General features: G+C 65.8%; 201 protein-coding genes, 4 tRNA genes, 3 rRNA genes and 1 pseudogene (1 of these 209 cut by a window edge). 80 read left to right on the top strand and 129 right to left on the bottom strand.

The features are described 5' to 3' along the window. Positions 1 to 23: the 3' portion of an SDR family NAD(P)-dependent oxidoreductase gene (locus BR47_RS0109475; protein WP_029119351.1), read on the top strand. Its footprint begins 907 nt before the window's first position; only the last 23 of its 930 coding nucleotides appear in the window; the start codon falls outside the window, past its left edge; the stop codon is at positions 21 to 23. A 13-nt stretch (positions 24 to 36) separates the two neighbouring features. Here BR47_RS0109475 and BR47_RS0109470 read toward each other — a convergent pair whose 3' ends face one another. Further along, complete coding sequence (locus BR47_RS0109470; protein ID WP_029119350.1) at positions 37 to 627, bottom strand: TetR/AcrR family transcriptional regulator; 591 nt, start codon at positions 625 to 627, stop codon at positions 37 to 39. 68 nt (positions 628 to 695) lie between these two features. Between BR47_RS0109470 and BR47_RS0109465 the strand changes: the two genes are divergently transcribed. The 3 genes from BR47_RS0109465 to BR47_RS0109455 are packed head-to-tail and all read left to right on the top strand — an operon-like array spanning position 696 to position 2,339. Continuing rightward, positions 696 to 1,112, top strand: a complete 417-nt coding sequence (locus BR47_RS0109465) for a nuclear transport factor 2 family protein (RefSeq protein ID WP_020102236.1) — start codon at positions 696 to 698, stop codon at positions 1,110 to 1,112. A gap of 49 nt (positions 1,113 to 1,161) precedes the next feature. Further along, positions 1,162 to 1,827: a cyclase family protein gene (locus tag BR47_RS0109460; RefSeq protein WP_029119349.1), complete on the top strand. Its 666-nt coding sequence runs from the start codon at positions 1,162 to 1,164 to the stop codon at positions 1,825 to 1,827. Positions 1,828 to 1,847: 20 nt separating this feature from the next. Next, positions 1,848 to 2,339: a pyridoxamine 5'-phosphate oxidase family protein gene (locus BR47_RS0109455; protein ID WP_029119348.1), complete on the top strand. Its 492-nt coding sequence runs from the start codon at positions 1,848 to 1,850 to the stop codon at positions 2,337 to 2,339. Between the two features lie 22 nt (positions 2,340 to 2,361). On the opposite strand, the gene BR47_RS0109450 is transcribed toward BR47_RS0109455, so the two are convergent. From BR47_RS0109450 to BR47_RS0109415, 8 genes are all read right to left on the bottom strand, one after another. Further along, positions 2,362 to 2,997, bottom strand: a complete 636-nt coding sequence (locus tag BR47_RS0109450) for a DUF8185 domain-containing protein (protein ID WP_020102239.1) — start codon at positions 2,995 to 2,997, stop codon at positions 2,362 to 2,364. A 28-nt stretch (positions 2,998 to 3,025) separates the two neighbouring features. Beyond that, positions 3,026 to 3,439 (bottom strand): acyl-CoA thioesterase, encoded by a 414-nt coding sequence (locus BR47_RS0109445; protein WP_020102240.1) that lies wholly within the window; start codon positions 3,437 to 3,439, stop codon positions 3,026 to 3,028. A gap of 7 nt (positions 3,440 to 3,446) precedes the next feature. Further along, positions 3,447 to 8,303: an NAD-glutamate dehydrogenase gene (locus tag BR47_RS0109440; protein ID WP_029119347.1), complete on the bottom strand. Its 4,857-nt coding sequence runs from the start codon at positions 8,301 to 8,303 to the stop codon at positions 3,447 to 3,449. A 57-nt stretch (positions 8,304 to 8,360) separates the two neighbouring features. Then, positions 8,361 to 10,034, bottom strand: a complete 1,674-nt coding sequence (ettA, locus tag BR47_RS0109435; protein WP_020102242.1) for an energy-dependent translational throttle protein EttA — start codon at positions 10,032 to 10,034, stop codon at positions 8,361 to 8,363. Positions 10,035 to 10,215: 181 nt separating this feature from the next. Next, positions 10,216 to 10,665, bottom strand: a complete 450-nt coding sequence (ssb, locus tag BR47_RS0109430) for a single-stranded DNA-binding protein (RefSeq protein WP_029119346.1) — start codon at positions 10,663 to 10,665, stop codon at positions 10,216 to 10,218. Between the two features lie 148 nt (positions 10,666 to 10,813). Beyond that, complete coding sequence (locus BR47_RS0109425) at positions 10,814 to 13,180, bottom strand: glycerol-3-phosphate 1-O-acyltransferase (RefSeq protein WP_029119345.1); 2,367 nt, start codon at positions 13,178 to 13,180, stop codon at positions 10,814 to 10,816. Next, the gene (locus BR47_RS0109420; protein ID WP_029119344.1) at positions 13,177 to 14,751 is read right to left on the bottom strand and encodes an HAD-IB family hydrolase/lysophospholipid acyltransferase family protein; all 1,575 of its coding nucleotides are present in this window, start codon (positions 14,749 to 14,751) and stop codon (positions 13,177 to 13,179) included. The genes BR47_RS0109425 and BR47_RS0109420 overlap by 4 nt, the downstream gene beginning before the upstream one ends. After that, the gene (locus tag BR47_RS0109415) at positions 14,748 to 16,229 is read right to left on the bottom strand and encodes a wax ester/triacylglycerol synthase family O-acyltransferase (protein ID WP_029119343.1); all 1,482 of its coding nucleotides are present in this window, start codon (positions 16,227 to 16,229) and stop codon (positions 14,748 to 14,750) included. Before BR47_RS0109415 ends, BR47_RS0109420 begins: the two co-directional genes overlap by 4 nt. A 130-nt stretch (positions 16,230 to 16,359) precedes the next feature. Between BR47_RS0109415 and BR47_RS0109410 the strand changes: the two genes are divergently transcribed. Further along, a tRNA-Arg gene (locus BR47_RS0109410) sits at positions 16,360 to 16,433 on the top strand. Here the strand turns inward: BR47_RS0109410 and BR47_RS32005 are convergent. Further along, on the bottom strand, positions 16,402 to 17,340 hold the full coding sequence (locus BR47_RS32005; RefSeq protein WP_051634727.1) for a hypothetical protein: 939 nt from the start codon (positions 17,338 to 17,340) through the stop codon (positions 16,402 to 16,404). The two genes, BR47_RS0109410 and BR47_RS32005, sit on opposite strands and share 32 nt — an antisense overlap. A 75-nt stretch (positions 17,341 to 17,415) precedes the next feature. Beyond that, positions 17,416 to 18,081, bottom strand: a complete 666-nt coding sequence (locus tag BR47_RS0109395; protein WP_029119341.1) for an MspA family porin — start codon at positions 18,079 to 18,081, stop codon at positions 17,416 to 17,418. A gap of 119 nt (positions 18,082 to 18,200) precedes the next feature. Here BR47_RS0109395 and BR47_RS0109390 point away from each other — a divergent pair, with 119 nt between their 5' ends. Further along, positions 18,201 to 18,953, top strand: a complete 753-nt coding sequence (locus tag BR47_RS0109390; RefSeq protein ID WP_029105404.1) for an enoyl-CoA hydratase — start codon at positions 18,201 to 18,203, stop codon at positions 18,951 to 18,953. Between the two features lie 3 nt (positions 18,954 to 18,956). On the opposite strand, the gene BR47_RS0109385 is transcribed toward BR47_RS0109390, so the two are convergent. The 3 genes from BR47_RS0109385 to pdhA are packed head-to-tail and all read right to left on the bottom strand — an operon-like array spanning position 18,957 to position 22,310. Beyond that, on the bottom strand, positions 18,957 to 20,159 hold the full coding sequence (locus BR47_RS0109385) for a dihydrolipoamide acetyltransferase family protein (protein ID WP_029119340.1): 1,203 nt from the start codon (positions 20,157 to 20,159) through the stop codon (positions 18,957 to 18,959). Further along, a complete protein-coding gene (locus BR47_RS0109380) occupies positions 20,156 to 21,211 on the bottom strand; it encodes an alpha-ketoacid dehydrogenase subunit beta (protein ID WP_029119339.1) in 1,056 nt (351 codons plus the stop codon). Before BR47_RS0109380 ends, BR47_RS0109385 begins: the two co-directional genes overlap by 4 nt. A 1-nt stretch (position 21,212) precedes the next feature. Then, positions 21,213 to 22,310, bottom strand: coding sequence for a pyruvate dehydrogenase (acetyl-transferring) E1 component subunit alpha (pdhA, locus tag BR47_RS0109375; protein ID WP_020102251.1), 1,098 nt, complete (start codon positions 22,308 to 22,310; stop codon positions 21,213 to 21,215). Between the two features lie 476 nt (positions 22,311 to 22,786). Between pdhA and BR47_RS32000 the strand changes: the two genes are divergently transcribed. Together BR47_RS32000 and BR47_RS0109365 are read left to right on the top strand one after the other, a co-directional pair. After that, a complete protein-coding gene (locus BR47_RS32000; RefSeq protein WP_051634705.1) occupies positions 22,787 to 25,033 on the top strand; it encodes a sensor histidine kinase in 2,247 nt (748 codons plus the stop codon). Further along, positions 25,008 to 25,685, top strand: a complete 678-nt coding sequence (locus BR47_RS0109365) for a response regulator transcription factor (RefSeq protein ID WP_020102253.1) — start codon at positions 25,008 to 25,010, stop codon at positions 25,683 to 25,685. Before BR47_RS32000 ends, BR47_RS0109365 begins: the two co-directional genes overlap by 26 nt. 73 nt (positions 25,686 to 25,758) lie before the next feature. Here BR47_RS0109365 and BR47_RS0109360 read toward each other — a convergent pair whose 3' ends face one another. The 5 genes from BR47_RS0109360 to BR47_RS0109340 are packed head-to-tail and all read right to left on the bottom strand — an operon-like array spanning position 25,759 to position 31,753. Further along, positions 25,759 to 26,565, bottom strand: a complete 807-nt coding sequence (locus tag BR47_RS0109360) for an HpcH/HpaI aldolase/citrate lyase family protein (RefSeq protein WP_029119338.1) — start codon at positions 26,563 to 26,565, stop codon at positions 25,759 to 25,761. Beyond that, complete coding sequence (locus BR47_RS0109355) at positions 26,562 to 27,053, bottom strand: MaoC family dehydratase (RefSeq protein WP_029119337.1); 492 nt, start codon at positions 27,051 to 27,053, stop codon at positions 26,562 to 26,564. Before BR47_RS0109355 ends, BR47_RS0109360 begins: the two co-directional genes overlap by 4 nt. After that, positions 27,050 to 28,213, bottom strand: coding sequence for an acyl-CoA dehydrogenase family protein (locus tag BR47_RS0109350; protein ID WP_029119336.1), 1,164 nt, complete (start codon positions 28,211 to 28,213; stop codon positions 27,050 to 27,052). Before BR47_RS0109350 ends, BR47_RS0109355 begins: the two co-directional genes overlap by 4 nt. Then, a complete protein-coding gene (locus BR47_RS0109345; RefSeq protein ID WP_029119335.1) occupies positions 28,210 to 30,189 on the bottom strand; it encodes an acetyl-CoA carboxylase biotin carboxylase subunit in 1,980 nt (659 codons plus the stop codon). The genes BR47_RS0109350 and BR47_RS0109345 overlap by 4 nt, the downstream gene beginning before the upstream one ends. Before the next feature lies 1 nt (position 30,190). Continuing rightward, complete coding sequence (locus BR47_RS0109340; protein WP_029119334.1) at positions 30,191 to 31,753, bottom strand: carboxyl transferase domain-containing protein; 1,563 nt, start codon at positions 31,751 to 31,753, stop codon at positions 30,191 to 30,193. A gap of 92 nt (positions 31,754 to 31,845) precedes the next feature. On the opposite strand from BR47_RS0109340, the gene BR47_RS0109335 reads away from it, so the two are divergent. Continuing rightward, the gene (locus BR47_RS0109335) at positions 31,846 to 32,460 is read left to right on the top strand and encodes an SACE_7040 family transcriptional regulator (protein WP_036426979.1); all 615 of its coding nucleotides are present in this window, start codon (positions 31,846 to 31,848) and stop codon (positions 32,458 to 32,460) included. A gap of 67 nt (positions 32,461 to 32,527) precedes the next feature. Next, positions 32,528 to 33,190, top strand: coding sequence for an MmpS family transport accessory protein (locus BR47_RS30125; protein WP_081633474.1), 663 nt, complete (start codon positions 32,528 to 32,530; stop codon positions 33,188 to 33,190). Here the strand turns inward: BR47_RS30125 and BR47_RS0109325 are convergent. Further along, positions 33,187 to 34,512 carry an MFS transporter gene (locus tag BR47_RS0109325; protein ID WP_051634704.1) on the bottom strand — a complete coding sequence of 442 codons (1,326 nt, stop codon included), beginning with the start codon at positions 34,510 to 34,512 and terminating at the stop codon, positions 33,187 to 33,189. The genes BR47_RS30125 and BR47_RS0109325 overlap by 4 nt on opposite strands. A 33-nt stretch (positions 34,513 to 34,545) precedes the next feature. Here BR47_RS0109325 and cmrA point away from each other — a divergent pair, with 33 nt between their 5' ends. Beyond that, positions 34,546 to 35,352 (top strand): mycolate reductase, encoded by an 807-nt coding sequence (gene cmrA, locus BR47_RS0109320; RefSeq protein ID WP_029119331.1) that lies wholly within the window; start codon positions 34,546 to 34,548, stop codon positions 35,350 to 35,352. A gap of 91 nt (positions 35,353 to 35,443) precedes the next feature. Here the strand turns inward: cmrA and BR47_RS0109315 are convergent, their stop codons facing one another. Next, positions 35,444 to 37,030, bottom strand: a complete 1,587-nt coding sequence (locus tag BR47_RS0109315) for a helicase HerA-like domain-containing protein (RefSeq protein WP_029119330.1) — start codon at positions 37,028 to 37,030, stop codon at positions 35,444 to 35,446. Positions 37,031 to 37,110: 80 nt separating this feature from the next. Here BR47_RS0109315 and orn point away from each other — a divergent pair, with 80 nt between their 5' ends. The 3 genes from orn to BR47_RS0109300 all read left to right on the top strand — a co-directional run bounded on the left by orn (position 37,111) and on the right by BR47_RS0109300 (position 38,538). Beyond that, positions 37,111 to 37,740, top strand: a complete 630-nt coding sequence (orn, locus tag BR47_RS0109310) for an oligoribonuclease (RefSeq protein ID WP_020102265.1) — start codon at positions 37,111 to 37,113, stop codon at positions 37,738 to 37,740. A 50-nt stretch (positions 37,741 to 37,790) separates the two neighbouring features. Then, positions 37,791 to 37,863, top strand: a tRNA-His gene (locus BR47_RS0109305). A 90-nt stretch (positions 37,864 to 37,953) separates the two neighbouring features. Next, a complete protein-coding gene (locus BR47_RS0109300) occupies positions 37,954 to 38,538 on the top strand; it encodes a GNAT family N-acetyltransferase (RefSeq protein ID WP_231506683.1) in 585 nt (194 codons plus the stop codon). Between the two features lie 2 nt (positions 38,539 to 38,540). Here the strand turns inward: BR47_RS0109300 and BR47_RS0109295 are convergent, their stop codons facing one another. Together BR47_RS0109295 and BR47_RS0109290 are read right to left on the bottom strand one after the other, a co-directional pair. After that, entirely contained in the window at positions 38,541 to 38,894 is a 354-nt protein-coding gene (locus BR47_RS0109295) for a nuclear transport factor 2 family protein (RefSeq protein WP_029119328.1), read from the bottom strand. Positions 38,895 to 39,283: 389 nt separating this feature from the next. Then, positions 39,284 to 39,356 (bottom strand) — tRNA-Lys (locus BR47_RS0109290). A gap of 408 nt (positions 39,357 to 39,764) precedes the next feature. Between BR47_RS0109290 and BR47_RS33495 the strand changes: the two genes are divergently transcribed. Further along, positions 39,765 to 39,929, top strand: coding sequence for a hypothetical protein (locus tag BR47_RS33495; RefSeq protein WP_099048539.1), 165 nt, complete (start codon positions 39,765 to 39,767; stop codon positions 39,927 to 39,929). Positions 39,930 to 39,938: 9 nt separating this feature from the next. On the opposite strand, the gene BR47_RS0109280 is transcribed toward BR47_RS33495, so the two are convergent. Continuing rightward, complete coding sequence (locus BR47_RS0109280; protein WP_020102269.1) at positions 39,939 to 40,163, bottom strand: DUF3618 domain-containing protein; 225 nt, start codon at positions 40,161 to 40,163, stop codon at positions 39,939 to 39,941. A gap of 91 nt (positions 40,164 to 40,254) precedes the next feature. Between BR47_RS0109280 and bcp the strand changes: the two genes are divergently transcribed. The 6 genes from bcp to BR47_RS0109250 all read left to right on the top strand — a co-directional run bounded on the left by bcp (position 40,255) and on the right by BR47_RS0109250 (position 45,709). Continuing rightward, entirely contained in the window at positions 40,255 to 40,728 is a 474-nt protein-coding gene (gene bcp, locus BR47_RS0109275; RefSeq protein WP_029119327.1) for a thioredoxin-dependent thiol peroxidase, read from the top strand. Between the two features lie 158 nt (positions 40,729 to 40,886). Further along, complete coding sequence (locus BR47_RS0109270) at positions 40,887 to 41,129, top strand: hypothetical protein (RefSeq protein WP_029119326.1); 243 nt, start codon at positions 40,887 to 40,889, stop codon at positions 41,127 to 41,129. Positions 41,130 to 41,230: 101 nt separating this feature from the next. Continuing rightward, complete coding sequence (locus tag BR47_RS0109265) at positions 41,231 to 42,001, top strand: FadR/GntR family transcriptional regulator (protein ID WP_020102272.1); 771 nt, start codon at positions 41,231 to 41,233, stop codon at positions 41,999 to 42,001. Between the two features lie 41 nt (positions 42,002 to 42,042). Further along, entirely contained in the window at positions 42,043 to 43,662 is a 1,620-nt protein-coding gene (locus BR47_RS0109260) for a class I adenylate-forming enzyme family protein (protein ID WP_502685820.1), read from the top strand. Then, positions 43,649 to 44,425 carry a class II aldolase/adducin family protein gene (locus BR47_RS0109255; protein WP_177127366.1) on the top strand — a complete coding sequence of 259 codons (777 nt, stop codon included), beginning with the start codon at positions 43,649 to 43,651 and terminating at the stop codon, positions 44,423 to 44,425. The genes BR47_RS0109260 and BR47_RS0109255 overlap by 14 nt, the downstream gene beginning before the upstream one ends. A gap of 15 nt (positions 44,426 to 44,440) precedes the next feature. Continuing rightward, positions 44,441 to 45,709 (top strand): amidohydrolase family protein, encoded by a 1,269-nt coding sequence (locus tag BR47_RS0109250; RefSeq protein WP_029119323.1) that lies wholly within the window; start codon positions 44,441 to 44,443, stop codon positions 45,707 to 45,709. Positions 45,710 to 45,856: 147 nt separating this feature from the next. Here the strand turns inward: BR47_RS0109250 and BR47_RS0109245 are convergent, their stop codons facing one another. Further along, positions 45,857 to 47,185, bottom strand: a complete 1,329-nt coding sequence (locus BR47_RS0109245) for a dipeptidase (protein WP_029119322.1) — start codon at positions 47,183 to 47,185, stop codon at positions 45,857 to 45,859. Positions 47,186 to 47,233: 48 nt separating this feature from the next. Here BR47_RS0109245 and BR47_RS0109240 point away from each other — a divergent pair, with 48 nt between their 5' ends. Next, the gene (locus tag BR47_RS0109240) at positions 47,234 to 47,872 is read left to right on the top strand and encodes a LysE family translocator (RefSeq protein ID WP_020102277.1); all 639 of its coding nucleotides are present in this window, start codon (positions 47,234 to 47,236) and stop codon (positions 47,870 to 47,872) included. 88 nt (positions 47,873 to 47,960) lie between these two features. Here the strand turns inward: BR47_RS0109240 and acpS are convergent, their stop codons facing one another. The 4 genes from acpS to BR47_RS0109220 form a co-directional block, all read right to left on the bottom strand. Beyond that, on the bottom strand, positions 47,961 to 48,353 hold the full coding sequence (gene acpS / locus BR47_RS0109235) for a holo-ACP synthase AcpS (protein ID WP_020102278.1): 393 nt from the start codon (positions 48,351 to 48,353) through the stop codon (positions 47,961 to 47,963). A 43-nt stretch (positions 48,354 to 48,396) separates the two neighbouring features. Continuing rightward, positions 48,397 to 57,621 carry a type I polyketide synthase gene (locus tag BR47_RS0109230; RefSeq protein WP_029119321.1) on the bottom strand — a complete coding sequence of 3,075 codons (9,225 nt, stop codon included), beginning with the start codon at positions 57,619 to 57,621 and terminating at the stop codon, positions 48,397 to 48,399. 536 nt (positions 57,622 to 58,157) lie between these two features. Next, positions 58,158 to 58,883, bottom strand: a complete 726-nt coding sequence (locus tag BR47_RS0109225; RefSeq protein WP_029119320.1) for a DUF1906 domain-containing protein — start codon at positions 58,881 to 58,883, stop codon at positions 58,158 to 58,160. Between the two features lie 81 nt (positions 58,884 to 58,964). Next, positions 58,965 to 60,167: a low temperature requirement protein A gene (locus BR47_RS0109220; protein WP_020102281.1), complete on the bottom strand. Its 1,203-nt coding sequence runs from the start codon at positions 60,165 to 60,167 to the stop codon at positions 58,965 to 58,967. 157 nt (positions 60,168 to 60,324) lie between these two features. Between BR47_RS0109220 and BR47_RS0109215 the strand changes: the two genes are divergently transcribed. Then, positions 60,325 to 61,062, top strand: coding sequence for an IspD/TarI family cytidylyltransferase (locus BR47_RS0109215; RefSeq protein WP_029119319.1), 738 nt, complete (start codon positions 60,325 to 60,327; stop codon positions 61,060 to 61,062). On the opposite strand, the gene BR47_RS0109210 is transcribed toward BR47_RS0109215, so the two are convergent. Together BR47_RS0109210 and BR47_RS0109205 are read right to left on the bottom strand one after the other, a co-directional pair. Further along, positions 61,059 to 61,664, bottom strand: a complete 606-nt coding sequence (locus BR47_RS0109210) for a hypothetical protein (protein WP_029119318.1) — start codon at positions 61,662 to 61,664, stop codon at positions 61,059 to 61,061. The two genes, BR47_RS0109215 and BR47_RS0109210, sit on opposite strands and share 4 nt — an antisense overlap. After that, positions 61,661 to 62,482 (bottom strand): Rv1363c family protein, encoded by an 822-nt coding sequence (locus BR47_RS0109205; protein WP_051634702.1) that lies wholly within the window; start codon positions 62,480 to 62,482, stop codon positions 61,661 to 61,663. Before BR47_RS0109205 ends, BR47_RS0109210 begins: the two co-directional genes overlap by 4 nt. 382 nt (positions 62,483 to 62,864) lie before the next feature. Here BR47_RS0109205 and BR47_RS0109200 point away from each other — a divergent pair, with 382 nt between their 5' ends. Both BR47_RS0109200 and BR47_RS0109195 read left to right on the top strand, forming a co-directional pair. Then, positions 62,865 to 63,332: a hypothetical protein gene (locus BR47_RS0109200; protein WP_020102285.1), complete on the top strand. Its 468-nt coding sequence runs from the start codon at positions 62,865 to 62,867 to the stop codon at positions 63,330 to 63,332. A gap of 2 nt (positions 63,333 to 63,334) precedes the next feature. After that, entirely contained in the window at positions 63,335 to 63,769 is a 435-nt protein-coding gene (locus tag BR47_RS0109195; protein WP_029119316.1) for an Rv2576c family protein, read from the top strand. 66 nt (positions 63,770 to 63,835) lie between these two features. Here the strand turns inward: BR47_RS0109195 and BR47_RS0109190 are convergent, their stop codons facing one another. Beyond that, entirely contained in the window at positions 63,836 to 64,237 is a 402-nt protein-coding gene (locus BR47_RS0109190; RefSeq protein ID WP_029119315.1) for a hypothetical protein, read from the bottom strand. Positions 64,238 to 64,377: 140 nt separating this feature from the next. Between BR47_RS0109190 and BR47_RS0109185 the strand changes: the two genes are divergently transcribed. Beyond that, entirely contained in the window at positions 64,378 to 65,049 is a 672-nt protein-coding gene (locus BR47_RS0109185; protein ID WP_029119314.1) for an Rv1363c family protein, read from the top strand. 98 nt (positions 65,050 to 65,147) lie between these two features. Further along, positions 65,148 to 65,675: an Rv2253/PknI dimerization domain-containing protein gene (locus BR47_RS0109180; RefSeq protein ID WP_029119313.1), complete on the top strand. Its 528-nt coding sequence runs from the start codon at positions 65,148 to 65,150 to the stop codon at positions 65,673 to 65,675. Positions 65,676 to 65,716: 41 nt separating this feature from the next. Here BR47_RS0109180 and BR47_RS0109175 read toward each other — a convergent pair whose 3' ends face one another. The 16 genes and pseudogenes from BR47_RS0109175 to BR47_RS0109100 form a co-directional block, all read right to left on the bottom strand. Next, positions 65,717 to 67,459, bottom strand: coding sequence for an MCE family protein (locus tag BR47_RS0109175; RefSeq protein WP_029105413.1), 1,743 nt, complete (start codon positions 67,457 to 67,459; stop codon positions 65,717 to 65,719). Beyond that, the gene (locus tag BR47_RS0109170; protein WP_155987064.1) at positions 67,459 to 68,829 is read right to left on the bottom strand and encodes an MCE family protein; all 1,371 of its coding nucleotides are present in this window, start codon (positions 68,827 to 68,829) and stop codon (positions 67,459 to 67,461) included. Before BR47_RS0109170 ends, BR47_RS0109175 begins: the two co-directional genes overlap by 1 nt. Next, the gene (locus BR47_RS0109165) at positions 68,826 to 70,355 is read right to left on the bottom strand and encodes an MCE family protein (RefSeq protein ID WP_029105414.1); all 1,530 of its coding nucleotides are present in this window, start codon (positions 70,353 to 70,355) and stop codon (positions 68,826 to 68,828) included. The genes BR47_RS0109170 and BR47_RS0109165 overlap by 4 nt, the downstream gene beginning before the upstream one ends. Continuing rightward, a complete protein-coding gene (locus BR47_RS0109160; protein WP_020102293.1) occupies positions 70,355 to 71,437 on the bottom strand; it encodes an MCE family protein in 1,083 nt (360 codons plus the stop codon). Before BR47_RS0109160 ends, BR47_RS0109165 begins: the two co-directional genes overlap by 1 nt. Continuing rightward, positions 71,437 to 72,462 (bottom strand): MCE family protein, encoded by a 1,026-nt coding sequence (locus BR47_RS0109155; RefSeq protein WP_029119311.1) that lies wholly within the window; start codon positions 72,460 to 72,462, stop codon positions 71,437 to 71,439. Before BR47_RS0109155 ends, BR47_RS0109160 begins: the two co-directional genes overlap by 1 nt. After that, positions 72,459 to 73,736 carry an MCE family protein gene (locus BR47_RS0109150; protein WP_029105415.1) on the bottom strand — a complete coding sequence of 426 codons (1,278 nt, stop codon included), beginning with the start codon at positions 73,734 to 73,736 and terminating at the stop codon, positions 72,459 to 72,461. The genes BR47_RS0109155 and BR47_RS0109150 overlap by 4 nt, the downstream gene beginning before the upstream one ends. 8 nt (positions 73,737 to 73,744) lie before the next feature. Further along, a complete protein-coding gene (locus tag BR47_RS0109145; RefSeq protein ID WP_020102296.1) occupies positions 73,745 to 74,599 on the bottom strand; it encodes an MlaE family ABC transporter permease in 855 nt (284 codons plus the stop codon). 9 nt (positions 74,600 to 74,608) lie between these two features. Further along, positions 74,609 to 75,418 (bottom strand): MlaE family ABC transporter permease, encoded by an 810-nt coding sequence (locus tag BR47_RS0109140; protein WP_029105416.1) that lies wholly within the window; start codon positions 75,416 to 75,418, stop codon positions 74,609 to 74,611. Further along, positions 75,408 to 75,590, bottom strand: a pseudogene (locus BR47_RS33020) (thiolase C-terminal domain-containing protein); the annotation flags it as partial. The gene BR47_RS0109140 and the pseudogene BR47_RS33020, both read right to left, overlap by 11 nt. A gap of 155 nt (positions 75,591 to 75,745) precedes the next feature. Further along, the gene (locus BR47_RS0109130) at positions 75,746 to 77,242 is read right to left on the bottom strand and encodes an aldehyde dehydrogenase family protein (protein ID WP_029119309.1); all 1,497 of its coding nucleotides are present in this window, start codon (positions 77,240 to 77,242) and stop codon (positions 75,746 to 75,748) included. A gap of 313 nt (positions 77,243 to 77,555) precedes the next feature. Further along, a complete protein-coding gene (locus BR47_RS0109125) occupies positions 77,556 to 78,149 on the bottom strand; it encodes an IspD/TarI family cytidylyltransferase (RefSeq protein WP_029119308.1) in 594 nt (197 codons plus the stop codon). A 9-nt stretch (positions 78,150 to 78,158) separates the two neighbouring features. Next, on the bottom strand, positions 78,159 to 78,965 hold the full coding sequence (locus tag BR47_RS0109120) for an ABC transporter permease (protein ID WP_051634701.1): 807 nt from the start codon (positions 78,963 to 78,965) through the stop codon (positions 78,159 to 78,161). Continuing rightward, positions 78,962 to 80,116, bottom strand: coding sequence for an ABC transporter substrate-binding protein (locus BR47_RS0109115; protein ID WP_036427031.1), 1,155 nt, complete (start codon positions 80,114 to 80,116; stop codon positions 78,962 to 78,964). Before BR47_RS0109115 ends, BR47_RS0109120 begins: the two co-directional genes overlap by 4 nt. Then, positions 80,113 to 80,832 carry an ABC transporter ATP-binding protein gene (locus BR47_RS0109110; RefSeq protein WP_029119305.1) on the bottom strand — a complete coding sequence of 240 codons (720 nt, stop codon included), beginning with the start codon at positions 80,830 to 80,832 and terminating at the stop codon, positions 80,113 to 80,115. The genes BR47_RS0109115 and BR47_RS0109110 overlap by 4 nt, the downstream gene beginning before the upstream one ends. Further along, positions 80,808 to 81,830: an acyl-CoA dehydrogenase family protein gene (locus BR47_RS0109105; RefSeq protein ID WP_029119304.1), complete on the bottom strand. Its 1,023-nt coding sequence runs from the start codon at positions 81,828 to 81,830 to the stop codon at positions 80,808 to 80,810. Before BR47_RS0109105 ends, BR47_RS0109110 begins: the two co-directional genes overlap by 25 nt. Beyond that, positions 81,827 to 82,351, bottom strand: a complete 525-nt coding sequence (locus BR47_RS0109100) for a DUF4242 domain-containing protein (RefSeq protein WP_029105420.1) — start codon at positions 82,349 to 82,351, stop codon at positions 81,827 to 81,829. The genes BR47_RS0109105 and BR47_RS0109100 overlap by 4 nt, the downstream gene beginning before the upstream one ends. A gap of 93 nt (positions 82,352 to 82,444) precedes the next feature. Here BR47_RS0109100 and BR47_RS0109095 point away from each other — a divergent pair, with 93 nt between their 5' ends. After that, positions 82,445 to 83,050, top strand: a complete 606-nt coding sequence (locus BR47_RS0109095; protein ID WP_029119303.1) for a TetR/AcrR family transcriptional regulator — start codon at positions 82,445 to 82,447, stop codon at positions 83,048 to 83,050. 54 nt (positions 83,051 to 83,104) lie between these two features. Here the strand turns inward: BR47_RS0109095 and BR47_RS0109090 are convergent, their stop codons facing one another. After that, positions 83,105 to 85,957: an MMPL/RND family transporter gene (locus tag BR47_RS0109090; RefSeq protein ID WP_029119302.1), complete on the bottom strand. Its 2,853-nt coding sequence runs from the start codon at positions 85,955 to 85,957 to the stop codon at positions 83,105 to 83,107. A gap of 194 nt (positions 85,958 to 86,151) precedes the next feature. Between BR47_RS0109090 and BR47_RS0109085 the strand changes: the two genes are divergently transcribed. Continuing rightward, a complete protein-coding gene (locus BR47_RS0109085) occupies positions 86,152 to 86,769 on the top strand; it encodes a hypothetical protein (RefSeq protein WP_029119301.1) in 618 nt (205 codons plus the stop codon). A gap of 77 nt (positions 86,770 to 86,846) precedes the next feature. Next, a complete protein-coding gene (locus tag BR47_RS0109080) occupies positions 86,847 to 88,148 on the top strand; it encodes an acyl-CoA dehydrogenase family protein (RefSeq protein ID WP_029119300.1) in 1,302 nt (433 codons plus the stop codon). A gap of 212 nt (positions 88,149 to 88,360) precedes the next feature. Here BR47_RS0109080 and BR47_RS0109075 read toward each other — a convergent pair whose 3' ends face one another. The 4 genes from BR47_RS0109075 to BR47_RS30120 form a co-directional block, all read right to left on the bottom strand. Further along, positions 88,361 to 89,389 (bottom strand): amidohydrolase family protein, encoded by a 1,029-nt coding sequence (locus tag BR47_RS0109075; protein WP_029119299.1) that lies wholly within the window; start codon positions 89,387 to 89,389, stop codon positions 88,361 to 88,363. A 73-nt stretch (positions 89,390 to 89,462) separates the two neighbouring features. Beyond that, positions 89,463 to 90,446, bottom strand: coding sequence for a VOC family protein (locus BR47_RS0109070; protein WP_029119298.1), 984 nt, complete (start codon positions 90,444 to 90,446; stop codon positions 89,463 to 89,465). Next, entirely contained in the window at positions 90,443 to 91,312 is an 870-nt protein-coding gene (locus BR47_RS0109065) for an alpha/beta fold hydrolase (protein ID WP_029119297.1), read from the bottom strand. The genes BR47_RS0109070 and BR47_RS0109065 overlap by 4 nt, the downstream gene beginning before the upstream one ends. Continuing rightward, positions 91,309 to 92,823 (bottom strand): bifunctional 3-(3-hydroxy-phenyl)propionate/3-hydroxycinnamic acid hydroxylase, encoded by a 1,515-nt coding sequence (locus tag BR47_RS30120; protein ID WP_090562662.1) that lies wholly within the window; start codon positions 92,821 to 92,823, stop codon positions 91,309 to 91,311. The genes BR47_RS0109065 and BR47_RS30120 overlap by 4 nt, the downstream gene beginning before the upstream one ends. Positions 92,824 to 92,902: 79 nt before the next feature. Between BR47_RS30120 and BR47_RS0109055 the strand changes: the two genes are divergently transcribed. From BR47_RS0109055 to dmpG, 3 genes are read left to right on the top strand one after another with little or no spacing between them, the layout of a single operon-like run. Next, entirely contained in the window at positions 92,903 to 93,529 is a 627-nt protein-coding gene (locus tag BR47_RS0109055; protein WP_029119296.1) for a TetR/AcrR family transcriptional regulator, read from the top strand. After that, positions 93,526 to 93,981, top strand: coding sequence for a hypothetical protein (locus tag BR47_RS30115; protein WP_020102315.1), 456 nt, complete (start codon positions 93,526 to 93,528; stop codon positions 93,979 to 93,981). Before BR47_RS0109055 ends, BR47_RS30115 begins: the two co-directional genes overlap by 4 nt. Then, positions 93,978 to 94,985 (top strand): 4-hydroxy-2-oxovalerate aldolase, encoded by a 1,008-nt coding sequence (dmpG, locus tag BR47_RS0109045; RefSeq protein WP_029119295.1) that lies wholly within the window; start codon positions 93,978 to 93,980, stop codon positions 94,983 to 94,985. Before BR47_RS30115 ends, dmpG begins: the two co-directional genes overlap by 4 nt. Here the strand turns inward: dmpG and BR47_RS0109040 are convergent. From BR47_RS0109040 to BR47_RS0109030, 3 genes are read right to left on the bottom strand one after another with little or no spacing between them, the layout of a single operon-like run. Continuing rightward, positions 94,982 to 96,130, bottom strand: a complete 1,149-nt coding sequence (locus BR47_RS0109040; protein ID WP_029119294.1) for a thiolase family protein — start codon at positions 96,128 to 96,130, stop codon at positions 94,982 to 94,984. The genes dmpG and BR47_RS0109040 overlap by 4 nt on opposite strands. Then, positions 96,123 to 97,358 (bottom strand): CaiB/BaiF CoA transferase family protein, encoded by a 1,236-nt coding sequence (locus tag BR47_RS0109035; RefSeq protein ID WP_029119293.1) that lies wholly within the window; start codon positions 97,356 to 97,358, stop codon positions 96,123 to 96,125. Before BR47_RS0109035 ends, BR47_RS0109040 begins: the two co-directional genes overlap by 8 nt. Before the next feature lie 50 nt (positions 97,359 to 97,408). Next, complete coding sequence (locus BR47_RS0109030; protein WP_020102319.1) at positions 97,409 to 97,708, bottom strand: hypothetical protein; 300 nt, start codon at positions 97,706 to 97,708, stop codon at positions 97,409 to 97,411. A 138-nt stretch (positions 97,709 to 97,846) separates the two neighbouring features. Here BR47_RS0109030 and BR47_RS0109025 point away from each other — a divergent pair, with 138 nt between their 5' ends. Both BR47_RS0109025 and BR47_RS0109020 read left to right on the top strand, forming a co-directional pair. Continuing rightward, positions 97,847 to 98,581: a winged helix-turn-helix domain-containing protein gene (locus tag BR47_RS0109025; protein ID WP_029119292.1), complete on the top strand. Its 735-nt coding sequence runs from the start codon at positions 97,847 to 97,849 to the stop codon at positions 98,579 to 98,581. Next, positions 98,581 to 99,708: a HAMP domain-containing sensor histidine kinase gene (locus BR47_RS0109020; RefSeq protein ID WP_029119291.1), complete on the top strand. Its 1,128-nt coding sequence runs from the start codon at positions 98,581 to 98,583 to the stop codon at positions 99,706 to 99,708. The genes BR47_RS0109025 and BR47_RS0109020 overlap by 1 nt, the downstream gene beginning before the upstream one ends. 22 nt (positions 99,709 to 99,730) lie before the next feature. On the opposite strand, the gene BR47_RS31995 is transcribed toward BR47_RS0109020, so the two are convergent. Together BR47_RS31995 and BR47_RS0109010 are read right to left on the bottom strand one after the other, a co-directional pair. Beyond that, a complete protein-coding gene (locus BR47_RS31995) occupies positions 99,731 to 100,366 on the bottom strand; it encodes a hypothetical protein (RefSeq protein WP_141772215.1) in 636 nt (211 codons plus the stop codon). A gap of 10 nt (positions 100,367 to 100,376) precedes the next feature. Continuing rightward, positions 100,377 to 100,883 carry an SRPBCC family protein gene (locus BR47_RS0109010; protein WP_020102323.1) on the bottom strand — a complete coding sequence of 169 codons (507 nt, stop codon included), beginning with the start codon at positions 100,881 to 100,883 and terminating at the stop codon, positions 100,377 to 100,379. A gap of 303 nt (positions 100,884 to 101,186) precedes the next feature. Here BR47_RS0109010 and BR47_RS0109005 point away from each other — a divergent pair, with 303 nt between their 5' ends. Continuing rightward, a complete protein-coding gene (locus tag BR47_RS0109005) occupies positions 101,187 to 103,541 on the top strand; it encodes a Nal1-like putative serine protease (RefSeq protein WP_029119290.1) in 2,355 nt (784 codons plus the stop codon). 381 nt (positions 103,542 to 103,922) lie between these two features. Beyond that, complete coding sequence (locus BR47_RS0109000) at positions 103,923 to 105,242, top strand: hypothetical protein (RefSeq protein ID WP_029119289.1); 1,320 nt, start codon at positions 103,923 to 103,925, stop codon at positions 105,240 to 105,242. 85 nt (positions 105,243 to 105,327) lie between these two features. Here BR47_RS0109000 and BR47_RS0108995 read toward each other — a convergent pair whose 3' ends face one another. From BR47_RS0108995 to BR47_RS0108985, 3 genes are all read right to left on the bottom strand, one after another. Beyond that, on the bottom strand, positions 105,328 to 105,996 hold the full coding sequence (locus BR47_RS0108995) for a hypothetical protein (RefSeq protein ID WP_029119288.1): 669 nt from the start codon (positions 105,994 to 105,996) through the stop codon (positions 105,328 to 105,330). Positions 105,997 to 106,022: 26 nt separating this feature from the next. Continuing rightward, on the bottom strand, positions 106,023 to 106,586 hold the full coding sequence (locus BR47_RS0108990) for a CsbD family protein (protein WP_081831243.1): 564 nt from the start codon (positions 106,584 to 106,586) through the stop codon (positions 106,023 to 106,025). A 157-nt stretch (positions 106,587 to 106,743) separates the two neighbouring features. Further along, entirely contained in the window at positions 106,744 to 107,016 is a 273-nt protein-coding gene (locus BR47_RS0108985; protein ID WP_029119286.1) for a DUF4235 domain-containing protein, read from the bottom strand. A gap of 262 nt (positions 107,017 to 107,278) precedes the next feature. On the opposite strand from BR47_RS0108985, the gene BR47_RS0108980 reads away from it, so the two are divergent. Then, a complete protein-coding gene (locus BR47_RS0108980) occupies positions 107,279 to 107,596 on the top strand; it encodes a hypothetical protein (protein WP_225433746.1) in 318 nt (105 codons plus the stop codon). 46 nt (positions 107,597 to 107,642) lie between these two features. Here the strand turns inward: BR47_RS0108980 and BR47_RS31990 are convergent, their stop codons facing one another. The 22 genes from BR47_RS31990 to BR47_RS0108880 form a co-directional block, all read right to left on the bottom strand. Continuing rightward, complete coding sequence (locus BR47_RS31990; protein WP_051634699.1) at positions 107,643 to 108,761, bottom strand: hypothetical protein; 1,119 nt, start codon at positions 108,759 to 108,761, stop codon at positions 107,643 to 107,645. Between the two features lie 24 nt (positions 108,762 to 108,785). Next, on the bottom strand, positions 108,786 to 110,411 hold the full coding sequence (locus BR47_RS0108970) for a hypothetical protein (RefSeq protein WP_029119284.1): 1,626 nt from the start codon (positions 110,409 to 110,411) through the stop codon (positions 108,786 to 108,788). A gap of 34 nt (positions 110,412 to 110,445) precedes the next feature. Further along, positions 110,446 to 112,650, bottom strand: a complete 2,205-nt coding sequence (locus BR47_RS0108965; protein ID WP_029119283.1) for a phage tail protein — start codon at positions 112,648 to 112,650, stop codon at positions 110,446 to 110,448. Position 112,651: 1 nt separating this feature from the next. Next, positions 112,652 to 113,542, bottom strand: coding sequence for a hypothetical protein (locus tag BR47_RS0108960; RefSeq protein ID WP_029119282.1), 891 nt, complete (start codon positions 113,540 to 113,542; stop codon positions 112,652 to 112,654). Then, positions 113,539 to 114,504, bottom strand: coding sequence for a hypothetical protein (locus BR47_RS0108955; protein WP_029119281.1), 966 nt, complete (start codon positions 114,502 to 114,504; stop codon positions 113,539 to 113,541). Before BR47_RS0108955 ends, BR47_RS0108960 begins: the two co-directional genes overlap by 4 nt. Then, on the bottom strand, positions 114,501 to 116,696 hold the full coding sequence (locus BR47_RS0108950; protein WP_141772214.1) for a baseplate J/gp47 family protein: 2,196 nt from the start codon (positions 116,694 to 116,696) through the stop codon (positions 114,501 to 114,503). The genes BR47_RS0108955 and BR47_RS0108950 overlap by 4 nt, the downstream gene beginning before the upstream one ends. A gap of 2 nt (positions 116,697 to 116,698) precedes the next feature. Further along, complete coding sequence (locus BR47_RS0108945) at positions 116,699 to 120,217, bottom strand: putative baseplate assembly protein (RefSeq protein ID WP_029119279.1); 3,519 nt, start codon at positions 120,215 to 120,217, stop codon at positions 116,699 to 116,701. Then, positions 120,214 to 120,618, bottom strand: a complete 405-nt coding sequence (locus tag BR47_RS0108940; protein WP_029119278.1) for a GPW/gp25 family protein — start codon at positions 120,616 to 120,618, stop codon at positions 120,214 to 120,216. The genes BR47_RS0108945 and BR47_RS0108940 overlap by 4 nt, the downstream gene beginning before the upstream one ends. Before the next feature lie 3 nt (positions 120,619 to 120,621). Beyond that, complete coding sequence (locus BR47_RS32510) at positions 120,622 to 120,888, bottom strand: PAAR domain-containing protein (protein WP_036426974.1); 267 nt, start codon at positions 120,886 to 120,888, stop codon at positions 120,622 to 120,624. An 8-nt stretch (positions 120,889 to 120,896) separates the two neighbouring features. After that, on the bottom strand, positions 120,897 to 121,568 hold the full coding sequence (locus BR47_RS31985; RefSeq protein WP_051634698.1) for a phage baseplate assembly protein V: 672 nt from the start codon (positions 121,566 to 121,568) through the stop codon (positions 120,897 to 120,899). Next, on the bottom strand, positions 121,565 to 122,752 hold the full coding sequence (locus tag BR47_RS30095) for a phage late control D family protein (RefSeq protein WP_051634697.1): 1,188 nt from the start codon (positions 122,750 to 122,752) through the stop codon (positions 121,565 to 121,567). Before BR47_RS30095 ends, BR47_RS31985 begins: the two co-directional genes overlap by 4 nt. Then, positions 122,752 to 123,435, bottom strand: a complete 684-nt coding sequence (locus BR47_RS0108925) for a CIS tube protein (protein ID WP_029119277.1) — start codon at positions 123,433 to 123,435, stop codon at positions 122,752 to 122,754. Before BR47_RS0108925 ends, BR47_RS30095 begins: the two co-directional genes overlap by 1 nt. A 7-nt stretch (positions 123,436 to 123,442) precedes the next feature. Beyond that, positions 123,443 to 124,051 (bottom strand): hypothetical protein, encoded by a 609-nt coding sequence (locus BR47_RS33015; RefSeq protein ID WP_141772213.1) that lies wholly within the window; start codon positions 124,049 to 124,051, stop codon positions 123,443 to 123,445. Between the two features lie 15 nt (positions 124,052 to 124,066). Beyond that, entirely contained in the window at positions 124,067 to 124,192 is a 126-nt protein-coding gene (locus tag BR47_RS34110; protein WP_353582939.1) for a DUF6760 family protein, read from the bottom strand. A gap of 8 nt (positions 124,193 to 124,200) precedes the next feature. Beyond that, on the bottom strand, positions 124,201 to 124,593 hold the full coding sequence (locus BR47_RS0108915; RefSeq protein WP_197035051.1) for a phage tail assembly protein: 393 nt from the start codon (positions 124,591 to 124,593) through the stop codon (positions 124,201 to 124,203). Then, positions 124,593 to 125,021 (bottom strand): phage tail protein, encoded by a 429-nt coding sequence (locus BR47_RS0108910; protein ID WP_029119275.1) that lies wholly within the window; start codon positions 125,019 to 125,021, stop codon positions 124,593 to 124,595. Before BR47_RS0108910 ends, BR47_RS0108915 begins: the two co-directional genes overlap by 1 nt. Before the next feature lie 9 nt (positions 125,022 to 125,030). Further along, on the bottom strand, positions 125,031 to 127,232 hold the full coding sequence (locus tag BR47_RS0108905) for a phage tail sheath family protein (protein ID WP_029119274.1): 2,202 nt from the start codon (positions 127,230 to 127,232) through the stop codon (positions 125,031 to 125,033). A 32-nt stretch (positions 127,233 to 127,264) separates the two neighbouring features. Then, positions 127,265 to 128,143, bottom strand: coding sequence for a Pvc16 family protein (locus tag BR47_RS33710; RefSeq protein WP_051634694.1), 879 nt, complete (start codon positions 128,141 to 128,143; stop codon positions 127,265 to 127,267). Between the two features lie 95 nt (positions 128,144 to 128,238). Beyond that, entirely contained in the window at positions 128,239 to 131,202 is a 2,964-nt protein-coding gene (locus tag BR47_RS31980; RefSeq protein ID WP_177127365.1) for an eCIS core domain-containing protein, read from the bottom strand. A 46-nt stretch (positions 131,203 to 131,248) separates the two neighbouring features. After that, positions 131,249 to 133,240: an ATP-binding protein gene (locus BR47_RS0108890; RefSeq protein ID WP_141772212.1), complete on the bottom strand. Its 1,992-nt coding sequence runs from the start codon at positions 133,238 to 133,240 to the stop codon at positions 131,249 to 131,251. 60 nt (positions 133,241 to 133,300) lie between these two features. Next, complete coding sequence (locus BR47_RS30075; protein WP_051634693.1) at positions 133,301 to 134,044, bottom strand: AfsR/SARP family transcriptional regulator; 744 nt, start codon at positions 134,042 to 134,044, stop codon at positions 133,301 to 133,303. A 415-nt stretch (positions 134,045 to 134,459) separates the two neighbouring features. Continuing rightward, the gene (locus BR47_RS0108880) at positions 134,460 to 135,197 is read right to left on the bottom strand and encodes an SDR family NAD(P)-dependent oxidoreductase (protein WP_029119271.1); all 738 of its coding nucleotides are present in this window, start codon (positions 135,195 to 135,197) and stop codon (positions 134,460 to 134,462) included. A gap of 126 nt (positions 135,198 to 135,323) precedes the next feature. On the opposite strand from BR47_RS0108880, the gene BR47_RS0108875 reads away from it, so the two are divergent. Both BR47_RS0108875 and BR47_RS0108870 read left to right on the top strand, forming a co-directional pair. Then, on the top strand, positions 135,324 to 137,105 hold the full coding sequence (locus BR47_RS0108875) for a penicillin-binding transpeptidase domain-containing protein (protein ID WP_029119270.1): 1,782 nt from the start codon (positions 135,324 to 135,326) through the stop codon (positions 137,103 to 137,105). A 48-nt stretch (positions 137,106 to 137,153) separates the two neighbouring features. After that, positions 137,154 to 139,517 (top strand): lysylphosphatidylglycerol synthase transmembrane domain-containing protein, encoded by a 2,364-nt coding sequence (locus tag BR47_RS0108870; protein WP_029119269.1) that lies wholly within the window; start codon positions 137,154 to 137,156, stop codon positions 139,515 to 139,517. Positions 139,518 to 139,728: 211 nt separating this feature from the next. On the opposite strand, the gene BR47_RS0108865 is transcribed toward BR47_RS0108870, so the two are convergent. Beyond that, on the bottom strand, positions 139,729 to 140,373 hold the full coding sequence (locus tag BR47_RS0108865) for a DUF305 domain-containing protein (protein WP_110811807.1): 645 nt from the start codon (positions 140,371 to 140,373) through the stop codon (positions 139,729 to 139,731). A 47-nt stretch (positions 140,374 to 140,420) separates the two neighbouring features. After that, the gene (locus BR47_RS31975; protein WP_231506685.1) at positions 140,421 to 140,942 is read right to left on the bottom strand and encodes a DUF6153 family protein; all 522 of its coding nucleotides are present in this window, start codon (positions 140,940 to 140,942) and stop codon (positions 140,421 to 140,423) included. 79 nt (positions 140,943 to 141,021) lie between these two features. Between BR47_RS31975 and BR47_RS0108850 the strand changes: the two genes are divergently transcribed. The 5 genes from BR47_RS0108850 (at position 141,022) to BR47_RS0108830 (ending at position 149,009) form a co-directional block, all read left to right on the top strand. Then, entirely contained in the window at positions 141,022 to 142,845 is a 1,824-nt protein-coding gene (locus BR47_RS0108850) for a fatty acyl-AMP ligase (protein ID WP_036426972.1), read from the top strand. A 189-nt stretch (positions 142,846 to 143,034) separates the two neighbouring features. After that, positions 143,035 to 144,846: a sulfatase-like hydrolase/transferase gene (locus tag BR47_RS0108845; protein WP_020102339.1), complete on the top strand. Its 1,812-nt coding sequence runs from the start codon at positions 143,035 to 143,037 to the stop codon at positions 144,844 to 144,846. A gap of 69 nt (positions 144,847 to 144,915) precedes the next feature. Then, positions 144,916 to 146,532 carry a peptide chain release factor 3 gene (locus BR47_RS0108840; RefSeq protein WP_020102340.1) on the top strand — a complete coding sequence of 539 codons (1,617 nt, stop codon included), beginning with the start codon at positions 144,916 to 144,918 and terminating at the stop codon, positions 146,530 to 146,532. A gap of 76 nt (positions 146,533 to 146,608) precedes the next feature. Further along, positions 146,609 to 148,597 (top strand): OPT family oligopeptide transporter, encoded by a 1,989-nt coding sequence (locus tag BR47_RS0108835; protein ID WP_029119266.1) that lies wholly within the window; start codon positions 146,609 to 146,611, stop codon positions 148,595 to 148,597. Between the two features lie 196 nt (positions 148,598 to 148,793). After that, on the top strand, positions 148,794 to 149,009 hold the full coding sequence (locus tag BR47_RS0108830; RefSeq protein ID WP_029119265.1) for a FitA-like ribbon-helix-helix domain-containing protein: 216 nt from the start codon (positions 148,794 to 148,796) through the stop codon (positions 149,007 to 149,009). A gap of 10 nt (positions 149,010 to 149,019) precedes the next feature. Here the strand turns inward: BR47_RS0108830 and BR47_RS30065 are convergent, their stop codons facing one another. Then, positions 149,020 to 150,186 (bottom strand): hypothetical protein, encoded by a 1,167-nt coding sequence (locus BR47_RS30065; protein WP_036426970.1) that lies wholly within the window; start codon positions 150,184 to 150,186, stop codon positions 149,020 to 149,022. A 262-nt stretch (positions 150,187 to 150,448) separates the two neighbouring features. Here BR47_RS30065 and BR47_RS30060 point away from each other — a divergent pair, with 262 nt between their 5' ends. After that, entirely contained in the window at positions 150,449 to 150,754 is a 306-nt protein-coding gene (locus tag BR47_RS30060) for a GreA/GreB family elongation factor (RefSeq protein WP_020102345.1), read from the top strand. Positions 150,755 to 150,792: 38 nt separating this feature from the next. Here the strand turns inward: BR47_RS30060 and BR47_RS0108815 are convergent, their stop codons facing one another. Then, positions 150,793 to 151,749: a mechanosensitive ion channel family protein gene (locus BR47_RS0108815; protein ID WP_029119264.1), complete on the bottom strand. Its 957-nt coding sequence runs from the start codon at positions 151,747 to 151,749 to the stop codon at positions 150,793 to 150,795. A 274-nt stretch (positions 151,750 to 152,023) separates the two neighbouring features. On the opposite strand from BR47_RS0108815, the gene BR47_RS30055 reads away from it, so the two are divergent. From BR47_RS30055 to BR47_RS0108770, 9 genes are all read left to right on the top strand, one after another. Beyond that, complete coding sequence (locus BR47_RS30055; RefSeq protein WP_051634691.1) at positions 152,024 to 152,326, top strand: WXG100 family type VII secretion target; 303 nt, start codon at positions 152,024 to 152,026, stop codon at positions 152,324 to 152,326. After that, positions 152,326 to 152,613, top strand: a complete 288-nt coding sequence (locus tag BR47_RS0108805; RefSeq protein ID WP_020102348.1) for a WXG100 family type VII secretion target — start codon at positions 152,326 to 152,328, stop codon at positions 152,611 to 152,613. The genes BR47_RS30055 and BR47_RS0108805 overlap by 1 nt, the downstream gene beginning before the upstream one ends. A 3-nt stretch (positions 152,614 to 152,616) precedes the next feature. Then, a complete protein-coding gene (locus BR47_RS0108800; protein WP_029119263.1) occupies positions 152,617 to 155,205 on the top strand; it encodes a WXG100-like domain-containing protein in 2,589 nt (862 codons plus the stop codon). Beyond that, positions 155,205 to 155,618 (top strand): hypothetical protein, encoded by a 414-nt coding sequence (locus tag BR47_RS0108795; protein ID WP_051634722.1) that lies wholly within the window; start codon positions 155,205 to 155,207, stop codon positions 155,616 to 155,618. The genes BR47_RS0108800 and BR47_RS0108795 overlap by 1 nt, the downstream gene beginning before the upstream one ends. Further along, on the top strand, positions 155,611 to 156,432 hold the full coding sequence (locus BR47_RS0108790) for a hypothetical protein (RefSeq protein ID WP_029119261.1): 822 nt from the start codon (positions 155,611 to 155,613) through the stop codon (positions 156,430 to 156,432). The genes BR47_RS0108795 and BR47_RS0108790 overlap by 8 nt, the downstream gene beginning before the upstream one ends. A gap of 61 nt (positions 156,433 to 156,493) precedes the next feature. Further along, positions 156,494 to 156,964: a hypothetical protein gene (locus BR47_RS0108785; RefSeq protein WP_051634721.1), complete on the top strand. Its 471-nt coding sequence runs from the start codon at positions 156,494 to 156,496 to the stop codon at positions 156,962 to 156,964. Between the two features lie 13 nt (positions 156,965 to 156,977). After that, entirely contained in the window at positions 156,978 to 157,241 is a 264-nt protein-coding gene (locus tag BR47_RS0108780) for a hypothetical protein (protein WP_029119259.1), read from the top strand. Between the two features lie 54 nt (positions 157,242 to 157,295). Further along, complete coding sequence (locus BR47_RS0108775) at positions 157,296 to 158,825, top strand: hypothetical protein (RefSeq protein WP_029119258.1); 1,530 nt, start codon at positions 157,296 to 157,298, stop codon at positions 158,823 to 158,825. A 189-nt stretch (positions 158,826 to 159,014) separates the two neighbouring features. Beyond that, positions 159,015 to 159,713 (top strand): SDR family oxidoreductase, encoded by a 699-nt coding sequence (locus BR47_RS0108770; RefSeq protein ID WP_029119257.1) that lies wholly within the window; start codon positions 159,015 to 159,017, stop codon positions 159,711 to 159,713. A 65-nt stretch (positions 159,714 to 159,778) separates the two neighbouring features. On the opposite strand, the gene BR47_RS0108765 is transcribed toward BR47_RS0108770, so the two are convergent. Next, positions 159,779 to 160,732 (bottom strand): metallophosphoesterase, encoded by a 954-nt coding sequence (locus BR47_RS0108765; RefSeq protein ID WP_029119256.1) that lies wholly within the window; start codon positions 160,730 to 160,732, stop codon positions 159,779 to 159,781. Between the two features lie 241 nt (positions 160,733 to 160,973). Between BR47_RS0108765 and BR47_RS0108755 the strand changes: the two genes are divergently transcribed. Beyond that, positions 160,974 to 161,402, top strand: a complete 429-nt coding sequence (locus BR47_RS0108755) for a Rossmann-fold NAD(P)-binding domain-containing protein (RefSeq protein ID WP_029119255.1) — start codon at positions 160,974 to 160,976, stop codon at positions 161,400 to 161,402. A 3-nt stretch (positions 161,403 to 161,405) separates the two neighbouring features. Here BR47_RS0108755 and BR47_RS32505 read toward each other — a convergent pair whose 3' ends face one another. Further along, positions 161,406 to 161,972, bottom strand: coding sequence for an HNH endonuclease signature motif containing protein (locus tag BR47_RS32505; RefSeq protein ID WP_081831240.1), 567 nt, complete (start codon positions 161,970 to 161,972; stop codon positions 161,406 to 161,408). 422 nt (positions 161,973 to 162,394) lie between these two features. Here BR47_RS32505 and BR47_RS32500 point away from each other — a divergent pair, with 422 nt between their 5' ends. Both BR47_RS32500 and BR47_RS33705 read left to right on the top strand, forming a co-directional pair. After that, positions 162,395 to 163,279 (top strand): HNH endonuclease, encoded by an 885-nt coding sequence (locus BR47_RS32500; protein WP_081831239.1) that lies wholly within the window; start codon positions 162,395 to 162,397, stop codon positions 163,277 to 163,279. 571 nt (positions 163,280 to 163,850) lie between these two features. Continuing rightward, entirely contained in the window at positions 163,851 to 164,843 is a 993-nt protein-coding gene (locus BR47_RS33705; protein WP_029119252.1) for a restriction endonuclease, read from the top strand. A gap of 253 nt (positions 164,844 to 165,096) precedes the next feature. On the opposite strand, the gene BR47_RS0108735 is transcribed toward BR47_RS33705, so the two are convergent. From BR47_RS0108735 to BR47_RS33010, 6 genes are all read right to left on the bottom strand, one after another. After that, on the bottom strand, positions 165,097 to 166,779 hold the full coding sequence (locus BR47_RS0108735; RefSeq protein WP_029119251.1) for a UvrD-helicase domain-containing protein: 1,683 nt from the start codon (positions 166,777 to 166,779) through the stop codon (positions 165,097 to 165,099). Between the two features lies 1 nt (position 166,780). Continuing rightward, positions 166,781 to 168,394 (bottom strand): ATP-dependent nuclease, encoded by a 1,614-nt coding sequence (locus tag BR47_RS0108730; RefSeq protein ID WP_029119250.1) that lies wholly within the window; start codon positions 168,392 to 168,394, stop codon positions 166,781 to 166,783. A gap of 114 nt (positions 168,395 to 168,508) precedes the next feature. Continuing rightward, positions 168,509 to 171,616: a type I restriction endonuclease subunit R gene (locus BR47_RS0108725; RefSeq protein ID WP_029119249.1), complete on the bottom strand. Its 3,108-nt coding sequence runs from the start codon at positions 171,614 to 171,616 to the stop codon at positions 168,509 to 168,511. Beyond that, complete coding sequence (locus BR47_RS32495) at positions 171,613 to 172,845, bottom strand: restriction endonuclease subunit S (protein WP_231506681.1); 1,233 nt, start codon at positions 172,843 to 172,845, stop codon at positions 171,613 to 171,615. The genes BR47_RS0108725 and BR47_RS32495 overlap by 4 nt, the downstream gene beginning before the upstream one ends. Beyond that, the gene (locus BR47_RS0108715; protein ID WP_029119248.1) at positions 172,842 to 174,410 is read right to left on the bottom strand and encodes a type I restriction-modification system subunit M; all 1,569 of its coding nucleotides are present in this window, start codon (positions 174,408 to 174,410) and stop codon (positions 172,842 to 172,844) included. Before BR47_RS0108715 ends, BR47_RS32495 begins: the two co-directional genes overlap by 4 nt. 317 nt (positions 174,411 to 174,727) lie before the next feature. Then, positions 174,728 to 174,871, bottom strand: a complete 144-nt coding sequence (locus BR47_RS33010) for a hypothetical protein (RefSeq protein WP_155987063.1) — start codon at positions 174,869 to 174,871, stop codon at positions 174,728 to 174,730. Positions 174,872 to 175,104: 233 nt separating this feature from the next. Here BR47_RS33010 and BR47_RS0108705 point away from each other — a divergent pair, with 233 nt between their 5' ends. Beyond that, the gene (locus BR47_RS0108705) at positions 175,105 to 175,440 is read left to right on the top strand and encodes a hypothetical protein (protein WP_029119247.1); all 336 of its coding nucleotides are present in this window, start codon (positions 175,105 to 175,107) and stop codon (positions 175,438 to 175,440) included. A gap of 8 nt (positions 175,441 to 175,448) precedes the next feature. Then, positions 175,449 to 176,348: a hypothetical protein gene (locus BR47_RS0108700; protein ID WP_029119246.1), complete on the top strand. Its 900-nt coding sequence runs from the start codon at positions 175,449 to 175,451 to the stop codon at positions 176,346 to 176,348. An 18-nt stretch (positions 176,349 to 176,366) separates the two neighbouring features. Here the strand turns inward: BR47_RS0108700 and BR47_RS0108695 are convergent, their stop codons facing one another. Both BR47_RS0108695 and BR47_RS0108690 read right to left on the bottom strand, forming a co-directional pair. Next, a complete protein-coding gene (locus tag BR47_RS0108695; RefSeq protein WP_029119245.1) occupies positions 176,367 to 176,759 on the bottom strand; it encodes a DUF4267 domain-containing protein in 393 nt (130 codons plus the stop codon). Between the two features lie 66 nt (positions 176,760 to 176,825). Beyond that, the gene (locus tag BR47_RS0108690) at positions 176,826 to 178,244 is read right to left on the bottom strand and encodes an SDR family NAD(P)-dependent oxidoreductase (RefSeq protein ID WP_029119244.1); all 1,419 of its coding nucleotides are present in this window, start codon (positions 178,242 to 178,244) and stop codon (positions 176,826 to 176,828) included. Between the two features lie 99 nt (positions 178,245 to 178,343). Between BR47_RS0108690 and BR47_RS0108685 the strand changes: the two genes are divergently transcribed. After that, positions 178,344 to 178,934, top strand: coding sequence for a TIGR03086 family metal-binding protein (locus tag BR47_RS0108685; RefSeq protein ID WP_029119243.1), 591 nt, complete (start codon positions 178,344 to 178,346; stop codon positions 178,932 to 178,934). Between the two features lie 49 nt (positions 178,935 to 178,983). Here the strand turns inward: BR47_RS0108685 and BR47_RS0108680 are convergent, their stop codons facing one another. The 6 genes from BR47_RS0108680 to BR47_RS0108655 form a co-directional block, all read right to left on the bottom strand. Beyond that, positions 178,984 to 179,184, bottom strand: coding sequence for a hypothetical protein (locus BR47_RS0108680; protein ID WP_029119242.1), 201 nt, complete (start codon positions 179,182 to 179,184; stop codon positions 178,984 to 178,986). Between the two features lie 281 nt (positions 179,185 to 179,465). Then, positions 179,466 to 180,128 carry a DsbA family protein gene (locus BR47_RS0108675; protein WP_051634689.1) on the bottom strand — a complete coding sequence of 221 codons (663 nt, stop codon included), beginning with the start codon at positions 180,126 to 180,128 and terminating at the stop codon, positions 179,466 to 179,468. A 342-nt stretch (positions 180,129 to 180,470) separates the two neighbouring features. Beyond that, complete coding sequence (locus BR47_RS0108670) at positions 180,471 to 181,277, bottom strand: transglutaminase-like domain-containing protein (RefSeq protein WP_029119240.1); 807 nt, start codon at positions 181,275 to 181,277, stop codon at positions 180,471 to 180,473. A gap of 31 nt (positions 181,278 to 181,308) precedes the next feature. After that, a complete protein-coding gene (locus tag BR47_RS0108665) occupies positions 181,309 to 182,028 on the bottom strand; it encodes an N-formylglutamate amidohydrolase (protein ID WP_029119239.1) in 720 nt (239 codons plus the stop codon). A gap of 7 nt (positions 182,029 to 182,035) precedes the next feature. Further along, a complete protein-coding gene (locus BR47_RS0108660) occupies positions 182,036 to 182,764 on the bottom strand; it encodes a proteasome-type protease (protein ID WP_029105433.1) in 729 nt (242 codons plus the stop codon). Between the two features lie 330 nt (positions 182,765 to 183,094). Further along, on the bottom strand, positions 183,095 to 183,970 hold the full coding sequence (locus tag BR47_RS0108655; protein ID WP_029119238.1) for a formylglycine-generating enzyme family protein: 876 nt from the start codon (positions 183,968 to 183,970) through the stop codon (positions 183,095 to 183,097). An 82-nt stretch (positions 183,971 to 184,052) separates the two neighbouring features. On the opposite strand from BR47_RS0108655, the gene BR47_RS0108650 reads away from it, so the two are divergent. Further along, entirely contained in the window at positions 184,053 to 184,916 is an 864-nt protein-coding gene (locus BR47_RS0108650; RefSeq protein WP_020102374.1) for an NYN domain-containing protein, read from the top strand. A 16-nt stretch (positions 184,917 to 184,932) separates the two neighbouring features. Here BR47_RS0108650 and BR47_RS0108645 read toward each other — a convergent pair whose 3' ends face one another. The 3 genes from BR47_RS0108645 to BR47_RS0108635 are packed head-to-tail and all read right to left on the bottom strand — an operon-like array spanning position 184,933 to position 188,566. Further along, positions 184,933 to 186,411, bottom strand: a complete 1,479-nt coding sequence (locus BR47_RS0108645; RefSeq protein ID WP_029119237.1) for a glycoside hydrolase family 130 protein — start codon at positions 186,409 to 186,411, stop codon at positions 184,933 to 184,935. Continuing rightward, positions 186,408 to 187,430: a hypothetical protein gene (locus BR47_RS0108640; RefSeq protein ID WP_029119236.1), complete on the bottom strand. Its 1,023-nt coding sequence runs from the start codon at positions 187,428 to 187,430 to the stop codon at positions 186,408 to 186,410. The genes BR47_RS0108645 and BR47_RS0108640 overlap by 4 nt, the downstream gene beginning before the upstream one ends. Then, positions 187,418 to 188,566: a glycosyltransferase gene (locus BR47_RS0108635; RefSeq protein WP_029119235.1), complete on the bottom strand. Its 1,149-nt coding sequence runs from the start codon at positions 188,564 to 188,566 to the stop codon at positions 187,418 to 187,420. Before BR47_RS0108635 ends, BR47_RS0108640 begins: the two co-directional genes overlap by 13 nt. Before the next feature lie 508 nt (positions 188,567 to 189,074). Here BR47_RS0108635 and BR47_RS33000 point away from each other — a divergent pair. Then, positions 189,075 to 189,239, top strand: coding sequence for a hypothetical protein (locus tag BR47_RS33000; protein WP_155987062.1), 165 nt, complete (start codon positions 189,075 to 189,077; stop codon positions 189,237 to 189,239). A gap of 3 nt (positions 189,240 to 189,242) precedes the next feature. Here BR47_RS33000 and BR47_RS0108620 read toward each other — a convergent pair whose 3' ends face one another. Then, positions 189,243 to 190,331, bottom strand: coding sequence for a fatty acid desaturase family protein (locus tag BR47_RS0108620; protein WP_029119234.1), 1,089 nt, complete (start codon positions 190,329 to 190,331; stop codon positions 189,243 to 189,245). A 230-nt stretch (positions 190,332 to 190,561) separates the two neighbouring features. Between BR47_RS0108620 and BR47_RS33995 the strand changes: the two genes are divergently transcribed. Then, positions 190,562 to 190,693: a hypothetical protein gene (locus BR47_RS33995; protein ID WP_110772214.1), complete on the top strand. Its 132-nt coding sequence runs from the start codon at positions 190,562 to 190,564 to the stop codon at positions 190,691 to 190,693. 506 nt (positions 190,694 to 191,199) lie between these two features. Here BR47_RS33995 and BR47_RS0108605 read toward each other — a convergent pair. Further along, positions 191,200 to 191,282: transfer RNA gene (locus tag BR47_RS0108605), tRNA-Leu, on the bottom strand. An 87-nt stretch (positions 191,283 to 191,369) separates the two neighbouring features. Here BR47_RS0108605 and BR47_RS0108600 point away from each other — a divergent pair. From BR47_RS0108600 to BR47_RS0108590, 3 genes are read left to right on the top strand one after another with little or no spacing between them, the layout of a single operon-like run. Continuing rightward, entirely contained in the window at positions 191,370 to 192,149 is a 780-nt protein-coding gene (locus BR47_RS0108600) for a helix-turn-helix domain-containing protein (protein ID WP_029119233.1), read from the top strand. A gap of 46 nt (positions 192,150 to 192,195) precedes the next feature. Further along, positions 192,196 to 192,576 (top strand): hypothetical protein, encoded by a 381-nt coding sequence (locus BR47_RS0108595; RefSeq protein ID WP_029119232.1) that lies wholly within the window; start codon positions 192,196 to 192,198, stop codon positions 192,574 to 192,576. Then, positions 192,573 to 192,911: a DUF3817 domain-containing protein gene (locus tag BR47_RS0108590; RefSeq protein ID WP_029119231.1), complete on the top strand. Its 339-nt coding sequence runs from the start codon at positions 192,573 to 192,575 to the stop codon at positions 192,909 to 192,911. The genes BR47_RS0108595 and BR47_RS0108590 overlap by 4 nt, the downstream gene beginning before the upstream one ends. An 84-nt stretch (positions 192,912 to 192,995) precedes the next feature. On the opposite strand, the gene BR47_RS0108585 is transcribed toward BR47_RS0108590, so the two are convergent. Beyond that, a complete protein-coding gene (locus BR47_RS0108585; protein ID WP_029119230.1) occupies positions 192,996 to 193,883 on the bottom strand; it encodes a haloalkane dehalogenase in 888 nt (295 codons plus the stop codon). A gap of 55 nt (positions 193,884 to 193,938) precedes the next feature. Here BR47_RS0108585 and BR47_RS0108580 point away from each other — a divergent pair, with 55 nt between their 5' ends. Further along, positions 193,939 to 194,535: a TetR/AcrR family transcriptional regulator gene (locus tag BR47_RS0108580; RefSeq protein WP_029119229.1), complete on the top strand. Its 597-nt coding sequence runs from the start codon at positions 193,939 to 193,941 to the stop codon at positions 194,533 to 194,535. A 97-nt stretch (positions 194,536 to 194,632) separates the two neighbouring features. After that, positions 194,633 to 195,523 carry a sulfite exporter TauE/SafE family protein gene (locus BR47_RS0108575; RefSeq protein ID WP_029119228.1) on the top strand — a complete coding sequence of 297 codons (891 nt, stop codon included), beginning with the start codon at positions 194,633 to 194,635 and terminating at the stop codon, positions 195,521 to 195,523. An 8-nt stretch (positions 195,524 to 195,531) separates the two neighbouring features. Here BR47_RS0108575 and rdgB read toward each other — a convergent pair whose 3' ends face one another. The 7 genes from rdgB to clpS form a co-directional block, all read right to left on the bottom strand. After that, positions 195,532 to 196,137 carry an RdgB/HAM1 family non-canonical purine NTP pyrophosphatase gene (gene rdgB / locus BR47_RS0108570; protein WP_029119227.1) on the bottom strand — a complete coding sequence of 202 codons (606 nt, stop codon included), beginning with the start codon at positions 196,135 to 196,137 and terminating at the stop codon, positions 195,532 to 195,534. After that, positions 196,130 to 196,912, bottom strand: coding sequence for a ribonuclease PH (rph, locus tag BR47_RS0108565; protein ID WP_029105438.1), 783 nt, complete (start codon positions 196,910 to 196,912; stop codon positions 196,130 to 196,132). Before rph ends, rdgB begins: the two co-directional genes overlap by 8 nt. 39 nt (positions 196,913 to 196,951) lie before the next feature. Next, positions 196,952 to 197,719: a cyclic nucleotide-degrading phosphodiesterase gene (locus BR47_RS0108560; protein WP_020102391.1), complete on the bottom strand. Its 768-nt coding sequence runs from the start codon at positions 197,717 to 197,719 to the stop codon at positions 196,952 to 196,954. A 138-nt stretch (positions 197,720 to 197,857) separates the two neighbouring features. Next, on the bottom strand, positions 197,858 to 198,517 hold the full coding sequence (locus BR47_RS0108555; RefSeq protein WP_020102392.1) for a rhomboid family intramembrane serine protease: 660 nt from the start codon (positions 198,515 to 198,517) through the stop codon (positions 197,858 to 197,860). A gap of 57 nt (positions 198,518 to 198,574) precedes the next feature. Further along, positions 198,575 to 199,594: a P1 family peptidase gene (locus tag BR47_RS0108550; RefSeq protein WP_029119226.1), complete on the bottom strand. Its 1,020-nt coding sequence runs from the start codon at positions 199,592 to 199,594 to the stop codon at positions 198,575 to 198,577. Then, positions 199,591 to 200,172, bottom strand: coding sequence for an oxidative stress transcriptional regulator AosR (gene aosR / locus BR47_RS0108545; RefSeq protein WP_029119225.1), 582 nt, complete (start codon positions 200,170 to 200,172; stop codon positions 199,591 to 199,593). The genes BR47_RS0108550 and aosR overlap by 4 nt, the downstream gene beginning before the upstream one ends. A gap of 3 nt (positions 200,173 to 200,175) precedes the next feature. After that, positions 200,176 to 200,487 carry an ATP-dependent Clp protease adapter ClpS gene (gene clpS, locus BR47_RS30040; RefSeq protein WP_029119224.1) on the bottom strand — a complete coding sequence of 104 codons (312 nt, stop codon included), beginning with the start codon at positions 200,485 to 200,487 and terminating at the stop codon, positions 200,176 to 200,178. A 53-nt stretch (positions 200,488 to 200,540) separates the two neighbouring features. Between clpS and BR47_RS0108535 the strand changes: the two genes are divergently transcribed. Next, a complete protein-coding gene (locus BR47_RS0108535) occupies positions 200,541 to 201,818 on the top strand; it encodes a nicotinate phosphoribosyltransferase (RefSeq protein WP_036426962.1) in 1,278 nt (425 codons plus the stop codon). Beyond that, positions 201,815 to 203,797: an ATP-dependent DNA helicase gene (locus BR47_RS0108530; protein ID WP_020102397.1), complete on the top strand. Its 1,983-nt coding sequence runs from the start codon at positions 201,815 to 201,817 to the stop codon at positions 203,795 to 203,797. Before BR47_RS0108535 ends, BR47_RS0108530 begins: the two co-directional genes overlap by 4 nt. A gap of 147 nt (positions 203,798 to 203,944) precedes the next feature. Here the strand turns inward: BR47_RS0108530 and BR47_RS0108525 are convergent, their stop codons facing one another. Next, positions 203,945 to 204,391, bottom strand: a complete 447-nt coding sequence (locus BR47_RS0108525) for a MarR family winged helix-turn-helix transcriptional regulator (protein ID WP_020102398.1) — start codon at positions 204,389 to 204,391, stop codon at positions 203,945 to 203,947. Between the two features lie 103 nt (positions 204,392 to 204,494). Here BR47_RS0108525 and BR47_RS0108520 point away from each other — a divergent pair, with 103 nt between their 5' ends. Then, positions 204,495 to 205,709, top strand: coding sequence for an FAD-dependent oxidoreductase (locus BR47_RS0108520; protein ID WP_029119222.1), 1,215 nt, complete (start codon positions 204,495 to 204,497; stop codon positions 205,707 to 205,709). Here the strand turns inward: BR47_RS0108520 and BR47_RS0108515 are convergent. Together BR47_RS0108515 and glgP are read right to left on the bottom strand one after the other, a co-directional pair. After that, entirely contained in the window at positions 205,706 to 206,551 is an 846-nt protein-coding gene (locus tag BR47_RS0108515) for a virginiamycin B lyase family protein (RefSeq protein ID WP_029119221.1), read from the bottom strand. The genes BR47_RS0108520 and BR47_RS0108515 overlap by 4 nt on opposite strands. Next, complete coding sequence (glgP, locus tag BR47_RS0108510) at positions 206,548 to 209,166, bottom strand: alpha-glucan family phosphorylase (RefSeq protein WP_029119220.1); 2,619 nt, start codon at positions 209,164 to 209,166, stop codon at positions 206,548 to 206,550. Before glgP ends, BR47_RS0108515 begins: the two co-directional genes overlap by 4 nt. Positions 209,167 to 209,314: 148 nt before the next feature. Here glgP and BR47_RS0108505 point away from each other — a divergent pair, with 148 nt between their 5' ends. Continuing rightward, complete coding sequence (locus BR47_RS0108505) at positions 209,315 to 211,381, top strand: alpha-1,4-glucan--maltose-1-phosphate maltosyltransferase (RefSeq protein ID WP_020102402.1); 2,067 nt, start codon at positions 209,315 to 209,317, stop codon at positions 211,379 to 211,381. Next, positions 211,378 to 213,561 (top strand): 1,4-alpha-glucan branching protein GlgB, encoded by a 2,184-nt coding sequence (glgB, locus tag BR47_RS0108500; RefSeq protein WP_029119219.1) that lies wholly within the window; start codon positions 211,378 to 211,380, stop codon positions 213,559 to 213,561. The genes BR47_RS0108505 and glgB overlap by 4 nt, the downstream gene beginning before the upstream one ends. Positions 213,562 to 213,635: 74 nt before the next feature. Here the strand turns inward: glgB and BR47_RS0108495 are convergent, their stop codons facing one another. Next, positions 213,636 to 214,223 (bottom strand): TetR/AcrR family transcriptional regulator, encoded by a 588-nt coding sequence (locus tag BR47_RS0108495; RefSeq protein ID WP_029119218.1) that lies wholly within the window; start codon positions 214,221 to 214,223, stop codon positions 213,636 to 213,638. Between the two features lie 43 nt (positions 214,224 to 214,266). Here BR47_RS0108495 and BR47_RS0108490 point away from each other — a divergent pair, with 43 nt between their 5' ends. Next, positions 214,267 to 215,088, top strand: coding sequence for an alpha/beta fold hydrolase (locus BR47_RS0108490; protein WP_029119217.1), 822 nt, complete (start codon positions 214,267 to 214,269; stop codon positions 215,086 to 215,088). Between the two features lie 3 nt (positions 215,089 to 215,091). Here BR47_RS0108490 and BR47_RS0108485 read toward each other — a convergent pair whose 3' ends face one another. From BR47_RS0108485 to BR47_RS0108475, 3 genes are all read right to left on the bottom strand, one after another. Next, a complete protein-coding gene (locus BR47_RS0108485) occupies positions 215,092 to 215,979 on the bottom strand; it encodes a tetratricopeptide repeat protein (RefSeq protein ID WP_029105440.1) in 888 nt (295 codons plus the stop codon). Positions 215,980 to 215,992: 13 nt separating this feature from the next. Continuing rightward, entirely contained in the window at positions 215,993 to 216,352 is a 360-nt protein-coding gene (locus BR47_RS0108480; protein ID WP_029119216.1) for a DUF3817 domain-containing protein, read from the bottom strand. A 63-nt stretch (positions 216,353 to 216,415) separates the two neighbouring features. Then, the gene (locus tag BR47_RS0108475; protein ID WP_029119215.1) at positions 216,416 to 217,597 is read right to left on the bottom strand and encodes an acetyl-CoA C-acetyltransferase; all 1,182 of its coding nucleotides are present in this window, start codon (positions 217,595 to 217,597) and stop codon (positions 216,416 to 216,418) included. Between the two features lie 83 nt (positions 217,598 to 217,680). Here BR47_RS0108475 and mce point away from each other — a divergent pair, with 83 nt between their 5' ends. Next, positions 217,681 to 218,154 carry a methylmalonyl-CoA epimerase gene (gene mce / locus BR47_RS0108470; protein ID WP_020102409.1) on the top strand — a complete coding sequence of 158 codons (474 nt, stop codon included), beginning with the start codon at positions 217,681 to 217,683 and terminating at the stop codon, positions 218,152 to 218,154. A 7-nt stretch (positions 218,155 to 218,161) separates the two neighbouring features. On the opposite strand, the gene BR47_RS32485 is transcribed toward mce, so the two are convergent. Both BR47_RS32485 and nucS read right to left on the bottom strand, forming a co-directional pair. After that, positions 218,162 to 218,449 carry an Rv1322 family protein gene (locus BR47_RS32485; protein ID WP_081633469.1) on the bottom strand — a complete coding sequence of 96 codons (288 nt, stop codon included), beginning with the start codon at positions 218,447 to 218,449 and terminating at the stop codon, positions 218,162 to 218,164. Beyond that, positions 218,449 to 219,129 (bottom strand): endonuclease NucS, encoded by a 681-nt coding sequence (gene nucS / locus BR47_RS0108465; protein ID WP_020102410.1) that lies wholly within the window; start codon positions 219,127 to 219,129, stop codon positions 218,449 to 218,451. Before nucS ends, BR47_RS32485 begins: the two co-directional genes overlap by 1 nt. A gap of 64 nt (positions 219,130 to 219,193) precedes the next feature. Between nucS and BR47_RS0108460 the strand changes: the two genes are divergently transcribed. Both BR47_RS0108460 and BR47_RS0108455 read left to right on the top strand, forming a co-directional pair. Continuing rightward, on the top strand, positions 219,194 to 220,795 hold the full coding sequence (locus BR47_RS0108460; RefSeq protein ID WP_029119214.1) for an adenylate/guanylate cyclase domain-containing protein: 1,602 nt from the start codon (positions 219,194 to 219,196) through the stop codon (positions 220,793 to 220,795). 43 nt (positions 220,796 to 220,838) lie between these two features. Continuing rightward, positions 220,839 to 221,135 carry a hypothetical protein gene (locus BR47_RS0108455; protein WP_141772208.1) on the top strand — a complete coding sequence of 99 codons (297 nt, stop codon included), beginning with the start codon at positions 220,839 to 220,841 and terminating at the stop codon, positions 221,133 to 221,135. Position 221,136: 1 nt separating this feature from the next. On the opposite strand, the gene BR47_RS33990 is transcribed toward BR47_RS0108455, so the two are convergent. After that, positions 221,137 to 223,239: a DUF1214 domain-containing protein gene (locus tag BR47_RS33990; protein ID WP_051634686.1), complete on the bottom strand. Its 2,103-nt coding sequence runs from the start codon at positions 223,237 to 223,239 to the stop codon at positions 221,137 to 221,139. Positions 223,240 to 223,399: 160 nt separating this feature from the next. Between BR47_RS33990 and BR47_RS0108445 the strand changes: the two genes are divergently transcribed. Next, a complete protein-coding gene (locus BR47_RS0108445) occupies positions 223,400 to 224,920 on the top strand; it encodes a DNA-3-methyladenine glycosylase 2 family protein (protein ID WP_029119211.1) in 1,521 nt (506 codons plus the stop codon). Then, positions 224,917 to 225,426 (top strand): methylated-DNA--[protein]-cysteine S-methyltransferase, encoded by a 510-nt coding sequence (locus tag BR47_RS0108440; RefSeq protein ID WP_029119210.1) that lies wholly within the window; start codon positions 224,917 to 224,919, stop codon positions 225,424 to 225,426. Before BR47_RS0108445 ends, BR47_RS0108440 begins: the two co-directional genes overlap by 4 nt. 111 nt (positions 225,427 to 225,537) lie before the next feature. Here BR47_RS0108440 and rrf read toward each other — a convergent pair. From rrf to BR47_RS0108425, 3 genes are all read right to left on the bottom strand, one after another. Beyond that, positions 225,538 to 225,651: ribosomal RNA gene (gene rrf / locus BR47_RS0108435) — 5S ribosomal RNA — on the bottom strand. A gap of 159 nt (positions 225,652 to 225,810) precedes the next feature. Continuing rightward, a 23S ribosomal RNA gene (locus BR47_RS0108430) occupies positions 225,811 to 228,919 on the bottom strand. 432 nt (positions 228,920 to 229,351) lie between these two features. Beyond that, positions 229,352 to 230,686, bottom strand: a 16S ribosomal RNA gene (locus BR47_RS0108425); the annotation flags it as partial.

Raw genomic sequence — 230,686 nt, 5'->3', positions numbered from 1 at the left:
CGGAGCCGATGGCTCGCGTCTGACGGTCGCTCTGCGCTAGTCGGCGGGCGCGCCCAGAACGAGGCCCACCATGCTCCTGACGAGCACGGTGACGCGTTTCGGTGGCGGCTCACCCGCGAGCAGGTGCCGCCGCACCGCGGCCAACGGCAGGTCCAGGAGGGCGAAGGCGATCTGATCCGCGGGACGTCCGGTTTGTCTCGCCAGGGTTCGCACGGCTTTGTCGAGGCGCCGCCGCGAATCGTCTTCAGCGGCAGCCAGTTCGGTCCGGGCGGCCGCGCTCCATTCGTCGGGCTCGAATGACCGCACGCCGGCCTGCAGCACCACGGCCGCCGGCAGATGATCGCGGCACCAGTCGACCAGCCACGTGGCCGCACCGACGGCGGTGTCCGGCGTCGGTTGTTCCCCGAGGACGTCCAGGTAATCGCGTTGAAAGCCCGCCGTGGTGCGCAGCCACAAGGCGGCCAACAACGCGGCCCGGTCGGGAAAGCGATGGTAGATCGACCCACTCGGCGCCCCGACCTCCCGCGCGACCGCGTTCATCGTCAGCGCGCGTGCTCCCCCGGCGACGAACAGGCGCGCGGCCGCGTCCAGAAAATCGTCGGCCGTGTGCTGTGGAGGTCTACCCATGATCTAGAGACTATGCTCTACTACTTTATTAGAGATAACCCTCTAATAAAGTATCGAGAGGAAGACCGATGACCACACCCGACACCACCCCGGCAACCGAGGTCGCCACGCGCCTCTACGCCGCTTTCGGCACACACGACCGCACCGCCTTGGCCGCACTGCTGCATCCCGACTTCACCGGCCGGGTCAGCGAGGGCATGCCGTTCGGCCTCGGCGGCACCGTGCACAGCCCCGAACAGATGCTGCGCGATGTCTGGGGCGGCGCGTCCAAGCACTACGAAATAGCACCGCACCCAGACGAATACGTCATCGCCGGTGAGAACCGGGTCATCGTGCTCGGCTACTACCGCGGGCGGTGCCGGACCACCGGACGCCGCTATACGGCCGCGTTCGCCCACGACATCACCGTTCGCGACGGGAAGATCGCCGCACTGACCCAGATCACCGACACCAAGCCATGGCACGACGCGCTGGCCGCGGGCTGACGCGGCTAGAGTTCTTCACTCAGCCGCCGCCAATCTGAACGGAGTCGCGATGCTCGTCGATCTGTCCCACACGATTCGTGCGGGGCTGGTGACCTACCCCGGGCTGCCGGCACCGTCGATCAGCGACCACCTCACCCGTGCGGCGTCCCGCGACGTCTACGCCGCCGGCACCGAGTTCGCGATCGGCGCGATCACGATGGTCGGCAACACGGGCACCTACCTCGACTCCCCGTTTCACCGCTACGAGGACGGTGCCGACCTGGCCGGCCTCGATCTGAACACCTTGGTGGACCTGCCCACGATCGTCGTTCACCGTCGCGACGTCACGGCACGCGCCGTCGATGCCGCCGAACTGCCCGATGACATCGAAGCCGGCTGTGCGGTACTGATCGATACCGGGTGGGACCGGCATTTCGGCACCGAGGCCTACGCCGTCGACGCACCGTTCCTGTCCGAGGCCGCGGCCGAGCTCCTCGTGAGCCGTGGGGTCGCTCTCGTCGGGATCGACTCGGTCAACATCGACGACGCCTGCCCGGCAGCCGCCGGACGGCGGCCCATCCATACCGTGCTCTTGGGCAACGGGATTCACGTCGTCGAGCACCTGACCAACCTGGCGGCGCTACCGGCCCGGGGTGCACGCTTCACCGCCGCCCCGCCGCGGATCGAAGGATTCGGCACCTTCCCCGTCCGGGCATACGCGACCATCCCCGACTGACCGGGACTACCGTCGGAAACATGACCAGTTGGAAAGAGTTCGCGGACGTCGCACCGCGAATCGCAACCACCTTCGTCCGCCGACACACCGCCACCGGAAACCTGTGCATGCTGGGCACGCTGCGCTCGGACGGATTTCCCCGCATCAGCCCCATGGAGCCCCGGTTCTTCGAAGACGAACTGTGGATCTCGGGCATGCCGCACACCACAAAATTCGACGACCTCGCCCGCGACCCGCGCTTCTGTCTGCACACCGCAACCGTCGACACCCACGTCGGCGACGGCGATGCGAAACTCTGGGGCGTCGTGGAGGACGTGCAGGACAAGGCCCTTCATCGACGGTTCGCCGAGGCGCTGTACGAACAGACCGGCTTCGACATCCGCGGCCAGGAGTTCGAACACTGCTATCGCGCCGACCTGGTCGGGGCGTCCGCGGTCGAAGTGGAGGACGGGCACCTCGACATCACGGTGTGGAAGCCCGGCAAAGCCGAGCACGTCGTCCGCAAGCACTGATTCGCGCTTGCCCGGTTCGGTCCTAGGGCGACAGCAGGATCGGACCACCACGGCGGCGGTACACCGACCCGAACCGCGCGTCGATGCGCAGCCACGTCGGATGCACCCGAACCCGGACCACCTCATTCTCCGGCAGCGGATCGGGCACGAAACCCATGGCGGTCAAAGCGAATACACAACGCATCGGGATGCCGACCTCGATGTCGCCGGAGCTGACGGTGAGGACGTCCTGGTCCAGCAGTGACGGCGGCGGGCCCTGCGGGCCGCTGTGTTCCCGGGCCAATTCGACGCCGCGCTGGAACAGCTCAAGCACCGCGGCCGCCGGCACATCGTCGAGGTGGCTGAAGCCGTCGTCGGGCGGCAGCGCACCACGCCACGCCGAGTCCATCGCGAAACCCGGATCGATGCGGCCCGAACCGGGCAGCTCACGGCTCAACGCGTCGGCCCCGGCGCTGAGATCGGATGGCGACACTCGCCCGTTCACCACACGTGCGGCCAGCACCTCGAAACCTGTTGCCGCCCAGGCAACGACGACGCCCTCACCGCGCGCCCGCAACCGCACCACGGCCGCCTCGTCGAGGCGCAGCACGCGCTCGACAAAGGTGGCCAGGTTCTGCGCCTGCGCGGCGTCGGCGAGCCAGATGCCCCGCTCGCTCATCGGTGCACCCTGTTCTTCGCGCAGGCGCTCATCGCGCGAAACGCTGCAGGTACTCCCGCTGATGCGGGGCGATGCGCACCAGCATCTGTCGCTCGATGTTGAAGGTGGCCAGCTGGGTCTCCCCGATCACCGCGGGCTTGGAATCCGGGTCGGCCTGCGCCGACCGCACCTCATAGCCCAGCGTGAAGTCGCAGGCACGCAGCCGGTTGGTCCAGATGGTCACCTGCAGCGGTGAATCGACAAGGCGCAGTTGGTCCTTGTACTTCACGTTGACCTCGGCGATCAGCAGGCCGGTGGTGGCGACGTCCTCGGCGAAGGGCTCGGTGAGGAACGGGACCCGCGCCTCCTCGAGGATGGTCACCATGGTGGCGTGGTTGACATGCTGATACATGTCGATGTCTGACCAGCGCACCGGCACCGGCGTCGTGAATCGCTCTGTCACCCGCCCATCATCCCTGATTGCCCGTTCCTGTCGTCCGCGTGGTCATGCTGCGCAGTTGCCGCGCGGCCACCGACAGCGTCGCCAGGTCACGCACCTCGTCGCCCAGAATCTCGGTCAGGGTCCGGCGGGCCCGCATGACCCGCGAACTGTTCGTCGACGCCCACTCGTGAATCTTCTGTTCACCGGTCTCGTCGGGTTCGCCGACCGCCATCACATCGATGCACAGCGCCCGGATCGATCCGTAGATGTCATCGCGAATCGCCAAGCGCGCCAACGAATGCCAGCGGTCATTGCGGCTCAGTTCCGACACCGCGGTGAGCAGGTTGTCGATGCCCAGGTTGTCGGTCAGCGCGAAGTACGTGTCGGCCACCTCGGCGGGCTCACGCTCGGCGATGTCGGCGATGTCGATGACGTCCAGCAGGCTGTACTGGTACAGCCCGGTCGCCACCATGTAGGCCAGCTCCTTCGAGACGCCCGCGGCCACGAACTGCGCCGCATCGGTCTCGGCGATGGCCTTGTCGTCGCCACGCAGCCACTGCGCCATCTCCGGGGTGAGCTCGGCGACCTTCGCCGCGAACCGGTTGGCCTCGGCGCCGACCGCCAGCGGCTGGGGCCGGTAGTTCAGCAGCCAGCGGCCGGCCCGGTCGATCAGCCGGCGCAGATCCAGCGTCATGCGGTCGGTGACATCCACCGGGACACCGGCCAGGCCGGCCGCCCGGATGTTCCGCCACACCTCGCCGACCCGGAAGATCTTGTCCACCGCGACGTAGCTGCGGACCGCGTCGACCGGCCCCACGCCGACGTCTTCGGCGACCCGGTAGGCGTAGGTGATGCCTGCGGTGTCGACGAGGTCGTTCACCAGCATCGTGGTGATGATCTCCCGGCGCAGCTGGTGCGACCGGATGTCTGCGCCGAACCGGTCCCGCAGCTCCTCCGGGAAGTAGTCCGGCAGTCGTCCGGCGAACACCTCCTGATCGGGCAGGTCGCTGCCCAGCACATCCTCTTTGAGCGCCAGCTTGACGTGCGCCATCAGCGTCGCCAGCTCCGGTGAGGTCAGCCCCAGCCCGGTCTCCATCCGCCGGCGGATCTCCTTGTCCGACGGCAGCGCTTCCAGCTCACGATTCAGGCCGCGTTCGGCGGCCAGATTGCGAATCTGGGCGGCGTGCACCGGCAGCAGGCTGGCCGCGTTGGCGCGGCTGGTGCCCATCAGATCGTTCTGAGAGATGTTGTCGGCCAGCACGAGCCGGCCCACCTCGTCGGTCATCGACATCAGCAGGTCGGTGCGCTCGGCGGCCGCGACCTTGCCCGAGGTCACCAGGGCGTCGACCAGAATCTTGATATTGACCTCGTGGTCGGAGCAGTCCACACCCGCCGAGTTGTCCATCGCGTCGGTGTTGATGTGGCCGCCGGCCAGATCGAATTCGATGCGGCCGCGCTGCGTCACACCGAGGTTGCCGCCCTCGCCGACCACCTTGGCGCGCACCTGATTTCCGTTGACCCGGATGGCGTCGTTGGCGCGGTCACCGACATCGGCATCCGACTCGGTCTCGGCCTTGATGTAGGTGCCGATACCGCCGTTCCAGAACAGGTCGACAGGCGCCAGCAGGATCGACTTCATCAACGCCGGCGGGGTCAGCTCGGTGACGTCGGCCGCCAGGCCCAGCGCCGCCCGCACCTGCGGGCTGATCGGGATCGACTTCTGGTCGCGGCTGTAGACGCCGCCGCCCTCGCTGATGAGCGATTTGTCGTAGTCGTCCCAACTCGACCTCGGCAGCTTGAACATCCGGTCGCGTTCGATCCACGAGCGGGCCGCATCGGGGTTCGGGTCCAGGAAGATGTGCCGGTGGTCGAAGGCCGCCACGAGGCGAATGTGCTTGGACAGCAACATGCCGTTGCCGAACACGTCACCGCTCATGTCGCCGACGCCGACGACGGTGAAGTCCTGCGTCTGGGTGTCATGCCCCATCTCGCGGAAGTGCCGCTTGACCGACTCCCAGGCGCCCTTGGCGGTGATGCCCATCGCCTTGTGGTCGTAGCCCACCGAACCGCCGGACGCGAACGCATCGCCCAGCCAGAAGCCGTACGACTTGGCGACATCGTTCGCGATGTCGGAGAACGTCGCGGTGCCCTTGTCGGCGGCAACCACCAGGTAGGCGTCGTCGCCGTCGCGACGCACCACCTGCGGCGGCGGCACCACAGCGCCGGTCGCCGTCTCGACGTTGTCGGTGACGTCGAGCAGACCCGCGATGAACAGCCGGTAGCAGGCGACGCCCTCGTTGCGCAGGGCATCGCGATCGGCGGCCGCGTCACCGGTGGGCGCCGGCGGCGACTTCAGCACGAAGCCGCCCTTGGCGCCGACGGGGACGATGACGGCGTTCTTCACCGCCTGCGCCTTGACCAGGCCCAGGATCTCGGTGCGGAAGTCCTCCCGCCGGTCCGACCAGCGCAGGCCGCCGCGGGCCACGTTGCCGAACCGCAGGTGCACGCCCTCGACCCGCGGCGAGTACACGAAGATCTCGTATTTCGGCCTGGGCAGCGGCAATTCGTCGATGAGCTGGGGATTGAGCTTGAACGACAACGCGTTTCGCTGTCGCGCCGAGCCCGGCGCCGTCACGTAGTAGTTGGTGCGGAGCGTGGCCTGCACGAGCGCCGCGAACGCCCGCAGCACGCGGTCGGTGTCCAGGCTCACGAGGGCATCGATGTCCGCGGCGACGGCGGCCGCGGCGGTTTGGGCACGGTCTGCCGCGTCGGCCCCGGTCGGGTCGAACACCGCCTCGAAGAGATCGACGAGCGACTTCGCGGTGGCCGGGTTGTCCCGCAGCACCGTCTCGATGTGGTACTGGCTGTAGGGAAAACCGGCCTGCCGCAGGTATTTCGCGTAGGCCCGCAGGATCGTCACCTGCTGCCAGGTCAGTCCCGCGCCCAGCACCAGCTCATTGAACCGGTCGATCTCCACCTTGCCCTGCCAGATGGCGGTGACCGCGTCGGCGAAACGGGTGGCGATGACTTCGCGTTCGGCTTCCGGGGCGTCGACGGTGGAGTGGTGCCGGGAAATCTTGAACTGGTAGATCCACACCGGCATACCGTCGGCGCGCACGACGTTGAACGGCTGCTCCTCCAGCACCACCACGCCCATGGACTGCAGCATCGGCAGCAGCTCACTCAGCGAGGCCGACCGGCCGGCCAGGTACCACGTGAGTTGGGCGGTGCCGTCATCGTCGGGCCCGGCTTCGGGATAGTCCAGCACCAGTTTGACGCTGTCGTCCTGCAACTGGTCGATGATGCTGATGCCCTCGATGGCACCGGTCGGTGTGAAGGCCTGCTTGTATACCTCGGGAAACGCCACCGCGTAGTGCTCGGCCTCGGCGCGGGTGATGGTGCCCGGTGTGACGGCGCCGATCAGCCGGTCGCCCCAGGTCCGGGCGGCCTCGGTCAGCAGGCCCTGGATGCGGGTTTCGTTGGCGGCCGACGTGTCGATGGTCGCGGGGCTCGCGGTCTCGCCCAACCGGACGGTGAAATGCACGACGGCCCAGGGTGATTCACTGACCCGGGCGGTGTACTCGATGCTCTCGCCGCCGAGTTCGCGCACCAGGATGTCCTGCATGGCCAGCCGCACATCGGTGGTGTAGCGGTCACGCGGCAGGTACACCAGGCACGATACGAAGTGGGCCAGCTTGTCGGCGCGCAGGAACAGCAGCGCGCGTCGCCGCGACCCCAGGTCGATGACGGACTTGCCCATCTCGACGAGGTCGCGTGCGGTCAAGGAGAACAGCTCGGACCGCGGCACGGTCTGGATGATGTCCAGCATCAGCTGGCCGGGCCGGCTCGGATCTCCCTGGGACAACGCCAGCGCCTCGTTGACCCGCCGCGAGATCAGGGGAATCTCGAGCACATTGGCGTTGCCCGCGGTCACCGTGAACTGACCGATGAACCGGTGCTCACGCGCCGGCCCGTTCGGTCCCGCGCTCTCGCGGACCACCACGATGTACGGGTAGGCGCCGTAGCGCAGGTAACTCGGCATGGTGGCCTGGGCCACCGCCAGCAGTTCGTCGTCGCCGGCGAGCGGTGGCAGCACGTCGGTGCGCAGCTTGGCCACGCCGAGCCGGGTCGCCGGGTCCACCTGGGCCTGCCCGTTCTCGATGGTGCACTGCTGGTAGCCCAGCAGGACGAAATGCCCGTCGGCCAGCCAGCGCAGCAGGGCCGCGACGTCGCGCCGGTCATAGCCGGGGAACCGGCCGTTGTGGTCGGCGTCGAGCGCGTTGGCCAGCCCGACGAGCGCGGCGTTCATCGCGGGCGTATCGAGCTCCACCGCACGGGTGTCGGTCAGGGCATGCGGCAGCACGGCGGCCGCCTCGGCGACGGCCTTGCCGTCACCCATGGTCGCCAGCTGCACATGGATCCAGGTCTCGTCGATGCCGTCGGGCGGAGCGCTGGGGTCACCCGCCGGGCCCATCGCGACGACCTCACCCGCCGAGTCACGCCGCACCCGGAACTCGGGACTCATGATCGCGGTGTAGGCGACGCCGATGCGGTGCAGCAGCACCATCACCGAGTCCATCAGCAGCGCGCTGTGATCGGTCACGATCTGCAGCGCGGGACCGAAACGCCCCGGATCGTCGGCGGGGTAGATCGCGACCAGCGTCTCCCCCGTCGACCGGCGATGACCGAGGCGATAGTGCGCGGCCAGCAACTCCGGGGAGACCCGGGTTGCCAGGGCCGCGTCGATCGGGGCGGTGACCCCACCGTCGGCCGGTGAGCCATCGTTGGGGCCGCGGTAGGTCTGCAGGTATGCCCGTGCGAGACCAGCGTTACCGTCCGCGCCGGCGGACCGCGTGCTGCTGAGTCCGCCCCGATTTTCCGTCATCCGACTTGCTCCTGACGTTGCACCTACGTGCCCCGATCCGAGCACGTAGATGCGACGTTAGTCGCGAGTCAGCTTGCGGTGGGTCACTCTGTGCGGACGCGCCGCTTCGATTCCAAGTCGTTCCACTTTGTTCTCTTCATAGGCACCGAAGTTGCCCTCGAACCAGAACCATTTGGCCTCGTCCTCGTCGTCGCCTTCCCACGCGAGGATGTGGGTGCAGGTGCGGTCGAGGAACCAGCGGTCGTGGCTGATGACCACGGCGCAACCGGGGAACTGCTCGAGCGCGTTCTCCAGCGAAGACAGGGTTTCGACGTCCAGGTCGTTGGTCGGCTCGTCGAGCAGGATCAGGTTGCCGCCCTCTTTGAGGGTCAGTGCCAGGTTCAGGCGGTTGCGCTCACCACCGGAGAGCACGCCGGCCGGCTTCTGCTGATCGGGTCCCTTGAAGCCGAACGCCGACACGTAGGCCCGCGACGGGATTTCGTTCTGGCCGACCTCGATGTAGTCGAGCTTGTCGGAGACGACCTCCCAGACCGTCTTCTTCGGGTCGATGCCCGCGCGGCTCTGGTCGACATACGACAGCTTGACCGTCTCGCCGACCTTCACGGTGCCGGCGTCCGGCTGCTCCAGACCGACGATGGTCTTGAAGAGCGTGGACTTACCCACACCGTTCGGGCCGATGACGCCGACGATGCCGTTACGCGGCAGGGTGAAGGACAGGTTCTCGATCAGGACGCGATCGTCGAAACCCTTCTTCAGGTTGTCGACCTCCACCACGACGTTGCCCAGACGCGGCGGCGTCGGAATCTGGATTTCCTCGAAGTCGAGCTTCCGCGTCTTCTCGGCCTCGGCGACCATCTCCTCGTAGCGTCCGAGGCGGGCCTTGTTCTTGGCCTGGCGAGCCTTGGCACCCGAACGCACCCAGGCCAGCTCGTCCTTGAGGCGCTTCTGCAGCTTCTGGTCCTTCTTGCCCTGGACCTCGAGACGCTCGGCCTTCTTCTCCAGGTACGTGGAGTAGTTGCCCTCGTACGGGTAGGCGCGGCCGCGGTCGAGCTCGAGGATCCACTCGGCGACGTTGTCCAGGAAGTACCGGTCGTGGGTGACGGCGAGGATCGCGCCCTTGTAGTCGGCGAGATGCTGTTCCAGCCAGTTCACGCTCTCGGCGTCCAGGTGGTTGGTGGGCTCGTCGAGCAGCAGCAGGTCGGGCTTGCTCAGCAGCAGCTTGCACAGGGCGACGCGGCGGCGCTCACCACCGGACAGGTGGGTGACGGGCTCGTCCGGCGGCGGGCAGCGCAGGGCGTCCATGGCCTGCTCCAGCTGGGAGTCGATGTCCCAGGCATCGGCGGCGTCGAGCTCCTCCTGGAGCTTGCCCATCTCTTCCATGAGCTCGTCGGTGTAGTCGGTGGCCATCAGCTCGGCGACCTCGTTGTACCGGTTGAGCTTGGCCTTGACCGCGACACCGGCCTCTACGTTCTCCCGGACGGTCTTGGTCTCGTCGAGCTCGGGCTCCTGCATGAGGATGCCCACCGTGGCGCCGGGCGCCAGGAAGGCGTCGCCGTTGTTCGCCTTGTCGATGCCGGCCATGATCTTCAGGACGCTGGACTTACCGGCGCCGTTGGGGCCGACGACACCGATCTTCGCGCCGGGCAGGAAGTTCAGGGTGACGTCGTCGAGGATGACCTTGTCGCCGTGCGCCTTGCGGACTTTGCGCATCGTGTAGATGAATTCGGCCATGCCGTCGTCATGCCTTTCGTTGGCTGTTCGTCGTAGCGTTCTCGTAGCGCGCGCCCCGGCTCACTGGGTCGGGCGCGGTCCCGCGAAAACTCGCTGACCATCCTAGGCAAGCCGCCAAATCGCCCGATGGCGCGGTCGGGGCGCCCCCCGCGCCGGGCTTCGTGAGGCGCCCCGGCATTTTCTACGCCGACAGCACCAGTGCGCCGGAATTCTCGGCATCGGGCGACTCTGAGCCCGCCTCGGGCTCGACCTGCGGTGGCTCGAGTTCGATCGGGTTCGGCCGCCGGGGATCGACCTTGACCTGGCACCGGCCCATGTCCGGACCGACAGACGTCGCCTTCACCTCCATCGAAGACCGGCGGTTGCCCTCCTTGTCCAGGTACTCGTTGGTGAAGATGTGGCCGACGACCACCACCGGGTCGCCCTTGAACAACCGGCCCGCGACCCCGTCGGCCACCCGGCCCCAGCAGTTCACTGTCACGTACAACGAGTTGCCCGGCTCCCAACCGTCGTCGGTCTTCTTCCGCGAATTGCTCGCCACCCGGAACGTCACAAGATTGGTCTCGCCGGCGCGGCGTGACACGACATCGGTGACGACGTTCCCGACGACGGTGATGGGTGTCTCGAACATGTGCTTCTCCATCCATTTCGGTGTTGCCGGCGTTCTCGTCGGCCTGTGCGTCCATTGACCCGTCAGGCACCGACAAAAGAACCGGCGCCGCCCTCGGGACGGCGCCGGTTGTGGATGAATCGCGAACTGTGGATAACCCGGGGGCGGGTTACTCGGCCTCGATGACGTCGATGGCCTTCTTGGCCTTGCGCCGCTGCAGCTCCCGGACGTCGAACTTGATCCAGCCGATCGAGTCCACTGTCGCCAGGTCCGCCAGGATCGCCCGCAGTTCGGCGAGGAACGCCGTGCGCCGCTCCTCCAGATCAGGGGCCGCTTCGAGCAGCTTCTGGTCGGCCACCACCTGCCGCGCCGTCGTGAACAGCAGCGCCGACACCGACTCGTTGCTGCGAATCCGGCCCTGTGCGACGTACTGCCGGCCGACACCGAGTGCCCGCTTCGTCAGGTCCTTCTCACTGATGTCGGGCGGCGTACCGCGCAACACGTCGGCGACCAGTTCGTAGGCCTCCAGGAACGGCCGCAGCATCGCGCCGGCGATGATCGGGCGCTTGGCCCGCAGCATCGCGTAGATGGCCTCGCCACCCTCGGCCAGCTGCTGCTCGCAGTTGGCCTGCCACGACATCTCCTCCACGATGTGGGCGCGGAACGATGCCGAGTCGGCGAAGTAGAACTCGAACTTGAGCAGGTCGCGCAGCCGCATCACCTGCGACCAGAACGCCTCCACCGGATCGGATTCCGCCTTGGCCGCATGCGCCATGGCCAGCTCGACGATCGCGGTCTCCAGGAACGCGTCGATGGTGGTGTTGCGGTAGAACGCGGCCTCGTGCTCGTCCTGCGGCGCGATGTACCAGACCGGCTGCCGGCCGCTGTTCACCGCGGTCACCGGGTGCCCGCCGGACATCGCGTCGAGCGCGGCCCGGACCCCCTCGGGGGTACGCAGCCGGAGCACCGAGTTGGTCATCGGAATCTGTTTGCGCTCAAGGTAATCCAACGCGTCCTGCAGAGTGTGGTGCAGCTGGTCCAGCGTCAGCGCCAGACCGCGGGTGGTCAGCAGCAACGCCGACACCAGCGCCGTGGCGTTGATCGGGGTGGCTCGCAGGATGCGCCAGGCCACCTCGAACGCCATCTTCTGCAGTGCGAGACGCTTGGCCGCGGGGTCGGTGGCCACCGGCCCGTCAGGTGGCCCCAGCTGTTCGCGCATCGACACCGCTTCGGGGAAGCGCACGTAGATCTTGCCGAAGTTCCGGTCGCCCTGCGCCTTGATGTAGTGGTACAGCCAGCTCAGGCCTTCGGGCGTCTTCTCGCCGCCGCGCGCGTAGGCGGCGTACTCGGCCGTCTCGTGCAGCTGGTCGAAACTGATGGAGACGGGCTGCAGCAGGATGTCCTCGCTGCGGCCGTCGAGGTAGGCGTCGGCGACGTAGGCGAGCAGACCGAGCTTGGGCGGCAACATCTTTCCGGTCCGGGAGCGGGTGCCCTCGATGGACCAGTTGAGGTTGAAGCGCTTCTCCACGATGTACCCGACGTACTCCTTGAGCACGTACTTGTAGAGCGGGTCGCCCGCGATGTTGCGCCGGATGAAGATGACGCCGGAGTGCCGGAAGATCGGCCCCATCAGGCCGAAGGCCAGGTTGATGCCGGCGAACGTGTGCACCGGCGGCAGGCGGTTCTCCTGCATCGCGACCGGCACGATCACGCCGTCGAGGTACGACCGGTGCGAGAACAGCAGGACGGCGGGGTGCAGCTCCAGCGCGTGCCGCATGGCCTCGACCTGCTCGCGGTCGTAGTCCACGTTGGGGTCGAAACCGCGGCTGAAGATGGCGCGCCCGATCTTGGGGATGAAGTCGACGGAGAAGCGGCTCCAGCCCGTCGACAGCTCGTCGAGCATCTCGCCGGCCTTCTCGACCGTCGCGCCGGGGATTTTCTCCAGGCCCTGCCGGAACCGCGCCGACGCCAGCACCTCCGGCTTGACCAGCCGGGGTGACTTGTATTCGGGCCCGAGCAGCCGCAGCTCCACCCGCTCGATGGCGAGTTGCGCCCGGCGCAGGACGAAACGGGCGAATTCCCTTGGGTTTTCGGCGGTCGTGGTGTCCTTCCACTGCTGCCGCAACTGCCCCACGGTGGCGGGCTCACCGGCCACCACCCGGGCGCGCAGCGGGTCCTTGCGCAGGATGCGGCGCTGCAGCACCTCCGGTGGCCGGTACCGGTCGCGGCCGGAGATCAACCCGACGATCTTCGAGCGCGTCGGCAGCCCCGCGGGCACCCAGAACACCCGCACGGGTACCACCGAACGGCCCTCATCGGCGCCGAGCAGTTCCACCAGGCGGGCCAGCGTGCCGGGCGAGGGCTCGCCATCGGTCGGCAGCCGGAGCACCTCGAGGCGGGTATCCGGGTGCTGCTTGCGTTGGTGCGCCAGCCAGTCGTTGAGCAGGTCCCATTCGGCAGCGGAGCCGACGGCGGTCAGCACCAGGGCGTCGTCCGTCGGGTCGAAGCTGGCGAGGTCGTCAGCGGTGTGTTTCACCGTCGGCCCTTGGCGCTGCGCGGCGCATCGCCGCTGTCGTCACCCGAATCAGGTTGTGCTGCAGGCGCGGTCCGGTGGTACAGCGCGTTGTCGGGCACCTTGTCATGTGGCCATTTTCGGAGGGTGTCGAGATAGAGCTGACGCACCTCCGCGATACGCTCCGACAGGTCCTCCAGGGTCCAGTCCTCGACCGAGATCGGCGGGTACACGACGACGTCGACCTTGCCCGCGTGGAAGGTCGACGAATCGCGCGCGGCGATCACCTCCGCGTTGCGGATCACGATCGGCACGACAGGGATACCGGCGGCCATGGCCATGCGGAACGGGCCCTTCTTGAACTCGCCGACCTCGGTGGTGTCCAGGCGAGTGCCCTCGGGTGCGATGAGGATCGAAAGGCCTTTACGGGCAAGATCTTCCATCTTGTGCAGGCTCTCGATGGCCGACGCGGGATCATCGCGGTCGATGAACGCCGCGTCCATCACCTTGCCGATGGTGCCCATGATCGGGTTGCTCTCGAGCTCCTTCTTGCCCACCGAGGTGAAGTTGTCGCTCACCAGCGCGCCGGCGATCATCGGGTCGGCCTGGTTGCGGTGGTTGAAGATGAACACCGCAGGCCGCTGCGCCCGCAGGTTTTCCGCGCCGAGCACGTTCAGGTCGATGCCGAGCGTCGCCATCAACGCCTTGCTCCACGCCGACGTGAAGAAGTTGACGCCCGTGCGCCGGTTGCCGGTCAACAGACCGAGGCCGAGAGCACCGGCGGCGACCGGGGCCAGCGACGCGATACCGGCGAAGGTCCGCAGCTGTGCGATGGGGCTGCTGCCACTGCGACTGGAGAACTTCAGCACCGGCCAACCACGCTTGGCGGCAACGGATTCCAGCTTGGCAGCCGGATTGGTGGGCCGTGGATTGCCGACCAGGTACATCAGGGCGACGTCTTCGTCACCGTCGGCGTAGAAGTAGCTCTTCGCCAGATCGACACCGTTGTTCGCCGCGAAATGCTGTGCGGCGTTGGCCTTTCCGGGCCCCCACAGCACCGGCCTGACCACCTCACCGGTGATGAGTCCGTCCTCGTCCGTCTCGAACTTGTTGCACAGCACGTTCTTGATACCGAGGAAGTTCGCCACCGGTTCGACCTGGACCGTCAGCGCCGACGAGCTCAGCACGACGGTGTGCCCGCGCGCCTGGTGCGCGCGGACGAGCTCGCGCATCTCGGGGTAGATCCGCTTCTTGATGTGCTGGATGAACAGCCGCTCCCCCAGCTCGTCGAGGTCACTGAGCGAGTTGCCGTTCAGCATCCGCGCGCCCCGGCCGATCAGGTCCTCGAACTCGGCTCGTCCCAGTTGGTGGTTCACCGCGGCCTGCACCATGCCGATGAATTCACCGACGCCCATCTGGCGGCGGCGCAACCGGTCCTGCGTCATGATCACACCGGTGAACCCGGCCACCAGGGTGCCGTCCATGTCGAAGAACGCGCCGACCTCCGGCCCCTCGGGGCTGGCCAGAATCTCCGCCACCGAGCCCGGCAGCCGGGCGTTGCGGAACTCGCCCGCGTAGTCGTCGTCCGAACTCATTGTGCGGCACCCCCGTTCACTGCCGGCTCGGCCTGTTCGTCCGCCAGCGCGAACGACGCCGGAATGGCCCGGCCGTCCCCACCCAGGGCCAGCACCTCGTTGAATCCGTCGAGCAGGCAGCGGGCCCACAGCTCGGGATCGTTGATCGACGCCCGGTCGTAGCGGGTGCTGATGGTGACCCAGCCGCTGCGCGAGATGAGCACCGCCATCATCGCGACACCGGGCAGGGGCCCGATTCCGTAGTGCCGCACCACCTTTGCGCCGGCGATGTACGTGTCCATCGGCGGGCCGGGCACGTTGCTGGCCTGCACGTCGGAATTGACCACCGAGCCGGCCATGGACTCCAGCAGGGGGTCCGGCACGAGGTTCAGCAGCGGCGCGACGACGCCCACCACCTCGATGGCGCGTTCCTCGCGCTTGCGGGTCATCTGGGCGCGCACCTTCTGGATGCGCTTGCGCGGGTCGACGACGCCGATGGGCGCGGCGATGTTCACCCCCGCAAACCTGTTGCCACCGGCGGGGTCCGAGTCGGAGCGCACGTTCACCGGCACCGCCATGGGCAGCGACGCCACCGGGATGCCCTTGGCCTCGTGGTAGAGGCGCAGCGCGCCGCACAGCGCGGCGAGATAGGCATCGTTGATGGAGCCCTCGGCGGCTTTGGACGCCTTGTGCAGATCGCTGAACTTGATGTCGATCGCCTCGCTGCGCGACGCCAGACCACGGCGGCGCAGCACCGGCGACGGCGGCGCCGCGGGCGTCATCACCCGACGGCTCGATCGGACGTAGTCGACGACCCCGCCGACGGCGTCGGCCGGATCGCGCATCATGCGCCCGAGCAGCCCGGCCGCACCGCGCGTCACGTCGAGCACGTTGTTGGCGATGCCTCTGGGCAACGCGTTGATGCCTTGGCGGGCAAGGTCGTTCGGCGACAGGTCTTCGGGGATCGGCAACGGCGCCGAGGGCCGCGGCGCGGGATCGCGCTCGAGGTCGTAGAGGTTCGCGAACATCTCCATGCTGCCGACACCGTCGGTCACGGCGTGGCTCATGTGCACGATGTTCGCGGCGCCGCCGCCCGCCAGCCCTTCGACCAACGTCGCCGTCCACAGCGGCCGCGAGATATCGAGCGGCGACTGCAGCGCCAGCTCGGCGTAGTCGAAGACCTCACGCAGCGTTCCCGCACCGGGCGCACGCACGCGCCGCACGTGGAAATCCAGATTGAAGTCGGGGTCGACGACCCAGCGCGCCGCCGCCGTCGGCAGGCTCGGCATCACGACCTTCTGCCGCAGGCGGATGGCCTTGCGGGACGCCTGCTCGAACCCCGCGCGGTACCGCTCCCAATCGGGCGTGACGTCCAGCAGTTCGACGCCCATGATGCCGGACCGGGTGCGCGGATTGGCCTCCCCGCGATGCATCAACTGATCAACTGCACTCAACTCTTCGGGCAACCCGGCCGTGTCAAAGTCCGGCACGTCGCTCATGGCTGTCGCTCTCCTCCGTCGTTGCCCAGCGCTGGACCCTAACGCTAGTCCGCCGCCGGACACAGCGCGGGCAATACGGCTGTTGCCATGGCCACTGCGCGGAGGCGTCGGGATAGACTTCCAGCGCGTTGCCTCCGTAGCTCAGTTGGATAGAGCAAGAGCCTTCTAATCTCTAGGTCGCAGGTTCGATTCCTGCCGGGGGCGCTTTTTGCTGGTGCGGCCGCACCAGCTCGTCGTCTGCGTCCGTCTCGGCCTCGATGACCGTCTGCGACGGTGCCGTCCGCTCCCACAAGACCGCGCCGACGCACGCCGTCACCACCCAGCCGGCGCCGCTGATCCCACACCAGGTGAGCAGCGCCATCGCGACGCCGATGGGCCCGAAGTCATCCCACCCGCGCAGCAGCGGCGGGAAGATCATCCGGGCCGCCAGCGGCAGGATGGTGCCCTCGATGACGACGCCCGCCAAGCCCGCGAGCAAGAGCGCGCGCCAGGCGCGGCCGCCGTCGCGAACCAGGAGCGCGGGGGTGATCGTCCAGAAGATCCAGACCGGGATCAGCGACACCGCGAAGAGCAGGATCTGGCTCCACCCGTGGTGCTCAGCGCCGAACGCGATCCGTTCGCGCACTCCGATCATCGTCAGATACAGGACGAACCACGTCACCCCGCGCCACAGCTTGCCGCCCCAGCCGAACGGTTCGCGGCGCCAGGCCTTGGCAAAGATGCCGGCGATGGTCATCGACATCGGGATGCCCCACACCAGGAAGCTCGCGACGCCGAAGAACGTCCAGTTGGACCGGAGACCCGACGCCCGGCCGAAGGCGGCTCGGACATGGTCGGTCAGCGGAGACGCCAGACCGAGCTGCCGGCTCACCACGACGCCGGGGCTGGCGCTGTCGGCGAACCCGGTGAGGTAGCTGAAGCCGATGATCGCCAGCGGGATGACCGTGGTGAACAGCTGCACCGACACCACCGTGCCCAGCGTGCCGCCGTCGATCTCGTTGAAGCGGTTCACGACGGCGACGATGGGCCGCAGCTGGCGCAGCTCGGCCAGCTGCCGGTAGCGGTCTTCGACGCGCTGCCGCATTGCCGGCGATTCGGCGTCGTCGCTCATGCTCCCCCTTCTACGGACCCGGGCATTGTGCCCGGTCGGGGGTGCTCCGCGCGCCGAAACGGCGTGCGGCTCGGATCAGACGGACTTCGTGACGCCGTAGTAGGCGACGATGTCGTCGGTGTCGGTGGTGGAGCTGGTCAGCACCGCGTAGGACCGCAGGAACGACTGGCCGACGCAACCGTCGACCTTGACGTGCGTGTCCTTGAGCGTGATGCGCACCGGGGCCGACTTGAAGGACTTCTTGTCGACGGGGACCTGGGTCACGGTGCCCGGCTTCGGGTGGATTTCCACGGTGCCCGACATCGGGACGCTCACGCCCGTGGGCAGCAGGCCGGCCAGCGTCGATCCCGACGTGGCGATACCGATCGACCCGACCAGACGCACCTGGCCCAGCTCGATACCGCAGCCGATCTGGTAGCCGGCCTCGAGTGTGCCGCCGTTGAGGGTGGTCTTGCCCTTGCCCGTCACCGTCCCGGTGAACGTGCCGCCCACCAGGTATTCACGCGAGCTGACCGCGGTCGTGAGCGGTGCGACGGGGAGTTCGGTCTCGTTCTTGGCCACCACGGTGAGCGTCCAGCCGTCGGGCGTCGTCACCGTCGCCGGTTCTTCCGAGGCCACGATGCCGGTGTCCGGCGGCGGGCCCTCGTCACCGGCGGGCGCGGGGTCGGCGTACGCAGCGGTCGCTGCCCCGAACGGGAGCAACATGCCCACAGCAGCAACCACAGCAAAACGCTTCAACATGAACTCCGAACGCCTCTCAACATGCACAGCCAAAGGAATCACACAGTTGTTTCGCAGATACGACCTCGGGTAAAGGTTTTGACTCACGTGAGTCGAAACACAAGCCATAGGCTGAGGTGGTGTCCGATCTCGTACTGACGCAGGTCATCGACCGCGTCGCACTCATCACGGTGAACGATCCCGACCGCCGCAACGCGGTGACCGCGGAGATGTCCGCCGGCCTGCGGGCCGCGATCAACGCCGCTGAGGCCGATCACAGCGTGCACGCCGTGGTCGTGACCGGCGCCGGCAAGGCGTTCTGCGCCGGCGCCGACCTGACCGCGCTCGGTGCCGCGACGGTCAACGGCCTGCGGGTCATCTACGACGGCTTCCTCGCGGTGGCCGACTGCACGCTGCCGACCATCGCCGCGGTGAACGGCCCGGCCGTCGGGGCGGGGCTCAACCTCGCGCTCGCCGCCGACGTCCGGATCGCCGGACCCGGAGCGGTCTTCGACCCACGGTTCCAGAAGCTCGGGATTCACCCGGGCGGCGGCGCGACCTGGATGCTGCAGCGCGCCATCGGCCCGCAGGCGGCGCGCGCGGCGCTGTTGTTCGGCATGAAGTTCGACGCCGACGCCGCCGTCCGGCACGGCCTGGCGCTGGAGGTTGCCGACGACCCCGTCGCCGCGGCATTGGCACTGGCCGCCGGTCCCGCCGCGGCGCCCCGCGAGGTGGTGTTGGCGACCAAGGCATCGATGCGCGCGACCGACCATCCCGGTGTTCTGGACAAGGAGCAGCACGCGAAGGCGGTCGACATCGAGATCGTCCCGCAGGCCGCGTCGATCGAGTCACCGGAATTCGCCGCCCGACTGGCCGCTGCCAAGCAGCGCTGACCACTACGCGTCGAGCAGCGCCAGTTCGGGCGCCTCGATGAGCGCCCGCAGTTCGCCGAGGAAAGCGGCCGCCCCGGCGCCGTCGGCGATGCGGTGGTCGAAGGCGCAGGTGAGTGTCATGGTCGGCCGTGCCACCACCTCGCCGTCGCGCACGACGGCCCGGGGTTTGAGTGTGCCCATCCCGAGGATCGCCGCCTCCGGATAGTTGATGACGGGGACGCCCTCGTCGAGGCCCAGCGCCCCGAAGTTCGACACGGTGAACGTCGAGCCGTGCAGTTCAACGGGTTTCAGCGTGCCGTCCCGGGCGGAGCGAATCAGCCCGTCCACCGCCCAGGCCAGGTCCCGGGTGGAGAGGCGCTCGGCGTCCCGCACCACCGGCACCAGCAGCCCACGCGATGTCGCGACGCCGATGCCGAGGTGCACCGATTCGTGGAGGTGAACGCTCGCGCCGTGTTCGGCGGGCACCCAGGTGGCGTTGAACTCTCGGTGGTGCCGCAGCGCGATGGTCAGCAGCCGCAGCGTCAGCACGAACGGCGTGACGGTGGCGTCGGCCCCGGCCAGGGTGTCGCGTACCCGGAGCAACTCGGCGCAGTCCACCTGAACCGACGCGTGTGCGTCCGGTATCTCCTTGCGTGACACCGACATCCGGCGCGCCATCTCGGCCTGCACGCCGCTGACGGGAACGAGGTCGGTGTCGCCGGTCTGGTGCGCCGAGGCCAGCACGTCCTGGCGCGTGACGATGCCGTTCGGGCCCGACGGCGCCACCCCGGTCAAGTCGACGTTCAGGTCGGCCGCGAGTTTGCGCACCCGCGGTTTGGCCCGGGGCCGGCGGCGGGTGGTATCGAGATCGGCGTCCGCGCCGTACCCCACGAGCACGGGTTTGCGTTTCGGCTCGTCAGCATGCGGCTGCCCAGCTTTCGGCTCTTCGACTTTCGGCTCGGCGGGTTCTGCCGCCGCCGGGGCGTCGGTGGCGATGCGGACCAGCACGGCACCCACCGCGAGCGTCTGCCCTTCTGTCCCACCGAGTTCGGTCACCACGCCGGCGTACGGGCTGGGAATCTCCACGGCCGCCTTGTTGGTCTCGACGGTGCACAACACCTGATTGAGTTCGACGGTGTCTCCCACCGCCACGGCCCACGACGTGATGGTGGCGTCTTCCAATCCCTCGCCCAGGTCAGGGACCAGGAAGTCGTGTGCCGCGGTCATGGCTGGCTCATCGCCTTGTGCACGCAGTCGAGCAGGCGGTCGACACCGGGTAGCCAGAGCTTCTCCAGCCGGGCGGGCGGATAGGGCGTGTCAAAGCCGTTGGCGCGCAACACGGGTGCCTCCAGGTCATAGAAGAGTTCTTCGGAGATCCGGGCGGCCAGTTCGGCGCCGAACCCCAGGGTGCGCGGCCCCTCGTGCATGATCACCGCGCGTCCGGTCTTGCGGATCGACGCCGCGACGGTGTCGAAGTCGAGCGGGTTCAGCGACCGCAGGTCGATGACCTCCAGGTCGTGGCCGTCCGCGAGATCCGCCGCGGCCAATGCGGTGTCGACCAGCGAGCCGTACGTGATGACGGTGACGTCGCGCCCGGTGCGCCGCACCGCGGCCCGACCGATCGGCAACGCGGGGACACCGGTGTCGAGCTCGCCCTTGGTCCAGTACCGGCGTTTGGGCTCCAGGAAGATCACCGGGTCACGGGACGAGATGGCCTCACGCAGCAGCCAATACGCGTCCGACGGCGTCGACGGGATGACGACCTTCAGCCCGGCGGTGTGCAGCCAGTACGACTCGGTCGACTCCGAATGATGTTCCACCGCACCGATACCGCCGAACGACGGGATGCGGATGGTCACCGGCATGTCGACATCGCCATGGGTACGCATCCGGTACTTCGCGAGGTGGCTGACGATCTGGTCGAACGCCGGGGCCGCGAATCCGTCGAACTGAATCTCGGGTACCGGCACCAGGCCACGGATCGCCATGCCGATCGCGATGCCGACGATGGCCGACTCCGCCAGCGGTGTATCGAAACACCTTGCTTCCCCGAAGGTTTCATGCAGGCCGTCGGTGACGCGGAAGACCCCGCCCAGCTGTGCGACGTCCTCACCGAACACCAGCACCCGGTCGTCGGCCGCCATCGCGTCACGGAGCGCGCGGTTGATGGCCTGCACCATCGACACTGTGGTGACCGCGGCGATTTTCCCCGCCGGCCGTCCCGGCTCGTCGGGCTCCGCGTCGCCGGACCACGGCGGTCGCTCGATGAGCTGCGTCATGTCAACCCTCCCAATCCAATTCGGCCAGCAACGCGTCACGCTGCCGGGCCAGCTCGGGTGTGATGTCGGCGTAGACGTTGTCGAACATGTCCGCGACGTCGAAGTCCGGCGCCGTCAGCACCGTCTCGCGCAGTTCGGCGCGGAGCCGCCGGGAGCGGTTCTCGACGTGCTGCTGCAGCCGGGGCGTCCACACCCCGGTCTGCTCCAGGTACGTCCGGTAGCGCGTGATGGGATCGCGTGCCTCCCAGTGCTTCAGCTCATCCGGGTCGCGGTAGCGGGTCGGATCATCGGACGTGGTGTGCGGCCCCATCCGGTAGGTGACGGCCTCGATCAGCGTCGGCCCGTCGCCCCCGCGGGCGCGCTGCGCCGCCTCGGACATCACCGCGTAGCAGGCCAGCACGTCGTTGCCGTCGACCCGGATGCCGGGCATGCCGTAGCCGATGGCGCGGTGCGCGATCGACGGTCCCGCCTGCTGATGGCGCACCGGTACCGAGATGGCCCACTGATTGTTCTGGACGAAGAACACACACGGCGCCGACGTGACGGCCGCGAAGTTGAGCGCTTCGTGCATGTCACCTTCGGACGTGCCGCCGTCGCCGATGAACGCCACGGTCACCGAGTCCTCCCCGAGCCGCTGCGCCGCCATCGCCGCGCCGACCGCGTGCAGGCCATGTGAGCCGATATCGATCGACAATGGCGCACAGTGTTTTTCGGTGAATCCGAGGCCACCGTGCCAGCGGCCCCGCCACACCGCGCTGATCTGAGCCGGCGTGATGCCGCGAACCAGCAGGGCGCCGAGTTCCCGGTACTGCGGGAACAGCCAGTCGGTCTTGCGCAGACAGGCTGCCGCGCCCACCTGTGCGGCTTCCTGGCCGCGGCACGAGGCGAACAGCGCGAGTTCACCCTGCCGCTGCAGATTCACGAATTCGACGTCGAGGTCGCGGGTGACAACCATCTCCTCGTACAGCCAGCCCAGCGTTTCGGGCGGCAGGTCGCGGCGATAGCGCACGTCGGAGGTGGCCGCGCCGTCGGGCGCGACGAGTTGCACGGGTTCAAGGTCCACCCAGTTGTCCAGGCCGGGGACCGTCACGTCAGCCATACCGCCTCCTTTCGGTGACGGCATGTTCGGCCGTCAGTCCGCGAGAAGCTCAGCGCGGTGGCGACCAGGGCAACCCCTCAGGTGGTGAGGGTCGCCGGCCGATGCCGGGGTGTGGCACCAGTCGGATGATCCGCTCTGCTCGCCGCAGTGCTGGGGCATCACCGCCATTATGCGCTCGAAGGCCATCCGGCCGCGGTTATCGCAGGTAACAGACTGAAGACGTGTCGGGCCGGCCGGCACAGTCGGCGGCAATACGGCCAACTTGTAGCCCGAACGTATGAATTCATTGTTATTTGCGCTGGTGACACGCGAATCGGCCCGAAGTCTGTCGTTGCCGCGTGCTAAAACCATCGCATCATCAACGTGGCAGTGCCAGAAGCGAGAAACCGATGAGACGTCCGAACCGCGCCGGCCCCAACGTCGCCCGAGCGTCATCCGTGCCCGCCCCCTGACCACACGCGTACGTCAGTCTCATCATGTTCGACACCGGCACAGGCGCAGCACGTCGCAACTTCCTCGCGCACACGATGCTCATCAGCCTGTTCATGCGGCACGGCGGGGCATTGGTGGTGTACGCCGTGGTGCTGGTCTCGGCGCGGCGCATCAGCCTGGCCGGCGTCGCCTTCGCCGGCCTGGCGGGCGCCTGGTCGCTGTACCGGCTGCTGACCCGCTCCGCGACGCCGCGCATCATCGCGATCGACTACGCCGTCACGATCGCCGCCTGCCTGGTCCTCCCCCTCGCGGCAGCCGACGACCAGGTGTGTCCGCCGACCTGCGCGCCGATCGCGATCGGCGGTACGGCCATCGCGAGCTTCACGGTGTTCGAACCGCTACTGAACGCGGCGATGGCCGCGGGCGTCGTGGCCGCGGTCGCGGCCGGCGCGGCGCCGGTCGGCGGTGTGCACGACACCGACCAGTGGGTCAACGTCTACTACTTCGCCCTGCTGTGGGTGGCGTCGACGTTGATCCGCATCTTGACGGTGCGCGTGGCCGAGAAAGTCGATGCGGCGCGCGCCGAGCGGCTCGCCGTCGAGCTCCGCCAGAAAGTCAACGCCGCGGTGCGCGATTACGACCGCGAGCAGACGCGGCTGCTACATGACACCGTCGCCTCCACCCTGCTGATGGTGGGGACCGGGGCCGCGTTGTCGCCCGAGCGTGTCGCCGCCCAGGCGCGCCGCGACCTTCGCGTGTTCACCGAGACGTCCCACGCACCCGCGCCGCCGGCCGATCTCGTTGCCGCCCTGCGTGATCACGCCGCCCACACCACGACGCCCGTGAGCTATGCCGGTGTCTCGGCGATGTGGGTGGACGGGGCGACGGCGGCGCCCATCGCGGCCGCCGCGCGCGAGGCCCTCACCAACGTCGACCGGCATTCCGGCGCCGCCGCGGTCACCATCACCGTGCAGCTCGGGCGAATCCAGATCACCGACGACGGGCGCGGATTCGATCCCACCCGACCGACGCGGGGACACGGCATCGCCGACTCGATCATCGCCCGCATGCAGCAGCTCGGCGGCGTCGCGGGGATCATCACGCAGCCCGGGCAGGGCACCACGGTCGAGTTGTGTTGGCCCACGGCAATACCGGCCAATGCCGGCCCAGCGCCTGACCCGGAGCGGCTCATCGAGCGGGCACACATGGGATACGGACTGGCGCTGGTTGCCTACGGGCTGGCGAACCTGCTGGTGACGGTGCCCGCATCCCTGAGGTTCGCGGCGTACCCGTATCTGCAATGGACCCTCATCGTCGTGACGACGGCAGCGGCGCTGTCGGCGATCCCCCGGGTGATGGGCCGGACCTATCCCCGGGCACGTTTCGGCATCATGGCGCTCGTCATTGTGGCTCTGGTGCAGTCGATCTCGATGCCGATCAACGACCTCGACCCCCGGTTGCAGTGGGCCGAAGGCGCGATCGGCTGGTGTGTGCTGCCGCTGCTGCTCAGCGTGCGGCTCAGCTACGCCGTGGGCGTTCTGGTGTGGTGCTGGGTCGTTCCCGCCATCTACGCGATCATCCGGAATCCGTCGGTCCACACCGTCGTCGACCTGGGATACGACACGGCGAGTGTGCTCGTCGCCCAACTGTGCGCCCTGGTCGTAGCTGACATGATCCGGCGTTCTGCCGCAGCCGCTTCCGCCGAGACCGAGAGTCACATGCGCCTGACCGCCGCGGCACACATCGCCGACGCCGTGCAGGAGGAATACGACCGCCGCTACGCGGACCTCGCCGCCACCATCCAGCCGCTGCTGTGCACCCTCGCGGACGGAAAACCGGTCGACGCCGAGACGCGGCGCCGCGCACAACTCGAATACCAGCGGCTGCGTACCCTTTTCGACCAGTCCGCGAGCTTCGAGCACGTCCTGCTCCGCGAATTACGCCCACGCATCGACGCGGCCCAGAATCGCGGCCTCGCCATTTCCGTGGACGTCCAGGGCACGCTGCCGGCCATGGATGTGCCCACCGCCCGCCGACTGGCCCGGCTCGTCGACCAGGTTCTCCAGGCGGCCGCGTCACCGGCCCGCATCACCGTCACGGCCGAATCGGCCGCAGTCGAACTCAGCGTCATGTGTCAGCGCGCGCAGCACGCCGATTTGCCGACGAAATCCAGTGTCGACGACGAAGATGAATTCGACCTGACCACCCTCGATGACACGGTGTGGATCACCGTGCGCCACCCACTCCCAGAAAGATCGACCGAACATGTCCGCGCCGGCCAACCGATCTGAGCCCCTGGCCATCGCCGTTGTCGATGACCACGACGTCATCCACACCGGCGTCTCGGCATGGTGCGCTCAGGCCGATCCACCCATCCGCGTCGCATCCGACCACCTCGACGCCGAATCGTTCCTGGCCGTCTACCCCAAGGCTGACCACCAGCTGGCCGCGGTCATCCTGGACCTCGAACTGCGCAGTCGCCAGCCTGATTTCGATGCGGTCGCCGCCATCGTGGACGCGGGACACGCGGTGATCGTCTACTCGCACCTCGAGAACGCCGAGGTCATCCTGCGGTGCCTGGCCATCGGGGTGGTCACCTATCTGGCCAAGAGCGAAGGCCAGGGCCACCTCATCGAGGCCATCCGCGCGGCCAGCACCCACGAGCCGTACGTCGGCCCCCGCATGGCCGCGGCCATCTGCTCGGACACCGACTCCGGCCGGCCCGGACTCACCCAGCGCGAACGCGAAGTGCTCAAGGCCTGGTTCCAGACCGAGAGCAAGGACATCGTCGCCAAGCGGCTACATCTCGCCCCGACCACCGTCCGGACCCACTTGCAACGTGTCCGCGCCAAGTACGCCGCCGCGGGGCGGCCGGCGGCCACCAAGGCCCAACTCGTCGCCCGTGCCGTGCAAGACGGCATCCTCAGCGTCGAAGATCTTTAACCGCGAGCAGCCGCAAAACTGTCGAATTTCATTGGAATTGGACAGTTTTACGTCTGCTCGCGGGAAGAAGCTCCTACTGCGCCAGGGCGATGATCCGCTCGGCCCGGCGGAGCACCGGCATGTCGACCATGAGGCCGTCGTACTGGAACACACCGCGCTCGCGGGTCGCGGCGTCGAGTACCGCACGCGCCCAGGCGATCTCCTTCTCGGTCGGCGCGTAGCCGTCCCGGATGACCGCGACCTGGGTCGGGTGGATGGCCACTTTGGCGTCGAAGCCGACGGCCACGGCATCGTCGACCTCGGCCCGCAGGCCGTCCAGGTTCTTGATGTCGAGGTACACCGAATCCAGCGCGAGCTTGCCGAAAGCCTTGGCCGCCAACAACGACTGCGACCGGACGTGCTTGGCGACGTCGCGGTAGCTGCCGTCGGGCCAGCGGTTGGCGGTGCCGCCGAGCACTGCGAACAGGTCCTCGGCGCCCCACATGACGGCGTACGTGTTGTCGACCCGGGCGGTCTCGGTGACGGCGAGCGCCCCGAGCGGCGTCTCCACGAGCACCACCACGTCCAGCGGCGCGAGCGCCCGAACCTGTTCGGCGGACTCGGTTTTCGCGAGCATCACCGTGGTGTACGGCGTCTTCGCCAGCGCCTCCAGGTCCAGCGGATGATCAGCAGTGTCCGACGGGTTCAGCCGCACCACCGTGCGCGCCGGGTCCAGCGGGGTGTCGATCAACGCCTGGCGAGCCGCCGGCCGGTCCTTCGCGGCGCAGCCGTCTTCCAGATCGAGGATCACCACATCGGCTGCGGCGGCGGCCTTTTCGAACCGCTCGGGACGATCTGCCGGGCAGAACAGCCAGCCGGGGCCCGGGGCCGTCAGGCTCATGACGACTGCTCCGCGGGACGCTTGCGCACCATGGTCTTGCGCGTCGCGGTGGCGACGATGTCACCGTGCTGGTTGCGACCGGTGTGGGCGAACGTGACGATGCCCTCTCCCGGCCGGCTCATGGACTCGCGCTTCTCGACCACCTCGGACTCCGCGTACAGCGTGTCGCCGTGGAAAAGCGGCCTGGGGAACGCGATGTCGGAGAAACCGAGGTTCCCGACGATCGTGCCCTGCGTCAGCTGGGCGACCGACAGCCCGACGAGCGTGGACAGCGTGAACATCGAATTCACCAGTCGCGCATGGAACGGCGGCAACGCGTCGGAGAACGCGGCGTCCAGGTGCAGCGCCTGCGTGTTCATCGTCAGCGTGGTGAACAGGACGTTGTCGGCTTCGGTGATGGTGCGGCCGGGCCGGTGCTGGTAGATGACGCCCGGCTGGAACTCTTCGTACCAGAGCCCGCGCTGCTCGATGATCCGCTTCTCGGTCACAGCCCGGCCTCACGCGCGATCAGCATCAGCTGAACTTCCGTTGTGCCCTCACCGATTTCGAGGATCTTCGAATCGCGGTAGTGTCGGGCCACCGGGTACTCGTTCATGAAGCCGTAGCCGCCGAACACCTGGGTCGCGTCGCGGGCGTTGTCCATCGCGGCCTCGCTGGCGATCATCTTGGCGATGCAGGCGGCCTTCTTGAACGGCTTGCCCGCCAGCATCAGTGCGGCGGCGTCGTAGTAGGCGGTGCGGGCGACGTGGGCGCGCGCCTCCATCCGGGCGATCTTGAAGGCGATGGCCTGGTAGCCACCGATCTTGCGGCCGAACGCTTCCCGCTCCTTCGAGTACTTCACGCACTCGTCGACGCAGCCTTGCGCGACACCGACCGACAGCGCGGCGATGGCGATGCGGCCCTCGTCGAGGATGCGCAGGAAGTTGGCGTAGCCGCGGCCGCGGTCACCGAGCAGGTTCTCGGCCGGCACGCGCACGTCGTCGAAGCTCAGCGGGTGGGTGTCCGAGGCGTTCCACCCGACCTTGTCGTAGGCGGGTTCAGCGGTGAAGCCGGGCGTCGGCACCGGGACCAGGATCGACGAGATCTCCTTGTGCCCACCGGGCAGTTCGCCGGTCACGGCAGTGACGGTCACGAGCTTGGTGATGTCGGTGCCGGAGTTGGTGATGAACTGCTTGGAGCCGTTGATCACCCAGCTGTCGCCGTCCAGCTTGGCGGTCGTCTTGGTGGCGCCGGCATCGCTGCCGCCACCGGCCTCGGTCAAACCGAAGGCGCCCAAGGCCTTTCCGCTGGCCAGCTGCGGCAGCCATTCCTGCTTCTGCGCCTCGGTGCCGAAGCGGTACACCGGCATGGCACCCAGGCCGACGCCCGCCTCCAGCGTGATGGCGACGCTCTGGTCCACCTTGCCGAGTTCCTCCAAGGCCAGGCACAGGGCGAAGTAGTCGCCGCCCATGCCGCCGTACTCCTCGGGGAAGGGCAGGCCGAACAGGCCCATGTCGGCCATGCCGTCGATGACCTTGTACGGGAAGGTGTGGTCCTTGTCGTGCTGGGCGGCCACCGGCGCGACGACCGTCTGCGCGAATTCCCGGACCGTCTTGGCCAGCTCGGCGTAGTGGTCCGGCAGGGTGCCGGTCGAAATGAAGTCGCTCATTTGGTCTCCTCGGTTGCTGCGGTAATCCGGGCCAGCGGCTGGCCCACTTTGACCTGATCGCCGACGGCGACAAGCAATTCCACGGTGCCGTCGACCGGCGACGACAACGCGTGTTCCATCTTCATGGCCTCGACGGTGACGACGACGTCACCACTACTCACCGTCGACCCGTCCTCGACACCCACGGCGACAACGGATCCCGGCATCGGGCTGACGATCTCGGCGTCACCACTGTGTTCGTCGTCGGCGCGGACCGGCGCCTCACGTACGTCCTCGACGACGGTGGTACGGCCGGCACCGGCCAGCCACAGCCGGTGGTCCTCGACGGCGGTCAGGTATTCGGTGCGCAGGCCGTCCACCGTGACGATCAGCCGGTCACCGTCCAACGACGCTGTCACGCTGCGCGGTTCGCCGTCTTCGATGCGTGCCGTGGCGGCCGCGGGCGTTCCGGTGAGGTGGACGTGGTCGGTCCGGTCACCGGCCCGCAGCCGGATGGTGGTCGGCGCGTGCTCCCCCACCCGCCAGCCCGTCGGGGTGGCCCACAGTTCGCCGGCGTCCGCCCAGCTGTGCAGCCAGCGGTACGCGGCGGCGGCGATGAACTCGTCGTCGCCGGCCTGCGCCGCGACGTAGTCGCCCGTGCGGCGGTCCAGCAGCCCGGTGTCGAGGCGTCCGGCGATGACGTCCTCGTCAGCCAGCAGGAAACGCAGGAAGTCGAGGTTGGTGCCGACACCCAACACGGCGGTATCGGCCAGCGCCCGGTCCAGGCCACGCCGCGCCGACTCCCGATCCGGCCCGTACGCAATGATTTTCGACAGCATCGGGTCGTAGTCGCTGCCGATCACCGAGCCGGCCCGGATACCGGAATCCACGCGGGCGTCGGCGGGCTCGGCCAGCGCCAGCACGGTGCCGCCCGTGGGCAGGAAGTCGTGCGCCGGGTCCTCGGCGTACACGCGGGCTTCGATGGCGTGGCCCGTCATCGTGATGTCGTCCTGTGCCACCGGCAGTGCCTCGCCAGCGGCCACCCGCACCTGCAACTCCACCAGGTCGATGCCCGTGACCAGTTCCGTCACCGGGTGTTCCACCTGCAGGCGGGTGTTCATCTCCATGAAGAAGAACTCGTCGGGCCGGTCGGCGGAAACGATGAACTCGACGGTGCCGGCGCCGCGGTAATCGACGCTGCGGGCGGTGTCGCACGCGGCCGCACCGATGCGGGCCCGGGTCGCCTCGTCCAGCACGGGTGACGGGGCCTCTTCGATGACCTTCTGGTGCCGGCGCTGCAGGCTGCACTCGCGCTCGCCGAGATGCACGACGTTGCCGTGACTATCCGCGACGACCTGGACCTCGATGTGCCTGGGGTTCAACACGAATCGCTCCAGGAACAGGGTGTCGTCACCGAATGCCGAGGCGGCCTCGCGGCGGGCCGAGGCCAGCGCGGCGGGCAGCTCGGCAGCCGAATGCACCACGCGCATACCCTTGCCGCCACCGCCGGCGGACGGCTTCACCAGCACCGGGAAGCCCACCTCGGGGGCGCCGGTGATGAGCTCGTCGTCGGTGAGACCCGGACGCGAGATACCGGGAACCACCGGCACCCCGAAGGCCGACACCGCCGCCTTGGCGGTGATCTTGTCGCCCATGGTGCCGATGGCCTTGGCCGGCGGCCCGATGAAGACGATGCCCGCATCGTGCAGTGCGGCGGCGAATTCGGCGTTCTCGGAAAGGAATCCGTAGCCCGGATGCACGGCCTGCGCGCCGGTGCGCCGCGCCGCGCTCACGAGGGCGTCGATGCTCAGGTAGCTCTGCCGGGCCGGGGCCGGGCCGATGTTCACCGCCACGTCGGCCTCGAGCACATGCCGGGCACCGGCATCGGCGTCGCTGAACACCGCGACCGAACGAATCCCCATGGCCCGCAACGTCCGGATGACGCGGACCGCGATCTCGCCGCGGTTGGCGACCAGGACCGTATCGAAAGTCTTCATCTCACATCCTGAAAACGCCGTAGGACACAGGCTCGAGCGGAGCCTGCGCGACAACTGAAAGAGCCAGTCCCACCACGGTTCTGGTGTCCGCCGGGTCGATGACGCCGTCGTCCCAGAGCCGGGCCGTCGAGTAGTACGGGTTGCCCTGATCCTCGTACTGCTGGCGGATCGGGGCCTTGATGGCCTCTTCCTCCTCCGGCGTCAGGTCACCGCGCACGGTGGCCAGCACCGAGGCGGCCTGCTCGCCGCCCATCACCGAGATGCGGGCGTTGGGCCACATCCACAGGAACCGCGGCGAGTACGCGCGGCCGCACATCGAGTAGTTGCCGGCGCCGTACGAGCCGCCGATGACGACGGTCAGCTTCGGCACCCGCGCGCAGGCCACCGCGGTGACCATCTTGGCGCCGTGCTTGGCGATGCCGCCGGCCTCGTAGTCGCGGCCCACCATGAAGCCGGAGATGTTCTGCAGGAACAGCAGCGGCACCGACCGCTTGTCGCACAGTTCGATGAAATGCGCACCCTTCTGGGCGGATTCGCCGAACAGCACGCCGTTGTTGGCGATGATGCCGACCGGGTGGCCGTGGATACGGGCGAAGCCGGTCACCAGCGTGGTGCCGTATTCGGCCTTGAATTCGGTGAATTCACCGCCATCGACGATGCGGGTGATCACCTCGTGCACGTCGTACGGCACCTTGGAGTCGATCGGCACGACGTCGTAGAGCTCGGTCTGGTCGCACACCGCGTCCACCGTCGGGGCGACGTCCCACGGCGCCTGCGCGCGCGGCCCGAACGTCGAGGCGATGCGGCGGACGATGCGCAGCGCGTCGCGGTCGTCGTGCGCCAGGTGGTCGGTGACGCCGGAGATCTTGGAGTGCAGGTCGCCGCCACCGAGGTCCTCGGCCGAAACCACCTCTCCGGTCGCGGCTTTCACCAGGGGCGGGCCGCCCAGGAAGATGGTGCCCTGGTTGCGGACGATGACGGCCTCGTCGCTCATCGCGGGGACGTACGCGCCGCCGGCGGTGCAGGAGCCGAGCACCGCGGCGATCTGCGGGATACCCCGCGCCGACATGTTGGCCTGGTTGAAGAAGATGCGGCCGAAGTGTTCGCGGTCGGGGAACACCTCGTCCTGGCGCGGCAGGAACGCACCACCGGAGTCGACGAGGTACACGCACGGCAGCTGGTTCTGGCTGGCGATCTCCTGCGCCCGCAGGTGCTTCTTGACCGTGATCGGGTAGTACGTGCCACCTTTCACCGTCGCGTCGTTGGCGACGATCATGCATTCGCGACCCGACACCCGGCCGATGCCGGCGATCATGCCGGCGCCCGGGCATTCGTCGTCGTACATGCCGCCCGCGGCCAGCGGCGCGATCTCCAGGAACGGGCTGCCCGGATCGAGGAGCCCGTTGACCCGGTCGCGCGGCAGCAGCTTGCCGCGACCGACGTGGCGCTCGCGGGCGCGCTCCGATCCACCCAGCGCGGCGACGGCCAGCCTGTCCTTGAGATCGGCCACCAGCGCCAGGTGCTGCTCGCGATGCGATACCCGTTGGGAAACGCTCGGCGACATCGTCGCTCCATTTCACTTGAGTTAATGGCGAATAACCGAACGCGATGTTAGTCTTCATTAACTGAGATGTCCAGACCGGGTTGGAGGTGTCGATGACGGCATCAGTGTCAGACGCCGAAACACCGCGCAGCCGAGCCAAATCCGACCGGCGCGGCCAACTCGTCGCCGCCGCCGAACGACTCATCGCCGAACGGGGCTTTCTGGCGGTCCGCCTCGAGGACATCGGCGCCGCGGCAGGCATCAGCGGGCCCGCGATCTATCGGCACTTCCCCAACAAGGAAGCGCTCCTGGTCGAGCTACTGGTCAGTGTCAGCGCCCGGCTGCACGCGGGGGGACGCGCCGTGGTCGCCGAATGTGACGATCCCGCCGACGCACTCAACGGCCTCATCGAGTTCCACCTGGACTTCGCGCTCAACGAGTCCGACCTGATCCGGATCCAGGACCGCGACCTCAACAACCTCCCCGACGCCGCCAAACGCCAGGTGCGCCGCTCGCAGCGCCAGTACGTCGAAATCTGGGTCGACGTCCTGCGTCGGCTCGACCCGTCGCGCAGCGAGGCCGACGCCCGCACCATGGCGCACGCCGCATTCGGGCTCCTGAACTCGACGCCACACAGCGTCACCGCGGGCAGCGCCCGCAAGCAGGAGGAATCCTCGCGCGCCGTGCTGCGGGCCATGACCGTCGCGGCACTGGCCCCGCACCGCTGATCCAACCTGCCGCAGCGTCCCCGCGGTCCGGCGCGTGCCGCAGGTACCCTGCAAACATGAGGTGGGCATGACCGGATCGCGCGACGACGGGCTGGACGCCACCAAGAAACTCCCGGCCATGCCGACGGCCGGCTACCAGACCGACGCCTTCACCGATCCCTACGGTGTCACCGCACCGCCGAAGGTCCGCCGCCACAAGTGGCTGTTCCCGCTGGCCGGCGCGGTACTGATCCTGGCTCTCTGCACCGTGATCGCGCTGGTCATCGTCAACAGCTCCGAACAACAGACCCTGGTCGCACCGCCGCCGCTGCCGGTCCCGACGCAGGATCCGATGTCGTCGTCGACGACTGTGACGACCACCACGACGCCCGAGAGCACCGAGCCCAGCGAAGCCGTCAGCCCACCGGCGGCGGCAGCGCCCCCAGACGACGAGAGCGGCGACACCGAAGCCGTGCTGTACGCCGTGATCGGCAACGGCCGGGCGGTGAGCATCACGTACGTCGACACCGGCGGGGTGCTGCAGACGGAGTTCAACGTGCCGCTGCCGTGGACCAAGGAAGTGCAGCTGAACCGGCCGGCCGCGCGCTCGGCCAGCGTCAGCATCGTCAACGCCGGACGCGGCATCGCGTGCACCATCTCGGTCGACGGCACCCAGATTCAGCAGCGGGAAGGCGCGGGCCTCACGGTGTGCCGACAGTCCGGCAAACGCGGCCGCGGGCACGGGCACTAACGCCGGGCCGGCACCTTCACCAGCATCATCCCGACCAGCCCGATCGCCAGGACCGTGCACAGGCCGCCCAGGCCCGCCCGCGTCGTCGCGAAGATGTCGATGAACATCGAGAACAACCACGGCGACAGCACGTGCGCCGCCCGGCCCGTGGTGGTGTAGAGCCCGAAGGCCACGCCCTCCTTGCCGTCCGCCGAGATGCGGAGCATCAGGTTCCGCGACGCCGACTGCGTGGGGCCGACGAACAGGCACAGTGTCAGGCCACAAATCCAGAACGCGAGCGGTCCGGACAGGAACATCAGCGTGATGCCGACGGCGACCATCGCGGCCAGTGAGCCCACGATGACGCGCTTGGAACCGATCCGGTCGTCGAGCATGCCGCCGAGCGCCGCGCCCAGTGCCGCGATGGTGAACGCACCGGCGCCGAACAACGGCACGCTCGTCGGCGCGAGCCCGTAGACGCTGACCCCCACCACCGGTCCGAAGATCGAGATGCCCGTCAGCCCGTCGCGGAAGACGGCGCTGGAGAGTAGGTAGTAGACGACGTTGCGGTCGCGGCGCCACTCGCCGACGACCTCCGTCCACAACCTGCGGTAGGCGCCGAAGAATCCGACGGCCGGCGTGCCGTCGTGCGGCGGCGACTTCACCGTCAGCAGCAACGGCAGCGCGAAGATGACGAACCACGCCGCTGCCACCAGGACCGCGTACCGGTCCGGTTTGCCGTCCGAATTCGGAATGCCCAGGAGGCCGAGGGTGTCGCCGCTACCGGACTTGAAACCCACGAAGACCAGGAGCAGCAGTACGACGCTGCCGAAAAACCCTGCCGCCAAGCCGAATCCAGAGATGCGACCCGAGGTCGTCGGCGTCGACAGCTGCCGCAGCATCGCGTTGTACGGGACCGTCGCCAGGTCCATGCACGCCGCGGTACAGGCCAACAACGCCAGGCCGATCCACAGGTAGTGGTAGTCGGGCTTGATGAACGTCATCGACGCCGTCAGCACCACCACGGCGCCCGTCAGCGCCGCGAGCGCCCGCCGCCGCCGGTACGCGGCGTCGACCATCACACCCGTCACCGGGGCCAACAACGCCACGGCGATGCCCGCCACCAGCACCGCGCGCCCCAGCCAGCTCTCCGGCGTCGTCGGGCCCGGCAGGCCTTTGCCGACCTCCGAGATGAGATAGATGTTGAAACCGAAGGTCGTCACGATCGCGTTCACGCCCGTGGCACCGGAGTCCCACAGTGCCCAGGCGGCGACGCGACCCCGGCCGACGGGCGGGACGTGGCTGCTCAAGGCCCGTCGATTCGCTCGGCAAGCCTCGCTCATGCCGCCACTCTATTGGTCCCTACGATTGCACCCATGCCCGTACCCGCTCCCAGTCCCGACGCCCGCGCCGTCGTCACCGGCGCCTCGCAGAACATCGGTGAAGCGCTGGCCACCGAACTCGCCGCCCGCGGCCACCACCTGATCATCACGGCGCGCCGCGGCGAGGTGCTGGCCGAGGTCGCCAAGCGCATCACCGATAAGTACGGCGTCACCGTGGAGGTCCGGGCCTGCGACCTGACCGACCCGGCCGACCGCGACAAGCTCTGCGACGAGCTCGCCCAGCGCGACATCTCTATCCTGTGCGCCAACGCCGGCACCGCGACGTTCGGCGCCGTCGCCGACCTGCCCGCCGAAGGTGAGAAGGCCCAGGTGCAGCTCAACGTGCAGGGCGTGCACGACCTGGTGCTCGCCGTGCTGCCCGGCATGATCGCGCGCAAGGGCGGCGGCATCCTGATCTCCGGTTCGGCCGCGGGCAACTCGCCCATCCCGAACAACGCGACCTACGCCGCGTCCAAGGCGTTCGCCAACACCTTCAGCGAGTCGCTGCGCGGCGAGCTCAAGCCGCACGGCATCAACGTCACGCTGCTGGCGCCCGGACCGGTGCGCACCGAGCTGCCCGACCCGTCCGAGCAGTCACTGGTCGAGCGCCTGATCCCCGACTTCCTGTGGATCGACACCGAGTACACCGCCCGGATTTCGCTGGACGGCCTCGAGAAGAACAAGATGCGCGTCGTCCCGGGCCTGACCTCGAAGGCCATGTCGGCCGCGAGCGGCTACGCCCCGCGCGCGATCGTCGCGCCGATCGTCGGCGCGGTCTACAAGAAGCTCGGCGGGTCGTAAGGCTTCAGGCCGCCGAGAAGGACCAAATGGCTGCTGATTCGGCTTCGCAACGACCATTTGGTCCTTCTCGGCGCGCCCCAACTGAACCGACTTACCGCCGGCGCGTCGTACCGAACAGGCTGCGGGTGATCTCGCGGCCTGCCACGGTCGCCGCCGAGCGCAGGAAGCTCTTGAACGCGGTGCTCTGCAGGACTTCCGACACCATGCCGGGTCCCTCTGCCTCGACCTCGACGCGACCGGATGCGGTGAGGTCGGGCTCTTCGGCCGGGGTGGGCGCGGGCGCCGTGCCGGCATCAGCCGCAGGCGGCGCACTGGCCGGCGCCGGCTGCGCAGACAGCCGCTCGTGGGCCGAGTCGCGGTCGACTGTCGCGCCGTAGGTCGCTTGCAACGGGCTGGCCTTGGCGGCGGCAGCAATGGCGTCGGGGCCGATGGTGCCCATCAGCGACCGCGGCGCGCGCAGCCGGGTCCACGCCACCGGCGTCGGCGCACCGACCTCGGACAGCACGGTGACGACGGCCTCACCGATCCCGAGCGACGTCAGCGCCGACTCCAGGTCGTAGACGGACGTCTTCGGGTAGGTCCGGACCGTCTTCGTCAGAGCCTTCTGGTCGTCCGGGGTGAAGGCCCGGATCGCGTGCTGGACGCGCGCACCCAGCTGGCTGAGGACGTCGTTGGGAATGTCGGTGGGCAGCTGGGTGCAGAAGAACACGCCGACGCCCTTGGAGCGGATCAGCTTGACGGTCTGCTCGACCTGGTCCAGGAACGCCTTCGACGCGTCGGCGAACAGCAGGTGCGCCTCGTCGAAGAAGAAGACCAGCTTCGGCTTGTCCGCGTCACCGATCTCCGGCAGCGTCGAGAACAGGTCGGCCAGCACCCACATCAGGAACGTCGAGAACAACACCGGCCGCGCGGCCTGGCTGCCCAGCTCCAGCAGCGTGATGATGCCGCGGCCCTGCGGGTCCAGACGCATGAGGTCCTCGGGCTTGAGCTCGGGCAATCCGAAGAACGTGTCGCCGCCCTCGGCCTCCAGGTTGATCAGCGCACGCAGGATCACGCCCGCGGTGGCCGGCGACACCGCGCCGAGCGCCTTGAGCTCCTCTTTGCCCTCATCGCTGGTCAAGAACTGGATGACGCCGCGCAGATCCTTCAGGTCATCGAGGAGCAGGCCCTTCTGGTCGGCCCAGTGGAAGATCAGCCCGAGCGTCGACTCCTGAGTCTGGTTGAGCCCCAAGACCTTCGACAGCAGGATGGGCCCGAAGCTGGTGACGGTGGCGCGCACCGGGACGCCGATGCCCGTCGTCCCCAGTGACAGGAACTCGACCGGGAAGGCGGTGGGCGTCCAGTCGTCGCCGGTGTCTTTCGCACGCTGGGCGGTCTTGTCGCCCGCCGCGCCGGGCTGCGCGAGCCCCGACAGGTCGCCCTTCACGTCGGCCATGACGACCGGCACCCCGGCCGTCGACAATTGCTCGGCGATGACCTGCAGCGTCTTCGTCTTACCGGTACCGGTCGCGCCCGCGATGAGGCCGTGGCGGTTGATGGTGGCCAGCGGAATCTTGACCTGAGCGCTGGGGTCGACGGTCCCGTCGACGACGACCGCGCCCAGGTTCAGCGCTTGGCCGGTGACGGCGTAACCAGCGGCGATCTGCTGCGCGGGGGATGCACTCGAATCGGTCGTCATGCGCCTGACCCTACTTCGTCGGGTCGCTGGTGGCCGGGTATGGACACCCCGTTGAACGCCTGGGAATAGTCTGGAACACCGTGCGTGACGAACTGGTATGGATCGACTGCGAGATGACGGGGCTGGATCTCAAGTCCGACCGGCTCATCGAGATCGCGGCATTGGTCACTGACAGCGACCTGAACGTGCTCGGCGAGGGCGTCGACGTGGTGATCCACACCGACGACGCCGCCCTCGACGGCATGGCGGATGTGGTGATGAAGATGCACACCCGCTCGGGCCTGATCAACGAGGTGCGGACCTCCACGGTCACCCTCGAAGAGGCCGAGCAGATGGTGCTGGACTACATCCGCGGCCACATCGGGCAGGCGAAAACCGCTCCCCTGGCTGGCAATTCGATCGCCACCGATCGCGGCTTCATCGCCCGCGACATGCCCCGCCTCGACGACTTCCTGCACTACCGGATGATCGACGTCAGCTCGATCAAGGAACTGTGCCGCCGTTGGTACCCGCGCATCTATTTCGGGCAGCCCGACAAGGGGCTGGCACACCGCGCCCTGGCCGACATCCACGAATCCATCCGTGAGTTGAAGTACTACCGCGGCACCGCGTTCGTGCCCGCGCCCGGCCCGTCTACCAGCGAAATCGCGGCCGTCGCCGGTGAACTCGGCCCACCGACGAACGACGCCGTGGAGACCGATTCGGCTTAGCGGGCCCAAGCGGTTAGTATCTACGACGCTGCTTCTGAGAAGCAGCGATGGTGGCTGTAGTTCAGCTGGTAGAGCACCAGGTTGTGATCCTGGGTGTCGCGGGTTCGAGTCCCGTCAGCCACCCCGAGGTAGAACATCGCCTCACCTGCGCGTAGCGGGTGGGGCGATGTTTGTTTTCCGGGGGCCGCGCGCCCGGCTGGCACAGTGGTGCACGTGGGTGATGCGATCGAGTTGCAAGCGTCCTGCCTCGAAGGACCCCGAGTTCGCCTTCGCAAGGCGCGCGACGAGGACGCCGAGGGCCTGATCGAAACGCAGACCGACGAGCGGGTGCGCCGGTATCTGGGCGGACCGCGCCCTGTCCACGAAGTGCGCGCCGTGCTCGAAGGGGTCGGCGCGGCAACGTTATTGGAAGCCCCCGGCTGCTACATCGCGACGGCCAAGGATTCCGACGAGATGCTTGGGACGGTGACGCTGAGTCGCCGTCGCAACGACGTGCCCGGCCATCTGGACCCCGGCGGCGACGAACTCGAGCTGAGCTACGTCTTCCGTCCGCACGCGTGGGGTCGGGGCTATGCGAGCGAAGCCGCGCGGCTACTGCTGGAGTACGCGGCCGGCGAGCTGGACGACCAACCTGTCGTGATCATCACCCAGACCGCCAACCGCGCCTCGCTCCGCTTGGCCGGGCGCCTCGGGTTCAGTGTGGTGGCGACGTTCGAGCAGTACGACGCCGAGCAGGCGCTGGCGACCGCTCGGCTGGCCACGTTCCTGCGCACCGAAGCCCTTCGCGTCGACTCCTAGGGTCAGCCGGGCACCTGGTCCAGGAAGCCGTGCACCGACCGGATGCGGCCGTCGGCGTCCGTGGCCAGCACGTCGAATCCGACGATCGGCGGCTGCTCCCCCGCTGGCCCCAGGCCCCACTGGAAGCGGGCCTGGTTGTGATGGCTGTCCGGGCCGCTGACGAGCGAGAAGACGAATCCGGGGAATTGGGTGTGGACCGCGCCGATCACGCCGGAGATGGCGTCGTGACCCGCGACGTCGGCCATCGGATCGGTGTAGGACGCCTCGGGCGTCCAGTGGTCGTCGAGCAGCGCCTTCCGTTCAGTCGGGTCGGTGGCGTTCCAGGTCTTCAGGTACGCGGTGACGATGTCGTTCATGCTGACCTCTTTCATGTCGGGTTGGTCAGCTCAAAGCTTGGCGGCCGAAACGAGGCCAGTCGATTACTTGGCAGGTAATGATGTTCTGCCGCTTGGGTTTTCGGCTAAGCCGCTTTCCCCGGCCTGCGCTTCGCGGCGTTGACCCTGGGCCTACGGCGCGAAAAACCGAGTAACGCAGGCCCTCAGCGCAGAACCAACACCAGACTGGCGTTCACCCTGCGGCTAGGGCGCAGAAAGCCGAGTAGCCAAGACCCACACCGCAGAGCCAACCCACGGCCAGTGTTCACCCTGCGACCAAGGCGCAAAAGGCCGAGTAGCGGAGACCCGCACCGCAGGGTCAACCTGAAACGACGAAAGCCCCCTCCCGAAGGAGGGGGCTTTCGCATCTGTGCGCCGTCAGGGTTTCGAACCCCGGACCCGCTGATTAAGAGTCAGCTGCTCTACCAACTGAGCTAACGGCGCGCGAGAGAGACCTTAACAGCCCGATGGCCGCAGGGTGAAATCGTATGGTCAGCGCCGTTTCCGGACCTCGATCGCGGGTATCCATACCGGGTCGGACGGCCCGATGGACCCGCCACACAGCCTTGGAGGTGTCCAACATCACACGCGCCGGACTCGCCGCCCACCTGCGCACCACTTGAGCGAGCCGAAACCCGCACGACCACAGCGAATCCCGGTCGAACAGTAGCCAATGCACACCTGTCAAGACCCTGTATACGCGCACGATCGTCAATAGCGGTCCGACGCCGAAAACCGTCAAAAATTACATAGACCTGCAATTTTGCAACGAGCCACCGAAAAACAGAGTTAGCTGAAACGGCGTATGATGGTGTAGAAATATAGGTGACGACGACTGAAGGGAGTTAGCTGATGACACCCATCGCCGGTGCAACCTACGCGGCGCCGAGTGCCGACGTTGCGGCAGCAGTCGACGACGCCCTGGTCATCGTCCACAACTGCACCCGGCTGGGCCGGGTTGCGAATCCCCCGCGCAGCTGGCTGCCAGGCTGGCTGACACCGCGCCGCGGGAACTAGAAAGTCGGGTTATCCGCGGATCTTGCGGATGACCACCACCAGCACCACAACGCCGAGTCCGGCGAACGTTGCGATGACCGCGGGCTTGGAAGCGATCGCGATGGCCTTGGCCTTGGCGTCGTCGGCCAGCCGCTGGGGGTTTGCCCGCTCTGCGAGGGCGTCCACCGTCAACGCCAACTGATCGCGTGCACGATCGATTTCCTGCTTGATCTCGTCAGGATTCCGGTCAGCCACTTCAGCCCTCCAGCTCGCGTTGCTCCTAGGCGCTCTACCCTAGAGCAGCTTGCCGCAACAGCAACGCCTGGCCGACAGAAGGGACCTCCCGGTGGCACCGACCCCGCGACTCGAAGTGGGCGACAAAGCCCCCGCATTCAGCCTGCCCGACGCCGACGGCAACACCGTAAAGCTGTCGGACTACAAGGGCCGCAAGGTCATCGTGTACTTCTACCCCGCAGCCTCGACGCCGGGCTGCACCAAGCAGGCCTGCGATTTCCGCGACAGCCTGGCCGAACTCAACGAGGCGGGCCTCGACGTCATCGGCATCTCGCCCGACAAGCCCGAGAAGCTCGCCAAGTTCCGCGACAACGAAGGCCTGACATTCCCGCTACTGTCGGACCCCGACCGCAAGGTGCTCACCGCCTACGGCGCCTTCGGCGAGAAGACGATGTACGGCAAGACCGTGCAGGGCGTCATCCGCTCGACGTTCCTCGTGGACGAGAAGGGCAACATCGAGGTCGCGCAGTACAACGTCAAGGCCACGGGCCACGTGGCCAAGTTGCGACGGGACCTGTCGGTCTAGCAGTCGAGCACCGTCAGCGGTTCCCGGCTGGACGAGCCGGGAACCGGGTGGCGGCCCACCCAACCACGTGTGACAGCTGCGTGGCCGTTCGGCCAATCGTTGTCTCCACCGGCGTTGCGCGAACAGCCGCAGATGCGTTCAGGTGCAAGACTTTTGACGTGACGCACAACATCCACATCCGCACTGTCGACAGCAGCATTCGCTACCCCCAGGCGCTGAGCTATGGCGAGAAGGACCAGATTCTCTGGGTCCAGATCGGCGAAGACGCCGACCACTCGGACACCATCTACTTCAGCCCGTCCTACTGGCAGCAGTACTCCGTGGACCCCCACAGTGAGGATCCGCTCGATCTGGAATTCGACGAAGACGACGACGAAGACGATGAGGACGACGACGAGTAGAACCCCGGCGCCGGGGTACGACGTTTCGTACCCCAGCCACACCGGATAGACCGGGCGCCGGCTTCGACCACCCCGGCGCCCCGCTCTGGCACACTCGACCCGTGGCCGCGCCCGACGTCCGTTTCCGCCGCCTCGCCGAGCAGGTGGCCGACGAGTTGCGCCGGCGCATCCTCAGCGGTGACCTCCCCGACGGCAGCGTGCTGCCGACCGAGGATGAACTGCTGACCGAGTTTCCGATCAGCAAGCCGTCACTGCGCGAGGCGATCCGAATCCTGGACGCGGAAGGGCTGCTCAGCGTGCGCCGCGGCAAGCTCGGCGGCTCGGTGGTGCACCGGCCCAGCGCGAGCAACGTGGCCTACACCATGGGTCTGGTTCTCGGCGCGAACCAGGTGAGCCTCGGCGACGTCGGCGCCGCGCTGCAGCAGGTGGAGCCGGCCTGTGCGGCGTTGTGTGCGCAGCGCGCGGACCGCAAGACCGCGGTGGTGCCGGTCCTTCGGCACATCCACGCCGAGTCGGTCGGGTCGGTCGAGGATCTGGTGGCGGTGACATCCGCGAGCCGGCGCTTCCACGAGGCATTGGTGCAGCACTGCGGCAACGAGACCATGATCATCCTCGCCGGGGCCCTGGAGAAGCTGTGGTCGTCGCACGAGCTGAACTGGTCACGGCAGTTCACCGACCACGCCGGCATTCCGGTCGACGAGCGCCGGGCCGCACTGGAGGATCACCGCACGCTGATCGACGCCATCGAAGCCGGCGACGCCGAACGCTCGCGGGAATTGGCCGCGACGCATCTGCTCGATGCCCAGCACTACCCGGGTTCGGCCGGTGTGGTCGACCCGGCGATGGTGCGCACCCGCACGCGATCTTCGTGAATCCTTGACAAAGTGTGCGCTTATTTTCATATGATTTGAAGATGCGGCCTGCGGAGGCGACCACGATGGACATGGCGGTCACGGGTTCGCCGGCATTCACCGCCGAGGACGTCGCACGCTTCCACGCCAATGGCTGGTGGAGCGAGTCCACGATCTCGGATGCCGTGCGCGCGAACGCCGCTCGCACCCCGGACCGCGTCGCATATGCGGATTACCCGAACCGGTCGCTGAGCTGGCGTGAATTCGATTGCGCGGCAACTGCTTTGGCCGGGCAGTTGGCCGGTGCGGGCGTGCACCCCGGGGACCGGATCGCGGTGTGGCATGGCGACACCACGGCGATCCACGTGCTGTTCGTCGCCATCGAGCGATGCGGCGCGGTGGTCGTCGGTGTCGGAGCACGCGCCGGAATCCGCGAGGTGACGGCCATCCTGCAGAGCGCCGAACCCCGACTGCTGGTCACCGATCCCCCGCGGCAGGCTCAGGCCCACACCGTGGCCGGCGCCATCGGCTGCCCACTGCTGACCCTGGACGAACTGTCCGTGGGTACCGACTCGACCGACGTGAGCCCCGAGGCCCAGCTGGGCGCCGACGACGTCTTCCTCATCAACTCGACGTCGGGCACCACCGGGCTACCGAAATGCGTTGTGCACACACAGAACCGTTGGTATTACTTCCATCAGCAAGCGGTCGCCAACGGCCTGCTGACGTCCGACGACGTCTTCCTTCCGGTCATCCCGACCCCGTTCGGCTTCGGTTTGTGGACCACCCACATCACCCCGATCCTGTTGGGCACCACCAACGTCCTGCTGGACCGGTTCAGTGTCGCGGCGGCGTGCGCGGCCATCGAACAGCACAAGGTCACCGTGTTGTGTTATGTCAGTACTCAATTGACCATGATCATGGCCGACCCGGTGGCCCGTGAGTACGACCTGAGCTCGCTGCGGGTGGTGTTCACCGGTGGCGAGGCCCTGCCCTACCGCCCCGCGCACGAGTTCGAAAAGCTGACCGGCGCAACGATTCTGCAGTTCTACGGCTCCAACGAGACGGGTCTGCTCAGCGGCACCACGGTGCACGACTCGCTCGAGCACCGGCTGCGTACCGGCGGCCGGATCGTCGCGGACATGGCCGTCCGCCTCTTCGACGGAGACACCGACGTCACCGACACCGGCCGGGGCCAGCCCGCCTGCCGCGGGCCGGCGACCAGCCTCGGCTATCTGGGTGGCACCGACCACGACAAACTGTTCACCGCCGACGGCTGGATGCGGATGGGCGACATCTGCGAAATCGACGCCGACGGCTACCTGCGAGTGACGGGCCGGACGTCCGACTTCATCGTGCGCGGTGGCAAGAACATCAGCGCGGCCCAGGTCGAGGACGTCGTCATGACGCACCCCGCGGTGGGTCTGGCCGCCGCGGTGGCCATGCCTGATCCGGTGTTCGGCGAAAAGGTCTGCGTCTACGTCGAACTGATCGGCTCGTCGACACTGGAGCTCGCCGAGCTGTGCACGCACCTGCTCGCGCAGGATGTTTCGAAGGAACTGCTGCCCGAGCGGCTGATCGTGGTCGACGAGCTCCCCCGATCCTCGGGCGGCAAAGTCGCGAAAGGCCAACTGCGCGAGGATATCCGCGCCCGGATGGGAGACGGTCATGACCGCAGCTGAAAAGCCCCGCCGCGGCGGGCTCGAAGTCTGGGCACCGTCGGTGACGCCGCCGGTCGGCGTTGACCTCACCGACGAACAGGCCATGGCCATCGCGTTCCGGCACCTCGCGACCATCGGCTTCGCCGAGAATCTGGCGGGGCACATCACCTGGCAGCCCGATGGCCGGACCGACATGTACGTCAACCCGTGGGGCCTGTGGTGGCAGGAGGTCGCCGCCTCCGACATCTGCGTCGTCGACGAGGACGCCCGCGTGCAGCGGGGCCGCTGGGACGTCACGCCGGCCATCCACATCCACACCGAGCTGCATCGCGCCCGCCCCGATGCGCGCTTGGTGATCCACAACCACCCCTACTACGTGTGCGTGCTGGCGGCGCTGGGCCGGCTGCCGGAGTTGGTGCATCAGACCGGATCGCTGTTCCTGGACGACCTCTGCCTCGTCGACGAATACGACGGCGAGGTCGACAGCCCTTCCCGCGCAGCCGAATTGGCGGCCCGGATCGGCGCGGCGAACACGACCATCCTGGCCAACCACGGCGTCATCGCCACGGGCCGCAACCTCGCCGAGGCGGTGTACCGGGCCGCCTCGATCGAGCGGGTCTGCAAGCTGGCCTACGACGTCCTGCTGACGGGCCTGAAGCCGAGCGAGATGAAGTGGTCCGACATGGTCGGCATGAAGTCCTCCCTGATCGAGCGCGCGGCCGACGTGTACTGGGCCGGCGCTGCCCGCATGACCATCAAATCCGATCCGTCCGTTCTCCAGTAAAGGCGTTGGTACGACATGAAATCCATCGACGATCTGGCCGCCAATCTCGATTTCACCGTCGCCAAGACCGGCGCGGACCGCACCGTCACGCTGCTGCCCGACCCGCCACGTGCCGCGCGCCGCTACACCGTGATCTCGGTCGACGACCACATCGTCGAGCCACCCGACACCTTCACCGGGCGGCTGCCGAGCAGGTTCGCCGACCGGGCGCCGCGGGTCGTCGACACCGCGGGCGGCGGCCAGACCTGGGTGTACGACGGCCAGGAGCTACCCAACGTCGGGTTCAACGCCGTGGTCGGCCGTCCGGTGTCCGAGTACGGCTTCGAGCCGGTCCGGTTCGACGAGATGCGCCGGGGCGCGTGGGATATCCACGAACGCGTGCGGGACATGGACCTGAACGGGGTCTACGCGTCCCTGAACTTCCCGTCGTTCCTGCCGGGATTCGCGGGCCAGCGCCTGCAGCAGGTCACCACCGACCGCGACCTGGCGATGGCCTCGGTGCGGGCCTGGAACGACTGGCACTTCGATGTGTGGGCCGGCTCCTACCCGGACCGGATCATCCCCTGTCAGCTGCCCTGGCTGCTGGACCCCGAAGTGGGCGCCAAGATGATCTACGAGAACGCCGAACGTGGTTTCCACGCCATGACTTTCAGTGAGAACCCGGCGATGCTGGGCCTGCCGACCATCCACTCGGGCTACTGGGACCCCATGATGGCGGCCTGCGCCGAGACCGGCACCGTCGTGAACCTGCACATCGGATCATCGGGCTCCTCCCCCTCCACCACCCCGGACGCGCCGCCGGACGTGCAGGGCGTGCTGTTCTTCGCCTACGCCATCTCGGCGGCCGTCGACTGGCTGTATTCCGGCCTGCCCAGCCGGTTCCCCGATCTCAAGATCTGCCTGTCCGAAGGCGGCATCGGCTGGGTCGCCGGGCTGCTGGACCGGCTCGACCACATGCTCAGCTACCACTCGATGTACGGCACGTGGGAACGGCTCGGCGAAAAGCTCACTCCAGCTGAGGTTTTCACCCGCAACTTCTGGTTCTGCGCGGTGGAGGACCAATCGTCGTTCGTGCAGCGCGACCGCATCGGCGTCGACAACATCATGCTCGAAGCCGACTACCCGCATTGCGACTCGACCTGGCCGCACACGCAGGCGACCATCCACGAGGAGATCGGCGACCTGCCTGCAGACGTCATCCGAAAGATCACCTGGGAGAACGCCTCTCGGCTCTACCAACACCCGGTGCCCGAGTCGGTGCAGGCCGATCCCGAATCGTTCTGACCGAGCGCGCGCAGCCGCTCACCCCAACGTGTTCGATCCAGACCCGTCGCAAATCGTGACATTGTCACAAAACCGGACATTGTCAGCCAGTGATGACAGGTCCAGATCGAACATGCAACAGAGACTCGTGTCGAATACGCGGGCGTCCTAGCGCCCGAGCGCGTCCAACAACAGCGCCTCGGAGATCGCGGCCTTCTCGAGCACGCCCAGGTGCAGGCTCTCGTTGATGCTGTGCGCCTGGGTACCGGGATCCTCGACGCCGGTGACCAGAATCGTTGCGTCCGGGAAGGTCTCGGCGAATTCGGCGATGAACGGGATCGACCCGCCCATCCCCATGTCCACCGGGGCAACACCCCACGCCTGCGTGAACGCCGACCGCGCCGCGTCGTACACCGGGCCGCTGGAGTCGATGGCGTACGGCTGGCCGACGTCACCCGGCGTCACGGTGACCTTGGCACCCCAGGGCGCGTGGCTCTCCAGGTGCCGGGTCAGCGCGGCCAGATGCGCCAGCGCGTCCCCACCGGGAGCAACCCGCATGCTGACCTTCGCCCGCGCGGACGGGATCAGCGTGTTCGACGCCTTGGCGATCGACGTGGTGTCGATGCCGATGACGGTGATGGCCGGCTTGGCCCAAAGTCGTTGCACCACAGAGCCGGAACCGATCTGCTGGACGCCGTCGAGCATGCCCGTCTCGGTGGCGACCCAGTCCGGCCCCCGGTCGACGTCGGCCGCGGTGCCCTCGTACAGACCTTCGACCGCGACGTTGCCGTCGTCGTCGTGCAAGGTGGCCAACAACCGCACCAGAGCGCTCAGCGCGTCGGGCACCACGCCGCCCCACAACCCGGAGTGCAGGCCGTGGTCCAGCGTCGCCACCTCGACGACGCAGTCGGCAAGCCCGCGCAATGACACCGTCAGCGCCGGCATCTCGGTGCTCCAGTTGTCCGAATCGGCGATGACGATGACGTCGGCGGCCAGCAGGTCGCGATGCGCGGCCAGCAGGGCACCCAGAGAAGGCGATCCCGATTCCTCTTCGCCCTCAACGAAAACCGTCACGCCGACGGGCGGGTTGCCGCCGTGGGCCCGCATCGCGGCCAGGTGGACGGCGATGCCGGCCTTGTCGTCGGCGCTGCCGCGGCCGTAGAGCCGGCCGTCGCGCTCGGTCGGTTCGAACGGCTCCGACGCCCACTGCGCGGCGTCGCCCTCGGGCTGCACGTCGTGGTGCGCGTACAGCAGGACGGTCGGGGCGCCCTCCGGCGCCGGGTGCCGGGCGATGACGGCCGGCGCCCCGCCCTCTTGGACGATGTGCACCTCACCGAAGCCCGCCTCGGACAACAGTTTTGCGGTCAGCGCGGCGCTGCGGTGTACCTCGGCGTGCCGGGCCGGGTCGGCCCATACCGACTGGATACGGACCAGATCCTCCAGGTCGGCACGCACCGACGGCAGCACCTCACGGACGCGGGCGACGAGATCAGCCATGACATCGAGCGTAGTGCGCGCCCTCACCAACCGGCGTATCGTCACCGCATGCCGTCGATGGGTCATCTGTTGGCGTTCGGGCTGATCTCGTTCTTGGTGATCGTGGTACCCGGCCCGAGCGTCTTGTTCACTGTTGGCCGGGCGCTGACGGTCGGACGGCGCCAGGCGTTGCTGACAGTGGCAGGCAATGCGATGGGCGCCTATGTACAGATCCTCGCCGTGGCCCTGGGCGCCGGTGCACTCATCTACGCTTCGGCGCTGGCTTTCGGCATCATCAAATCGATCGGTGTCGCATACCTGATTTATCTTGGCGTCCAAGCCATCCGGCATCGGCACGCCCTCGGTGAGGCGCTCACGGGTGGCGCGTCCTCGATCCGGCCGCTCCGGGTGCTTGCCGACGGCTTCGTCGTCGGAATGACCAATCCCAAGACGATCGTGTTTTTCGTCGCGGCACTACCGCAGGTGGTCGACCCCGCAGTCGGGCACGTATCGACTCAGATGCTCATTTTGGGTGTCGTGTTCCTCGCCATCGCGGTGACCTCTGACAGCATTTGGGCTTTGGCGGCCGGGCTGGCCCGAGACTGGTTCGCGCAGTCGCCGCGGCGCATCGCGGCCATCGGCGGTGCCGGCGGCCTGGCCATGGTCGGCCTCGGTGTCAGCCTCGCGGTCACGGGCCGCAAAGACTGACCGGGCCGCTCACGCTGGCGAGTAGACGTGAATACCCCCAAAATCTGCTGATTTTGGGGGTATTCACGTCTGCTCGCGCAGAGAAGAACTAGTCCTGCTCGAGCACCGCGACGGCGGCCGCGGTGTCGCCCTCGTGGGTCAGGGACACGTGGATGGCCACGCCCTTGAGGTGCTCGGCGATCTCGCCGGACAGCCGCACCTTGGGCCGGCCCCACATGTCGGTGACGACCTCGATGTCGCGGTGGATGCCCTCGGGCAGCACCGGACGCTTCGAGAACCGCGAGCCCGACCACGCCTTGATCACGGCCTCCTTGGCCGCCCAGCGGGCTGCCAGGTGCCGTGCCGCCGACGAACTCTTGTCGGCGGCGTCACGGCGCTCACCTGGGGTGAACGTCTCCGCGAAGACGGTGCCCGGCTGGTCGACCTGCTCGGCGAAATCCGGAATCGAGACCAGGTCGATGCCCACACCCAGGATGCTCATGGGCAACAACCTAGCGGACCCAATCCCGATACCTCAGAAGGCCTCACGAGCGGGCGTACCACCCGTCCTCGCCCAGACGCGCGTCGGCGTCGAGCAGCATGTCGGCTTCTTGACGCTTCTCCGGCGCATCGTGGTTGAAGCGGCGGTCGGCCGGCTTCTCGTACAGCGCGCGCCCACCGGCGATCGCCGACGCCAACCGGTGCTGACCGGCCAGGACCCGCTCACCGGCACGGCGCAGGTAGTCCTCGCGCTCGGCCGGATCGAGGGCCGCCACCAGCGCCTGCGGGTGCACCAGAGCGATGAGGCCCGACACGTGACCGAAGCCGAGGCTGGTCACCAGACCGGCCTTGATCGGCAGGCGGTCGCCGAACTTCAGCGTCTCGCGGACCCACACGAAGTGCTGCGCGTTGGACAGCTCGTCGTCGACGCAGTCCAGGCTGCGGTTCGGCGGGATGACGCCGTCGCGCAGAATCTGGCACAGGCCCAGCATCTGGAACGCCGCGGCGCCACCCTTGCTGTGTCCGGTCAGGCTCTTCTGGCTGACGATGAACAGCGGGTTGCCCGGGGACCGGCCCATCGAGGCGGCGAGGCGCTCGTGCAGCTCGGTCTCGTTGGGGTCGTTGGCCAGCGTCGAGGTGTCGTGCTTGGAGATCACCGCGATGTCGTCCGGAGTGACGCCCAGCTTGGCCAGGTCGCGCACCAGCTGCGACTGACGTCCACCGCGGCCGGCACCCAGCGCACCCAGGCCCGGGGCCGGGATCGAGGTGTGCACACCGTCACCGAACGACGACACGTAGGCGACGACGGCCTGGATGGGCAGACCCATCTTCACCGCGAGGTCACCACGGGCCAGCAGGACGGTGCCACCGCCCTGGCCTTCGACGAAGCCGAGACGACGACGGTCGTTGGCACGCGAGAACTTCGAGTCGCTGATGCCGCGGGCCCGCATCATCGCGGTCTCGGCGGTGGCCGACATGTCGCCGAAGCCGATGATGGCTTCCAGTGTCAGGTCGTCGTAACCACCGGCGACCACGAATTCGGCCTTGCCCAAACGGATCTTGTCGACGCCTTCTTCGACCGACACCGCCGCGGTGGCGCACGCGCCGACCGGGTGGATCATCGCGCCGTAGCTACCGATGTACGACTGCACGACGTGACCGGCGAAGACGTTCGGCAGAACTTCCTGCAGGATGTCGTTCGGCTTGTTCCGGCCCAGCAGGTTGCCGTGGTACATGGTCTGCATCGAGGTCATGCCGCCCATACCGGTGCCCTGCGTGGAGGCCACGAGGCTCGGGTGCACCCAGCGCATCAGCTCTTCCGGCGAGAAGCCGGCCGACAGGAACGCGTCCACGGTGGTGACCAGGTTCCACAGCGCCAGGCGGTCGATCGAGCTGGCCATGTCCGGCGTGACGCCGTAGACCTGCGGGTCGAAGCCGGTCGGCACCTGGGCGCCGACGGTCCGCGACAGCTTGACCTTGCGCGGCACGCGGATCTCGGTACCGGCCTTGCGGGTGACCTGCCAGTCGCTGCTGTCCGGCACCGGCGCGATGACGGTGTGCTCCGGATCGAACTGGTGGAACGCCCGGGCGTCGGCCTCGGCGGACACGACGAAGGAGAAGTCCTTGTCGAGGAACACCGAAACCAGCAGCGGCGCAGCGTGATCGGGGTCGATGGCGCCGTCGTCCACCCACTCGCGGATGCCGACGCGCTCCAGCACGACGTCGTGGTAGCGCTCGACCAGTTCGGACTCGTCGACCAGCTCACCGGTGTTGGTGTCGTACCAGCCCGGCTTCGGGTCGTCTTCCCACTTGACCAGACCGGTGGTCCAGGCCAGCTCCAGGACGCCCGCGGCCGACAGCTCGCCGGAGACCTCCATCTCGAAGCGGGTGCGCGACGAGCCGTACGGGCCGAGTTCGGCACCGGACACCAGCACGACCATGTCGGCCGGGTCGATGTCGAGGTCGGCCCACTCCGGAGCCGGCGCGGCCTGGTAGCCCCGCGGCGGTGACGGCAGCGCCGAGATGGTGCCTTCGAGGTCTTCCTCGTCGACAGCGGCCTCGGCCACCATCTCCTCGCGGGCCTTGGCGGCCAGCTCGGCCATGTCGAGCTCGATGTCGCCGAGGCCACCGGTCAGGTCGACCTGGATGGGCTCACGGGCGGCCGACACCTTGGCGTCGATGCTGCACAGGTTCAGCAGCATCGAGGCCATCTCTTCGGTGGTGTAGGTGATGACACCGGCTTCCTCGACGGCACCCACGATGGCGTCGTTGTGGCCCATCAGGCCGGTGCCCTTGGTCCAGCCGATCAGCGCGTGCGCCAGCGAAACTCGTTGCGACCACGAGGTTTCCGCCTTCCAGCGGGCGACGACCGCGTCGAGCGCAGCCTTCGACTCACCGTAGGCGCCGTCGCCACCGAACATGCCGCGGTTCGGCGAACCGGGCAGCACGACGTGCAGACGCGACGCGATGTCACGCTCGGAGCCGATGTGCGAGAGCCCACCGATGAGCCGCTGCACGGCCCACAGCAGGACCTTCATCTCCATCTCGGCACGGGCGCCGGCCTCCGACAGATCCCCGGCGACGCGGGGTGCGGCGAACGGGAACAGCAGCGTCGGGGTCTGCGCGTCCTTGAGGTGGATGGCCTTGGGGCCCAGGTTCTCGACCTGCTCGTTGCCGACCCACTCGACCAGCGCGTCAATGTCGCTGTAGGAGGCCATGTTTGCGGGCACGACCCACAGCTGGGCACCGAAGCGGGCGTTGTCGCGGTACAGCGTCCGGTAGAACGCCAACCGGCTGTCGTCCAGCTTGGACGTGGTCGCGATAACCGAGGCGCCACCGGCGAGCAGCTGGCCCACCACGGACGACGCGATCGAGCCCTTGGAGGCACCGGTGACGACCGCGACCTCGTTGGCGTAGCGGCCCTTCTCCGGGTTCTCCGCACCGGCGGCCGCGCGGCCGTACAGCGCGGCGTGGAGGGTGCGGCCGGCGGCGAGCGCCTTGCCCTGCCACCAGCTGGCCTGCGTGGCCACCACGTGTCCGGCACCTTCGAAGCTCTCGGAGAGCTTGGCCCAGTCGCGGTTGACGTCGTCCTCGTCGAGCAGCCAGATGCGCGCCAGGTCCTCACGGGCGCTGGCCCAGCGGTCGTCGAACAGCACGGCCTTGCGGCCGTCGAACGACGGAGCCACCAAACGCGGCCAGTCCGAACCCAATTCGGCGGTGACGAGGTCGATCAGCTCGGAGTCGGTGGCGTCCGGTGCGGACACCGGCGTCTGCAGACCCAGCTCGCCCAGGATCAAGCGGGCGGCGCCGGCCAGCACACCGTTGGGCCCGGTGACCTTCTCGGCGAACTCGTTGAGCGCGGCCGAGTCGACCACACCGCCACCGGCACCGCCGGCAGACGGCAGCGACACGGCGATGCCCTTACGCGCACCGACCGCGGTGACCGCGGCGTCGATGACCTTGTCGACGGCGTTCGCGTCGGCCAATGCACCGGAGTGCAGGCCGCCCATCTCGCCGCCACGGACACTGCTGCCCTCACGGGTGCCCAGCGCCACCTCGGCGGTGACGTGCTTGGCCCAGCCGGGGCCCAGTTCCCAGGCCTTGCTGACGCGCTCGGCGATGTACGCCGGACGCTTGCCCGAGGGTCCGAGCACCGTGCGCAGCTGGTCGTTGATCGCGTCGGAGAGGACGGGACCGAACGGCTTGTAGGTACGGGCCAGCTTGGTGACCTGTCCCTTCAGACCGGCCAGGTCGGCTTCCGCGGCACCGTCGATCGCGCCGAGGTTCAGCTCCGAACCCAGGTCGACGAGCAGCTGGTTGCGTCGCGACGACGCACCGTCGGTGATCGACTCGATGGAGTCCAGCGGCTCGATCTGGTCGATGCGCATCTTCGCCGACAGCGCGATGAGCGCCATGGTGGCGTCGGCGGCGTCGTACGTGATGTCGTCCGGACGCGGGCCACCGGCGGGCGCCGCGGGAGCGGCGGCCGGAACCGGTGCTGCGGCAACGGCTTCCGCCGGGGCCTCGGCTGCGGGCGCGGCGGGGGCATCGTCCTCGGGCTCCGGATCGGTGTCGGTCGCGAACAGCACCGCGGCGTCGCGCTCGACGTTGAGCACCTCGGTGGTGTTGTGCGAGTACTCCGGCAGCTTCAGCGTGTTGGTGGCCAGGCCGGCAACCGTCGGCATGGTCTTCACACCGACCTCGACGAACCGCTCGACCCCGAGGCCGCCGGCAGCTTCCTCGATGAACAGCAGGTCCTGCGTCTCGATCCAGCGGACCGGGCTGGCGAACTGCCAGGCCAGCAGCTCGATGACGGTCTTACGCATCAGCTCGGACGGGTTGTCCCGGCGCCAGGTGTCGTAGTCGGCGAGGATCTCGTCGAGCGGCTCGGCCGGCACCAGGTCGCGGATCTCCTGGATGAAGTCCTTGTCCAGGGTGAAGGGTCGCGGCACCAGGTTCGGGATGTACTTGCCGACCAGCAGCTCGGGGTCCTGCCCGTGCGGCATGACGCGGTCCAGCGCGCGGCGGAAGTCGGCGACGCCGACCCGCAGCACCTCGGAGTGGAACGGCACGTCGATACCGGGGACGAGGATGAACGAGCGCTTGCCACCGGTGATTTCGCGACGACGCTCGATCTCGGCCTCCAGGGCCTCGAGGCCGCGGACGGTACCGGCGATCGCGTACTGCGAACCACGCAGGTTGAAGTTCACGATCTGCAGGAACTCGCCGGTCTCCTCGGCGATACCGGCGACGAAGTCGGTGACGTCGTTGTCGTCCAGGTCGATCTGCGACGGCCGGATGGCGGCCAGGCGGTAATCCGACCGGCCCTTGGCGTCACGCGGGACGATGTCGTGCATCTTGCTGCCGCGGTGGAACACGACCTCGAGCAGCGCCTCGAGCTCGTACACGCCGGACACGCACGCCAGCGCGGTGTACTCACCGACGGAGTGGCCGCAGGCGATGGCGCCCTCGACGAACGCACCCTGCTCGCGCATCTCGGCAACCTGGGCGGCCGCGACGGTGGCCATGGCCACCTGGGTGAACTGCGTCAGGAACAGCACGCCGTCCGGGTGGTGGTAGTGCACGCCGCTGGCGATGATGCTGGTCGGGTTGTCCCGGACCACATGCAGCACCGAGAAGCCCAGGGTCTCGCGGGTGAACTTGTCCGCGGAGTCCCAGATCTTGCGGGCGGCCTTGGAGCGGGCACGGACCTCCATGCCCATGCCCTTGTGCTGGATGCCCTGGCCCGGGAAGGCGTAGACGGTCTTGGGCGCGGCCAGCTGCGCGGTCGCGGCCATCACCAGGTCGCCGCCGACCTTCGCGGTGACCTCGATGATCTCGGCGCCGCGGTCGATGCCGACGCGGTCGACGCGGAACTCGATCTCGTCGCCCGGCAGCACCATGCCCAGGAAGCGCGAGGTCCAGCCGACCAACCGGGCCGGCGGGGTGGCGCGGCCGTCGGTGGCGGTGACGACGTGCTGCGCGGCGGCGGACAGCCACATGCCGTGCACGATGGGCGATTTCAGGCCGGCCAGCAGTGCGGCGGCACGGTCGGTGTGGATCGGGTTGTGGTCACCCGACACCACGGCGAAGGCGCTCATGTCGACCGGCGCGGTGACGGTGACGTCGCGGCGACGACGGCGCGGCGTCTCGGTGGCATTGTCGGTGATGGCACCGCCGGCGCGGACCGGGTCGGTCAGCTCGGCGGCACCGCTGCGGCCGCGGATGGCGAAGCGCTCTTCGAGGCGGGCAAGGATGACGCCCTCGGCGCCTACACCTTCCCGGATGATCACCTCCACCGGGACCACACGGCCGACCTCGGTGTCGACCGCGGCGGAAGCCGTTGCGGTGACGGTCAATTCGGCCTTCTCGGCCGGCATCGGGGCCAGCAGGTGCGCGGCGTGGTCCAGGTGGACCAGGCTCAGCAGACCTTCGACGACCGGGATGCCGTCGTCGGTGACGGCAGCGCCGATGACCGAGAACACGGCCGGCCAGCAGCGGCCGACGAGCGCGTCGGGCACCAGCGTCAGGCCCGGCGCCAGCGGGGCGCCGAAGGTGGCGGTGACGCCGGTGTGGTCGGCGACCTCTTCGGGGTCCCACTGGGCGGTGACGGTCGCGACGTTGTCGGTGACGGCCGGCAGGGCATCGACGCCGTCGGCACCCGCGGCGATGGCGAGCACGGCGCGCATCGCGGCCGAGGCGTCCTCGGTGGTGACGACCGGCATGCCGCCGTTCACGGTGGCGGTCGGCAGGGTGAAGCGGATCGCGATCCAGATGTCGGACAGCGGCACGTTCAGGACCACGCCGTCACCGTCGAGTTCCAGCCGGGAACCGGTGGACGGGTGTGTGGCCGAACGGTTTTCGTTGACCTGCCATTCGCTCGGGGCGCCGATGCGGTGCACCGGGTTGATGGCGGTGCGGCCGGCCCACAGCACGTCGGGCGAGTCGAGGACGACGGCCAGCGGGCCGGTGATGTCGGCACGGGCCTGGCGGCGCGAGACGACCGGAACCGGCTTCACGCCGGCGGCCAGCACCTCATCGATGGCGGCCTGCTCGAAGCGGTCCAGCAGCTCGCCGACGGGCTCGTCGACGCGCGTGATGCCGGCGACGGCAGCGGTCCCGGGGATGATGCAGACCTGGTCGGCGTCGTAGCGGGCGTCGTGCGCCTGCCACAGCGAGTCGCTGCGCCACCAGCGGCGCACGTCCTTGTCGATGACCGGGACGAAGTTGACGGGCTTGCCGAGCGTCTTGCACAGCGTGATGAAGAACGGGACGTCCGCCGGGTGCAGGCGCAGGGTCTCGGCCTCGGGGTACCGGGCGAGCAGCTCCGCGATGGCGCGCTGCGGATCCTCAAGCAGCGCTTCACCTTCCGCGGTCGCCGGGAACAGCGTCTCGATGCGGCCGGCGTCGGCCGGGTTCAGGCGGGCCTCGGCACGCTGCAGCATCTCCTCGAAGCGGTCGCGCCAGGTGATGTCGAGCCACGGCGAGTGGGCGCGCTTGGTGTCGGCGGTGCTGCTGCCGTCGCCGATCGCGAGTTCGACGTAGCGCTGCAGCCACTGCTGGTAGGTCATGTCCGCGACGTCACCGAAGTACGGCTTGGCGGTGTTGGCCATCGCGGCGATGATCTCGTCGCGGCGCTCGGCGACGGCGTCGGCGTCACCGGCGACCTCGTCGAGCAGGCGGCCGCAACGCGACGCGGTGTTGTCGATCTCGTGGATGTCCGCGCCCAGCTGGCTGCGGCCGGAAGCCATGCCGCCCTGGGCCTTACCGGCGCCGACCCAGTGATCGGTGCCCTTGGTGTCGACCAGCAGCTGCTTGACCTGAGGCGAGGTGGTGGCTTCGAGGGTGGCCATGGCGGCGGTGCCGACCAGGATGCCGTCGACCGGCATCAGCGGGAAGCCGTAGGTCTCGGCCCAGCGGCCGGACAGGTACTCGGCGGCGCGCTCTGGCGTGCCGATGCCACCACCGACGCAGATGGTCAGGTTGGCCTGCTTGCGCAGGTCCGAGTAGGTGCTGACGAGCAGGTCGTCGAGGTCCTCCCACGAGTGGTGGCCACCGGCACGGCCGCCCTCGACGTGGACGATGATCTCCCGGTCCGGGACCTCTTCGGCGATCTTGATGACCGACTTGATCTGGTCCACGGTGCCCGGCTTGAACACCACGTTGGTGATGCCGATCTCGTGCAGTTCCTCGATCAGCGCGACGGCCTCGTCGAGCTCGGGGATGCCGGCGGTGACGATGACACCGTCGATCGGGGCGCCCGACTGGCGCGCCTTCTGCACGATGCGCTTGCCGCCCAGCTGCAGCTTCCACAGGTAAGGGTCCAGGAACAGCGAGTTGAACTGGATGGCGCGGCCCGGCTCGAGCAGCTGCGTCAGCTCGGCGACGCGGTTCTCGAAGATCTCCTCGGTGACCTGACCGCCACCGGCCAGCTCGGCCCAGTGGCCGGCGTTGGCGGCCGCGGCGACGATCTTGGCGTCGACGGTCGTCGGGGTCATGCCGGCGAGCAGGATCGGCGAGCGACCGGTCAGGCGGGTGAACTTGGTGGACAGCTTGACGTCGCCGTTGGGCAGCTCGACCGCCGTCGGCGCGAAGCTGGACCACGCGGGCTGCACGACCGGGGCGGCGCCGACGGTGAACAGCGAACGCTGGCCGGCGCGGGTGGCGGCGGGCACGATGCCGATGCCGAGGCCGCGGATGATCGGCGAGGTCAGGCGGGTGACGGTGTCGCTCGGGCCGAGATCGATGATCCAGCGGGCACCGGCATCGTGCATGCGCTCGACCTCGGCGACCCAGTCGATGGGCTTGACGAAGATGGCTTCGGTCATCGCGTGGGCCAGCTCGGTGTCGATACCGCACTTGGCGGCCCAGCGGTCGACGACCTCGATGCCGTCGGCCAGGCGCGGGGTGTGGAAGCCGACCTCGACCTGCACGCCCTGGAAGACCGGGCTGAAGACGGCGCCGCCGCGCAGCTTGTTCTTGCGCTCGGCCTCGTCCTTCTCGGTGATCTTGCTGCAGTACAGCTCGAAGCGGGCCAGCTGCTCCGGGGTTCCGGTGATGACGACGCTGCGGCGGCCGTTGCGGATCGACAGGACCGGCGGCAGGACGGTGCGGACGTCCTTGGAGAAGTCTTCGAGCAGTTCGGCGATGCGCTCGGGGTCGACGTTGGTGACCGACACCATCGGCGACTTGTCGCCGCGGCCGACCATGCCGCGGCGGCGCGACACGAGCGAGCCGGCGGCACCGATGAGCTGGAGGAGCGCGAGGAGTTCGGCGTCGCGGGTGCCGTTGGCCTTGAGCGCCTCGGCGGCGATGATGCCCTGCGAGTGGCCGGCGACGGCGACGGGCGGGGTGCCGGCCAGGTCGAGGCCCTGACGCTGCACGGCGCGAATGGCGGCCATCTGGGCCAGCAGGATGCCGGGGCCGGAGATGGCGGCGGTGGTCAGCTGCTTGGCCGACGGCAGCGGCTCGTCGGCGGCGAGGGCGCGCACCCACTGCATGGGCTCGAAGCCGATGGGCCGTACGACGACGAGCTCGCGCGCGACGGGCTCCAGCAGCAGGGCCGCTTCGCCGACGATCTCGCTGAGCTCGGATTCGATGCCGGCCGAGCTGACGAGCTCTTCGAGGTTCTCCAGCCACGAGGCACCCTGACCACCGAACGCGACGGCATACGGCTCGCCGGCGTTCAGCAGGTCCACGAGAGCATGTGCGCTCGCCGCCACCGCCTCGGTGTTGCCACTGGTCACATTGCGGTGCTCGTTGATCGTCATGCGTCCCTCTCGTCTTTGCCGCGCGAACCGGTCAGGTGCTTGGTCTTGGTAGTCGGCCCTGGGGCAACGCGATGCGACGTCGGATCACGTGAGGCCCGTGCTACGTCTGGCTCCCGATTTTTCGGGTGCCTGAGAGCCGGGCCGACTGCACTAAGAGTGTCATAAGATTCGCGGCGTTTTTCGGCCGGAAATGGTTACCAACGAGTTCTACGGATCGGTAACCACCTACGTGGGTAACACCGCGTCGTGGGACTGCCCGTACCCAACAGGACAAACGTCCTGTTGGCGGCTGGTTACGGTCGAGTAGCAACAACATCGCTGATCAAAGCGGTATTGTTATCAAATCGTGACCATGCTTGTGACGGTGCCGAACCTTACTAATGAGTAGGAAAAGACCCGTTCCAGAAAACACTCGACAATGACGGTCTGTGTGTCTATACGGGCGGTAAGTTACCGAGCCGCCATTTGCTGCGGTTTCATCTCGTTTTCTTAGAGCCGGCCGCCAGCTAACTACTGAGCGGTAATCTGCGCGGCCGTCAGTCCCACTGCCCGAAGCGTGGCTTGAGAATGTGGTTGATGTCGACGCCGACTCCCCCGACGTGACGCTTGTCGATCTCCACCTGATGCAGTGCCGCCGCCGGATGCGCGGCACCACCGGGCGAGCCCCAGTTGTGCTGCCAGAAGTACGACCCCAAGCCGTCCTGCACGGCCCACTCGATGGTCTTGGAGTTGGCGTACACCCCGACCCGCTGGTGACCCAGCACCGATTCCCAGCCGCGCAGGTACGGGGCAACCTGCGCCTTGTACTGGGCCGGAGTCGGATCGTCGTCGATGGACGCATAGATCGGCGCCCCGACCGGACCACCCGCCGCGGTGTGCAACGCGAACCCGCGCTGGGCGTGCTGCACGCCGGCGGCGTGCCCGCCCAGCCAGTCGGCCGTCGACTCCTTGCCGTACTGGTAGCACGAGACGATCTTGAGGCCGCCCTTGTAAAGATCACGAGCCTCCGGCAGCTCGATGGGCTTGCCCAGCATCCACGCCCCGCCCGGCCGCCGGTCCGAGACATACCGGATGGCGCCCAGCGCCCCGGCCGACCGGATATCGGACGCGCTGAGCACCCCCGCCGCGTAGTCCAGCAACACTCCGTACGGGGCCGCCGAGGCGGTCGTCGCGCCGAGCACCGATTGCAACCCGGCCCCCAGGCCGACCGCCGCCGGCGCGGCTGCAGCGTATTTCAGCAGGTCACGACGCGAAATTGCCACGCGTCTCAGGATATGACAGCTACCTCTTCCGACCCGTTAGCCACACCAGTGCGCTTTTGTCCCAGACGTGCCTGCTCAACGTCACGTTTGGCGCGCGACCGCCTCGGCGACGTGCCGGTGCCCGATGATCTCGAACCCGGCCACGCTCACCATCGGCGCCAGGCTGGCCACCAACAGACAGAGCGCCATCGGCACCCCGACTGCGGCGAGCACCACCGTCGCGATCAGGACCAGCGCGGTCACCACCACAAGCAGCACGTGCAGGGCGTCCACCGAGCGCAGCATCAGCGCGTACAGCACGTAGACCAACGCGATGTAGACGCCGACCGGGATCACCACGCTGAGCACCGTGGCCACCGATCCCAGCGTCGAGTGGTGCTGGATGTAGTACGCGGCGGTGTGCAGGCCGGCACCGGTCGCGACGATGGCGCCGTACACCGGCATGTGCAGGTACCCGAACCAGAAGCCCCGCTCGCGGTGCGCGTGCAGGGCGTCGGCTGACGGCACCATGAAGTACACCCACCACATGCCGAAGGTCAGGGCCGTGCCCGCGATGGCCAGCAGCACCGCGTCCCACGACCAGCCGTGCTCGCCGACGACAGCCGACAGTGAGGCGACGGTCCCGACGACGCCCTCCCCGAGCGCGATGATCGCGAGCAGTCCGTAGCGCTCGGCGATGTGGTGCGCGTGCCACGGGGTTCCGCCGCACTTGGTCTCGGCGATCATCGGGCCGCCCAGTTCGATGAGCGCCAACAGCACCCAGAAACCCAGTGTCACGGGCACACTCGTCGGCAGGAACACAGTGCCGACCCAGCCCACCTGGACCACCGCCACGATCCAGACGTACGTCATCGCCGCCGCACGCCGTGACGGATCCTGCTTCGCGGCCCGTAACCACTGGCCCACCAACGCAATTCGCATCACGACGTAACCCGCGACCAGCACCGCGTTGTCGACGTGGTGGCCGTGCTCGATCGAGGCGTAGAACGCGGGCAATCCGAGCGCCAGGACCAGTACGCCGACCATCTCGATCATGGTCATCAGGCGGAACACCCAGTCATCGGTGTCGTACGCCGAGGCGAACCAGGTGAAGTTGATCCACGCCAGGCAGATCGCGAAGGTGGAGAACACGAAGCCCGTGATGCCGGCGCCAATGTGGCCCGCGGCCAGCATGTGCGACAGTTCTGACGCCGCGACCCCGAATGCGACGACGAAGGTCAGGTCGAACAGCAGCTCCAGCGGAGTGGCGACGCGGTGCCTTTCATGCGGATCGCGTCCCCGCATCGGTGTCAATCGATGGGCGCGCACCGCGCTGTGTGGGTCGGGAGCGTCCTGCTGCGTCCCATGCATGCCGTGTCCCTTCAACGATCCGGGCCCCGTCCGGGCCGCATCACGGTAAGCCTGCCGCAGATCCCCGCTGTCGTCCCACTACCGTGAAGACGTGTCCGCTCCCCCGATCGCCGTCGGCGTCGTCCTTGCCGCCGGCATCGGATCCCGGGTCGGGGCCGACGGCAACAAGGCCTACCTGCAACTGGCCGGCCGCAGCATGGTGGCGTGGTCGGTGGCGGCCGTGGCCGCCAGCCCCCGGGTCGCCCGCACCATCCTGGTGTTCCGCCGCGGTGAGCGCGACCAGGTGGTTCGCCTCATGGCCGACGAACTCCCCAGCACCACAGTCGAATTCGTCGAAGGCGGTGACTCGCGGCACGGCTCCGAACACAACGTGCTGAGCTACCTCGCGGCCGATATCGATGCCGGCGCCGTCGACGTGGTGCTGATCCACGACGCCGCCCGTCCGCTGGCCGGTGCCGACCTGATGGACACCGCCGTCACGACGGCACGCGAGCGGGGCGGCGCCATACCGGTGCTGCCATCGGGCGACGTGCTGCGCCGGACCGAGAACGGGCTCAGCGCCATCGACCAGTCGTTGGTGCGGGTGCAGACACCGCAGGCTTTTCGCGCCGCACCGCTGTGGCAGGCGTACCAGGACGCGGCGGCTGCCGGGTTCGAGGGCACCGACACCTCGTCGTGCGTGGAGCGCTTCACCGACATCGAGGTCCACGCGATCGCCGGATCGGCCCAGAACTTCAAGGTGACATTCGCACACGACGTGCAGGTCGCCGAGCGCCTGCTCGGCCGGCTCGGACGCGGACAGGAATTTGAACCGCTCGCCGCGAACTAGACCGGGTCGAAAGCGGAGATCAACCAGGCGCCGTCGATCTTCTTCATGGAAATCTTCACCGCGCTCTGGGCGAACGTGCCGTCCGGATTGTCCTTGCTCACCGTGGTCTGGTTGATGAATGCCAACACGAGCGCCGACTCCGGCGACAGATCGGAGACAGCGGCCCGCACGACCGTCGCCTCCGTCTTGACGGACTTCTCCTTGACCGCGCGGGTCACGACGCTGTTGGTGAAGTCCGTGTAGAACTTGACGAAGTCGCCGGTGAGGTGGGATTTCGCCGACGCGAAGTCCTTGTCCATCGTCTGCGGGGCGTACGACAGCATCGCGACGGCGCCATCGGATGCGGCCTTGACCACCGTCTCGGCCACCGCGGCGTCGGTCTGCTGATCCGGGCGGTACTGCTTCAGATACACCCACACGGCGAAGCTCGAGGCCACCGCCAGCATCAGCGCCAACAGCGCCGGCAACAACACCCGGGCCCGCCGGGCCCGAAGCGATTCACCGCCGGCCTCGGATTCGGCCGGCGTGCCGGCCGTCGGCTCCTCGGCCGCGGGCTCGACATCGGTTGCCGCCGTAGTGGCTTCGTCATCTTCTGCGGTCACGGCACGAACTCGACTTTCGCTAGCTTGATCTGGCCGCCGTCGCGGACCACGTCGACACTGAGCCGCCATGACCTGGGCTGCTGTTCCTTGCTGACGGCGTTGGACACCCGGGTGGTCACCGCGAGCAATACGTTGGCGGTGTTCTCGGTCATCGACTGCACCGCCGTGGCATTCACCGTCGCCACGGTGACCGCCTTCGACGACTCGGCCACCTTGACGAAATCGCCTGCCTGGGCTTGGAAATCCTTCTTGAAGTCCCCGGCGGTGCTGTCGATGATGCGCTGCACATCCTGCTTGGCATGGTTGAAATCCAAGGACATCAGGTTCACCACGCCCTGGCTCGCGCCGGCCGCATATTCGGCCCGCTGGCGCGCATCCGCGTCGGTTTTGTGGTGCTGCCACATCATCCAGCCGCCCAGCCCGACCAGTCCGAGCGAGATCACGACGATCAGGGTCGCCGCGACCACGGTCAGGATGACTCGCCGCGAATCACGCTGCGCCGGCGCCGGCGGCGTCTGTGCGACAGCCAGATCGGTGTCGATGTCGTCGGCAGCATCGGCCGCCGCGGGCGGTTCGGTCTCCTCAAGATCAGCGGTGGCAGCCACTTCGACGTCTGTCGCGGCACCGGCATCGGAGTCGGCTTCGCGCGCCGCGACCTCCTCGGTTTCCGCCGCGGCGCGGCGCAACCGGATCGCCTTGGCCCGGGCGCGGGCTGCGGCCGCCATCGCTTCCGCCTCGGCGGCCTCCGCCTCGGCCTCGTCGGCCGCCAGCGAGAGCGCGTCGGGCGACTCGGGCCGGCCCATGCTCGGTTCGTCCATACTGATCAATACTGACGCCTCATTGAGGGACGGCATCGAACCTCCTGTCCGCGTCGCAAGGCAATGTAGGAGAATGAGATTATCATTCTCGTCATACCACCGTAACCTCGCGCCACTCAATCAGTCCGCAAAGCGGTCTTTGCCTGCGGAAATGTCATTTACGTGGACATATTGACGCGGAGCGCCCCGCCTCGGCCGCCGCAATCCCCAGCCGGACCGACCACATGCCCCCACACTGGACCATCGGCACCTGTGCACAGATTCCGCCACCCGCGGCCAACCGGCGATGTTATTCTCCGTTTTGGAGAACAACAGTCTCGCGGTGCCGGTTCCAGGCACCAGTCCATACCAACCCGGCTACGCGAAGCGGTGGAGGAATGTGATGAAGTTGCTGGCGATGGGCGCTGCAGCGCTGTCTGCCGCGTCGATCGCTCTGGCACCTCCCGCCTCGGCGACCATGTGGCCGGGCAACTACAACATGCACATCCCGGACCGCCGCGACTTCCATACGTGGATCTGGTCGGCGCAGTCGCCGTGTTACGCCCCGGACGGCAGCCAGATCAGCCTCGACAAATGCATCCATGTGCTGACCATCCCGCAACCGGTGGCCAAGGCCGACAGCTCCGCGGGTGACGCACAGCTGGTCAACGGCCAGTACACGCTGACCATCAACGAGGACATCGGGTTGCGTTGCGGCGATCTCTATTACGGGCCGACCATCCCGACTCATGATGTATATGTTTGGGACGCAACAACTCTCACCGGGACCATGACTTCGTCGTTCGACTCCGGTTGCGACGGCGCACCCGGAGGTACGCTGACCTATCCATTCGGTCTCACCAGGATGTAACGATGCGCACTTCGGTGATTCTCGCTGCGGCAGTACTGATCTCGTCGTCGGCAGCGCCTGCGCCCGCCTTCGCCGATGACGAAGCCGCACCGGCGCCGCCACCCGCGGCACATCACGTCCGCTACGTCGTGAGCGCGGACGCGCCGATCTTCAGCTACATCTATTACCGGGAGGTCGACCCACCGACCTGGTCCGACTACAGCCACAATCCGTATGAGTTCAGCCCGCGGGCCGACGTCACCGTCGGGCCCAACCAACCGTGGGTCTTCGACACGACGCTGAATGATCCCAATCTCTGGGCAACAGTCATGGTGCAGTCCGGCGAGGCCCCCAACTTCAAGACCCCGGCCTTCAAATGTCGCCTCGAAGTCGACGGCGCCGTGGTGAAGGAGGGCAGCGGCCCCCGCGGAGCCTTGTGCTCGATCCGAAACTGGTAGCTTTCCACGAAAACTCCAGCACCTCTGGCGAATTCACCGAGGTACCGGCTCCATGATGGTGCCGACTCAGGTGTCGCCGCGCATCCAGCGACTGACGCCGTTCATCGGAACACACGTCAGGAACAAGCCATCCGGCGCCTGCGCGACCATGCTCTGCTCGGTCATACAGTCGCTGCTCTCGTCGCGGATGCCGGCCATCGGCGGCGAGCGGAACCAGCGGGGCTCGTAGCGTCGGGGCGAGCCGCAGAACATCAGCCGGCCCCAGTCCGTCGTGGCGAATACGTAGTAGGTGGTGTTGTCGCACGGTGCGCCCAGCACCCGGTGCGGGATGATGCCCGGCACGCAGAACGCGTCGTTGCACGTCTGCGGGTCCGCGGCCGCGGTGGGCAGGACATCCCAGGATCGGGGCGCGGCCATGGCCATGCCAGCCATCAGCATCGAGGCGGCCGCCAGCACCATCACGCGCACGCCCTCAACTTTCGCACATTCGGAAACGAAATTCTCTGTTTCGGAGAAGATGATTACGATGGTCGACACAACCCACCGCGATGTACCGGTGGGACCACTAACCTGGGCACCGCGCCACCCGACACAAGGAAGTCTTCCCCATGGCACCACAGGCCGTCGGCAATTCCGCAGATACCGCGGCGGCCGGCGATGCGGCAGCAGCCGAAGCCGAGGCTGTGCGGGCGGAGGAACGTGCCCGCCAGGCGCGCGCCCGCGCTGCCGAACTCCGCAGGCAGGCGACCGAGTCAGTTGCTGCAGCGAGCCCCACCACAGCCGCGCCACCACGCCAGGTGTCACGGTGGCGCCCGCTCGCGGTGGGTCTCGCCGGGCTGGCCTTCTGCATCCTGCTCGGCGTCGGCGCGGCCCTGAGCTGGCGTCACCAGCTGGCGCAGACACAGCACCAGCAGCAAGAGCGCGCGGCGGCGGCAGCCCGACAGGGGGTCATCGACGTCATGTCGTTGAACTTCGTCAACGCCGAAGACGACGTGAAACGCATCGCCGACAATGCCACCGGCAAGTTCAAGGCCGACTTCCAGGGGCAGCAGTACATCCTGGTCAGACAGCTCATCGATGCCAAGGTGGTCACCCATGTCGAGGTGACCGGGGTCGCGGTCCAATCGGTATCCGAGAACTCGGCCGTGGTCCTCGTCGCGGCGACATCGCAGGCGGCCAACACCAAAGACCCGCACCCGGCGCCGAAACGATTCCGGGTGGTCGTGACGCTGACACAAGACGAAGGTCTGCTGAAGATCGCCGATCTCGAGTACATCTGAGCGCGCCGAAGTGATACTGCAGATGGCAATCTGCCACCCGATCGGAACTGATATTCTCCAAATTCGAGAATAGAACTACCACACTGCAGAGGGACGCCATGCCGGGCTTTACATGGAGCACCAAGGCGGCGGTCGGTTCGCTCCTCGCCACCGCCGTCGCATTGTCGGGTGCGACGCCGGCCCACGCCGACGAAGACCCGAGCCTCTGGGGCATCAACGGCACGTTCGCCACCTCATCGAACGGCGCGTTCGCCAAACTCAACGAGCGATACGAGGCGCAACCCGGGAACCGGGCCACGTGGACCATCACTACCCGATGCGTGGGCCCGTCGGACTGCACAGGCACCGTCAAGAGCAGTGACGGATGGACCGCGCCGATCTACACCACGGACGGCATCTACTTCGTCAAACGGTCGGTGCCCAACTGGCGCTACTGCGACGACGGCACCGCCATCCAGGGCTTCCAGGAGTACAAAATCTATCCAGTAGCACCCGACGGCCGCTTGGCTAACCTCTCTGACGAGTACGCCGGTGAAGACCACACCATGGGCCCCAGCGGATCCTGCGGCCGCAACCAGTGGCCGGTCGTCCGGATGCCGTTCTACATGAAGAAGATCGCCGGCTAGCCGCGTCCGCGTCGCCGGCAGGCGCCACCGCTCCCCCGGCGCTACGACGGCATCATCTGCTCCCACGACGTCGCCGGCTTCACCAGGTCGGACTGCGCGTACAACTTTCCGTCACTGCCCAGATACTGACCACTGCGCGGATCGTAATGGGCGATCATCACGGACGGACCGGAGGAAGACTGCTTGAACGCGCTCGGCGCTGCCTGCGGCGCCGAATTCCCTTGCGGCACGGGGGCGTTGGCACCGACATCCGGAGGACCGGGCGCCGGGGTGGGCACAGTGGTCGCCCGCGGCAGCAGATCTGGGCGGTCTGGGACCATCGGCCCTTGCGGCAAGCCGCCGTCCGCTGGTGCCGCAGCCGGCGCGTCCACGTGTAGTGGTGGATACGGCAGCAGTGGACCCGGCGGCATACCTGGGTAGCTGGCAGGTGGCGGGGCCGGCGCCGGTGGCGCCTGCGGCCGGTCCGCCACGCCCGCCGGCAGTGGCGAGCCCTCGATTGGACCGTAGATGTTGTCGTCGGGCCGCGCCCGCGAATCCGGACGAATACCTTGCGCGATCAGGTTGGGGTCGATCGGGTACGGCCCCAAGGCATGCTGCCGCTGTGCCAGCGGCTGAAAACCGTTGGGGTCATTGCACAATTCGACCGTGGGCGCCCGTTTTCCCGGGTTGTCCATGCACGGGTAGTTGCGCGCACCGCGCACCGCGATCGGCGAGTCCTGCGGCAATTTGCAGTACAGGTTGTCAGGAGTATCGGCGGGGCTCAGGTCGGCCGGGGACCGCCAAGCCGAGGGCGGCAGAAAGCCGACTGTGCACGACGGCGGGTCACCGAGACCGACTGAGAAGTCACCGTTGGGCATGCCGGTGGGACTGTTCACGGGCGCATACGTTTGAATCTGCGCCACGAACGGCGGCAGCAGCACCAGCAGCTGTTCGAGCGACGCGTGCCAGGTGACACCGATCTGACCTATGGTGCCCAGGTTCGCCAGCAAGATCGGAAGAGTCGGCTTGATCTGCTGCAACAGGTTTGAGGTCTCCTGCGAGAAGCCCGGACCGTTGTGCAGTATCGAACGGAACTGCGTGTCGTCATTGGCCATCGTGCCGGTGATTCCGGCCAGATGGGCCGCCCAGGCCCGGATGCCGTCGGTGTTCTGCGCCTGCGCGTCCAGGAATGGTCCTGAGTCGTCGACCAACGTACGCATCTGGTCGGAGACTCCGTTGGCGGCGGTGGTCAGCTTCGACGCCGAATCCAGCAGCGACCCGAAGTCGTAGCCCGTGCCGTTGAACGCCGCGTAGGACTCGTCGAGCAGCTTGGCCAGCTTGTCGCCCGGAATCGTGTCGACCATGGCGCCGAGCTTGTCCAGCATCGGGCCCACCGGCTGCGGGATGGTGGTGTCCGCCAGCGGAATGGTCGCGCCGTCTTCGAGGTACGGCCCAGAGTTGTTCTTGGGCAACAGTTCTACGTACTGCTCGCCCACCGCCGACATGCTGCGGACCTGCGCCTGCAGCGCAGCCGGGACCTTCGGCGAGGTGTCCAGCGACAACGTTGCCTCGGCACCCGTCGGCGTCAGCTTGATGTCGGTGACCCGGCCGATCTGCGATCCGCGATACGTGACATTGCTGAAGCGGTACAGCCCACCGGTGGCCGGCAGCTGCAGCTTGACCGTCAGCCGGTCGAGCCCGAGCAGCGTGGGTATCTGCATGTAGGCGAACAGCATCACCGTCACGCCGATGACCGACGCGATGGTGAAGAGAATCAACTGAATCCGGACTAATCGGGTGAGCATCAGTTGCCTCCGTTCGGCGGCGCCGGGGCCGGCTCGGGCGCCTGCGCTCCGTATGGACCCGCGAACAGCTGGTTCGGGGCGGTCGGCGGCGCGTCCCGCACAACGCTGCCGGCCATTCCCGCCTGCGGTACCAACGGCAGCATCGGGCCGGGGCTTTCGGCCACGGCCGGCGGCGGCGCCCACGGCGGCTGCGGTGAACTCGGCACCCAGCTGCCCGGCGGCGGTGGGTCGATGCCGGTCTTGAGCGGGTCGTAGGTGTAGTTCAGATACGACGGGTCACCTGGCGCCGGCACGAGTTGGGTGCCCTCCTGCCCCCACCGGGTACCCAGCATCGTGCTGTGCTTCAGACGCGGGATGGTGAGGTCGATGACGGCGTAGAGGTTGTAATAGTCTCCGCGGATTGCTCGGTCGATGAAGCTGCCGGTGAACGGGAAATGCGGCAGGTACTCGAGAACGGTGTCGACATCGGGCCCCAGGGCGGTGAACGCCGCCAGCGCCGGTGTGATGTTCTTGAGGTTGCTCACGAGATCGGCCTTGGAGTCGTTGACGAGCTCAGTCGCCACGTTGCTGAATTTGCCGAGTTTGGTCAGCGCGGTGGTCAACTGCGGCCGTTGCTTGATCAGCACATCCAGCGCCGGTGGGATCTTGTTGAGAGCCTGGGTGAGCACATCGCGCTGCCCGGCGAACGTAGCCGCCAGCCGGTTGAGCGCTTGGATCGAGTTGACGATGGCGTCGCGTTGGTCGTCCAGGGTGCCGACGAAGTCGTTCAAACGTGACAGCAGATCACGGAATTCGGCTTCGTGACCGTTCAGCGCGCTGCTGAAGTTGTGGATCACGTCCCCGATCTGGCCCAGCCCGCCGCCGTTGACCACGGCAGCCAAAGACGACAACGTCCGTTCGGTGGTCGGGTAGGTCGACGAGTCGTTCAACGGGATCGTCGCGCCGGGAGCCAAAGCGCCGCTCGGGTTTTGGCCGACCGGCGGGTCCAGTGCCAGGTGCATCGAACCCAGCAGGCTGGTCTGGCCGACCCGCGCCACCACATTGGCAGGGACGGTCACGCCCGGCTTCACCGAGAACTCGATGTCCGCGTGCCAGTTCTTGGCCGTCATGCGGCGGACGCTGCCCACCACGACGTCGTTGATCATCACCGGCGAATTCGGTTCGAGCGTCGCCACGTTCGCGACCTCGACGTGGTACACCGTCGAGCCCGTCCCACGGCCGACCGCGCCGGGCAGCGGAAGCGAGTTCACGCCCTGAAACGCACAGCCGGTTGTGGTCAGCATGATCGCCACGCCGGTCGCCAGGGCCGCCTTTGCCGTCCGCTCCCATGGGGAACGATATTGTGCACCAGCAGATTTCACAATGCTCATGGGCGCGGCGCCCCTTCTGCCGGGGCCGGTGGTGGCGGGGCGGCGGACATGCCCGGGCCGAGTGGAGTGTCGCTACCGATCTGGCCCGCGGGCACAGGAGGACCGACCGGTGCCGCAGGCGCCTCGGCAGGCAACGGCGGCGGTGTGCCTTGCGGGGCGGGCCCGGGCACCGGCCCGGCCGGATTCAGCATCGACCACACCGACGGCGGCATGTTCGGCCCCGGATTCGGCAGCGCGTTGGGCAGCATCTGGTCGGCTCCCGGTGGCGGGGTGCCCGGCGGCCTGCCGGTGAAGGGCGGCACGGCCGGGCCAGGGTTGTAGGCCGACAGCACCGGATCGGTCTCCGGCGGTACCGGCGATCCGCCACCGCCGCCGGGTGCCAGGCGCGCTTCGGAATACACGAGGTCCTCTGGCGACGCGGCCGGCATCAGGAACGGATCGATCCCGAACGGCAGATGGTTGAAGTTGACCAGGCGCAGGGCCGGACCGAGGTACTGCGCACAGAGCTTCGCGGTCTCGGGTGCGGTGGTGTTCTCCAACGCACCGATTGCCCCGCAGATGAATTCGACGGGTGACGAGAAGTTGTTCAGTACGAATTGGCCGACCGGACTGCCTGTCACCGGGTTGTAGATGTTGTATGCGTTGACGAACTCGTTGGGGGCGATGTGCAGGATGTTCTTCAGCTGCATCTGGTTGTCCACGAGGTTCTGCGTGACGTTGGTCAGTCGGCGCACCTGCTCGGCTGTCTGGTCCCGGGTGCCGGCGACGAAGTTCTGCACCTCGACGATCGACGTCGACAGATCCTTCAGTGCCGCATCGAGATCCGACTTGCTGCCGTCGACCACTCCGGTGAGCGTCACGAGCCGATTCTGGAACGCCACGATCTGCTGATTGCTGTCGCGCAACGCCGTGACGAAGGTCTGCAGGCTCTTGATGATGTCGACCATGTTGCCGCTGCCGGCCGCCAGCACCCTTGCTGCACCGGCCATTTCGGTGATGGTGTCGTGTAGCTTCTGGCCGTTGCCGTCCAGCGCATTTGCCGCGCTGTCGATCATCCGCGACACCGAAGTACCGGAAACACCACTCTTTGGCCCCAGATCGGTGGCCAGCCGCGTCAGCTGAGTCTTGACCTCATCCCACTCGACCGGAACGGCGGTGCGGTCCAACGGAATGACGGCATTGTCACCCAGCTTCGGACCGCTGTGCCGGTACACCGGGGTCAGCTGGACGTACCGCGCCGCCACCAGGTTCTGCGCCACGATCACGGCCTTGGCGTCCGCGGGAATCGGCACGTCGCGGTCGATGTCGAGGGTCAGCCGGGTCTGTGTGCCCTCCGGCACGATCGCGCCGATGGTGCCGACCTTCACGCCGGCCACGCGGACGTCGTCTCCCGGATAGATGCCGGTGGCTTCGGTGAACAGTGCGCTGATGGTTCGGGGCGCAAAGAACAAGTGACGTACCAGGAATCCACCGCCGACCACCAACAGCGCGACCACCGCGGCCGCGGCCAACCGCCTACGCGTCATCAGCGCGATCCTCCGGGAATTCCGTTGTAGGGCAGCGGGAGCTCGGCACGCGGTCCGGCGTTGTCCGGCGGTTGGCCGGCGTGCACGCCGCGACGGAAGCCGAACGCATAGTCGAAGAACGGTTGCAGCGTCTGCGCGGGGATCAGGTTCGGCACATAGGCGCTGTAGTACGGGCCGTTGGCCAGCGTCTCACCTTGCGACAGCATGAATTTCCGCATGTCGGGGAGAATCTTGGTGATGTTGTCGCGGTTCTTCTCGAGAATCTCGGTCACTCGGTTCAACCGCTCGAGTGTGGGCGCCAATTGTTTCTGGTTGTCGTGCACCAGACCCGACAACTGTTTGGACACCGCCGAGGTGTTGGCGAGCAGCGCGACGATCGCCTCGCGCCGCTCGTTGAGCACGCCGAGCAGGTCGTTGGCATCGAGGATCAATGTGTTCAACTGTCCACTGCGTTGGGAGAGCACGTTGGTGACATCCGCTGCGCTCTTGAGCAGTCCGGCGAGGCTTTCGTTGCGGCTGTTGAGCGATCGCGATACTCGGCTGAGCCCGTCGAAGGTCGGACCGAGCTTCGGCGCGATCTGGTCGAGCGTCGCGGCCAGCGTGTCGAGCGACTGGTTGAGCGAAGCGGTATCGGTGCCGGCGGTGTTGCTGGTCAATTCGCCCACCGCATCGGTCAGCGAGTATGGCGACGAGGTCCGCGTGGTGGGGATGACGTCGTTGGGCCGCATGGTGCCCGTGCCGGCCGATTCCAGGGTCAGCACCCGCTCGCCAAGCAGCGACCCGGTGCGGATGTGCGCGGTGGTTTGCGAACCCAATGGGTACTTGCCCTTGGCGGTGAAGGTGACCACCGCATTGCCGTCCCGCAGCGCGATGTCGGTGACCGTGCCGATCTTGATGCCGGACACGGTGACCTGATTGCCTTTCGCTATCCCGCCCGCCTCGGTGAACTCCGCCTGGTAGCGCACCGAAGTGGCCCACTGGCTGATCCGTTCGGGCTGCAATCCGATGGCAATGATGAGCGCTATCAACACAACACCGAAGAATCCGGCCTTGACCAGCCGTGCACCGCGATATTTCAGCATCAGGGCTCACCGCACCTTCCGCCCTCTTGCTGAATCATCGGGAACACAGCGGTGCGACCCTGCAGGTCTGACACGCGAACCTGCAGACCACAGATGTAGTACATGATCCAGCTGCCATACGATCCGAGGCGGGCCAGCTTGTGGTAGACCTCCACATCCTTCTGAATGCCACGGTCCAGCACCGTCTTATGGTCATCGAGGAACGGAGCCAGTCGGTTGAGTTCGTCGACGGTCAGCTTCAGCGGCTCCCGTGCCTGGTTCAACAGACTGGTGATCGAGGCGGTCCCCTGATCCAGTTGGGTGATGGCGCTGCCGATCGGATCCCGATCCTGGGCCAGCCCGCTGATCAATTGCTGCAGCTTGTCGATGGCGCCGGAGAATTGGTTGCCGTCTTTGGACAAGGTGCCGACCACCTGGTTCAGGTTGTCGATCAGATGCGACACCGTCTGGGCGTTGTCCGCCACCGTATTCGAGAACGACGACGTCCTGCCCAGCAGGGAATCCAGGTTGTCCCCTTGCCCCTGGAAGATCTGGACCAGCGACGACGTCAGTGCGTTCACGTCCTGTGGGTTCAGCCCGCGGACCACGGGCCGCAATCCGTTGAGCAGGAGATCCAGATCCAGGGCACCGGACGTACGGTCCTCACCGATGGTCGAGCCCGCGGGCAGAATCCGGGATGATCCCGGTGCGGCCGTCAACTCGAGGAAGCGGTCCCCGACCAGGTTGAGATAGCGGACCGCAACCTTGGTCCCCGTGGTCAGCGCGACGTCCTTGTCGGCGTCGAATGTGACCAGCACCTTGTGATCGTCTTGCAACTCAACATCGTTCACGGTGCCCACCCGGACACCGGCCACCCGCACCGAGTCGCCGCCCTTGAGCCGCGAGGCGTCGGCGAACACCGCCTTGTACTGCGACGTGGAGCCGCTGCGGTATTGGCCGAAGGCCATGAACAAGAAGACCGTCATCAGCACCATGACGGCGGCGAACACCGAGAACTTGATCAGTGTGGAGTTGGAACGCTTCATCCGGGCATACCCGCCTGAGTGGTGTTGCGCGGCGGACCGTCGATCGGGCCGAACAGGATCTGCTTCAGGCCGTCGGAGTTGAGCACCACCCCTGGGTTGCCGTACACCCATGGGTTGGCGGCGGTGTCCGTGACCAGATACTTGGACCGGTTACCAAATCCGATGTAGGGCAAGCCCATACAGTGCGGGCCGCCCTTGGCCGCGACTTTGGGCAGGTTCGACGGGTAGCGGTAGCGGTCGATGCCCATGACGAACGACGCGTTGACCATCACGCCGGGATTGGGCTGCGGTGGCTGGTGCGCCAGGAAGTTCATTCCGCCCAGCGCACATTTGAGCCCCGGCGCGTACTCGTTGAGCAGGTCGGTAGTCGGGGCCAACAGGTGCAGCACCTTGCTGAGCTGCTCCCGATTGCCGCCGAGCACATCGTTGCCCGTGTCCGCGAGCCCCGACATGCTGATCAGGAAACTGTCCAGACTCTTCTGTTCCTCGGTCAAGGTCGCGCTCATCCTGGTGGCGTTCTTGACCGTTTCGAGCAGGTCGGGTGCGGCATCGGCATAGGCCTGCGACACCGGGGCCATCACCTCGATGTCGTGTCCGAAGTTGGCGAGGCTCGGGTTCAGCTTGGCCAGCAGGGTGTCGAAGTCGACCATGGTCTGGCCGAATTGCTCGCCGCGCCCGGCCACTGCGGTCGACATGGCCGCCAGGGTCTGGTTCAGCTTGGCGGGGTCGATCTTGTCGAGCACGTTCGTGAGCTGTTGGAACACGGTGTTGATCTCGACGGTGACGTGGTCGCCACCCAGCTCTTGTCCGGCCCGCAGTGGCGTCGAGGACGGATCGGAAGGCGCCTGCAGGTCAACATATTTCGCGCCGAACACCGTCGAGGACGCGATGTTCGCGCGGACATTCCCGGGAATCAGATGCAGCTGCGACGGATCCATCGCCAAGTGCAGGGCGGCGGTGCCGTCCGCGCGCTGCTCGATCGATTCGACGGTGCCGACCTCGATCCCCCGCATCTTGACTTTGGCGTCCGGGTTCATGACCAGACCGGCACGCTGCGAAATGACCGTCACCGGAACCGATTCGGTGAAACTGTCGGAGAACAGGGCAATGGCCAATGCGATCACCGCACCGACCACGGCGACCGTCGCCAGGCCTGCCAGCGGTCGCGCGTACGTCCGGGCGCCGAAATGTCCGCCGCCTTTGGCCGCCACGGGAGCCGCGGAGCTGGTGGTCTCTGACCGGTGCAGGGGGCCCGGACCCAGGTTCTTCGTCACCGTCGCCCCTAGCCCGACAGGTGGAAGTTGCCGTTGGAGCCGTAGATCGACAGTGACACCAGCAGGGTCACCGACACCACCACGACCAGGGACGTACGCACCGCATTGCCCACGGCCACACCGACTCCCGACGGACCACCGGTGGCGAAGTAGCCGAAATAGGTATGGATGAACAGGATCGTCAAGGCCATCAGGATGGCCTGCAGAAACGACCACAGCAGATCGACCGGGTTCAGGAAGGTATAGAAGTAGTGGTCGTACAGGCCCGCGGACTGGCCGAACAACATCACCGTGACGAACCGCGACGCGATGAACGACAAGATCACCGCAATGGAGTACAGCGGGGTGATCGCGATCATGCCGGCCAGGATTCGCGTGGACACCAGGTACGAGATCGGGCGGATCGCCATGGACTCCAGCGCGTCGATCTCCTCGTTGATCCGCATCGCCCCCAACTGCGCGGTCACGCCCGCGCCGAATGTCGCGGCCAGCCCGATCCCGGCGACGATAGGCGCCGCGATCCGCACATTGATGAACGCAGACAAGAACCCGGTCAACGCCTCGATGCCGATGTTGCCCAGGCTGCTGTACCCCTGCACCGCCAGCGTGCCGCCGGTGGCCAGCGTCAAGAAGCCCACGATCGCGACCGTCCCGCCGATCATCGCCAACGTTCCGGCGCCCATGGAGATCTCGGCGATCAGCCGCACGACCTCCTTGCGGTAGTGCGACCCGGCGAACGGCACCCCGGCCAACGCCTTGCCGTAGAACAACGTGTGATCACCGATGCGCCCCAGTAGACCGATCGGCCGGCCCAGCTCGCGCGCCATCCGCGGATACGTCTGCCGCAGCGTCTTGAGTGCCATCGCCGCGTCCTACCGCGCCGTCATCCGGATACCGATGGCGGTGACTACGACGTTGATCACGAACAACGCCATGAACGCGTACACCACCGTCTCGTTGACCGCGTTACCGACGGCCTTGGCCCCGCCCCCGGAGATGGTCAACCCGCGGTAACACGCCACGAGCCCGGCGATCAGCCCGAACAGCGCGGCCTTGATACACGAGATGATCACCTCGGGCACACCCGTCAGCAGCGTGATCCCGGCCGCGAACGCACCGGGGTTCACGTCCTGGACGAACACCGAGAAGATGTAGCCACCCAGGATGCCGATGATCACCACCAGCGAGTTCAGCAGCAGCGCAACCAAACCCGATGCCAGCATCCGGGGCGTCACCAACCGGGCCACCGGGTTGATGCCCAGCACTTCCATCGCGTCGATCTCTTCGCGGATGGTCCGCGACCCCAAATCCGCACACATCGCCGTCGCGCCCGCCCCCGCGACGATCAACACCGTCACCATGGGACCGACCTGGGTCACCGCACCGAACGCCGCACCCGCCCCCGACAAGTCCGCCGCACCCAACTCACGCAACAGGATGTTCAACGTGAACGACACCAGCACCGTGAACGGGATCGCCACCAACAATGTGGGCGCCAACGACACCCGCGCCACAAACCACGACTGCTCCAGGAATTCGCGCATCTGGAACGGCCGCCGAAACAGATACCGCACCGCATCCGCCGACATCGCGAACAAACCACCGATGGCCTGCATCGGCCCGGATGCACTGCGCGCGAAAGAAATCCCCGGTGACCACCGGTCCGGCCCCTTACCTGCCATCCGCGCCCGGTCCTTCCAGAATCGTCACGGCCGACACGGCAGCCGGACCGCCAATGTTGTGTGCCAACGCGATGCGGGCGCCGTCCACCTGACTGTGGGCAGTGCCACGAAGTTGTTGGAACAACTCGACGCACTGTGCCACACCGGTGGCACCCGGCGGGTGGGAACCGGCCTGCGTACCAGTGATTTTCACGAGTGTCCGGATGCCGACGTCGTCCAGCTCGAGATCGAGGCCCAACCCGGCCGGCGGCCCGGCGGCATTTTTGTTCTCGGTCAACGGCAGGTACGTACCGAAGGCGACGACGGTGGGCATCAAATGAACCTGGTCTAGACGACGACCGTGGCGAAGGTCTTGCGCTCGAGAAACTCTTCGAGTCCGGCCGCACCCATCTCCCGGCCGATACCGGACTGCTTGTACCCGCCGAACGGGCTGTCGGGGCTGAAGTAATTGCCGCCGTTGATCGAAAAGGTTCCGGTGCGGATGCGCCGGGCCAACGCCAGGGCGCGCTCCTGACTGCCGAACACCGCGCCCGACAGTCCGTAGATGGAGTTGTTGGCGATCGCGGCCGCGTGGTCATCGTCGTCGTAGGCGATCACCGCCAGCACGGGTCCGAAGACTTCCTCCTGGGCGATCTCACTGTCGGGGTCGACGTTCGTCAGCAGGGTCGGCGTATAGAAGTAGCCGGGGCCCTTCTTCTCGCCGCCGGTGACCAGGGTGGCGCCGTCGGCGACGGCCCGTTGCACCATGGCATCGACCTTGTCGCGCTGCTTCTGGCTGATGAGCGGCCCCATGTAGGTGGCCGGATCCTTGGGATCGCCCCAGCGCACATGCGAGAAGTTGGCCTTGACCATCTCGACGATCTCGTCGTGATGTTTCCGCGGCACGAGCAGCCGGCTGGTCAGTGCGCAGCCCTGGCCGGCGTGGGTGACCATGCTGAACGCGGAAAACATTGCGGCCAAGGCGAAGTCGGCGTCGTCGAGCACGATGGCGGCGGACTTCCCGCCCAGTTCCAGGAACACCCGCTTGAGGGTCGTGCTGGCGGCGGCCATGATGGCCCGGCCGGTCGCGGTCGAGCCGGTGAAGGTCACGGCGTCGACGTCGCCACTGGTGGTCAGGGCGATGCCGACCGCCGGGTCGGACGAACTGATGATGTTGACGACGCCGGCAGGGATATCGGTGTGGTTGGCGATGAGCTCGCCCAGCGCCAGGGTGACCAAGGGAGTGTCGGGGGCCGCTTTGAGCACCACCGTGCAGCCCGCCGCCAGTGCCGGGGCGAGCTTGGCCAGTGCCAGCTGGTTCGGATAGTTGTAGGCGATGATCGCCGCGACGACGCCGGCACTTTCCTTCTCCACCCAGCGATGGTGCTGTGCGCCACGGATCTCGACGGTGCCGAGGTCCTCGGTCATCGGAAAGGTCTCGAGCAGGTCGGCGTAGTAGCGCACGATCGCGATGGGCTGGTCGAGTTGCGCGCCATGCGTCAGCGCGACCGTGGCGCCGACTTCTTCGATGGTCAGCGCCGCCAACTCCTCGCGGTGCTCGATGAGAGCTTTGTGGAGTTGGTCGAGGCAGCGGATTCGCAGCTCGACATTGGTGGCCCAGTCGGTGTCGTCGAATGCGCGGCGGGCGGCCTTGATGGCCGCTTCGGCGTCGGCCACGGTGGCCTCGGGCGCGTGGCCGAAGACCTCTTCGGTGGCCGGGTTGATCGAGGGATAGCTACCTTCGCCCGCGACCAATTCGCCATTGATCAACATGTGGCGGTCCACGCCCGTTTCGGCAGCTCGAGCACCCGTGATCTTGCCTGCATCAACCGTGGCCTGAGCCATCCGCGCCTCCTCGAGCTGCGACGATGTAATGGAAATTTCATTCTCATCTACGGCGAATCATACATTCACAACGGGAGAATACAATGAAGGCTAGGTGTCCTAGACATCTGGCTGGTCTCCGCGGAACGCAGCCCAGCGACCGCCCCTGAACTTGGGGCTCCCGCCCGGGTTTGCGACAGCGTGGACGCCGCCCGGCCTCGGACGGCACCAACGTCTCGTCGTCTCTGAAGTGCGTCGCCTACGCCGCGGCCGGCACGGTCGCCGACGCGGGACCGGCGGCACGGGGCCGCGCGGCCAACCGCGCCGTGGCCACTCAGCCTGCGGCGACGATGGCCTCCAGCAGGCCCCTGTCCTGCGCCAGGTCGACGGCGACGGCGTTCGGATCGCCGTCGACGATGCCGACCTTCAGACCGGCGGACGTCAGCGCCGCGAGGTCATCGGGATGGGCGCACCGAGCCAGGGCGGCCGCCGAGAAGGCCCGCGGGTACTGCGCGGTGACGAGCTCCGACCGGTCCACGTTGCCGAGCACGATGTCATTCGTGGCGACGGCCTTCACACTGTCGGTCATCGGCAGGACCGGCAGGACGACGTCGTGGTCCGCCAGGCCGGCAGCCACGCGCGCAGCCAGCTCGGCAGGCGCCAACGGATACCGCAAGTCGTGCATCAGGACCTGGTCCCCCGCACCGAGCGGCGCGGGCGCGGTGCGTACGGGCACGTCACTGAGGTCATGAGCCGCAAGGCATTCCACTGCAGTGGCGGACAACTCTTCGGCGGCCACCACCGAAACCGGTGCCACGTCGCGCACCGCCCGCACGGCCCGCACCAGTGCCGGTTCCCCGGCGATCGGCGCGGTGAAGTCGGCCGGGGCGAGCCCTGCGGGCACGGTCACGATCGCCGAAAGAGTCACCGCGACACCCTATCCTCGGTAGGACGCCGCTCCTGGCCGTTCTGGAGAAATCAGGCGCCGGGCGACGACATCCAGCAGGAAGCCCAGCGCACCGATCACCACGATCACCGCCACCACCTGGTCGTAGGCCAGCTGGTCACGGGCATTGAGCACCTGATAGCCCAGACCCGAACGCACGCCGAGCATTTCAGCCGGGACCAGCACCACCCACGCGATGCCGAGCGCCACGCGGACGCCCGTCTGCAGCTGTCCCCGGATGGCCGGCAGCACGACGGCGGTGATCAGCTCCCACCGCGTGGCGTGGAACGACCGTGCCACGTCCAGGAAGCCCGGGTCGACGGCGCGCACGCCGGCCACGGTGTTGATCAGCACGGGCCACACGGCCGCCACCGCGATCAGGAAGATCACCGGCTCGTTGCCGATACCGAACACCGCGACGGCGATCGGGGCCCACGACAGTGGCGAGATCATCCGGACGAACTGGACGAGCGGTGCCGCCGCTCGCTCGGCCGTGGTGTTGAGCCCGAGCAGCAGGCCCGCCGGAATCCCGATGACGACCGCCACCGCCAGCCCGATCACCAACCGCCACAGGCTGATCCCGATGTCGGGCAGCAGCACGCCGCGGGAGAACAGGTCGACGATCGCAGGCACGACGCGCTGTGGTGCGGCCTGGCGCAGCAGCGAGTGCGGGGCGGACAGGACGGTGGTCGTCAGCCACCACAGGCCGACCGCGACGACGACGGCGCCGACCGGCGGGGCCCACCGGCGCACTGCCACCGGCGGATCGATCACCGAGCGGACGGTTGTTGTGGTCATGACAGCTCCAATTGCTCGGTTCGGGTGTAATCGCCGCTGAGGCCGAAGGCGGCCGGACCGCCATGGGCCTGTATGGAATTACGGACGAAGGTGTCGTCGACCAGGTCGCTGTGGACGGTGGCGGGGTCCAGCCGGTCCAGGAACCGCCGGTCGCCGTCGATGACGGTGTCGCGCATGGACGTCACCAGTTCATCGGTGAAGCTCGGGAACGGGAACGGCTGGAAGCCGAGCCGCTGCGGCTGCCACTCCGGGTGACGCAGCGGGTAGGGCGCGGTGGGATAGGTCATCGCGAGCGTGATCGCGGGTACCGGCTGGGGCAGGTAGCGCCCGCCGCCGAGTTTCGCCGCGGCCGCCTTCCGATCTTTCGACAGCGCGAGTTGCGCCGTCACCACCGCGTCCGTGAGCTGTTGCACTGCCGCCGGTCGACTGGCGATGACGTCGTCACGGGTCACCAGGGCGCAGCAGGCATGGTCGCGCCACACATCGCCGAGGAAGGTGTGGATGCGCCCGATCTTCTTGGTCTGGGCCATCGCGTTGAACGGGTCGGCCACCACGTAGCCGCCGATGGTGCCGGTGGCCAGCGCCGGCACCATGTCCGACGGACTCATCACGACGAGTTCCACGGTGCGGTCGGCCCGCGATGCCGACCGGCGGATCACCGGTTGCAATCCGTTGGCCCGCAACAACTTCTGCAGCACGATGTTGTGAATCGACCACCAGAACGGGATCGCCAGCTGCGAACCCGCAAGATCCGGCAACTCCCGGATGTGCGGTGCGACCGTCAGTGCCGAGCCATTGGTGTGGTTCCACCCGAGTACCCGGACACCGCCACCGAGCGCATAGCGCAGCTGCACCGCCATCGGCATCAGCAGGTGCACGACGTCGAGCTGACGGTTCAGGAATGCCTCACCCAGCGCCGCCCAACTCCGGAACAGCACCGGCTTGCCGACACCCGCCGGATACAGACCCGCGGAGTGCGCGATCAACAGCGGCGCGGCGTCCGTGATCGGCAGATATCCCACGCGCAGCGGCCCGCCGGCGGCCGAATCGGTCGTGGCACTGTGCGCCAGGTCGGCCAGGCCGAAGGCGCCACCGGCAGCCGCTGCCGCGGCGATCAAGGCCTGCCGTCGTGAGATCAGCAGTCTGCTCATGCCACCCACAGTTCGGAAACGCGGTAATGGCTGAGGATTTCGTCACGCAGACCCGACCGGTCCGTCTCCTCCAGGTGCCATTGACGCTGAATCCGGCCGCCGTCGGCCAGCAGCACGACGCGCTGCGCCAGGGTGAGCGCTTCCTCGACGTCATGGGTGACCAGCAGCACCGTCACACCCAATTCGGTTGTGAGGGTGGTCAACCACTGCTGCAGGTCGGCACGTGTCGCGGGGTCCAGCGCGCTGAACGGTTCGTCGAGCAGGAGCAACTGGGGCCGGGTCGCCACAGCGCGCAGGATGGCCACCCGCTGGGCCTGCCCGCCGGACAGCTGGTCGGGATAGCGGTCGGCCAGCCCGTCGACGCCGAAGCGCCGCATCAGCTCTGCCGCATAGTCCGCGTCGAATCCCTTGCGCCGGTGTGCGAATCGCCGCGCGTAGGAAACGTTGCCCTGCACCGTCAGCCACGGCAGCAGCAGCGCGTCCTGGAAAACGACTCCGATGTGCGGACGCTCGCCACCGGCGGGCCAGCTGACGGTTCCCGAGCTCAGCGATTCCAGGCCGGCCAGCACCCGCAGCAGGGTCGATTTCCCGCTGCCGCTACGCCCGAGCACAGCGACGAACTCCCCCGACTCGATGGCGAGATCGATACCGTCGAGAACGACGCTGTCCCCGAATCTCTTGGTGCCCGCGGTTATCCGAACTGCTTCAGTTCCCACCTCAGTTGTCCTTCCGATGGTGATTGCACGGGCAGAAAAGCCGCTTCGCGGAACCGGCGGTTGGCGGCCGTCCCCGCGCGATAGCCCTGACCACCGGCCAGCGCCGATTCCAGGCGGGTCGCCCCCACCGCGACATTGGCGGCATCCAGTCGTAGCCGGATCACGTCGGCCAGGTTGGCTTCCCCTGGCGCCGAGGCGAATTCGTAGAGCCGGCGGCGGTTGGCTTCGGCGTGCGACACCAGATCGGCGAGGTCGCCGTCGAACTGGGCGGCCAGCCCGTCGGTCGCCCGACCGGCCGCGGTCAGCGCCGCCCCGGTGACGCCGACGCAGAACGCGGTCTGCAGCAGCAGGAACGTCGGCTTGATGCCGCGGACGAACCCGGTGAGGTCGGCGCTGATGATGCGGTCGGCTTTCACCTCGACCTCTTCCAGGCGCAGCGACGTCGACCCGGTGCTGCCCAATGCCATCAGCGTGGGCACCGGGTCGACCACCACGCCGACCGCGCTCACGTCGACCGCCACGACATACAGGCGACCCGTGACGGTCCGTGCCGGGAGCACGATCAACGCGTCGTCAAAGACGTTGGATGCCCAGCGGATTGGTCCGTTGAGCCGCAGACCACGACGCGTCTCCCCGGCGAAGATCGGGAGCTGCCCGAGGCCCGCCACGTGCTTGAGCCCGGCGGCCATGGCGGTCACGCCAGGACGGCGTGCGGTGAGCAACGCCTCCGACAGGTCCGGCCGGTCGGCGAGGTAGTGGATCGCCATCTGATGCGCCCACGCCGAGAATCCGGCGGCGAGGCTCACCGCCGACACCTGCTCGATCACCCGCACGGTGTCGGGCAGATCCGGTAGCCCGAACAATCCGGAAGCGCCGAGGGCGCGCAGATCGTCACGGACGTCGTTGAGGCCCGCGTCCAGGTCACCGGCCCGGGCGTCCACCCCGGCCGTGACATGAGCCAGTCTGGTCGCGACGTCGTCGGACACCAGAGTTGTCATTGCCCACCACTTTCCAGTCCGTACAACCGATCAATCGGGGTCTGCACCGCCACGCGCGCCCGCCGCACCGCGTCCTCGTCCGGCGCGTCGTAGAAACAGAGGCACTTGTCCATGTCGACCCGCACGTAGGTGCGCAGGAAGCTGACCTCGGGCACCTCCGCGTATTTCGGCGCGTTGGCCTTCTTGCGGCTCAGGTAGCTCTCCATGTCCAGGTCGGCGGGCAGGTCCCACTCGACCAGGTATCCCGCCGTCGGGCGGACGGCCTTCAGCTGGTCCAGTTCCGCACCGACCAGTCGCACTTCGTGCGGGCCGGTCAGCTCGGCGGCCCCGACCGACGGCGCGTCGATCTGCAGCGGACCGCCGGCGAGCTCCACGACCACGAACAACCGGTGCTGAGCCGTCACCTGCGCCTCGATGAGTTCGCCGCCGGCCCGGTGCACTTCGGCGTCGAGCGTCTTGATGGCCTGGTCGACCTCGGCCCGGCCGGGCAGTCCTGCGATTTCGTAGAGGTACAGCGTCACGGTGTGTTCCTGTTCGTCGGGCGTCGATGACATCACGACGCTCGCATGAACAGACCGGTCTGTCTATCGACGGTTCTCCGCTATGGTGCAGATATGAGCGCGACCCGCACCCCCCGGCCAGACCGGCCGGCACCCCGCACCGACACCGTCGGGCCGGCCCAGCGGCTACTCGACACCGCGTCGAATCTCTTTGCCGCACAGGGAATTCGGGCCGTCGGCATCGACACGATCCTGCGCGAGGCGGGGGTCGCGAAGGCCAGCCTCTACAGCTCGTACGGCTCGAAGGACGCGTTGGTGATCGCGTACCTGAACCGATTGGATCAGGCTGATCGCAACCGCTGGGAATCGAAGACTTCCGGCATCGCCGACCCGGTGGACAAGCTGCTGGCGTTCTTCGACCTCGCGGCCGCCGCGGCACGCAAGCGCCAATTCCGGGGCTGTCTGTACGCCAACGCAGCCACCGAATTCCCGGGCGACACCCTGGAACCGGTACGGGCACACCGGTTATGGATGCGTGGGCTACTGAACGAGCTGCTACAGAACGCTCAGGTGCCCGACGCCGCCGTGGTCGCCCAGCGCATCCAGCTGATCTACGACGGCGCCCTCACCGCGTCGAAACTCGAACGGTCGACGGCGCCGATCACCCTGGCCCGTCAGATGGCGCTCGAGCTCGTCACGTCACTCCGCGAGCAGACGTAAAACTGTCGCAAACCACTGGTTTATGACAGTTTTACGTCTGCTCGCGGAGAACAGTTACTTACCGGCCGCCGCCGGCTGAATCCCGATGGCCGCCAGTCGCCGCTCGGACGCCTCCTGTCGGACGCGCTTCGGCCACCAGAACCACTTGCCCAGCAGCGCCGCGATGGCCGGTGTCATGAACGACCGGACGATCAGGGTGTCGAACAGCAGGCCCAGCGCGATGGTGGTACCGACCTGCGCCATGACCTTCAGGTCACTGAAGGCGAAGGACGCCATGGTGGCCGCGAACACCAGACCCGCGGAGGTGACCACCGATCCGGTGCCCGCCATCGAACGGATGATGCCCGTCTTCAAACCGCCCGGCAGCTCTTCCTTGAACCGCGACACCAGCAGCAGGTTGTAGTCGGAGCCCACCGCGAGCAGCAGGATGACCGACATGGGCAGCACCATCCAGTGCAACTCGAGGCCGACGAGGTGCTGCCACAACAGAACCGACATACCGAACGACGCGCCCAGCGACAGCAGCACGGTGCCGACGATCACGCCCGCCGCCACCATGCTTCGCGTGATGAGCAGCATGATGATGAAAATCATTGACACCGCGGCGATTCCGGCGATCATCAGGTCGTACTGCGCGCCGTCGTGCATGTCCTTGTACGTGGCGGCGGTACCGGCCAGATAGATCTTGGAGCCCTCCAGCGGGGTGCCCTTGATGGCTTCCTTGGCGGCCTGCTTGATCGGGTCGACATGGGCGATGCCGTCCGGCGTCGCCGGGTCACCTTCGTGCTGAATGATGAAGCGAACCGACTTGCCGTCGGGCGAGATGAAGTTCTTCATGCCGCGCTTGAAGTCCTTGTTGTCGAAGGCTTCCGGTGGCAGGTAGAAGGAATCGTCGTTCAGCGAGTTGTCGAACGCCTCGCCCATGGCCGCCGCGTTGTCCGACGACGCCGCACGCTGGTCCACCTGACCCTTCTGGGTCTGATACATGGACAGCATGTACTGCTTCATGTTCTTCATGACCTCGATCTGAGGCGGCATCACCGTGACCATCTCGGCCGTCAGCTTGTCCATCTTCATCAGATCCGGGACGAGCGTCTGGATGTCGTCGGTCATGACGTCGATGCCGTCGAGGGTGTCGAACAGTGCCCGCGTGGACCAGCACATCGGGATGTCGTAGCAGTGCGGTTCCCAGTACAGGTAGTTCCGGATGGGCCGCAGGAAGTCGTCGAAATCGGAGATGTGGTCACGGAGGTCGGCGACGTCGAGCGCCATGTTGGCGGTCTTCATCGACATGTCGTGCGTCGTGGCGGCCATCTGCGTGGTGATGGCCTGCATCTTGGTCATCGTGTCGATGCTGACCTGCATGTCGTTGGCCTGCTGCAGCATGTTGGCCATCGAGTCCAGCTGGTACTTCTCCGTCATCTTCGAGGTGACGGCCTGCATGCCCATGATGAACGGAATCGTCGTGTGCTTGATGGGTTTTCCGTCGGGGCGGGTGATGGTCTGTACCCGCGCGACGCCCGGGGTGTGCACGATGGCCCGGGCGATCTTGTTGATCACCAGGAAGTCGGCCGAGTTCCGTAGATCGTGGTCGCTCTGCACCATCAGCAGCTCAGGGTTCATCCGCGAAGCGCTGAAATGCCTTTCGGCGGCGGTGTATCCGACGTTGGCGGTCAGGTCGGCCGGCACGTAGCGGCGTGCGTCGTAGTTCGTCTTGTAGCCGGGCAGCGTCACCAATCCGACGAGGGCGAGCGCGAGCGTCGCGACGAGCACCGGTCCCGGCCAGCGCACCACGAGAACACCGACACGACGCCAGCCGCGGGAGTGGATGGCGCGCTTGGGTTCGAAGCGCCCGAAGCGGCTACCGATCTTGATGACGGCGGGCCCCAGCGTCAGTGCCGCGAGAACGGCGACGAGGGTGCCGATCGCGCAGGGCACGCCCATGGTCTGGAAGTACGGCAGCCGGGTGAAGCTCAGGCAGAGCATGGCGCCGGCGATGGTCAGACCGGACCCCAGAACCACGTGCGCCGTCCCGCGGAACATGGTGTCGTAGGCCTTCACCCGGTCCTCGCTGTCGCCGCGCGCTTCCTGGTAGCGCCCGATCGCGAAGATGGCGTAGTCGGTACCGGCCGCGATCACCATCAGCGTCAGCAGGTTCACCGCGAACGTCGACAGGCCGATGATGTTCGCGTTGGCCAGGAACGCGACGACGCCGCGAGCCGCGCCGAGTTCGAGGAACACCATCAGCAGGATCAGGATCATGGTGACGATCGACCGGTAGACGAACAGCAGCATCACGGCGATCACCAACAAGGTGATGGCGGTGACCCGGGCGACGCTCTTGTCACCGGCGTGGTGCTGGTCCGACACCAGCGGGGCGCCGCCGGTGACGTACACGTGCAGCCCGGCCGGCGGATTCGAGTCGGCCACGATCTGCCGGACCGAGGCGACGGAGTCGTTGGCCTTGGTCTCACCCTGATTGCCACGCAGGTAGACCTGGACGTACGCGGCCTTGCCGTCGGCGCTCTGGGAGCCGACGGCCGTCAGCGGGTCGCTCCAGAAGTCGGCGACGTGCTCGACGTGGTCGGTGTTGGCGGTCAGCTTCGCGACGAGACCGTCGTAGTAGTGGTGTGCCTCGGCGCCGAGCGGCTGGTCGCCCTCGAGAACGATCATCGCGTTGCTGTCGGAGTCGAACTCCTGGAAGTTCGCGCCGATCTGCTTCATCGCGATCATCGCCGGGCCGTCCTGGGCGCTCAGCCCGACGGTGTGCTCCTCGCCGACCTTCTCCAGCGGCGGGACCAGCGTGTTGGTGGCGACGTTGAGCAGGAACCAGCCGATCACGATCGGCACCGCGAGCACCCAGATCAGGTGGCCGATCCTGGATCGCTCGGTGTTGGTGGCACTCACTCGGGGCACCCTTCCGTCAGGCCCGCCAGGTCCACGGAAATGGAGCTCGTCGGCGTTACAAAATCACTGTCGCGCGAAATATACCTAGCTAACCAAACTTTTATCCATAGCGGCCACCAAAAAGGCCTCCGACCTCCCACGAAATGGGATAAATCGGGCTCTTTTCGCCCGGTTTCGGCCGTAGCGTTGACGGCGTGGAAAATTCTCCGGCCGACACCTTCGGCAAGCGCTACGGCGAAGTGCTGCTGGTCTCCCAGACGCCGACCGGGCCGCAGGTCGCGGTGTTCAACACCTTCCCGCTGAACGACTGCCCGCAGGAGGCGTGGTCCGCGCTCAACCCCCAGGCCCTCGCCGAGGAGAACGGGGTCGCCGCCGCTTTGCTCAACGGTCCCCGCTACTGGCTGATGAGCGAGATCGTGAAAACCCGCGAGGACGTCGGCGAGAAGCGGACGTTCGGCGGCATCGAGATGCTGCAGCAGGCGACGGTCGAACTGTCGTCGATGAACCCCGCGCCCTTCAGCGTGAACAAGGTCAGCCGCCGCACGGTGTTCGTGTTCGGCGCCGGGCGGCCTGTCTTCGAGCTCCTCGACCCGCACGGACAACGCTGGGTCATGCAGTCATGGAGCCAGACGGTCGACCCGACGCTCGCACTGGCGGACCTGCCGGGGCTGGGTGCGCGACTGCAGCTGCCCGACGGTTGGAACTACCGGACCTCGACGCTGGCCAGCCCACTGCGCATCGACACCACCACCGAAGCCGCTCACGTCACGCAGGACAACCTCGCCAACACCTACTCACTGGCTCTCGGTTAACTTCCGAACAGACGTAAAACTGTCACCGCAACCAGCAAAATCGACAGTTTTACGTCTGCTCGCGGTAGAACTGAACGATGGCTTGGGATTTCGAAACCGATCCGGAGTTCCAGGAACTCCTCGACTGGGCCGACACCTTCGTGCGCGACGAAGTCGAGCCGCTCGACCTCATCTGGCCGCACCTGCAGTACACCGCGCTCGACGAGACCCGGCGCCGGGTCGTCGACCCACTCAAGGAACAGGTCCGCCGAAAAGGCTTGTGGGCCACGCACCTTGGCCCCGAACTGGGCGGGCAGGGCTACGGGCAGCTGAAACTGGCGCTGCTCAACGAGATTCTGGGCCGGTCGCAGTGGGCGCCCATCATCTTCGGCTGCCAGGCGCCCGACACCGGCAACGCCGAGATCATCGCGCACTACGGCACTCCCGAGCAGAAGGAGCAGTACCTACGGCCGTTGCTCAACGGCGAGGTCTTCTCCTGCTACTCGATGACGGAGCCGCAGGGCGGCGCCGACCCCACCCAGTTCACGACCTCCGCGGTCCGCGACGGCGACGACTGGGTGATCAACGGGTACAAGTTCTTCTCGTCCAACGCGTCGACCTCCACGTTCCTGATCGTCATGGTGGTGACCAACCCCGACGTCAGCCCATACCAGGGCATGTCGATGTTCCTCGTGCCGACCAACACACCGGGCGTCAACATCATCCGCAACTCGGCCATCTACGGGGAATCCGACGGCCACGGCTCGCACGCCCTGATCCATTACGACAATGTGCGCGTACCGAATTCGGCCGTCCTCGGCGGCGAGGGCCAGGCCTTCGTCATCGCGCAGACCCGCCTCGGCGGCGGACGGATCCACCACGCGATGCGCACCATCGGGCTGGCGCAAAAGGCTCTCGACATGATGTGCGAGCGCGCACTCTCGCGGCACACCGCCGGCAGCTTGCTGGCGGACAAGCAGGCCGTGCAGGGCTACATCGCCGACTCGTGGGCGCAGCTGCAGCAATTCCGGCTGTTCGTGCTGCACACCGCCTGGAAGATCGACAAGTACAACGACTACAAGAAGGTTCGCAAGGACATCGCCGCGGTCAAGGTCGTCATGCCGACGGTGCTGCACGACATCGCCTGGCGCGCAATGCAAATCCACGGCGCACTCGGCGTCACCAACGAGGTGCCTTTCCTCGGCATGGTCGCCGGCGCCGCGGTGATGGGGCTGGCCGACGGACCGACCGAGGTCCACAAGGTCACGGTCGCCAAGCAGGTACTGCGGGACTACAAGGGCACCGACGAGCTGTGGCCGACGGAGTGGCTGCCGGGCAAACGCGAAGCGGCACAGGCGAAGTACGCGGAGTACCTCGAACTCGAAGTCGGAAACCTCTAGCCGGCCGCCTCGGTCATACTCGCCGAATTGTTCGCCGACACGCTGACCGCTGCCTGAACGCATCGCTTCGGCGTGTCGAGCTCTCCTGCAGCACTTGCGATTCAGACCCGTCATCTTCGGCTGACGTTGTCACCATGCGTTGACGATGTCAGTGCATGATGACGGCCCCAGCCCGAAGTACATGCACAGCCAGGTGCGCCGGCGCGAGGCGGCTAGCGCGCCAGCAACCGGGTGACACCCCGCATCACCACGCGGCTCGCGGCGTGCTGTGCCTGCGCAATCAACGACGGCGCCGCCGGCGCTGCGGCACTGCCCAGCCGCGGGAACAGCGCCAGTGCGTTGGTGCGGTCGATCTCGCGGCGCCCGGCGTCGTCCAGTCCCCCGTACGTCTCCAGTCCGGCTGCGTACAGCTGGCTGACCTCGACGGGCGCGAACGGGAAGTCCGACCCGAATGTCACGTGACCAGGCTTGGCGAAGGCCAGCAGCGACGGCAGCGCGGCCGCCGTGGACGACAGCGCGGTATCGAAGTAGAAGCTCGCGAAGTCGTCGAGGTGATCGGCCGGGCTGCCGCCGACATCACTCGTGATGCCCATGGCCATGCGGTAGGACGCATACGGGACGAAGCCGCCGGCATGGCTCAGGATGAACCGGATGTTCGGGTAGCGGCGCCGAATGCCGTTGCGCACCAGCAGGTACGCCGCCCGGCTGGTGTCCAGCAGGAAGTCGGCGGCGAAGGGCAGCACTCCGTCTACCGTGGGGCCCGGCAGCTCGGCGGGGTGGATGAACACGACGGCCGAACGCTTGTCGAGCTCGGCGAACAACGCATCCTGGCCCTGCGCGCCGACGTAGGTCCCCACACTGTTGGCCAGCAGGAACACTCCGTCTGCATGCAATTCGTCTAGAGCGCGCACGGCTTCGGCGACGGAGGCATCCAGGTGCGGCATCGGCAGTGTGGCGAAGAACCCGAACCGATCCTGCTGGGCGGCAACCAGTTCCGCGCTGTAGTCGTTCACATCGCGAGCCAATGCGGCCGCATCAGCCGCGGCGGGTAGCATCGTCGTGCCCGGCGCGGAGACCGACAGGATGGCGGTGGCGACACCGAGCTTGGCCATCGTGTCCAGGGACGCTTCCGGAGACCAGTCCGGCATTGCCCGGCCGCCGGCATCGCCGATACCGGCGCGATCCAACGCCTTGCGGTAGACCGGCGGGACCATGTGGTGGTGGGTATCAATACGGTTCATGATGTTTCCTCCTCCGGTGATTTGTGCACGATATTCCGCGCCCACCGCGGAAAATCGTGCACAAATCCCGGGACTAGTCGCGGATTCCCACCCCGGCGAGCGCCGGGACGGTATCTTCGCGGTGCAGCAATGACCTGACTGCGGTCGAGAACTGCCCGAGCTTGTCGACGCTGGCCTGCATCTCGTGGCCCCAGATGCTGATGCCCTGGTGCGTCGTCGGCTTCCACGTCGATTCGTCGACGATCAGCGGGTTCCAACCGACCTCCCATTCGAAACCCGATGGCGTGACGGCATAGAACGACAATTCGCGGTCATTGGTGTGCTGACCGATGCCGAGCGCCATGTCGAATCCCAGGGCCCGCACGCGCTGGTAGCTGTCCGTCAGATCGTCAAGTTCGGCCACCTGAATGTTGAGGTGTTGCACCCGGGTCCGAATCGGGTTGATGGGCAGCCGATTCACCGCTGCAATGGCCACGGAGTGGTGCCGCCGGTTGACCCGGAGAAACCGGATTTTGACCTTCACCCCGCTCATCGTCTCATCGATGAAGTCGCTGAGCCGCGCATCGAGCAAGGTGTTGTAGTAGCCACGCACCTCGTGCGGCCTGGTGCTGGTGACGGCCACGTGACCCAGCCCGAATTCGCCGGTGACAAAACCTTTTCCGGCGACGGACAGGTGGTCCTCGACGTGCGCGTGCGTGTACAACTCCTGCGCCAAGCCGTTGGGGCCAGGTATGCGCACCAGGCGCTCGACGCCGCGCAGCGCGGCTTCGTCGTCGCTCCCGACAGTGACCGGCACACCGCACCGGTGCACGCGGCGGAGGATCTCGTCGAAGGTCTCGTGATCGTCGACTTGCCAGCCCAATGCGGTGACGTCCTCGGCCGGTCCGCGCCGCAGCAGGAACCGGCATTGTTGTTCGTCGAGCCGGAATCGGATGGCATCCGAGTCGAGGTCATCGAGGTGCATGCCGATCGCGTCGCGGCCGAACCGCCGCCAGTCCGCGAACCGCTTGGTCTCGACCGCCAGGTAACCGAGCGAGACATGACCGAAGACGCTCATGGCTGGAACACCGTATTGTCCGTGAGGAATTCGTCGACCATCTGATTGAACAGATCGGCACGCTCCCACTGCATCCAATGGCCGGTACGAGTGGTCATCACGAGTTCGGCGTTGGGCATGATGTTCTGCAGCATGGGTCCGCCGGAGGGCTTGTTCACCTTGTCGTCGCGGCCCCACAGGATCAGCGTCGGCGTCTGCAGCGATGCCAGCCGCGAGTCGCGGGTCAGGTCCATGCGCCACAGCGTTCGCAGGGCGAACGGTCCGGACGGCCGGCTCAGCGGCGGATCGGCCACCACCTCCGGGTCGATCGATGCGGCGTAGCGCAGATCGATCAGCTCGGCAGGAATCGAATCACCGTCGTAGACCAGGTAATTACGGATGAACTCGGCCAGCTTCTCGCGGCTGGGACCGGTGCCGCCGTAATACGCCAGCAGGCTGTTCAGTCCGGCGGTCGGCAGGCCACGGGTGGTGCCGATACCACCGGGTCCCATCAACACCAGCTTGCCGACTCGGCCCGGGGTGTCCAGCGCCAACCGCAGCGCCGCAGCGCCGCCGTAGGAGTTGCCGATCAGATGTGCTGTGCTGATGCTCAATTCGTCGAGCAGCCCCCGCATCGCGTCGGCCAGCGAGCCGAAGGGATCGGACTTGTCGATGCCCTTCGATGAGCGCCCGTAGCCGGGCATGTCGGGAACGAGGACGCGGTAACGCTTGGCGAGCGCGTCGATGTTGCGGGAGTAGTTGCTGACGCCGGAGGCACCCGGGCCGCCGCCGTGCAGCAGCATCACCGCGGGGCCCGAACCGGCCTCGGCGACAAAGATCTTCCGGTTGCCGACGGTCACGGTGTGTTCGGTGCGGGTGGTGGTCATGCAGGTGCTCCTGTCAGGGTGGTGAGGTTCAGTCCGGCCGGCGGAGCCGGGAGCCGCCCGCCGGATGAGGCTGCGGCGTAGACGAATCCGTCCGGCCGGAGTACGACGGCGTCGGTTTTGTGGTCAGCCAGCCATCGCACGAGGCTGGGTTCGGTTGCCTGCAGAGTCGCGGCCCCTGCCGCGGTCCAGGCCGCCGCTCCGACCGGCACGGCGCCGGTGTGCATCAGCGTCCAGCCGCCGCCCAGCAGATCGTCGAGTGGCACGCCGTCAACGGTCGGTTGCGGAATCTGCCGGCCCACCGCCGGGTGCGCGGCTGCGAAGAAGCCGTCGTCGTAGTGAGCCTCCGGAATCCACCAGAATTTCTGCCCCACGGCGTTGGCGCCGGGAATTCTGGTCAGCGCCCGCACGACGTGGTTGCGGATGGCGGCCAGCCAGGGCCTCCGCTCGGTGATGATCCGGCCGACCAGCACGGCGCGCCGGGTGACCTCGGTGACGTGCGGCTTGCGTTCTGCGGCATAGGAATCCAGCAATGAGTCCGGCGCCTGGCCCCGGAGGACCGCAGCGAGCTTCCAGCACAGGTTGGCGGCGTCGCGCACGCCCGCGGACATGCCCTGGCCGATCCACGGCGGCATGGCGTGCGCGGCGTCGCCGGCCAGGAACACGCGGCCGACGCGCCAGCGGTCCGCCACTCGCACATGGTGGCTGTAGACGACGGCTCGCAGGATCTCGACGTTGTCGGGTGTGACGCCCTGCTCCCGCAGTACCTTCCACACCGCCTCGTCACTCACCAGGTCCTTCTCGTCCTCCGCTCCCCTGGCCGGGTACTCCCACCTGTGGTGTCCCAGCGGGGTCGGACAGTCGACGGTCGGGCGCGCCGGATTGCAGTGAAACCGCAAGCGGTCGTGGGCATCCCATTCCTTGACGACCTTGGTGTCGATGACGACCCAGCGCTCGCCGTAGGTGCGTCCGCTGTACCCGATGCCGAGCACCCCGCGCGTCGCCGACGAGCCACCGTCCGAAGCGATGACGTAGCGGGCGGTCACCCGCTTGAACGTGTCGGTACGCAGGTCGGCCAGCAGCAGTTCGACATCGTCGGTCCGGTTGGCCACCCGCAGGCATTCGTGTTCCAGGAGGACCCCGACGTTGGCGAAACGCGCCACGCCTTCGCGGAGTACCGAGTCGACCGCCGGCTGGTACAGGAACTGCTGCGACGGATGGCCGCACCCGCGGCCGTAGATGACCGTTTCGATGAACGGGCGGCCGTGGGCATCGACAAAGGCAACGGGGCGACCCGGCAGCATGTCGCGCTGAAGGCGCTCCGCCAGCCCGACCGACTGCCAGACCCGCAGCACCTCTTCGTCGGTGGAGATCGCCCGCGCCCGGCTGTAGATGTCCGGGTCACGCTCGATCACCAGGACCTTCAAGCCGAGCTGCCCCAGCAGGTTGGCGGCGGTGGCGCCGGTGGGGCCATACCCGATGACGGCGACGTCGTAGGTGTCTTCACTGCTCATTGGGGCCTCCGGGGCTTGTTCTGTAGTGATCGCTACGGTAATGTAGTGATCGCTACAGAGTCAAGAGTCGGGAGCGAAAATGACCGAAGCACCCAAGACCCGTCGCAAACGAGCCGACGGCGAGCAGTCCCGTGAGCGAATCCTGGACGCCGCCAATGCGATTGCCTCCGAACGCGGATACGAGGGCACGAGCATCGCCCTGGTCAGCAAGAAGTGCGGGCTCCCCGCCAGCTCGATCTACTGGCACTTCAAGGACAAGGACGACCTGCTGGCCGCCGTGATCGACCGCAGCTTCGAGACCTGGCTGCGCGTCTGGGAACTCCCCACCGGCGGCGAGCCGCGGGAACGTGTCATCGGCCTGGCCAAGCAGCTCGCGAAGGGCCTGCTCGACAATCCCGATTTCCTGCGACTCGGGCTCATGCTCGCGCTGGAGCGCCGACCCGTGGAGCCGCTGGCCCGCGCGCGTTTCCTGCAAGCGCGGGCGCAAGCTACCGCGTCGCTCACGGAAGCACTCGGCGAGCTGGCCCCCGGCCTCGCCGACGCGCAAGTGCGGCTGCTGGTGAACTACTCCATCGCCGGCGCCGACGGGCTGTTCATTGCCAAGGAACTCGGCGGCGACTCCGTGGACCTGCTCGAGTTGTTCGAGATACACGCCAACGCCATCTACGACACGGCGATCCGGATGCTCGCCGAGAACGCGCAATGACCGCGACCGCCGGGGCTACCGCGCCGATCGTCGCTGCCGTCGCGAGATCGTCGAGCGTGATCTACGCCGAGATCGTGTCGTCGATTTCGGCGCGCTCCGCCGGCCCGGACATCCGGGGCGGCATCGACGATCTCATCGAAACCACCTGTGCCGCAGTGCAGACCGCGGGCGCGCGGCATGCGAAGGTCATTTCGCTGCTCAGCCCGTCCCCGTCGACGCGGAACACCATCTACTGTCTCGTCGACGGTGCTGCCGATCACGTTGCCATCGAACGAGACATCCACACCGCGGTGGCACGGATCGGCGCTGAGGTAGGCGGCTTCCGGCTCAAGCAGGCCGTGCAGTTCGAGAGCATCGGCCCGATACACATCCCAGAAATCGGTGCCTTCGCCGGCACCAAGGTGACCGTGCTCGTCGAGGTCGCCACTGAAAATGCCGGAGTGCCAACATGATCTACATCAGCGACGTCACCCTGCGGGACGGCATGCATGCGGTCCGGCACCAGTACACCATCACGCAGGCCGTGGCCATCGCCGCTGCGCTCGACGCCGCGGGCGTCGCCTCCATCGAGGTCGCACACGGCGACGGACTAGGCGGGTCCAGTTGCGTGTACGGCTTCGGCGCACACACCGACCTGGAGTGGATCTCCGCCGTCGCTGCCGCGGTGTCCCGCGCTCGCATCGCGACGCTGATCCTCCCTGGCATCGGCACCGTACGCCAGCTGGGCGACGCTCATCGCGCCGGCGTCTCGGTCGTCCGAGTCGGCACTCACTGCACCGAGGCCGATCTTTCTGCGCGTCATCTCACCGCTGCCCGTGAGCTGGGTATGGACCCTGTCGGCTTTTTGATGATGAGTCACCTCGCCACGCCGGCCGCCCTCGCCGCGCAGGCAAAGCTGATGGAGGGGTACGGCGCGACGTGTGTCTACGTCGTCGACTCCGGTGGGGCAATGACCATGCGCGACGTCGCCGATCGAGTCGACGCCCTGCGTCAAACCTTGGACCCGGCAACCGAAATCGGCATCCATGCGCACCACAATCTGTCGCTGGGAGTGGCCAATTCGATCGCCGCTGTAGAACACGGCGCCAACCGCGTCGACGCATCACTGGCGGGCATGGGCGCCGGCGCCGGCAACGCACCGCTGGAAGTCTTCATCGCCGCGGCCACCAAGCTCGGCTGGCAGCACGGCTGCGATCTGCACGCGCTGCAGGATGCCGCCGACGATCTGGTCCGCCCGCTGCAGGAACGCCCGGTCCGCGTCGATCGTGAAACCCTGACGCTCGGCTACGCGGGTGTGTACTCCAGCTTTCTGCGGCATGCCGAGACCACCGCTGCGCGTTTCGATCTCGACGCCCGCACGCTGTTGGAGGAAGCGGGTCGACGCGGACTCGTCGGTGGGCAAGAGGACATGCTCGTCGACATCGCGCTGGACCTCACGCGCCCCGAGAGCGCCTAAGCGACCAGCTCCACCAGTGTCGCGTTGGCGGTGCCGCCGCCCTCGCACATGGTCTGCAGCCCGTAGCGAATTCCGTTGTCGCGCATGTGGTTGATCATGCGAGTCATCAGCACCGCGCCCGACGCGCCGAGCGGGTGCCCCAGCGCGATCGCGCCGCCCAGTGGGTTGAGCGCCGCCTCGTCGGCGCCGGTATCGGCGAGCCAGGCCAGGGGGACCGGGGCGAACGCCTCGTTCACCTCGAAGACGCCGATGTCGCCGATCCGCACGCCGGTCTTGCGCAGCACCTTCTCGGTGGCCGGAATCGGGCCCGTCAGCATCAGGACCGGGTCGGCGCCGGTGACGGCGCCACCGACATACCGCACCAGCGGGGTGAGGCCGAGCTGCAGCGCGTTCTCCAGCGTCATCACCAAAAGCGCTGCCGCACCATCGGAAATCTGCGACGAGTTGCCGGCGTGGATGACGCCGTCTTCCTGGAACGCCGGCTTGAGGCCGCCCAGCTTCTCGACGGTCGTCCCGCGCCGGATGCCCTCGTCCTCGTGCACCACACCACCATCGTCGGTGAACACCGGCACGATCTGCGTGACGAACGCGCCCGAATCCTGTGCGGCGGCAGCGAGTTCGTGCGACCGCGCCGCGTACTCGTCCAGCCGCGCTCGCGACAGGCTCCACTTACTCGCGATCATCTCAGCCGAGATGCCCTGATTGAAACCGAAACCGTCATACCGGGCAAGCGCTTTCGGCCCGTACGGCTGCCCCGTCTGACGGGCCGCGCCGAGCGGCACCCGGCTCATCACCTCGACGCCGCCGGCCACCACGACGTCCTGCTGGCCCGACATCACGGCCTGCACGGCGAAATCCAATGCCTGCTGCGACGATCCACAGGCCCGGTTGACCGTCGTGCCCGGGATCGACTCGGGCCAGCCGGCGGCGAGCACCGACCACCGGGCAATGTTGCTCGACTGATCACCGACTTGCGAGACGCAGCCCCACACCACGTCGTCGACGAGGTCCGGTGACACGCCGGACCGTTCCATCAGTTCGTTCAGGACCACCGCGGACAGGTCGGCGGCATGCTGGCCGGCCAGTCCCCCGTTGCGCTTGCCGACGGCAGTCCGTACGGCCTCGACAATGACGACTTCACGCATGGTCGCTCCCTGATCCGTAGACCTCGCCGATGGCACCGGCGGCCCGCAGGCCGGCGATATCTTCAGCGCGGTAACCCAATTCGCCGAGTATCACATCTGTGTGCTCACCCAGTCCGGGGATTGCCCCCATGTTCAGCTCGAGGCCGCTGATCACCGGCGGCGGCAACAGTGCCTCGATGGGGCCGTTCGGGGTGCTGACCTGACGCCACCGGTCGCGGGACTTGAGGTGCGGATGCGCGACCACCTCACTGGGCAGGTTGTACCGCGAATTGCCGATACCGGCGGCGTCGGCGATCCGCTGAATGTCCTCGAGATCGTGCTCTGCGCACCAGGATCCGATGGCGGCATGGAGCTCGTCGCGGTGCGCGCAGCGATCCGGGTTGGTAGCGAATCGTGGGTCGTCGGCGAGGTCGGGCCGGTCGATGATCTCCCTGGCCAGGCGCTGCCATTCCCGGTCGTTGGTCGTGCCCAGCACCACCGTCTGCCCATCGCGGGTGGCGAAGGCGCCGTACGGCGCGACGGCCGGTGATGCCATCCCGAGCGGCTGCTGGTTCACGCCGGAGTGCTGGGTGTACGTCAATGGATAACCCATGATGTCGGTCATCGTGTCGAACAGGCTGACGGCGACCGACGGCGCCGCACCGACCGATACCCCGCGGGCCCGGCCCACCAGCAGCGCCATGATGGACAGCGCCGAGTACAGACCGGTGGAGATGTCGGCGACGGGCGGGCCCGGCTTGGCCGGCATTCCCGGAAAGCCGGTGGCCGCACACGAGCCGGATTCCGCCTGTACCAGCAGGTCGTACGCGCGCTTCCGGGAAAGGGGTCCGCCCGGCCCATAGCCATCGATCTCCACGGGAATCACCTGCGGGTGCCGTTTGCCGAGCTCCTCCGGCGACAAACCCAGCCGCGCGGTGGCTCCCGGCGCCAGGTTGGAGACGAACGCGTCGGCACGGTCGAGCAACTGGTGCAGCACCGCAATGCCCTTGTCGGACTTGAGGTTCAGGGTGATGGACTGCTTGCCGCGGTTGGCCCAGACGAAATGCGCCGCCTGGCCCAGCACCACGTCGTCGTAGTCGCGGGCGAAGTCACCGCCCCGCGGATTCTCAACTTTGATCACCCGGGCACCGAAGTCGGCCAGCACGCGCGTGCACATCGGCGCGGACACCGCCTGCTCCATCGCGACGACGGTGATCCCGGCCAGCGGCAGCGACTGCGCTTCGGTCACGTCCTCACATAACCATGTCGCCGCCGGCGAGCAGCCTGCGGGCCGCCCAGTCAGGAGTCCGACGCACAGGTCACGTCGACGTAGACGTTGTTGACCATGCGGGTGTCGGCACGCTGGGTCGGGTCCGCAGGGTTGGGCAAACCGTGCACGTCGGTCACGGTGCACGCCGACAGCGGCGCGCTCGGGGCACCGTCGACCTGCACGTTGTAGCCCTCGCTGCGCAGCGTGGACACGACGTCGGCGCCATTGTTGCCGGACACACTGGCAGCCTGCGCCGGGCCCGCGGCCGTCAGCGCCGCAGCGGCCAGCGCTGCGGCGGCGGTGGAGAAGAAGGCGATCTTGGTGATCATTTCGGTGTCCCTTCGGGTTGAGGTTCTGACGGCTTCCAGCCTCGAATCGGCCGACAAGGGTTCCCCGGAGGAACGATGAAGATTCGTTAAAGAACCCGGCTCTGACCAGGTCATCCGGTCGACCCCGCCAGCGCGCGGGTGCACTATGAGCAGGTGACCGCCACCGAACCCGCGCCAGGTCTGCGCGCGCTGGTCGTCGACGACGAGGCCGCGCTGGCCGACGTCGTGGCCAGCTACCTCAAGCGAGAACTCTTCGAGGTACGCGTCGCGAGCGACGGCCCGTCGGCCCTGGTCGCTGCCCGCGAGCTGGATCCCGACGTGGTCATCCTCGACATCGGCCTGCCCGGACTCGACGGCATCGAAGTATGCCGACAACTTCGCGTGTTCTCCGACGCGTATGTCGTGATGCTGACGGCCCGCGATACCGAGATCGACACCATCGTCGGCCTGTCGGTCGGCGCGGACGACTACGTCACCAAGCCGTTCAGTCCCCGCGAGTTGGTGGCCCGTATCCGCGCGATGCTGCGGCGGCCCCGGCGCGCACCCGACCCGGCCGCGGCCACAGGGACGCCGCCGCGGGTGTTCGGCGATCTGCACATCGACACCGACAGCCGCCAGACCCTGCTGGGCGGCGCGCCGATCATGCTGACCCGCACCGAGTTCGACGTACTGGCCGCGCTGTCGTCCCGCCCGCGCCAGGTGTGGACGCGACATCAACTCCTGGAAGCCGTGTGGGGCGAATCGTGGTTCGGCAACGACAACGTCGTCGACGTCCATGTCGGCCATCTACGCCGGAAGCTCGGCGACAACTCAGCCGAGCCGCGCTACGTGACGACGGTCCGCGGCGTCGGGTACCGGATGGGAGAAGGCTGATGGTCCAGAACCATCCGCGCAGCAAGCACGGCATTCGGAGTCGCCTGCTCGTCACCAACGCGGTCGTCGTCATCGCGGCCATCGCCACCACGACGACGGTCGCCCTCATCATCGGCCCGCCGATGTTCCGCCAGGTGATGCAAGACGTCCTCATCCCCGGACGTACCGGTCCGCACCCCTACGAGCATGTCTTCCGGCAGGCGACCGCCGTCTCGGTGGGGATGTCGCTCGCGGTGGCCGCCACGACCGCGCTGGCACTGAGCTGGTACCTGAGTCGACGGATGCACCGGTCGACGGCCGAGCTCGCCGCCGCCGCAACCGCGGTGGCCGACGGGAACTACGACATCCGCGTCTCGCCACCCCACCTGGGCACCGAATTCGACGCCATCGCAGACGCTTTCAACACCATGGCCGAGCAGCTCGGCTCCGTCGAGACCACCCGGCGTCAGTTGTTGGCCGACCTGGCACACGAGCTTCGCACACCCGTCTCCGTCATCGACGCGTATCTCGAGTCGATCGAAGACGGCATCCATCCGCTCGACGCGACCACGATCGGCGTGCTGCGCGACCAGACCCGTCGGCTTGCCAGGCTCAGCTCCGACGTGCGGGCGCTGTCCGACGCCGAACGCGACATGGCGCTCGTCGACACCCAATCCGTCGCGCCCGCAACGCTGATCGGTGCGGCCGTCGACGCCTTCGCCGCGCCGTACCGCGCGAAAGGTGTTGCGCTGACATCGGATATCGCGCCGGGACTGCCTGACCTCTGGGCCGACCCGCAGCGCCTCGACCAGGTGCTGGCCAACCTGCTGACGAATGCACTGCGGCACACCGATGCCGGCGGCACGGTGCGGGTGACGGCGACGCCCGCCGGTGGTTCGGTGCGGATCCAGGTATCCGACGACGGCGACGGCATCGCCGCCGAACATCTGCCGCGGTTGTTCGAGCGGTTCTACCGCGCCGACTCGGCACGTGACCGCGCACACGGCGGTTCCGGCATCGGGCTGGCGATCGCAAAGGCCCTTGTCGATGCCCACCATGGCCGGATCACCGCGACCAGCGCCGGGGTCGGTACGGGTGCGACGTTCACCGTGGAATTGCCCAGCCGCGCCACGTCGCTCGCCGGCTGATCCCAACGCCTCCGGACCACAACTAGCCCGGAGAGTTCGGGTAATTGGGGTTCGGCGGGTAGCCCTGGTTGGGATAGCCGGGCGGCGGGTAGCCCGGATAGCTCTGCTGTGGGTAGCCGGGGTAACCCTGTTGCGGCGGTGCGGGATACGACGGCCCGCTCTTCCCGCCCCGGCGGCGCACCATCACCACGACGAACACCACGAGGCACGCCACCCCGATCACGACAAAGACGACAATCGGCCACGACCAGCCGTTCGGCGGCGCACTCACCCAGATCCGGCTCGCTCCGGGACACCGCACGGTCACCGGCCCGCGGTCGAGCGGCAACTCCCCGACCGCGCGGTAGTACTTGCCCCTGGGGATCAGGAAGAGCCGCTTGCCACCGAAACGTTTCTCGTCGTGGGCCCCGGTGAACGGCTCCAAGGGCTCGGCCTGACCACCAGATGTCGTTGCCGTGCAACGAATGTTCGATTGCGATCGGTCGAGATACACGACGTGCACGCGTTCGGTGGGCGTCACCACGTCGCCCGATCTGATCAACTCGGCCGGGTCGTCCTTGGCCCCGAGGAAGATGACGACCGCCAGCGCCAACATCCCGAACCCGAACAGCGTCCCGATCACTCTGCCGATCGGGCTTTTTCCCCCTGCACGCCCCATGCCCCGATTCTCACACGGACTCCCCCACTGGTCGGGCCGAGTCGTCGTCACTGGTTGTGGTTCGGCGTTCGGCGATGGCGGCCAGCCGCAGGGTGCATTCCCGGTTGCGCGGAATGACCGCCGCCAGGGCCAACTGGTCGGGCACCCAACGCATCGGTCGACCGACCGGCACCTCGGCCATCTCGATGAGGCAACCGCCGGTCGGCGTATCGGACAACCGAAGGAAGATGCGCGCCCGGCCGAACACTCCAGCGCTGGCAAGCAGCACCAGCTCTTCCAGCGGGCGGCAGTCCTGCACTTCGGTGACGTCGTTGACGAGAACCGGCCACACTCCGATCGAGTGCTGAATGCGGCGGCCGGCGGCCGGCCAGTCGGCGTCGACGGCACGCATCCGGCTGTTGCCCACCACCCACTGGGAGTATGTCCAGCCGTCGGCGATGACGTTCCAGACCTCTTGCCGGGTCGCAGTGCTGTGCCGCCGAACGGTCAGGGCGCTGTCAAGGACGTTGTCAGCCATGCGATTTCCTTTCGGAGCCTGCCCCCGAAAGGAAACGACGACGAACCGCCCGGCCAAACCGGTGATGGAGAATCGCTGTGGTGCGCATGACTGTGATTAGCCTGCGGCGGACAAGCTAAACCCGCGAGCGCCAACATCCCGAACTCGACTGCCGATGACGCCGCGGTGTCCGAATGGAAAACAGGTAGCGATCTACTCGGTCCTGATCACCGCGGAAGGCGCATTCTTATTACGGCCACCATCTGATCAGCGCTTATTACGGCCACCATCTGATCAGCGCCGAGCGTCGCGGAGGGCAAGCCCATGAGTCACGCCACACACGCAGCGTCACCCGACCGCGGGCGACTGAGCGCCAGTGACTTTCAGTCGCTCGGTATCCGCGATCTGCTGGATGCCCGCGACCAGTTTCACGTGCACCTCGCACACAAGCCGAACGTCTTCTCCACGGCGATCGGGCGCTACCTGATTCGTGACACCGATCCTGACGTACCTGAAACGACGTGCGATCCGCTCGATGCGCGGGCGCGAAAGGCACCAGAGCGCACCCTCCTGAATTCCACGACTCGGTCGTGGTCGTGGCCGTGTGTCCTGGTGTTCGTCAAGCGGTGGCAGACGCTCGACGATCTGGTCGATCGTCCCGAGGATGTGGTACCGCCGTTCATCTACCTGCCGGACGGGCGCATCGTTCCGGTGTGCGTCGTACTCGCCGAATCCGCGCAGCTCCCGTCCCCCGTGCTCGACCCGAGCCGACTCGCGGCGGAATCGCTCGGTGTGGGTTCGCCCATCTACGTCGATGCACAGGGAATGCGTCGCATGGGCACCGCCGCCTGCCTGGTTTCGGACGGCAGCGATGTCTATGTGCTGACCAACACGCACCTTGCCGGAGTGGTGGGGCGGCCGGTGCGGGCGTTGTTGCGTGGTGTTCCCGTCACCATCGGGAGCACGTTGGGAGCGCCTCATCTGGCGGAGCGCACGTTTTCGGACATCTATCCGAGCCTGCCGGGCCGGGACGCCGTCGTGAATATTGATGCCGCCATCGTCCGGCTCGACGATGCCCGGGTCTGGGAAACGGACGCCCTCACTGATCCGATCGGCGACGTGACGGACTTCAGCGCAAGCACCGCCGCACTCTCCTGGATCGGCCGGCCGGTGGTCGGCCAGGGCGCCGCGAGCGGAGAGATGCGCGGCGAGATCAAGGCCTTGTTCTACCGGTACAAGTCGATCGGCGGGCGCGACTACATCGCCGACTTCGTCATCGGTCCACGATCCGACCACACCGGCCCGCTGGTCACGCAACCTGGTGATTCCGGGTCACTGTGGTGCCTCGACGGAATCGAGGCGCCTGGTGTCCGCTCGCCGTTCGGGCTGGAGTGGGGCGGTCAGCGGATCGGCGGCGATCCGGCCGCCGGCGACTTCCTCCAGTTCTCGCTGGCGACGTCGATGGCGGTGATCCTGCGGGAACTCAATCTCGACCTGGTCTCCGGCCCCACAGCACAGCGCATCCAGTATTGGGGGCCGGTGGGGCACTTCAAGATTGGCCAACAGGCCTGCTTCCTGGTCGGAAACCCGGCATTGCGAAAGTTCTTCACCGCCAACATCAACAACCTGAGTTTCCGCAGCGACGACCAAATCCAACTCGCCACGCACCTGCAGGCCACGAAATTCGTCCCGCTCAGTGATGTCCCGGATGTGGTGTGGAAGACGAACATCAACCGGGCCAAGCCGGAAGTCGCGCGGGTGATGGAGAACTGGAATCACTACGCCGATATCGACCTCCCCGGAGCTGACGGCGACTCGCTGATGGCGAGCTATGCGGCCGACGAGGATTCGCTGAACTACAGCAACTGGCTGACCTTCTACAAAGACGCGCCGGTGCCCAGTGCCTCGAAGACGCATTCCAATAACCAAGGGGCGCTTCCGTTCCGGGTCTGGCAGATCGTCGCCCAGATGGTGAAATTCGCGAAGAACGGTGACGGCGATCGTTTTCTCACCGCGGCCGGCTGCCTGGCGCACTATGTGGGCGACGCGTGCCAGCCCCTGCATTCCTCGCAGCACTCCGACGGCTTGAACGGAGCTTCAACCGGCGTCCACGCCACCTACGAGGACAACATGGTGAACGCGCACGCCGACGCCATCGCGGATGAGATCGGCAGCGCCATCAAAAATCTGGACTTCACACCGCGCGCGATCCACAGTCCGCGCGACGCGGCCAAGGCCACCATGGATTTGATGATCTTCGCCCAAACCACGCTGCCGCCCCAGACAATCTGCCAGACCTATGACGACGTACATCCAGGAGCCAGCCACGAGACGAGCAATCCGGCGGTGTTGGACGCACTCTGGAACAAGTGCGGGGACCGGACCGTCGAGGTCATCGCGGCGGGTGCGGTGACGCTCGGCGCGCTCTGGACCGCCGCGTGGAAGCTGTCCGGCGCGTCTAAGGATTCCCCTTGGCTGACAAAGGTTTACGACGGCACCAAGGATTTGATGCCGATCTATGAGGACAAGAACTTCCTGCGGTCCCTGCACCTGAAATATCTGGGGCAGGACGACCTGCCCGGATCCGATGCTCCCAAGAATCCACCCCAACCGCCCGGCGGCCCCGCCAAGAAGGCCGCGAAGAAGGTGGCGAAGAAAGCCGCCAAGAAGGTCCCGTAGGCGCGCTGGGACGTCACTCCGCTTGTCGACGATATCTCCGTGTCGGTGGTGACCGACGCCATTGGCGCGGTCGCCAGGCTCGACAACGTTGCGACCACCGCACGACGCGCAGCCCGCCCGACCCACTTTCCACGAGCTAATTTCAACAGCTAAATACATCTTGACCCAGCAAACATACTGTGAGTATGTTATGGGTGGGGTTCAATCGTTGGCGACCATGACACATGGGGCGGGGTTGGTGTGCCTGCTGCAAATGATGTTGTGGCCACTGGCATTAACGATCACGGGAACGGGGACCAGATCATGCCAGCTGCACATTTCAGCAAGTCCACAGCAAACTCACAGAAGATGGCGGTAGCCCTATTGGCTAGCGCTACCGCGGTGACCGCGAGCATCGTCGTGGCCAATCCACACGCCAACACCGTCGCCACGCAAGTGCCAGAATTTGCGAGGCACGTGACGTTGACAGCGACGGCCGACCCGATCTCACTGATCGAGGCCCTGCTGGCCCTACCGCCGTCCGTGGCGCAAGAGCTCATCGGCACCCTGGTACCGAATGCGCCGCTCTCCCCCGCCATCTCCCCCGCCGCCGCGACTCCGCAAGACCTGGTTGGCGGCCTCGGCGGCCTGCTGACCGGCGCACTCAGCACGGTGTGGAATGACGGGGCCTACCTGGCGAGCATTCCCCTGCAAATCGGGGTCCAGACGGCCTGGACGCTGGTGAACTACGGAGTGGCGGCCGCTTTCAACCCGGACCTGCTCTTCAGCCTGCTCACGAGCTATATTCCGAACTATATCCAACAGTTCACCGCATACGGCCTCAACGGATTCATCAACACCACAACGCAATTTCTCGCCGGCCTCGCGGGTGCCCTCGGCGGTCTGCTGCCGGCCGCAGCCGCACAGCCGGCAGCCGCAAATGTATCGAAAGTGCAACTCAATTCGGCTGCGGCAGTGCCCCCCTCGATCAGCCACTCGGTCCCGTCGCCGCAGAATCTGATCGGCGGCCTGGGCAATGTGGTGTCGTCTGCGGTGTCGATGGTGGCGAATGACGTCGCCTACGCGGTGAATCTGCCTTTGGCCGTCGCCGTACCGGTGGTGCTTCCGCTCGTAGTGAGGTTCCCGTATTCACTGAGCCCGCAGTTCATTGCCGGCTTGCTGACGACGAATCTGCCGTTCGCCGTGTCGAACGCCGTCGCCAACACGGTTAACGGAATCGTCTCGCAGGCAGGACAATTCGTCTCCAGCCTCGGCGGTCTCGCCTCGGCGGCAACGACGCCGCTGGCGGCCGCGAGCGTGCCGAAGGTGCAATCCAATCTGATCAAGGTCAGCAAGCCGGCCGCCGCGCTGTCGGCCCCCAACTCCACGGCCGACTCGACGCCCGACAAGGCCGCTTCGGACAAGAAGTCGGACAAAGCAGACGCGGACAAGTCCGGCACCGACAGAGCAGATTCAGGCAAAACCAAATCGGACAAGGGCGGCAAGCACCGCAAGCCTTCAGAGTCGGGCCAGGCGGGAGGCGGACAGCCGGATACCGGTGCCGGGAAGACCGGTGAGACCAAGAGCGGCAACAGCTCTCATGACGGCGACGGACCGAAGCACGCGTCGGATACGTCAGGCTCGAACAGCCACGCAACCGGAGATGGTCAGGGCAATGCCGGGAGCCACGGTGGTAGCGGGGGCCACCGCGGCAGCAAATAGCCTGTCCGGAAACCGGTTTCGCTGAGTGGCTTCATCGGCGGCAGATGTGCCGCCGATGAAGCCACTGCCGATTCGGAAGCCTGCGTCAGACCCGGCCCGCCCGCCGGTTCTGCTTCTCGGCGTCGGCAAGTACTTCGACCTGCTCAGCCTGCTCGCGCTTGGCTGCCGCCGCAGCACGCTTGTCCCGCGCGTCCTCGAGCGCGGCTTCGGCCGCAGCCGCGGCCTTTTGTTCGGCTTTGTTGATCCGTTGCAGCCGTTGCTGTTCGGCGGTTTCGACAGCCTCGCGCTTACGTTCGGCCTCGGCCCGGCTGGCCTTCGCGGCCTGAGCGATGCGCTTGTCGGCCTCTTCCGCCGCTTGCCGCTTACGCTGCTGCGCGCGTTCGCGCGCACCGGCCACCGCGTCCTGCTTGGCGGCGATTGCTTCGTCGCGGTCGTCGGCGGCCTCTTCCAGCGAGTCCTCCAGCTGCGCGCCGGCCTCTTTGCGCCGTAGGGCCGCGTCCATGCTCCGCACGACAGCTTCGGCACGAACCTCGCTTCGGCGGGCCAGCGCCGCACCCCGCCGGCGCAGCGTGGAATCGCCCAGCACTCCGCCGACCGCAGCGTCCAAACCCCCGAGCGACCGCTCATAGATCAGCCGAGCGGGTGCTTCGGCGTCCAGGCGGGCGATCCATCGATCCTCGATGAACTGCAGGGGAAACCGGGCCAGGCGGTATTGCATGCGCAAGACCTGTAACGGCAATTCGATGATGCTCACGATATCTCCTTGGTTCTCAATGTCTTTCAGGGCAAGTTGGTTCGATCGCCGAGGGTCTCGGCGCGTTCGCGAAGGCGACGGGCCTCGGCTTGCTCTTCGTCCGCATCTCTCTGTGCGGCGCGATATTCGGCGAGCGCGTCACGTGCCTCCCTGCCGGCTGCGGCGGCGTCGGCCGTTTCCCGGATTTCCGCTTGCCGTTCCTCGCGCTGCTCCTCGACGCTGGCGCGGACCTGCTCCTCGGCAGCGCGGTGCCGCGCTGTTTGCGCGACTTGCTGGACCTGGTCCACCTGCTGCTGTTGTGCCGCGTCTTCTGCGGCGTCCGTGCCGGACCGCACCACGTCCCGGGCGCCGGCCGCCTGATGGCGGGCCTGCGACGCCAGGCCGGTGGCGGCGTCAGCTTCGGCGTCTGCAACCGCTTCGATGGCGTTGGCCTCCTTGCGGGCCCGCGCCTGCGCCTGCTCCAGCTGCCCTTCGGCGGTCAATGAATCGTTGCCGCTCACCGCGCCGGCGATCTCTTTTGCTTTACCCTTGATCGAATCGATCAGGCCTTTACGTGCCTCATCAGCTTTCTCGTGTTCGCCCATGACCATGCCATGCTCGTTTTGCGTCTCCTTCAAACACCGTGCGGTCGGGCCTGGGTCGTCCGTGATGAGCCCACAGCGCGCTGAACAGGCACAAAGCATCGATAACGACTGACGATCGAGCATCTGTGATGTGGGTCAACCCACGTAGCCAACCGCGAGAGCTCTACACCGGATTCTCGTGCGCCACAGCGCGGTAGCTGCGCGCCCCGGCTCGGCCTACGGCAGCCCTGACCAAACCGAAGACGAGGCCCTGCACACCCGCGGCGAGCAGTGCTTGCCCGCCCGAGCGGTTCAGGTCTTTGGGGTCCGGCGGTCCCTCCCCCGAGTCGTCGATCCGCTCCCACAACACACTGAAGACCTTGCCGGCCACCAGGCCGCCCACCACGCTGAACGCGGCCGACAGCGGCAGATACAGCGACTTCGATATCTTGCTCATCGTTCTCCTTGGCACACCTGACGATCCCGACTGTTCCGGGCCGTGGCTGAGAGTTACCCCGGCCGCACCGAAACCAATCGCCGTCCTCTCATCCGGACGCCATGAGCTGGCAATGTCTGAAATGGCTATGAATCGATCATGAAATTGGCATGTCGATCATTATGTGTCGCATATGAATACCTCGACGCACGTTCGAACCTGACTAGAATTGAATTTGAGAATACGCAGATAAACGTATTTAGATGCCGGAAAGGAAATTGAATTGTTGGGCGACGGTATTACCAAGGGCGTCGTGGTTGCGTGTGGAGCCATCGTGTTGAGCTTGGCATCGGCGGCGCCGGCGCTGGCGGCGCCCGAGGTGCAGAAATCGGCCCAGGCCACGATCAGCGAGCTGGAAGCACAAGGACTTCGACCGATACTCAACAAGGTCGGTAACGCACCCATCGAGCAATGTACGGTCATCGCGGTGCGCGACGGCACTGCCGTCAAGCACTCCTGGATACAGCGAGGACCGACCGGGAACGTCGGCAATCTCGTTCGGTACAAGACTGCGTACGTGGATCTCATGTGCAATCGATGAATTACGCCAACGGCTTATTCAGACCACAATTTGAGTTGCGGCGGTGTCATATGTCGCCTTGCCGCTCTGCCAGCCGCTTCGCCGCGACGGCCTTTTCCCACAGTTGACCTGCCAGGGCCGCCACCTTGTCGCGGGAGTCCTCGGCCACATCGGTCGTCATGTTGGCGACGAACGCGTCTCGCGGCGACGACGCGATATCTTCGATGGTCAGAGGCTCGATCTTCGGGTTCAGCGGAGACTCCTCGGGGATGGTGATCGCCAGATTCCTGGCCGGCAGCCTGATGACTTCGCGGACAAGGTCACCGGCGTAACGGCGGAGTCGTTCGATCGCGGACGACACCAGGACGTCCTTCAGCTTGGGCGCCGTATTCGGGTTCGGGCACATGAAGTAGAAGTCCCGGAATGACGCCACGTAGCGCCGGTGTGCGTCGCAGTCGATGCCGATCCCGTCCCCGGTGATCGAGAGGTCGGCGAGAATCACCCACGGTGACGTCGGGCACGACGAGCACGCCGGGCAGTGGCAGTGTGTATTGTCCGATGATTCCTTCGGGCAGCTGATCGCGATGTCCGGCCACGGAGCGGTCATCTCGTCCGAGTAAGTGTCCGGCAGTTCGTCGAGTACCCGGATGCGGTACGAGTCGCGCCATCGGCTGTACTCGCACACCGTCTCGTCGCACCCACAACTGCAGGCTGACATCGCCGCCTGAACGGGCCGGCACGCATGCTCCGCGTAGGCGATGGCGAGGTACACCGGCTTCTCCGCACGTGGCGCGATCTTCACCTCGGCACACCACGGATCGGGTTGTTCGTACCCGTTCATGTTGTCACCGTCGGCGTTCCGGGCGTTGACGTCGACCGTCACGATCCCATCGATCAGGATCTCGTCGCCATAGGGGCCGAGGATGAACCCGGCATTGACCTCCACGCAGCCGGACTCCTTGGAACTCCTGACCTCGGCACCGCAGACGATGCCCCAGCCGTGCAGCAACCGGTTATGCCGCCGCATTCGTTCGCGAAAATAGAGCTGGTCCTGCGTCAGGTCTGCGGCGGACACGAGCTGGCGCGGGTAGTACCGCGTGCGCTCGCCGGCCGCCGCCTGCCCTGGTGTGCCCGTCGCGGATCCACTGCACCCACAGCCGCAGCCGGTCCCGAGTGTTGCCGTCATTTCGTGCTCCTCGTCAGCTGTCGGTCATTGGTTGGCTGGGATGGTGAAGAACGCGTGGAGCTGGCCACCGACTTGCCCATTCCCCGAGGGCATTTGGTCTTCGGGATCCGGCTTCTGCCCAGCGGCGACACTGAACAACGCGTCGGGTTGGAAGTCGTCACCGGCATTCCACAGAGCGTCGAGCTGAGCCTCGTCCAGCCGCGTGCCTGCGAAGTCCGCGTCGAGCTGGTTCGGCTCGGCACCGACGGCCACGATATGTTCGCTCCCCCGCATCATGACGACGACCAGCAGAGTCCGCTCTTCGACACCGTCGCCCTCGAGTGGCCGGCTTTGGTAGGTGGCGGTCCGACGGTCGCCGTTCTCGGCAGGAACCAGCCTGATTCGATGGGCCACTCCGAGGCGCTCGGGTTCGAGGACCTCGAACCACCAAGCGCGCAGCCAGTTTCCTGGCAGGTCGAGCGATGCGTTCTGCATGTCCTTGTCGAAATCGACGACGATCCTGGGCTCCCTGACCCAATCCCGGTCGACACGTTCACCGTTGGGCGGCGTGAGCCGCTCTACGACAGGAGGATTCGGCTGACCGGGTTCGCGCACCACCCCGTTCGCCGAGACCGTGACCGAATTGCCATTGGTCAATGCCGCGGAGAACGTCTGGCCACCCACGTCGGGGCCGAGGCGCCACCAGACCGTGACACCGCCGTCGGCTCCCGAAGTCGCGACGATGTCCGTTGCGAAATCCACGTTGTCGAGGCTGAGGTCGCCGTCGGTAGTCTGCAACCGGACATCGGCACCGACTACGGGGGCGTCATCACGGTCGTGCACCCTCAACAGAATCGGCTCAGGAAGCGGCTGGGAGACGTCGCCGGACTGATCTTGTCCGTCCGTCACCTCGATCGAATTGTCGTACAGCTTGGCGCAGCACCTGTCGACGCGATCGGCGAGCGCGACGATCAGCTCGAACAACATCGTGTTGCTGTAGACGTCGACGCGGTAGGTGTACGGATCGACGCGCATCGGGTCCCCGTCAGAGGGAAGGGTGACCGTGGCCAGCACGACGCAGGTGATGTCCGGCGGCGAAGGGCAATCGTCACCGAGAGTCTTCAGGGTCGCGATGCGCCGGTCGAAGTCCTCCGTCGGTTGCCGCGGGAAGATCTGTTCGCGCTGCCAGTCGGTGAGCTCCGGTGGCTCGTCATCGGGAAGACCTGGCACCACCACTACGCGGTAGCGCTCCTCGGTGGTGCTGCAGGCCGTGCTCGCGGCGCCGTCGCATTCGGACACGTACACCGGTGTCGGCTCGCCATCACACTCGGTGTAGCACAGATAGATCGTGCTGTTGTCTTCGATCGCCTTGTCCGGCAGTCGCTTTCCCTTGGCATCGGTTTCATGCGCGGGGTCGATGTCGGTGATCGTGACCGGTACGACGATCTCCCGGCCCAGGTGGTCGATCGCGACTCCCGGCGAGATCGCCAGTTTGTCGCCGACCGTGGTCACATGGAGTCCGCACAACACGCCAGGACCAAGAGCCAGGCGGTTCAGCAGGCGTCGCTTCTCTATTCCGTAGCACTGCTCCAACTGCATGTGCGAGACATCGAGCAGCTTGCCGTAGAAGTACTTGTTGCGCTTGGGGGGATGCAGCAATGCCTCGGTCACGGTCGACTCCTGTCTTGTACCTTGCTGATTGGCGTCACGTCAGTTGGCCTTGGCCAAGCCTGATCTCGCCGACGACGGCTGGTCCTGGCCCGTCGTGTTCGGCGAATGAGCTTGCGAGTGTGGACTCCTCGAGTGCGGGCGGCTTGCGTAGATCGAACGGGGCATGAGGCTCGGCGATGATCGAGTCGACCCCGAGGCGGGCTTGAACGCCCACTCGCGCTCTCGGGCCTGCGATGCACAGGGTGTACACGGTATGAGCCGGCTTCTCCGCATCCACGAGCGCCCGTAAGTCGGTGGACAGCGAGGTGGTGTCGCGGCCGGGGCATGGCAGTGCCGCGACGTGGAACCGGTGTGCCAGATCTTCGAACAATGGCGCACCCGGACGATCACCCGCGGTCAACGTGCTCTGATCCACGATCGTGTCCACACCGACGACGGCGCCGTGGGGCGGTGCCGCGCAGAGCATGGTGTCGAATCCCAAGCCACTTGCCGCGCTTCGAAGTACGCCCCGGGTGTCCTCGGTTGGCAGAGACCACCTTTCGGCGCGTTGCGCCAGCTCTGTGATCTCGACCTTCAGCCGAGGAAAGCGCGTGACGATCGCATCGAGGAGCCCCCGATGGCTACCGCGGATCGCCTGAGCCGAAAACGCTTGTGCCACAGTGTCACGGCGCACCTTGTCCGGCGAACGCTCGTCGAGGACGACAGCCAACCAGGACGCCAGCTCTTCGAGGACGGTACCCGTGGCACGTTCGGTGACGGCGTCGTCGGCGGTTCTCGGGTCGAAACGGCGCGCCAGGTCGACACGCTCCTGCGTCGTTTCGGACTGCACACTGGCCAGCAGACGCAGCAGGCGATCGAGGAAGTCGCTGTCGCGGGGATCCTTGCGGTACAACGCCGGTAGCAGCTCGATCCACGATGACGGACCGCCCACCCCGATCTGATGAACCGAAGGCGTCGACATCCCGTCGCTGACGAGGGACCCACCGATGAACAGCTGGGGGCCGCTCGGCTCACTCACCAGCGCGGCGTCGACGTCGACGGGCACCGGCGCCCAGATCGGTGAGATGGCCGTCTGATTGAGCGGAATCGTGCTGGGCGGCGGGGGCACGTTGCCGGAAGTCACCGCGGTCCAGAGCTGGACGTGGGCTCCCGGCACGCGGTCGAAGCGGGCGCGCAGTTCCCGCCGACCGTCAACCGTGTTGGTTGGCAATGGACCGCACACGAACGTCCCGGTGCGCCGGTAGGCACCAATCACATTGTGCCGCAGCATCGGTTGCGGCTCGGCCGGACGAGTCCACAACACTGTGTTCCCCGATGACCACACGTCCACCACTGGCCGCGTGGTCCGCGTGGTGCCGATATATCCCCCAGCGGACGTGAAGGCCACGAGGTCCCCCTGCTCGCCGTCGACGAGATAGACCCGACCATCTGTGGCGGCGATCCCCGCAATGGTGGCGAGCGGCGTTTCCACCGGGCTACCGGTCAATGGGTCTCGTTCCACCCGAGAGGGTTTCGCCCAGGCGCCTGCGGTCGCCTGGTCGACTCGTCCGTCCGGCCGCAGCGGGACGACGGCGTCACCGTCTTGCCGGCGAGAGACGACGAGGAGTACCTCTCCGCTCGTCGCCATCCGGACTGCGTTGCCGATTCGCGGTGCGATCGCCGCTGTGTAAGCAACGTCTTCCCCACCGTCCGGGGTGAAGCGGCGGACACGGCCGCCGTGGTTGGGACCTCCCCGGTCGAGTACATAGATCCAGTCGCCCTGGCAGGTCACGCACCACCCGTTGTCGACGTCACCCCACCGGCCGGTGATCGTGCCGGTTCGTGGGTCCGTGACGACCACGGCTTTTTTGTCGGCTACGTACAGCCGACGCCTGGGCCCGATGGCAAGACCGCGCGGGGCGATGAAGGCCCCGGGCAAGAACAAACCGTCCTGGCGCGAACCCCACATCTCACCCGGCGGAACTGAATCGGTTACGCACGTGGAGAACTCGCGAATGACGCCGTGTCGGGGCTCGCTCACGTAACCGGTGCCACACGGGTCGAGTGCACAGCCTGCGGGACTGCCGTCGCCGGTCGGCGCGATGTCGTCGCCCACGGGAACGCCCGCGTCCGCGAGGCTGTGCAACCGCAGTTCACCGGCGGCGCCGACGACGACGCCCGCGGGCGCCAGCCCGACCCAACCGCCGGCGACGTTGGCGTAGCGCGTCATCCGGTCCCGATCGGTGTCGGCGGTGGTCATCTCAGTACTCCACGCCCATCCAGCTGATGAGCCACCTGTTGGCCTTCGGAATGGTCTTGAGCTTCGCTTCGCGCAGCGCCCATTCGGGATTGACCAGCAGACTGCCCTTCGGCAGGGTCATCGTGAGCCGGAAGCCGTCGGCGGTCGCCGAGTCGACCTGGACATGTCCGTCGACGGCTCCCTGCATCCCATCGATGTTCCAAGTGGTGCGCTCGCCGACGACCATCGCTTGGTACTTCGGCGTGTTGACGAATCCGGCCTCGCTGGTGTCGACCGCGGCCTTCAAACCGAACCTGTTGCCGTTCTCCTGCCAGATCTCCCATTTGGATTTCTCCGCTGCGCTCCAGCCGGCGAACACGAAAGGTTGTTTGTCCGGTAGTGCGCTGCGCCGAAGCGACAAGTCCAGGGGCTCGGACAGTTTGCAGTCGAAAACCTTGATGCCGCAGAGCACGACGTCTTGTGCGGCATCTTCGGGGACCTTCCATTTGAGCGATGGCTGCTCAGCCCGCCACACTGCGCCACTGGTATTGCAGGCGCCACCACGCACGGACGGCGCGAGGTCGCTGTCGGGGCTGTAGGCGATGGTCAGGTAGTACTCCACGGCCTGCCCGGCGGGGCCGGAGACAGCCTGGGGAATGTCGACAATCTTTGTGGTATCAGAGATTATCGATCGCCCGCTGGTGTCGATCGCATAACCTGCGGCGACCGAAACGACCTTGTCACCCTTGCGTGCGGTGACAGAGAGTCCCGACGCGATACCTGACCCGTGCATCGTCTTCTGATGAAGCCATAGCAGGTCGCGGTGATAGGTCTGCACGGCATTGAGGTCTGTTGCAGTGAGCGCCTGGCCGTCGAAGAAGGCCGGCCGGATGAGTTTGGGCACATCGCTCATGGGTTCACCTCGGCTAGTCGCATCTTCTGCAGGAACGCGGCCGCCGCGAACGGGCCGCCGCCGAAGGTGTCGATACCCACCCACGACATCGGCACCGGATTGACCTCGGTAACTGCATCACGCCCCCAACCACCGTCGGTCGAAGCGAGGACACGCATCAAGAACGTTGTCGCGCTTGAGTTCCGGATTGACACATACGGGCCGCGCCACTTCTGCATCCGGTCGACAAGGTCGGGCGGCGGCCCGGCGTTCGTCGGGAACGACGCCGTGTCACCGAAGGGGTGCGCATCGAGCGATACGAGATACACCGGCTTCGCATTGCTGTCGAATCCGGCTGATCGGGTGTCCACCAACATCTTCCAGTCGGCGTATACGCCTTCAGTCGCCCTCGTCGCCTGCAGGATCCGCCCGGTGGCGATCTTCGGGCGAATCAATGCATGCGCTGTGGGCCGCGAACGCGTCTCGACCACAGGCCCGCGGTCGCCGCCGATGGTGACTCGCGCAATCGGGATGTCGATCCCGAGGCGAATAGCAGGCGAGTACGGCGGAACGCCACCTCCCACGAAACCCGCATGCTCCCAACGGAACTGCGCCTGTTCGGTCGGCATCGAATCTCGGCCGCAAGACTCCGGCAGCTCCGCGGTCGCGCTGTACCTGGCGACAAGATCGACCATGAACGCCGACCCGTTGACCGGCACTGAGGGAAGGGGCAATTCGCGATCCTCGGCATTGAGGACCAGCCGGCCGCAATGATCGACGCCCACCCCTGACCCGACGACGATCGCCTTGTCTCGCCGGTTCGAAACAGCGCACAGGTATCCCCGCGCCACGCCCCACACGCCATGCACCCGCGCGGCGTGCAAGGCCATCAGGTCGGACGTCCGGCGGGAGGCCTGAACCAGGTCATCGCCCGAAAGCAGTTGATCGGGACGGAAATCGACTCTGTCGAGGAGTGGCTTCATCGGACCCTCACCCCGTGTGCACCCGACACCACGAGCGAGGTCGCCCCGACACAGAGATTTCCGCACCCGCTTGCGATTCCATCAACGAGGAGCTCGAGTTCGTCGACGTGGTCGACACCGCTGACAAGATCGAGTTCACGCAGGATCTCGCTGCGGAACACGTCGCGGCCGAAGGGCCAGCCCCGGCCGGCCGGGCCCCCCGTGAGTGGATCGAGGAAGCTGTAGAGCCGCGATTCGACGTCGGCTTTGACGCGGTCGAGGTCTGCATGCCTTGTGGCCTGGAGGACGACTCGGGCCTCGACTTCGACGTACTGTGGGCCGGCGACGATCAAACGAGTGCCAAGACTCCGCCGGGGGCAAAGGAATTGGCGGATCTGCGACAGCAGACCAGGAGTCGGTACCGGTCGTTGCGCGGGCAACCCCGGAACCACGATCACGGTCACGGTGCCAGGAACGTGTCGTCCGGGCAGCGCTGGATCGACGCCGGCCCACGCTCGGACGCGCCGCACTGCGGTTCCCGGTACATCGATGGCCAGACGCTCGAAATCCACCGCAACCACAGCGCGTTCGGGACGAGCTCGGGAGAGCACCGTAGCTCTGTCGAGCTGGTCGAGTGTCGCCTCTGAACCAGGTGGTGCCAGTTCGGCCAATCGCTCGTGAACCCAAACGGATTCGGCGGCGCGGCCCTCACCGGCGACCACGTCGTCGGCGGTGCGGGCAGGGGTCGGGTCTGCCGCTCGGACACCGATCGTGGTTGCATCGACGACTGCCCCGGCCATCAGCGCAACGGTCAGCGGATGGGTCGTGTCGAGTTGCCACTGTGTGCGTGGGGCCGGCGTGCCGGCGACTCCTCGCGTCTGCTCGGCGCGGATCAGCAACACGCTGCCCTTGGCCGGAATGCGGCCTCGTTCGCCGTCGCCGAAGCGGATCGCACCGGTCATCCGATCGAACTCCACGTGGAAATCCTCTGCGCCGCTGTGCTGTAGCGTGTCCACCACCGTCCAGCGCAGGCTGCCGTTCGAATCGACAGACCAGATGTACACGTCGTCACCGGTGAACGGCGCACCCGTGACTGCACCCTGGTACAGCGGTGCTCCGTCGGCGATGCCGCCCCACCCCAAAGTCAAAGTGATCGACCCGGCCTTGGCCGCGAGAACGAGAGCTTGCGGATCGTCGGGTCCGACCGGGCCCTCCAACGAGACGATGCTTCCGGTCGAATTCATCGTGATCGGGAACTGCACGTACTTGCCCACTTCGAAACCAACTGGCGGGAGCTGGTCCGGATTCGCGAAGCGCCACTCCGCCAACGCCGGCACCGACTGCACGACGACCGCTGCGTCCGTGTGTATTCCGCGGCTGCGCGGCGCGACGTCGTGCCGACCATGACGGACGACCAGTCGTATCCAGCGCAACGGCTGAGTGATCGCGCCGATCGCCGCCGTCGAAGTGCCCAACACTCCGAATGGCACGACCACTCGGCCGGTCCTGGTGAGTGCGACCGTGTCGTCGGCCGCCTCCTCGAAGCCCACCCACTCCTGCTGGCCGTCGTTGAAGTACTGCCACTCCGTCTGGGCGCCGTGGTGAGAGACATTCGGCCCAGGCTCGAGCGCAGAACCGGCCGCGTCATCGAGCTCCAGCCACATCGTCATGCAGTCCGCCGGTTGCAGGGGCGGCCCTGGATCGAAGCCGAGCAGTAGCGCGGCCCCTTCGGCGGGATCGGATCCCAACGCGTCGAACGCATTTCGATGCTGCCAGTCATGAGTGCGGTCAATGAAGGCCGTTCCGTCCCAGACTTGAACGGCGGTCAACGCACAACCCAGGACCTCGACGCTTCGCTCCAGGCGATGCGCGACCGCAAGTTGACCATCGGTGCTTGCGCTGAACACCACACCTGCCGGAAGTTTGCGCGGTTGAACGGTCGAGGTGAGAGCCAACGGGGTACGAGCCGGCACCGTGGCTCGAAGCAGCACGCCGACCAGTGCGAGGAACCGTTCCCGGTGTCGCAGCGGGATCTGATCGGTTGCGAACACGTCGGCTTCGGTCATCCAGGCGAGCAGGTCGATGAACGTGATGCCGGGATCGGACAGGTTGTAGTCGGTCCAGTTCGGCGCGTACCGGTGAATGAGTGCCTGGGCCTCGTCGACCAGATCGTCGAAACGACGATCGTCCAAGTCCGGCAGCGGCAATGGCATGGTCATTCACCTCCAGCCAGGCGGACGGTGACGTCGCCGGCGACGACGAGGCGATCGGGAGGCACGGTGACCACCTGCCCGTGGGGCGCACCGTCCAGGAGCAGCTCGAGGTTGTTGACGTGGTCGACACCCGTGACTCCGCCGATGACGTTGGCGAGGTCGGAGAGATACACGTCGCGGCCGAACGACCAACCGGTGCCCTCCGGCCCACCCGTGAGCGGATGCAGGAACGCCCGGACAGCCAGCGTCACCCGGTCGAACGTTGGTCCGGAGTCGTCGATGTCGATCGGCGTCACCTCCGCCACCACACCGATCGGTTGGTAGTCGGGTGCCACCACCCACACGTGGCCTGCCATCGACGCGGGAGTGCGCCTGCGCACGTAATTCTGCACTGCGCGGCGCAGCTCGAACGACGGCATCGGTTGCGGCTCTTGGGAATCGGGGACGACGATTACTCGCACCGCCCCAGGGCGCGGCCGCCCGTCACGATCGGCCGCGGGCATGGCTCGCGCGAATGCCACCGCGGGTGACGCCTCCCGCGCCAGTACCTCGTAGTCGGCGACAGTCACGGCCTGCACGCGCGCCGCGACCGAAGCAGGTCCGCGGTTCTGTACCTTCGCGTTGGTCTCGCCGTCCGCGCCTCCGAGTGCGGCCCTGATGTTGGTCACCGAACTTGCGGGCACGCCGGACAAGAGCTGGTTCACCTTGCCACGCAAGACATTTCCGAGACGGCCTCCACCGGAGCGGTATGTCCGGGCGAGGATTCCGTCGGCGCTGCTCGGCGGAACGCGCCCATGCCTGTCGTCACCGAAGAGAACCAATCCTCTTGTTCTTTCGATCGTGTAGTGGCGGTCCGCCGGACCCGAGAAGTAGAGATTCGGGCGGCCTTCCCAACGAACCCATACCTGCGATATCAATCCGGTTGCGCGATCGTTGACGATACGGAGGTCGTCTGCCGAGCCGCCATGCGCCAGCACGTCGTCACGCAGATCAGCGATATCGACCTGCGCACGCCGGCCGAAGAGTTCCAGCACCTCGATGCGCTCGCCGGGCAGTACCGGTGCGTACGCGAACGACACACTCTGGTCCGGGTTTCCATCGCTGGTACCGAGCACCTCGTCGTGACGCGTCTGCACGTTGGTGGCCCAGGTCGTGTTGGGATATACACCGTTGATCGTGCGGGCAGGCGGCTCGCCGGCGCTCCGCAACCGAGCGCGGATCCAGGCGGCACGAGGGGTGCCGAAGCGCGCCGGCCCCGTCTTCGTGACCGTCGCTCGCGGGTGCAGCTTGTCCGTCGGTTTGACGAAGGTGATGAGCCGGTCGTCGACCGAAGCGATCACGGCGAGCTCGGTGCCACTGTCGTCGCCGATACTGACGACGTCACCCTCACGCAACCGTCCTTCTGGTATCAGATCTGTGGGATGCACCGACGTCAGCTCACTTTGCACGCCCGTGCGAGTCGCGAGTTTGGCGACTCCGGGATACGCGAGGCGGACGGTGCCCGGCAGGGTCAATGCGTTGGTCTCGTCGTCGGCGATCATCGTGCGCCACACGTCGCCGTCGAGGCATTCCCAGACGAAGTTCGCATCGGTACCTTCGGCGAGGACCTCATCCCCGTCGATGTAGAAACTCAGCACGTCGGCGGGCAGCTCCGCGTCGAATCCGAAATACAGCGCCGGCGTTGGGTCGGAGACGACGCGGAACGGGACGAATGGATCGCCGCCGACGATGGCGTCCGCCGAATGATCCACCCAGGCAAAGTCGTTGCAGCTATGGCACGCGGTCGGTGCGGTCAGTGCTGATCGGTAGTGGTAGCTGTACCGGATCGACTCCACTACCGGTGAAACGATCTCGCGGGTGGTGAAGGACGATGGCGGCGGCCCGGGAATCGTGATCGTGTGCGAGTTCCCGTATATCCCGGACACCATCCGGAATCGAATCCAATGGCCCTCAATCCCGTTCACGGACGTCACCGCCAAGTCATCGGGAACCGTGAACTGCATGCCGCCGTTGTTGACGAATAGTCTCGCGAGTTCGGTTGTGCCGCTGTAGTATTCGAGGATATTCATCTTGAGGTCCTGCCATCGGTCCCCGTCGAAGTACTGGGCGTCGACTTCCGGAATCAACGAGTCCGAATCGAACTGGCCGTATTCCCGCACCACGACCCAGAGGGTCACGATCGCGTGAGGCTTGCTCAGTGCGTCGTCGATCATCAGGTGGCAGGCAGCGCCGGCGGTCGGGCTCGGACCGAAGGGGCGGAACGGCTTCGACATGTCCAGGGGCAGACCACCACCGTCACCCTTATCCGGGCGCCGGTCGAGCAGTTCACCACCTAGCCCGACGTCGAGTGACTTTCCGCTCTTCGTCATCTTGACCTTGGCGCTGGCGAAACGGAATCCGGGAATGTCGACCTCGAGCTGGTAGTCACCTTCCGAGTCGTCAGGCACAGGTCCGAGCACCGCATCCCCACCCGCCAGCGATCGCACATCGATGTAGGGGTTCTTGATGCCGAGCTGCTCAATCCTCACCGAGGCCGAACTCGGCTCGGGACTGACGAATAAATAGCCCCTGGCGTTGAACACCAGCTCCTTCGCTTCAGGCCAAGGGCCGGATCCGCTGCCGCGGGCCGACAACGACAGCGCGCCGATCGGTATCGCGACGAGCGACCCGACGACCACGCGGGAGATGGTGGGAAGGTGGGCTGCGTAGTCCTGGGTGAGCCGCACGCCACATCGTGCTCGAATCCAGTACGAGTCCACCCAGTTGACCATTCGCCTCTTGGCATTCGCACTCTCAGCGCGCAAAACGATGGTCCCACTTCGCGTCAGGCCATTGGTGCCGTCGATGCTTCGCGGGTTACCTGTCAGCTGGTCGGGTTCGAAGGAAGTGAACGCCCGCCAGGCATCACCGTCCCAGTACTCCCACACGGTGGGTATCCGACGTCGGCCCGTGGAGGAAAGCTCGATCTGCACGCGCACTTCGCATCGCCCCTGCAGGGCGAAGTGCGCGTCGTGCGCCAAGTACAGCTCGTGACCCACCGGCGAGAGTCCGTCGAACAACTTCATCGGCCGACCCGCCGCGTAGTCGACCGTATGCGACGCCCACGCATCACTACCCGGCACCAGCGTCGCGACCTCGACCAGCTTGGCCTTCGCGAGCGCGATGTCTCGTTCTGTTTCGAAGATGAGCGGGCCGTCGACTCCCTCCACCGTCGCGCCGACCTGAGTGCCCGCCGTGGCCCGCGAATCCCCCAGCCCTGGACGCAAAGTGAACATGATCGGCGCGCGCGCCGCTTGCGCCGGCAGCAGTGAAATGCCAAGCATCTCAAGGAATGCCAACTGATTCTTTGCCGGTGCCCGGTTGAGCCTGTCGGCCACTACCGCAGACATTCGCGCCGCAATCGCCAGCAACGCTGAGGCGGAACCCTTCGCCGCGGGATCCCAGCCGGGGATGTACCCAGGCACCCGCGCGCGCAGCGCGGCTTCGAAGTCGGCTGCGGTACGCGGATCGACGGATGTCATTGTCCCCCTCCTTCATTCAGGAAGAAGGGGTAGACGAGGTTATAGAAAGTACTGGTCTGGCGGACGTGGTAGCGGATGTCGACGTCGACGCGGCCGCGGGCCGGGCTCGGTGTGACGGTCACCATGTCGACATCGATGCGCGGTTCCCACTGCACGAGTGCCGTTTCGACCCGGTGCTTGACCAACGCGAGCAACGCCGTGGTCATCGGTTCGAATACGAGATCAGCCAAGCCCGCGCCAAACTGGGGCCGCATCACGCGCTCCCCCGGCGTGGTCTGCAAGATGATCAGCACCGCTTGACGAACGTCTTCGTCGTAGGCGGCCATCGTGACGTCAGCACCGATGACCGCGGGCGGAAAGGCCCACCCAACACCGAGAAACGCACGATCGACCGATGTCATCTTTTATCCGATCTGCACCGTGGGCGCACCCACCGCGATCGGCGCACCGCACGGGCTGAGATCGCCCATTCGAAGCGCGGGCCGACCGCCTATCAGAACTGTCAGACTGCCCTTCAGGAAAGGGGCGGGAGGATGCACCGCTACGGCGCAGGCGTGCATGTCGCCGACGACAGCCGCCGGCATTCCCATGATTAAGACCGTGGGCACTCCCGGTCCGGCTACGACTCCACCATGCGCGGTGGGATCGAGGAGACGCGCTGCAGGTGGCATCGGTTGTCCTAGTTGATCTTCACCATCGGTGCGGTCATATTCACGGCACTCGTGGACGACACACTCACAGGGCCGCTGACCGTGGTGGTCGCCGAGCCTGCTGCTTGGTTGATCGCGGTGGCGGCCATGACGTTCACCGTGGGTGAGGTGATCGTGATGCTCTGCGGCGTCATGATGATCGCCGAGGAACCGCACATCAATGTGATCATCGCGTTGGACGCGACCGTCACTCCTGGCGGCATGCTGATGGCCGCCATCGTCATGTCCGGTGTCGTGATCGTGATCGCCGGTGGCGCCTCACGGAAGCCGACCTGGTTGCCCAGCGGGGAGCGAATGGCGCGCTGCTGCATCAGCGGAGTCGGATAGGGCGGCGGGTGAACCGCGTTCCAGAGCGAACCGATCACGTAGGGAGCGTTGGGATCTCCGTGCTCGAACGCGACGAGCACCTCGTCACCGATCGACGGGATGAAGTACGCCCCGGACAGCATTCCGCTCATTGGTGTGGCGACCCTGGCCCACGGTGTCAGGTCCAGTGAGTCGAGGGCGTCGACCTGGATCTGAACGCGCCCCAGCATCAAGGGATCGAGCAGATCGATCACCGTACCGGTCAGCACGCCGTAGATCTTGTGCTTCGTACCGAGGACGCCCTCGGCAATGTCGCGGATGGTGTCTTCGATCATGGAATCAACTCCCTGAACGCCTCGAAATGTGTTTGATAGCCCGAACCGTCGATGGAATGTGTCGCGCTGCTGATGCGGTAATCGCCGCTGAAATCCGGCCCCATACCGTCGAGCCGCACGAGCTTGCCTGCGCGGATGTGCGGATCACCGACGCAGGAGCCTGACCCCGTCATCCGTTTGTTGAGCCGACCGCGAAGCTCGGAGACGATTCGCAGTGCGCTGCCGGCCAGGTCGACCGGTGACGAAATCGGCTGGTCAACGATCGAGAAGTTCGGCCCTGAGAAGGCAAGCCCTCCACTGGCCGCCAGTCCGGGCAGGACGCGCACCCCGATTCGTTCGTTGTCGAAATCCCAGTAGACGCTGACGACGAAGCTCAGCGGGATCTCGCGCAGTGTGAACTTCATCGATACGCCGGCGACCTGGCCGACCGTGGTCAACCGAGGAGTGAAGTCCAGCAACGATTTCCGCCACGACAGCGTCGACGACGGTGTGTACTCCTTGATGAAGCGCGAGAGGTACAACACGTCGTCCTCGACCCAGAAGTCCGCGTCGTAGTCCTTCGCGATGTCGGCGAGCAGCTCCAGATCGCTCTGGCCGACCTGCTTGCGGCCCGACCCGACGAAGATGGCCTTGAGCACGGCCACCACCGTCGACGCCGCGACGATCGCGGGATCGATCAGCGGGATGATGAGGTTCTCCGCGGACAGCAACATCGCCGTGAGGAAATCCGGCAGCAGCCCGAATCCCCGGGTCGCCTTGCCTTCGCCGAGGCGGTGCAGCTTGTCGTGCGCCACCACCGTGAGCATCGGCATGCCGCCGTTGGGGAACGTCGCCGTGATGCCGGTGATCTCACCACCGAACACGTGATGGACGCCCTCGCCGACGTATCCCACTGCGAGGGTCAGGCTGTTCTGCACATCTAAAATGCCCTCGGGGGTAATCGAACTCGACGCTCCGGGCGGTGCCGGTAGCCGCGTGGGAAACGGGGCGAAGCCCATGCCCTTGATGTGTTTGCGCAACCAGAACAGGTCGGGATTCGCGAGCGCGATCTCGACGCGGTCGGCAGCGTTGCGGCCGTCCTCATACTTGATGCTGGTGACCGTCGCCCGCAGTTCGGCAGGCACCGGCGCGCCGTTGATCGTGATCCGGAAATCGGGCGCATAGGCCGGTGCGGGCGCGGCCATCAGATGTACACCTTCGACGTCGCCGGATCCCGGTACGGAAGTCGCGGCACGGTGAGCTCGGTGCCGCTGAGCACTACCCGCGGGTCGGCGATGGCATTGGCGATGGCCAGGGGACGCCATTTCGTGGGGTCGTCGTAGACCTCGGCGGCGATCGAGGGCAGTGTCTCGCCCTGCCCCACCACCCGGCGCTTGGTGTAGTCGGCGGTCTGCCGCTTGATCTCCTTGGCTTCCAAGTCGATGTTGCGAAACTCGTTGAACGTGACCTGCATTCGGGCGCGAACGGGTATTCCGGTCGGCAGGAACATCTGATACTTCTGGCTGGCGCGGGCCAACACGCACGTGAACGTCAGTGAGCCCCAGGTGAACAACAACACCGGAGGCGCGTGCGTCGTCGACTCGATCACCATCAGGTCTGTGATGGCCCGGACCAGGACCCGGACGTCACTGTTGGGTGCAGTGTTGGTACGGCTCGACGAATGCTTCTCCTGGGTGTCGAGCAGCAGCTCCATCTCCAAGGTGGACATGTTGCCGTGCACGAACTGCAGAAGGGGGCCGGAAACACCAGGGATGGCACTTTGGGCGTACGTGACCTCGGAGTTGACCGTGTACTCCTCCGGGTTGAAGAGGACCTCGATCACCTTGCTGGTGACGGTGTTTGTGATGGTCGCCTTTTCTAGTGCCATCGGCGCCTCACCCCCGACCCAGACGTTCGTTGTGTGCGATCAGCCGGCGGTCTATTGCGGTGAGGACGTGATTGGTGATGGTCGCGAGTTCGCCCGGCGTCGGTCCAGTCACCTGTGGTTGGGGACGCAGAATCGGCAGGGCTTCGTCTTGCGTTGCGGGCCAGCGGGTTCGATCGTCTGCACGCGATTCTGGCGGCGAGACGGCTGCCTTGGGAACGACACAGGCCACGGATGGGACTCGCGTCTCGCGGCGGGTGGTGACTATGGCGAGGCGGCGTTGTTCACCCGTCGCGGCGTTGGAAATCTCTGTACGCGCAATACGTGTGACAAGGAGATGCAGCTGCCGTGCCCGTCCTTGCTGCACTTCGCTCACCCGCACCGCGGGTGTCGCCGGTGGGCGCGACACGTTGACGACCGCGACAGGAGAGATATGACTGTGCCGCACTGCGGTGAGCGCCACTGTCACATGTCCGGAAACATGCTGGTGCGCATGCATGTTCACTGTCGGACTCATGCGGCCGCAGAGCGCGAAGATGCGCTCGACCGCGCGTAGCCGGCCGGCCACATGCATGTGGCGGCGCCGCAATACTCGGGCGGCGGCTCGGTGGTCACGCATCCTGTTCCCCTCCTCTCAGTCGGTGTCGTTGATGCGGTTGTTGATTGTTGAAACCTGGCGAACCCACTCGCGTCGGTCTCCGTGCTCCAGGTCCAACAACTGGTCGTGCGGCCAGTGCAGGTAGTAGCCGAGAAAGGCCACCTCCTCGGTCAGCTGACTGAGGGGGTAGCCCCTGATCCCCCCAGACGCTCGACCTCCAACTCGAACGATTCCCGGCAGTTCGGGCACATCACGGATCGGTGGCTGTCATCGTCGACTCGGTTGATCTCGTTGTAGAGGTCCTGCAGGTAGGCCAGGTCGGCAGCGAACAGGTTCTCGATCACCTTCGGGGTGATCATGTCGATCCCCTCGATCCGGGTGATCACCCGCGACAGCAGGATGACGATCAGGTAGGCAGAGTTCTGCGCGACCCGCGAGTCGCGCAGAGGGAGGATCTCGTCGGCCGCGGTCGCCAGCCGCATCGTGCCTGTTCTGCGCAACATCCCGTCAGCATCGAGATAGCCCATGGGCAAGGTGAATTCGTACTCGGTGCGAAGCATCATCAGACCCTCTCGATTCCCTCGTGAGCGAGGTCGATCTCCTCGATCGCGTACTCATTGCCCTTTGCCGCGAGTGCGCTGCCCTTCCACGACGTCGGCCAGGCCTCACGGAAGTTCCAGCGCACCTTCTCGTTTCCCTGCAGGTCGAGGATCACGATCGAACCGCTCTTGCGGACGACGTTGCCCTTCGATGCGTCGAGGATCCAGTTGTAGAGAAACCGATCGTCGGTGAGGCCGTACTTCAAGGTGATGTTGGAGTACTTGACCTTTCCCGGAAGTTTCTTGCTGGTCCGATCACCGCCCTCGGCGTACTCGGTGACCTCGACTGTGGTGTCCATCCCTCCGACATCGGTGAAGGCACCGCGAAACATGCCGTCGATTTCCACCCGGAACGCGAATGCCGCGTAGGGGTCGACCCGCCCTGTTGCCATGATTTCTCCTTAGGCCGTGGTGATTTCGCCGCCGCCATCCCAGATGCCGATGCGCAGGATGATGAACTCGGCGGGATACGTCGGGACGACTCCGATTTCGATGTACAGGCGGCCCAGAGCCCGCGTCGCAGGCGGATTGAGGACCTCGTCGATGCGAACGTAGAAGGCATCCTCGGGCTTGGCACCGAACAACGCCCCGTCGCGCCAGGCCTGCGTCAAGAAGTCACTGATGCTGCGCTTGAGCTTCTGCCACAGTTCGAGATCGTTCGGTTCGAATACCGCCCAACGGATTCCGCGCTCGAGCGACTGCTCGAGATAGATGAAGAGCCGGCGAATGTTCACATACAGCCAGTTGGTGTCGAGGTCCCCAGCAGTCGTTCGGGCACCCCACACCTGAGGTTGCGACTGACCAGGGAAGACACGCAAGACGTTTACGCCGAGAAGGTTCAGCGGCCCCTGCTCCTGGTCGCTGAGCACTTTCTGGACGCCGAGGGCGCCGCGAATGTTGGTGTTGGCCGGTGCTTTATGGACTCCCCGATCGGCGTCGGTCCGGGCGCAGACTCCGAGAATGTGGCCGGAGGGCGGCCACAATTCGAGGGCCCCGGTCGCGGGATGGCGCACCTGGATCCATGGGTAGTACAACGCCGCGTAGCCGTCCGCGGAACGCACCTGCGCGAATTGGTTCATCACTCCGGTGATCCCCAAGTCGTCGCTGCTGCCGTCCTCGGTGCGTCTTGCGTCGAGAACCGCGAAGCGATCCTTCAGCAACTCGCAATGTGCGATGAGCGCCTGCTGGACCTCGGGCGTCGTCCCACCGGGAACCGCGATCAACGACACGTCACGAAGGCGCGCAAGAGGATTCAGGTACTGCGCCGGCGTCGTCGTCAGACTCTGCCACGACGACGCCCTGTCGTCCGCCACGCCCCCAGCCGTGGTCCGGTCTCCAGCCAACGGGCGATCGTCGCCGGTCGCCGGTGTGCCGAGCGGTTTCGCCGCGGCAAGTGATACCGCGTTGGATCTGACGGCGGTGCCCCAGTAGCCTGGGCTACGGGCATCCATCGAGAGATACGTGAAGGTCTCGACCCGCGTGGCTGCCGGCGCCTGCACCACCAGATCGAAATCGGCCGTCGAAACTTCGGGCGCCTGCGCCGGGTTGTCGGGTAGCGCGATCGTTGCCGGGAGTCCCGAGTCGAGTTGGACCTCGTCGCCGCCCGAACCTGCCACGCGCAGATAGGTCGCCGCGCCGCCGCCCTGAGGCTTCACCTCGAGTAGCGATCCGCGAGGGAACGCCGTCGTGAGGCTCAGCCCCTTGGGAGTGACCAGGCGGATCCGCTTGGTATTGACACCCAGATTCGCCATTCGGACATTGCTTGCATTGAAATCGAAGTTCCCGCCGAGTGGAGCGGCCAGAGTCAAGATGGCGCCGGCGACGTCTCGGAGGGTCGCATCCGCAGAGTTGCCACCCTTGACCACCGTGACCGCGTCACCGATCGCGAACGAGTGTTGGGCGTCGGCGAGGGTGAGCGTGAGACGGTCAGCGGACACCGTGTTGACGCCTTTGGTTTGAGAAAGCACGCGGACGGTGTCGCGGTACACAGTGCCGCCGGTGAAGTCCGTGTTGCCTGCCAGGTCGGCTTTCAGTTTGATCATGTCGGGCGCGGTGACCGTGTCGATGTCGCCACTCTGAATTTCGGTGCCGTTCGTGACGGTAATGGTGTCGTTCGGGTTGTAGTTGGCGACTCCGCCGGTCAGCTTGAAGTTCTTGCGGTCGACCATTGCGGCGATGCCACGGGACATCAACTGCTTCATGACAGCTTTCGAGCGGCTTGTGTCTCTCACCGTGAGCTTGATCGCGTTGCCCTCGGGGCCCTCGGCGATGGCGGTCGCGGTGACGGCGTTGCCGCCGCCCCCGCGGAACGGTAGATCGACCGTCCCCATCGCAGCCGTCGAGACCCGCACCACGTAGCAGTTCGTGCCGCCGTTGGTGAAGAACCCGAAGACGCTCTGTGCCAGCCAGGCGCCGCGATCAGGAAGGAAGCCCCCGAATGTCGTCACGAATTCGTCCCAGCTGAAAATTCGCGTCGGAGTGTTACGCGGCCCTCTCTCCGCAATGCCGAGGAACACCGGAGTGCTCGTGCCGACCCCTTGAATCGGAGCGCCGGGCTCGAACTCATCGATGTAGACGCCGGGCCAGCTCACTTGTACAGCCATTGCCGGTCAGCTCCTTAGTTCGGGGGACAGTGTCATGTCAGCTTCAGGTCGTAGTCGCCGGTGCGGCCCGGCAGCGTCGGAGTTTTCCTGTCGTTCAAAGCGCCTTTGCGCCCTAAGATTTCGTAGCCATCTGGCTGGAGTCCACCGACAGAGAAGCGGCCGTCCGCCCCCGTCGACGCGGAGCCGACGGCCGCGCCCGACGCGCCGTTGACCGTGACGACGGCGCCGTCAACCGGCGTGCCGTCTGGCAGCCTGACCGTGCCTGCGATTTGCAGCCATTGCTCAGCGGCGCCACCGTCGAAACCCTGCTTGAACTCGATGATTCGAGTTGTGACGAGTGGACCGGCCAATGTATGAGGCAGATCCACTGGGACGGTGACCGTGTAGAGGAGAGCGGGTTTGACGCGGCTGTTGCTTCCCATCGCGCCCCAGAACTCAACCAGCTTCGGCCAACCTTCGGCAGGCACCACCCGCACAGGTAGGTCAGCGTTCTTGATCAGCTTGTCGAAGCCGGCGCCCGAAGGGAAGAAGTGTGAAGGGTTCAGCGGGTTGGTCTCGGCCAGAGCGGCAAGGACGCGATACAACAGTCTGTGTTCGATCAACGTCTTTTCGACGGCTGCATTGTCCGACACCGAACTCCACGCGCTGATGAGGTAGTGGCAATCAACGCGCATTGCACCGGGTTTGCGCTGGGGGCGGCCTGCGTCGAACTCCAACCGCCACTCCGGGTCGCGCAATCCGGGGTTCTCGCGCAAGTCGACGAGGTACACATTCACTGCCAGTCCGCCGTGAATGTTCGAGACCCTGCGGCGCCATCCGTCGTCAGGTGGTTCGAAGTCGACCTGATCGTCTTGCAGGCCCAGCTTTCGCCTGAGCACTTCAGCGATCAGCCGGTCGACTTGATGCAGCACCCAATCATCACATCGGGTGGCCCATCACCCGCCCATCACCGTGTCATCACCGACCCATCACCGCAGCGTTATTGGAGCGTCATCGATGATCTGGGTCACTCGAAAATGAATCCGCGGCTGGCCAGACCAGAGGTGATGCCCGCGTTCTGCGATCCGGCGGTATTGGTGACGACACGATCAATACCGTGGTTCTGCAGAATTCGTTGAAAATCGCGCTGCACCGCCGCCGAACGGAGATCGGCGGCGGGGTTGGCAGCGACATAACGCTCGAGGTCTCGCGTTGCGGCGGCCAGACGCGGCATGACTTTCGTCCGAATTTCGTTGGGCACGTTCGGTTCCTGGACCGCGGTGTGTAGGTCATTCACCACGTCGCGAATATTCGGCGGGAGATTCTTCTCGAGCGCGCTCACCTTACCGACGTTGCGCTTGTACGACTTGTCATCGACAAGTTTGATCCTGTCGTCCTTCGGCGCATAGGTGATGAGATCGATGCCAGGGGCATTCGGATCACCCGGCGCAGCGATCACGTGCTCTCCGTCGGCGCCACGCGCGAAGGCTTGGGTTGTCTCCCCCAACTGAGGTCGAGCTTCGCTCGATTGCCGAGACCGCACATATGCTGCGAACTCCGACGGAGTCGCCGACGAGCCCGTCTTCGCCTGAAATCCTGTCCAATACTCATGCATGAGGGACGGTGAGTCGGCCGCAATTTTCGACAGTGTGGGGTTGCCCTCAATCGCCGCTCGAGCCGGTGTCCCGGGAGGGAAATTCGCGTCCAATTTCTCCGTGACGACGCGCGCCGCTTCCTGCCGTAGCGCCGCCTGTTCTTGTTGGCGCTGCGCCTCGGTCTTCGGTGTCGAAGGCGGCTTGGCAGCCGCGGGCGCCGCTGCCTCGACAGGGGGTTTCGCTGCGGCGGCCGGCTCGTTGGCGAGCTCTTGCTTGAGCCCTCCGAAGACTTCGTCGATCTCCCTGACAGGCCCGTACATCGGAGGGTCCGGATGGGCAGTCTGCGCCGCCGGAGCGACAGCCGTTTCGGGCGCCACCGTAGCTGTGGCCGGCGTTGCGGCCGCGGCGGGCACAGCTGGTGTCGCAGGCTCGGCCGCGGCGGGCACAGCTGGTGCCGCAGGCTCGGCTGCGGCGGGCGCAGCTGGTGCCGCATGCTCGGCTGCAGCCGGCACGGCCGGTGCGGCCTCTGCGGGAGCGGCGACCGGTGTCGCGGGCTCCGTCGTCGCGGCCGCCGGTTTGACGCCTGCGTTTTCGGGCGCGGTCGGGTCCTTGACTCCCGCCGGAGCGTCCTCGTGGGGCGCGGCATTTCCCTTCTGCCCGTGCGACGCACCCGACAGAGCCAGCGTCGAAGTCCCAGCTATGAGTGCCTGCTTCATGGCTTCATCCCGGTCGGCGCCGCTTGCCAGCGCGACGCCGCCGCCGACCGCCATACTTCCGCCGACGTCCACCGCCTTTGCCAGCGCAGGCCGGCCGCCGCCCACCAGCTTGCTCGATGCACTACCCAGCGGTGCAGCTATGGCACCCGTCGCGAAGCCGGTCACACCCGCGGTGGCAATCTCCTTGGCTGACTTGCCTTCTAGTGCGGCACTTGTAGATCCGCCCACCAGGTTCGCCCCACCCTCGACAACGACCTTGCGTCCGATCTGCGAGGTCGTGGACAGTCCCTTGGCGCCCACGCCGACTGCCGAGCCCAGCCCTGCGGTCGTTCCAGCCGTGACACCGGATACGAAACCCTCTTTAGCTCCGCGCACTCCTTCCTTCTTGGTTTTCGTCCAATCGACACGGCCGTTGACCGTCTTCTGGGCCAACGCATCGGAAGTTCCACGAAGACCGCCACCGAAAGCGGCACCGACGGCTCCCGTGCCTACTGCTGTCCCCACTGTGGAGAGCCCGGTGGCAGCAACACCGCTCACGCCAAGCGCCGTCGTTCCGGTGGCGGCAGCACCCGCGACAACTGGTGCTGCGACGATCACGGCTGCCGTGATCGCGATGGCGAACGACACGTCGCGGACGACCTCTAGTTCCCCCACCAGCTTCTCGCCGCCATGTTGGATCTGGTCCATGTAGAGGTTCCACGCGGCTACCGAATCCCGCAGTGAGTTGGAGGCCAAACGCAGATCGCTGGCCGCCTCCCTGGTGTTGGAGCTTGCTAGCGCGGTTTGGCCGAGTTCCACGGCATGCAGTGCGTGATGCCACATCCCGACCGGAGGCGGAGTGACCCCCGACCGGATGTCGACTGCAATGGCGACCGCCGTCGACGGGCTCTTCACCACATCCCAGACCGAATTGGCCTCGCCGTGAACGTTCTTCATGAAGTTGGCGTGGGTGTCGCGATAGACCTCAGCCTTGTCCTTCACTCGTCGCAACGAATCGGCCAGGCGACGCTGGGCCTCGCGGACCTTGTCCGCATACTCCGCCTCTGTGACACGCACCCGTTCGCCGGACTCGTTGACGTATTCCCGCATCTGAGCCGCCGGGGCGGGTGAAGTCGGCGTTGTGCCTGCCGGAGACCTACGGACGACCTCGGCTTGCGCACCACCGGCAGATCGTTCACCGAACCCACCCGCCTCTGCCTCCCAGCGGTCGTTCGTCTGTCCCAGGCGTAGGGGCCCGATGGGTCGGCGGGCTCCAACCTGCGCGACGTGCGTCAATTCGTGGGCGAGCAGTTGCTTGCCCTCAGAGGTCGATGGCTGATACCGACCCGCCGCGAAGACGACATCGGGGCCGACCGTATACGCCTGGGCCCGGATCGCCTGAGCGGAGGCGTCGGCAAGCGGCCCATCGTGTACGCGGACCCGCGAAAGATCTTGCCCGACAACTTGTTCCATCTCGGCGCGGGTATGGGCGTCGAGCCGTGTTCCGCCAGTCTGCACAGCGTCGTATACCGAGTCCGGTACCGCGTCACCTGGCTCGATCTGAGGTGGTGCCGCAGTACCCAGCAAATGGGTAATCGCTTGATTACCCGTCTTCACCGGAGTACCGCGGTTCCAGGCGGTGCGCAAGTGATCATGCCTTGTCGACGCTTCGCGCTGCGGCGCCTTTGCAGCGGCTGGCATCGCTCCAACGTGTCCGGCGTGCCCAGCGAGCTCCCCCATGTCTATCTCACCCCGACGCTGCAGTCAGTCGACTGGTCGCCAAATCTGCTCCACCACCCAGCTTCTCGTACTCGCGATCAATGGCCGTCATAATGTGCTCCCACGAAACCGCTCGTTCGTTCGCCGCGGCGAGGAACGCCGCACATACCGCGATGTTGCGAATGTTCCCGCCGGAGAAGCGATAGCACTGCGCCAGCGAGTTGATGTCGACGTCGACGTCGATCGGCACGGTCTCCGGCCAGATCTGGCTCCAGATCCGTCGGCGTTCGGCCTCCTCGGGAAACGGGAACCTGATCAAGAAGTTGAGCCGTCTCAAGAATGCGTCATCAATGTTCTGTCGCAGGTTGGTCGCGAGCAGGGCGATCCCATCGTGTGCCTCCATGCGCTGCAACAGGTACGAAATCTCAAGATTCGCGTAGCGATCGTGCGCGTCACTGACCTCGGAGCGCTTGCCGCACAATGAATCCGCTTCATCGAAGAAGACCACAGCATCCGCTCTCTCAGCGGCGGTGAAGATCATCTCGAGATTCTTCTCCGTCTCGCCGATGTACTTGTCCACCACCGTGGACAGATTCACGACGAATAGATCCAAACCGAGTTCGCCGGCGATGATCTGAGCGGCCATGGTCTTTCCGGTACCGCTCGCTCCGGCGAAGAGTGCGTTGACTCCCATGCGGTGATTCGTGCACCGACCCATGCCCCACTGCCGCAGAACGGTCTGTCGATGCGCGATGCGATCACAAAGCTCGCGCAGCGCGGCCATCGAATTAGCAGGCAGCACAAGGTCGTCCCAACCTGCGATCGGTTCCACTCGTCGCGCAAGTCCCTCCAGCCGGTGACGCGAGTGGCGGAGCGCCGCGTTCGCAAAGGCCACCGCGTCGGGACTTCGGTCGGGTCGAACGGCGACCGATGATCGCCGCGCCGCGCGAGACGACGCCCGGATCTCCGAGCCGGTGAGCCTATAGCGCGCGGCGAGTCGGTCGAAGTCCGAATCAGAGAGCCCCGGCGCACATCGTTCCCACCACTGACGTCTGAGTGCCGCATCGGGTTCGCCGATGTCGATGACGCTCAAGCCCGTTGCCGCGAAGTCATGACTGGACCGATCAGTTGTCACGATGACGACATCGCCTGCTCCGTTGAGCGTCTCCAGGGTGGTCCGCGCTGGCGGCCCGGCCGACTGTGGCCACTCGACGTGAATCGCGTACCCGAGAAGGCGGCTCTCGTTGCTGATCAGCCGAATCAGGGAGTCGTCAGCGGCCTCCACCCGCAACATCGGCATCTGCGCGGCACGCGCCAGCTCGGCCGCGAGTTCACTGAGTACCTCCAGGTCGCTGCCGGCCAGGGCGACCCGCACAGCGTGTCCCGCCGTGATGTCGTCGACAAGCGCCTGAATACTCGCCCTGTTGTCCGCATCCAGCGGCACATGGGGCATCTCGAGGTCCGGCAGCAACACCTGACAGCGCTGCGCTACCCGTTCGTCGAGTCCCGTCCCGCCCATCAGGTGACGAATCAACTGGGGTTCCAATCGCATTCGCCGACTGAGCAGGGGTTCGTCGCCGCTGCCATCCAGGGTCAAGATCCGTTCGCGTCGTAGGACGGCATCGGGGCTGAAGCGATCCCGCGCCGCCAACCGGTCCGGCAGATCGCGGCAAAACAGGTCGAGCGCCAGGGACACCCGCGGCCGACGCGCGTTCACATCGTCCTGCAGGTAGCCGTAGATCCGCTCGTACTTCAGATCCACCTCGGGAGCCAGCGCCAGCAGTACCGTCGCGGTCTCGAACGGATCCAGCGGTTCGTCGCACCAATCCGTCAATAATTGCGGCCACGATCCCGCGGCATCCTCACCGAGAGAACGACATTCGAGTGATTCCACAATCAGCCGGTCGACCATGTCGTCCCCGATGTAGAGACCGCGATACGGATCCGCACCCGGTCCAATGCCGTAGCGAGCCCGCGCATGCGGAATCGCCGCGCCAAGGCACTCATCGAGCAGTGACATGAGGGCGGGCAGATCGGTCCACGCATGCACCGTCACGTTCGCAGCGTGCTCCTTCCTGCGTTATCGCGGCGTCATCGACTCATCACTGGGAGCGTCCTGTAAAGCCGTGAGAAAAAGATCCTGGAGTCGATCCGACGGGCCGATGCCCATCTCGGCCTTCGCGATCGAGAGATAGGTGTGGTACTGGCGGATCGCCTCCATGCGGTTGCCTTCCAGCAGATGGGCGGTCATGAGCGCACGGTGTGCCGACTCTCTCGTCGGCTCGCTCGACACGCTGGCCAGCCCGGCCGCAATGGCTCGCGCGAATCTGCCCGAATGCGCCAGGAGCACGCACAACTCGTCCAACGCGTGCAACCGCGTCTGCCGGAAGCGCTCTCGTTCGATCATCAACCACTCGTCGGTCCACGTGGGCAGGAGATCGTCATGCAGCTCTACCGATTCGGCGTCCTCACACGCGCAGCGGCCCTCGAGGATTTCGTTCGCAATGCAGTACGCATCGACTAGGTCGAGGTGGATGGAGGGATCGAGCATCAGCGTGTTGCCTTCGACCTGCACCAGTGATGGGTCGTCTCGCGGAAGGCTCCACAGGGTGGCGCGCAAGCTGGCGTTCGCCCGTGCGTTGACGACGTCCGGCCAGAGCCGCGCGGCGACGACCGAGCGGGACAGCGGGCGCTCACTGATCGCCAGGAGCGCGATCAGCCGTTGCGCGCGGCTGGGCAGGGTGACCGCGACACCATCACAACTGAGCTCGAATGCAGGAAGGAGAGTGAGCACAAACCGCGTAGGACTTGAGTGATCGTCCACGAGCGTCCCATCGACCTATAGGCAGCTTCGTTCAGTAACTTCTGAGGGCAGAGGCAATAGCAGCCGGGATCAGGGGCCGATTGTGGACTGCACTACTCAAGTTTCTGTTTACATCGCTGACAAGTAGGCAGCAGCAGGAGACCACCACAATTTGCGGCGAAATCGTGATATCGGATTCGATTGAGCGCGCGCAATACGGTGGACACTGAGCTTTTGTCCTGGTGGCGGTTTAGTGTCATCGGCTAACCAACTTGTTAAACGACTGGCCCCGTTAGTTAATTGTTGTTGCATCTCGACATACACGCGCTTGATGATGTCGATGCGCCCCCTGCGACAGGTTTCTCGGGTAAACGATAGCGTTGCCACGCCTGAATCACCAGCCACCGACTTCAGCCGACAGAATGCCCGCAAGACCCTAAGCGTGCCGCGACGTCACTCCCCCGTCGACCACGATCTGCGTCCCGGTGATGAACGACGCCTTCGGCGACATGAGGAACGCGACGGCCGCGCCGATCTCCTCGGGCTGCCCCAGCCGGCCCAGCGGCGCCGCCGCCACGAATGCGTTCTTCACCTCAGGAACAGCCAGCGCATCAGCGAGCATCGGGGTTTCGATGAAGCCCGGGCACACGGCGTTGACGCGAATTCCCAACGGCCCCAACTGACCTGCCATCGACCGGGTCAGGCCCAGCAGCCCAGCCTTCGACGCGCAGTAGGCCGGAATGAACGGATTGCCAACCAGCCCTTCGATGCTCGAGATGCCCACGATCGCCGGCGCAGCGCCACCAGCAAGGGCCTTTTCGAAATGTGGCAGCAGCAGTTGGGACAGCAGCGCCTGCGCGCGCAGGTTCACATCGACAACGGCATCCCAGGATTCGACGGTGAACATCCCGACCGGCTCGGGCAGCACCCGGCCCGCGGCATGCACCAGTCCGTCGATACCGTCCATGGCCGCGGCGGCCTGCTCGACGGCGGCGGCCATCGAGTCGGTGTCACTCACGTCGACGACGACGCCGTGCGCCCCGAGCGAGTCCGCGACGGCGACCACTTGCGGCGAGATGTCGAACAGCGACACCGCGCGACCGTCGGCGATCAACGCCTTGGCCGACGCCAGGCCGATACCGGATGCACCACCGGTCACCACCACACCACTCATGCCAGACCTTTCAATACGCTCCGCTACGTAGCGGAATACCGAACGGCTCGGACACTACGCGATACCGGCCCGCCCCAGCGTTTCAACGCCGGAATTCATAGCCACTCATGGTTGGCTCGAAGGGTCATGACGAAACGTACTGCGCTGCTGCTGACCTGCACGCTGCTCCTCGGCTCCACGGGATGCTCGATCTTCGGCGGCCCGGAACCCGAGGACGCCTTCAACGCGTTTGCTGATGCGTTGCACCGCAAGGACTCCGGCGCCGCCGCCAAAGACACCACCGATGCCGGCGCGTCGGAGCCGGCCATCAAGTCCATGTTCGACGGCATGGGCAAAAACGCCACGCTCGACGTCAAGGCCACACCCGGCGACGGCGACAACAAGTCGACCGCCAAGCTCGCCTACACCTGGTCGTTCGGACCCGGACGCGAATTCAGTTACGACACAACGGCAATCGCCACCAAGGTCGGCGAGGACTGGAAAATCCGCTGGGCCCCGGCACTTTTGCATCCCAAGCTCCGGCAGGGCGGGGCGTTCCAGTTCAGCGAAGACAAAGCACTGCTGACGCCCGTCGTCGACCGCAACGGCCAGCCCCTGCTGAACTGGCAGACCGTCGGCGTCATCACCCTCAGCCGCGACCACCTCGACTCCGCCGCGGCACTGGCTCCGGTGGTTGCCCGATTCGACGAGACGATCACCGGCGACTCGATCACCAATGAGTTCAACGGAAATCAGGACGACCGTGTCACCGTCGTCAAGCTCCGGGAGGCGGACCTCGCCCAGGTCGCCGACGAGCTCACCCAGATTCCCGGCGTCACCGTCACCAAGCAGGGCGCGCTGCTGACCGCCGACCCGAACCTGCACTCGCCGGCCATCAGCGGACTGCCCGAGGTATGGCAGAAGGCCATCGACGCGACCGCCGGCTGGTCGGTGGATCTGGTCGACGAGCAAGGGCAGCCCACCGACGAACTCGCGAACAACGCCCCCGCGGACACCAAACCCGTCCGCACCACGCTGGACCCGCGCCTGCAGCTCCTCGCCCAGCACGCCGTGGCCACCGATCCCCGTCCGACTGTCCTGGTCGCCATCGCCCCCAGCACCGGCGCCATCCTCGCCGCGGCGCAGAACGACGCGGCCAACGCGCAGGGACCCATCGCCTTCACCGGCCTGTACCCGCCGGGGTCGACTTTCAAGACCGTCACCACCGCGGCCGCCCTCGAGAAGGGCCTCGCGAAAGCCGACACCCCCGAGCCCTGCCCGGGCACGGTGACCATCGAGAACCGCACCATTCCCAATGAGGACAAGTTCGACCTCGGCACCGTCCCGCTCGAGCAGGCCTTCGCGCATTCCTGCAACACCACCATGGGCGCGCTGGCCGACAAGCTGCCCGCCGACGCGCTGCCCAACACCGCGAAGAACCTCGGCATCGGCGTCGACTTCGTCATCTCCGGCATCACGACCGTGACGGGCAAGGTGCCCAACGCCGATACCCCGGCGCAGCGCGTCGAGAACGGCATCGGCCAGGGCACCGTCACCGTCAGCCCGTTCGGGTTGGCCGTCGCCGAGGCCAGCCTCGCGCACGGGTCGACCATCACGCCCACGCTGCTGCCCGGCCAGCAGACCACCGCCAGCACGCCGTCGACCCCGATCGACAAGCCGACCGCCGACGCCCTGCGGGCCATGATGCGGCTGACCGTCACCGACGGCACCGCGTCCGCGCTCAAGGACATCGACGGGCTCGGCGGGAAGACCGGAACCGCCGAATTCGGCGACAACACGCACTCACACGGCTGGTTCGCGGGCATCGTCGGGGACCTCGCGTTCGCGACACTGGTGGTCGGCGGAGATTCGTCGGCACCCGCGGTGGCCGTCAGCGGGGACTTCCTCCGTGCGGCGCTGGCCGGATAACGGCGTGCCAATTTCGCCAACTGCCCCGGTCCTTGGGATTCTTGGCTGATGCGGGTTGACGGGCGCGAGGTCGCGGTCTCGGGCAGCCTGCTGCAACCGATCACCCGCCGGACCAACGACATCCTGCGACTGGTGGCCGCGACGGCGTTCCTTGTCACCGTCGTCACCAGCTCGCTGATCACCCGCAACGACTGGGTCCGGCTGGAACGGTCGGTGTCCCGGATCGTCGGCGTGCTCACGCCGACGCAGTCGAATCTGGTCTACCTCGCGTACGCCATCGCGATCCTGGCGCTGCCCTTCGTCATCCTGCTGAGCCTGCTGGTCACGCGGCAATGGAAACTGCTCGGTCCGTACGCCGCCGCCGGGCTGATCGCCGTGCTGTCGCTGTCCATCAACTCCCGCGGGATCGCGGCGCCCAAGTGGCATTTCGACCTGTCCGACCGGCTCAACACCGTCTTCTCCCAATTCCTCGACGACCCGCGCTGGATCGCGCTGCTGGCCGCGGTGCTGACGGTGTCCGGCCCCTGGCAACCGGCCCGGCTGCGCCGCTGGTGGTGGACGCTGCTGCTGGCGTTCGTACCGATCCATCTCGTGGTGAGCGCCATCGTGCCGGCGCGGTCGCTGCTCGGTCTGGCCGTCGGGTGGTTCGTCGGCGCGCTGGTGGTGCTGGTCAGTGGCACCCCCGCGCTGGAAGTCCCGCTGGCGGGCGGGGTCCAGGCGCTGGCCCGCCGCCAGTTCGAGGTGTCGGCGCTGACGGTCATCCGGCCTGCCGGGGCCGGGCCCCTGGTGCTCAGTGCCGATTCCGCCGACGGGACGCGCGCCGTCGTCGAGCTGTACGGGCCGAACCAGCGCGTGGGCGGCGCCATGAGCCAGCTCTGGCGCAAGATCACGCTGCGCAACGACGAGACCGCGCCCCTGCAGACTTCGATGCGCCGCGCCGTCGAGCACCGCGCGCTGATGACCATCGCGGTCGGCGACCTCGATCTCGCGAACACCCGGACCATCGCGCTGGCGGCACTCGACCGCGGCTGGACGATGTTCGCGCACTCCCCGGCCAGCGGCGTTCCGCTGAGCACCGAGACCTCGGTCGCCGACGTCTGGCACGCGCTGGGCGCGTTGCACCACCACCAGATCTCGCACGGCGACCTGCGGGCATCGGAGCTCACGGTCGACGACCGTGCCGTCCTGTTCGGCGGCTTGGGCAACTCCGAGTACGGCGCATCCGACGTGCAGCTGCAATCCGACGTGGCTCAGCTGTTGGTGACGACGACCGCCATGTACGGCGCCGAGGAGGCCGTCGCCGCGGCCATCGAGCAGTTCGGCGAGGACACCGTGCTGACCGCGTCGCGCCGGCTGACGAAATCCGCGATGCCGCAGCGGCTGCGCGAGTCACTGCCCGATTCCCGTGAGGTCATCACCGCGGCGCGCGACGAGGTGAAACACCAGACCGGCGCCGACCGCATCCAGACCGAGACCATCACCCGCTTCACCCGCAACCAGGTCATCCAGCTGGTGCTGCTCGTCGCGCTGGTCTACGTCGCCTACCCGTTCATCAGCACGGTGCCGACGTTCTTCTCCGAGCTGCGGTCCGCCAACTGGTGGTGGGCGCTGCTCGGTCTTGCGGTGTCCGCGCTGACGTACGTCGGTGCCGCGGCGGCGCTGTGGGCCAGCGCCTCGGAGGCGGTGAGCTTCAAGAACCTGACCATCATGCAGGTGGCCAACACCTTCGCCGCGACGACGACGCCCGCCGGCGTCGGTGGCCTGGCGCTCAGCACGCGGTTCCTGCAGAAGGCCGGTCTCGGCGCTTTGCGCGCGACGGCCGCGGTGGCGCTGCAGCAGTCGGTTCAGGTGCTCACCCACGTGGCGCTGCTGATCTTCTTCAGCGCCGCGGCCGGGGCATCGGCCGATCTGTCGCACTTCGTCCCGTCCTCGACGGTCCTGTATCTGATCGCCGGCGCGGCTCTCGGTGTGGTCGGCACGTTCATGTTGGTGCCGCGGGCACGGCATTGGCTCGGCACCGCGGTGCGGCCCCGGCTGACCGAGGTGTGGGGCGACCTCGTCAACCTCGCCCGCGAACCCCGGCGCCTCGGGCTGATCGTGTTGGGCTGTGCCGCAACGACTCTCGGTGCAGCGCTGGCACTGTGGGCGAGCGTCGAAGCCTTCGGCGGGTCGACGTCGTTCGTGACGGTGTGCGTCGTGACGATGATCGGCGGGACGCTCGCGTCAGCCGCCCCGACTCCTGGCGGTGTCGGCGCCGTGGAAGCCGCGCTGATCGGTGGTCTGGCCGCGTTCGGCCTGCCCGCCGCCGTCGCGGTGCCGTCGGTGCTGCTCTACCGGGTGCTGACGTGCTGGCTGCCGGTGTTCATCGGCTGGCCGGTCATGCGGTGGCTGACCGAGAAGGACATGATCTGAGTAGCGGCTACGGTCCGGCCGAAATGGACGCTGACGCCCGCGCGGCCCGCGGCGTGTCGTCGTCGGCGTGTCGTTCTGTCTTATGACACCTGCGATCTGAAGTCGTCAGCTTTCCTTGACGGGTCAAGGAAAGCTGACGCCTCCCAGCGAAACATGCCAAGAGAGACAGGTGGCCGAAGCCACGGCTGCGGCCATCCGTCTCGGCATCGCACTACATCTTGGCGAGCATGCCGTTCATCGTGGTGATCTCGGCCTGCTGCGCCGTGACGATCGCCTGGGCCATGGCCTTGGCGTCGGCGTTGGTGCCGTTCTTCAGCTCGTCGTTGGCCATGGTGATGGCGCCCTGGTGATGCTCGACCATCATCTGCAGCCACATCTTGTCGAACGCCGCGCCCGACAGGCCCGTCAGTTCGGTCATCTGCTGCGGGGTCATCAGGCCCGGCATCGAGTGGCTCATGGTGGCCGACGGCGCGGGCTTGCCGAAGCCGGCGAGCAGCGTCGTCATCTGCTGCATCTCGGGGGCCTGCGCCTTCTCGATGGCCGTGGCGAGATCCTTGACCTGCTGGTTCTGCGAGCGGGTCGGGACCAGCTTGGCCATGTCGACGGCCTGGGCGTGGTGCGGGTACATCATCTGCAGGAACATGACGTCGGCGTCGTTGAAGTTGGCGGCCGGCGCAGCGCTGGTGCTGGAACCCGACATCCCCGGCATCGAGTGCCCGGGCATGTCGTGGCCCGACATCGGCATGGACGAGGTGGTGGCGGACATGGTCGAAGCCTGCTCATTCGGCGGGCTACAGGCCGCGAGTGCGATGACGGCAGCGGTTCCGGCGATGGCGATAGATGCGGTTTTGAACATGGTTGAACTCCTTGAAGATTGGATGGGTTGACGCGGGGCGCGGCCCATCAGATTCGAAGGAGCGACAGTTCCGCGAGAGTCAGTACCGTCCACGGCGGGGCTCTTTGCCTGCGTCGCAACGCCTGTCGAATGCGCGCCTGCACGTTCTGCTCGGGCGCGACGCCGAGCCAGTACAGCAAAGCCAGACCCAGGATGGTCAGCAGTTCGGTCATGACGAAGACGCAGGCGTGAAAACCGTTGTGTCCGTTGCAGTCGCAGGCATCCGACAAGGACGTTTGCGCGACCAGGGCGCTCACGTGGTGATGGACCGCCGCCTGCGGATGATGCGACGGAGCGTGCGCGGACGTGACGACCAGCGAATGCATGCCGATGATGCCGGCGATCAAGACCAAGAGACCGACTACCCACCAGCCGACGTGGCGGCGCGTGCTGCGATGCGTCACGTCGGCCTCCGGTTCGGGTATCGGTACGCAAATCATAGTACCCGAGGGGGGTATACCTTCGGGAATAGATTCCGCGGCCGCCGCCGACTGATCCGGCAGCCGCGCCCAAAAGCCGGTGGGCCGCATCACATCGCCGCTCCCGCAGTGGTGACTTTCATAATTGTCTGACTCGTCGGTTAGTTAGATTCGCTACTAGTGTCGACATATGGGTCGGGAAGCCTTGAGTCACAGCATTATTGGGGCGGCGGAATCGCTGAACCAATACGTTCGGCCGGACGGCAGGATCGTCATACCTGACGGCATCACGCTGACGTCGTTCTTGGAGCGCAACCGCGCGGCGATGGGCGACAGTCCGTCGTACCGGTTCATCGACTACGCGCACAATCCCGACGGCGAGATCGTCGAACTCAGCTGGAACGGCCTCTGGGCTCAGGTCAACGCCGTGGCGGCCCGGCTCCAGCAGGTCACCGCGCCCCGCGACCGCGTCGCGATCCTTGCGCCCCAGGGCGTCGACTATGTCGCGGCGTTCTTCGCGGCCGTGCACGCCGGGAACATCGCCGTCCCGCTGTTCGCGCCGGCGCTGGCCGGGCACACCGAACGGCTTGCCGCGGTGCTGGCCGACGCCAAGCCGTCCGCGGTGCTCACCACCACCGCGGCGGCCGAGGCGGTCCGCACGTTCATCAAGACGCTGCCCGCCGCAGAGCGCCCGCGGGTGATCGCCGTCGACGCCGTGCCGGACACCCTCGCCGAGATGTACGTCGCCCCGGACTCCCGCACCGACGACGTCGCCTACCTGCAGTACACCTCGGGCTCGACGCGCACCCCGGCCGGCGTGGAGATCACGCATCGGAACGTGTGCACCAACGTCATTCAGATGATCCTGGCCGGCGGCCTGGACACCGACATCCGCAGCGTGAGCTGGCTGCCGCTCTATCACGACATGGGCCTGATCATGATCATGTTCCCCGCGCTGTGCGGCGGCCAGATCAGCCTGATGGACCCCATGGCGTTCGTCCGCCGGCCCTACCGGTGGATCCGGCGGCTCGCGGACGAGGCCGCACACGGCCGGACGTTCGCGGCCGCACCCAATTTCGCCTTCGAGCTGTGCGCGCAGCGGGGCCTGCCGCCGGCCGGTGAACCGCTCGACCTCAGCAATGTGGTGACGCTGCTCAACGGTTCAGAGCCGGTGACGCTGCCGTCCATCGAGCAGTTCATGGAGGCGTTCAAGCGCTACGGGCTGCCCGAGACCGTGGTCAAGCCGTCGTACGGCATGGCCGAGGCCACGCTGTCGGTCGCCAGCATCGGCGCGGACGAAAAGCCGTGCGCCACATATCTGGACCGTGAGGAGCTCGCGGCGGGCCGGGCCGTCGTCGTGGGCCGGCACGCCGACGGTGCGGTCCCCCACGTCTCGTGCGGGCAGGCCATTCCCGACCAGTGGGTGGTGATCGTGACGCCCGACGGCGACGAGGCCGCCGACGGCACGGTCGGTGAAATCTGGTTGCACGGCAACAACATCGGGCGGGGTTACTTCGGCCGGCCCGAGGAGTCCGAGCGGGTGTTCGGCAACAAGCTGCAGACCCGCCAGACCGTCAGCCACGCCGACGGCGCCGAGGACAACGCATTGTGGTTGGCCACAGGCGATCTGGGCGTTTACGTCGGCGGCGAGCTGTTCGTCACCGGCCGCATCAAGGATCTCGTCATCGTCGACGGGCGCAACCACTACCCGCAGGACATCGAGGCGACAGTCAGCCGCGCCTCGTCGGCCGTGCGCTCCGGCTACGTGACAGCCTTTGCTGTGCCTGGTGATTCGGGTGAACGACTGGTCGTGGTGGCCGAGCGCGCAGTGGGTGCGGGCCGTGCCGAATTGGAGCCGGTGGCCGAGGCGGTGCGGGCCGCGGTGGCGCGTCATCACCAGGTGCGCGTCGCCGAGGTGCGGCTGGTCGCGGCCGGCCGGATCCCGCGTACGACGTCGGGAAAGCTGGCCCGTAGTGCCGCGCGCGCGGAGTTTCTCGCCGGTCAATTCGACTAGCGATCGGCGCGCCGGGCGCTGTTGCGGCACTTCCGATTTGGGGCCACGGCAGCCCACTGGGGCACGAGTCATCAGAGTTAACAGAACGTTATTTGTCGATCGCGCCAATTTGCGCCGCCGTGGTCGCCGCTCGTGTTGGATGACGGGGTAGCCCTCAGTAGGGCCCATTCCGCCGATGGGAGCACCGAGATGACGGAGCAGCGCCCCGACATCGTCATCCTCATGACCGACGAAGAACGCGCCATCCCGCCGTACGAAACCGACGACGTCCTGGACTGGCGTCACCGAACCCTCACGGGCCGGCGGTGGTTCGACGAGAACGGCGTGCGCTTCACGCGGCACTACACCGGCTCCCTGGCATGTGCGCCCAGCCGGCCGACGCTCTTCACCGGCCAGTACCCCGACCTCCACGGCGTCACGCAGACCGACGGTCTCGGTAAGCGGTACGACGATTCGCGGCTGCGGTGGCTGCGCCAGGGCGAGGTGCCGACGCTGGGCAACTGGCTGCGCGCCGCCGGGTACGACACGCATTACGACGGCAAGTGGCACATCTCGCACGCCGACCTCGAGGACCCGAAAACCGGCAAGCCGCTCGCCACCAACGACGCCGACGGCGTCGTCGACCCGGTGGCCGTGCAGGCCTATCTCGACGCCGATCCGCTGGGGCCCTACGGCTTCTCCGGCTGGGTCGGACCCGAGCCGCACGGAGCGGCCATGTCCAACAGCGGTTTTCGGCGCGACCCATTGGTGGCGGACCGCGTCGTCGCCTGGCTCGACGACCGCTACGCGCGGCGGCGCGCCGGCGACCCGGAGGCACTGCGCCCGTTCCTGCTCGTGGCCAGCTTCGTCAATCCCCATGACATCGTCCTGTTCCCGGGTTGGGTCCGCCGCAGCCCGCTGCTCGACTACCCCGTCCTCGAACCACCGCACGTCCCCGCGGCGCCGACCGCCACGGAAGACCTGAGCGACAAACCGGCCGCGCAGGCCGCTTTCCGCGAGGCCTACTACTCCGGCTACGGCCCGGCCGCGGTCATCGAACGCACCTACCGTCGCAACGCCCAGCAGTACCGCGACCTCTACTACCGGTTGCACGCCGAGGTCGACGGCCCGCTGGACCGGGTGCGCCGCGCCGTCACCGAGAACGGGTCCGAAAACGCCGTGCTCGTGCGGACTTCCGATCACGGCGACCTACTGGGCGCGCACGGCGGGCTGCACCAGAAGTGGTTCAACCTGTACGACGAGGCGACGCGCGTCCCGTTCGTCATCGCCCGGATCGGCGCCGACGCGACCGTCGCCCGCGAAGTCAACGCGCCCACGTCCCACGTCGACCTGGTGCCGACGCTGCTCGGCGCGGCCGGAGTCGACATCGCCGCGGCCGCCGAAACCCTGGCCGCGTCGTTCACCGAGGTGCATCCGCTGCCCGGCCGCGACCTCATGCCAGTGGTGAATGGTGCTGCGGCTGAACAGGATCGGCTCATCTACCTGATGACGCGCGACAACATCCTCGAAGGCGACACCGGGGCGTCGGGCGCGGCACAGGCGATCGGCGCCAACACCAATCCGCCTGCGCTGCTGCGCATCAAGGTGCCCGCGAACGTCGCGGCCAACTTCGAAGGGCTGGTCTCGCGCGTCACCAACGCCGAGGCGGCCGGCGGCTCCGGGCATCTGTGGAAGCTGGTCCGCACCTTCGACGACCCGGCGACCTGGACGGAACCCGGCGTCCGGCATCTGGCGGCCAACAGCCGGGGCGGCGACACGTACCGCACCGAGCCGCTCGACGACCAGTGGGAGCTCTACGACCTGACCGCCGACCCGATCGAGGCGTCCAACCGCTGGGGCGATCCCAGCCTGCACGAGCTGCGCCGGCATCTGCGGACGCAGCTCAAGCTGGTCCGGACGGCATCGGTACCGGAGCGCAACGATCCGTGGCCGTACGTGAGCAGGCGGCCGCCGGAGCCGGGCAGCGCCGTCCGCCGGTTGCTGTGCCGGTTCCGCACGTAGCCGAAACCTGCAGGTCACGCGGTCGCGATTACAGGTTTTGCCTGGTCGGCCAATAGCATGTCTGGTGCCATGACCGACACCGCCCCCACCACCGATACCCGCTCCGCCGGCCGAGTGGCCACCGAAGCCGCCCGTCGCCGTACGTTCGCCGTCATCAGCCACCCTGACGCCGGTAAATCGACGCTGACCGAGGCGCTGGCCCTGCACGCGCGGGTGATCAGCGAGGCGGGCGCGATCCACGGCAAGGCGGGCCGCAAGTCCACGGTGTCGGACTGGATGGAGATGGAGAAGGCCCGCGGCATCTCGATCACGTCGACTGCGCTGCAGTTCCCATACCGCGACTGCGTCATCAACCTGCTCGACACCCCCGGTCACGCCGACTTCTCGGAGGACACCTACCGGGTGCTGACGGCCGTCGACTGCGCCGTGATGCTCATCGACGCCGCGAAAGGTCTTGAGCCGCAGACCCTGAAGCTGTTCCAGGTGTGTAAGCACCGCGGCATCCCGATCATCACGGTGATCAACAAGTGGGACCGCCCGGGCCGCCACGCGCTGGAATTGATGGACGAGATCCACGAGCGCATCGGGCTGCGGACGACGCCGCTGACCTGGCCGGTGGGCATCGCCGGCGATTTCAAGGGTGTGATGGACCGCCGCAAGGGCCACTACATCCGCTTCACCCGCACCGCCGGTGGCGCCACTGCCGCACCAGAGGAGCACATTCCCGCCGACAAGGCGCACGACGCCGCCGAGGGTGACTGGGACACCGCCGTCGAAGAGTCTGAACTGTTGTCGATGGACGGCTCGGACTACGACCGCGAGACCTTCCTGTCCGGCGAGTCCTCCCCCGTGCTGTTCACCTCGGCTGCGCTGAACTTCGGCGTCAACCAGCTGCTCGACGTCCTGGTCGACCTGGCGCCCTCCCCCGGCGCGATCCGCGATGTCGCGGGTGAGCCGCGGCCGGTGGATTCGCCGTTCAGCGCGTTCGTGTTCAAGGTGCAGGCCGGTATGGACAGCTCGCACCGCGACCGCATCGCCTACGCGCGGGTCTGCTCGGGCACCTTCGAGCGCGGTGATGTGCTGACGCACGCCGGGACCGGCAAGCCGTTCGTGACCAAGTACGCGCAGTCGGTGTTCGGTCAGCAGCGCTCCACACTGGACGACGCCTGGCCCGGCGACGTGATCGGCCTGGCCAACGCGGCGGCGCTGCGCCCCGGCGACACGCTGTATCGCGATGTGCCCGTGGAGTTTCCGCCGATTCCCAGCTTCTCCCCCGAGTACTTCTCCGTGGTCCGCGGCAAGGATCCGAGCAAGCACAAGCAGTTCCGCAAGGGCATCGAGCAGCTCGATCAAGAAGGTGTCGTCCAGGTGCTGCGCTCGGACAAGCGCGGTGAGCAGGCGCCCGTCTTCGCGGCCGTCGGCCCCATGCAGTTCGAGGTCGCCGCACACCGCATGGCGACCGAGATCGGCGCGGCCATCTCTCTCGAGTCGCTGCCGTACCAGGTGGCTCGCGTCGTCGAGCCCGAAGACGCCGAATTCATGAGCAAGCAGGTGTCCTGCGAGGTGCTGACCCGCACCGACGGCGTCATGCTCGTGCTGTTCTCGACGCCATGGCGCCTCGAAGGGTTCCAGCGGGACAACCCGTCGATCAAGCTGCGGTCGTTGGTGGCGGCGGCCGAAAGCTGACGCGCCCCTCTCGATAGCGGGCACACCTCGGCGCTCAGCGCTTACGGTGTAGAGCACCCAAGAGAGAGGACGAGAGTTGGCCACCGCCACTCCAGCGACCCCCGCCACCCCGACGCTGCGTGAACTGACCGTCCGCGGCATCCTGCTCGGCGGTGTCATCACGCTCGTGTTCACCGCCGCCAACGTCTATCTCGGACTCAAGGTCGGCCTGACGTTCGCCACCGCCATCCCCGCCGCCGTGATCTCCATGGCGGTGCTACGCAGCTTCGCCAACCACTCCATCGTCGAGAACAACATCGTGCAGACGGTCGCGTCGGCGGCAGGCACGCTGTCGGCGATCATCTTCGTGCTGCCCGGGTTGATCATGATCGGCTGGTGGACCGGGTTCCCCTACTGGACCACGGTCGCCGTGTGCGCTGTCGGCGGCGCGCTCGGCGTCATGTACTCGATACCGCTGCGCCGGGCACTGGTCACCGGGACAGACCTGCCCTACCCCGAAGGCGTCGCCGCCGCCGAGGTGCTCAAGGTCGGTGACGGCACCGAAGGCGTCGAAGCCAACCGCACCGGGCTGAAGGTCATCACGTTCGGTTCGGTGGTCTCGGCCGCGTTCGGGTTGCTGGCCAATCTGAAGGTGCTCGCCAATTCGGTTACCGCATATACCCGTATCGGTGCGGGCGGGACGATGTTCAGCGCTGGGCTGTCGATGGCGATGATCGGCGTCGGGCACCTGATCGGCATGACGGTCGGCATCGCGATGCTCGTCGGGCTCGTCATCTCGTTCGGGGTGCTGCTGCCCATCCGCACCAACGGCGCGCTCACCGGTAGTGAACCGATCGGCGACATCATCGACGGCATCTTCGTGCACGAGGTGCGGTTCGTCGGCGCCGGAGCCATTGCCGTCGCGGCCGTCTGGACGCTGCTCAAGATTTTGCGGCCGATCCTCAAGGGCGTGACCGATGCGCTGGTGTCGGCACGCGACCGGCGGCAGGGGCAGGTTGTGGAGCTCACCGAGCGCGATATCCCCTTCCCCATGGTCGTCGGCACCGTCGTGGTGATGCTGCTGCCGATCGCCGTGCTGCTGTGGGATTTCAGTCGCGGCACTGTGCTGCAGGGGCATTCGGCTGGGATCATCGCGGCCAGCCTGGTGTTCATCTTCGTCATCGGGCTCGTCATCGCGTCGGTGTGCGGGTACATGGCGGGGCTGATCGGTTCGTCGAACAGCCCGATCTCCGGCGTCGGCATCCTGACGGTGCTCATCGCCGCGGTGCTGATCAAGGTGGTGTTCGGGCGCGCCGATAGTGGCCAGTCCACCGCGCTCGTGGCGTTCACCCTGTTCGCCGCCGCCATCACGTTCGGTGTCGCGACCATCTCCAACGACAATCTGCAGGACCTCAAGACCGGCCAGCTGGTCGGGGCCACGCCGTGGAAACAGCAGGTGGCGTTGGTGATTGGCGTGGCGTTCGGGTCGGCGATCATTCCGCCGGTGCTCAACCTGATGCAGCGGGCGTTCGGGTTCCTCGGCGCTCCCGGGGCGGGCGATCATGCCCTGGCCGCGCCGCAGGCCGCACTGATCTCGTCGTTGGCCAAAGGCGTTTTCGGTGGGTCTTTGAACTGGGGGCTCATCGGGCTGGGTGCCGTGATCGGCGTCGTCGCTATTCTCGTCGACGAGACCCTCACCCGCACTTCACGTTTCGCGCTGCCGCCGCTGGCCGTCGGGATGGGCATGTACCTGCCGATGAGCCTGACGCTGATCATTCCGTTGGGTGCCGTACTCGGCTACTTCTATAACCGCTGGGCCGACCGTACCGGCGGCGATGTCGAGCGCAAGAAGCGACTCGGCGTGCTGTTGGCGACGGGCATGATCGTCGGTGAGAGCCTCTACGGCGTTGTCTTTGCCGGGTTCGTCGCCGGGACCGGCTCCGACGAGCCGTTCGCGCTGTTCTCTGGCTTCGGCGGGTCTCTTCCTGAACTGATCGGCGTCGTGGCCTTCGCGGCGGTGCTGGCGTGGATGTACAACCGGACGCGAGTCATTGCGGGTAGCGAGCCGGTTTCGGCTGAGCGCTGAGTCGCCTGGCTGCCGCTGATTTCGTGGTGCCTGCGCGTGCCGCGAGGGCGGGCCGCCTCTCATGACATGTTCGATTTGGAGCCGTCAAGTTTCCTTGACGGCTCCAAATCGCATGTGCCACAGGAGAGCCAGCGTGCCAATATCCGGCGCAAGTCAAACGGCTTGCATCGTGTGCGTGCGCTCGTACCATCAATAGATGCGATCGCTAGAGATCCGCAATGTGCCCGACGACCTGATGGAACGTCTGGAGCTGTTGGCGCGCGCTTCCAACACGTCGGTCGAGGCTGTCGCGATTCGCGAACTGGAGATGGCCACCCGTAGGGCGGACAACGCGGCGGTCCTCGCGACTCTGCCTGATCTGAGTATTCCAACGGACGACGTGGTTCAGCAGGTGCACGCCAGTCGCCGATGACGGTCGACAGCTACCCCACATCGTCGTACCCCCAGAACTCGTGCGCCTCCCGCATGAGTTCGCGACGATAGCTTGACCTCAGCTCGTCGATCACGGCAAGAGATCGCGAGGTCAGCTCGTCGCCAATCCCGCTCTGCGCGTGCGCATATGGGATGAACGCACGAAGCAGGTCTGGAATGTCGAGCGCGACCTCCAGCGGCGTGTCATCGTCGTAATAGGACGGGTTACGCAACACGTCTCGGACGCGTGTTTCACTCCACCGCAGCGGGTCTTCCGTACCGGTCTCGAAAAGCTCCAGCAGCTGCTCCCGGTAGCCGGCGCCATCAAACGGAGCCGACGAACTGCTGACGAAGAACGACTCGCACAGCTGCTCAGCGGAAGCCCAACCCATGGATGGTGATCGGCCCACACCGCCTTCCGGGAGACGACTGATGAGCCAAGTCGCCAGCGGTCGGTCGGACATCCATCTATCGCCATCTCGCGCGAATAGTGGCTTCTTGACAGCATTTTCGATCCACGCCCTCGCGTCGGCGAGGTTCATCTCGACAACGTCATATTCGGAACCCTGCGCGGCGATCCGCGCCAGCGCGTCGTCAATCGGTTCCGGCACGATGGCGATGTCAGTGACGCTCGAGAAGCGATTGTGGTCGACCCGCACGACCACAGTCAGCCCGTGACCACCCACTAGTCGAGCACCAATGGCAATCTCATCGACATCACCGAAGACATCAGTTCGGCGGACAGCCCGGTGCACATCCACCTGCGCGAGTGAGGCGATCCATCGCGGCAGGTGCTCGTGGCGCTGTGCGAGTTCTTCCCGACATTCGAGTTGCAGAACTGGGTCATCGACTAGCAGTTCCGCGATGACAGCGAGCAAGGCAGTGACCTGCCGGTCGCGTACCGCCATCAGGTTGGTCAACATGCGGTGCAGCTTCCCGTCGTCCGGCGTGCCGGCGTCGAGCTGAGCCGGTTTGCGTTTACCCACGTTGATCGCGCAGCTGGCCATACTGAGGAGATAGCCGGGATGCCGATTCATCGCGGGCCGCAACACATCTGTCAGCTCTGCGGATAAACCCTTCAGTGGCCCGTCGAGGGCATTTCCCGCGTTGCGCTTCTTCGCTCGCCGCACATCGCGTCGAGCCTGTTTGAGGCTCCGTAAACGTCGTTTGTCGGTCATGTCGCGGACGCTACGCCCGGGCTACGACAAATACGCCGCGGCCGCTTTTCGCCGTCCGGCTGACCCCCGGACGTACATCACGTGACAACACGGCAAACAAGCTCGTGTGCGTCATCCAGCGACGTCACCACGGCGGATAGTGACCATTGTGGACGCTGTAATTCACCCGAACACCGCGTCGAGGGTTCCGCCCCCACACCCGGTGTCATCGAATGCCGCTGAACAGCACGGTGCGGTCATCGCAGACCGGCACCCGCGAGAAATGTCATCCACCAACACAATCGACGCCCGCGACGAGCTGATCCTCGAAGGTCAGGCTGTGCCGGGCGCCTGGGTCACCGTGTCGTTCAACGGCGACCCCGACGACACGGACGTCTTCCACCTCGTCCTCCCCGCCGACGCCAGGGCCCTGGGCGACACCTGCTCTGTCGAATGCCCACTCGGCAAAGCTCTGGTTGCCGCGCACATCGGCGAAACCCGGAGATACGTGACAGAATCCGGGCGGAGCATGGCGATCACGGTCCTTGCCGTCGACAGGGTGAACCCCAAGGAGACGGCCGGGCGCTGACCGCTCCCCGACCAATGTTGTTCGGGGAGCCCAGGGCGCTAGTCCGCGGCCCGACCGCCCACCACCGCGTGAATCCGCCCCTGCGGGTACGGCAGTGCGATGTCGTGTTCGTCGTAGGCGCGCAGAATCGCGCGGCGGATCCGGCGCTGCACCGCACCCTGCATGTTCGGCCGGGTTTTCACCGACATCCGCAACGTGAGCGAATCCGGCGAGAGCTCCTGCACGCCAAGCATTTCCGGATCACCCAACACGTTCGAGGCGATCGCGGGATCGATGATCGCGGACTCCGCCGCTTCGAGGGCCACCAGCTCGGCGCGGTCGAGGTCGGCGGTCAACGCGACCGGAACCTCAACGTGCGCAACGGCGTAATCCTGGCTCATGTTGCCGACACGCTTGATCTCGCCGTTGCGGACGTACCACAGGGTGCCGTCGCCGTCGCGAACCGTGGTGATGCGCAGGCCGACGCTCTGCACCTCGCCGGTCACGTCACCGAGGTCGACGCTGTCGCCGACACCGTACTGATCCTCGAGCAGCATAAAGATGCCGCTGACGAAGTCGCGGACCAGGTTCTGCGCGCCGAAGCCGATCGCCAGGCCGACCACACCGGCCGAGGCGATGAACGGCGCAATGTTCACGCCCAGGACGCTCAGGATCGCCAGCACCAACCAGACGAGCAGCAGGATCGAGACCGTCGACTTCAACACCGATCCGATGGTCTGGGCGCGCTGGCGGCGCCGTTCAGCGGCCTTGCGGGCGTTCGACGACGCCGACCGGTCGCGCAGGTAGCGCAGCAGCGGCGGACGGTTGGCCTGCGATTCCTCGTCAACGGCCATGGTCTTGCCGGCCCGACCGGTCGTGGCGCGGTCGATCACTCGGTGCAGGGCCAACCGCGCGATCAGGGCGATGACGCCGTAGGAGACGATCCGGATCGGCACCTCGACCAGCCAGTGTCGGTTCGTTTCGGTCCATTCGAAAGCCAGTTGGTAGACATGCACGGGTTCGACCCTACGAGAGGACGTCGAAGCCCCTGGCCACGGCGATTCCCGGCTACAGGCGGGACCAGCGAGTTTCGGCGATCAAGAGATCCAGTCGGCAGACGGGGCCGGTCGTATCCTGGCTCACACTGGTGACGCCCTTCCCGAGCCGTTCCTGCCAGCAATCTGACAGAAACCTGTCTAAAACCTGTGAGCGGCAAGGAAATTCGTGTCAGCGACCCCCTGGCACCCTCGGTAAGCTCCATTCGTCAGCCAATCGCGTTGGGGGTATCGCATGGCCGAGTTACAGGTCGAGCCGTCTGAGTTGGTCGCGACGTCGCATGAACTAGCCACCGTCGCGGACGGGCTTCGCACCGGGATCACGTCCCTGGACAACGAGGTGTCCGGCCTCATAGGCACCGGCTGGACGGGGTCCGCGGCCTCGGCATACGCGGACGTGTGGAAGGAATGGCACGAAGGCGCTGCCCAGGTGGCCGCCGGTCTGAGCCGCATGTCGGCGCTGCTCAACGATGCGGCGGCCAAGTACACGAGCACCGACGCCGAGGGCGGCGCGCACATCGCGGGATCGGGCCTCTGATGAGCGAGTTCAGCGTCAACCCGGCGGCACTGGCGGCGGTCATCGACCGGATGACTGCGTTCGACAGCGACCTGGAAGCGCATCTGGCGCAGGCGGCCGGTTCGGTCGCTCGCCTGGGCTCCAGCTGGTACGGCGACGCCGGAGAGGCGGAGCGATCGGCGCAGGCGCAGTGGAACGAAGGCGCCCGGGAGATGCGGGAAGCACTCGCCCGGCTCCGACAGATCGCTGAGGGCGCCCACGAGAACTACTCGTCCGCTGCGAGCAAGAACCACCAGATGTGGTCCTGACCTGTGACCGGCCCGATCACGGTCGATCCGACGGCGCTCAACTCGGCGGGAGCGTCGGTCGGCGCTGAAGCGAACAGCGTCTCCAGCGCGGTCACCACGCTCTCTGGTGCACTGTCCGGCCACGAAGCCGGCTTCGGCCACGATGCGGCTGCATTGGTCTTCTCTCGCAGCTACATGAACGCAGCCAATTCGTTGCTGCAGTCGGCGGCTGCGGCCGTCAACGCGTCGCACCGAACCGGCTTCGGCATCCAGATGTCGGCCTACAACTACTGCACTGCCAACGCGCACTCCACTGTCGGCGGCGGCGAGCTTCCGGTCACCAAACCCACTGAGCCCCCTAAGTATCCGACGCCCAGTGCTCCGTCGGTGTTCGGCGGCGGTATCGCCGAGCCGTTGGGCTGGAGCCTGGTCGAAGCGTTCGTCGGAGACCTCTGGCCCGACGGCGATCCCGCACAGATGCGCGCGACCGCCGCCGCCTGGCGCGCCTTCGGCTCATCGATGAGCGGCGGCTCGGGCCCCATGACCGCTGCGGGAACCACGTTGGGCGGATTCCAGATCCCCGACGCACCGCAGATGCAGAAGGCCGCCAACGACATCAGCGGCGGACTGACCGACATCAACACGCAGGCGCAGAAGCTGGCCGGCCAGATCGATTCGTTCGCAACCACTGTCGAGAACACGCAGAACAAGATTCGCGACCTGCTGCATCAGTTGAGTCCGAGCGGCATCCTCAGCACGATTGGCGGCATATTCGAGGGCCACAATCCCCTCGACAAGATCAAACAGATCGCAGACGACATCAAGGCGGTTCTGGGCAACATCAAGCGCGAAGCCGATGCGATGCAGCAGATGTTCACCCAGGGCATGCAAGATCTCGACGCCCTGACCGACAAACTCGAGAAGTGGGCCGACAAGGAGTTTGTCGAAGCGTTCGGCCAGGAGGTCGGCGGCGCGCTGGGAGCGACGTTCAACGCAATGGTCGATTTCGACGAGGGTGCGTTCAAGTTCGTCGCGCAGACGGCCAACGGGCTCGAGCAGCTTGATCCGACTCGCTTCCTCTACGACCCCGAAGGTGCGGCCAAGGCCTGGGAGGGCACGGGCAAGGCGCTCGGTGAGGTTGCGCTGGTGGCCAATCCCCTGACCGCGCCGTTGGCGATGGCAGACCCTGGCATCCGCAAGGACTTGACGACTCTCGGCAAGTCGATGATCGACTACGACGACTTCAAGAACGGGCACCCTTTCCGTGGATTGGGTTACGACACAGCGCAAGTCGCGACCTTCTTCTTGCCGGGCGCCGGCGAGGCGGCGCCCGCAGCCGACGCTGCCGGCGGGGCTGCGCGCGTCGGTGCGGCAGAGGCTCGGGCCGGCGGGACCGTAGCGCGCGATGCCGGTACGGCCGCGTCCAAGGTCGGTGCGGCCAGCGCTGCCGAGGAAGTCGCCGGCCAGGCTGGGAAGATCAGCAGCAATCTGGACAAGGTCGGCGTGCCGGAGGCCGCGCCTGGGACCGGTGCCGCAGGCAAGGCACCGGTTGAGGTTCCGGCGCCCAAGCCCGAAGCAGCTCCTGCGCCAAAACCGGAACCTGCGCCCGCGCCACACACCGAACCTCCGGCGCCGCACACGGCCGAGCCAACCGAACCGCACTCAAGCGGTCCCGGATCCGAAACACACACCGCGCCAGGCAATTCAACATCGCATGAGCCGTCTGCGGGCCCGTCCGAACACTCTGCCGCACCCGCGACGCATGAGCCGGCGCCCGTTACGCACGAACCGGCCGGGCCGGTCCATACGCCCGGCGACACACCGCATTTCTCCGGTCCGGATGACTCCGCGCCCCACGCGCCCGGCGGCCATGTCGATCCGAGCGACGGACGCGTCTACTCGATGATGGACGACAGTTCGCACACAACATCGTTCGCGCCGGAGCAGCTCGGGGACAACCAGCGGGTCCTCGATGCAATGGCTGACCACGGTGTCAGCAAGAGCGACATGATCGACCTCATCAATACGCCTACCGATGCCCTCACGCCCGCCGAGCGGGATCTTGTCAACGACGTGCGCGACGCTCTGCCCCACCCGACCGACGACACAGTGATGCAAAAGGTGATTCCGCCGGGATACTTCGATGAGACGAAAGGCTTTGTCCCGAGCCGCGCGGACGACTACATCATGGGGAACCAGCCCTGGCTCAACGTCGACCAGGTGGGTGGTTCGGTGTCGATGGCCGACGACACGGCTCACCTCGGGACGCCTCAACAAATCCACGACGGCTTGCGTCTGGACTACACCGACTCCCCGTACACCCCCGAGGATCCGGGGACGCACATCATCCGGTTCCAAGCGGACCCCGATGCCCCGGGCTCCTACGAAGTACCACGCACCACGGACATGGGAGGTAATGGCGCCTACGACGGGTGGGATGATCCATTCACCGGTAATGGGTTCACCAAGTCCGGTGACGATGTCATTCCTGAATACTTCGCTAAGAAAGTCACGATGCGAGACGGTGCCGAAATGTGGGAGGTCCTCGATGACGGAACCCAACGTCTGGTTGCCGTGCTCAAGGACAAAGAATGGGTCCCGCAGGGGAACTGATGACTAATATTCCGGTGACAGGCGCCGTGGCGGAGTACCGCGGGCAGCGGTTTCGAATTCTGTTCAGCGGCACCGATTGGGTTGCACTGAACGTGGGGCCCGACGTCGAACTACCGGACGCCTTCGCCCGCGGTGAAGCACCAGCCGAGCCGGGCCACTACGACCCGTGGGCCAAGGTTCCCCGCTCGGCTCTCGACGGCGTCATTCAGGTCAGCGTCAGCGCCACCCTCGCGGGACACACTGTGTACCTCCGGCGCCGGTTGCGGGACGGCCGGATTGGGGTCGAGTTTGTGGGGCCGCCACACATAGCCCGCGAAATGGGACTCGACGGCGACCAGCACACGGGATGGACCGGCCTGGTCGATCCCGACGATTTGCACGATATTCAGATCGAGGAGACGCGGCGTGGCTGAGCATTTCGTGCTGCAGAAGCTCCTTGCCGCACCTGTCTCAAGCGCCATCGTGGAGAACGGACTCGATCAGGTTGGCGGGTATGTCACCGAGGCTTCGGCGGTAGTCGGTCTGAGAACGCCCGCAGAACTGTTGGCGGCGTACGGCATTGACGCCGCTCCCGATTTCGCGGATGTGGTCCGCTTTGAACAGCCGCGACTGGCGACGTTCACCAAGCCGAGTGATGCGGAGCGGCCCTGGCGCGACTTTCCCCAGGGTTTTCTTCTCGGCGGCTCACTGGCGCCGGTCTGGCGCATGAGCCGGACCCGGTTCTCGTACGGGGCCGAGTACTGGCGGATCCGTTCCGACGGTGAGCAGAAACGACTGTCTCGCTATGAAGGAGCGGCCCGAGGCTGGGTGGGCGCCAAACGCTGGCGGCCGCCGAGCCCGATAGTGGGCACGTTGGCGCGATGGCAGGGTCGGGAGTACTTTGCCGATGTCATTGCGGAGAACGTGTTGTTGACCGCGCTCACCGAGAATGGCCCAGCGGGGTTTGAGCCAGTCCGCCCACATGCGTGGTCCGCGACCGTCCCCGTGGCGGAATGCGAAGTGTTCGAACGCGTTTTCACGGCCCAGGTCGACGGCGTCCCCGTGCGCATATTGCGTCGCGCAGGTGAAACCGCCGAAGTGCTGCTGCTCAGTGATGACCCCGCTGATGCCGAGCGCGTCGGCGCTGGACGCGTCGAGGCTGGAGTTTTCGAGGCTGTGGTCGCCGCTAATCGCTTGGCCGACGTCCATGGGGTCGACAACCAGTGGGTTCCGGGCGCGGATAAGTAGATGCCGAATGCGACTCGAACAGGCGACGCACATCCTTGAGTCCAATCGGGCAAAGATGCGCATGAGCGAGTTCACCGAAGAGATTCCCATTCAAATCGCCGCGGGCATCAACCGCCTCGGCGACGGCGAGTACACCTACTACTCGATCTACCCAGTAGGTTCGGAAGTTCCGTACGACGAACTCCCCTACTCGCACGAATGGATACAAGCGACGGGCATCGCGCCTGACCGCCTCACCGTCGAGATCAAGCAGCGCGACGCCGATGGTGTGCACCGCCTGTACACCATCGGCCGTTCTACCGGGTACGGCGAAACGGCCGAGACCGAGCCAATTCAGAACGGCGACAACACATATCTGGTGTACCCCGCCGAAGTACTCACAGCCATTAACGCCATCGCACTGTTCCAGCACTACTACGACAACCACTTCGTCCCCGAAGGCTGGAATCTGCGCGAACAGCCCGAGTTCTCGGACACGGTGGTCGCCGGCGACCTCGCTGACAACGCCTCCAAGGGCCACGACGAGCGCTAGATCGGAGTGTGGAGTGAGATTCAGTGACGTGTTCGTCTCCAAGGTAGACCGGTACTCAATCGGCGTCGAACTCGATTCTGGGAGTCACTACGTCTCGATCCCGGTCAGCAACGGAGCGGTCGATTACGAGGAGTATTACGCGATTTCGCCTGAGCAGTCCGACGCATTCATGTCTGACAGGAGCGCCGCGCTCGGGTTCATCGAGGCATGTCGGCAGCGTCAGCATGACGATCTGTTGATTCTGAAGCCGGGTACCAACCGAGGGACGCCCGCCTAATGCGAGCAACGGCAACCCCCTCGTATCTCAGCGATCGCTCTTTTGGGCGGCGCAATGATTGACGACGCCGTCCAGCGCCGGGGCGAACCGTGGTATTTCCTTGCGCAGGAACACAATGTCTTCTATATCGAAGCCGAGGAACGCGGCACACGGGGTCGCTACTGGATGTTCAGGCGGCGCTCCGATGCCGAGAAGTGCCTACTGTTCCTCAACCACCAAGGTGGTCGATCCCCTGAGTCGCCGCTGTTCCGGTGGTACCGCCGCGGCCTCCACCCGCGAGCCTCGCTGTCGAAACCGGATCCCGAGAATGTTCCGAGCCGAGTCAGCCTGACTGTCGATGGCGAGCCAACCGATCGCGGCTGGATGGACATGGACGATGCGATATCGCTGTCTCATGTTCTGCTGCTCAGTTACGAAGAGCTCGAATATGAACTGCAGCAAGATGTCTCGTCCGGCACCACACGTCCGCGTTCTGACGACCGCGACACGGACGTCGCGGGTGCAGCAACACAAGCCGACCCTCACCTGGATGAACTGATCGGCCGATGGCAACGCTGGCGTCGCATCTATGCCGCCGCCGGCCAACCTGCGCACGATGAGCCCGTGTGGGATGCGGGCCGTCTGCATCTACGGCATGGATACCCACTTCCGGACTGGACGTCGTACATCGTGGATCCCGCCGATGGTGGGTATTACGTTCTGACCGCGACGACCGAGCGACGGAACTGTCCTCTCGAGGGCGCGGCTGGATTCTTCACCGATGCAGACGACGTGTCGAAGTACCTCATCTGGAACCTCGGCGAGAACCTTCGGATGAACTGCCGACTGGACCCCATCGCATGGGCCTGGGAGGGCAGCGGATTGGACGCTCGGGTGCGCTGGACGGCGAGGGCCGAGTTCGTCTCGAAGTACGAGTTGATCGCGGACCCCAGCAGGTACTTCATCTTGCGGGCGGGCGGTATTCAGCCCGAAAACCGCCTGCTTCCGATGACATTCGACGATTTGGAAGTTCAATTACTCGACGGTGTACCAGAGGAAATCCGCTCCGCGATCTCACCGCCGCCTCCAATAGCGAAGCCATCAAGCGCATACGCGGATGCGACCGAGAACCACCTGAAGGAGGCCAGCATGCCGGCTGACATCGCCGAAACCCTTGCCAAATTGCCTGCGACACCGGGCATTACCTATCGAGGTCTGTCGGGTGCACCTGCGACATCGGCGATCACCTTGTCCCAGGTGATGCCAACGTCAGCCGATCCGCGGGTGGCTACCGAGAATTTCACGGCGGAACGCGTCGTTGCCATCGTGACCATCACTGGACGATTTATCGGGCCGCTGTCGCGGTATCCCGATCAAATGGAAGTCGCGTTGCTCCCCGCCACGCTCCTCCTCCCCGTCGGTTCTGTCGCGGTTCCCGGGATTGCCAATGATGTCGTCCTCCTTGCCGAGACGGGAACTGCCCCAGGATTACCTGCGGACTTACCGGAGCTCAAGCGAATCGTGAGCGCACAGGTGTCCGCCGCGCTGCAGCGGCCGCCAGCGACCATCCACTCCCCCGGCCGGTTCTCGACGCCACGGGCGTAGCGGCGCGAGCGGCGCCTCGGCGCCGCGGCCCTCTACTGCGAGTAGCGGCATCGTCGAACACCGCGAGCCGCGCAGCCATTCCCCAAGGTCCGTGTCATGAACCCCACACATCGCTAGCGGTCACATTCGCCAGTGCCAGTGGTTCTATCTCAGTAACGAGATCGTTATTCAGATGGAGAGGAACGAGGCATGACCGACGTAGCAGGCAAGGTGGTTCTGGTAACGGGTGGCCGACGGGGCCTGGGCGCAGCCCTGGTCGACGAGGTACTGGCCCGAGGCGCCCGCAAGGTCTACTCGACCGCGCGAACGGCCTTCACCGACGACCGTCCCGAGGTGGCCACATACGGCCTAGAGGTTAGCTCCGCGGATTCAGTTGCAGCACTTGCGGATGTTGCCACTGACGTCGACATCGTGATCAACAATGCGGGCGTATCCCACCTGGATGACCTGCTCACCGGCAGCTGGGACGACATCACCGATACCTTCGACACCAATGTGTTCGGGCCACTGCGGGTGACGCGTGCGTTCGCACCGATCCTCGCCGCCAACGGTGGAGGCGCACTGGTCAATGTGCACTCGGTGTTGTCGTGGCTCGGCGGCGCCGGCGCCTACGGGGCCTCGAAGGCAGCGATCTGGTCGATCACCAACTCGCTGCGCCAGGAGCTGCAGCCCCAGCACACCCAGGTGGTCGGGGTGCATGTCGGATACATCGACACCGACATGACCGACGGCATCAACGCACCCAAGCTTGCTCCGGCCGAGGTTGCCCGACGCATCGTCGACGGTCTGGAAGCCGGCGCGGCCGAGGTGCTGGTCGATGACCTCTCGGTTCAGGTCAAAGCGGCGCTGTCTGGACCGGTTGAAAACTTGGCCTTCACTCGGTCGTAGTCAAAGGCAACGGCGGCGGGCATGAGCTTGTGTTCGTCATTCTTGACGAGATTTGGCAGGCAAGCTCATGCTCGGCCAGCGCCGATCTGGAGGTAATTCTCCAGCCGCACAGTCGATTCCCCTGACCACCGGTACGCCGTCAATGTCCCACCTTTGACAGCACTGAAGTCGACGCATGCCGTGTGGTCGGTCCAATCCAGGCCGTGCTCGGGCGTTCCGGTTCTCCAGTAGTGGCCGTATACAACGGGCACATCGCCTCGATAGACGTGGTCGCCCTTGGCGATCGATAACGACGGTAGCTCCGGGTACGGCGAGCCGTCCGGCGTGGTGAAAGTGCTTGTCATCTCGGCCAGCTCGTTCAAGGTCGAACCCGTGCCCCACCACCTCAGCCGCGCCCGGTCGCGCGTGTGACCGTCCTTGTCCAAGTAGGGACGCTGGCCGTGGTCGGTCAGACTCAACTCGGGTCCTTTGATCAGCGTCTCGATGGCTTCGTACAACGGGTGACCGTTGGTTGATGCGTCGGCGAACTGCGCATCGTCACCAAAGACATTCGAACCTAGCTCCTGCTCAACGACTTTCATCGAGGGCTCATGCCAGCAGGCATGCACGACGCGCACGCCTCCGAGGTCCAGCCACAGCGGAATAGTGCGAAACCAGTCCAGGTAGTACTGCTGTTGATCTGCGGTCAACTGCTCCAAGAAAGCTCGGTGCTGATGGGCGTTCTTGTTCGAATGCCGGCGCAGATGATCACCGTCAGCGCATGGGATGCCGTAACAGATGGCGTTGAACTCGTGGTTGCCCATCGTGATCTGTGCACTGCCGGCGTCGACCATGGCCTTGACGATTTCCAGGACGCGTAGCTGCTGCGGGCCACGGTCGACCAGATCGCCGACGAACACCGCTTGGCGAGTCGGGTGCCGATAGGCGCCGGCAGTGTGGCGATAGCCCATGGCATCGAGCAGCGACTCCAGCGGATCGGCGCAACCATGGATGTCGCCGATGATGTCGTAGCCGGTCACAGGCTGATCATCGCACCTCGCACGAACAAGTTTCCTTTGCAGCCGGAATCGTCGGCGAAGTCCCGGCCCCCCGAACCCACTGCCGATTCTGTCCGCAGTCCACAACTGTGCAGCCGGCGTCGATCGACGTGGCAACAAGACCATATTTCCGAACAACGTTTCTCGTGACTGGCACGAACGGAACCACCGGCGCGCCGACGGGTCCACAACCTGCTCGACGCCCGACGTCGAGTGAAGGCTCTTGTCCACAGCGCAGACACGCGTTCTGACGCGCTCGCCGCGGCCGAAGATCGTGGTCGTTGACCTGCTCGAGTTCGACGCAGTCACTGCGGCCATAGCGGGAGTCGACGACGCGTACTTCTGCCACCCCATCGCCCCAAGCGGATTGCTGACCGACACCGCGATGTTCACCCAAGCGGCCAGCGAGGCTGACGTAAAGGCCATGGTCAACATATCGCAGATCTCGGTGCACTGCGATGCGAAAAGCAAATCCGTGCAACAGTATTGGCTGACCGAACGACTGCTGGGCCGGTGCGCTTTCATCGCAGCGCGCGACCGGGCCGGCTTGATCGCGGCGGTCGTCCAGAACCCAGCGCTGCACGCGAAGCTGGCGCGTTGCCTGATGCGTGTCCATCTGCGGTCCATCAGACCGCCGCGCGGCGCAGCATGAGTCCTATTTCAGCGGCTCCGCGTCGATCCAACGTTCCAGAAATTCAGCGCCCTTATCGGTGAGCTCAACGACCTTTGCGTTCAGTGCGAGCTCCTGCTGCTCGAGCACCCGATGACTATGAGCACGGAAGGCGATCAAGCCATCATCAATAAGGTTCACCAGTAGCCAATCCATTTCGGAGTAGATTCTGATCTGGCCGATGCCGGCGATACTTGAAAGACCGGCTGCGGTAGCCGATTGCGCCACCTCTCTCGCCATGTCAAGCTTTCTCACAAACGCACGGAGCAGTTGACGCTCGATGTCCGAATAGCGACCATGCAAGACAACTAGGTTTGACTTGTATTGAAGCATCGAAAGTCGATCAATTTCACCTCTGTCGTAGCGTGAATGACACAGCGGACATAGAGCAATCAGATTATTTGCCTTGTGAGCCTTGACTTTCGACCATGGCTCAATATGCGCAATCTCGACCGGCGTCTGCCTACAGGTCGGAATCGCACAACGATGACCCGCTTCGATTAGTATGAGTCGCTTCAACCGAGCGGGCAGCGGAGGACGATTCGACGGCATCAGTCGATGCTAGTCGCAAGAAATCCAGCTGGCATTCGCACCGGGGGAGGTACAAACTTCGGCGATCGGCTTCTCAGCGAGTTCGAGCACACGGCTTCCTCGATTGCGTACACCATGAACGCTCATCCTGCATATGAATGACAACGATTCCGTCGGCGGGCAGCAGGACCGGCTCGTCCCGATTCTCACCCGGCCAGCGGAGTTGCGTGGGCCCGTCACCGCGCGTACAAGCGACTCCCTGCCAAGCAGGCAACAGCTGCGCCCCAATCCCCACAAGGCCCCGCGATCTCAGCCGTCAAACAACTTGTCACGTCCGCCGTTACATCGCTAGGCACCACCAGCATCAATGCCTACGCGTGACTGTCGTCGCTTGCCACTGATGTTCACGGCAACTCGCGTCGAGTCTATGGCAGACTCCCCCAATGGTGAGCGAGGCTGAACGACAACTCCGCGCAATGATCTTTGAACGCCTCGCTGAGATCGTTGCGGATCAGGGCGTGGTCACTCGCGCTCAGCTGGAGTCGATCTCAGTCAACGGAGAGATTCACAAGGCCATCGATCGGAACCGAGGTATCTGGAACCCGCGCGAACTGAGCGCCACGCTGTCTGTCGTGTCCAACCCACAAGGACCCTATTCCGACGCTGACGTCGGTGATTCTCTGTTTGCATATGACTATCGTGCCGGCAGCATCGAAGGAGACAACCGCAAGCTGCGGCGGGCCTATGACCTCGACCTGCCAATCATCCTGCTACGCAAGGTTAAAGACGGCATTTATGTACCGGTATTTCCGGTGTGGGTAGTCGCAGACGACATACAGAACCGACGCTTCATCCTCGCGTTGGACGAAAGCCTCAGATTCATACCTGACCCACTTCACCTGAAACCTGCTGAGCGCGAGTATGCCGAACGCACTGTCAAATTGCGCCTCCACCAGCCAGAATTCCGTGGCCGAATACTCTTGGCCTACGAACAGCGCTGCGCGGTATGCACTTTGAAGCACGGAAGACTGCTGGATGCGGCGCACATCATCGGCGACGGCAAACCCCATGGCGTACCCATCGTTCAAAACGGGCTGAGTCTGTGCAAGATCCACCATGCAGCGTACGACGCCAACCTGCTCGGCATCGACCCAGACTACGTCGTCCGCATCAACCGAGAACTCATGGAGGAAGTGGACGGACCTATGCTGAGACACGGACTTCAAGACATGCATGGACAACCGCTCACCCTCCCCACACGCCGCGCAGACCGGCCCGACAAAGCACGTCTCGCCGAGCGGTTCGACGAATTCCGCGCAGCAGGATAGGTTCGCGACTGTCTTGAGCAACCGTGAAGGTACTCACTCGCTACCTCGGAAACCGTCCCTGCAAACCCTCGAAAGTGCGTTTTCGCGACCCCGCAGCAACCTTGTCGGTAGCTGTGAGTATCGTTCGGCAAAGCGTGCATTATTGACGCGGGCGGATGGCCGTGTAGCGGGGTGGTCAGGGTGGGAAAACACAACATGCGTGCAGTTCGGCGCGTCTATCGAGTTGTCATGCGCGTGATCAGCCACCGATGAACACGGCAGATCGTCCGCTGCCTCCAGCCGCTGAAGCAGCACACCGGCTCCTTGCTCAACTGGGACCGCTCGTCGCCACCAACTTGAGAGACAGGCTCAGTGCGGAAGGGTTCAAGCGAACGCTCGAGCGGCTCCAACAATGGCCTGATCGATTTCCGAAGCGTTTCTGTATTACTGCCGATGGCCTCATAGGCCTCGCGATTGCCGATGTCCGCACAGTTGGCAGATGTTCAGAGGCCAAATGGTAGCGGTCCGATCCTGGTTCCAATGGCATTGAGCGGTAGTCAATTAGAGGTAGTCGAAACGACAGGAGACAACTGTGACGTCAACGTGGATGGTGCGGAGCGACGGCGGGAAACGCTACGACGACTTCCGCGACCTCGCCGCCGTCGGTATCGGGTTCCGCGAGATCGCGGAGCTAGCCCACTCCGGGGCGGACCGCAAGGCGCTGGCGACGGCGTTCTCGGCGGCAAGGCCAGGCATCAAACAACATTCGGCGATGGCCGCGGTGTCACAGGTCTACCGGTTCGTCAACGAGATCAAAACCGGCGACCTGGTTGTCACCTACACCCCAACAAACCGGAGATACCTGGTCGGGACGGTACACAGCGCATGCACATATCACCCCGACCGGACGCAGCTCAGCATGGGCCTCTCGCGAGATGTCGCGTGGTTGCAAAACGATGTCGATCGGGACCGCCTGACCGTAAGTACACGGAACAGCTTGGGTTCGATCATGACGGTTTTCAAGCTGCCAAAGTCTGCGAGCGACGAACTGGTGGCGGCGGCTAACGGCACTCCTGTCTATCGTCCCGCCGCTGAAGACGACATGAAGGGAGACGATCCCTTCGAAGACTTCGAAGCCGTGGCGTTCGAACGGATCAAAGACCAAGTCAACCAACTGGACTGGGCAGACCTACAAGAGTTAGTAGCGGGCATTCTGCGCGCGATGAACTACAAAACCCAGGTCTCCCCCAAAGGCTCAGACCTCGGACGGGATATCCTCGCTTCCCCGGACGGCTTCGGCTTCGAGCAGCCACGCATCGTGGTCGAGGTCAAGCATCGTAAAGGGGCGATGGGCAGCCAGGAAGTACGCAGCTTCCTGGGTGGCCGGCACAAAGACGACCGCGGCCTCTACGTCAGTACCGGCGGATTCACCAAAGACGCCCGGTACGAAGCCGACAGGTCCTCGGTACCGCTCACCCTGTGGACACTCGAAGAACTCACTAAAGCACTGGTCGACAACTACGATCAAACTGATTCTAAGACTAGGGCATTGGTTTCATTGCGCACATTTTACGCGCCGACATAGAACGAGCAAACCAACGTGCGCCGAAAGCATCCAGCGCCCGTTGACTCTCCCCTTAATCTGCACCGGTTGAACGGCGCTGAAAAACTCAGCCCAGGTCGGGTAAAAACCTTGCCAGGCAGAGGCGGTTGGCGACCTACTGCCATGGCGTTGCCCGGCCGGTTGCACGGCACAGTTGTGTCGGTTAAGGCGGCTATCCGTGACCTTTCATCGTTTGTTGCATAAGGAACCACTGAATCACCACCATCAGCGGGGTTCACATTTTGCAAATCTCACTCCACGGAGCGGCCTGAAGCCAACCGACGGCGGTTTGGGAGTCGACGCAAGCGGGTTCAAGCGTCGACCAGAATCGAGATGGCTGCTTGCGATAGACAACCCCAGTTGCCGCAGCTGGCACATTCCGAGCGCACATCGCTACGGCACCGTGTCGAGCACGCGACAACATAACTGAAAGGATCCGCGCCTCCTCTTGAATTGCAGCATCTGTCGTCGCACGGAAGTCCGGAATCGATCCTTCTTCAGCACCGATTACTAGCACCCAGTCGAACTGCTGGCCCTTGCCAACGTGGCCCGTGAGCAGATGGACTCCGGGAACGCTCAGCAGCGTCGACTCATCGCCAATGCGAATCCGTGATTTGACACTGCTGACGTCGACACCCTCCTGGAGTAGGTCGCAGCACCAGTTCAGAGCCTCGCTCAACGACTCCCGGATGCTCGGATCCTGCACACCATTCAAACCAGCGGCCACCCGCAAGTACTCGAGTGGATCACTGGCGGCGAAGAAATCACCGATCTCAAGGCGGGCGAGCATCGCTTTCACGATCCGAGCAGTGTCGGTGTCTAGTACCCCGTCATCCCACCTGTAGGACGGAACGTCGCTGGCCTCGATGGCAGCTTCAATGAAGCGCCGCCGGCCGGCGGTTCGGGTGACAATGCCGATGCGGTGTTTGGGCGCCCTAGTCAAAATGAACTGCGAGAACCTCAATGCCCAATTGGCTTCTGCATCGGGGGTATCGAAGATGGCTTGCGCTGCAAGGCCACCGCTGGGCCAACTGTCTGGCTTTGCGCACGTTAATTCAGTTCCGCCAGTATGCGAAGCTAGCGCGTTGACCATGCCCAGCACTGCGGGCGATGAGCGGTGAGATTCGGCAAACTCAATGACGTCAGAGCACTCCAACCTGATCTGACGGTCGATCTCGTCTGGGCGGGCACCGGCGAACCCGTAAATACCTTGGGCAAGATCGCCCGCATAGGTCGTCTTGCGGTGTCCGATGCGGTTTACAATACGGAGCTGCTGTGGTGTGAGGTCTTGGAATTCGTCAACGATGACTGCAGCAAAGTGGTGCCGATACAGATTTGCAACGTCGGCATTCTCGAGGATCAACTCTGCGACGCGAGGGAGATCATCGTATGTAAGCCTCCCTTCGGCAACACGCTGGCGTTCTATCGCCAACGCGACAGGATTGCCGGCGTCGACGAGCTGTTGTTCCACCGTTGCATCGTCGATGGATTGTTGCTTTATTTCGCGCAGTAGGTCCTGCACTGCACCCGCCGCATTGAAATTCAGATTCCGACTCCGACACTGCTCCCCAACCCAGTCAGACTCAGGGACGACCAGGCTGGGACTGAGCCCGATAACCGCCGCATGGGCCTGATAGATCCGTGCTGATAATCCGTGAAAATTGGCGATAGTTATCCGGTCTCGCAAAGTTGCGCCGCTCAAGTAGCCAGTCAAGCGATCACGGATGTTGTCACGCGCGCGATTAGAGAACGTCGCAACAAGGACTCGGCGCGGTGCCAGTGCGATTCCTCGCTGTAGTAATCCCTGGATTCGGAGGGCGAGGGCCTCAGTCTTCCCACACCCGGCCGGAGCCACGACCAACAGATCCAAATCGACATGGTCGCGGATGTTCAGTTGGGCTTGGGTGGGCTCCACCATGTTAGACGGGCTCGATCTCATCCAGCAGACTATTGACGCTTGCGATAGCTCTTGCTTCCGCTTCACCGAGGAGCGGCGCGATCGCGAGCGCCGCTCGAACTTTGTGCTTTGAACTGGAGCGACAGAAAGCCGCAACGTCGCCGACTGTCCTTGTGCCTCCGGGCCCAGATGTGCCGCAGTTTGCTCGCTCTTTGTTTGAGAAGAGGGCAGAGACCGACAACGCTTGCCACACCCTGGCAGCACCGAATGCCGAAACATACTCAGCCTCAAGGTCCGGCTTGGACACCCAAACCGAGTGCAGATTCAAGTCTGCCACGGAGACACCGAGTTTGGCGGCGGTGTCAGCAGTTGCGTCGTCGTCAATGAGAAGCGACATCGGTATATCAAACCCCGAGGATCCGAACAGCTTGATGATGGCGCCCATATCTCCGGCACCATTTGTTTCGATCAATGCGCAGCCCAGACGGTCTAGATTGCGATCAGTCACTTCAGCGCATCGTTCAAGGACAATCCGGTCCGAAATTCCCTCCACTGCAACGACTCGGCGAGCTGTGAGTGGCTCGAGCTTGTCACGTACCCACCAGCGCACACTCATTCTCTCGTCATCGCTCAAAAAACCCGCATCCGGCTGTACGACGCGGCCACCAGTGCGGACTGCGACGATGCACTCGGGGCCGAAGGCTCCAACGATGTCTGCCGAGTGAGTCGCAATGAACTTCTGGTTGCTGCCCTGCTGTAGCAGGCGGGCCAGGCTGCGCTGGCTGGTTGGATGCAGGTGGATCTCTGGTTCGTCGATAGCAACCATGTTTGCCCCCACGCTTACCATGTCGTACAGCGCAATCGCGAAAAGCGCTCTCGTACCGTCAGATTGCTCAGCGAGACTTCGAGACGTACCTCCCTTAGTCATCTGGAGACGAACATCGCTCAGGGCATCATTTTCGGCGCTGGAGCCGGGGACAAATGCGAGATCATTCTTCGCTACCGCTTCCGGAAGCGCCCGCGACAGCTGGCTAGCAAGCGAGTCACGCAGTGCACCAAGCGTTGCCGACTCTGTTAGCGCTTGTTCAAATTGGGAAGCAAGCCCATCAAAGGTAGCCTGCTCAGGGCCCAAGTCGATCGTTCGGAGAATCTCGTCGAGGTGGGACTTCCGGTCAGAGCGTAGGTCACGTGAATGCCCCGTTGCAGCGAGCATTTGCCAGCCAATCCCTGCCAACTGTTCGCGCGAGAGCTGCCGTCCAGTACCGCCGTCTGGCGCTGATCGTACGACACTCAATGTCTCGTTGTGGTCAAACGTGGCAGTCAGTTTCAGGGTCAGATGTTTCCGTCCAGTGGCTGGGTCAACCGTAATCTCATCTGGAAACAGTGCCTTTTGGTCCGAATTAAAGTCTTCGAGGTCCACCTCGATAACCAGCGGCTGGTCTGCGTCACGCACGTCCTCCAGCACGAGCGACGAGTAGATCTGCGCAGTGCTGGCTCCGAGCAAGAGGTCGAGACAACGGAGAAGTGATGACTTGCCTACATCATTAGGTCCGACAAGGACGAGGTGCTTGCGGATCTCGATGTCGAGGTCGGCGAGTCGGCTGTAATTCTGGACCCTGAGTTTGGTGACATGCATCGTTAGCAGCTCTCCGACGTCAGTCGTGGCGAGAACATGACCAACCCATGAACCAGTCGGTGGTACGGAAGTGTCCTCGAAACCACCACTCCCTCAAGGTCACATCGTCGCAAACTAGTCATCAGCGAGCCCTTTGCCCGAGCCCAACCCAAAAAAGCGCTCGAAAAACTCACCGAGCCGATCAAGTACTCGCTGCTTCTTTTCACCGTGACCACCGCCAGCAGCGAAGCGTGAGGCCGGCGGCAACACCTTGATGATGGCCGTACCGGTCGCCTGAATCGCACCGTCGCGGAAGGCGGTCTCGACGAACTCGCGAGTCTCGTCTGGTTTGAGGTTTTCCTCGGTGATGATCCGATCAAGCTCAGCCGCCCTACGTGCGGCCACGTACTTCTGCCACTCGTCGTCGATCCCGCCGGTGGCAGAGATTGAATCGACGAAGTCCTCGATGAGATCCTTCTTGTTCCGCAAGCTCGGACTGGAATCGATGGCCCGGATGATCTCGGCGCGAATCTCCTTGTCGTCGCCGTCGCCTTTCGCCTCACGGTACTTCTGGACGAGCATCAGTATGTAGTCGACGTTGATTTCGACTTGCTTGATGAGCTCGATCTCGAAAACAACGTCATCGATGATCGACTCTTTGTCGGCATTCGCGTCGCTGCGGAAGTCGGCGTACAGGTCGAGGTAGACGCTTCGGTAGTCCTGAGCCTGCCGGTCCGTGAGGATCTGGTTGCCCGCGAAGTCATCGAACGACACCAGGATGTTCTGCAGGCGTAGAATCTGCCCGAACAGCGCAATGAACGCCTTTTGCGCGCTCTCGCCAACGATATGCTCCCCCAACGGGAACCGTTGGAGCAGTTCGGTGACCTTGTCGGTGTACTCGTCGTAGTAATCGGAGTACGGCTTGAGCAATACGATGCCGCCCGCGTCCTTATTGCCGAACAGCGCGATGGCGTCGTTGGTCTCCTCCTCAAGGTCTCGGAAGCTTACGATGTTGCCGTATGTCTTGACCGAGTTCAGGATTCGGTTAGTGCGGGAGTAAGCCTGAATGAGGCCATGGGATCGTAGGTTCTTGTCGACCCACAGAGTATTCAGCGTCGTGGCGTCGAAGCCGGTGAGGAACATGTTGACCACGATCACAAGGTCGATTTCGCGGTTCTTCAACCGGAGCGACAGGTCCTTGTAATAGTTCTGAAACTTGTCGCTGGACGTGTCGAAGCTGGTGCCGTACAGATCGTTGTAGTCCTGGATCGCGTCTTCTAGGAACTCGCGAGCCGACGAGGTGAGCTGCCCCGTCTCGAACTCCTCCTCATCGAGCGCCCCATCCTCGACAGCCTCGTTGGCGGCATAGGAGTAGATCAACCCGATCTTGAGACGTCGGTCTGGCGGCAGATCGTCCTGTTGGATGGCGAACTGGTTGTAATAAATGCGCGCAGCCTCAATCGAGGCGGTGGCGAACACTGCATTGAAACCGTGGACGCGCCGCTCACCGAGCGAATAGTGCTGAGCCCGCTTCGTTTTCTGGTCGAAATGCTCCAGCGTGTATTCCACGATCTGACGCACACGCTCAGGCGCCAGCAGAGCCCTCTCGGTGTCGATGGCAGACACCTGTTTGTCCTTGACGCCCGCTGGCATCTTGACGGTGTTGACGAAGTCGATGCGGAAGGGCAGCACGTTCTTGTCGTTGATCGCATCGACAATCGTGTACGTGTGCGCCGCTGTCGAATGCTGCTCAGAGGAGCAGTTGCGCGGATCGCCATGCCAGTAGCAGCCGAACGCTTGAGGTGTTGTGCGGAGCTTCGGGTTGCCACCAGTACCGGAGTTCACGGAGAAAATCGGTGTACCGGTGAAGCCAAACAGGTTGTAGCGCTTGAACGCTTTCGTGATGGCCTGGTGCATGTCCCCGAACTGCGATCGGTGACATTCATCGAAGATGATGACGACCTGCCCGCTGAAGATGGCGTGGTTCTTGTTCGCAGGTGCGTTGATAAACGTCGCGAGCTTCTGGATCGTCGTGATGATGATGTTGGAGCTCGGGTCTTCGAGCTGCTTCTTCAGCACGCTCGTCGAGGTGTTGGAGTTCGCAGCGCCCTTCTCGAACCGGTCGTACTCACGCATCGTCTGGTAGTCGAGATCCTTACGGTCGACCACGAACAGCACTTTGTCCACGCTGTCGAGTTTGGAGGCAAGCTGCGCAGTCTTGAACGATGTCAGAGTCTTGCCCGAACCGGTGGTGTGCCAGATGTACCCACCGGCGGCAAGAGTGCCGAGCTGCTTGTGGTTGGTTGAGATCTCGATCTTCTGCAGGATGCGCTCGGTCGCGACAATCTGATACGGACGCATGACGAGCAATAGCCGGTCGGCAGTGAGGACGCAGTACTTAGTCAGGATGTTGAGTAAGGTGTGTCGAGCGAAAAACGTTGTTGCAAAGGAAGTTAAGTCTTGGATCGGCTTGTTGGCCGCATCCGCCCACCATGATGTGAACTCGAACGAGTTGCCGGTCTTCTTGGCTTTCGATGATCCGGCGGCTTCCTTGATATGTTGGCGACGCGTCGTATTGCTGTAGTACTTCGTGTGCGTGCCGTTGCTAATGACGAACACCTGCACATAGTCGAACAGGCCAGAGCCGGCCCAGAAACTGTCCCGCTGGTAGCGGTTGATCTGATTGAACGCCTCGCGGATCGCGACACCGCGCCGCTTTAACTCGATGTGCGCCAGCGGTAGGCCGTTAACAAGCACCGTAACGTCGTAGCGGTTGGCGTATTTGGCACCACCCTCGCTCTGGCCGACCTCGTATTGGTTGATGACTTGCAGTTTGTTGTTGTGGATGTTCGTCTTGTCGATCAGCTTGATGTTCTTTGTGGAGCCGTCGTCGCGTGTGAGGATCTGGACGTAATCCTCGTGGATACGGACAGTTTTTTCCTCGATACCTTCGTTTACTCCAGAGATCTTCCCAGTGAAGAACTGATTCCACTCGGAGTCTGTAAACGTAATGCCGTTCAGCGCTTCGAGACTCGCCCGAAGGTTCGCTATAAGCTCCTGCTCGGTATGAATCTGTAGGCGCTGGTACTCCTGCGACTGCAGAATATTGATGAACTCAAGCTCAAGGTCGGCCTCGGACTGGTAGGAATCAGCTATCTTGCCATCAGAAATATACTCCGCGACAACCGTGCTCTCAGCGGAGACAGCGATTGGGTCGTAGCGAACGGCTTTGCCGTCGGTCATACAACCAACTCCTCGAAGGTCAGCAAGCGATCGCGGTAGTGCTCGTACTGTGTGCGCCGAGCGACAATCTCTGCGGGGAGTCCGCCCGACGGATCACTCACTAGGGCGTTGAGTTTGTCGAGGATATCGACGATGCGTTCCTGCTGCCCGAGTGAAGGTACGGGTATTGCGATCTTGGAGAGACCTTCGCCGGAAATGCGATTTACCTTAGCGCGGGCAACATGCTTATGCTTCTGCCGATGAAAATCTCCAGTCTGCGCAAAATAGGAGACATACTTGCTGTTCAGCTCACTCCGAAAAAGGAACGTGTCATCGTGTATTGCGACCGGCTCGTCGCCAAGCCAGGCGACCGCTTTTGCGACATCCTCGACTGTCTCACCCACGGCTGCAAACACCACGTCACCTGGCTGAGCATATCGAAGCTGATCGACAAGGTCAGTCCGAACGTGAGAGATAACTGATTCAGTTGCAACGCCGTAATGAGTGTAGATCTCACCGTAGTGAATACTTGGGATACCACTTTCCACGACATCGTCTTTGGTAAATCGCCGCCCTCGGATGAACTGACCCAAATCGCCCAGCGGGCGCCGCGAAACATCGGCCGCACTTGTAAAGCCAAACATAGAATCGCGATAGTAAGCGTATTGGAGGCGTCGCGCCTCAAGCTCAGCTTGGATTTCAGTATTTAAGGATCCAAAAAGGTCAAGGACTTCAACAATTGCGCGCTGCACCTCAATGGGCGGACAGGGTATCGCGATCGCCTTAACGATGTCGGCGTTTAGGTTCTGAACTGCGCCGACGCCTGCCCGACGACTAAACTCCTCTTGAATCCGAGGAGATCCGAGCAAGTGGTATAAAAAGTTTGGTTCGAGCGAACCATCGAATTCACTTATCGCAAGCCAGCCGTCGTGAATACATCCCTCGATTTTTGAAATGAAAGGTCGGCCAAAACTCATTGAATTCGACAGCACGAAATCACCGGGATGGACGCGTCGGGACTTCATAGCACCCTCTACGGTAATCCGTTGGGCTGTTTGAGTTATGTATTTGCTGCCTACAGGGACATCGCCGATCTTAATCCACGGAACACTGCCATCTTCATCCGTAATGAAGTTCCGGATCGGGCGCGGCGATGCACCACGTACTACGGTTGCGATGTCTCCGATGAGTCTGTACGGGACACCCCCAAGGCGGCGCAGCTCCTCGAGAACTCTGCTGATGCGAGTCAAGACACGCTCTCCAACTCAGCAACGACGTTATCAACCTGTTCCCGCAGCTCCGCTTGCCGCGCAACAATCTCCGCGATCTCAGTATTTAGTAGGGCGATGTCGACGATCTCAGCAGTGCCCTCCCTCTCAACATAAGATGTGGGCGTGAGCTTATAGTCGTTTCCAGCAATCAGGTCGCTCGAAACGAGCCGAGCGAGGTGGCTTACATCTTCGCGCTCCGCGAACGCATCGACAATTTTCTGGAGGTTCTCTGGCAGGAGTTTGTTCTTATTCCCGAACCGTTTGAACTCAAGAGAACCGTCAATGAAAAGCACCGCGTTGTCCTTCTTCGACTTCTTGAGCACCAAGATGCAGGTTTGAATCGTCGTGCCGAAGAATAGATCCGGCGGCAGCTGGATCACTGTGTCGACGTAATTATTGTCGACTAGGTACTTGCGTATCGTCTTTTCTGCGCCACCGCGGTAGAGCGCCCCAGGGAATTCGACGATTGCTGCTGTTCCGTTTACGGCTAGCCAGCTCAGCATATGCATTGTGAACGCCAGATCCGCTTTGCTTCGCGGGGCGAGCACGCCAGCGGGAGCGAACCTCGGGTCGTTAATCAGTAGTGGGTTGCTGTCTCCCGCCCATTTGATCGAGTATGGAGGATTAGACACGATCGCTTCGAACGGCTCGTCGTCCCAATGCAGCGGATCAGTGAGGGTGTCGCCGTGCACGATGTCAAACTTTTCAAAGTTGATGTCGTGCAGGAACATATTGATACGAGCGAGGTTGTAGGTGGTCAGGTTGATCTCCTGACCGAAGAATCCTTGGCGCACTCTGTCTTTGCCGAGTACCTTGGCGAATTTCAACAGCAACGAGCCCGATCCGCAGGCGGGGTCGTAGACCTTGTTGACGGAATTCTTGCCTACCACTGTGATGCGCGCCAGCAGCTCCGATACTTCTTGTGGTGTGAAGAATTCGCCACCGGACTTACCCGCGCTAGAGGCATACATGGTCATCAGGTACTCATACGCGTCGCCAAACGAATCGATTGCGTGGTCGTTGAAGTCGCCGAGGTTCAGGTCGCCGATGGCATCCAGCAGTTTCACGAGCTTCTCGTTGCGCTTGGCGACGGTGTTGCCGAGCTTGGCGCTGTTGACGTCAAGATCGTCAAACAAGCCTTTCAGGTCGTCTTCGCTATCGGTACCGACCGCGGAACCTTCGATGCTCTTGAAAATCTTCTGCAGGGTCTCGTTCAGGTTCTCGTCCTTGAGAGCCCGCTTGCGGACATTGGCGAACAGCTCGCTCGGCAGGATGTAGAAGCCCTTCTCCTTGACCGTCTCGTCGCGGCCGAATTCAGCATCTGAGTCGCCGAGGGTTGCGTAGTCGAACTCGACTTGACCGGCTGCGCGTTCCTGTTCGTTCAGGTAAGCAGTGAGGTTCTCGGAGATGAACCGATAAAACAGGATGCCGAGCACATAGCTCTTGAAGTCCCAACCGTCAACAGCGCCACGGAGGTCGTTCGCGATGCGCCAGATTGTCTTGTGAAGTTCAGCGCGCTGAGCCTCGCCCGTTGCAGGAGTCACTACCACGTCACCGCCTTCGCATAGAGGTTGGCGGGGTACTCAGTCGGCAGCTCGCTCATGTTCAGGTAGATCTCCTCCGGCCTCGCGCCGCTTATTGACCATTGTTTTCAACTATTTCGTTTTCTCACACGTTCCCGCAGGTCAAAGATATTTTGAGCCACTACAGAGCGTGCGCATACAGACTAGGTGACGGGCACGACAACCTCGCGCAGTTTGTGTCCGCGGCGCGGCGCGTTGACTGCGCAGCGCGGGGCGAATCTCGGTCGTCTGGGCGACAGCTCTCAATGCTTCGTTCATTAGATCCGGCTCGGCCCTCGTCAAAGAACGTGAATCGCATCCTGAGCACCCTGTAGATCCATCCCGACCAGGTTCGGCATCGTCCACGACGGCTCGGCCGCGGCCACCGGACTCCACGCCACAGCCGCCCCGACCGTCATCGCGGCCACCAACAATTTCTTCATGTCTTCCTCCTGATTTGAGTGAGCCGCACATCGTCGCACCACCCACCGACAAGTTCGACGGCCTATCGATCCGGGCCTACTGTGGGAATTGGACGACCTAGTCAAATAGGGCGGGCGATGGCGATAGGCGAGGCGACACAACAGGTCCCGGGTTCAATTCCCGGCGGCTGTCAGCCACTCGTGTCGCAAGAACCTCTCGCCACCCGGCACAACACCGATCAGGAGGCCCCACCATGGCTGATGCACAATCGCTCCAGACCGACATCTCCGGCGTCACCGCCAACGGCATGCCACAACCCTGGCGCGCCGTCCTGGCCCGCCACCCGCGCAACATCGGCGACATCGTCGACGACCCCAACCGCGGCCCATGGAACTCCACCCACAACGGCCAGAACTACCAGGGCACGTTCGACGCCTTCGAACAGCAGGTGACCACCGCCGAGCAGATCGCCTGGGTCCACACCTTCAGCGACGGCATCACCCGCGACAGCGGTGACGTGCTCATCGAGCTCATGGAGTTCGCCATCCAGTGGCGCAAAGCAAACGGACTCCCCACCACCGCGAAATGAGCTGAGCGATGACCACTTTCAGTGATATCGCCGCCAACATCACGGGCGTTTACCACGTCCGCCACGCCGTCCTGACGTTTGCCGGCACCTGGGCCGCCCCGGGCACCGGCTACCCCTCCGACGTCGTCCACGCCGCCGACCCCGACCTCGTCTTCGAAGTCCCCATCCAGGCCCCGTGGACCTTTGGCCCCATCCCACCCGGCGCGCCGCTCTCCCCCAGCTACGCCGAATCGGTGCGGATCGCGGTCACCAACGCCATCGGCTGGATCAACAACTACCCGAAGCAGACCTTCGCGCTCGGCGGCTACAGCCAGGGCGCCGAGGCCGCCTCCCGGGTCCTCGCCGAGATCATGACCGGCAGCCTGCAGTGGGCCCGGCCCAACCTGATCGGCGGCTACACCTTCGGTAACCCATGGCGCTTAACCGGCCACACCTTCCCCGGCGGCACCGATCCGGGCGGCCGCGGCATCGCCGTCACCAACCTGACCGCCGCGCAAATCCCCAAGGACGCCAACGGTATTGACACCTGGTGGGACTTCGCCAACCCCGGCGACCTCTACACGACCACCCCCAACAACCAGGCCGGCCGCGACATCACCGCCGTCTACAAGGCCGCGGTCCAACTCGGCATCAGCATCAACGCGGCCGTCGCGCTGATCGCCGGCCTGACCGGTCAGGGCAGCCTCGCCCAGCAGGTGCTGGCGTTCGTCACCGACCCGATCGTGGGCGGCCCCGCCCTCGTCGAGGCCATCGACCGGGCCGTCGCCTTCTACGCGACCAACCCGCCGACCCTGCCGCACATCACCTACGAGTACGTCGACGCACTCCCTCACCAGAGCTCGGTGCAGGTCGCCACCAACCACCTCAACCAGATCGCCGCGGCCACCGCGGCCCGGATGGCGGCATAACGCGCGCCCAACCCTCGGTCAGGCAGTAGCGGCGGCTCCACGAGACCGCCGCCGCGTCGCACCCCACAACCCAAGGCCGATCCCGACAACGGCGCCGCCGAGCCCGATGTACTTCTGCGACGGCCTCATCTCGTGATGAACACCCATGCCGCCCAACAGATCTGCCGCATCGGCACCACCGGAGGCCAGGAACCAGCCTCGGGTGTCTCGGCCACGCAGCGCCGCGCCGACGAGCAGCCCGCCAATCAGTGCGTCGCGGTACCCCATCGAGTGCAGCAGCAACCACGTGGATCCGGTCGGCTTCTCGGGGTCACCCCACAACCGATTCGCCCGGGCCGGGTCGACCAGAAACGACACCCCCGACGCCAGACGGATACCACCGACGACGAGCCCCACACGGTCGATCGACATGGTTCGCAGCGTAGGGCGTCACCACGCCGTATGTGGGCAAGTTGGAAGCCCACGAACGTCACGGACCTACCAAGGACTCTTCGCGTAATCCTTCAAGAAACACCCGTAGAGATCCTCGCCCAATTCCCCGCGCACAATCGGGTCATACACGCGCGCAGCACCATCCACCAGATCCAGCGGCGCATGGAAGCCTTCCTCGGCCAGCCGCAGCTTGGTGGGATGCGGGCGCTCGTCGGTGATCCAGCCGGTGTCGACGGCGGTCATGAGAATGCCGTCCTGCTCCAACATCTCCCCCGCACTGGTGCGGGTCAGCATGTTCAGCGCAGCCTTGGCCATGTTGGTGTGCGGATGGCCGGGCCCCTTGTAGCCGCGGCTGAACTGGCCTTCCATCGCGGACACGTTCACCACGTATTTGCGCCGGGCGGACGAAGCGGCCATCGCCGGGCGCAGCCGGCTCACCAGGATGAACGGCGCTGTCTGGTTGCACAGCTGCACCTCGAGGAGCTCCATCGCGTCGACCTCGTGCACCCGTTGGGTCCAGCTGTTGATCGACGCGGTGTCCGGCAGCAGCCCGCCCGCGTCGATCGCGAGGCCGGCGGCAATCCGCTCCGGCGACGCGCTACGGGCTTGCAGCGCAAGCTCGGTCAGGGCGTGCGGGGCCGGGTGCTCACCGAGACTGCCGGCCAGGGCGTGCGGATGCGCGTCGCTGACGTGGTCGAAGGTGATGACGTCGACCAGCTCGGGCGGCGGGGTGCGCTCGGCCTCCACCAGCGCGGCGTACGAGCCCGGCGGGCGGCGCACCGTCTGCGCGGCATTGTTGATCAGGATGTCCAGCGGCCCTTGCGCGGCCACCTCGTCGGCCAGCGCGACCACCTGGGCCGGGTCCCGCAGGTCGATGCCGACGACCCGCAGCCGGTGCAGCCAGTCGGCGCTGTCCTCCATCGCGGCGAAGCGTCGCACGGCATCGTTGGGGAACCGGGTGGTGATCGTGGTGTGCGCGCCGTCGCGCAGCAGCCGCAGCGCGATGTACATGCCGATCTTGGCGCGCCCACCGGTGAGCAGCGCGGTACGACCGGTCAGGTCGGTGCGGGCGTCGCGCTTGGCCCGGTTGAAGGCGGCGCAGTCGGGGCACAGCTGGTGGTAGAAGGCATCGACCACCGTGAAGTGGTTCTTGCAGATGTAGCAGTGCTGTGAGCGCAGCAGCGTGCCCGCCGTGGCCCCGACCGCGGTGGACACCAGAGGCAGACCCTGCGTCTCGTCGTCGATCCGTCCCGGCGCCCCCGTCGCGGTCGCGGCGATGACAGCGCGATCAGCGGCCGCTACCTTGTCGCGTGCGGCGGCTCGGCGCTCCTTCTTCAGCTCCTTGAACATCTTCGCGGTGGCCTGGCGGACAGCAATGGCGTCGGGATGCTCGGGCGGCAGCGCGCTCACCTCAGACAGCACTTTCAGGCAGGTGCTGAGCTGGTCAGGATCGATCGCGGTCACCGTCGAAGGGTACGGGGACGGGGCCTGAACAGGCCAATTAGCGAACCGGCTCCCCCGATTCGTCGACCGGTGTCGGTGCCTGCTCGTACCGTGGCCCTTATGAGCGAAGACACGACCCCCGAGCTTGGCGTGTTGGCTGTCGAGGCCCTCGACCTGCTCACCGCCGCCGTTGGTGACGTTCCCGCGGAGCGCTGGGACGATCCGTCGATCCTGCAGGACTGGACCGTGCGCGAACTGGTCGCGCACGCAACCGGCAGCGCTACCCGAATCATCGTGCTCGCCGAGGACGGCGAGCTGTGGGACGGACCTTCCGAACCGTCGGACTGGATGTACGACAGCCCGGCAGATCAGCTGAGCGCGTTGGGCATTCGCCTTCGCGAGGCTCTGCCTACCGCGGATCTCGATGCGCCGCGCAAGTCTCCACAGGGCGAAGTTCCGCTGCGTCGCGCACTGCTGTTCCCGATCGCTGATCTGGCCCTGCACACGTGGGATCTGCGCCAGTCCCTCGGCGAGCCGATCGAGCTGCCCGACGACCTGCTCACCCTGTCCGAAGGGCTGGTCCACTCGGTGCCGGAACAGATGCTCCGGCGCCCCGGGGCGTTCGGTCCGGAGCAACCCGCGCCGGCAGGTTGTTCGCCCACCACCAAGCTGTTGGCGTTCCTCGGCAGGCCTGTCAGCCCCAGTGCGTAAGGCCGCCCCGTCGCGACGACAGGGGCGGCCTCAGCGGTGACGGAAAGCCTCAGCGCCGGTTGTGCTGGTGATGGTGATGCACCGGGCTGCCCGGCTGCGGGCTGTTCTGCTGGTGCGGGAACGCGTGGTGCGTACCGACGGGGCTGCTGGCGGTCGTGACGTCCGCGTGCGCGGTGGCGGTGCCCAGGAAGATGACGGCGGGCGCGGCGGCGAGGGCGAATCCGGCGGCGATGCGGCGGGTGATGTTCATGTCGACTCCTTTGTGCGGGAAGGCTTTTCAAGTTCTTTCCGGTGTGTTCCGGTGTTGAACTAAGAATGCCGCGCACAGCTGTCGACCTGTATCCGCCGACCGGCCCTTCCGCCGGGTGAATCCCGTGTCCGCCGATCGGGGGAACCTCGCCCAGGCCAGCCCCTTGGGCGCCGCAGGATCGTCGGTTCACCCGACCTGCGGAGAAACGCGTACGTTACGCACGAGGCCGGCGAAGAACGGCGCGGCCTACCGACGTGGGATCGTCGCTACTTAGCGAACCCTCAGGCCGGAATCCGACTCAGCCAGTCGTCGTCGTCGATGATCTGCCCATTGATCACGACCTGCGGCACCCCGGGATTCGGAAACTCGTGCAGGAGCGTGAGGTTGTTGGCCGCAATCGCCCGGGAGTCGTAGCCGACCGGCAAGCCGACCCGAATCAGGTCCTGCGCCGACTGCGGCGCACCCGCCCGGCCCGCCAGCTCCGCCAACTGATCGTTGCTCAGGTCCGTCGGCCCGCCCTCTTTCGGCTGGTGTTCTTTCGAGAAAATCTGCTGCACGAAGCGCCACGCCACTTCACTCGATTTCGACTCGCCGGCCACGACGAAAGCCGCGTAGATCGCGCGCCGGTCGTATGTTCCACTGGCCGAATACTTTTCGAGGAAGTTCACCAGCCGTAGATTCACCCGAATTGCGCCGCTCTCGATACGACGGCCCAGCTCGTCGCCCTCTTTCCGGATCAGCTTGCCGCTGTACGGGCACAGCGGATCCAGGTACAGATCGACCTGCCCCAGGGCGTTGGGGTCACCGATGGAGATGACGTCCCCCGCCGGTGCCGCGACCTCCGCACCCGCCGACCCGGCGATCGGGCCGCACAGCAGCGACACGACCACCGCTGCGACGGCGCCGAGCGCGCGGACAAACCGGGCCAGTCGTGTCCAATCCATACATCCATCATGCCGCGCCATCTAACGCGTTCCGTCCGTTTCCCGCAGGTCTGTCAGTTCGCTCGATGTCGGAGCCGACGTATGCATCCGGGTGTAGTTGTGTCGTTGCGGCTCGCCGACATGGTCGGCGCAAATTGAAGCCGATGCGACCGGTGTCGACGGCACTCATCAAGATGCCGTCCTGCTCCAGCATCTCCCCCGCACTGGTGCGGGTCAGCATGTTCAGCGCGGCCTTGGCAGCGAGCTCACCTCGGACAGCACCCGCCGGCATGTGCTGAGCTGGTCGGGATCGATCGCGGCCACCGGGCAACGGCCCGGGGGCGTTAGCGCGTCGCGCGTCGTCTATGCCACTTGGTCTGTCCAGACCCGGAAGCTCGTCAACGTGTTGGCGCCGAACGCGTTGCTCAGCGCTACGTCGGCGGCGTCACGGCCACGCGCGATCAACACCCGGCCGATACGCGGCACGTTGTTACGCGCGTCGAACGTGTACCAGTGCCCGTCGAGAAACACCTCGAACCAGGCGGCGAAATCCATTGGCCCATAAGGCGGTGCCATGCCGATGTCGCCGAGATACCCGGTGCAGTAACGCGTCGGGATATTCATGCAGCGGCAGAAGGCGACGGCAAGGTGGGTGAAATCGCGGCAGACACCGACACGTCCGGTGAAGGCCTCCAACGCCGTGCGGGTGCTGTCCGCCTGCATGTAGTCGAAGGTGATGTGGCGGTGCACGTAGTCGCAGATGGCCTGAACGCGATCCCAGCCTGATGGTGTCTGCCCGAACAGATCCCACGCCGTCTGTGACAGCCGATCGGTATCGCAGTACCGGCTGCCGAGCAGGAAGATGAGCGTCTCATCGGGCAGGTCCGGGACCGGCGTCTGGCGCGCCCCGGGGACCAGGACATCAGGGAGCCCACTGTCCCTGATGATCGCGTCGCCCCGGACACGGGTGGATCCCTTCGGCGCGACGATGCGGGTGCACCAGTTGCCGAAATCGTCACGGTAGATCTTCATCGGCACCGGCGGGTCGACCAGCAACGCGTCGCGACCGATGAGATCGGAGACGCGGGTGAAGTGGACGTTGAGATTGAAGATGATCGGGGTTGGGTTCGGGCACTCGAAGACCATCTCGAAGCCGACATTGATTTTCACGCTGTCTCCGTTCTCGCTGTTGGTGTTTGGTTCACGCGGGCGGGTCCGGCAGGGTTGCTCGAGCCGTGTCCAGGGCATCGATCAGCACGGCACGCAGCGCTGCCCAGGGCCGGCCGCCGGCGACCACGATGCGCTGGTTGATCTCCAGTTCGACGCCGACGTACTCGCTTGGCCCAAAGCGCTTGCGCAGGTGCGACGTCAGGCCGTCCCCCTTACCCGCGTAGGGATAGTTCCGGCGCACACGGAGTTCCGGGCGAAGAGCAGCGAGCGACGCCTGCCAACGCATGCTCACCTGGACCTCTCCGCGCCGACGAGGGTCGTAGAGCAACCCGACATCGGCTCGGCGCACCACCCCGTCCAGTTCTGGGGTGAAGCTGTGGCAGGAGAGATGAATCACCCGCTGACTGCGCGAAATAGATTGTTTGACAACGTTTTCCACCGTGTCGCGGTACGGGCGGTAATACTGCTCGATGATCTGCGATCTGGCCTCCTTCGATGCGGCCCGCGCCACCGGCGAAAAGAGCTGCGGGTGCCCGATCGACCGGTTCAGATCGACCAGGAGGCGGCTGGTGGTCGATGCGACCAGCGGTGCCCGGCTCGCGGCTGCGAGCGCTTCCGCCATGACCAGCGCACCAGGGTCCCAACCCCGATGGGAGTCCAGCAGCGCCCGATGTTCTGCAAAGAGCGGTCCGAACGGCGCGGGTATGTCATTACCCCCGTGTTCGCAGGTGATGAGCAGGAAATCCGCCACGACGCAGTCACCAACGGAGATCGGGTAGCCTGCTGAACACGGTCCGGGTGCCCTCACTCCACGCCTCCCTGACAGCTGTGAAATAGGGGTCGCCTTCGTCGAATCGGCGCCGCCACGGCACGCGCAGGCTGTCCCGTTCATAGCTGATCAAATCGATCGGCATACCCACCGACAGGTTGCTCCGCATCGTCGAATCAAAGGAAACCAGAACGCATTTCGTGGCGTCAGCCAACGATGTCTGGGGCACGAGCACGCGGTCGAGGATCGGCTTGCCGTACTTCGTCTCACCGGTCTGCAGGAACATCGTGTCGGTGCCGGCTTCGATGAAGTTGCCCTCGGCGTAGATGCGGAAGAGTCGCATCGGCTCACCGGCGAGCTGACCGCCGACGATGAACGAGGCGTTGAAGCCGGCCGGGTTGCTGTCCAGGTAGCCCGCGTCACGCTCGTCGACCTCGCGCATGGCGTCCGATACCAACCGGGCGACGTCGAACATCGTCGTCGCACCAAGCAGGTTGGTCGTCGCGGGGCCGTCGGCACAACGCTGCCGCAACACGCTGATGATGGCCTGGGTGCCGGCCAGGTTTCCCGAACTCAGCAGCGCGATCACCCGATCGCCTGGCGTCTCGAACACCGTCACCTTGCAGAACTTGGCGAAGTTGTCGACGCCCGCGTTGGTGCGGGAATCAGCCGCGAAGATGATCCCGTCGTCGAGCAGCACGCCGATGCAATACGTCACGGTAAGTGCCTGCTGCACATCTGAATTCCCCGATGCTAGGACGGGTGAATCTGACTCGTGGCAGACGCAGGCGCAGTTCGAGTCAAGTTGTGATCCGGCTCGACGCCGTCGATTCTTCGACTCTACGCTGCGTGGAACATATCCGCGCGCCGCAGCCGAGCAGGTGCAGTGACGTCGGTCGCTTGACACCACGCGGGACCTACACTCCCAGCCGCCCGACAACCGGTCCAGCAGGTTCTGACTGACCCGTCGAGCCCGGCGAACCGCACGGTCTTGCCCCGTGCCTAGACCGGGGCTATATAGCGGCGTTTGACGACCGCTTTCGCCACCTCAGTCGGCGATGCAGCGGAAGCCGATGTGCGACGTCGCGCTGTCCTGCGACTGCGACGACCGCGCCGCGGGCCGGTAGCGATGGCAGTACTCCGGCGCGCACAGGTGTGAGCCGCCCTTGAGGGTCTGCATCACCGACGGGTCACCACCAGGCGGCGGACAGCAGCCGGACACCTCCGGCGCGGCACTGTGCCGAGGCGTGTACCGGGTGGTGGTCCACTCCCACACATTGCCGATCATGTCGACCAACCCAAAACCGTTGGGAGGGAATGTGCCTACCGGTGACGTCCCGACCCAGCCTCGTGCGCCGGTGTTGTGATACGGGAACCGGCCCTGCCACGTGTTGGCCATCAGCTGCCCACCGGGATGCACGTCGTCACCCCAGGCGTAGGCCGTGGTCGCGCCCGCGCGCGCGGCGTACTCCCACTGCTCTTCGGTGGGCAGCCGTCGACCCGCCCACGCCGCGTACGCCGCGGCATCCGGGTAGGCGACCTGCACCACCGGATGGTCGAGACGGTCGGCGATCGTCGACTCGGGCCCGAACGGATGCTGCCAACTTGCCCCTGGCACCCACGCCCACCACTGCCGCCAATTGCGCAGATCGACCGGGCCGGCAGTGGGGTGGAACACCAACCCCCCGGGAACGAGCTCGTCAGCGGGGACGCCGGGGAAGGCGGCCGGATCCAGCTGTTGCTCGGCGACGGTGACATATCCGGTATCCGCGACGAATTCGGCGAACTGACCGATGGTGACCGGGTGCCGTTCGATCGAGAACGGCGCGACGGTCACCTCGTGCACCGGCGCTTCCTCGGGGTAGAAGTCCTGTGAACCCATGCGGTACGACCCGCCGGGGAGGGCAGCGAGTTCCGTGAGCATTCCGACAGGTTAACCAGCCGACGAACGGTGCGCCTGCAAGGTTTCGCGTCACAAGGCTGCGCCGATAGACCAGACTGGGACCATGACGGATACCACCGCCACCCGAGTCGCGGTGTACCTCGACTTCGACAACATCGTCATTTCCCGCTACGACCAGGTCCACGGCCGCAATTCGTTTCAGAAGGACAAGGCCAAAGGGCTCGAACCCGACAAGTTGACCCAGGCCACCGTCGACGTCGGCGCGGTGCTCGACTTCGCGTCGTCGTTCGGGACCCTGGTGCTCACCCGGGCGTACGCCGACTGGTCGGCCGTCGTCAACGCGGGCTACCGCCAGCAGCTGGTGGGCCGCGCCGTCGACCTCGTGCAGCTCTTCCCCGCCGCGGCATACGGCAAGAACGGCGCCGACATCCGTCTGGCGGTGGACGCCGTCGAGGACATGTTCCGGCTGCCCGACCTCACCCACGTGGTGATCGCCGCCGGCGACTCCGACTACATTCCGCTGGCTCAGCGTTGCAAGCGCCTCGGCCGGTATGTGGTCGGCATCGGAGTGGCAGGCTCCTCGAGCCGCGCGCTCGCTGCCGCCTGCGACGAATTCGTCACCTACGACTCGCTGCCCGGCGTCCCGGCGCTCGAACCCTCGACAGATCCGGCGCCGCCACGACGCTCCCGCCGCAAGACCGAGCCAGATGAACCCGAACTGCCCGATCCCCAGACGTCCGCCACCGCCCTCCTGACGCGTGCGCTGCAGATCGGGCTGGAGAAAGACGACGTCGAATGGCTGCACAACTCCGCGGTCAAGGCGCAGATGAAGCGCATGGATCCGTCGTTCAGCGAAAAGTCCTTGGGGTTCAAGTCTTTCAGTGATTTCCTGCGCTCGCGCACTGATGTCGTCGAATTGGACGAGAGCTCGACGACCCGCATGGTGCGGTTGCGCAGCGCGCAATGATGCCGCCGTGAGCGTCCTAAAGCCGCAGGACCGCCAGCAGCTCTGACAGTGTCACCGTAGCGAAACCGATCGCGGCATCGCCGATCCCGTACGGCAGCACCAGGGTGTCGGCGTGCACCAACCCGCCGCACGAATACACCACGTTCGGCACATAGCCGTCCTGCTCATCAGCTTCCGGGCTCAACAGCGGCTCGGGCAACCGGCCGATGATCCGGGTGGGGTCATCCAGGTCGAGGAGTATCGCGCCGATCGAGTACGTGCGCATCGGGCCGACACCGTGGGTGAGTACGAGCCACCCCGCATCGGTCTCGATGGGCGCGCCACAATTGCCCAATTGCAGTGTCTCCCAGGACTCTGTCGGGCGCTGGCAGGGCACGGCATCAGACCACACCGACAGCCGGTCGGAATACGCCACCGTGTTCGATTCCCGATCCGACCGCGACATCGCCGCGAACCTGCCGGAAATCCGGCGAGGAAACAATGCCAAACCCTTGTTGGCGGCCGCCGCACCGACCATGGGTGCCGAAGTGAACGATCGGAAATCGTTGGTAGTCAACAGCTGCTGGCGGATTTGCGATCCGCTGTACGCCGTGTAGGTGGCGTAGTAGGTGACGGCGCCGTCGTCATCCGTGAAGCGGACGAAACGTGCGTCCTCCATACCGGCCGCCTCGGCGTTGGTGGCCGGCCACAGCACATGCTCGGAAATACCTGTGTCTGAACCGAATTCGACGGCATACGACCGATCGGCGATCGACCGGATCAACGCGATGGTCTCCGCCGCGTGCTTGCGGGTGCTGCGGTGCAGATACAGCCTGTCGAACTGCTCGTCGAGGTCGGTGCGCGTGAACTGGTCGCCGAGCGCGTCGAGCACGTAGTCGGCGACCTCGCCGGCATCGTCCAGGCGCTCCAGTTCGCTGCGGAAGACGGCGGCGTCGAGCAATGTCGGCACCACCGTCCCGACGGTGGCGAACGGCCCCACGTCGTCGATCGTCACGCAGCCCGCATGGTCGACGGTGCCGGTGCGAAAGCCGATCGAGGAGCGATGCCCCTCGCCGATCCCCCGCACACTCATCACAAATCGCAGGCTGCCCGCCGCCACGCCCGTTTGATCCGGATGTGCGACGATGCTCGGATTGCACAGTGCCGCACCCTCGATGGCAAACTCGCTCGTAAATGTGGCTCCCAACAGCAACATTCGGGCCTCAGAGATCGCAAACCCGGGCTTCAGCCGGTCAGCGAGCTCACGTGCGTTGCGCCGGAACGTTCCCGCCAGATCACGATGCCGCCGCTCGAATCGAAAGGCGACGCTGTCGAGCGCCGCCCGCACGTCGGCCTCGCTCAAGGCCAGTACTCGCGCCAGCACCGCACCGGCCCGGGACTCCTGGAGCTCGAATCCTTCCTGCCCCGGGACGAACAGCCGGGCGATGACGCGTGCACGATCTGCTGTCAACCGCTGCGGGCGCCGGGTGGCCAATCTTCGACGCACCGAAGTCATTGCGTCACAGCGACCAGGCGTCGCGCCTGCTGAAAAGTGGACAGCACCGCGAGCGTCGACTCAGCGCCCTGATTGAGGTTGATCCCGTCGGCATGCAGCCCGTCGAACCCGCCGCCGGTTGCCGAATCCCACATCACCGCGCCGACGTCGTTGGCGCCCTGGAACCAGGCCGCAGCCACCCGCACGGTGCTCGTCCAGATGGCACTGGCATCAACGCTTGCCGCGCGGGCACATGCATCGGCCAAGGCGGCAACCTCGACGGGTTGCTGATCGAAGGCCGGGCGCGGTTCCCCCGCAGCCCAACCGCCGGCCGGGCACACCGACAGATGCCCGTCGACGGTCTCGCAATCGATCAGCCATTCCAAAAGGTCAAGACCGCGCTGGCACAGCGCCGAGTCGCCGCGTGCATCCCCCGCGGCGATCATCGCCTCGGGCAACAACGCGTTCACGTACGTCAGGCGTTCCTCGGGCCACTGCCAATCGACTTTACCGCTCTGCGCCGCAACACCTTCCGCGTAGTCATCGATGAGCCGGCGTGCCCCGACATGATCGGGGTCGACGCTGAGCAGCTCCGCGGCGCCCAGTGCCGCGAACGCCATCGCGCGCGGCCAGACGGACCGGCCACGGGCAGCCCGTTCGAACTGCACCACCGACAAACTGCGGACCAAGCCGAGGTCGCTGTGCGCGGCGGCCGTGCCCAGTGCCCATAGGCATCGGCCCCAGCAGTCCTCGAAGGTGAAGTCGTCGGTCCAACGACCGTTGCGGTCCAACCGATTACGGCAACCGCCCGAGAACGCCTGTGCGCCATCGAGGAACTTCACGGCCAGTCGGGCCAGCACATGCACATCATCGTCGGCATTCGGCTCGCGGCTGGCGACCACCAGGACTCGCGCCATGTCGTCGGTGCAGTAGCCGTGCTCGGGCCGCGGCTGGGTGCCGCAGGCGTGCTCGAAGGTGCCGTGCTGATCTGTCATGGCCAGCAGGTGGTCGAACTTCGGTTCCGGCACTACCCCAGCCACGTGGGCTCCGGACGTCTTCTCAGAATTCGTTGTGCCACAGATTGATACGATTTCGCCACGACCGGCCACGACATCGACGGCGCGAGCCGCCGGGCCTCGGCCGCCATGGAACCGGCCAACCGGGGCTGGGTCAGCACAGAGTGCAGAGCCGACCGCATCGCGTCGGGGTCGTCATGGCCGACGACGATCCCCGCTCCTGTGGACAGCAACTCGATGGCGTGCGGGAACGCCGTCGCGACGACCGGCCGACCGCAGGCGATGGCGTCAACCAAGACGCCGGAGGTGGCTTGGTCGGTGGAGTCGTAAGGCAGCACCACGACCGCCGCGGACATCATCAGAGCGATCAGGGACGCCACGTCTCGGTAACCGGCATCGAACTGGACCGCGCGGCCCACCCCGGCACGCTGCGCTCGCTCGGCGCAGGCCTCACGGTAGGCCTCGCCGTCGGCGGCAAGCACCCGAGGATGGGTCTGGCCGGCGATCAGATAGCGGGGCTGGCCGTTGAGGCCGTGCAGTGCGCTCATCGCATCGATGACGCGCTCGATCCCCTTTCCCGGCCCCAGCAGGCCCCAGGTCAGCAGCGTCGGGCGCCCGGTACGGCCCGTGTGGAGACCGCTGGGCATGGTCGCCCCGTGCGGGATCGTGGCGATCTTCCGCAGATCGACATCGAAACCGTGACGCAGTTGTCCCCTGGCCGAGTCGGACATCACGACCACCTGATCGGCGAGCGCCACCACCTCCTCCAGCACAGCACGCTGGTGCCGGGTGGGATTCTTGGGAATCGTGTGGGCAACCACGATCGACGGGATTCGCAGACCGCCGATGATGTCCAGGACTTCGTCGCCGTCAGCGCCGCCGTAGATTCCGTACTCGTGCTGGATCACCGCGACGTCGCTCTGGTTGAGCAGATCCACTGCTGCTGCGACTGACGCCGGTGATCCGTTGGTCAGTTCACCGATCACTCGGCTATCGCTGGCGCAGGCCCCATCCGCAACACGCACCACACTGACGTCGGCGCCGTTGACGGCCAGGCCGTGGCTCAGCGCGGCGCTGAATGTCGCAAGTCCGCATCGTGTCGGTGGAAATGTGCTGAGAATCCCGAAACTTGGCGAGCCGGCACGTGTGTACTTCCGCACCGCCTCATCTGAATACTGAAGACTGAGTTGCGATTTCACGGCAGTCCCGTCGCGTAATGGTCACCGATGGGTCCGGCGCGAGCTGCTGCTCGGGGAATGCAACGGCAAGAAGCTGACTTGACTACGCCAGGGGCTGGCTGGTTCCCAACCTTTCCCACGCTACACCCCGGACCTATGCGACGCGCGACGAACAACGCGCCGCCGCGTCGGTTGATGCACGCCAACGGGTGTAGGGTGAACGTTACAGAACGTCAGTTGTTGCACGCCTACGTATCGGTGATCCTCGGCGCCTTCGGATCATCACGGCCAACAACTCGCCGACATGCCCTTCTGGGCGGCCGAATGCCAAAACCGAAGGCACATCACGTTTTTCATCGAGACGTTTGTTGCCGCCACCACTCAACGGGGCCAACGAAATTCGACGGTGTCGATGGAACCGAACCTGAACTTCAGCGCGCGTTCGCGCGCTGTGCTCATGCTGACGATAGAGAGATAGACCATGAATGTTGTGAAAACAATTGCGCGGAAAGCCGATAGCGCCTGGGAGGGCACCAAGAGCTACTTCGGCTTCGGCATCGACAGCAGTGGCACCTTGGACGATGACCACGCACACCAAGCCGCCTCCGATGCCGGACAGGCGCGGACCAAGATCAAAGCCGTGTTCGACCGCTGACCGCTATCCACGGATGGCGGCCCAGCCCTTGTCGGGCAGCGCCAGCCGGAAGTTGGTCCGCAGGGTCTGCAGGTACTGCGTGATGAGCGAGCCCGTGGTGTAGGGCAGGTCGTACTTGTCACACAAGTGACGAACTCGGACGCTGATCTGCGCGTACCGATTGCTCGGCAGGTCGGGGAACAGGTGGTGCTCGATCTGGTAACACAGGTTTCCGCTCGAAAATGCCAGTATCCGACCGGCTTTGAAGTTCGCGGCACCCAGCATCTGACGCAGATACCACTCCGCCCTGGTCTCGGACTGCAGGACCTCCGGGGCAAACGTCTGCACACCGTCGGGAAAGTGCCCGCAGAAGATCACCACGTATGACCAGAGGTTACGCAACAGGTTGGCGACGGCGTTGGCGGTCAGCGTTCGCCGCCAGCGGCGCAGGCTGAGCGCAGGCACGGCGACGTAGTCCTTCGTGATCTGCCGGGCGATCTTGATCAGCATCGACTTCTTCGCAGCCCGCTTACCGTCCTGGCTGCCGGCCCGCTCCGTTTCGGTGTGATAGCCGTGACGGGCGATTCCCCATTCGAAGGTCAGGGCCAACAATAGATTTTGCAGCGGTTGCCATAGATATGCGGGCTTCCACGGTTGGTCACGGGTCACCCTCAACACCCCGAACCCGAGGTCGTCATCCACGCCGACCACATTGGTGAACACATGATGGCGATAGTTGTGCGAGTACCGCCACTGCGCGGACACACCCACCATGTCCCACTCCCAGGTGCTGGAATGGATCTCCGGATCGTTCATCCAGTCCCATTGGCCGTGGCTGACGTTGTGCCCGATCTCCATATTCTCAACGGCTTTCGCGTACGCCAACGCCACGACCCCCACCGCCCAACCGGCCCTGGATCGACTCCCGGCAATCTGCAGCCGAGCGCCGACGTCCAGAATCCGCTGAAACGCGATGGCGCGCCGGATGTAGGCGGCGTCCTTGGCGCCGAGGGACTCCTCGACGTCGGCGCGGATGGTGTCCAGTTCAAGACCGAACGACTCGACGTCTGCGGGAGACAGACGTGCATACGCGGCAATATCATTGATTGACAAAAGAATTCCGGTCCGTTTACGCGCGTGGCAACGGGGCTCGGCCACATAGGGTGCGTGTCACCTCCAGCCTAGGCCCGTTTTCGGAACGACGCCACGTGGCAGCGTTGCCGGGCAACGCTCGGATGCGTCGACGGCGCCGCGACTCGACCGCGCGCATTGCGTGGTCGTCCGCGGTACGCGTAGGGTCTGGTAATTGGGACCACCCAGGCCCCCGAACAAAGGGGCGTGTCATGTCCGACAAATCTCCGCGACAGAGCATGACCAAGAAGACCGGCAAGTCGCTCAAAGAGAAACGTGCAGAGAAGCGCGCCAAGACCGACCAGGCGCCGACCGACGGCGTACTGCATTCCAAGAAGCACTGAAGTACGTATCAACTAAGCGGCACAACGCTTTTCGTAGGAAACCTGAGGTCTGCGATCTCGGTCGCGGTTCGCTGCCGTCTGCCATCCTGGACGAAAGTGGTTGTTTTCCAGCTAGTTTCGGCTGCCGACGGTGCGCATTGACTAATTCGGTTGGCATGTCGCCGGCGCGCCTCGGCCGGGACTTTGTCAGCATCGGCGTGGCGGGGATCGTCCAACCTGCCGCGTACGAACTGCCCACCGTGGGGTTCGGCGAGTGCCGCCACCGGCGGATAGGCCGAGAGCTCGCGGCGGCTTCCTGTGCGCAACACGCGTACAGGAAGCCGGCATCGTGAGCGCCTTGCTCTCAAGACAGCGCTCGGGCGCTGGACTCACGGCGAGAAGTCCGCTTTCGACGGCTCGGCGCATGTCGATGAAAAGCGTTATTGGTGAATCAGCCAGATAAGAGGCATAACCCCGGCGCAAACGCCGGGGTGCTGCCCAAGTCGAATACTCGACTCACACAAGAGTGCGGGCGGTGGGACTCGAACCCACACGTTCTTTCGAACACGGGCACCTAAAACCCGGGCGTCTGCCATTCCGCCACGCCCGCAACACCAAAGAGAATAGCGCCCCAGCACAGCCCAGAACTTGTCGGACCGTCGTCATAAGTTGAATGCAACGTACGACCGGGGGTCCCATGCGCAACTTCGACGAGTTCGACCAGGTTCAAACGCTCCTTGCGACCGGCATGAATGACTGCGCCATCGCAAGAGCGACGGGAATACCACGAACCACGGTGCGCGACTGGAGGCGCAGACCCGGCGTCTGGCGCCGACAAGCGGCCTGCGACTCGACCTGCGGCGTCGACCACGACTTCGCAGCTCTACCGCCAGCTGAGTACAGCTACCTGCTCGGGTTGTACCTAGGAGATGGCTGCATCTCCGACGCGCTCCGCGGCGTGTGGCGACTCCGAATCACGCTCGACAAGAAGTACCCGGCCATCATCGATCGCTGCCGGGAGGCGATCGGCGCCGTCATCCCAGGCAAGCAAGCCGGGGTGATACAGCGGAAAGGTTGTGTCGAGGTGTACGTCTGCTCCAAGCACTGGCCGTGCTTGTTTCCTCAGCACGGCCCCGGCAAAAAGCACACCCGGACGATCGCGCTGCAACCATGGCAGCAGGCCGTCGTCAACCAAGCCACCGAAGAGTTCGTCCTAGGCCTGATCCACAGCGACGGCTGCCGCGTCGTCGCCAACGATCGCGGCGTCATGAGCGTCCGCTACCACTTCACAAACCTGTCCGAAGACATCGTCAATCTGTTCACCGGCGCGCTGGACCAACTCGGCATCCACTGGCGGCGGTCGTCGAAAAAGCAGCTTTCGATCTACCGCAAGGCAGACACCGCTCGCCTGGACGAATTCATCGGCCCCAAGTCGCGACCCGTGCCGTGGCCATGCATCCAACCTCGGGCGTCCTAGCAGGCACGAATCGCAAACCCAAACCCCCGCGCGGTACCGTTGCCATATGTCCACTACACGGCGTAGGAGGCCGGCGCTCATCGTGCTGGTGACCGTCGCTGCCCTGGGCTGCATGGCCCTGGCCTGGTGGCAGTGGTCGAGGTTCCAGTCGAGCGCCGGCACGTTCCAGAACCTGGGCTACGCCCTGCAGTGGCCGATGTTCGGCGCCTTCTGCTTCTACGGCTACTACAAGTTCGTCCGCTACGAGGAAGCTCCACCCGAGCAGCAGCCCAAGAACGAGCCCACCGAAATCCCCGAGGGCCTGCTCCCCGAGCGCCCCAAGGCCGCCAAAGGCACCATCGACGACACCGACCCCGACACCGCGAGATACAACGCCTACCTGGCCGAACTGGCCGAGAACGACAAACAGGACAGGACCACCACATGACCGAGTCGCAGCCGACCACCCTGTCGAAAGACACCATCCGCAAGGCACTGACCGCCTACCGCGTGATGGCCTGGGCGACCGGTCTCTGGCTCATCGCCCTCTGCTACGAGCTGGTCGCGCATTACATCTTCAACGACGCCAGCCTGAACTGGATCGGCATCGTCCACGGCTGGGTCTACTTCGCCTACCTGCTCTGCACGTTCAACCTGGCGGTCAAGGTCCGCTGGCCGCTCGGCCAGACCATCGGCGTCCTGTTCGCCGGCACCGTCCCGCTCGTCGGCATCATCGTCGAGCACTTCCGCACCGAAGACGTGAAGAAGCGCTTCGACCTCTGACGATATGCGCCGCGAGCGGGCGAATTGTCCGCGAATCGCGCGCGATAGTGGTCATTTCCCCCACGCTCGGCGGCGACACTGCCCTCAACCGAGACGCTTGAGCACCTCGACTGCCAACTGCTCGCCGCGGTCCTCCTGGAGGAAGTGCGACGCCCCTTCGATCCGCACCTGCTCGTCGACCGTCGGGATCAGGTCGACGAACGCCTCGCCCGCGCGCGGATACGGGAACACCGGGTCCTGGTCGGAGAACGCGACCAATGCCGGCTTCTCCCACCGCGACAGCGCGTCGGTGACGGCCTTCATTTCCGTCGCGCCCGCGGCGTCCTCCGTGATCGGCACCAACAGCGGGAACTGCGCGGCGCCGGCCTTCGACTCCACGGTCGGGAACGGCGCGTCGTAGGCAGCGACGATCTCAGGCGGCAGGTCGGTCGTCGTCGCACCCTGAATCACGAAGCCGACGGGCAGGTCCGGGTTGGCCTCCGCGAACGCACGCCACGCCATGAAGCCCTTGGACACCCGGCCGGTGAACAGCCCGGTATTGAAAATCGCCAGTGCGCCAACCTGATCCGCGTTCTCGGTGGCCCAGCGCAAGCCGATCGGCCCGCCCCAGTCCTGCACCACCGCCGTGGCGTCCGTCAAACCCAGGCCGCCCAGCACCCGGGTGACCAACTCGACGTGCCGGTCGTAGCTGTACCACCGGCGATCGGTGGGCTTGTCCGAGCGGCCGAAGCCCGCGTAGTCGGGCACGATCACCCGGTGCCCCGCCTCGACGAACGGGCCAATCATCTTGCGGTACAGGTACGCCCACGTCGGCTCGCCGTGGAAACAGACGATGGGCTTGCCGTCCCGCGGCCCCTCGTCGAGATAGTGCAGACGCAACCCGTCGACGTCGACGTAGTTGGGGGCGAAGTCGTAGCCCGGCAGATTCGCAAATCGGTCGTCGGGCGTACGGAAGACCTCAGCGGTAGTCATGTCGTCAACTTGCCACTTGTTGACCGACCGGTCAACTACTAATTACGATTCTCAGGTGCCCCGAAGTTCTGACGCCCGCGACCGCCTGGTCGCAACTGCCGCACGCCTGTTCCTCGAACGCAGCTACCAAGCCGTCGGCGTCGACGAACTCTGCCGCGCGACCGACATCAAGAAGGGCAGCTTCTACCACTACTTCTCGTCGAAATCGGAACTCGCGAAAGCCGTTGTCGACTTACACGCCAACGCATTTCAGCGCCAGCTGACCGGCTCCCCCACCGCATCGCCGGCCGACAAGCTGCATGCCATCCCCGACGCGATCGGCGCCATTCAGTCGGCGCTGGAAGCCCAATTCGGCCGCGCGGTGGGCTGCCCGTTCGGCAACTTCGCCGCCGAACTGTCCACCACCGACGACGATCTGCGCGAGCATCTGGCGCACACCCTCAAGGCGATGGAGCACCACATGGCGGTCATCGCCACCGAGGCCGCAGCGGCCGGAGCGCTGCGCCCGGGCACCGATCCGCAGCAGCTCGCGCACGCCCTGCTCGCGCAGTATCAGGGGATCATCCTGCTGGCGAAGCTCAACGATTCCGGCGTCGCGCACCTGGCACCCGCGCTACACGACTTCATCGACGGGTACCTGGTCACTGCATAGCCCCAGCCGATACCTTCGGCCCGGCTCACCGAAACTCATTTGTCTACTCCTCAGACAAGTGCGATAGTTCGTCGAGCCAATCCGAAGGAGAATCCGCATGACCGCCGACCACGCCGACCACCCTGCCCCGCCGAACACTGCCGTCACACGAGGCGGACTACCCGCCGAACTCGGCGTCGGAACCATCGGTGGAGTGATCGGCGGCCTGTTCGGCGGCGGCAGCGGCGTCTTCTACGTCCCGGCCCTGGAGCATCTGACCGCTCTGCCCCGCACAACCCTGCACGGGACGGCTGCCGCGGCCAACACCGCCGTCGTCGCGGTCGGCGCACTGACCTTCGCGCTCGTCGGCGGCCACATCGACTGGCACGCCGGCGCCGGCATGCTGGTCGGCGGGACGATCGGCGGCCTGTTCGGCGCCAAGCTACTCATGAAGGTCTCCCACGCCACCCTGCGCTGGCTGTTCGTCGCAGTGCTCTTGTTGTCGGCACTCAAGCTCGCCCTGGACATCGCCGGCGTCCACATGTTGCAAGGCGGCGCGGTGTTTTCCACCGCCGTGATCCAGAGCTGGTTCTACATCGCGCCGGTCTCGCTGACCTGCGGACTGCTGATCGGCGCTTGGGCCGCAGCCGTCGGCCTGGGCGGCGGGCTACTGGCCGTGCCTACCCTGATGCTGTTGTTCGGCTGCGACCTGCACACGGCAATCGGCACGTCGCTGCTGATGTTCGTCCCGAACTCGATCGTCGGATGGATCATGCACGCCCGCCAGGGCACCGCGTCACCCCGGCTGAGCCTGACCCTCAACCTCGGCGCGCTTCCGGGTGCAATCGCGGGCGCAGTGCTGGCCATGGTCCTGAACGCCAAAGCGCTGTCGGCGACGTACGCCGCCTTCTGCCTTTTCGTCGCGATCCGCGAACTGGTCCGGATGTATCGCGCACGATCAGCACAGGTCGAGGCCGCACCTGAGGACAGCTTCGCCGAGGTGCCGTGAGACGGGAACTAACCCGCAGCCAACTCCCGCAGCGCCGGCACCAACTGCGCCAACGCCCGCCCGCGGTGCGACGCCGCATCCTTCTGCTGCGGCGTCAGCTCCGCCGCCGACACCGAACCACCGGCGGGCACGAAGATCGGGTCGTAGCCGAAACCGCCCGAACCCCGCGGCTCCCGCGCGATGACGCCGGGCCACTCGCCCCGCACCACCACAGAACCCGACGACGAAACCAGCGCGCAGCACGACACGAACGCGGCACCGCGCCGCTCGTCCGGCACGTCCTGAATCTGGCCCAACAACAGCGAAAGGTTCGCCGCGTCATCCCCGTGCCGGCCGGCCCACCGGGCCGACAGCACCCCGGGCATGCCGTTCAGTGCATCGACCGAAACGCCGGAATCGTCTGCAACACAAGGGATTCCGGTCGCATTGAATCCGTCAACAGCCTTTGCCAACGCGTTCTCTTCAAACGTGGCCCCGGTTTCAGGCGCCTCCGGATACTCGGGCACATCGGCCAGCGACAACAACGTCAGACCCGTAATACCGGCGCCGTCCAACACCCGCTGCAACTCCACAAGCTTCTTGGCATTGCGCGAAGCGACGAGAAGCTCAGGCACCAAACGCCTTCTTGGCCGGCGCGGTCGACTCGGGCAGCACACCCGGGTACGGCAACTCCAGCGCCTCACGCTGCAGCGCGAACAACTGGTCGCAGGCAGCCAGCGCGGCATCGAGCAGCTTGTCCAGCGTCGAGCGCGGGAACGTCGCACCTTCGCCGGTGCCCTGCACCTCGACGAGGGTCCCGGTGTCCGTGGCGACGACGTTCATGTCGACCTCGGCGCGCGAGTCCTCGGTGTAGGGCAGGTCCGTGCGGACCCGGCCGTCGACCACACCGACCGACACGGCGGCGATGGCGCACGACAGCGGACGCGGATCCTTCAGGCGTCCGGCCGCGGCCAGGTACGTGACGGCATCGGCCAGCGCCACATACGCACCGGTGATCGCCGCGGTCCGGGTACCGCCGTCGGCCTGCAGCACGTCGCAGTCGATGGCGATGGTGTTCTCGCCCAGCGCGCTGAGGTCGATGCACGCGCGCAGCGAGCGGCCGATCAACCGGCTGATCTCCTGGGTCCGTCCGCCGACACGGCCCTTCACCGACTCGCGGTCGGAGCGGTCATGCGTGGCGGCCGGCAGCATCGCGTATTCGGCGGTCAGCCAGCCCAGTCCGGAACCCTTGCGCCAGCGCGGCACCCCTTCGGATACCGAAGCGGTGCACATGACCCGCGTCTCGCCGAACTCCACCAATACCGACCCTGCCGGGTGCTTGGTGAATCCTCGGGTGATCTTTACCGGGCGGAGTTCGTCGTCAAGGCGACCGTCTTCTCGTCTGGACACCCGACAACCCTAGCGGGCCGCCGTGAGCGCGGCGGCGAGTTACCGGCGGGTGATGTCGAACGACTCGTTGCAGACGACGCCGTGCACGGGTCCGTCGAACTCGGCTTTGGCCTCACTGATGACGTCCTCGCGGGACGTCCACGGTGGAATGTGCGTCAGCAGCAGCTCTTTGACCCCGGCTTCGCGGGCGGCGCGTCCGGCCTCGGTGCCGGACAGATGCAGCTTCGGCGGACGGTCAGGCGAGTCGGTCCACGACGCCTCGCACAGGAACACATCGGCGCCACGGGCCAGGTCGATCAACGCGTCGCAGTAGCCCGTGTCCGCAGAGTAGACGAGTGTCGCGCCGGACGGATCGGTGAAGCGCATGCCGTAGGACTCGGTCGGGTGACACACCAGTCGCGGCGTCACGGTCAGCGAGCCGATCTCGACGTCCTGACCGTCAACCCAGACCTGGATATCGAAGATGTCGGTGATGTCGTCGATCTCGCCGCCCTCGGGCGACGACGCCGCACCGAGCCGGTGCCAGGTGGCCGCCGGGCCGAACAACAGCGCGCGGCCGACCGGAGGATTCGGGTGATACCGACGCCAGACGAACAGGCCCGGCAAGTCCAAACAATGGTCGGCATGCAGATGTGACAGCAATATATTTACGGCGCCCGGATCAGCATGACGCTGCAGTGCGCCGAGTACGCCTCCACCGAAGTCGATAACCATCGGTGTGGTGTCCGGAGCGGTCAGCAGATAGCCCGAGGCCGGAGAATCCGGCCCACCCACGCTGCCGGAGCAACCGAGAATGGTGAGGCGCACACCCCTAGCTTGCCACGTCAACACGTCCTGCGACGAAAAGACGGCACCTTTGGGCGTCCAGTTTCTCGATTGGTTCCGAAAGCGATACCGATCACGCTTCCGGCAACACCGCGTGCGGCGAATTCGAAATTCAGCAAATTACGTCGGAATCGACGGCAGGGCCGAACCCTTACGACGTTCGCGCGCTTCCCTTTCCGGACTGCTCAGCAAATAAGCGGCGAGTACGCCCGCGATGCCGCCGCACAGATGGCCCTGCCACGACACCCCGAATGTCCCCGGCAACGCGCCCCACAGCACACCGCCGTAGACGAACAACACGATGATGCCGACCACGATCTGCCACGCGTGCCGAGTGAAGAACCCGAACACGATGAGGAACGTCAGCCAACCGAAGATCAGCCCGGACGCCCCGATGTGGACGGACTCCACACCGCGCGGCGCGCCGATGTTGCCGATCAGCCAGGTACCGAAGCCACCGAGAATCCAGATGATCAGCGTCGCTCCGAGGAAGCGGCCCATGCCCGCGAGCGTCACCAGGAACCCGAGCACGAGGGCCGGGCCGGTGTTCGCGATCAGGTGCGCCCAGTCGGCGTGCAACAGCGGCGCCCACAAGATGCCCCAGAGCCCGTCGGTCTCCAGTGGCCGGATGCCGTCCTGATTCAGCTCCTGGTTGTGTAGCGCGTCCCAGCCTTCGATGAGCCACAGCAACGCTACGAAGCTGACGATCGTGACGCCGCCGACCTTCCACGTCGCAGGCGGCTTCGGCTTCGACGGTGTGGGCGACAGGTCGTACGTCATGCGCGCTCCGCTCCGCTACTCGCTGGCGTCATAGACCCAGGTTACCGGCGCAGCGCCTTATCCGAAGGCTCCCGGCAGCAGGCCGCGATAGGTCGGGATTTCGGCGATCGACTCGGCGGCCAGCACCCCGACCATCACGGCGGTCGCGAGCGCGTCGGCGGCGGCCGCCCCGATCTCGGAGATGAGTCGCGTCTCGGGGTTCATCTGCTCGGGCGTCGCGGGGTCCGGCTCGATGTGCACGCGGCCGGTCGCGAGTGCGAAGACGGTGTCGCCGTCGACGGCGGTGTGCGCCGGACGGATGGTGTGGGCAAGCCCGTTGTGGGCGGCGACGGCCACCTTCTTGCATCCCGCCGGGCTGAGGGCGGCGTCGGTCGCGACGACGGCGATGGTCGTGTTGAGCGGCTTCGGGTTCTTCACCCGCGTCGCATATGCCTCGATCTGGTCAGGCGGCGGAGGCTGCAGCCCGAAGCGCGCGATCTGGTCGGCCGACCATGGCAGGCCGGTCTGCGGGTCGACGACGTGGCCCGCCGCATTGACGATGACGAGCGCGCCGACGGTGACGCCGTTCTCGAGCGTCACCGATGCCGTGCCGAGACCGCCCTTGAGCGCGCCGGCCCGCGCGCCCGCACCCGCGCCGACATTGCCGGTCGGCACCTCGGTGCCGGCATGGGCCGCTGCTTGGTATCCGAACTCGGCCGTCGGCCGGTTCGCCCATGCGCCGACCGGAAGGTCGAAGATCACCGCGCCCGGCACGATGGGCACCCGCCCGCCGGGCATCTTCACCCCGCGGTCGTGCTCCTCCAGCCAGGTCATGACGCCGTCGGCGGCGGCAAGCCCGAACGCGCTGCCGCCGGTGAGCACGATCGCGTCGACGTGCTGCACGCTGTTGGACGGGTCGAGCAGGTCGGTCTCGCGGGTGCCGGGCGCTCCTCCGCGGACGTCGACCGCGCCGATGGTTCCCGGCGGGGCGAGGACGACGGTGGTGCCGGTGGCCCAGCCGCCGCCCAGGCTGGCGTCTTCGATGCGGTCGTGATTGCCGACCAGGATGCCGGCGACGTCGGTGATGGAGCCCGTCACCGCTCGTCCAGCAGGCTCAGCACCAGGTACTCCTGCAGATACGTCAGCCACTGATACACCTCCAGATGCCCGGCCATCGGATGGTCCGGCGAAAGCCGTTGCGGCCCATCGGGTCCGATGTCCAGCATGGCGCCGAGAGCCAGACGGACGTCGTTGATCGCGGCGGCCCAGGCCTCAGCCTGTTCCTCGGTCAGCTCGAATTTTCCGGCCGGGTCCGGCAGCGAGTCCAGAAGCCGTTGGGCGGCTTGCCGTTTGGCGTCGACGATGGTGGGTTCGTGCAGGCTGCGCAGTGCGCCGTTGAGGCTCTCACCGGCAGCGCGGCCATCCGGATGCGTGGCCGGATCGTGATAGAAGTCCGGCAGCAGCCGGCGCATGGTGTCGTCGTCGGGCGCCTGCGACGGCCCGATCTTCATGCCGGTCAATTCGGCGAGTTCGTCACGTGGTGAGGAGGATTCGCGGTCGTCGAGCATCTCGATAAGCGAGCCGACCAGGTTGCGCAACATGGTGACCTCGTGCGCTTCCAGACCCGACTTGATACGCACGCCCGACGACGTGTTGACCCGCTTCCACTTACGCACCGCTCAGTGGTCCTGCTGCATGGTTGCCCACAGTCCGGCTGCGTGCAGTTTGGTGACGTCGACTTCCATCGACTCCCGGCTGCCCGCCGAGACGACGGCCTTGCCCTCGGTATGCACCTGCATCATCAGCTCGGTGGCACGCACCTCGCTGTAACCGAACAGCTTCTGGAAGACGTACGTCACGTAGGTCATCAAATTCACCGGGTCGTCCCAGACGATGGTCACCCACGGACTGTCCAGGCCGGCCACCTCTTCGACATCAGTCGCCGGGCTCGTCCGCGCGACAACCGTCGACGAGCTGGCACCCAGAACCATGAGCCCAGAATAGCCGGGTGGTTGCCGCTCGCAGAACCAGTACGGTGAGGTCTGTGACCGCCGCGTTGCTGACCGACAAATACGAGCTCACCATGCTCGCTGCCGCCCTGCGCGACGGCACCGCACATCGCCGCGCGTCGTTCGAAGTGTTTGCCAGGCGACTGCCCTTCGGGCGCAGATACGGTGTGGTCGCCGGGACCGCGCGGTTCCTCGCGGCCCTCGCCGACTTCCGGTTCGACGACGCCGCGCTGGCCTCCCTGGACTTCCTGGATGCCGAGACGCTGCGCTGGCTGGCCGACTACGAGTTCCGCGGCGACATCGACGGCTACCCCGAAGGTGAGCTGTACTTTCCGGATTCTCCGGTGCTGTCGATCCACGGCACGTTCGCCGAATGCGTGATCCTCGAGACCCTCGTGCTGTCGATCTTCAATCACGACACCGCGATCGCCTCGGCAGCGGCCCGCATGGTCAGTGCCTCGAGCGGCCGGCCGCTCATCGAGATGGGCTCACGCCGCACGCATGAGCAGGCGGCCGTCGCGGCCGCGCGGGCGGCGTACATCGCCGGCTTCTTCGCCTCGTCGAACCTGGAGGCGCAGCGGACCTACGGCGTCCCCGCGCTGGGCACCAGCGCGCACGCCTTCACCCTGGTGCACACTGCGACGAGCGGCCCCGACGAGGTTGCCGCGTTCCGCGCCCAGGTCGACGCATTGGGCGTCGGGACGACGCTGCTGGTGGACACCTACGACATCACCCAGGGCGTCGCGAACGCCGTCGCCGTGGCCGGACCCGCGCTCGGCGCCGTACGCATCGACTCCGGCGACCTCGGCGTCATGGCCCGCCAGGTCCGCGACCAACTCGACGGCCTGGGCGCGCCCAAGACCCGCATCGTGGTGTCCGGCGACCTCGACGAGTACTCGATCGCCGGGCTGGCGGCTGCGCCGGTCGACGTCTACGGCGTGGGTACATCGGTGGTCACGGGCTCCGGCGCGCCGACCGCGTCGATGGTCTACAAGCTCGTCGAGGTCGACGGCATGCCCGTGGCAAAACGCAGCAGCCACAAGGAATCTCACGGTGGCCGCAAGGCGGCCCTGCGGCTGGCGAAGGACTCCGGAACCATCGTCGAGGAAGTGGTACACCCCGCCGACTCGGCTCCCACGGACGACGGCCGGGTGCTGACGGTGCCGCTGGTCCGTTCGGGCTCGGTCGTGTACGACTCGTCGCTGGCCGACGCCCGCGCGCGCGTCGCGGCCGGCCTGCACAGCCTGCCGTGGGACGGACTCAAGCTCTCCGCCGGCGAACCCGCCATCCCGACCCGACTGGTGGGCGCGTGACGACCGACGTCTCCGCGCTGCTGTCCATCGCGGTATCCGCCCTCGGCGGCGCCGAACGCAGCGGCCAGATCGAGATGGCCAAGGCTGTCGGCGACGCCTTCGACAAGGGCGAGCACCTGGCCGTCCAGGCCGGGACCGGCACCGGAAAGTCGTTGGCGTACCTCGTCCCGTCGATCGCGCACGCCGTCGCATCGAATCAGCCGGTGGTGGTGTCGACGGCGACCATCGCGTTGCAACGCCAGTTGGTGGACCGCGACCTACCCCGCCTGGCCGACGCCCTGGCCCCGCACCTGCCCCGCCGACCCGAGTTCGCGTTGCTCAAAGGCCGCGGAAATTACCTGTGCCTCAACAAGGTTCACAGCGGCGCCTCCGCCGAGGAGGACCTCCCACAAGAGGAACTGTTCAACCCCGTCGCCGCGTCGGCACTGGGCCGCGACGTCAAGCGGCTCATCGAGTGGTCGTCGGACACCGAGAGCGGTGACCGCGACGAGGTGGTGCCCGGCGTGCTGGACCGGGCCTGGTCGCAGGTCAGCGTCGGCGCGCGCGAGTGCATCGGCGCCACCCGGTGCCCTTACGGCACAGACTGTTTCGCCGAGAAGGCCCGCGCGAAGGCCGGCGCGGTCGACGTCATCGTCACCAACCACGCGCTGCTGGCCATCGACGCCATCTCCGAGGTCAACGTCCTGCCCGAGCACCAGCTGCTGGTGGTCGACGAGGCCCACGAGCTGGTGGACCGCGTAACCAGCGTGGCCACCGGCGAGCTGTCCGCGACGTCCATGGCCGTGGCGCTCCGACGGGCCGCCCGCTTGGTGGAACCCGAACTGGCGGAACGCCTCGAGGCCGCCATCGCCACATTGGGTTCGGCCATCCACGACATGGAACCGGGCCGCATCGATGTGCTTGACGACGAGCTGGCGACCTACCTGACGGTGGTCCGTGACTCGACGGACAAAGTGAAGATGGCGATCGACACGGCGCCCTCGGATCCCACCGCGGCGGCCGCGCGCAGCGAGGCCGTGACCGCACTGGCCGATCTGAGTGACACCGCGTCGCGCATCATCGACTCGTTCGTGCCGGCCATCCCCGACCGCTACGACGTGGTGTGGCTGGATCGCGACGAGTCCAGGGGCACAGTGCGATACATCCTGCGCGTCGCTCCGCTGTCGGTGGCCGGGCTGCTGCGCGGCCGGTTGTTCGGTGAGGTGACCGCGGTGCTCACGTCCGCGACGCTGACCATCGGCGGCCGCTTCGAATCGATGGCCCGGGCGTGGGGCTTGTCCGTGCCCGAAGACAGCACCGCGACGCCGCCGAAGTGGAAGGGCATGGACGTGGGATCGCCCTTCTCCCATGCCAAGTCGGGCATCCTCTATGTCGCCAAGCACCTGCCGCCGCCGGGCCGCGACGCCGCTCCGCAGGAACAGCTCGACGAAATCTACGAGCTGATCACGGCCGCCGGCGGACGCACCCTCGGACTGTTCTCGTCGATGCGTGCCGCCAAGGCCGCCGCCGAGATCATGCGCGAGCGCCTGGACACCCCGGTGCTCTGCCAGGGCGACGACTCGACGTCAACCCTGGTGCGCCGCTTCACCGACGACGCCGAGACCTCGTTGTTCGGGACACTGTCGCTGTGGCAGGGCGTCGACGTGCCGGGGCCGTCGCTGTCACTGGTGATCATCGACAGAATTCCGTTCCCCCGCCCCGATGATCCGCTGTTGACCGCGCGGCAGCGGGCCATCGCGGCGCGCGGCGGCAACGGATTCATGGCCGTCGCGGCATCGCACGCGGCGCTGCTGCTGGCGCAGGGCGCCGGGCGACTGCTGCGCAGCGTCAACGACCGCGGCGTCATCGCCATCCTGGACTCCCGCATGGCGACGGCGCGCTACGGCGGGTTCCTGCAGTCGTCACTGCCGCCGTACTGGTCGACCACCGACCCGGTCCGGGTGCGCAGCGCGCTGGAGCGGTTGGCTGCGTCGAGCTGACGGCACTCCCGTCCTCTCTCCCCACCATGTCGCGCCCGGACCTGTCAGTAATGGCTGACATCGTCAGCATGTGGTGACACTGTCAGCACATGCTGACGGGTCCAGGCGCGACATGTCCCAGACGGCGCCGACACGCCCGAAAGCCGGTCAGATCCCCCGCAGCCGCGCGACATGCTCGCGCTGCAATTCCGCTGCCCGCGTGAGGAATTCGGTGATCAGTTCCAGTTGTTCGGCGCTGTAGCGGTTCAGCAGGGTGCGTCGCCCGTCGTCCACCAGCGGGCCGATCAGCGCGAAAGCACGCTCCCGCGCGGTGTCGGTGGCATGGACCAGGAGTTTGCGCCGGTCACTGGGGTGCGCCGAGCGCGTCACGTAGCCGACCTTCTCCAAGCGGTCGAGCATCGTCGTGGCGCTGCCGGTCGTGAGGCCCAACCGGTCGGCCAGCTCGCGCGGAGTAACACCAGCGCCTTCCTGGATCAGAATCTCCAGGCACCGCGCATCGGTTGTGTTGATGCCGAGCAGGCGCGCGACCTCGCGGTCGAAGTCGTCGACCGCGGCCTGGTAGTCCTGCACCGCCGCACCCAAGCGGTCAGCCACCGGATTTTCGCTTGACAATCGAGCGATCCGCCTTTCATTCTATTGCTTGACAATCAAGCTATCTGATTGTCGAGACATCTGGGCACGAACCGAGGAACCACGCATGACCGAAGCACTCATCATCGGCGCCGGAGTCGCCGGCCCGGTGCTGGCCATCGCGCTGCAGCGGGTGGGTATCGACGCCCACATCTACGAACGCTCCCCCTCCGGCGCGGACCTGCGCGGAGCCTGGCTGAACTTCCAGGCCAACGGCATGGACGCGCTGCGCGCCGTCGACGCGGCCGGCCCGCTCGAGAACCTGGGCTACCCGAACGACACCATCAGTTTCATGACCGGCACCGGCAAGAGGCTGGGCCGTATCCCGATGGCCGCACAGCGCCCGGACGGGCAGCTGTCGGTCATGATGCGTCGCGCCGACCTCTACCGCGAACTCAACACGCTGGCCGCGGCACGTGGCGCACGATACAGCTACGGAAAGGAATTCATCGCCGCCACAACGGTTTCCGGCGGTCGCGTCCAGGCTCAGTTCGCCGACGGCAGCAGCGCAACCGGTGATCTGCTCGTCGGCTGCGACGGCATTCACTCCACGGTCCGCAGCACGATCGACCCGGAAGCCCGCGCACCCCGCTACGTGCCGGTGCTCAATGTCGGCGGCTACATCCCCGATTTCACCGTCGACGTGCCGCCGCGGGAATTCCGGATGCAGTTCGGAACCCGCTGCTTCTTCGCCTGGTTCCCCACTCCGGACGGCGGCACCGTCTGGTTCGCCAATCCCCCGATGGCCCGCGAGCCCGAACGCGGCGCATTGTCCGACATGACGGACGCCGACTGGCGAAACTGGCTGCACCAGTTGATGTCCGGCGATACCGGTCCGGCGCGTGACATCATCGACGCCGCGCCCGGTCCGATGGTGGGGTGGGCCACGTACGACCTGCCGGTGGTGCACCGGTGGCACAACCACCGCAACCAGATCATCATCGGCGACGCCGCCCATGCCACCGCACCATCGGCCGGGCAGGGCGCGTCGATGTCCGTCGAGGACGCCGTGGTTCTCGCACAGTGCCTGCGCGACTGCCGTGATATTCCAACGGCATTCACGACGTTCGAGTCGCTCCGCCGGCACCGGGTCGAGAAGATCGTGCGTCACGGGCACCGGTCGGCCAACAGCAAGGCCGCGGGCCCGGTGGGACGGTTCCTACGTGACCTGATGCTGCCGGTGGTGTTCCGGCAGGCCGCGAAAGACGGTGGCCGCTCGATGATGTGGCTTCAGGGGCACCACATCGATTTCGATACGACCATCGAGCGAGCACCCGCTTAGACGGGCAGCCGCACCACGAACCCGGACTCCAGCGCCACCCACAGCGCACCATCACGGTCGACTGCCAGCCCGTGCGGCTCGGAGCCCGGCGGCAGTTCGAAGCTGGACACCTCACCATCGGCGGTCACCCGCGCAATAGCATCGGCGCCCCACAGGCTCACCCACACTCCGTCGGCTTCATCGGCCACCACTGCATGCGGCTTGCCCGGCAGATCCAGCTCCTGGATGGCGTCGTTCAGCGGAATGCGGCCCAGCTTGTCCGCACCAATTGCGGTGAACCACACCGCGTCATCGTGAGTCGCGCAGATGCCGACCGGCCCTGCCGACGGGGTCGGCGTCGGCCGCACCGAGAGCTTGCCGGCGACCGTCAGTCTGCCGATCGCGGACTTCTGATTCAACGTGAACCACAGCGCGCCGTCACCACCGGCGGTGATCATCGACGGCATCCCGCCCGGCGCGGCGACCACCTCGACCGTGCCGTCGGCATCCACCCGGCCGATCGTCCCGGCGTCCATGGCGGTGAACCACACCGCGTCGTCAGGTCCGACGGCGATGCCGAACGGTGCACTGCCCGTATCCAATTCGACGAACGACACGGCTCCGTCACCGGTGATCCGGCCCAGCCGATCGGTACCCGAGCACGTGAACCAGACGGCCCCGTCGGGCCCCGCGCAGACCTGCATCGGCCGGCTGTCGGCACCGACGTCGAACCGCCGCACCTCACGCCGGGCATCGATCCGGGCCACCGCACCCGCCGACACCAACGTCACCCAAATCGCGCCATCCGGGCCGGCCGCCAGCGCGTACGGTCCACCATCGACCGCAACAGTCAGTGCACTCACGCCAGCGTGACCAGCCCGAACTCGTTGTCGGCGGCCAGTAATGCGTTGTGCGGTAACACTCGTACGGTGTATCCGACGGGGCCGGCCACCGGCAGCGGGATGGTCGCCGAGAACACCTCGACGCCGCCCTCTCCGGAACCCGTGTGCGCCATCGGCACGGTCACCGGCTCCACCAACTGGTCACCGGCGTCGACACGACCCAGAACCGCCTGCACCACAACCTCATCGGTGCGCAATCCGGCCAGCTGGACGGTGGCGGTCAACGACAACTCCGAACCCAGCAGCGGCGTATCGGGCAGCCCATAGCTGTCCACCTCGGCAATCTGAATCTTCGGCCAGGCCTCGGTCACCCGCTGCCGATAGGCCGCCAGCGAGCGGGCCGCGCCGAAAGGCACGCCGTCGATCGGCTCCACCGTACGCCGGAACGACTGCGCCGCAGGGCCGTAGTACTTCTCGGTGTAGTCGCGCACCATGCGCGATGCCAGCACCTTCGGCCCCAGCGACTGCAGCGTGTGCCGCACCATCTCGACCCACCGCGTCGGGACGCCGTGCTCGTTGCGCTCGTAGAACTTCGGCGCCACCGAGTTCTGCATCAGGTCGTACAGCGCCGCGGCCTCCAGGTCGTCGCGACGCGCCTCATCGGTGACGCCGTCGGCAGTCGGGATTTCCCAACCGTTTTCGCCGTCGTACCACTCATCCCACCAACCGTCGCGAATCGACAGGTTCAGCCCGCCATTGAGCGCGCTCTTCATGCCCGACGTGCCACACGCCTCCAACGGACGCAGCGGGTTGTTGAGCCACACATCGCAGCCCCAGTACAGCAGCCGCGCCATCGACATGTCGTAGTCCGGCAGGAAGGCGATCCGGTGCCGCACCTCGGGCCGGTCGGCGAACTTCACGACCTGCTGGATCAGCGCCTTGCCACCGTCGTCGGCCGGATGCGACTTACCGGCCACGATCAGCTGCACCGGCCGAGACTCATCGAGCAGCAGCTGCTCCAGCCGCTCCGGGTCACGCAGCATCAACGTCAGCCGCTTGTACGTCGGTACCCGTCGGGCGAACCCGATGGTCAGCACCGACGGATCGAAAGCCGTTGCAATCCAGCCCAGTTCAGCCTCCGTGGCACCGCGCTCGAGCCACGAGCGTCGCAGCCGGGCGCGCACATCGGCGATGAGCATCTCGCGCAGCTGGGAGCGGATCCACCACAGGTGACCGGGATCGACGTCGTGCAACCGCTGCCACAACTGCGGTTCCCCGGCCGCCTGATCGATGGCCTCCATGCCCTCGACACCGACGAGTTCTCGGCCCAGCTCCAGCCATTTCGGCGCCGCCCAGGTCGGTGCGTGCACGCCGTTGGTGATCGATCCGATGGGCACTTCGGCCTGGTCGAAGCCCGGCCACAGTTCGTTGAACATGCCGCGACTGACCCGGCCGTGCAACAGCGACACCCCGTTGGCCCGCTGGGCGAGCCGTAAACCCATGTGCGCCATGTTGAATTTGTCCGGGTCGTCCTCGGCACCGAACGCGACCACTCGGTACAGCGGCACCTCGGGCAGCAGCGGCGAGGCGACGGTGTCGTCGAAGTAGCGGCGCACCATCTCCACCGGGAACCGGTCGATACCGGCCGGCACCGGCGTGTGCGTGGTGAACACCGTCGACGCGCGGACCACCGTCAGCGCGGTCTCGAAGTCCAGTCCCGATCCGCTGATGTACTCCCGAATACGTTCCACACCAAGGAAACCCGCGTGGCCTTCGTTCATGTGGTAAACCTCGGGCGCTTGGATGCCCTCGATCTCGGTGAACGCCCGGATCGCGCGGATGCCACCGATGCCGGCGAGCAGCTCCTGCTTGATCCGGTGCTCCTGGTCGCCGCCGTACAGCCGGTCGGTCACCGAACGCAGCTCGTGCTCGTTCTCCGGGATGTCAGAGTCGAGAAGCAGCAACGGAACTCGCCCGACCTGCGCCACCCACACCCGGGCCCGCAGCACCTGCGATTCCGGCAGGTTCAGCGACACCAGCGCCGGCTGGCCGTCGGCACCGGTCAGCAGCCGCAGCGGCAGGCCCTGCGGATCGAACGACGGATAGTTCTCGTTCTGCCAGCCGTCGGCCGTCAGCGATTGCTTGAAGTAGCCGGACCGGTAGTACAGCCCCACCGCGATCAACGGCAGGCCGAGATCCGACGCCGACTTGAGGTGGTCGCCCGCGAGGATGCCCAGACCGCCCGAGTAGTTCGGCAGCACTTCCGCCACGCCGAACTCCATGGAGAAGTACGCGATGCCCTTCGGCATCGCTGGGCCGCCGTCCTCGGCGAGGTCGGCCTGCTCCTGGTACCACAGCGGCCGGGTCAGATAGCTGTCCAGATCAGCGGCCCGGTGGTTCACCCGGCCGACGAAGTCGTCGTCTGCCGCCAGTTCGTCCAGCCGCGCGGGGCTGACCGCGCCCAGCAACGCCACCGGGTCGGCGCCGACCTGTTCCCACAACACCGGATCGATTTCCGCGAACAACTCCTGGGTCGGCGTGTGCCAGGACCAGCGCAGGTTGATGGACAGCCGCTCCAGGGCGGTCAGGCGTTCGGGCAGGTGGGCACGGACGGTGAACCGACGAAGGGCTTTCACACGAGCCAACCTTACTGACATTTCGTGCTCATGTGCGGTCAGTTCGGTGACAGCCCAGCGCTCATCCAACTGGTCACTGCCCTTCAAGTGTCACGGACTACTACGGTGGGTATGGGTAACCCCGTAGTCCCGGGTAAGGAGTGATTTGGTGGCCGGTCGGATCGAGATCGACGACGTCGCACCAGTGGTGTCCGCAGGCCGATACCCCGCCAAGGCCGTGGTCGGCGAAGTGGTTCCGATCAGCGCGACCGTGTGGCGCGAAGGTCACGACGCCGTCGCCGCAAGCCTGGTGGTGCGCTATCACGGCCCTGTCTACCCGCAGCTCGCCGAAACCCCGCCGGGTGCGACGCCGACGCCGGCCCCGCCGCGGGCGAAGGTCAAGCCGACCCGGCTGCCCATGGCGCCGGGCTTCACGCCTGACGTCTTCCACGGCCAGTTCACCCCGGACGCTGTCGGCCTGTGGACGTACCGTGTCGACGGCTGGGGCGATCCGATCGCGACGTGGCGACACGCCATCACCGTCAAGCTCGAAGCCGGCCAGAGCGAGGCCGAACTGACCAACGACCTGCTGATCGGTGCAACCCTCCTGGAGCGCGCCGCCACCGCGGTCCCCCAAGGCGACCGCGCCCCGCTACTCACTGCCGCGCGGCGGCTCCGGGAACCGGGCGACCCGTACGTCCGCGCCGGGGCGGCGCTGGCGCCCGACGTGACCGACCTGCTGCGCAAGTATCCGTTGCGCGAATTGGTCACGCGCGGAGAGCAATACGGCATCTGGGTCGACCGGTCACGGGCCCGGTTCAGCGCCTGGTACGAGCTCTTCCCCCGCTCCACCGGCGGCTGGGATGCCGACGGCAAGCCGGTGCACGGCACGTTCTCGACGACCGCGAAAGCCATTCCGCGCGTAGCCGCAATGGGTTTCGACGTCCTGTACCTGCCACCGGTGCATCCGATCGGCAAGGTGCACCGCAAGGGCCCGAACAACAATGTGACCGCGGCGCCCGGCGACGTCGGCTCCCCGTGGGCCATCGGCAGCGACGAAGGCGGCCACGACGCGGTGCACCCGGACCTGGGCACCATTGACGAGTTCGACGACATGGTCGCCGCGGCCCGTGAAAACGGGCTTGAGGTGGCGCTCGACCTGGCGCTGCAATGCGCGCCGGATCACCCGTGGGCCAAGGACCATCCCGAGTGGTTCACCGTGTTGCCCGACGGCACCATCGCGTACGCCGAGAATCCGCCGAAGAAGTACCAGGACATCTATCCGCTGAACTTCGACAACGACCCGGCGGGCATCTACGACGAGGTGCTGCGCGTCGTCAAGTTCTGGATGTCGCACGGCGTCAAGATCTTCCGGGTCGACAACCCGCACACCAAGCCGGCGAACTTCTGGGCCTGGCTCATTGCCCAGGCCAAGAACATCGACCCCGACGTGCTGTTCCTGTCGGAGGCGTTCACCCGCCCGGCGCGGCTCTACGGGCTCGCGAAACTCGGCTTCACGCAGTCGTATACGTACTTCACCTGGCGCACCGCCAAGTGGGAGATCACCGAGTTCGGCCAGGAGATCGCCAAGTACGCCGACTTCTACCGGCCCAACCTGTTCGTCAACACCCCGGACATCCTGCATGCGAGCCTGCAGCACGGCGGCCCCGGCATGTTCGCGATCCGCGCGGTGCTGGCTGCGACGCTGAGTTCGTCGTGGGGTGTCTATTCCGGCTACGAGCTGTTCGAGCACCAGGCCGTCCGCGAGGGCAGCGAGGAGTATCTGGACTCCGAGAAATACCAATTGCGGCCACGGGATTTCGACGCGGCGCTGGCCGGCGGTCGGTCCCTCGAGCCGCTGCTGACCCGGCTCAACGAGATCCGCCGGGTACACCCGGCACTGAGCCAGTTACGGACCATCAAGTTCCATCACGTCGACAACGATGCGTTGTTGGCGTACAGCAAGTTCGACCCCGTTACCGGTGACACCGTCCTTGTGGTGTTGACGCTCAACCCATTCGGCCCGGAGCAGGCAACGCTCTGGCTGGACATGGGTGCCCTCGGCATGGAGGACCACGACCGGTTCTGGGTACGAGACGAGATCACCGGTGAGGAATATCAATGGGGCGCAGCAAATTACGTGCGACTGGACCCGAGCAAAGCGGTAGCGCACATACTGAACATGCCGCAAATTCCGTACGACAAACGGCTGACTCTCCTGCGGAGACAACCGTGACCAGCCACCTCCGTCCACCCGTCGCCGACCTGGCCCGCCTGCTGGCCGGCGAGCACCACGATCCGCATTCCATCCTGGGTGCCCACGAGTACGGCAAGCGCACCGTCATCCGGGCGCTGCGGCCGCACGCGACCGGGGTCACAGTGCTCATCGGCAAGAAGCGCTATCCGATGGAAGCCATCGAGGGCGGTCTGTTCGCGGTCGAGGTGCCGTTCAACAACCTGGCCGACTACCGCTTCGAGGTCGAGTACCCGGACGACGTCGTGCACACGACGGCCGATCCCTACCGCTTCCTGCCGACGCTCGGCGACATGGACCTGCACCTGCTGTCCGAGGGCCGACATGAGCGGCTGTGGGAAATCCTTGGTGCACAACCCCGTTCGTTCACGACGCCCGACGGCGTAGTCGAGGGCTTCTCGTTCGCGGTGTGGGCCCCGAACGCCAAGGGCGTCAACCTGATCGGCGACTTCAACCACTGGGACGGCAGCGAGGCCCCGATGCGGGCACTCGGCTCGTCCGGGGTGTGGGAACTGTTCTGGCCCGGATTCGAAGTCGGCAGCCTGTACAAATTCCGGATCCACGGCGGCAACGGCACCAACGGCGCCGTCACCGATCGCGCCGATCCGATGGCCTTCAGCACCGAGGTGCCGCCGCTGACCGCGTCGAAAACCTTTGTCAGCTCCCATGTCTGGCAGGACGACGCGTGGATGGCCGCCCGCGCCGAGCTCAACCCCATCTTCGAGCCCATGAGCACCTACGAGGTGCACCTGATGTCCTGGCGCCCCGGGCTGACCTACCGCGAGCTGGCCGTCGAGCTCACCGAATACGTGGTGGCGCAGGGCTTCACGCACGTCGAGCTACTCCCCGTGGCTGAGCATCCCTTCGGCGGATCCTGGGGATACCAGGTGACGTCGTACTACGCGCCGACGTCACGGCTCGGCACCCCTGACGATTTCCGGTATCTGGTCGACACGCTGCACCAGGCCGGCATCGGCGTCATCGTCGACTGGGTGCCAGCGCACTTCCCCAAGGACTCGTGGGCGCTGGGCCGCTTCGATGGCACGCCGCTGTACGAGCACGCCGACCCCCGACGTGGCGAGCAACTCGACTGGGGCACCTACGTTTTCGACTTCGGCCGCAACGAGGTCCGCAACTTCCTGGTGGCCAACGCGCTGTACTGGCTGGAGGAATTCCACGTCGACGGTCTCCGCGTCGACGCCGTCGCCTCCATGCTGTACCTGGACTACTCGCGTCCCGAAGGCGGTTGGACTCCCAACATCTACGGCGGCCGGGAGAACCTGGAGGCGGTGCAGTTCCTGCAGGAGATGAACGCCACCGTCCACAAGCTGGTCCCCGGCATCGTCACCATCGCCGAGGAATCGACCTCGTGGCCCGGCGTCACCCGCCCGACAAACCTTGGCGGCCTTGGCTTCTCGATGAAATGGAACATGGGGTGGATGAACGACACCCTGGACTACATCAGCCATGATCCGGTCCACCGCAGCTACCACCACCACGAGATGACGTTCTCGATGTTGTACGCCTACAGCGAGCACTACGTCCTGCCGATCAGCCACGACGAAGTCGTGCACGGCAAGGGCACGCTGTGGACCCGGATGCCCGGCGGCGACCACGCCAAGGCGGCCGGCCTCCGTCAGCTCCTGGCTTACCAGTGGGCGCACCCGGGCAAGCAATTGCTGTTCATGGGACAGGAATTCGGCCAGCGCGCCGAATGGTCCGAGGAACGCGGGCTCGACTGGTTCCAGCTCGGCGAGCACAGCTTCTCCACCGGCGTGCAGCAACTGGTCCGCGACATCAACGGCATCTACCGGGACAACCGCGCGCTGTGGTCCCGCGACAGCAGCCCCGAGGGCTACTCGTGGATCGACGCCAACGACTCCAACAACAACGTGCTGAGCTTCCTGCGGTTCGGCGACGACGGATCAGCCATCGCGTGCGTCTTCAACTTCTCGGGCAGCGAGCATGCGCAGTACCGGCTGGGCCTGCCCCACGCCGGGACTTGGCAGGAGCTGCTGAACACCGACGCGACCGTCTACCACGGCGCCGGCGCGGGCAACATGGGCTCGGTCGAGGCCACCAACGAGCCCTGGCACGGCCGTCCGGCCTCCGCAGTCCTGGTCCTCCCGCCGCTGTCGGCGCTCTGGCTCAAGCCCGCCTGAGAGTTCCCTCCGCGAGGAGACGTAAAACTGTCGATTTCTGGGCGAAATCGACAGTTTTACGTCTGCTCGCGAGACTAGGTGCGCAGCCCGTCGAGGAGACGGCGCACCGCGGCGCCGATATCGCGGCGCGCGCGAACCGGATCGGGCGCGCCCGCGATCGCGGCCACAGCTTGATTGCTGAGCCCCATCAGCAGCACCGCGAGCGGTGAAATCGGCTGCGGCGCAAGCACACCCTCTTCCAGCAGGCTGACGAGACCGGCCTCGATATTGGCCAGTGTGTACCGCGCGTTGCGCTCCTGCCACTTCTGCCAGCCGAGCACCGCGGGCGCATCGACCACACGGATGCGCTGCAGCGGCGCGTCGACCGCGGTGTCCAGCACTGCATCCCAGCCGGCGAGGAACACCGACCACGCGTCCTCGCCGCGCTCGGCCGCCGCGGCGGCAGCCGAACGAACCCGAGCGCTCACCACCTGGTCGGCGCGGTCGAAGACCTCCTCGAAGAGCGCTTCCTTGTCCGCGAAATGGTGATAGAGCGAGCCACGGGTGACGCCGCTGCGGCGGACGATCTCCTCGGTACCCGTCTGGTGATAGCCCTGCTCGCCGAACAACTCGGTCGCGACTGCGACGAGCCGCTCCCGCGAATCCCCCTTGACGGTGACCATACAGGTTGTATGGTATCAGCATACAACCTGTATGGAGGTCGCGATGACGACACTCGACATCCATGTCCCGACCTGCCTCGGAGATCTGCACGTACGTCGCACCGGGTCAGGGCCTGCCGCCGTCTTGTGGCACAGCCTCTGGGTGGACTCGCGCAGTTGGGGTCCACTCGTCGACACCCTTGCCACCCAGCGACAGGTGGTGACCATCGACGGACCCGGATACGGCACGAGCAGCCCCATCCACCGGGATTTCACCCTCGACGAATGCGCAAGTGCCGCAGGCGAAGTGATCGACGCACTCGGCTTCGACGCCGTCGACTGGATCGGCAACGCCTGGGGCGGACACGTCGGCATCACGCTGGCGGCGACCCAACCGCACCGGCTGCGCAGCCTGACCACCATCGCCGCACCGGTCCTGCCCGTCAGCCCGCGGCAGCGCTGGACCCAGACGTATCCGCTCGCCGCGGCCTACCGGCTGCGCGGACCCAATCCCCTGCTGACCAAGATGCTGTTCGACGTACTCCTCGGTGGCGCCGACGTCGCACGTACGGAGCGGGCGGCCGAGCTCAAAGCCGCGTTCCGCGCGATGGACCGCGAATCAGCTAGGCGCACAATCCGATACATGCACAGTTGGCAGGCGCTGACCGATCAGCTCGCGGCGGTCACCGTCCCGACGCTGCTGATGACCGGCGATCTCGGCGATCAGCACTGGAGCCCCACTGATGCCCGCGCCGCGGCCGCCACCATGCCCGACGCGCGCGTCGTCGCCCTCACCGGCTCCGGACACGTCGGCCCGCTGTTGGTCGACACCGACGCGATCGCCGAGGCCGTCACGAACTTCTGGGCCTCAGTGCCGGCGCTGTGATGCCTAGTAGAGCGCGTTGGCGAGGTTGCGCCGGCCCGCGATGACCTCGGGGTCGGCCGGGTCGAACAGGTCGAACAACTCGATGAGCCGGGTCCGCACGCGGGTGCGGTCGTCGCCCGAGGTCTTCTTGACGAGCGCGATGAGCCGGTTGAACGCGCCGTCGACGTCGCGCTGGAAGAGCTGCACGTCGGCGGCGGCGAAGGCCAAGTCGATGTCGTCGGGCGAGGCGTCGGCGAGACGCACGGCCTCGGGGCGCTGCGCGGACGCGCGCTGCAGGAAGGCGATCTGCTGTACGGCGCCCTTGGCCTCGACGTGCGCCGGGTCGGCGTCGAGGATCGCCTGGTACGCGGCCAAGGCGCCGTCGAAATCGCCGCTGTCGAGGAACTCGCGGGCCTGCGCGAGCGCGGGGTCGACCTGCTCCTCCTCGCCTTCGGCGCCGCCACCGAGCTTGCCGGCGGTCGCCTGCAACAGCGAGTCCACCCAGCGCCGCAGCTGATCCGCCGGCTGGCCGCCTTCGAAGCTCGTGATCGGCTGCCCACCGGCGAGCGCGACGACCGTCGGGACACCCTGGATGCCGAACATCTGGGCAATGCGCGGCGTGGTGTCGACGTTCACGGTGCCGAACGACCACTTGCCACCGTCCTCGGCGGCCAACGCGGACAGTGTCTGCCCCAGCTGGACACTCGAGTCGCTGCGCGGCGACCACAGCAGCACGACGACCGGCACCTCGCCGGAACGGATCAGCACCTCGGCTTCGAGATTGGCCTCGGTGATCTCGATGCCACCGGGCGCGCCACCGGCAGCGGCAGCACCTTCGGCGGGACGGTTTTTGAGCGCGGAGAGGTCCACCGCGCCAGCCAGCGCGGGACCGATGGGACGCGGACGAGTCACGCTCTCCAGTCTGTCACGCGACGGCCGACGGCTCCGGTTCACCCTCGGCGGCACGGGCCTCGACAGCCAGCGCACCGCTTCGTTCGGCCCACCGTAGGAACACCACGCTGGCCAGCGGCACGATGCTCGCCAGCGCCGCCGACACCCAGGTGACCAGCGACCAGCGTGCGGCCCGGCCGACGACCAGTCCGGTGGCCAGGAAGGCCAGGAACACCACGCCGTGGACCATGCCGAAGATGTGCACGCCGACCTCGGTGCGGGGCGTACCGACGTACTTGAAGTACATGCCGATCAGCAGCCCGACCCAGCTGACGGCCTCGGCCATCGCGATCAGACGAAACCAGCCCGCCACCCGGGACACCACAGCGCTCATGGCGCCATTGTGCCCGAGTGACGGGCTGACTACTACGAGGCGTAGTTCACACCTCGCGGAAAACTACGGACGACGCAGGATCAGGGCGTCACCCTGACCGCCGGCGCCACACAGCGCCGCGACGGCGTAACCCGAACCCTTGCGGGCCAGCTCCAACGCCGCGTGCAGCGTGATGCGGGCGCCGGACATGCCGATCGGGTGGCCGATGGCGATGGCGCCACCGTTGACGTTGACCTTGGCGCCGTCGACGCCCAGCTCCTTGGTCGAGGCCAGCGACACAGCCGCGAAGGCCTCGTTGATCTCGATGACGTCGAGCTGGTCGACGGTAATGCCCTCGCGCTCGACGGCCTTCTTGATGGCGTTGGCCGGCTGGCTCTGCAGCGTCGAGTCCGGGCCGGCGACGACGCCGTGGGCGCCGATCTCGCACAGCCAGGTCAGGCCCAGCGACTCGGCCTTCTCCTTGCTCATGACCACGACGGCACACGCGCCGTCGGAGATCTGCGACGACGAACCGGCGGTGATGGTGCCGTCCTTGCGGAACGCCGGCCGCAGGCCACCCAGCGACTCGGCGGTCGTGTTGCCGCGGATGCCCTCGTCCTCGGCGAACTCGATCGGGTCGCCCTTGCGCTGCGGGATGGACACCGCAACGACCTCGTCGGCAAAGACGCCGTCCTTCCACGCGGCCGCGGCCTTCTGGTGCGACTGCGCGGCGAATTCGTCCTGCTCGGCGCGGGTGAACTTGTCCTGATCGTTGCGCTGCTCGGTCAGGGCGCCCATCGGCTGGTCGGTGAAAACGTCGTGCAGCCCGTCGTATGCGAGGTGGTCCAGCGCGGTGACGTTGCCGTACTTGTAGCCCTCACGGCTCTTGGGCAGCAGGTGCGGGGCCTGGCTCATGGACTCCTGGCCACCGGCCACCACGACCTCGAACTCACCGGCACGAATCAGCTGGTCAGCGAGCGCGATGGCGTCGATGCCCGACAGGCACATCTTGTTGATGGTCAGCGCCGGGACGTCCCACGGGATGCCCGCGCCGACGGCGGACTGGCGCGCAGGCATCTGGCCCGCACCGGCAGTCAGGACCTGGCCCATGATCACGTAATCGACCTGCGAAGCCTCGACGCCGGCCTTCTCGAGCGCGCCCTTGATCGCGACAGCGCCCAGGTCGCTACCCGAGAAATCCTTCAGCGAACCCATCAACTTGCCCACCGGAGTGCGGGCTCCGGCAACAATTACCGAGGTCGTCATTTCCATCCTCCAACAAATCTGTAACGGCTAATGTGGCCGATCACACAGGCGCAAATTCGGTCGTATCAGGTTACCTTTACGTTATGACCACCGAACACGTCGATGCCCGTCCGGCGCTGGCCAGCGCCCTCGTGACCGCTATTGATCACGTCGGTATCGCCGTGCCGGATCTGGACGCCGCGATTCGGTGGTACCACGACCACCTCGGCATGATCGTCCTGCACGAAGAGGTCAACGAGGACCAGGGCGTCCGTGAGGCCATGCTCTCCGTCCGTGGCGCGCCCGTCGGCAGCGCCCAGATTCAGCTGCTGGCCCCGCTCGACGAGAAGTCGACCATCGCCAAGTTCATCGACACCCGCGGCCCCGGCCTGCAGCAGCTGGCCTACCGGACCAGCGACATCGATGCCCTGTCCGAGCGCCTGCGCGCCGACGGCGTCCGCCTGCTGTACGAAGCGCCGCGCCGCGGCACCGCCAACTCGCGCATCAACTTCATCCACCCGAAGGATGCCGGCGGCGTGCTGATCGAGCTGGTCGAGCCGGCCGCCGAAGCACACTGAGCCTGAACTAGGACCACCTTCGCGTCGGTCCCCGGTTTCCCCGATTCGCCCAGCACGGCGTGTGCCAATGCCGGCGGTCTTCGGCGTCGTCGACTCTTAGTACCACCACATGCGCTGTGCCCGGCCGGATTTCGTGATCGCATCCCGGGCACCGATAGGTCTTGACCGCGCGGGAACCGGCGACGGCCCGCACCTCGTAGTCATACCCGTCGGGCCCGGTCTCCACCCGGCGCGACGACAGCCCGAGCAGCGGCGGCGGTTCCCGCCGAGGCCGCTCCGGACGTCGCCGAGGCATCAGAACAACCGGAACTCGTCGTTGTCCATGCCGCGCATCTTGTCGTAGTCCAAAGTGACGCAACGGATTCCACGGTCCGTGGCGAGTGTGCGCGCCTGCGGCTTGATCTGCTGGGCGGCGAACACTCCGGCCACCGGCGCCAGCACGCTGTCCCGGTTGAGCAGATCGAGGTACCGCGTCAGCTGCTCGACACCGTCGATCTCACCGCGCCGCTTGATCTCCACCGCAACCGACGCACCGGTCTCGTCGCGGCACAACAGGTCCACCGGACCGATCGGCGTCGGGTATTCGCGGCGCACCAATGTGTAGCCGACACCCAGCAGCTCGACGTGCTCGGCGAGCAGCTCCTGCAGGTGCGCCTCCACACCGTCCTTCACCAGACCGGGATCGACGCCGAGCTCGTGGCTGGAGTCGTGCTCGATGTCCTCGACCGTGATCCGCAACTGCTCACCGGCCTTGTTCTCGACGACCCAGACCAGCGCCGAGACGCCGTCCACCGGCGCCTCCTCGACGGTCCAGCACGGCGGCGTCATCCAGTTCAGCGGCTTGTAGGCGCGGTCGTCGGCGTGCACACTCACCGATCCGTCCGCCTTGAACAACAGGAGACGACGGGCCGACGGCAGATGTGCGGTCAAACGTCCGACGTAGTCAACGGTGCACTGGGCGATCACGAGACGCACCCGACCCACCTTAGGGGTATTGAATCCCGGTCCGGACTCGCCCCACGAACTAGGCTGACGACCAATGACTGCGGACCAGACCGGGACGACGCGCCTGGCACGGATACGGGAAGCCATCACCCCGCGTAGCAGCCTGCAGGCCACACCCGAATACGGATCGTGGATTCTGGGCCGCGTTTCCGAGACTCAGCGCCGGCGACGCATCCGCATCCAACTCATCCTCACCACCTTCGTGATCGTCGCGAACATGATCGGCGTCGGCGTCTCGATCCTCATCGAGACGGTGCTGTTCCCGACCCCCAACGTCTTCCGGGCCGATGTCTGGTGGATCACCACGATCGTGGCGCCCGCGTACATCGTGGTCGCCTTCCTCGTCGGCGTGGTGTGGGCGACCAACAGGGTGATCCAGAGCGTGCGTTGGGCCATCGAAGAACGCACCCCAACTATCGAGGACCAGCGCAACACCTTCCGCGCCCCCGGCCAGCTGACGCGAGTGCTCCTGTCCCTGTGGGGCCTCGGCGCGGTACTGCTGACGACGCTCTACGCATTGCACGACACCCAGTTCATCCCCAAACTGCTGCTGGGCGTCACCTTCCCCGGCATCGTCGTATCCACCAGCTGCAACCTGTACACCGAGTTCGCGCTGCGCCCCGTTGCCGCCGACGCCCTTCAGGCCGGACGACCGCCGTCACGGCTGGCGCCGGGGATCATGGGCCGGACCATGGTCGTGTGGGCGTTCGGTTCCGGCGTGCCGATGCTGGGCGTGCTGCTGGCTGCGGTCTTCGCGCTGACGCAAAGCACGCTCACCCCAACCCAATTCGCGTTCGCCGTGCTGGTGCTCGCGGTGTTCGCGTTGGTCTTCGGCGCGCTGCTGATGTGGATCGTGGCCTGGCTGACGGCCAGCCCGATCCGCATTGTGCGACAAGCACTCAGCCGAGTCGAGCAGGGCGACCTGACCACGGATCTGGTCGTCTTCGACGGCACCGAACTGGGTCAGCTGCAACGCGGATTCAACTCGATGGTGCATGGGCTCCGCGAACGCGAACGCGTACGCGACCTGTTCGGCCGGCACGTGGGACGTGAAGTCGCGGCGCTCGCCGAGCAGGAGAAGCCGCAACTCGGCGGCGAAGAGCGGCACGCCGCGGTGATCTTCGTCGACGTCATCGGCTCCACCCAGCTGGTGACCAGCCGCCCGGCTGTCGAGGTCGTCGACCTCCTGAACCGCTTCTTCGCCGTCATCGTCGACGAGGTGGACCGGCACCACGGGTTCGTCAACAAATTCGAAGGCGACGCGGTGCTGGCGGTCTTCGGGGCGCCGGTGTCGTTGCAGTGCACCGAGGGTGACGCCCTGGCAGCCGCCCGGGCCATCGCCTCGCGACTGCGCGACGAGGTGCCCGAACTGCAGGCCGGGCTCGGCGTCGCCGCCGGCACCGTGGTGGCCGGCAACGTCGGGGCCAAGGAACGGTTCGAGTACACCGTGATCGGCGAGCCCGTCAATGCGGCGGCGCGACTGTGCGAACTCGCCAAGTCCGTGCCGGGGCATCTCGCGGCCGCCGCCGACATGCTCGACGCGGTCAGCGAATCCGAAAGAGCGCACTGGGCTTTGGGCGACACCGTGACGCTGCGCGGGCTCTCCGAACCGACGCAGTTGGCGATCCTGGCCTGAAATTCACATCTGCTTCACACAGATCCGGAGGATCATGGTGATCATGAAGCGATATCCCGTCATGGCTGCTGCCGCCGGTGCGCTCGCCGTGTCGGTCGCGCTCGCTCCGCAGGCTGCGGCCGACCCCACCCTCGACACCGGGGGCTCGGCGGCCGACGTCATCAACAATCTCCAAGCCGAGGGCTACCTGGTCCAGATCAACTGGACCAACGGTTTCGACGTCAAGCCGCTCAACATCTGCTGGGTCACGGGCGTGAACAACCCCGGCAACTTCAAACCGGGCGGCCCGGTGGCGGCGACCGTCTACGTCGACGTGCAGTGCCCGAACCACGAATGGTGAATCACACCTGAGGGTAGGGCGCGAAGCGCTTCTCGTATCCGGCCTTCCGCTCATCGAGTGCCGCTTGGCGTTGCGCCGCAGTGACATACACCGTCCCGGCCGGCAGCACCGTACCGAGGTCACTGAGCGCCACCACCTGTGAACTCACCTTCGGCAGATTGGTACCGGTGGTGTCGATGTCCTGGAAGCGGATCGAGATGGTCCCCTGGTTGAGGCCACCGGTGGACACCCAGTTCGCCACACCGGGATCGGTCGGCGACACCACGATGGTGTAGCTGCCGTCCGCGTTGGCCACCGACTGCGCGATGTTCAGACTGGTCTGCTGATCCCAGTAGTTCTTGGTGATGGTCCAGTCGTTGGTCACCGGCACGACGAAGTAGCCGGCGTCGCCGGGCTTGATGGTCAGCACCAGCGCCTGGTCATCGGCCAACTGGAAGTACCCCGGGCTCTGCACCTGGGTGGACAGGAACGTCGCGTTGCTCTCGGGATCGGTGAAGACGTTGGGCGGCTTCGTCTTTCCCGATGAATCCTTCGTCGCGACGTCCATGTACTGCGGTTCCATCCGCAGCCCGAGCGCGAGGATCACCGACGCTTCCAAGCCCTGCAGGAACCGCGGCATCACCGGCAGCGGCGGGACCAGCGAGACGAGGTTGGTCAGGAACGGGTTGCCGGAGACGGCCGGTCCGAGGCCGGGGATGTCGAACCCGCCGATCTGCGCGAACAGGCTGTTTCGGGGGCCGCTCACCCGCTCGATGGACAGGCTCATCGGATCCTGAGTGTTCCAGTCCGACAGGGTGTTCCGCGCGACGATCAACGTGGTGTCGGTCGGGATCTGCAGATGGTTGGTCTGGCCCGGCTCGGCCGGACGCGAACTCACCGTCACGGTGAAGGAGCCGTCCGGGTTGACCTGCATGTCCTTGGCATTGAGCACCGCGGCGGTCTTGCCGCCGAGGCCCGTCAGCACGCTGAACGTCGTCTCCGCCGGGCGCTCCCCCGGCCCGAACTTCCCGCTGATCACGTACGTCGACGTCGAGTTGACCGCCATCATCCGGTAGATGGTGTCCGGGTTGTCGTAGAGGATCCGCGTGCCGGTGATCGCTTGACCGAACCAATTATGCGGCGGCATAACCATTTCAAGCACCGTCGGCCGCATCGGGTTGAGCAACTGGTATTCCATGGCGGCCTGCTGGGCGTATTCGTCGACCGCCTGGTTCAGCTGGTCCAAATTCGCCTGGTCGGGCCCGCCGACCTGCGAGTACTGCTGCTTGGCGTTCAGCTGGAACGCAAACTTGATGATCGCCTTCATGATCTGCATCGGCAGCGTCTTCACGATGGCGGTGGCTGTCCGCTCGGCGGCCAGCTGCTGCGATGTACCGAGCACCGTGGGCACGCTCTGCAGCGACGACGGCGCGGCCGCCAATGATGTTGTCGCGGAGGTGGATGCGTTCTCACGGCGGGTGACGCCGAGAAGCGCGGACAACGCGGCGTTCTGCAGCGGCGCGACGGGGTTCCCGGACGCGTTCGCCGTCCCGTTCAGGCCCACTGCCGACAGCGCATGCGACACCGCCGCGGTAGCGGCAGCCACCGGAGCGCCGAGCGCCGCCACCGGCGCGACCGCATACACCCGCGGTGCGGAGCCCACCGGAGCGTCGGCCTTCGCCGTCACGGCGACCTGCACCTTCGCCGGCTTCTGAGCCGCCGTCACGGTCGGCGTGGTGACGACCTTCTTGGTCGTGGGCTTGGTGTCGGGCTCGGATGCCTTGCCGGTGTCGGCCGTGTCCTTGGCAGCCGACGGCTTCTCCGTGTCCGTCTGCGCCGCGGGCCGCTTCGACGACTTCTTCCCCGGGTTCACGCCCGAGCGCTTGGTGCCTTTGTCCTTCTTCGGCTTGTTCGTGTCGGCCTTGTCCCGGTCGCTCTTAGCCGGGCTCTCGCTCTTGGGATGACTGTCCGACGACGCCCCCGCGGCGTCACTCGGTGCGGCGAAGGCGATGCCGGGGCTACTCGCCACCGCCACGCCGATCCCCAGGGCGACCGCCAACGCACCAACCCGGCCGACGAATCTGGCTGCGCCAGTTGACAACTGCTCACGACCGCTGATTGGCATGTGACTCCCCTGAACCCCGACTAGAACGCGTTCCAGTTATAACAGGGCAACGGTCGCACGTCAGCCATTTACGAGACAAATGATTAAATATGTCTCGCCGGCCACGTTGATGTCGATTTTCCGCTAGTGCTCGGGTCTGCCGCATGCCATTGTCGAAGACATGTACGACGACTTCGACCGCTGCTACCGGGCAGTCCAATCCAAGGACGCCCGGTTCGACGGTTGGTTCGTCACGGCCGTCCTCACCACGGGCATCTATTGCCGCCCCAGTTGCCCTGTCCGGCCTCCGTTCGCCCGCAACGTCCGCTTCTACCCGACCGCCGCAGCAGCGCAGCGGGCCGGCTTCCGGGCCTGCAAACGCTGTCGGCCCGACGCATCGCCGGGGTCACCGGAGTGGAACATCCGCACCGACGTCGTCGCCCGTGCCATGCGACTGATCGCCGACGGCACCGTCGACCGCGAGGGAGTCACGGGGCTGGCCGCCAGGCTCGGCTACACCACCCGGCAACTCGAGCGACTGCTCCAGGCCGAGGTGGGCGCGAACCCGTTGGCGCTCGCCCGAGCCCAGCGGAGCCAGACCGCGCGGGTACTCATCGAGACCACCACACTGCCGTTCGGTGATGTCGCGTTCGCCGCGGGCTTCTCCAGCATCCGCCAGTTCAACGACACCATTCGCGAAGTCTGCGCACTGACACCGACCGAACTCCGGCAACGGGCACAGGCGCGCTTCGAACCCAACGAATCCCCCGGCACCGGAACGCTTTCCGTCCGGCTGCCCGTGCGTACGCCTTTCGCCTACGAGGGGGTGTTCGGCCACCTGGCGGCCGGCGCGGTGCCCGGCGTCGAAGAAGTATGCGACGGCACGTTCCGACGTACCCTGCGGCTCCCCAACGGCACCGGCATCGTCGGGCTCTCGCCGAGTGTGGACCATGTGCAGTGCACGCTGATCCTCGACGACTTCCGCGATCTGGCCACCGCCATCGCCCGGTGCCGGCGGCTCCTCGACCTCGATGCCGACCCCGAGGCCGTCATCGACGTCCTCAAGACCGACCAGCACCTGGCGCCCATCGTCGCCAAAGCGCCCGGGCAACGCATCCCGCGCACGGTCGACGAGAACGAGTTGGCACTACGAGTGGTGATCGGCCAGCAGGTGTCCATGAAGGCCGCAGCGACGCACACACGCCGGTTGGCGCTGGCATACGGCACGACGATCAACGACCCGGCGGAAACCCTCACGCATGTCTTCCCGTCCGTCACACAGTTGGCCGAGATCGATCCGAGCCACCTGGCCTTCCCCGAGTCGCGCCGGCGCACGCTTGTCGCGCTGATCGACGCGCTCGCTGCCGGCACCCTGGAGCTCGACGCCGGATCGGATTGGTTGCAGGCCCGAGCTCAGTTGGCCGAATTGCCGGGCATCGGACCGTGGACTGCCGAGGTGATCGCGATGCGGGGGCTCGGCGATCCCGATGCCTTTCCGGCCAGTGACCTCGGCGTTCAGGCCGCGGCCAAACAAGCTGGGCTACCGGATAATTCACGTCGATTGATCGAGCACAGTGCGCACTGGCGCCCATGGCGCGCCTACGCCACCCAACACCTGTGGACCTCTCTGGATCACGCGGTCAACCAGTGGCCGCCGCTGACCACCAGCTCAACGCAATCACCACAACAGGAGCAGGCATGACCGCCACGTTGCAGACCAGGACCATGCAGAGTCCTGTCGGAACCATCACGATCGCCGGTCGCGACGGGCGCATCCGGCACCTGCGGATGGACGATCAGACGTATGAGCCGAGCCATGACGGCTGGGAACCCGATGAGTCGGCGTTTCCGGAGGCCGTCGATCAACTCACCGCGTACTTCGCCGGCGAACTCCAGGAATTCGATCTGGAGCTCGACCTCGTCGGCACCGAATTCCAGCGCCGCGTCTGGAGCGCGTTGTTGACCATTCCGTACGGCGAAACGCGGTCGTACGGCGAAATCGCGCTGCAGGTCGGATCTCCGGGCGCTTCTCGGGCCGTCGGATTGGCGAATGGGCACAACCCCGTCGGCATCATCGTGCCGTGCCATCGAGTCATCGGGGCGAATGGCAGCCTGACCGGATACGGCGGCGGATTGGGCCGTAAGAAGCTGCTGCTCGATCTGGAAAAGAGCCGATCAGGAGCCGAAGAACCGACGCTGTTCGACTGACGGAATGGCATTTCGGCGCCGCATATTGCCACGGCGCCGAAATACAAAAACGTCCTGAACGCAAAAATGCCTCAGCCCCCCGATTTTCATCGGGGGGCTGAGGTAATTTGTGTTCGGCGGTGTCCTACTTTTCCGCCCGTGCAGGGCAGTATCATCGGCGCTGGCAGGCTTAGCTTCCGGGTTCGGGATGGGACCGGGCGTTTCCCTGCCGCTGTTGCCGCCGTAACTCTATTCATTTTACGCCTCCACCAGCCTGTGTTTAACACCTTGTGGGGGTGTTATTTGGTGGTGGGGTGTGGTCTGTTTGATTCTTTTTGTGGTGTGGTTGCGGGCACGTGATGTGCAATGTTGTGCGTCTTGTTTACACACATTGGTTTTTTGGGTGTGTGTAAGTTTTCGGCCGGTTAGTGCCAGTTCCCTAAACCCATTGCTGGGTGTGCAGGTCTGGTCTATCGATCCCGTGGTCTGCGGGGGGCCTTATCCCTCTAAAAGGGTGAGAAACCTGGTCTTGGAAGAGGTTTCCCGCTTAGATGCTTTCAGCGGTTATCCTGTCCGAACGTAGCTATCCAGCGGTGCCCCTGGTGGGACAACTGGTAGACCAGAGGTTCGTCCGTCCCGGTCCTCTCGTACTAGGGACAGGTTTCCTCAAGTTTCTGACGCGCGCGGCGGATAGAGACCGAACTGTCTCACGACGTTCTAAACCCAGCTCGCGTGCCGCTTTAATGGGCGAACAGCCCAACCCTTGGGACCTGCTCCAGCCCCAGGATGCGACGAGCCGACATCGAGGTGCCAAACCATCCCGTCGATATGGACTCTTGGGGAAGATCAGCCTGTTATCCCCGGGGTACCTTTTATCCGTTGAGCGACACCCCTTCCACTCGGGGGTGCCGGATCACTAGTCCCGACTTTCGTCCCTGCTCGACTTGTAGGTCTCGCAGTCAAGCTCCCTTGTGCACTTACACTCAACACCTGATTGCCGTCCAGGTTGAGGGAACCTTTGGGCGCCTCCGTTACATTTTAGGAGGCAACCGCCCCAGTTAAACTACCCACCAGGCACTGTCCCTGGACCGGATATACGGTCCGAGGTTAGAAGCCCAATACGATCAGAGTGGTATTTCAACAACGACTCCACACACACTGGCGTGTGCGCTTCACAGTCTCCCACCTATCCTACACAAACCGTACCGAACTCCAATACCAAGTTGTAGTGAAGGTCCCGGGGTCTTTTCGTCCTGCCGCGCGTAACGAGCATCTTTACTCGTAGTGCAATTTCGCCGAGTCTATGGTTGAGACAGTTGAGAAGTCGTTACGCCATTCGTGCAGGTCGGAACTTACCCGACAAGGAATTTCGCTACCTTAGGATGGTTATAGTTACCACCGCCGTTTACTGGGGCTTAAATTCTCCGCTTCACCCCCGAAGGAGTTAACAGGTCCTCTTAACCTTCCAGCACCGGGCAGGCGTCAGTCCGTATACATCGTCTTGCGACTTCGCACGGACCTGTGTTTTTAGTAAACAGTCGCTTCTCACTGGTTTGTGCCACCCCCTCCCGCTACCCACCGCAAGGGTGTTGACGGTATGGAGGTCCCCCTTCTCCCGAAGTTACGGGGGCATTTTGCCGAGTTCCTTAACCATAGTTAACTCGTACGCCTTAGTATTCTCTACCTGACCACCTGTGTTGGTTTGGGGTACGGGCCATGTGTGCACTCGCTAGAGGCTTTTCTTGGCAGCATAGGATCACCGAATTCGCCTCACTCGGCTATGCATCACCTCTCAGACACATGAACGACGGATTTGCCTATCGTTCGTCCTACAGGCTTACCCCGGTATTACCACTGACCGGTACGGCTACCTTCCTGCGTCACCCCATCGCTTGACTACTACCCACCAGGGTCCCACGCAGCCGGCAACACGTGATCCCCGAAAGGATCATCACGTGCCATTTGGATGGTTAGCACAATGGATTCATCACGGACGCACACACACGGGTACGGGAATATCAACCCGTTGTCCATCGACTACGCCTGTCGGCCTCGCCTTAGGTCCCGACTCACCCTGGGCGGACTGGCCTGCCCCAGGAACCCTTGGTCTTTCGGCGGGCAAGGTTCTCACTTGCCTATTCGCTACTCATGCCTGCATTCTCACTCCCACACCCTCCACAACTCGATCACTCGGCTGCTTCACCGGATGCAGGACGCTCCCCTACCCATCCTTGCGGATGCCGCGACTTCGGCGGTGTGCTTGAGCCCCGCTACATTATCGGCGCACAATCACTTGACCAGTGAGCTATTACGCACTCTTTCAAGGGTGGCTGCTTCTAAGCCAACCTCCTGGTTGTCTTCGCGACTGCACATCCTTTTCCACTTAGCACACGCTTAGGGGCCTTAGTCGGCGATCTGGGCTGTTTCCCTCTCGACGCACGGAGCTTATCCCCCGCCGTCTCACTGCCACGCTTTTGTCTTACCGGCATTCGGAGTTTGGCTGACGTCAGTAACCTGGTGAGGCCCATCGGCCATCCAGTAGCTCTACCTCCGGCAAGAAACACGCAACGCTGCACCTAAATGCATTTCGGGGAGAACCAGCTATCACGGAGTTTGATTGGCCTTTCACCCCTACCCACAGCTCATCCCCTCAGTCTTCAACCTAAGTGGGTTCGGGCCTCCACGCGGTCTTACCCGCGCTTCACCCTGGCCATGGGTAGATCACTCCGCTTCGGGTCCAGAACATGCCACTACACCACTTGCGTGGATACGCCCTATTCAGACTCGCTTTCGCTACGGCTACCCCCCACGGGTTAACCTCGCGACATGTCCCTGACTCGCAGGCTCATTCTTCAAAAGGCACGCCATCACCCCACGTAAACGAGGGCTCTGACGGATTGTAGGCACACGGTTTCAGGTACTATTTCACTCCCCTCCCGGGGTACTTTTCACCATTCCCTCACGGTACTAATCCGCTATCGGTCATCAGAAGGTATTTAGGCTTACCGAGTGGTCTCGGCAGATTCACAGCAGATTTCACGGGCCCGCTGCTACTCGGGAACACCATCAAGGCAGACATCGGGTTTTCACGTACGGGACTCTCACCCTCTACGGCAGGCCATCCCAAGCCACTTCCGTTAACCACGACATTTTCTTACTGCCCTCCAGAGGGATAGCCCTGGAAAGATAGGTCCCACAACCCCGCACACACAACCCCTACCCGGTATCACATGCATACGGTTTAGCCTCATCCGCTTTCGCTCGCCACTACTCACGGAATCACAATTGTTTTCTCTTCCTACGGGTACTGAGATGTTTCACTTCCCCGCGTTACCTCCCACACCCTATATATTCAGGCGTGGGTAACACGACATCACTCGTGCTGGGTTTCCCCATTCGGACATCCTCGGATCAACGCTCGGTTGGCAGCTCCCCGAGGCTTATCGCAGCCTCCTACGTCCTTCATCGGCCTCTGATGCCAAGGCATCCACCATGCGCCCTTAAACACTTACGACACAAAAAACCAATTGAAAACAAGAATCAAAATTGCACATCAACACACCACAGACACATACACCCACGACCGAAGCCGTAGGCGACATATTCTGCGTGCATTAGATGCTCGCAACCACTATCCACGAATCAAACACCACACCCCACCACCAAAACCGGTGAGGCAACAACAACCCCCACCACCCCCAACGGAGCGGTGTCTCCCACCCCCACATGAGGAGGGGAGCGAACGGGCCTGTTGTCTCAGGACCCAACAGTGTGTCTGGCAATTTCTTCGATCAACGTGTCATCCCAGCTGATCAGCGTTTGTTGTCATATGCACCCGCCGGACAAGCCCACTACAGGCGCCGGCGACAATCCCAACCATGAACCCCGGCACGGTTGCCGGCATGGGGGAAACCCTGGATCAGGGCATGTAAATGGTGCTCCTTAGAAAGGAGGTGATCCAGCCGCACCTTCCGGTACGGCTACCTTGTTACGACTTCGTCCCAATCGCCGATCCCACCTTCGACGGCTCCCTCCACAAGGGTTAGGCCACCGGCTTCGGGTGTTACCGACTTTCATGACGTGACGGGCGGTGTGTACAAGGCCCGGGAACGTATTCACCGCAGCGTTGCTGATCTGCGATTACTAGCGACTCCGACTTCACGGGGTCGAGTTGCAGACCCCGATCCGAACTGAGACCGGCTTTGAAAGGATTCGCTCCACCTCACGGCATCGCAGCCCTTTGTACCGGCCATTGTAGCATGTGTGAAGCCCTGGACATAAGGGGCATGATGACTTGACGTCATCCCCACCTTCCTCCGAGTTGACCCCGGCAGTCTCCTACGAGTCCCCGGCATAACCCGCTGGCAACATAGGACAAGGGTTGCGCTCGTTGCGGGACTTAACCCAACATCTCACGACACGAGCTGACGACAGCCATGCACCACCTGCACACAGGCCACAAGGGAACCGACATCTCTGCCGGCGTCCTGTGCATGTCAAACCCAGGTAAGGTTCTTCGCGTTGCATCGAATTAATCCACATGCTCCGCCGCTTGTGCGGGCCCCCGTCAATTCCTTTGAGTTTTAGCCTTGCGGCCGTACTCCCCAGGCGGGGTACTTAATGCGTTAGCTACGGCACGGATCCCAAGGAAGGAACCCACACCTAGTACCCACCGTTTACGGCGTGGACTACCAGGGTATCTAATCCTGTTCGCTCCCCACGCTTTCGCTCCTCAGCGTCAGTTACTGCCCAGAGACCCGCCTTCGCCACCGGTGTTCCTCCTGATATCTGCGCATTCCACCGCTACACCAGGAATTCCAGTCTCCCCTGCAGTACTCTAGTCTGCCCGTATCGCCCGCACGCCCACAGTTAAGCTGTGAGTTTTCACGAACAACGCGACAAACCACCTACGAGCTCTTTACGCCCAGTAATTCCGGACAACGCTCGCACCCTACGTATTACCGCGGCTGCTGGCACGTAGTTGGCCGGTGCTTCTTCTCCAGGTACCGTCACTTGCGCTTCGTCCCTGGTGAAAGAGGTTTACAACCCGAAGGCCGTCATCCCTCACGCGGCGTCGCTGCATCAGGCTTGCGCCCATTGTGCAATATTCCCCACTGCTGCCTCCCGTAGGAGTCTGGGCCGTATCTCAGTCCCAGTGTGGCCGGTCACCCTCTCAGGCCGGCTACCCGTCGTCGCCTTGGTAGGCCATTACCCCACCAACAAGCTGATAGGCCGCGGGCCCATCCCACACCGCAAAAGCTTTCCACCACACACCATGAAG

It is taken from the genome of Mycobacterium sp. UNC410CL29Cvi84, assembly GCF_000686745.1.
GTDB classification, from domain to species: Bacteria; Actinomycetota; Actinomycetes; order Mycobacteriales; family Mycobacteriaceae; genus Mycobacterium; species Mycobacterium mucogenicum_B.
This window is presented reverse-complemented; position numbering and strand designations above follow the sequence as displayed.

What these genes read in the sequence shown, in the direction of transcription:
- BR47_RS0108845 (WP_020102339.1), top strand. Translation starts at nt 143,035, where the DNA reads ATGACGGAGCAGCGCCCCGACATCGTCATCCTCATGACCGACGAAGAA.
- BR47_RS0108480 (WP_029119216.1), bottom strand. Translation starts at nt 216,352, where the DNA reads ATGAGCGCTGTGGTGTCCCGGGTGGCGGGCTGGTTTCGTCTGATCGCG.
- BR47_RS0109455 (WP_029119348.1), top strand. Translation starts at nt 1,848, where the DNA reads ATGACCAGTTGGAAAGAGTTCGCGGACGTCGCACCGCGAATCGCAACC.
- BR47_RS0109075 (WP_029119299.1), bottom strand. Translation starts at nt 89,389, where the DNA reads ATGAACCGTATTGATACCCACCACCACATGGTCCCGCCGGTCTACCGC.
- BR47_RS0108890 (WP_141772212.1), bottom strand. Translation starts at nt 133,240, where the DNA reads ATGTCACTGCTCGATGAGTGCCTTGGCGCGGCGATTCCGCATGCGCGG.
- BR47_RS0108730 (WP_029119250.1), bottom strand. Translation starts at nt 168,394, where the DNA reads ATGCATGTCACCAAACTCAGGGTCCAGAATTACAGCCGACTCGCCGAC.
- BR47_RS0109325 (WP_051634704.1), bottom strand. Translation starts at nt 34,512, where the DNA reads ATGAGCGAGGCTTGCCGAGCGAATCGACGGGCCTTGAGCAGCCACGTC.
- BR47_RS0108880 (WP_029119271.1), bottom strand. Translation starts at nt 135,197, where the DNA reads ATGAGTGGTGTGGTGGTGACCGGTGGTGCATCCGGTATCGGCCTGGCG.
- BR47_RS0108850 (WP_036426972.1), top strand. Translation starts at nt 141,022, where the DNA reads ATGGGTCGGGAAGCCTTGAGTCACAGCATTATTGGGGCGGCGGAATCG.
- mce (WP_020102409.1), top strand. Translation starts at nt 217,681, where the DNA reads ATGACCACCGAACACGTCGATGCCCGTCCGGCGCTGGCCAGCGCCCTC.
- BR47_RS0108945 (WP_029119279.1), bottom strand. Translation starts at nt 120,217, where the DNA reads ATGACATCCGTCGATCCGCGTACCGCAGCCGACTTCGAAGCCGCGCTG.
- BR47_RS0109200 (WP_020102285.1), top strand. Translation starts at nt 62,865, where the DNA reads ATGAAGTTGCTGGCGATGGGCGCTGCAGCGCTGTCTGCCGCGTCGATC.
- BR47_RS0108865 (WP_110811807.1), bottom strand. Translation starts at nt 140,373, where the DNA reads ATGTTCAAAACCGCATCTATCGCCATCGCCGGAACCGCTGCCGTCATC.
- cmrA (WP_029119331.1), top strand. Translation starts at nt 34,546, where the DNA reads ATGCCCGTACCCGCTCCCAGTCCCGACGCCCGCGCCGTCGTCACCGGC.
- BR47_RS0109295 (WP_029119328.1), bottom strand. Translation starts at nt 38,894, where the DNA reads ATGAACGACATCGTCACCGCGTACCTGAAGACCTGGAACGCCACCGAC.
- BR47_RS0109395 (WP_029119341.1), bottom strand. Translation starts at nt 18,081, where the DNA reads ATGTTGAAGCGTTTTGCTGTGGTTGCTGCTGTGGGCATGTTGCTCCCG.
- BR47_RS0109250 (WP_029119323.1), top strand. Translation starts at nt 44,441, where the DNA reads ATGAAATCCATCGACGATCTGGCCGCCAATCTCGATTTCACCGTCGCC.
- BR47_RS0109420 (WP_029119344.1), bottom strand. Translation starts at nt 14,751, where the DNA reads ATGAGTTCGGACGACGACTACGCGGGCGAGTTCCGCAACGCCCGGCTG.
- BR47_RS0109365 (WP_020102253.1), top strand. Translation starts at nt 25,008, where the DNA reads ATGTCCGCGCCGGCCAACCGATCTGAGCCCCTGGCCATCGCCGTTGTC.
- BR47_RS0109465 (WP_020102236.1), top strand. Translation starts at nt 696, where the DNA reads ATGACCACACCCGACACCACCCCGGCAACCGAGGTCGCCACGCGCCTC.
- BR47_RS31985 (WP_051634698.1), bottom strand. Translation starts at nt 121,568, where the DNA reads ATGATCGAAGACACCATCCGCGACATTGCCGAGGGCGTCCTCGGTACG.
- BR47_RS0108490 (WP_029119217.1), top strand. Translation starts at nt 214,267, where the DNA reads ATGACGACACTCGACATCCATGTCCCGACCTGCCTCGGAGATCTGCAC.
- BR47_RS0108770 (WP_029119257.1), top strand. Translation starts at nt 159,015, where the DNA reads ATGACCGACGTAGCAGGCAAGGTGGTTCTGGTAACGGGTGGCCGACGG.
- BR47_RS32505 (WP_081831240.1), bottom strand. Translation starts at nt 161,972, where the DNA reads ATGCCGTCGAATCGTCCTCCGCTGCCCGCTCGGTTGAAGCGACTCATA.
- BR47_RS0109105 (WP_029119304.1), bottom strand. Translation starts at nt 81,830, where the DNA reads ATGACAACTCTGGTGTCCGACGACGTCGCGACCAGACTGGCTCATGTC.
- BR47_RS32000 (WP_051634705.1), top strand. Translation starts at nt 22,787, where the DNA reads ATGTTCGACACCGGCACAGGCGCAGCACGTCGCAACTTCCTCGCGCAC.
- BR47_RS0108645 (WP_029119237.1), bottom strand. Translation starts at nt 186,411, where the DNA reads ATGACTTCGGTGCGTCGAAGATTGGCCACCCGGCGCCCGCAGCGGTTG.
- BR47_RS0109245 (WP_029119322.1), bottom strand. Translation starts at nt 47,185, where the DNA reads ATGGCTGATCTCGTCGCCCGCGTCCGTGAGGTGCTGCCGTCGGTGCGT.
- BR47_RS0108455 (WP_141772208.1), top strand. Translation starts at nt 220,839, where the DNA reads ATGAAGCGATATCCCGTCATGGCTGCTGCCGCCGGTGCGCTCGCCGTG.
- BR47_RS0108840 (WP_020102340.1), top strand. Translation starts at nt 144,916, where the DNA reads ATGACCGACACCGCCCCCACCACCGATACCCGCTCCGCCGGCCGAGTG.
- BR47_RS32005 (WP_051634727.1), bottom strand. Translation starts at nt 17,340, where the DNA reads ATGAGCGACGACGCCGAATCGCCGGCAATGCGGCAGCGCGTCGAAGAC.
- BR47_RS31995 (WP_141772215.1), bottom strand. Translation starts at nt 100,366, where the DNA reads ATGGGGCGTGCAGGGGGAAAAAGCCCGATCGGCAGAGTGATCGGGACG.
- BR47_RS30115 (WP_020102315.1), top strand. Translation starts at nt 93,526, where the DNA reads ATGACCGCGACCGCCGGGGCTACCGCGCCGATCGTCGCTGCCGTCGCG.
- BR47_RS0109030 (WP_020102319.1), bottom strand. Translation starts at nt 97,708, where the DNA reads ATGATCACCAAGATCGCCTTCTTCTCCACCGCCGCCGCAGCGCTGGCC.
- BR47_RS0109345 (WP_029119335.1), bottom strand. Translation starts at nt 30,189, where the DNA reads ATGAAGACTTTCGATACGGTCCTGGTCGCCAACCGCGGCGAGATCGCG.
- BR47_RS0108590 (WP_029119231.1), top strand. Translation starts at nt 192,573, where the DNA reads ATGACCGAGTCGCAGCCGACCACCCTGTCGAAAGACACCATCCGCAAG.
- BR47_RS0108675 (WP_051634689.1), bottom strand. Translation starts at nt 180,128, where the DNA reads ATGGATTGGACACGACTGGCCCGGTTTGTCCGCGCGCTCGGCGCCGTC.
- BR47_RS0109140 (WP_029105416.1), bottom strand. Translation starts at nt 75,418, where the DNA reads ATGGCAGGTAAGGGGCCGGACCGGTGGTCACCGGGGATTTCTTTCGCG.
- BR47_RS0109020 (WP_029119291.1), top strand. Translation starts at nt 98,581, where the DNA reads ATGGTCCAGAACCATCCGCGCAGCAAGCACGGCATTCGGAGTCGCCTG.
- BR47_RS0109185 (WP_029119314.1), top strand. Translation starts at nt 64,378, where the DNA reads ATGGCACCACAGGCCGTCGGCAATTCCGCAGATACCGCGGCGGCCGGC.
- BR47_RS0108555 (WP_020102392.1), bottom strand. Translation starts at nt 198,517, where the DNA reads ATGACGTACGACCTGTCGCCCACACCGTCGAAGCCGAAGCCGCCTGCG.
- BR47_RS0109450 (WP_020102239.1), bottom strand. Translation starts at nt 2,997, where the DNA reads ATGAGCGAGCGGGGCATCTGGCTCGCCGACGCCGCGCAGGCGCAGAAC.
- BR47_RS0108680 (WP_029119242.1), bottom strand. Translation starts at nt 179,184, where the DNA reads ATGAACATCACCCGCCGCATCGCCGCCGGATTCGCCCTCGCCGCCGCG.
- ssb (WP_029119346.1), bottom strand. Translation starts at nt 10,665, where the DNA reads ATGTTCGAGACACCCATCACCGTCGTCGGGAACGTCGTCACCGATGTC.
- BR47_RS0109115 (WP_036427031.1), bottom strand. Translation starts at nt 80,116, where the DNA reads ATGAGCAGACTGCTGATCTCACGACGGCAGGCCTTGATCGCCGCGGCA.
- BR47_RS33990 (WP_051634686.1), bottom strand. Translation starts at nt 223,239, where the DNA reads ATGCCAATCAGCGGTCGTGAGCAGTTGTCAACTGGCGCAGCCAGATTC.
- BR47_RS0108495 (WP_029119218.1), bottom strand. Translation starts at nt 214,223, where the DNA reads ATGGTCACCGTCAAGGGGGATTCGCGGGAGCGGCTCGTCGCAGTCGCG.
- BR47_RS31975 (WP_231506685.1), bottom strand. Translation starts at nt 140,942, where the DNA reads ATGCGGCCCACCGGCTTTTGGGCGCGGCTGCCGGATCAGTCGGCGGCG.
- BR47_RS0108460 (WP_029119214.1), top strand. Translation starts at nt 219,194, where the DNA reads ATGACTGCGGACCAGACCGGGACGACGCGCCTGGCACGGATACGGGAA.
- BR47_RS0108905 (WP_029119274.1), bottom strand. Translation starts at nt 127,232, where the DNA reads ATGGCTGTACAAGTGAGCTGGCCCGGCGTCTACATCGATGAGTTCGAG.
- BR47_RS0108830 (WP_029119265.1), top strand. Translation starts at nt 148,794, where the DNA reads ATGCGATCGCTAGAGATCCGCAATGTGCCCGACGACCTGATGGAACGT.
- BR47_RS32485 (WP_081633469.1), bottom strand. Translation starts at nt 218,449, where the DNA reads ATGCCTCGGCGACGTCCGGAGCGGCCTCGGCGGGAACCGCCGCCGCTG.
- BR47_RS30060 (WP_020102345.1), top strand. Translation starts at nt 150,449, where the DNA reads ATGTCATCCACCAACACAATCGACGCCCGCGACGAGCTGATCCTCGAA.
- BR47_RS0108805 (WP_020102348.1), top strand. Translation starts at nt 152,326, where the DNA reads ATGAGCGAGTTCAGCGTCAACCCGGCGGCACTGGCGGCGGTCATCGAC.
- BR47_RS0108950 (WP_141772214.1), bottom strand. Translation starts at nt 116,696, where the DNA reads ATGCCATTGCCGCTGCCGGACTTGGACGATCGTCGTTTCGACGATCTG.
- BR47_RS0109240 (WP_020102277.1), top strand. Translation starts at nt 47,234, where the DNA reads ATGCCGTCGATGGGTCATCTGTTGGCGTTCGGGCTGATCTCGTTCTTG.
- BR47_RS0108650 (WP_020102374.1), top strand. Translation starts at nt 184,053, where the DNA reads ATGACGGATACCACCGCCACCCGAGTCGCGGTGTACCTCGACTTCGAC.
- BR47_RS0109195 (WP_029119316.1), top strand. Translation starts at nt 63,335, where the DNA reads ATGCGCACTTCGGTGATTCTCGCTGCGGCAGTACTGATCTCGTCGTCG.
- BR47_RS0108910 (WP_029119275.1), bottom strand. Translation starts at nt 125,021, where the DNA reads ATGGCAACAGGGCGGGTCGACCCCTACGCGGCATTCGCGTTCCGGGTG.
- BR47_RS0109460 (WP_029119349.1), top strand. Translation starts at nt 1,162, where the DNA reads ATGCTCGTCGATCTGTCCCACACGATTCGTGCGGGGCTGGTGACCTAC.
- BR47_RS0108960 (WP_029119282.1), bottom strand. Translation starts at nt 113,542, where the DNA reads ATGAGCGATGTGCCCAAACTCATCCGGCCGGCCTTCTTCGACGGCCAG.
- BR47_RS0109155 (WP_029119311.1), bottom strand. Translation starts at nt 72,462, where the DNA reads ATGAAGCGTTCCAACTCCACACTGATCAAGTTCTCGGTGTTCGCCGCC.
- BR47_RS33015 (WP_141772213.1), bottom strand. Translation starts at nt 124,051, where the DNA reads ATGCGTGACCACCGAGCCGCCGCCCGAGTATTGCGGCGCCGCCACATG.
- BR47_RS0108475 (WP_029119215.1), bottom strand. Translation starts at nt 217,597, where the DNA reads ATGACGACCTCGGTAATTGTTGCCGGAGCCCGCACTCCGGTGGGCAAG.
- BR47_RS0108700 (WP_029119246.1), top strand. Translation starts at nt 175,449, where the DNA reads ATGACCACTTTCAGTGATATCGCCGCCAACATCACGGGCGTTTACCAC.
- BR47_RS0108940 (WP_029119278.1), bottom strand. Translation starts at nt 120,618, where the DNA reads ATGACATCGGTCGATCGTGCGTTTCTCGGTGTTGGGTGGGCCTTTCCG.
- BR47_RS0109360 (WP_029119338.1), bottom strand. Translation starts at nt 26,565, where the DNA reads ATGAGCCTGACGGCCCCGGGCCCCGGCTGGCTGTTCTGCCCGGCAGAT.
- BR47_RS0108595 (WP_029119232.1), top strand. Translation starts at nt 192,196, where the DNA reads ATGTCCACTACACGGCGTAGGAGGCCGGCGCTCATCGTGCTGGTGACC.
- BR47_RS0109350 (WP_029119336.1), bottom strand. Translation starts at nt 28,213, where the DNA reads ATGAGCGACTTCATTTCGACCGGCACCCTGCCGGACCACTACGCCGAG.
- BR47_RS33495 (WP_099048539.1), top strand. Translation starts at nt 39,765, where the DNA reads ATGACACCCATCGCCGGTGCAACCTACGCGGCGCCGAGTGCCGACGTT.
- BR47_RS0109205 (WP_051634702.1), bottom strand. Translation starts at nt 62,482, where the DNA reads ATGGACGAACCGAGCATGGGCCGGCCCGAGTCGCCCGACGCGCTCTCG.
- BR47_RS0109055 (WP_029119296.1), top strand. Translation starts at nt 92,903, where the DNA reads ATGACCGAAGCACCCAAGACCCGTCGCAAACGAGCCGACGGCGAGCAG.
- BR47_RS0109170 (WP_155987064.1), bottom strand. Translation starts at nt 68,829, where the DNA reads ATGAGCATTGTGAAATCTGCTGGTGCACAATATCGTTCCCCATGGGAG.
- BR47_RS0109415 (WP_029119343.1), bottom strand. Translation starts at nt 16,229, where the DNA reads ATGAGCGACGTGCCGGACTTTGACACGGCCGGGTTGCCCGAAGAGTTG.
- BR47_RS0108985 (WP_029119286.1), bottom strand. Translation starts at nt 107,016, where the DNA reads ATGAGCAAGATATCGAAGTCGCTGTATCTGCCGCTGTCGGCCGCGTTC.
- BR47_RS0109160 (WP_020102293.1), bottom strand. Translation starts at nt 71,437, where the DNA reads ATGCTGAAATATCGCGGTGCACGGCTGGTCAAGGCCGGATTCTTCGGT.
- BR47_RS0108655 (WP_029119238.1), bottom strand. Translation starts at nt 183,970, where the DNA reads ATGCTCACGGAACTCGCTGCCCTCCCCGGCGGGTCGTACCGCATGGGT.
- BR47_RS32500 (WP_081831239.1), top strand. Translation starts at nt 162,395, where the DNA reads ATGGTGAGCGAGGCTGAACGACAACTCCGCGCAATGATCTTTGAACGC.
- BR47_RS0109165 (WP_029105414.1), bottom strand. Translation starts at nt 70,355, where the DNA reads ATGACGCGTAGGCGGTTGGCCGCGGCCGCGGTGGTCGCGCTGTTGGTG.
- BR47_RS0108520 (WP_029119222.1), top strand. Translation starts at nt 204,495, where the DNA reads ATGACCGAAGCACTCATCATCGGCGCCGGAGTCGCCGGCCCGGTGCTG.
- BR47_RS30095 (WP_051634697.1), bottom strand. Translation starts at nt 122,752, where the DNA reads ATGGCCGCGCCCGCACCGGCCTATGCGCCCGATTTCCGGATCACGATC.
- BR47_RS0109470 (WP_029119350.1), bottom strand. Translation starts at nt 627, where the DNA reads ATGGGTAGACCTCCACAGCACACGGCCGACGATTTTCTGGACGCGGCC.
- BR47_RS32510 (WP_036426974.1), bottom strand. Translation starts at nt 120,888, where the DNA reads ATGCCACCTGCAGCGCGTCTCCTCGATCCCACCGCGCATGGTGGAGTC.
- BR47_RS0109440 (WP_029119347.1), bottom strand. Translation starts at nt 8,303, where the DNA reads ATGACGGAAAATCGGGGCGGACTCAGCAGCACGCGGTCCGCCGGCGCG.
- BR47_RS0108445 (WP_029119211.1), top strand. Translation starts at nt 223,400, where the DNA reads ATGTACGACGACTTCGACCGCTGCTACCGGGCAGTCCAATCCAAGGAC.
- BR47_RS0108575 (WP_029119228.1), top strand. Translation starts at nt 194,633, where the DNA reads ATGACCGCCGACCACGCCGACCACCCTGCCCCGCCGAACACTGCCGTC.
- BR47_RS0108685 (WP_029119243.1), top strand. Translation starts at nt 178,344, where the DNA reads ATGAGCGAAGACACGACCCCCGAGCTTGGCGTGTTGGCTGTCGAGGCC.
- BR47_RS0108705 (WP_029119247.1), top strand. Translation starts at nt 175,105, where the DNA reads ATGGCTGATGCACAATCGCTCCAGACCGACATCTCCGGCGTCACCGCC.
- ettA (WP_020102242.1), bottom strand. Translation starts at nt 10,034, where the DNA reads ATGGCCGAATTCATCTACACGATGCGCAAAGTCCGCAAGGCGCACGGC.
- BR47_RS0109260 (WP_502685820.1), top strand. Translation starts at nt 42,043, where the DNA reads ATGCGGCCTGCGGAGGCGACCACGATGGACATGGCGGTCACGGGTTCG.
- BR47_RS0108915 (WP_197035051.1), bottom strand. Translation starts at nt 124,593, where the DNA reads ATGATGCTTCGCACCGAGTACGAATTCACCTTGCCCATGGGCTATCTC.
- BR47_RS0109255 (WP_177127366.1), top strand. Translation starts at nt 43,649, where the DNA reads ATGACCGCAGCTGAAAAGCCCCGCCGCGGCGGGCTCGAAGTCTGGGCA.
- BR47_RS0109220 (WP_020102281.1), bottom strand. Translation starts at nt 60,167, where the DNA reads ATGCGGGGACGCGATCCGCATGAAAGGCACCGCGTCGCCACTCCGCTG.
- BR47_RS30125 (WP_081633474.1), top strand. Translation starts at nt 32,528, where the DNA reads ATGACCGGATCGCGCGACGACGGGCTGGACGCCACCAAGAAACTCCCG.
- BR47_RS30055 (WP_051634691.1), top strand. Translation starts at nt 152,024, where the DNA reads ATGGCCGAGTTACAGGTCGAGCCGTCTGAGTTGGTCGCGACGTCGCAT.
- BR47_RS0108875 (WP_029119270.1), top strand. Translation starts at nt 135,324, where the DNA reads ATGACGAAACGTACTGCGCTGCTGCTGACCTGCACGCTGCTCCTCGGC.
- BR47_RS0109080 (WP_029119300.1), top strand. Translation starts at nt 86,847, where the DNA reads ATGGCTTGGGATTTCGAAACCGATCCGGAGTTCCAGGAACTCCTCGAC.
- BR47_RS0109175 (WP_029105413.1), bottom strand. Translation starts at nt 67,459, where the DNA reads ATGCTCACCCGATTAGTCCGGATTCAGTTGATTCTCTTCACCATCGCG.
- acpS (WP_020102278.1), bottom strand. Translation starts at nt 48,353, where the DNA reads ATGAGCATCCTGGGTGTGGGCATCGACCTGGTCTCGATTCCGGATTTC.
- BR47_RS0109130 (WP_029119309.1), bottom strand. Translation starts at nt 77,242, where the DNA reads ATGGCTCAGGCCACGGTTGATGCAGGCAAGATCACGGGTGCTCGAGCT.
- BR47_RS0109095 (WP_029119303.1), top strand. Translation starts at nt 82,445, where the DNA reads ATGAGCGCGACCCGCACCCCCCGGCCAGACCGGCCGGCACCCCGCACC.
- BR47_RS0108870 (WP_029119269.1), top strand. Translation starts at nt 137,154, where the DNA reads ATGCGGGTTGACGGGCGCGAGGTCGCGGTCTCGGGCAGCCTGCTGCAA.
- BR47_RS0109120 (WP_051634701.1), bottom strand. Translation starts at nt 78,965, where the DNA reads ATGACCACAACAACCGTCCGCTCGGTGATCGATCCGCCGGTGGCAGTG.
- BR47_RS0109065 (WP_029119297.1), bottom strand. Translation starts at nt 91,312, where the DNA reads ATGACCACCACCCGCACCGAACACACCGTGACCGTCGGCAACCGGAAG.
- BR47_RS0108955 (WP_029119281.1), bottom strand. Translation starts at nt 114,504, where the DNA reads ATGAAGCCACTCCTCGACAGAGTCGATTTCCGTCCCGATCAACTGCTT.
- BR47_RS0109385 (WP_029119340.1), bottom strand. Translation starts at nt 20,159, where the DNA reads ATGACCGCGGCACACGACTTCCTGGTCCCTGACCTGGGCGAGGGATTG.
- BR47_RS33995 (WP_110772214.1), top strand. Translation starts at nt 190,562, where the DNA reads ATGTCCGACAAATCTCCGCGACAGAGCATGACCAAGAAGACCGGCAAG.
- pdhA (WP_020102251.1), bottom strand. Translation starts at nt 22,310, where the DNA reads ATGGCTGACGTGACGGTCCCCGGCCTGGACAACTGGGTGGACCTTGAA.
- BR47_RS0109070 (WP_029119298.1), bottom strand. Translation starts at nt 90,446, where the DNA reads ATGAGCGTCTTCGGTCATGTCTCGCTCGGTTACCTGGCGGTCGAGACC.
- BR47_RS0109335 (WP_036426979.1), top strand. Translation starts at nt 31,846, where the DNA reads ATGACGGCATCAGTGTCAGACGCCGAAACACCGCGCAGCCGAGCCAAA.
- BR47_RS0108600 (WP_029119233.1), top strand. Translation starts at nt 191,370, where the DNA reads ATGCGCAACTTCGACGAGTTCGACCAGGTTCAAACGCTCCTTGCGACC.
- BR47_RS0108785 (WP_051634721.1), top strand. Translation starts at nt 156,494, where the DNA reads ATGAGCGAGTTCACCGAAGAGATTCCCATTCAAATCGCCGCGGGCATC.
- BR47_RS0108990 (WP_081831243.1), bottom strand. Translation starts at nt 106,586, where the DNA reads ATGGTCATGGGCGAACACGAGAAAGCTGATGAGGCACGTAAAGGCCTG.
- BR47_RS0109380 (WP_029119339.1), bottom strand. Translation starts at nt 21,211, where the DNA reads ATGACGCAGCTCATCGAGCGACCGCCGTGGTCCGGCGACGCGGAGCCC.
- BR47_RS0109040 (WP_029119294.1), bottom strand. Translation starts at nt 96,130, where the DNA reads ATGCGTGAAGTCGTCATTGTCGAGGCCGTACGGACTGCCGTCGGCAAG.
- BR47_RS30120 (WP_090562662.1), bottom strand. Translation starts at nt 92,823, where the DNA reads ATGAGCAGTGAAGACACCTACGACGTCGCCGTCATCGGGTATGGCCCC.
- BR47_RS33010 (WP_155987063.1), bottom strand. Translation starts at nt 174,871, where the DNA reads ATGAAGAAATTGTTGGTGGCCGCGATGACGGTCGGGGCGGCTGTGGCG.
- BR47_RS0109010 (WP_020102323.1), bottom strand. Translation starts at nt 100,883, where the DNA reads ATGGCTGACAACGTCCTTGACAGCGCCCTGACCGTTCGGCGGCACAGC.
- BR47_RS0109230 (WP_029119321.1), bottom strand. Translation starts at nt 57,621, where the DNA reads ATGACGATCAACGAGCACCGCAATGTGACCAGTGGCAACACCGAGGCG.
- BR47_RS0108925 (WP_029119277.1), bottom strand. Translation starts at nt 123,435, where the DNA reads ATGGCACTAGAAAAGGCGACCATCACAAACACCGTCACCAGCAAGGTG.
- BR47_RS0109005 (WP_029119290.1), top strand. Translation starts at nt 101,187, where the DNA reads ATGAGTCACGCCACACACGCAGCGTCACCCGACCGCGGGCGACTGAGC.
- BR47_RS0108775 (WP_029119258.1), top strand. Translation starts at nt 157,296, where the DNA reads ATGATTGACGACGCCGTCCAGCGCCGGGGCGAACCGTGGTATTTCCTT.
- BR47_RS0109340 (WP_029119334.1), bottom strand. Translation starts at nt 31,753, where the DNA reads ATGTCGCCGAGCGTTTCCCAACGGGTATCGCATCGCGAGCAGCACCTG.
- BR47_RS0108440 (WP_029119210.1), top strand. Translation starts at nt 224,917, where the DNA reads ATGACCGCCACGTTGCAGACCAGGACCATGCAGAGTCCTGTCGGAACC.
- BR47_RS0108965 (WP_029119283.1), bottom strand. Translation starts at nt 112,650, where the DNA reads ATGACCACCGCCGACACCGATCGGGACCGGATGACGCGCTACGCCAAC.
- BR47_RS30065 (WP_036426970.1), bottom strand. Translation starts at nt 150,186, where the DNA reads ATGACCGACAAACGACGTTTACGGAGCCTCAAACAGGCTCGACGCGAT.
- BR47_RS0108585 (WP_029119230.1), bottom strand. Translation starts at nt 193,883, where the DNA reads ATGACTACCGCTGAGGTCTTCCGTACGCCCGACGACCGATTTGCGAAT.
- clpS (WP_029119224.1), bottom strand. Translation starts at nt 200,487, where the DNA reads ATGGTTCTGGGTGCCAGCTCGTCGACGGTTGTCGCGCGGACGAGCCCG.
- BR47_RS0108795 (WP_051634722.1), top strand. Translation starts at nt 155,205, where the DNA reads ATGACTAATATTCCGGTGACAGGCGCCGTGGCGGAGTACCGCGGGCAG.
- BR47_RS0108735 (WP_029119251.1), bottom strand. Translation starts at nt 166,779, where the DNA reads ATGGTGGAGCCCACCCAAGCCCAACTGAACATCCGCGACCATGTCGAT.
- BR47_RS0109145 (WP_020102296.1), bottom strand. Translation starts at nt 74,599, where the DNA reads ATGGCACTCAAGACGCTGCGGCAGACGTATCCGCGGATGGCGCGCGAG.
- BR47_RS0108725 (WP_029119249.1), bottom strand. Translation starts at nt 171,616, where the DNA reads ATGACCGACGGCAAAGCCGTTCGCTACGACCCAATCGCTGTCTCCGCT.
- BR47_RS0109180 (WP_029119313.1), top strand. Translation starts at nt 65,148, where the DNA reads ATGCCGGGCTTTACATGGAGCACCAAGGCGGCGGTCGGTTCGCTCCTC.
- BR47_RS0109315 (WP_029119330.1), bottom strand. Translation starts at nt 37,030, where the DNA reads ATGACGACCGATTCGAGTGCATCCCCCGCGCAGCAGATCGCCGCTGGT.
- BR47_RS31980 (WP_177127365.1), bottom strand. Translation starts at nt 131,202, where the DNA reads ATGCCAGCCGCTGCAAAGGCGCCGCAGCGCGAAGCGTCGACAAGGCAT.
- BR47_RS0108695 (WP_029119245.1), bottom strand. Translation starts at nt 176,759, where the DNA reads ATGTCGATCGACCGTGTGGGGCTCGTCGTCGGTGGTATCCGTCTGGCG.
- BR47_RS31990 (WP_051634699.1), bottom strand. Translation starts at nt 108,761, where the DNA reads ATGACGGCAACACTCGGGACCGGCTGCGGCTGTGGGTGCAGTGGATCC.
- dmpG (WP_029119295.1), top strand. Translation starts at nt 93,978, where the DNA reads ATGATCTACATCAGCGACGTCACCCTGCGGGACGGCATGCATGCGGTC.